Here is a 168,721-nt window from a genome sequence, read left to right as displayed (position 1 = left end):
GTGATTTTTGGCGAAACCATTATAACAGCCCCATTTGCTGCTTGCTTTTTATACCGCAAAGATCAACACGCTCTAGTCTAGTTTATCGCACAGAGTAGGGCTGATATTAAATAATTTGCTTGTACAGGCTAAGTTTAATTAGCTTACATCTTCGCTGATAAATGCATTAATTTCCCCAAACGAGTGAACTTGATGCGAACTTTGAGCTAAAACAATCTATTTTGGCACCGCTAGGCTAAAATAAAATCTGGTCGTGAAGATGTGTTATTTAAGAGCATAACAAACAAGATTTTCCATTCTTTTTGCTGGTTATAAACCGATGCTCTTATTATCTAATTTATATTTAAAGTTGCGGCGTTTAAATTAAATTACAAATCGTTGTAGACAATGTTAAACTTGCGCGCTTCATACCGATTACCATCATGATTAACAAATAAGTACCAACGCCCTGTTGGTCTCAGGCTGTATTGGGTCAAAAAATGATTCGTTCGTGGAAACTTAACCTAGCTGCTATGTGGCTGGGGTGCTTTTTAGTTGGCTTAAGTATGAGCCAGATATTACCTTTTTTACCGCTTTATTTACGCCAATTAGGGGTCCACGGTGAAGCCAGTCTAAGTTTATGGTCTGGGGTGGTGTTTAGTGGCTCTTTTATTGTTTCAGCTATTGTTTCACCGTTTTGGGGAAAACTTGCTGACCAAAAAGGGCGTAAACTAATGCTGCTTCGCGCATCATTAGGCATGGCTATCTTAATGACTGCTCAGGGGTTTGTTTCTGCGCCATGGCAATTAGTTGTGCTGCGCATGCTCATGGGGCTAACTTCAGGCTATATTCCTAATGCTTTTGCCTTAGCTGCTGCCGAAATGCCCAAAGAGCGCACCGGGTGGGCGCTAGGTACATTAACGACCGGACAGATTAGCGGCGTTATTTTAGGGCCAATGATAGGCGGTGCGATGGCCGATCAGATGGGATTTAGAACCGTCTTTATCGTCACTGGCGCTTTGTTATTTTGCTGTTTTTTAAGCAGTTGCTATTGGGTGCATGAGTCATTTGAAAAACCTGACAAAAATGACCGCGTGTTATCGCGTAAAGAGGTCTTTGCCAGTTTATCGTCCCCAGGGCTTGTTTTCGGTTTGTTTATCGCAACGATGATGATTCAGTTAGCGAATGCCTCGATTAACCCTATTTTGACGCTGTTTGTCGCAAAACTTAGCCCAGAGACGACTAATTTGGCGTTTATTAGCGGTATTGTGGCGGCGGTTCCTGGCGTTTCTGCGCTATTGTCAGCGCCAATGCTGGGAAAATTAGGCGATAGAATCGGCAGCGCTAGAATATTATTAGTAGCACTTGGTATTACCGCATTATTATTGATGTTGGTTTCTGTGGTGCAAAATACCTTAGAGCTTGGCATTTTACGTTTTTTGATGGGCTTTACTGATGGCGCGATGATGCCTGCGGTTCAAGCGTTGCTTGCTCAACAGGTTAATAAAAAAATATTGGGCCGAGTATTTGGTTACAACCAATCATTTTTATATTTTGGTAATGTTGCAGGTCCTTTGCTTGGCGCTAGTGTGTCAGCATTTGCCGGATTTCGCTGGGTTTTCGTGGTTTCTGCGGTACTTGTTGTGTTTAACTTAATTCAGATGAAACACTATATTCGCCAGCCACGATATGCGCATGCTTAATTGTTCAAAGAGATTCATCCGTGCTGTTTATTTTTTCTATTAATGGATGATAAAAAAGATGCTGTGTCTTTTGTAAATCAAATCCATTTTTTTGATAGAACTGGTGAGCTCTTTTTCGTTTTAATTGGCTACGCACTGTGACGGTTAACTCGTGATCAATTGCTTTTTGTTTAATAAACTCAAGCAGTTTTCTACCAGTGCCTCGGCCTCTAAATTTGTTATCTACAACCATTGCAATGATCTCCAAAGTACTGCCGCTGATGAGATCATTGCGCCAGTCACATTGTAGCCAAGCCACAATGCGCTGGTGTTGTTCGTATACCCAAACTTGCTCGCTATCTTTTAATTTGCTAAATCGCTCTTCCAGTTGGGCTAGCGTAACAGGATAGCCAAGTTGTTTACTCAGCAGTGCAACGCTTGGCAAGTCCACGGCAGTGGCTAGACGAATCATAGATACTTCCTTTGCAAAGCCCTTCATAGCAACCATAATAACCAACTATTATGACAATTGGTTATCAAAATAGGTAAATAAGCCTATTGTGAGTTGTAACTAACTTCGTCATGATGACATCAACTGTTAAATAAAACGTTAAATTAGGGCTTAGTATGAACAAAGTATGGTTAGTTGCCGGTTTAGGTTTGGTTTTATCATCAATGGCTTATGCTAATGATGCGCCAGGGCAGAATAACTCGGGCGAGCCTATTCCTGTTAATTCTCAGCAAGGCCAACATGAAAAGTCATCGATGAGTAAAAAAGCTGACCACATGGCCAAAAAGGTTGAGTATCAGGGTAAAAAACTGGCGAAAGAAGCCAAAGCTAAATACCACGAATATAAGCATGAAGCTGGCCCTAAAACTCATGAAGAGATAAGACATATTCAGGCTAAATTAAAAGAGATGGGATATGACTTAGGCCGCATTGATGGAAAAATCGGGGCTCGAACACGTGATGCAATTCGCCGTTTTCAGGCCCACCATGGCCTACCACAAACGGGTAAATTATCTCCAGAGATGCTCAAAGCCCTGTTTCATTAATAAATGCTGTATGGTTAGTTTGCCTGTTGGGCAAGATGCTCTGGCAATTTAGCCGCCATTTTATTGGCAATAATCGCGCAAACAAAAATTTGCATCGGATGATAAAGCATAATGGGTAGCAGTAGCATTCCGAGCATTGGGCTTGCGCCAAAGATAACCTTCGCCATGGGGATCCCTGCGGCGAGGGTTTTTTTCGTCCCACAGAATAAACCCGCAGCTAAATCCTCATGGTTAAAATGAAGCATTCTGGCAACAACATACAATAAGCTGATCACCACGCTAAGAATAATGGCACATAAAACAATTGATAATATTAATGTTGAGATTGCAAAGTCATGCCAGATCCCACGCAGGACTGAATCACTAAACGCGTTAAAGACAATTAATAAAATGACCCATTTATCTAATTTGCCAGTTATTTTTTTATAGCGGCTTAGCCAGTTATGCAAAATAGGGCGGGCGAGTTGGCCCAGTACCATCGGTAACAACAGCATATAGGCAATGTTTAAGATCATATGGCTAATATCCATATCGCCACCGGTGAAGCCTGTAAAGAACTGCACCATTAATGGTGTTAAAAAGATCCCTAAAATACTCGATAAAGAAGCATTAAATATTGCGCCAGGGATATTTCCACCAGCAATCGCTGTCATCGCAACGGATGATGAAATTGTGCTGGGTAAAACCAAGAGATAGCAAAATCCATAAGCCAGTGGCAGTGGCATTACGTGAGTTAACCAAGGGGATAGTAATATCCAGATCAACGGGTAAAGAACAAACGTCGCTACCTGTGTAAAAATATGCAGCGGCCAGCTACCCAGGCCTTGGCGAATGGCTGTTGGTGATAAACCAATCCCATGTAAAAAGAACACCAATCCAATCCCATACTCAGTTACGAGGTTCAGATGTAGCGGCCCTGAACTTGCGCCAACATGGGGGATTAAAACCGCTAAAATGATCATGATGACCATGCTAATTAAGAACCATTCTTTTTTTAACTTTCCAACTATGTTCATGTTGCTCTTCTCATTGCACCTAACGCTAAAATAGCGTAGAAAAGATTGTTAATGTTATCTATCGCCAATATGCAAATAAATGTCGAAAACACGCCATCATCGAGATGTCCCGCAATTTGCCACATTACCAAGGCCAGTGTATGCCAGGCCTGAACAATGGGGTGAAATGGGTAGTCAAACCGACTGGCACTTTCATCCGTGGGGACAGTTTTCCTATGCCGCAACAGGAGTGCTGACGGTACTAACGCGCTCTGCTCGCTATGTCGCGCCCCCGCAATATGCGATTTGGGTCCCTGCGCGGGTTCCCCATCAAGTGCTTTCATTGGGGCCTGCTAAAATGCGCAGTTTGTATATCGATGAAAAAGCGCTCGATCGTTTTCGTTGGCTTGAACCTCAGGTGTTAGAGGTGACTAATTTATTGCGCGAGTTAATTATGCAATTTTGTCGCCAGAGAGCCGATTGGCCATTGCATGGTCCTGAACACCGTATTGCTCAAGTATTAATTGATCAACTAAATGAGCTAAAAGCGGCGCGAATGCAACTGCCGCTGCCGGAAGATAGGCGTTTGCAAGCGCTGTGTGAGAGAGTTCAAAACAATCCCTCTGATCAAAGCACCATGGAGCAACTTGCCAGTCAGGTTGGCATTTCAGCTCGCAGTGTCAGCCGATTATTTCACCAACAAACGGGGATGAGCTTTCGTCAATGGCGTCAGCGGCTTAGAATGTTGCACGCACTTGATTGTCTTGGACAAAAAGAGAATGTCACTGAAGTTGCGCTGATGTGTGGTTATGAATCGGTTTCTGCATTCGTAGCTGCTTTTCGCGAGCAATTTGGGGTTACTCCTGGGCGTTATTTTAATCATGATCTTTAACCCGTTACCGAAGGTTTTATGGACTTGTCGCTAAAAATTTTACATACCGCCGACTGGCACTTAGGGCATCAGCTGCATGGTTATCATCGCAGCTTTGAACATCAACAGTTTTTAGACTGGTTACTCAAGCAGTTAGAGATTCAACAGATTGATGTTTTGTGTGTCAGTGGCGATGTTTTTGATAGTGCCACGCCATCGGCACAAAGCTGGCAACAACTGTATCAATTTCTCGCTGATGCCACCCGGCGTTGCCCAGGCTTGCAGGTAATTATCACAGCGGGAAATCATGACTCGCCTAGTAAAATCAGCGCGCCTAGTGAGCTTTTAAGTAATTTTGACTTACATCTAATTGGCCAAGTTTATAAAGATGAACAAGGTGTACAGCAGCTAAATCGGCTGTTGATTCCGTTGAAAAAACGCTCAGGTCAAGTGCTTGGATGGGCTCTGGCTGTGCCATTTTTGCGCTCGAGCGATTTAGTTCTTGATGCACAGATTAGTGACGGTCAGCTGCGTTGGCAAAAAGCGATTTATGAACTTTATCATCAACTTGGTAAGCTTGCTGATAGCGTGCGCCAAGATGGTCAGATGTTGCTGGCAATGGGGCACGCCCATGTGCGTGGTGGGCAGGTCAGTGAGCTCTCAGAGCGACAAATTTTACTCGGAGGCGAACATGCATTACCTGCCGATGTTTTCCCTGAAAATTGTGATTATGTCGCTTTAGGACACCTGCATTTGGGCCAGCAGATCAACTGTCCATTAGCGATGCATTATAGTGGTTCACCGCTGCCATTATCATTTTCTGAGCGCCGTTATCACCATCATGTGCAATTACTAACTTGGCAAAATGGCCAACTGGGTGTGCAACCTTTAGCTGTGCCGCGCAGCTGTGAAATGCTCCAAGTGCCTAAAGAAGCAAAACCACTGAATGAGGTTTTAAGCGAGCTTCATCATTTACCTGCTCTTGGGGAGATTAGCGAGTCATCGCCTTATCTTGAAGTCCAGGTCTTTCTTGATAAACCGCAGGCACATTTACGCGAGCAGGTGATGCAGGCTTTAGCTGATAAAGGCGTTCGATTAACGCGTATTCGCACCGTCTACCCTCAAACTGAAAAGAGCGCTGAGCAACCCTACATGGGCAAAGATTTAGATGATTTAAGTCCCCAGCAAGTATTTGAATTATGCTATCAGCGCAGTTATCAAGCGGCTCCGAGTAAAGAGCTAATTCAAGCGTTTGCGCAAGTACTTCGTCAGGTTGAGGAGATGCAATGAAGATTTTAGCGATTCGCGGAGAAAACATCGCAAGTTTAGTCGGTCCATTTGCAGTGGAATTTGCAAGCGCACCGTTAGCTGAACAAGGTTTGATTGCCATCACAGGTAAAACAGGGAGTGGTAAAAGTACCTTATTAGATTGCTTGTGTCTGGCACTCTATGAACAGGTTCCTCGTTTTGAAGATCAGTCGCGCACCGTTGAAATTGGTGAAGAAACAGATGATAAGCTCAAAGCCAACGATGTTCGTAATTTAGTCAGTCGTGGCCAAGCGAATGCCATGGCTGAAGTTGAATTTTTAAGCCATGATGACAAACGTTATCTGGTGCGCTGGCAGGTTCGCCGTGCTCGCAATCAGGCTTCTGGACGTTGGCAAAGTAGTTCACGAGAGCTAATTGATTTGACCAGCCAAGAACCATTTAGCGCCAATAAGCGTGAATTTCAGCAGTATGTTACAGATCTTATCGGTTTGGATTATGCTCAGTTTCGCCGTTCGGTGATGCTGGCACAAGGGGACTTTGCTGCATTTTTAAAAGCGCCGGAAGATCAACGTTCTGCGCTGTTAGAGCAGATGACTGGCACAGCGCTCTATTCACAGATATCGGCACAGGTTTATCAGACCTATAAAGAACATGCCCAAGAGCTTGATAAGCTTAAGAGCCAAATTGAGCAAACCCAGTTGTTAGATGATTCGGCGCTGAGCGAGCTAGACCAGCAATTAGCTGGTGCCGCTGCGCGCCAAACGCAATTGCGTCAACTAGAGCAAGCTAATCGAGTCTTAAATACGCAGCTGCTGGATTTAGATAGCGCCAATGAAAAAGTGAAAAAGGTGCAAACGCGTTTTGCTAAGTTGCAAGAGCAAGAACCTCAAATCAATACCCAGCGTAGCCAGCTGGAAATGCTCAATAAAGTCCAACCACTGCGCCACACATTTGAGCGCAAGAGCCAGTTAAAAGCATCTTTAGGCCAAACAAATGAGCAGTTGCAGCAGGTGGCTTTGGAGTATGAGCAGCAGTTGCAGAGCCTTGATAGCCTAAAATTAAAACAAGCAGACGCCCAAAATCGGCTCAAGGAGTTTCATACTCAGCAGAGCAGCCGACAGAGCGAATTAGAGCACGCTCGGCAAATAGAACAGCGGCAAAAATTGTTTGAAGATGATTTGCTAAATCTGCAGCAAGATGTCCAGCAAAAACAGAGTACGGTTAAAAAAGCCGGAATTGAGTTGAGTACACTGAACACCCAGCATCAAGAGTTAACCAAGGCATTAGCTCAAACGCAACACTGGTTGGATGAACAAGCCATTCAGGGGCAATGGTTAAAGCGACAGGGTGAGATTGTTCATCTGCTACAGGATTATCAGCGTCTAGAACAACAGCTGTTAGTTGAGCGCCAACGCCAGCAGCAGGTCACTGAACTTAGCGAACATATCGCGCAGATGCGCTCGCATAAAAATGAGTTAGAGCAAGCGCTAAAGAGACTGGTTTCACAGCAAGATTCTCTTGGCCCAACTGTTGGCAAAGAGCAGCAACTGCAAGAGCAATATAAGGCGGTGCAAAATGAACTTGCCAAGGCGCAACAACGACAAAATCTGCTATATCAGGCAGGCCAATTAAGTCAGCAGTGGCAAAATAGTCAAGATCAGTTGCAGCACTATCAAAATGTTTTAAACGATTTGCTTAAAGGCCAGAGCGATTGTCAGTCAAAATTGCAACTGATTGCTCCGCGTATTGACGAACTGAGCCAACAGTATCACAGTGCCCGCCAAGTGGTTGAGTTAAGTGATTATCGGCGCGAATTGGTAACTGATGAGCCTTGTCCGTTGTGTGGCAGTCACCATCACCCTTATGTTGAGCAGCAAACGCCAGGTGAGTCGATAGTCAGGCAATTGTATTCTCGTCTTGAAGCATTGCACGCAGAGCAATCACAGCTGCGAGCGCAGCTTTTAAATGCCCAAGAACAGATCCCGCAATTAAAAGAGCAGCTTTCGCTGATTTCATATCATCAGCAACAGCTTCAAGCTGATCTCACAGAGCGATTAGCCGCGTTGGAACTTGATGATTCAACGACGATTGAACAGTTACGCCAAGAGTATCAAAGCAGCGGTGAAAAGATTGCGGCATTGAGTGCGCAAGTTCAGCAATTAGAGATTCAGGCCCAGCAAATGGTGCACTCTCTTAAACGCCTTGAGCAGTTAAACCATGAGATTGAGCAGCTGCGGACACACGATCAACAGTTCGATACAAAATTACAACTCGCCCTGCAACAGCAAAAGCAACTCAATGATGATCTCAATCATAGTGCTGACAGTAATGTGCTCTTGCAATACAAAAATATTCACCAGCAGTTAGATGAATTATTTAGCATCATTGATTGGCAAGACATACTTGCTCACTCTGGTTGCAGCGGCTTTAGCGCATGGCTCGAAGAACAAATTAACTATTACCAGAGTATTCTTTCACAGTTTGAGACGATGCAATCGCAGCTGATGGCACTTAATCATCAGATTGAGCAACAGTCATTGCAGCTTAAGAATGCTGAGCAAAATCTTAGCGAAAGTCAGGCGCGCATTGATGAAAATCACCATCAATTAAATGAGTTAAAACAAACATCGAAAAGTTTGTTAAACGGTTTAAGTGTCAGCCAATGGTTAGAACAAGTTCGCGAGCAGCAGCAATCATTTGAAGCTGCCCTTAATGAATTAAACCAGCAACTTGAAATGTTTAACCAACGCGCGACAGAGCTTTTGACTCGGCGCGAATATCTTAGTGAACAACTTGAAAAATTGCGCAGTGAGTTGGCTCTTTGTCAAACGCAGTGGCAATCAAAGCTTGATGAATATTTGCTAAATCAAGATAAGGCAGAGCAGCTACTTGCTTTATCTAGCGCTGAAATTGATGCGATTCGTTTGCAAATTCAGCAATATGAACAGCAATTAATTGCGCTGACAACAGAGCAGGAACAGGCAAAACAATTTGCCAGCGTACAGCTTAATGCTGTGCAAAGCGCTCAGCAAACGATTGAGGGGCAATTACGCCAGTTAGACATTAATGGTGGCATTCAGGCGCTTAGCGAGCAACTGAGTGCTCAAGATGAGCTTATTTATCAGCTTCGCTCACGGCTTGATCAAAATGCTAAAGCGCAGCAGCAATTTAAAGCGCTTAACGATACTTATCAGAGCCGATTACAAACCTGCGCCGTATGGGAAGAGCTCAATCAGCTCATTGGTTCAGCGAACGGTGCTAAATTTAGGATTTTTGCCCAACAGTTGACCCTCGATAAATTGCTTTATGAGGCAAATCATCAACTGCTTGAATTAGCGCCTCGTTATCAGTTGCAGCGTATTCCTGGGCAATCTTTAGCGCTACAAATTATTGACCAAGATATGGCTGATGAAGTTCGCTCTTTAGCAAGCTTATCCGGCGGGGAGACATTTTTAGTCTCACTGGCATTAGCTTTGGCTCTATCAGCGGTGTCATCAAGAAATCTTAAAATTCAGTCACTGTTCATTGATGAAGGCTTTGGCTCTTTAGACCCGCAAAGTCTTGATGTGGTGTTAAGTTGCTTAGATAAGTTGCAAGCCAAAGGGCGACAGGTTACGGCGATTTCACATGTGCAAACAATGGTAGAGCGCATTAGTGCCAAAATTTGTCTACATTCGTTGGGTGGTGGGCACAGCCGCTTACAGACATTGGTGAACTAATTTTGAGTGATTTATAAAGGCATAAAAAATCCGATATCAACCATTGATATCGGATTTTAAATGTTTCAGATGGGCTTTAAACTTGTCTTAGTTTTCTTAGCCCTTAATTGTGCTTTGATAGCATGTTTTGGATTATTTTTTACTAGCCGCTTTAGCCGCTTCAGCTTCTTTTAAATAAATGTTTTCAAAACAGAAGTTTGTTGCTTTAACAAAACCTTCAACGCTACCGCAGTCAAAGCGTTCGCCTTTAAATTTATAGGCCATCACGCAGCCATCTTTGGCTTGTTGTAATAGAGCGTCAGTTAACTGAATTTCACCATTTTTACCTGGTTTGGTTTTGCGCAGAATATCGAAAATATCAGGTGTTAAAATGTAACGACCAATTACCGCTAAATTTGATGGCGCCTGTTCTTTAGCCGGTTTTTCAACCATATCAGTGACACGGTACAAGTCATCACGCAGAGGTTCACCTGCGATCACGCCATATTTATCAACTTGATCTTCAGGAACTTCCATAATAGCAACGATAGAACAGCGGAACTGGTTGTACAGTTTAACCATCTGAGAGAGAACGCCATCACCATTGTTGAGGCACAAGTCATCGGCTAACACAACTGCAAATGGGTCGTTGCCGATGAGTGATTCACCACACAAAATCGCATGACCTAAGCCCATCATTTTTTTCTGGCGAGTATACGTGCAGGTGGTTTTTTCCATCAGTTCACGGATACCGGTCAAGTAGGCTTCTTTTGAAGTCCCAGCAATTTCGTTTTCTAGCTCATAGCTGATATCGAAGTGATCGGTAATCGCACGTTTACCACGGCCCGTGATAAAAGCCATGTCGGTTAGTCCGGCTTCAACTGCTTCTTCAACGCCATATTGAACAATAGGTTTATTAACGACCGGTAACATCTCTTTAGGCATGGACTTAGTGGCGGGTAAAAATCGTGTTCCATAACCAGCTACAGGAAATAAACATTTTTTTATTTGCATCGAATTGGCCTCTTATGGCTAAAATCAAATAATAAGTGGAGCAATATGCTCTTTAAATGGATAAAAGTTAATTTGTCAGTTACCAAAACAAATTTTAACTATCGTGTCAAAATTATCTGGCATAACACCTGCTTAACAATTTTCCAGAATATGACTTTATCATAACATGAGTTTAGCCCCGAGGGGCTTATGGAAAACCGATACGTTGTACTAAGGTTATATCGATTAGATTCTTTTTTCCTTTTTCATGATATATAACGCATAAACGAGGCAATAGATGACCGAGCCGCAGCAGAAGTTATCCGAGTTATTGCAATTTGTATATCCCGATACTCCATTGCTTGAGCGAATTAATCGACGTATTGAGGATGCCCGTAGCCATTTGGAGCGCACTGCACAACCCTGGAGCAACGAAGACGTTGTTCTGATCACTTATGGTGATTCGATGAATAGCGATGGTCAGCCGCCGTTGCAAGTGCTCGACACATTTGTGAAGCGCTATTTAGATAAATCATTCAGTGCGGTTCATTTATTGCCATTTTTCCCGTTTAGCTCGGACGATGGCTTTTCAATCATTGATTACTATCAGGTGAACTATCGACTTGGCAAGTGGGATGATGTTCGCTCAATCGCTTCCCACAAAGAGCTGATGGTCGATTTAGTGATGAACCATGTGTCTCGTCAGAGCTTGTTGTTTATCGATTTTATTAATGGCGAAGGCACTGGGGCGGATTTTTTTATTGAGGCCGACCCCGACCTTGATTATTCCAAAGTGACGCGTCCTCGAACTTCACCTTTGATTAATGATGTATACACGCGCCAAGGCGTTAAACATGTCTGGGCGACGTTTAGTAGTGATCAAATCGATGTGAACTTCAAAAACCCCAAAGTGTTCCTGGCGTATTTAGATATCTTATTGTTTTACATCGCTCATGGTGCTCGCTATGTTCGCCTTGATGCGGTGGCATTTGTTTGGAAAGAGTTAGGAACCGCTTGTATTCATCTGCCCAAAACTCATGCACTGGTAAAAATTATTCGCTCTGTGATGGAGCAGATCGATCCAAATTTGATTTTAATAACCGAAACGAACGTTCCTCACGAAGAAAACATCAGCTATTTTGGCCATGGTGATGAAGCACATCTGGTTTATCAGTTTGCACTGCCACCGTTGCTGCTACATGCGTTAAACCGTGGGCATGCGCATTACCTCAATGATTGGGCAAGACATTTAGAGAAATTGCCTGCCGGATGTAGCTATTTTAATTTCGTTGCTTCTCACGATGGCATTGGGGTGCGCCCGGTTGAGGGAATTATCCCTGAACATGAGATGGACGATTTGCTCAAGAGCGTGCGTGATTTTGGCGGCTTTGTCAGCATGAAAACCAATGGGGATGGCTCCAAAAGCCCATATGAGTTAAATATCTCGCTTTATGAAGTGCTTCAAGGGACGCGTTCTGGGCCTGATATGTTCCAATTAGCTCGGTATTTGTGTTGTCAGCTTGTGATGTTAGCCATGCCTGGGATCCCCGGCGTTTATATTCACTCTTTAACCGCAACACCTAATGATTTGTTATTGGTTGAACAAACTGGGCGGACTCGTTCTATCAACCGCCATCATTGGGATTTAGCCGAGTTTGAAGCGCAGCTGGAGAATCCATCTAGCGATCAAGCGCAGGTTTTTCCGCGTTTAATCCAGTTAATTGAGCTGCGTCGCAAACAAAGCGCGTTTCATCCTCAAGCTGGGTTTAAGGTCCTTAGCATTAATGAAGAAGCCTTATTTGCGATGGAGCGAACCAGTATTGATGGCGCGCAGCGCATTGTCGCATTGCATAATATGACGCGCCATCCGCAAGCTGTTGCTGAGCAGGCGTATCGCTATCCAGCGGCGCGAATTTGGGATTTAATCAGCCAAGAGTGGGTTGATATTCGCTCATTAACGCTGGCACCGTATCAAGTGATGTGGTTATTAATCAAGCATCCAGCCAGTGAAGTGATCCCATATGAAGAAACGGCAGAGTAGGTTATTTATAATTTTGTTTTTCTGATGATAAAAACCGTTTAGGATAAGGCCTTCTGAATTTATTGATGTAGTTGCCTATGAAAAAAGTGGTGTTGGTACACGGCCTGTTTATGCCCGGTGTGATTATGCAGTTTCTCTATCGTAAACTGAAACGGCAAGGGTTTGCGGTCACCATGTTCTCCTATCATACGTTAGATTTTGAACAAGGCGTTACCAAACTCAATCGTGAGGTTTCCCAAGGTGGTGAAGTTTATTTTGTGGGACATTCACTCGGTGGCTTGCTGATTCGCCGTTATTTTGAAAAATACCAACCCCACTTTGATGATACCTGTATTGTGACCATCGGTACGCCTCACAATGGTAGTCGAGTGGCACGTATTGTTTGCGATAAAACCGGAACATTGATTTTAAAAAAATCGTCACAGATTTTATCGCAAGGGCTAGCCAGTCACCTGTCAAATGTGGCGATAGGCTGTATTGTTGGACTAAAAAATATTGGGCTCGGAAACTTTTTTCGCAATGGAAAAGGGGATGGCATGGTCTTGGTTGACGAGGCTATTTTAGAGAGCGCTAAAGATATTTGTTATGTCAATTACAACCACACGGCAATGATTTATTCCAAGCAAGTTGTTCAACAAATTATTCGATTTATTGATACTCGCCAGTTTATTCATTAAGGGCATTTATTGGGCGTTAACCGTTATGCGCTTGGTGCCCAAATCCCTTACAGATTGATAAACACCTAATCACCAAAGATTAACAGTAGAATGTGGCACTTTAAAAAGCAGGCTAGTTTGTGACTAGCCTGCATACGAGAGTTAGCTGTTATCGGCTTCAACCGCATCGTAGATTTTTTCGAGCATCTCTGGGATAGCGCTGGTTACGCGGTTCCAGCTCGGAATAAATGGTGTTTCTGATGGGCGTTCAAGAAAAATATCACCTGCGCGCATAATCGCTTGGGCGAATAATTCAACCGCTTCTTCTTCTGCATGGCGGGCAACCGTTAAGCCGTTAATCAACGCATCGTTGTAATAATTATCGATAAAATCTAATGCCATGCGATAGTAAGTGGCTTTGAGTGTACGCAGTTTCCCCGGGCTAAATACATGTCCTTGGGTGGCTAGTTTGCGCATAACTGCCTTGCTAATGTCAGTTGCCATTTTGGCTAAGCCATTATCGAAATTACCAACGCTTAGATCTTGATGCTTATGGTCATAAACATCAGCAATGTCTACCTGGCAAATGCGGTTTGTTGAATAGTTACGGTAAACCTCAGAGAGCACCCCGATTTCTAAGCCCCAGTCAAATGGAATGCGTAAATCTCGCAATACATTGGTTTGCATCGAAAATTCACCAGCTAGTGCATAGCGAAAACTATCCATATATTCGAGGTAATCGTCATAACCTTCGATTTTTTTCAGCGCTTTAATTAAAGGGGTTACCAAGAGTCGAGAAACCCGGCCATTAAGTTTGCCATCTGCGTGACGCGCGTAATAACCTTTACAGAACTGATAGCTAAAATGCGGGTTCGCAACCGGATAAAATAACCGAGCTAACATATCGCGCGAGTAGGTCACAATATCGCAGTCATGCAGCGCCACTGCTTTGCCTTGTCCTGAGGCGAGTACATAACCGATGCAATACCAGACATTGCGTCCTTTGCCTGCTTCTTGGGGGGCTAAATGGGCGTTTGCCAGCTGGCTATCGAGTTCTCGAAGACGTGGACCATCATTCCATAAAATTCGAACCCGTTGTGGCAGAACAGAGAAGAACTCTTTGGCATAAAGATACTCATCTCGAGTGGCATTATCTAAGCCAATCACAATTTCAGACAAATAGGGGACATGTTTAAGCTCTTCAACAATTTGCGTCAATGCTGGGCGTTGCAACTCTGAAAACAAAGATGGCAAAATCAATGTCATTGGCCGAATTCTAGAAAAACTAACAAGTTCTTGTTCGAGCTGGTTTACCGGACGACGAGTCAGGTTGTGTAATGTCGTGATTAAGCCACTTTGATAAAAATCAGCCATAATATCTCTCCTTAGGCACATAATGTTCAATCACCCGGAGTAACGATGCTTGCCATCCTGCTGGGCCGACATGTTGGGTGTAAATCCTGTTCGGGCGCTGTTTGCCAAGATTGAGACGATGCTGGCCGTCATGAGAGCGTACAGCAATGGCAATATCAGCTTGATCGAGCATTGTTTGGTCGTTAGGGCTATCGCCAAGTGCAACTTGAATAAAGCGTTGCTGTGGGGACTGTTGGTGATAGAGTTCGGTGAGCCAGTGCATCGCCGCTGCTTTATCGCTGGCACTTTTGACATGCCAGAAGCGGCCCCCTTGTATCAGGGTCAATTTATGCTGGCGCAGTTTTTCCTTAAATTGGTCAATATTACCTTTGCTCCAGACAATCGGTTCCGATGCTAAGCGTTTGCGGGCCTTTTGTGCTTGCTCAAGGCTCAGCCCGGTAATATTACTGACTTCCTGCGCCGACATATCTTTAAATCCGCGAAACTCAAACGGATATTGTTCTCTAAGCTGCGCTAATATTTTGCAGATTGTGTGATAAGAGCTACCAAAACGTTTAATGAAATAGTGATTAGAGCGATAACCTTCTACCAGTTCGTCATATTCTGGAAGATTTGAAAAGTAATTTTCAGGGATGGCAATCGCAGCGCCGTTTTCTACAACAAACGGATGAAAACCGCCCATTTGTGCAGCGATATCTGCTGTTTCAATAAAGGTTTTGCTGGTATTTAAAATAAGTGGAATATTGTGTCTGAACAGCTGCAACAGAGCAGGTTTTGCTGCATCATAACTATAGTTATTGTGATCGAGTAAGGTTCCGTCCAAATCACTAAAAACTAACAATTTAGGGGTGTCAGAGATGATCTTTCCTGATTTTCCCTGTCGATGAAGTGGGTATGCGTAATAATGCTGCTCGTCCACTGTATTGGTACGGTTAGCCATGCAATACTCCAAAGTTAAAGATGCGAATGTAGTGTGCTTTAAACTTGCTTTATGCAAGCCGATTGGCCTCACGTTGCAGTATCAGTGCCAAAAATTCTGTTCAGTTAAAAATTTGTGTTAGGCATAGAATTATTAAGCACTATTTAATCAATAATAGTTGATTAAACGCGATCTTTATGAAGTTTCGATGATGGAGTTTTTGTGAACATGCACATTTTTGGTGCGATACGCTAAATATTCAGGCAAATGGAATACTTAATGAGGTGGAAGGAGCAGAATAAAGTGATTTCTATTTGTCATAAAAATGTCACTAAAAATCCGCATAATTGTCAAAAGATATGCGATTAGGGTATTAGGATGCCTAGAAAAATATTAATTGTTGAGGATGAAGCGCCAATTCGGGAAATGCTCTGTTTTGTATTGGAACAAAATGGTTATGAACCGATGGAGGCTGGTGATTTAGAACAAGCTCAGAAATTGTTGGTTGACCCTTATCCCGATTTGGTCCTGTTGGATTGGATGTTACCTCAGGGCAGTGGATTATCATTACTCAAGTCGATGAAGCGCAGCGATCTGACCCGGCAAATTCCAGTCATTATGCTCACTGCTAAAGGCGAAGAGGAAGATAAAGTCCAGGGGCTTGAAGCGGGTGCCGATGATTATTTAACTAAGCCGTTTGCGCCCAAAGAGCTGATGGCGCGGGTTAAAGCGGTGATTCGGCGCGTCTCACCAACATCATTAGATGATGTGATTCAGGTAAAAGGGCTGCATCTTGACCCGGTGTCTCATCGCGTGGTTGCAGATGATGAACCATTAGATATGGGGCCAACAGAATTTAATCTATTGCATTTCTTTATGACTCATCCTGAACGAGTTTACAGCAGAGAGCAGTTGCTGAACCATGTTTGGGGCACCAATGTCTATGTGGAAGATAGAACCGTCGATGTGCATATTCGGCGATTAAGAAAAGCGATCGCAACGCAGGGTTATGATAAACTAATCCAAACTGTTCGCGGTTCTGGATATCGCTTTTCAACAAGGATTAAGTAACGGATGCTTATGCCCGATACGCTGGGCCGGCTGTTTTGGCGGCTGGTCTGGTTCTACTTACCTTTTTTAGTGGTGGGTTGGTTCTTCGATCATATCTTTTTAGCTTTATTTGTTGGATGTGTTGTTCACTTATTTTGGTTTTATTACCAGCAGCGCAAGCTACTAAACTGGCTTTATGTGGATAAACGTTTAACGCCTCCGCAAGGTAACGGCAGTTGGCAGCCAGTCTTTTATGGAATTTATCAGCTGGTTAAACGCCGCCTTAATCGTGAACGTGAATTAGCCCAATTGATGAAGTCTTTCCGACTCGGTGCTGAATCACTCCCTGATGCGATTGTCGTTTTTAGCTCTAGCGATGAAATTACCTGGTGTAATCGACTTGCCTCGGAACTGCTTGGCCTTAAATGGCCTGTTGATGCGGGGCAACATGTCTCTAACTTGATTCGCCATCCTTCGTTTGTGAATTATCTTAGCCATCGTCATTTTCAAGAAGCGTTAGAGATTAGTAGCCCAGCTCGACCTGACTTGCTTTTAGAGTGTCGAGTTATGCCTTATGGTCAGCAATTTCTGATGCTGGTTCGCGATATTACTCAGCAACGTAAACTTGATAAGATGCGCAAACATTTTATCTCTAATGTTTCCCATGAGTTGCGCACACCGCTAACGGTGCTGCGCGGATATTTGGAGATGTTTGACGATGATTTGCCTGAGCAAAAGGTTTGGCAAAGGGCACACTCAATGATGAGTGAACAAGCTATTCGAATGGATAACTTGGTGAACCAGCTATTGGTGTTGGCTCGAATTGAAGCCGCTCCTGTGGTTGATATTCACGATGAGATTAATGTGCCATCTCTATTAGATTCACTCTCTAGTGAGGCTGAGCAATTAGCCAAAGATAAAACACTTACCTTTAGTTTTAATATTGATTCAGATTTGTGGATGCATGGCAGCAGCGAACAAATGCGTAGTGCTTTTGCTAACCTTGTTTATAACGCGGTGAAATATTGCGATCAGCCTGGTCATGTCGAAGTGAGCTGGTCAAAAGAGCCAACAGGAAATGCCCGCTTTGCTGTGAAAGATTCAGGCCCTGGCATTCGCCCTGAACATCTGTTGCGTTTAACTGAGCGGTTTTATCGAGTGGATAAAGACCGTTCTCGACAAACTGGTGGCGCAGGTTTAGGGCTTTCGATTGTTAAACATGCGCTGCAGCATCATCGCAGTGAGCTTTCTATTGAGAGTGAATTTGGCAAAGGCAGTTGTTTTAGCTTTCTCATTCCATCTGATCTGGTTTTTTCACCTGATAAAGATGACACACCTGAAATCCCTGAATTGCAGCTATTTCGCTAAGTTAATAAGCCCAGTTTACTGGGCTTTTGCTAACTGAGTTTAGCTTCCCCTAGGGGCTGTTGACCTTTTGTGGTTGGTTTTGCAGCAATCTGAGAGGGATTTAGGCAAGGCAAACGCTCTGCCGTGTAGTGATTCTCCACAAAGAACGTTTAACGCTGGATAAATTCCTCTCAGATACTGCCCTTTGGGTTCATTAAACGCATCCTGAACTTTGTTGCACCCTGCTTGCTTAACTCATTAAGCGACGCAGACTGCGCCGCGTTCAAAATGCGTTTAATTTGAACAAAATTCAACCACCAAAGATCAACTGCCCCGAGCTAACAGCAGTTGTTTTTCTCTTTCTTTGATAAATTCATAGGTGGCAATTTGCGAGCGGATCTTACGCCGGTTACCACGTTTCACATATTGATTTGACTGGGTTTTATCAATGATGCGTGCTTTAGTTGTATCGCTAAATTGCAGCTCTAAAATCTCACGTAAATACTGTTTTAAATTTGAGTCGTAAATAGGGCAGCCAACTTCAATTCGCTGGTCGATATTGCGCGTCATCCAATCAGCTGAAGAGATAAAGGTTTTCTCTTCACCAGCAGCATGGAAGATAAAAACGCGAGGGTGTTCTAAGAATCGGTCAACGATGCTGATAATCGAGATATTTTCACTTAGCCCTTCAATGCCTGGCAGTAGGCTACACATCCCGCGCACAATCATTCGGATTTTAACCCCAGCTTTGCTCGCTGCATAAAGCCGATTAATGAGTCCGACATCGACTAAGTTATTTACTTTTACGGTAATAGCTGCTTTTTGCTGAGCATTTGCTTGGCGAATTTCATTATCAATCAAACTATATAAACGCCGTCGCGATTCGATAGGAGAAAGAATGAGGTGGTTAAATTTATAACGCCGATAGGGGCGCTCGATAAATTTAAAGACGTTGTTGACCTCTTCACTAATTTCCTGATTTTTTGTAAATAAGGCAAAGTCAGTATAAATTTTGGCCGTTTTTTCGTGGAAGTTACCCGTGCCAACGTGGGTATAATATTGGGTTTGACCATCTTCAGTGCGATTAATAAGCAGAAGTTTTGAGTGAATTTTTAAGCTTGGCAGACCAAATACAACCCGAACGCCAGCATCGGTGAGCTGCTGCGCCCATTCGATATTGGCCTGTTCGTCAAAGCGGGCGCGAAGCTCAACGACCACCGTCACTCGTTTGCCGTTATGCGCCGCTTCAATGAGCGAGTGCATAATTCGCGAGTTGCTCGCAACGCGATAAATATTAATTTTGATGCTTTGAACTGCCGGATCAAAGCTCGCCTGGCGAACGAGTTCGCTTAAGTAGCTGAACTTCTGATACGGATAATACAAGAGGATGTCTTGTGCGCTAATCGCTTTAAATGCCGTTGGATAGCGATCAAACATATCGCTATTTAAAGCGGGAAGTTTGGGATGTTCTAGGTATTTTCGCCCGACATTTGGAAAACTCATTAAATCTTTAAAGCTGTGGTAACGGCCTCCGCCACGAATATGGTCATAAGAAGAGATATGCAGCTTTTGTTTTAATAGCTCTAATAAATCTTCGGGCATCTGTTCATCGTAAACAAAGCGCACCGGTTCTGCGGTTAGGCGCTGTTTTAAGCTTTCTGACATGGCTTCAAGTAGACTTAAGTCAACCTCATCGGTTAAGTCATACTCGGCATCACGTGTCATTTTGATTGAATAGGCGCTGATTTCATCGTATTTGAAAAATCCGGAAAAAATGTTATCCAAACCAAAACGGATGATGTTATCAAGGATCATTAACGATTTTTTCTTGCGACTGCCTTGCGCAGGCAGAACCACAAATCGAGGAAGTTCATCGGTTGGTATTTCAATGAGAGCATAACGACAGTTTGTTGCTTCATTGTCGGCTTTGCGATCCGCCATTTTTACCGCGAGATAGGTGTGATCATCTTTTAAAAAATCTAACAGATTGACTTCTCGAGTGATGATAATCGGTGTGATATGGCGAAGAATTTTATTTTGAAAATAACCTGTTAGCCACTGTTGGTGAAATAAGCTAAGTTGGGTTTCATTGATCAAGAAGATATTTCTTCGAACTAACGCAACAATGAGTTCTCGGTAGGTTTCATCAAATGCTGAGTCCAGTTGGGCCGTTTTATTTTGGATTTTCGCCAGTAAATGTTTGGCTCCTTGGTGGTCATCATTGTTATATTTGTTTAATAAAATACGGCGCTTAACATCGGCAACTCGAACTTTAAAAAATTCATCCTGATTGCTGGAAAATATCCCTAAAAAGCGCATCCGTTCAATTAAGGGAACGCTTTTGTCCTGCGCTTCTTGCAAGACCCGTTCATTAAAAGATAGCCAACTGAGCTCTTTTTCTAAGAAGAGCTTTTCATCACTCATAACAACTCCTGGCTTTAATTGTTGCAAAAGACATGCTCTTAAAATATAGATCTAGCTTGCGTTTAGTCTATTCCGCCCTTTTTATTTCATATAAGCAAAGAACGCGCCATTAGCTTAATCTAATCGTATGTCACAAATATTGCTCTATGCATAATTTATTGATTCATCGGTTAGGTTGGCCAGTGCAGAATAGAAACAGTAACCGTTTTAGCTGTTGTCATCAGTTTTTGTAAATTAACTTGATGATTTTCTTATAAATTGAATTGTAACGTGATGTGTATCGTTAATTTAAGTACTTAATAGAATTGTCATAAAAGTTTCATATTTTTTACTAGAAAAAATATCAATGTGCTTAAATTTTAGAAGGTTAGAGTTTCGTTTGAGCTATTTTTTCTTGCCATTGCGGCGCCAAAATGGGAATCATGCGCATCAATTGATCAAACTGCTGGCGTAACTTGAGCTCTTGAGCCCATAGCGCTTCACTGAGTGCTTGATAGGGGAGCTTGTGGTTCATGCGCTCTGATATTCGCTTTAATGCCCGCAAAATAAAATCTGGCTGTTGATAATGGCCAAGCCAGTTGTGCTCGGTCATGTTTTGCGCTGTTTCTTGGGCTCTCGTGGGCATAGCTTGAGGCTTAAGAGAGTGATAGACATGCTCAGCAAATTGCTGAAGTGGTATCGCCTCAAATTCGCTCCAGCGACTCGCTAACTGATAATCCCAATAAAGATCCAATGCAATCGGTGCAAAGCGCCTGAGGGCGGCGTTAAAAAGAGCATTTATTCCACTATCAATTGTCCATTGGTCAATCCAGCCATCGAGCGTTCGATGCAGCAAAATACCTAGCTGCTCCGCGCTTTGATAGTCCTGCCAGCGTTTTCCTCTGACAAAATCCCCTAACAACGCGCCTTGATAGGATGTATGGGTTAAGTGGGCTAGGTAAAAGTGTCCAAGATAATTCATAGGGTAATAAAGAAAAAAAGGTCTGCCATCAGGCAGACCCTAGATGAATATGCTGAATATAGGTTAACTCGAAATAACTGGTTTGAGAAACCTAAGTTTCTTTTACCAAGGAGATCTATGACTTATTTGTGTTAATCCAGCTTATCTAGATGCCGTTATGACCAACTTGGAATATGCGGCGAGAAATATGAGGTACAACCTAGAGTAGAGAATGTTATTCGCTATCTAGATTGAGGATAGAATATGGCTTCTATCCGATAGAATCAACCATTATTGAAAATAAATTACATATGTTGATTTATTTTTAAGCTATTTTCTGGCTTTAAAATCAAAAATGAAAGTTTCATATGTAATTTGATTACTAAATGGGTTATTAAATTACCAGTTTTTCAGCTAAAAGAGTGCAATTAGCATCTTTAGGTCTATTTACGTTCGTCTCATCGGTGTGCAAATACTTGAAATGCGCACTTGCCCTCACTAGACTAGCGAGCGTTTTTATCTATCAGGTTAAAGAAAATGCGTGTTGCAGATTTTAGTTATGAGTTGCCAGAAGAGCTAATTGCTCGGTATCCGACTGAACGGCGCCGTGATTGTCGTTTATTAAGTTTAGACGGCAATAGCGGCGCTGTTGAGCATCTACAGTTCCCTCAGTTAATCGATTTAGTTCGTCCGGGGGACTTGCTTGTCTTTAATAACACGCGGGTGATTCCAGCACGTTTGTTTGGTCAAAAACAAACCGGTGGAAAAATTGAAATTCTGATCGAGAGAATTCTTGACGATAACCGCGTACTTGCGCATATGAAAGCGTCTAAGTCACCTAAAGTTGGGGCTTCGTTGCGCTTTGCTGATGCGTTTGATGCGACCTTGTTGGCACGTCATGGCGAGTTGTTCGAACTGCGTTTTGATGATCAGCACAATGTCTTAGAGCTTCTTGATAGCTACGGACATATGCCGCTACCTCCTTATATCGACCGCCCTGATGAAGATAGTGACAAAGAGCGATATCAGACTGTCTATAGCCGTTATCCCGGAGCAGTTGCAGCCCCAACTGCCGGGCTGCATTTTGATAACGAGTTAATTAGTGAACTTGAAAAACGTGGTGTGAATACCGCTTATGTCACACTGCACGTTGGCGCAGGGACGTTCCAATCGATTCGAGTTGATAACGTTGAAGAACATCATATGCATAGCGAATACGCTATTGTCTCTGATGAAGTGGTAAATAAAGTTTTGCAAACCAAAGCCAACGGTGGCCGCGTTATTGCTGTTGGTACGACATCGGTGCGCTCGCTTGAAAGCGCTGCTAAAGCCAGCCAAGATGCGCTGATTGCGCCATATGCAGATGAAACCGATATATTCATCTATCCGGGCTATCGTTTTGAAGTGATTGATGCAATGATAACCAACTTTCACCTACCAGAATCAACTTTAGTGATGTTGGTCAGTGCATTTGCAGGTAAAATGAATATATTAAACGCTTATCAGCAAGCCGTTGAACAACGCTATAAGTTTTTCAGTTATGGGGATGCAATGTTCATTACCCGCAAAGATACCCCTTTACAAGATTAGGCAATGGGAATTGTATTAGATGAAGTATGAATTATTAAAAACGGATGGTAAGGCGCGTCGCGGCCAGCTCACTTTTGAGCGCGGTAGCGTGCAGACACCCGCTTTTATGCCAGTGGGTACTTATGGCACGGTCAAAGGGATGACTCCTGAAGAAGTGCATGCCACTGGGGCACAAATCCTGTTGGGTAATACGTTTCACCTGTGGTTGCGTCCGGGCCAAGCCGTGATGCGCAAACATGGCGATTTGCACGATTTTATGAACTGGCACGGACCCATTTTGACCGATTCTGGTGGGTTTCAGGTGTTTAGTTTGGGTGATATTCGCAAGATTACCGAAGAAGGTGTTCATTTTCGAAATCCGGTTAGCGGTGAGAAGATTTTCTTAAGCCCTGAAAAATCTATGGAAATTCAGAACGATTTGGGTTCTGATATCGTGATGATTTTTGACGAGTGTACGCCATATCCTGCCACTGAAGAGCAAGCGCAGCGCTCAATGCAGATGTCTTTGCGCTGGGCCGCCCGTAGTCGCCAACGTTTTGATGAATTGAATAATCCCAATGCGCTGTTTGGCATCATCCAAGGTGGTGTTTATGAGCATCTTCGTGATGTTTCGCTTGAAGGGCTCTTAAAAGTCGGTTTTGATGGTTACGCTATCGGCGGTTTGGCCGTTGGTGAACCTAAAGCGGAGATGCATCGGATCCTTGATTACATCACGCCAAAAATTCCAGATGACAAACCACGTTACTTGATGGGCGTTGGCAAGCCTGAAGATTTGGTCGAAGGGGTGCGTCGCGGCATTGATATGTTTGATTGTGTGATGCCGACTCGTAATGCTCGTAATGGTCATTTGTTCACCGCTGACGGGGTCGTTAAAATTCGTAATGCTCGTCATCGCGATGATACCAGCCCACTGGAAGCCGAGTGCGATTGCTATACCTGTCGTAATTATTCAAGAGCATATTTACATCATTTGGATAAATGTAACGAGATTCTTGGCGCCAGATTAAATACAATTCATAACTTGCGCTATTATCAGCGCTTGATGGCTGGTTTGCGCGATGCTATTGAACAGGGTAAATTAGACGCCTTCGTCACAGAGTTTTATAGTCGTTTAGGGCGCGAAGTACCGCCATTGACTGATACAACAGATTTTAACAATAACTAAGGAAACAGAGGACAATAATGAGCTTTTTTATTACGCCTGCATATGCCGCTGGTGGCCAACCAGCTGGTGGAGGTTTTGAGCTGATCATCATGATGGTCGTGTTCGCGGCAATTTTCTATTTCATGATTTTCCGTCCCCAATCAAAACGAGCTAAGGAACAGCGCAATCTTTTAAAATCGCTGTCTAAAGGTGATGAAGTACTTACTTCTGGTGGATTGATTGGCCGTATTACTAAAATCTCTGACGATAATGAATACATCCAATTGAGTCTTAGCGAAGACACAACCATTGTTATCAAAAAAGATTTTATCTCAGCTGTGTTACCGAAAGGGACACTCAAATCTATTTAATTTTATCTGCCCAGGGGTAGCGTTTTGTTAAATAAATACCCGTGGTGGAAAACCCTGATGGTGGCGCTGGTCGTCATCTTTGGGGTTATCTACGCACTTCCGAATATCTATGGTGATGATCCGGCTGTCCAGATTAGTGCAACTCGAGGTCATCAGGTGGGCTTGTCACAGGTTGACCAGGTTCGCAAATATCTTAAAGATGATCAGATTAATGCCCGCTCAGTTGCCTTGAACGATCATCAAATTCTCGTCCGTTTACGTAAAGACAGTGATCAGTTAAAAACCCGAGATCTACTTAAAAACAAACTCGGTGATGGTTACGTTGTAGCTTTGAACTTAGCGCCAGCAACACCTGAGTGGTTGAAAGTTATCGGTGGCGCGCCACTTAAACTGGGCCTTGATTTACGCGGTGGGGTTCACTTCTTAATGGAAGTGGATATGAAAGCTGCTGTTGAAAAAGCTCGCGAACAGATGGTTCAGGATTTTCGTGCTGACTTACGAGATCAAAACATCCGTTATGCGGGAGCTCGAATTGATGCCAACCGCGGTGTTGTGGTTCGTTTTCGCAATAGCGATGCACGCTCAAAAGCAGAAGATTATCTCTCTGGCCACTATCGTGGTCGTTATCAGTTTGTTGAATCAACATTGGATAATGCGCCAGTTTTGATCGCAACCATGACTGATAGCGAGCTAAATGAAACTCGCGAATATGCCCTGCAACAAAACATCACCATTATCCGAAATCGTGTTAACGAGCTTGGTGTTGCCCAGCCAGTTGTGCAGCGTCAGGGCGATGATCAGATTGTTGTTGAGCTGCCAGGGATCCAAGACACTGCGCGTGCTAAAGAGATCTTAGGTGCTACGGCAACGTTGCAGTTCAGAATGGTCAACAATAATGCAGATCCTTCGCAACTCGCTAATGGTCACGTTCCTCCTGGGTCTGAATTGTTCTACCGTAGCAATGGTCAGCCGATTGCACTGTATAAACAGGTGGTGCTGACGGGCGATCATATCGTTGGTGCTAAAACAGCGTTTGACCAATATAACCAGCCTCAGGTTAACATTGATTTAGATAGCCAAGGCGGGAGCCGCATGGCGGCTGTGACTCGGACCAATGTCGGTAAACCAATGGCAACATTGTTTATTGAATATAAACCGACTCATAAAAAAGATGCCAAAGGCAAAACCATCTTCCAAAAACATACCGAAGTAATTAACGTCGCAACGATTCAATCTCGTTTAGGCCGAAGCTTTAGGATTACGGGCTTAGGTAGCCAAAGTGAAGCGCAAAACTTAGCGTTGTTACTGCGCGCCGGTGCCTTGATTGCGCCAATTCAGATTGTTGAAGAACGCACCATTGGTCCAAGCCTTGGTCAAGAAAACATTAACCGAGGGATTGAAGCAATTGCGGTTGGTTTGATTGCCCTGATTGTGTTCATGCCGCTTTACTATCGTAAATTTGGTATGGTCGCTAACTTGGCTCTGGTTTGTAACGTGATTCTGATTATCGGGATTATGTCACTGATTCCAGGTGCAACCTTAACGCTGCCGGGTATGGCGGGGATTGTGTTGACGGTGGGGATGGCCGTGGATGCTAACGTACTTATTTTTGAGCGTATTCGTGAAGAGATGCGCGAAGGGCGAAGTATTCAACAGTCGATCCATTATGGTTATAACAATGCACTTTCAAGTATCGCTGACTCGAACATTACCACGTTCTTAACCTCAGTGATTCTATTCTCGATTGGTACAGGTGCAGTGAAAGGTTTTGCGGTTACTTTAGGTATCGGGATCCTTACCTCTATGTTCACGGCGATTGTAGGTACGCGGACCGTGGTTAACCTAATTTGGGGCGGTCGTAGACGTCTCAATAAGCTGTCTATTTAGGAGGTTATGTGTTTTCGTTATTTAAACCTAAAGGGACAATCGATTTCATGGGCCACAATAAGTTGTCCATGATAGCGAGTGTTGTTTTAACGATAGCTTCGATTGTCTTGCTGGCAACTCGCGGGCTGAACTTCGGGCTGGACTTTACCGGTGGTACATTGGTTGAAGTGCAATTCGAGCAGAACGTGCAGCTTAAAGATGTACGCCATAGTATGGCAACGCATGGCTTTCCGGATGTTGTTGCACAGAACTTTGGCTCTAGAGGCGATATTTTATTGCGCCTCAAACCGAGTGCAAACTCTAATGCTGAGCAAGTCGGTGACAAAGTGATGGGCGTGTTAAAAACGCTGGATAAAAATGTCCAGATGCGCCGTATCGAATTTGTCGGCCCAAGTGTGGGTAATGACTTAGCAGAGCAGGGTGGACTTGCGATTCTGGCCGCTCTTGGGATGATTTTGGTCTATGTGGCGATTCGCTTCGAGTGGCGCTTTGCCGTCGGGGCCGTTTTGGCATTGGCCCACGATACCATTTTGACCTTGGGGCTGTTTTCGCTGTTACATATCGAGTTTGACTTGACGGTTGTCGCAGGGCTGTTAACACTGATTGGTTATTCGCTCAACGATACCATCGTGGTTTCAGACCGTATTCGCGAAAACTTTAGGAAAATTCGTAAAGGGGCTCCGCGCGATATTATTAATGCCTCAATTACTCAGGTATTCAGCCGAACCATTATCACTTCGTTTACAACGGCGATGGTATTGGTGGTATTGTTCTTCTTAGGCGGTAACTTAATCCATAGTTTTGCTGCGGCAATGCTCTTTGGGGTTGTTGTCGGAACTCACTCATCTATCTATGTGGCAAGTTCTTTGGCCCTGTGGTTAGGTGTGAAAAAAGAAGACTTTATGCCGAAAGCAGTGGAAAAAGAAGGCGCAGATCAAAAACCTCTTATGTAGGTCATTTTGTTCTTACTTTTGAAAGCGGCTGAAAGGCCGCTTTTTTTATGCGTTTTCAGATTGAAGTTGGCCATTTTTATCTACTTTTATCAGCGCCATGCCAGCGCGATGAGCGGCTTCAAAACCAAGCTCGGCATCTTCAAAAACAACGCATTGTTTAGGGGATACCCCGAGCGCTTTGGCTGCAGCTAAAAATGTTGCTGGATGCGGCTTATGTTCACTAACATCGTTGGCACTTATAAGTACATCAAAGCAGTGTTCTATTGATTTGCCTTGCAGAAGTTTTAAGGCGTTTTCTCGTTGGCTGCCCGTACCAATCGCGATTTTTTTCTTGTTGTAGTAATCACAAAGCAGTTTAGCTGTGGCGGGAATAAGTTCGCAGTGGTCACGGATTGTGGCAAAATGCTGTGCTTTTGTCTGACTGACTTGCTCTGGGTCTAATGTGAGCTCATAACGATCATTGATGAGTTTGACAATGTTGCGTGATGGCATGCCACCTTTGCTACCTAACCAGGTTTTATCAAAAGGAAAATGGTGAATTTGGCTGGCATGTTGCCAAGCTTCAAGATGGGCAGGCATTGAGTTGACCAAGGTGCCGTCTAGGTCAAAAATAAGAGCTTTATATTCGGACAGATCGAGCATAGTTTTGTGACTTTTGTCGCTTAATGGTAATAAACAAGGTATGGTTAGCAGTAAAAATTTGCAACTAAAATGGGATGTGGAGTTTATCTATGAGTTATAAAGTAGTCGCGTTTGATCTCGATGGGACTCTTATCAATTCGCGTCGTGAGATTACTGAACAGTCAGTACGCGCGATTGAACAGATTCGTCAGCAGGGTGTAAAAGTGGTTATTGTAACAGGGCGGCATCATGTCGCGGTTCGCGCTTATCATCATCAGCTGGGATTAGATACTCCTGTTGTTTGTTGCAACGGTACTTATCTTTATGATTTTAAAAATGACTGTGTGATCCACGGTAATCCGATAGCGCATGATGTCGCGACTCAAATCGTTGATTTTATGGATCACGACTCAATTAATATGCTGATGTACACCACTGATGCGATGAATTACCAACGTGTTGATGACAATATCGCTGGTTTACAAGCATGGGCACAAACTTTAGCCCCTGAGCTGCGCCCGGTCATGCGTCAAGCTGATTTGGCCAAAATCGTCGCCAGTGGCGAAACTATCTGGAAGTTTGTCGCAACGGGTGATGATACTGATTTTATTCACTCTAAAATCTCTGAGATTGAAACTAAATTGCCACTTAGTTGTGAATGGTCTTGGTCTAATCGTGTCGATTTGTCAGCAGCTGGCAACACCAAAGGTAACCAACTAGCTAACTTATTAAATGATTGGCAAATTGACCCATCAGAAGCGATTGCCTTTGGTGATAACGGCAATGATATGAGTATGATTAAACTCGCTGGCGTTGGTGTAGCTATGGGCAATGCCGTCGAGCCATTAAAAGCAGTTGCTGATTATGTAACTGACGATAATGAAAATGAAGGAATAGCCAAAGGGCTGGCTCATTTTTTTAATATTGCTTAAACGCTGAGCATACAGCTTTGGGTTAAATAGTAGATATTGCCCGGTGATAATTTGGCCTGTTTTTTAGCTAAACTGGCCATTTCACTTATCTTTTCAAGCGATGCCTCTAAGTGATTATCCCAATATGTGACGCCGCAGGCCAACTGTGTTAAGGGGAAGAATTTTTCTTCTCCGTTTCTATCGCGAGTAATAATCCCACCATGTAACACGTCTTCTTGGCGATAAAGCGTAGTAGAGCGATTGGCAAAAGCTTGTAACATTTGTCGGATAGCTAATTCCCATTGTGAACGGGGTTTAGTAAAAACTACGATGAAGTCATCCCCACCCACATGGCCAACAAAGCGTGCATGTAAGCGCAGGTATTGCCTTAACAGTTGCGCGACTAACTGAATCATCTGATCCCCGCGTTCATAACCACAATAGTCATTGAACGGTTTAAAATGGTTCAAATCAAAATAGGCAACTGAAAAGGGTTCTGCTTGAACAAGTAGATTCTGTAAAGTTCGATGTAAAGGGACATTTCCTGGCAATAAGGTCAGCGGATTGGCATAGCGCGCTAATTGTAGTTTGTAGTCAGATAGGCGCCGAAGTAACTCTAGAGCATACCCAAGGCCTTGATATTCCCCGTGGTGAGTAATAATAAAAATGCCTTCTAAGTCATCCTTTTTAGCATTACTTAATTTATAGCCGACATCGGATAGCGGCCAATTATTTTCAACTACAACTGGTTGGCTATTCATAATATCGCCGACACAAGTGTGCTGATTTAAAGAGTGCCCAAACGGCCCTGAGAGTCTCTCTAATAGCTGTTCTCGACTAATGCTGCCAATGACTCTATTGTGTTTGTCAACGACCGCAAGATAGTCCATTAGAGGTTCTTTTCGCATCTGTTCTAAGAGTTGATGCGATGGTAGCTCTGGACGGATAGCTGCTACTTTATGCAGCAGTGAAGCGGCGGTATAGGGTTCATCACTGGTAGGCATTTGAAGCTTTTGCAGATGATCTAAAGGCATTGGCGTCGGAGCTGGCTTTTGGATAAAGTAGCCTTGCAGTAAGAATATGTTTAAATTGGTAATCAGCTCAAGTTGCTCGAGTGTTTCAATGCCTTCGGCAATAATAGTGGTCTTTAACTGCTCAGCTAACGAGACCGTTTGTTCGATAGCGGCTGTTGTATGTAAATTTTCCAACATGTTGTTGGCGAAAAAACCATCAAGCTTTAAATAATCTGGTAGTAACTGAAGCAGACTTTGAATGCTGGCATATCCACTGCCAAAATCATCCAAGGCCAATTGAATATTATGTTCACGAAGGGTGGCATAAAATTGCTGGCATTGCGGCGTAAATACGAGTCGAAATGACTCGGTAATTTCAATCACCAATGGTACTAATTGTTGCCATTTTAAAAGTGTACTCAAACTCTTGGGTAAATCATCAAGCAAAGCCCGTGGCGAGAGGTTTAGAAAAAGTCTGCCGCTGAGTTCAATTTTCTGGGCGCGGTTAATGGCCTGTTCGGCTAATAGCCATTCTAATTCAATTCCTTGATTTACTTGATAGGCCGTCTCTAAGAGCTTCAGTGGGTTTCGCAACAATGAGTGTTGAGGGCCACGAGTCAGAGCTTCATAGCCAATAATTTGATGGTGTAGATGGTTCCAAATGGGTTGAAATACGGTGTGAATATCACGGTCAATGATAATTTGGCTGATTAATTGCTCTAAACTTCCCTGTTGGTCCATCATGAAATCCAATTTTGTTGTTATTGTCATTTTATGTGTAACAAATAGGTTTGACCGTTTAATGACAATGCATTGAATTATGGTGTAATTTTTAATGTTAGGGGCTGGTTAAATTAGCATCGTTTTGGTGTTAATTTAGGCATTTTGCAATAAATTCCGGTGTGATTTTGCACAAATAGTAAAAACCAAAGCTAAAGGCTTGACAGCTTGAGGCCCCAACCATAAAATGCGCCTCGCACTAAAAAACTAGCTCGTCAGATTGGGGCTATAGCTCAGCTGGGAGAGCGCTTGCATGGCATGCAAGAGGTCGGCGGTTCGATCCCGCCTAGCTCCACCAATTAAACTGCTAGTTTTTGCACCTTCCCATCGGTATTTGGGGCTATAGCTCAGCTGGGAGAGCGCTTGCATGGCATGCAAGAGGTCAGCGGTTCGATCCCGCTTAGCTCCACCAAATCCTACTTATTTTTTCCCAAGATTGGTTTTAAGAATTTAGCCACTTCACTGGCAATAATCGGCTGTGCTTTGACACTCGGATGGATCCCATCGGCCTGCATCATTTCTTTTTCTTGATAAATCGGTTCAACAAAAAAAGGCATTAATGGTAATTTAAACTGTTGTGCTAATTGATGATAAACTTGATTAAATGATTCGCTATAGCGTTTGCCATAGTTGGGCGGAATTTTGATTTCACTTAAAATCACTCGACATTGCGCTTGCATAGATTGCTGAATCATATTCGTAAGTTGTGTTTTTAAAAATTTGGGGGGTAACCCTTGTAAGCCATCGTTACCGCCTAGTTCTAAAAGACACCAGTTCGGGTGGTATTTAACTAACAGTGCTGGTAAACGGCGTGCTCCGCCGCTACTGGTTTCACCACTGCTGCTGGCATTAATAATCTGAACGTTGGGAAGTTTTTCTTGCAACAGCGTTGGCCACGACTGGCTGGTATTCATGCGATGTCCGGCACTGAGGCTATCTCCTAAAATTAATAGGGTGGTTGTTGCAGCATATGCTTGGATATTCCATAACATTAAGGTGCAGCTGATGAACCAAACTACGATCTTAACCATTGAAAACCTCTCAAAGTCGATGAAAGACGGTCAGGGTGCTTCTTTTCAATTATATCAGCAAGTTAATTTATCAGTTAAAAAAGGTCAATCGGTTGCGCTCACCGGGCCATCTGGATGTGGTAAATCATCATTACTGGCAATGATTGCAGGTCTAGAGCCGTTTGATGAAGGGAATATCGAGTTATTTGGCCAATCGTTAGCTGGGCTTGATGATGAAAAACTTTGTCAGCTCAGAGCCCAATATTTGGGGTTCGTTTTTCAGTCTTTTATGTTAATTCCAGGCTTTAGTGCCAGTGATAACTTGCAAATGGCCAGCTTTATTCAAGATTCTTCATTATCGTTTAACCAAGCCTGTCAGGCACTTGATGAGGTAGGGCTGGCGGATAAAGCGAGTATTGATATTGCGCACTTATCTGGCGGTGAACAGCAGCGCGTTGCTTTAGCCAGAGCGCTTATCAATCGACCTCAGTTATTGTTAGCCGATGAACCCACTGGGAACCTCGACCCAACGACAGGCGAGCGCGTGAGCGATTTGATGTTTCGTATGAATCAAGAGCATCAGATTGGCTTGGTGTTGGCAACCCATGACCCCAACCTTGCTAAGCGCTGTGATCATATCTATGTGATTGAGCACGGAGCACTATATGAGCGAACCTAAGCAGAGTCTATCGCAGTGGCGTTTAAGCGCAGCTCAAGTCGTAAAACATTGGCGCCAAGGCATGCTCTCATTGATGAGTTATGCGCTGATGCTGGCGGTTGCTTGTATGCTGCTAGGGCGTTGGTTTGCGTTAAGTTTAGATGAACAATTCGTGCATCAAAGCCTATCTTTGTTTGGGGCGCAGCGTGCCATTGTTTCTTCTTCAACTGTGCAATTACCAGATGAGCTTAAAAAGTTACCGCTTAAAACCAGCCGCTCAGTGGTATTTCATACCATGGTTTATGCTGGGGATAAGATGCAGCTATTGCGTGTTAGGGCCACCGATAGCGCCTTTCCATTACTCGGCAGTTGGCAACATGAGCCGAATCTAGATTTACGCAAAGGCCAGATTTGGCTCGATCCCCAAGCGATGGCAATTCTAGCGGTTAAGCCTGGTGAGAGGGTGAGTGTAGGGGATGCAACGTTAACCGTTGCAGGGGTTTCTAAAAGCGAGCCATCCACCGGGGCCCATGCTTTTTGGCTAGTGCCGAAGGCGGTGATAAGTCTTGCTGATTTGGCCGCGCTCAACGTTATCCAACCCGGTTCACGGGTGCAATATATTGTTAATTATAGTGGCACGCAGCAAGCGCTAGCTCAGTTGGATGGCCAAATTAAACAATTAGCCCCATCTTGGCAGTATGTCAAAGCCGGACAATTTGCTTCTCGCAGCTCAAATTGGATTGAAAAAGCGCAATTGTTGATGAGCTTAAGCGTTTCGCTCATTGTTCTACTTTGCTTTTATACCATGTTTATTGCGCTGCGAGGTTACTTGCGAATGCAGCGGCGAATGGTCGTTGTCGCGCGAACACTTGGCGCCAGTCATCGGCGTATTTTGCTGATTCTCATGTTACCGCTTATTTATGTTTTTGTCCCAGCAACGCTTATTGGTTGTGGAATTGCTTGGGTAGGATTTACGTTAACAAGCTCTCTAGGGGCTTCTTGGCTTCATTTCTCGGTGCGACATGCACAGGCTTTAGGTCTTGCTTGTCTGCCATTTATCGCCATTGTTTTGATGCTTTATGCCGCTTTTCGCCAATTACGCCAGTGCCCATATCGGCAAATACTGAATCAAAAATTTAAATGGTGGCCTCTGGTAACCATCTGGTTTGTATTCAGCGTGTTGGTCATGGCGGTGTTGATTGGTAATTGGCGCTGGGTTGGCTCTCTTATCATTGCCGTGATGGTAAGTATACTGGTTGTTCGGCTGGCTCGCAGGGCGCTAGTCATTATCTTAAAGAAAATATCAACGCATAAGTCATGGCAATTAGCTGCGATGCAAATTCGCCGGGCAAGCCCTGCAACTGATAGCCTCATTTTGGGGTTAACGCTTGCGATAGGATTAACCGCTACGCTTTGGATTTTGCAGCATCAACTGGTTAACCGTTGGCTTTCTCAGCTTCCAGATAATTCACCCAATTACTTTTTAGTGAATTTGCAACCAAGTAGCCAAGAGCAACTCTCGGCCATTGCTCAACGTTATCATGTTAAGTTATCTAAGCCTTTTACCATGGTCCGAGGGCGATTTAGCGCCATTAATGCAAAACAGCTGTGTCAGCAAAATTGCTCACCCGATGAGCCTAAAGCGCCAGGTCGTGAGCTTAATTTGACACAAAGTGAAACACTACCACAGAGTAATCAGCTCATTGCCGGGCACTGGTTTAAAAATGATGCAGCCCCGAGTGTATCAGTGGCAGAGCGCTTTGCCTCACAAATGCATCTGTCACTTGGGGACAAACTCACTTTTAACATCTATGGCGATACACTGACGCTACCTATTAGCAGTATTCGACGAGTGAACTGGCAGTCATTTCAACCAAATTTCTTTGTGATATTTTCACCCGGAGCGCTTGATGGCTACCCAGGAATGATGATTTCAAGCGCTTATGCAAAAAATAATGCAATCGAATTTTTGGGCTCAGTGCGCAAAATTGACCCAGGTTTTAGTGCCATTGATATTCAACAAATTTTAGGACAAACACAGCAATTGCTGCAGCAGCTGACCTTAGCAATACGATTTATTGCTCTGTTGTTAGTGGCAGCAGCGCTGTTATTGCTCAATGCCCAGTTGGCTCTAGCACTATTTGAACGTCGTCAACAAGTCAGTGTCTGGCGACTATTAGGTATCACACGCAAAAATTTAGGCAAAGCCTTATTGGCTGAATTTTGCTTGCTTGGGTTACTAAGCTCAGTTTTAGCGCTAGTACTTTCACAAATTTTGACTTGGCCTCTGGCCCATCTGCTTGATTTATCTTGGCAGCCGAATATTGTGGTAATGATTGCCATCTTGTTGGTCGGGCCCGGATTGGTTACTCTGGCTGTTTCCCATTTTATTCGGCGACTATTACGGGTTAATCAATGGTTTCGCTGGGGTTCATTTGACTAATGGTGTTGAAATAACTCAGTTAAAGCTTCATCGAGCTCTTTGAACATAAAGGTAAATCCAGCTTGTTGCAGGCGTTGCGGGACAACTCTTTGGCTGGCTAAGACCATTTCACTGAGCTCTCCGAGTGCCAATTGGATAACAAATTGCGGAACCCGCATAAATGCAGGACGGTGAAGATGACTCGCTAATGATTGACTTAACTGAGTATTTGTCACTGGTTTCGGTGCAGTTAAGTTAAATGGACCCTGACAGGTTTTATGGGTGAGCAAATATTCAATTGCATGCACCATATCGTGGATGTGGATCCAGCTTTGATAGTGCTCTCCCGAGCCAATTGGGCCGCCTAAACCACACTTAAATGGTTTAACGAGTTGTTTCATAAGCCCGCCATCACGGCCAAGTACTAGCCCTGTTCGTAATAAGCAAACACGAGTATGATTGCTCGCTCTCAACGCGATTTGCTCCCATTGAAAACAAACTTGATAGGCAAAATCATCTGCCTTAGCCATGGTGTCTTCATAGATAAACTGAGTATGATGATCGCCGTAATAACCGATGGCGCTGCCACTTAGAAACACTTCAGGCGGGTAGCGACTGGCCATAATTAGCTCACACAGATGCTCTGTTATTTTCCAGCGGCTTTGACAAATACGCCGTTTTTTGCGCTCACTCCAGCGGCCATTCGCGATGGGCTCTCCGGCAAGATTTATAATGGCATCAAAGCCGTTAAAATCGCTAAAATCATTAAGTTGTTGATGTGTTGTAATTTGATGGCCCAACTTCTGGTAAGCTTTCAGAGGATGGCGCGTTAGAAGTTCCACATGATGGCCATGTGCAAGTAGGTGAGGAATTAGATGGCTACCTATAAATCCACTGCCACCGGTAATAAATATTCTCATAATGTGGACGCTAGCTGAACCATGCATATAACATAGCAAAAATAGCAAGTATTGAATATTTTAAAGCAAATGGATGTGATCATTTAAGGGACCTTTATGACAAAACATGCATTTATTACAGGAATAGGGCATCGACTTGGCTATTATTTGGCCTGTCAATTGCTGGCAAATGGTTACACAGTGAGTGGCCACTATCATCAAGAACGCCCCAGTGTTGAGTTATTGCGAGCCCAAGGGGTAAACCTCTTGCAGGCCGATTTTTGTCAGGCTAGCTCAGTAAAAGCGCTAATTGAGGAGCTTTCTAAGATTAAACAACTGGATGTTTTAATTCATAACGCTTCTGCCTTTTTCCCAAATCAAAGTGACCCATGGCGCCAAGCTGAAGATTTAACTAAATTAGTTGCAGTACATATGCAAGTTCCACTGCTGATTACAGAGGTCTTAAAAGAGACCTTAGCAAACAGTGATAATGGCTGTATTGTCGCGATGACGGATATTTATGTTCATCACCCCAATGAGCAATATTCAGCATACTGCGCCAGTAAATCAGGGCTAGATAGCTTGATGCAATCATATGCTCGGTTATTAGCACCTAAAGTGCGGGTGAACTGTATCGAACCAGGTCCGATACTTTTTCTGCCTGAGCATGTTGAGGCTCATCGACAGCAGGTTATGCAACAGACTTTATTGCATCGTGAAGGCGGGCTCGAGCCTATTTGGCAAACGCTATTAATGATATTGCAAAATCAGTTTTTAACTGGGGCTCGTATTGCCGTGGATGGTGGTCGCTCGGTCGCCAAGCTTTAGTTGCTCACGGGTAAGTGTAAAACGAAAAAAAGGCCCGTGGGGGGAGCGTTTTGCACTGAGCTCTTGATACAAGTCTTTAAGATAATCAGGGACCCTGGACTTATCGAGAGTCGCTGGTTGATGACTATAAAAAATGATGTCGAGATCCAGAGCTCTATCTTTGATACTACGCAATGGATCTGTGCGGTCTCGGCCATGGTTTGCTTCAAGCTGATTGAAAAAGGCTTTGACTTCGCTGGCACTTTGTTCAGTTGTAAATTCAAATAGGCTATTTACAAATAGCTTAGAACTATCTATGTTGCAGGGCTTAGTATAAAGAAACGATGAAAACCGAATCGGTGTTGAAAAATGGTGTATTAATTCTTCAACAGCATTAGGAACATGTTCTTCGGGCGTAATGTTACTTCCTAAACTACAAAGATAAAACATTGATACTCCTTATCATGTGGGGGAGCTATCTTAAGCTTAAGGGCTGTCGATCTTTCGGGATTGAATTTGTTCAAATTAAACGCATTATGAACACGACGCATTCTGTGTTTTTTTAAGTTAAGCAAGCCATGTGCCAAAGTTGATGATGCATTTAAATGAACCTGAAGGGCTGCATCACCGGCGGATTTATTCAGCGTTAAACGCTCTTTGTGGAGAATGACTTCACGCTCGCACGTTTATCTGCCTAAATCCGCTTTAGATTGGCGCAAAACGAATCACAAAAGGTCAAAAGCCCCTAGTCAATTTAGTTATATTAACGATAAATGGCTTAATTTGGATCACCTTATGAGCTCTAATATGCAAAAAGAACAACCTGTTACTTCTATTTCCCACTTTTTGTTGGGATGTGCCTCTGTGGTGGTGTTATTGGCCGGCCTTAAGGCTGCAACGCCAATTTTACTACCTTTTCTGCTCGCCTTTTTTATCGCTATTATTACTAACCCCGCGGTAGTTGCTTTGACTCGTTGGCGAATTCCTCGAGTTGTTGCAATATTACTCATATTAATTTTTGTAGTGGTATTGATTTTGGGGTTTGCTGGGGTTGTCGGCTCGTCGATTAATGATTTTAAAGAAGCGATTCCGCAGTATCGCACTCAGCTGCTGAGCCATTTATCTTGGTTGACTAAAATTGCAGGGTATTTTGATATTCATCTGTCCAAAGAGATGATTCGTAGCTACTTTGACCCTGGCGTGGTATTTGGGGTATTTGCCAATACGTTAAGTGGGTTAAGTAGCATGGCAACCGATCTGTTCATTATTTTGCTGACGACGGTGTTTATGTTATTTGAAGCCGAATCATTACCCAAACGTCTTGCCAAAGATGGACATGCTGGAAAAAATTCACCCTTTTATCGGTTCACCCGAGCTGTTAATCATTATATGGGCGTTAAAACCGTGGTCAGCCTGATTACGGCAATACCAATTACCATTGTGTTGTGGTGGATGGGGCTTGATTACGCCATTTTATGGGGCCTTTTAGCGTTTATATTAAATTTTGTCCCAAACATTGGCTCGCTTATCGCAGCGATTCCAGCCGTTTTACTTGCTGTCGTTCAATTAGGTTTTAGTGATGCACTCGGTGTCGCCCTGACATATCTTATCGTGAATTTGGTTGTTGGTAATATCATTGAGCCGAAGATGATGGGGCGCGGGCTGGGATTATCCTCTCTGGTTGTAATTTTATCGTTAATCTTTTGGGGATGGCTCTTTGGCAGCGTCGGAATGCTGCTATCTGTGCCTTTGACGATGGTGGTGAAAATTGCTCTTGAATCAAGTCCTAATGGCCAGCGTTTTGCTCGTTGGTTAAGTCATCAGGATGAACTAGATAGCTAATCACATCATTTGGCAGTTGATTATAGATAAAGTACACATAATCAGCTGCCTGCAGTCACCTGTCTTTTTTGTCTTCTTGAGCCGCCACGTCATGAGAGTATTAGCACTCATAACAAAACATGCTCATTCTTATCCTCTTTTTGTGAAATTGAAGTTTAACTATTAGATGGTAAGTGACATAGATTTTTTAGAAAATGGTTGAGTTTCATAAAAATCTATGATTGTGAATAAAATTGCCATTTTTTATGAAATTATCCACAAAATCTGTGGATTAAATTGTGGATTAAGGTTGGTAGATTAATTAACTATATGAATATTAGATACTTTTTAAGATGTATAAAAAATAGGTAGCTGACCACTAACCGTTGATTAAATAACCGAACATCTTAAAGAGAGCTGTTTTTTAGCCAGTTTTACATCCGAAACATGACTAATTTGTACTGTATTTAGATACAAAAAAGCCGCAACTTAGGCACTCGTTAAAGTGATTGAGCTGCGGCTCTACCTTAATCCTTAAGTGGATTATTTAGCTTGAGATGCCTGAATCGCTGTCAGTGCAATTGTGTAGATAATATCTTCAACTAATGCACCACGAGACAAATCGTTTACAGGTTTACGCATACCCTGCAGCATTGGACCAATACTGATAAGGTCAGCACTACGCTGTACAGCTTTGTAGGTTGTGTTCCCGGTGTTCAAGTCAGGGAAGACAAATACAGTTGCTTTACCGGCAACAGGACTGTTTGGCGCTTTGCTTTTCGCAACGTTTTCCATAATTGCTGCGTCATACTGCAATGGACCATCAATCGACAGGTCTGGACGGCGTTCTTGAGCCAATTTAGTCGCTGCACGAACTTTATCTACGTCATCACCTTGACCAGAGTTACCAGTTGAATAGCTGATCATAGCAACGCGAGGTTCAACACCAAATGCGATAGCTGATTCAGCAGACTGGATAGCAATATCTGCCAGCTGTTCTGCTGTTGGGTCTGGGTTAATTGCACAGTCACCATAAATCAGAACTTGATCAGGCATCAGCATGAAGAAGATAGATGAAACCAGATTAGCTCCAGGAGCTGTTTTGATTAACTGCAGTGGTGGACGAATGGTATTAGCTGTTGTGTGTACAGCACCAGATACTAAGCCGTCTACTTTGCTTTCAGCCAGCATCATTGTTCCGAGTACAACGTTATCTTGCAGTTGTTCACGGGCAACGACTTCGGTCAGGCCTTTTTTCTTACGCAGTTCGCACATTGGGCCAACATACTGTTCACGGATTTCGTTTGGATCCATGATAGTTACGCCTTCAGGCAATTTAACACCTTCTTGCGCTGCAATACGTTGAATTTCTTCAGGGTTACCTAAAAGAATTGAGCGAGCAATACCACGTTCAGCGGCAATAGAAGCAGCTTTAATCGTGCGAGGTTCATCACCTTCAGGTAAGACAATAGTTTTACCTGCTTTGCGAGCCATTTCAGTTAACTGATAACGGAAAGCTGGTGGTGACAGACGACGAGGACGAGCTGATTCAGAAGTCAGCGATTCAATCCAATGTTTGTCTACGTGACCGGCGATATAGTCTTGAACCTGTTCAATGCGAGTTGCATCGTCAACTGGAATATCCATGTTGAAGCTTTGCATTGCCAGAGCTGTTTGCCAAGTATTTGAGTTAATCAACATAACAGGCAGACCAGTTGTAGCAAGAGCCTGTTCGCAAATCTGCATAACTTCTTTTTCTGGCTGATAACCACCAGTTAAGAGCAGAGCGCCAACTTTGACACCATTCATTGCAGCCAGACAAGCTGATACGATCACATCACTGCGATCGCCAGATGTGACTAGCAAGCTTCCTGGTTTGATGTGCTCAATCATGTTTGGAATGCTGCGAGCGCAGAAAGTAACACGACCAAGACGACGAGAGTTTAATTCGCCTTCGTTAACGATAGTGGCACCTAAGTGTTCTGCTAAGTCTTTAGCTCGTGGTGCGATAAGAGCTGGATTCCATGGAATGCAACCTAAAATCCGCATTGGGCTTTTGCTGAACATCTGCAGAACTTCAAGATTATTCGAAGCTGCTGGTGCATTTTTATCGAACATTTCAGCCAGGTCTGGGCGGCTTGGATGTTTTTCATTAATAGGAGCACCAACTTTGTTGATGATGCAGCCAATGATTCGTTTGTTGTTGATCCCGCCGAAACTGTTCGCAGCAATGTCCATGCGTTCTTTGAGTTGCTGTGATGAATCGCTGCCAGGGTAGGTTACAAATACGATGTCAGCATCTAATGCTTTAGCAATACCATAGTTGATGGTATTGGCATAAGAGCTGGCATTGCTTGGAACAATCCCTTCAACGACAACGACTTCAGAACCTTTGGTTCCGTCATTGTAGCGAGCGACAATTAATTCGAGCAAGTCATCAACTTGGTTTGCGCTGATCATGTTTTCAGCAACTTCAGCGGCAAATGGTTCCGGAGGAGTAATGTTAGTTGCGTTAGAGATAATCGCGGTTGTACGGTCGGGACCTGAATGACGGAAATAACTAGACTGTGCAATCGGTTTAAAAAAGTTAACGTTAACGCCATTACGTTCCATGGCGCGGACCATACCAAGACTTACCGAGGTGACTCCAGAGCCATCACCGACCGGTACTAACATAATTGTGCGAGCCACTGCTCTACCTCACTTATATGTTGATGAAACGAAGAAGGGACCTTCATGGTCCCTTCGGTTGTAATTAGTTTTTGCTTTCAACCAGGGCGGTTGCATCGCGAGCGATGACTAGCTCTTCATTGGTTGGAATGACAAACATTGCTGGGCTGTCATCGGTTGAGATTTTGCCCGATGCTCCAAGCGTTGCTTTAGCATTTTCTTCTTGATTAATATCAAGACCTAGCAGACCTAAGTGGCTAACGATACGAGTACGTGCTGGCGCTGAGTTTTCACCGATACCACCGGTGAAGATGATTGCATCTAAACGGCCTTCAAGGGCAGCTGTATAAGATGCAATGTATTTTGCAATGCGATAGCAGAATACATCTTTAGCACGAGCGCCACGTTCATCACCTGCAGTTGAATGTTCTTCAACCCAACGATAATCGTTGCTTTCTTCGCTAAGGCCTAACAGGCCTGATTCTTTAGTCAACATGCGGTCAACTTCATCCAGTGTATAACCTAAACGGTTCACCAGATGGAAGATGATAGCCGGGTCGATATCGCCACTACGAGTACCCATTACAACACCTTCAAGAGGTGTCAGTCCCATAGAGGTATCAACACATTCGCCATTTTTAATCGCAGCGATTGATGCACCATTGCCCAAGTGAGCCGTAATCAGGTTACATTCACTTAAATCTTTGCCCAGCATTTTTGCAGCTTCATTGGCAACATAACGATGGCTAGTCCCATGGGCGCCATAACGACGGATACCATGATCGCGATACAGTTTATAAGGTAAGCCGTAAAGATAAGCTTTACGAGGCATAGTCTGATGGAAAGCTGTATCAAAAACAGTAACGTGTTTCAGGTTAGGGAAGCTTTTCATTGCAGCGCTAATCCCAACCAGTGCTGGTGGGTTATGCAGCGGTGCAAAATCAGAGCACTCTTCTAAGCCTTTAATAACTTCATCATCGACAATAACAGACTGGGTGAATTTTTCACCACCACTGACGATACGGTGACCAACGGCAATAATATGCTCGTTAAGTTCTGGGTTTTTCGCGAGAATTTTTTCAACGATGAAATCAATTGCTTCTTGGTGAGTGGCTTTAGCACCTAAATCAGCTTTACTTTTTTCGCCGTGAACTTTCCAGCCGATACGTGCATCATCAAGGCCTAAGCATTCTGCTAAACCAGTAATTTTTTCTTCTCCCGAATCAGGATTCAGGATTGCAAATTTGAGGGATGAACTGCCACAGTTCAACACTAGAACAAGCTTTTCGCTCATGGATCATTCCTGTTGATTGGACCAGAATATTAACAATAAATCAGTTGTCAGATGCATGGTTTTCCGTGAATCTGATAACTGCGCTATAAATGAATGCGGATAGATTTGTTATCGTTATAGTATCGTAACAAATAAGGATCTACACTTAACGTATGGTCGTTACTACCCGGCATATTGAAAACGGGATCAGATCATATCGAATTTGTTGTAAAATAAATACAGAACTTTAAGTAAAATTTAGTTTTTTCGTAACAAAATAACTATTTGTTGGTTTAAATCAAAAATGGTATGGCGGGAAGAGAAGGCATGAGTGATTTTTCGACGACCATTAAAGACGGTGTTCATTACGCAAAACATTGGCCCAGTGAACCAGCCCTTGCCTCAATTTTTATTGAGCATCGGGTGATTAGTATGATTCCTTGGGTGAATAAGGTGATGCCGGCTTTAGCTGTTATTACTTTGTTGTTACCTTATTTAGGACAACAGATGCATATGTTGCCTCAGTCAGCTGTGTTTGCGGTGTTATTTTTATCGGCGCCGTTTCATGTTTATTATTGGCTAGGGCATCGTTCTAAAACATCGTTGCCACCATCATTGGCTCATTGGTACCGAGAACTGCACCATAAATTAAAGCTTGCTGGCGAGTCGATTCAGCCACTGGCGCAAAATCCGCGTTACATTGAACTTGCCGACATTTTGCGTAAGGCATTTGACCGTTTTGACCGAGGCTTTGTCATTTATGGTGAGTCATAACTGAATCTCAGTTATTTCGTTGATAGACGTGCAGTGTAAACTGCGCTTCAACGTTATTTGAGTCAGTTTTAAATTGTTCTCGGATGTGGTCGGTGAGTTTCCAGCCAAATGGCGTCATTCCCATGAGTCTTTGGCGATCCTCAGCATTTAGCCTCATGGTGTATTCAATATTAATACTTTCTAGAAGCGTAAGCCCCTCAATGAGTTGAGGCTGATTATTATGCGCTCTCAGTTCTGGATAGATATATTGTCTAAGTTGTTTTAAATGCCAAGGACCTGGAACCGCTACAATGAGGTGTCCTTGGGGTTTTAGGCAGCGAGTTACTTCTGTGTCATGCTGCGGGGCAAAAACCCGGGTAATCACCTCTAGAGAGTCATCAGCAAAAGGTAGGCGCTGGTTGCTTGCGACAATGAACTGACAGCTTCTGTAGTGCTTGGACGCATATTTTATCCCTTCTTTTGAGATGTCACAGCCCCAAACTTGGTTGCTATCATTTTTTAGCTGGTGAGTGTAAAAGCCTTCACCACAGCCGATATCTAAAATCTCTTTTCCATGAGCGAGCGCTTTGACTAACTCTGAGAGTTTGTCAGCAAGTGGTTGATAATGCCCGGCATCTAAAAACTGCTGGCGGTCATGAAGCATTTGCTTATTATCACCAGGCTCTTTAGAGCGTTTATATTGCACGCTCAGCAAATTAACATACCCTTCTTTTGCTTTGTCAAAACAGTGGTTGTTATCACAGCGAAGCTGTTGATTTTGGCTATGAAGAGGGTGTTGGCAAAGAGGGCAGATAAGAATGTCAGACATAAGCGCTAATGATTGGTTGGAATCGCGTTATTTTAGTCAATCTCTTGAATGGGTCAACATCACAGGGCGTTAGTGAGGGAAATACTTCTTTATAGTTGCAGGTAAGATAAATCGGCCCAGATGAGCCGATCTATTTTAAAAGATAACTTTAGGGTTATATTCGAGGAGAATTTTTTGCAGTTTAGCCATGGTTTCTTTCGATGGTGCTTCTACGCCTTCAAGCGGATATTTTTCACCCATCTCTTTCCATTTATGTTCTCCAAGGACATGGTAAGGGAGCATTTCAATTCGCTCAATGTTTTCCATATCTTGAATAAACTCACCTAGCAATCGGGCTGAACGTTCATCGTCTGTGTAGCCTGGAACGACTACATAACGGATCCAAGTTCGCTGATTAATTTGCTGTAGGTATTTTGCAAAATCTAAAGTTCGATGGTTACTGACGCCTGTTAAAACCTGATGAACTTCGTCATCAACCTGTTTCAAATCGAGCATAACCAAGTCGGTTTCACTTATCAGCTCATCAATAACATCGGTATGTTTTCGAACATATCCGTTTGTGTCTAAACAGGTATTAATCCCATGTTCATGACAAGCATGGAAAAGATCACGAATAAATTCTGCTTGCAAGATAGCTTCGCCACCAGATGCTGTGATGCCACCGCCGCTTGCATTCATGTAACTCTTATATGGAAGCATTTCGTTGATTAAATCATCAACGGTTACTTCTTTACCAGTATGTAGATCCCACGTATCGCGGTTATGGCAATACATACAACGCATTAAACAGCCTTGCATAAAAACAACAAATCGGATCCCGGGACCATCCACGGTGCCACATGATTCAGTTGAATGAATTCGGCCTTTAATTTGTGCCATAACAACAAGCCTCCTATTAAAAAGGCCTTGTCCATATGGGCAAGGCCTTTTGCACCTGAATAATTACTTATTCTATCAGGTTACTCATACAATTACATGTGGTCTGTAAAGGTACGAGTAACAACATCCTGCTGCTGTTCGCGAGTCAGAGAGTTAAACCGAACGGCGTAACCAGATACACGAATTGTCAGCTGTGGATATTTGTCTGGGTTTTCCATAGCGTCTAACAGCATTTCACGGTTCATAACGTTCACGTTCAAGTGTTGACCACCTTCAACAGCTTCTTCGTGGTGGAAGTAACCGTCTAACAGACCAGCCAAGTTACCGCGACGAGAGTCATCTTCTTTACCCAAAGCGTTAGGAACGATTGAGAAAGTGTAAGAAATACCGTCTTGAGCGCTTGAGAATGGCAGTTTACCAACAGAAGTCAGTGAAGCTACAGCACCTTTTTCATCACGACCGTGCATTGGGTTAGCGCCAGGAGCAAATGGAGCACCACCGCGACGACCATCAGGTGTAGAACCTGTTTTTTTACCATATACAACGTTAGAAGTAATGGTCAGGATTGACTGAGTTGGAGTTGCACCACGGTATGTTTTAAGTGCACGAACTTTGTTCATGAACCGTTCAACCAGGTCACAAGCGATTGAGTCAACACGTTCGTCGTTGTTACCGAATTTAGGATAGTCACCTTCGATTTCGAAATCGACAGCAACACCATCTTCGTCACGAATTGGTTTAACTTTAGCGTATTTGATAGCAGACAGTGAGTCAGCAGCAACTGACAGACCAGCGATACCACATGCCATTGTACGATATACGTCACGGTCATGCAGAGCCATCAAAGAAGCTTCATAGCTGTATTTATCGTGCATGAAGTGGATACAGTTCAAAGCGGTGACATACTGTTTAGCCAACCAGTCCATGAAGCCGTCCATTTTAGTGAATACTTCATCAAAGTCTAAGTATTCGCTAGTGATACGGTCCATTTTAGGGCCAACTTGGATTTTTTTCTTCTCATCCATACCACCGTTGATTGTATACAGAAGAGTTTTAGCCAAGTTTGCACGAGCGCCAAAGAACTGCATCTGTTTACCAATAACCATTGGTGATACACAACATGCGATTGCATAGTCATCGCTGTTGAAGTCAGGACGCATCAGGTCATCGTTTTCATACTGGATTGAAGAAGTATCGATAGATACTTTAGCGCAGAAACGTTTCCAACCTTCAGGCAGCTGTTCTGACCACAGTACAGTCATGTTTGGTTCTGGTGAAGGACCCATGGTGTACAAAGTGTTCAAGAAACGGAATGAAGTACGAGTAACCAGTGTACGACCGTCAAGGCCCATACCGCCTAGTGATTCAGTAGCCCAGATTGGGTCGCCTGAGAACAATTCATCATATTCAGGAGTACGCAGGAAACGAACCATACGAAGTTTCATAACAACGTGGTCGATCATTTCCTGAGCTTCTTCTTCAGTCAATTTGCCAGCAGCCATATCACGTTCGATGTAGATATCGAAGAATGATGAGTTACGACCAAATGACATTGCAGCGCCGTTTTGTGATTTAACAGCAGCCAGATAACCGAAGTAAGTCCATTGGATTGCTTCTTGAGCAGTTTCAGCAGGACGGCCAATTTCGCAACCATAAGTTGCAGCCATTTCTTTAATCTGACCCAGAGCGCGGTATTCTTCAGAAATTTCTTCACGGCGACGGATAACTTCTTCCATTTTTTCGCCGGTTTCTGTTGCTTTGTACAGTTCTGGTTCTAAAGAGTCGTGTAATTTAACACGTTCTTTCATCAGATAGTCGATACCGTATAGAGCGATACGACGATAGTCACCGATGATACGACCACGACCATAAGCATCTGGTAGACCTGTTAAGATCCCAGCTTTACGACAGTTACGGATTGAACTGGTGTAAACGTCGAAAACGCCTTGGTTATGAGTTTTACGATAATCAGTGAAGATGTGTTTTACTTCAGGGTCAAGAGTACGGCCATATTCTTTGCATGAGTTTTCAACCATGCGAATACCACCGAACGCGATGATAGCCCGTTTCAGAGGTTTTTCAGTTTGCAGGCCAACAATTTTTTCTAAATCTTTGTTGATATAACCAGCATCGTGAGAGGTGATAGTGGATGCTTTGTCAGTATCAAAGTCAAGAGGAGCATGAGTGCTGTTCTCAACTTTAATGCCTTCCATTACATTGTTCCACAGCTCAGTAGTTGCTGCAGTTGCACCAGCAAGGAAACTTTCATCCCCTTCATAAGGTGTGTAGTTTTTTTGGATGAAGTCTCGAACGTTGGTTTCTTTTTGCCAATCACCCTCAACAAAACCTTTCCAGGCCTGAGTGTTTTGTTCTGCCATGTTATACCTACCTTTAACTAATCAGTAGAAAAGAAATTGATTCGCTTGCATTCAGAAAGTGTCGGTGGCAGCCGACATAAGCTGAACGAAATATGCTAAAACCAATATTCCGGTTTTTGCAGGATAGGATAAAAATTGACCAATAGCATCATTTCTAAGCTGGTTAATCTTAGTCCTTAACCCGCTGTTCTTAAGTATGGCTAGATTGTACAAAGGTGCTTGAGGTCACAACTTGATCATGATCAACCGTCCTCCGCTATTATGTAAACTAACTACATATATAGATAAATAATTGCGCTAAGCGATTAACAATCCAGCACATTCCGCCATATTTTTAAAATTATCATCTAGGAAGCACGTTAAATTGGTTATTATCTAGCCATCTTTTAATATCAAATGTATTTTCTCTCGATTTTTCTTTATATATAGGTGCTCTTTTTGCCCACCATTGGTTGGCTGGGTCGCATCGGCGTTTCTATTTGTATTTTTTGCCGTACAATGGTAATTTCGCAGCCGCAAAACAAGGTTGCATATATAGTCATAATCCACAGGTAGTTATTCATATGGGTGATATTCCTGCGCTGCAGGTCAAAGAGATACATAAAGTTTTTGGCAGCAACGAAGTCTTAAAAGGGATCGATTTGACAGCACATAAAGGTGATGTCATCTCAATCATCGGCTCTTCAGGGTCAGGTAAAAGTACGTTTTTGCGTTGCATTAATTTGCTCGAAGTCCCAACCAAGGGCGACATTGTGCTCCATGGCGAGGCGCTGCGATTTAAACATAATCGCCAAGGTGAACGGGTTCCGGCAGATAAAAAGCAAGTTCAGCGAATTCGTTCTAAGTTGGCGATGGTTTTTCAAAGCTTTAACTTATGGTCGCATATGACGGTGATGGACAATATTATCCAGGCGCCTGTTCATGTGTTAAATGTGCCACGCAAAGAAGCAGAAGAACGCGCCAAAGAGCTGTTAAATAAAGTTGGATTATATGAACGCAGAGATTATTACCCTGCTCATATGTCTGGTGGGCAACAGCAACGAGCGGCTATTGCTCGAGCTCTGGCGGTTGACCCGGAAGTGATGCTTTTTGATGAACCAACATCAGCGCTTGATCCAGAGCTAGTTGGTGATGTGCTCAAAGTGATGCGTGATTTGGCCGATGAAGGCCGAACTATGGCCGTTGTGACTCACGAAATGAGTTTTGCTCGCGATGTTTCATCACATGTGATGTTTTTACATCAAGGCATCGTTGAAGAGCAGGGCACTCCAGAGAAAGTTTTCGGAAACCCTGATTCAGAGCGCATGAAACAATTTTTATCGCCCAAGTATTAATGGCTAATATCAACTGGCTTTAAGAGCGTAGCGCTGTTACTAAGCCAGTTGATTTGTCTTATCTTAGCTAAGAGCCGCAAATGCAGGGCGTTGAGATATTTCTTTTTGCCAACGATGAATACTGGGCCACTGCTGATCAATTTCAATCTCCATTTTGCTTGCCATTTTTAGCATGATAAAGGTGCTAATATCGGCAACACTAAATGAGCTTCCGGCAATATACTGATGCGCAGCGAGTTGAGCTTCGATTTTTGGAAGTATCTTTCTAAATCGTAATAAAGCTTCATATCCCCAGTCTTCAATGCAGTTCTCGCGGTCTTTATAAACTTGCTTAAGATTGCGAATGGCTTGCGCTATGAGTACGATGCCTTGCAGCTCAATGATTCGTTGCCACATTTCAATTTGGGCTCGTTCTAGGTGTGATTGTCCAAATAAAGCTGGGTGTGGATGAATTTCCTCAAAGTAACGGCAGATAGCAATCGATTCACACAAGTAGTCGCCATTATCAAGTTCAAGCGTCGGAACAAGGCCGTTGACGCTTTTTTTGCAAAAGTCTTCTTTAAGGTTATCACCAGCCCTAACATCGATGATCTCTCTTGGGATATCCATCCCTTTCTCAGCTAAAAATAAGCTAACACGAAGACAGTTCGGAGTGCTCGGCGTTTCATATAGTTTCATGCTTTTTCCTCATGATTCCTTGCCTTAAAACCTGAGTCTATGCTATTGCAATAACCGCTGAAGATAAACCAATATTCTGACATAGTGCAATTTACTAGCACTTTATGTTTTTATTTAAGCTATTCAAAGCGCTGTCGATAACCTGTTTATCACCATAAAGTTGCTTGCAGATTAACCCAAAATAATGATAAATAGTCAGAGCCAGATAGCGCTAAACGGTGTTACAAGCCATAGGCACACTTCATTGCAGCATGAAATAACGATATATAAAAATGCAATTATTTAAAGGAATATAGATTAAGGGATCTTTATGAAGTTATCAGTCGTAACAAGGATGCTTATTGGATTTGCAGTACTCTTTGTATTAATTTGCTCAGTGGCTTGGATCGGCCAACGGACAGTTTCTCATATCACTAATCAGGAAAATATCGTTGTTCATCGGTTGCTACCCATGACCGAAAAAACCAACCAACTCTCGGGTATATTGCTTAGTTCATCGCGTTTAGTGGGTCTTTATACCAATTCAGATCAAGCAAAACAGCGACAACAACTTAAAGCGCGCCACGATAAACTGAAAAATCTCTACCAAAGCACGATTCAATCTTTAGTAGATAATGCCAAACCTTATCCTGTCATGCAGCAACCGCTGAGTGATATTCAACCACTTGCTGATAAAGTCTTCTCAATTGCTGAACAGCTTATGAGCTTGCATGAACAGTGGCTGGCTGATAAACAACAGGTGCAGCAGCTGCATCAAAGTTATCTTTCTGATTGGGCCTATTTCAAAGACGATGCGCAATCGGTGAATGATACTGTTGATTCATCACAGCGTTGGCTGACATTATCGTTAATGAGTTCGGGGGTTTCCATCCAACAGACGCTTAATAAAGCGTTTTATGAAAGCGATCCACAAAAAGTTAAACAAGAGCTGACCGTCATTAGTTCATATATCAAATCTTTTAATAGTAAATATAGTCAGCTTAAAACGAATGTGGGCCAGGCGAGCGATGATTTAGCACCCTATATTAAGTCATTACAAAACTTAAATTCCGATGCTGGTTTGATTGGAAAAATGAAGCAGGTTGGGACGTTAACCACGCAACAGGCAGCTTTATTTAGCCAATTAAATCAGGTGATCGACAAGTCTTTAGCAATTGTGAATCAGGCCCATCAACATTTGAGTCAAATCAGTTCCAATGTTGCCCAGCAGACCCAAAGCAATGTTGAAAGCTCGCGGTGGTTAATGGTGGCGGGCGTCATTGTTTCATTAATTTTGGCTATTTTGGTCGGCTTTAACCTTATTTCGAGTATTCGTGGCCCACTTAAAAGCACCCTTGGTCATATTCAACGTATGGTTGCCGGTGATTACAGCGAACAGTTAACGGTTAAGCGGATGGATGAATTTGGTCAAATATCCACTCAATTAAATGAGCTGACCACCCAGTTAAATCAGATTGTTCACTCCATTATTGATGATGCTAGCGAACTTGAAAAACAAGCTGAACATGGCGTTCAAGCAAGTGATCACACCCGCAAGTTGATGTCGAGTCAGTCGCAAAAAACTGAAACTGTTGCCAATAACATGCAGCTTATGGCCGAACAGGTTCGTGAAGTGTCGCAGCAGGCCGATGCCTCTGGTGAGTTAGTGGCGAAGGTGAGTGAACAGACAAGCCAAGGACGACAGGCCATTCAACAAACATTGTCGATGACCAACCAGCTTCAAGAGATGATGATGGATATGGTCGGTCATATGAGCGAATTACAAACTCGTAGTCAAGATATCGGCTCAATTGTTGATGTTATTGAGAATATCTCAGAGCAAACTAATCTTTTGGCTTTAAATGCTGCCATTGAAGCGGCGCGAGCAGGCGAACATGGCCGTGGCTTTGCGGTGGTTGCAGAGCAAGTGCGGCATTTGGCAACCCAGACACAAAGTTCAACTCAAGAGATTTTACAAGTGATTCAACAACTGCAATCTCAGTCAGAAAAAAGTGTCCAGATGATCCAAGAGGGTCAGCAGATGACGAGTGAATGTGTTGAACAGGTCAATCATAATGACCTAACGTTGCAATCGATTGCAGAGCAGCTTATTACCACGCAACAATATAGCGAGCAGATTATGGATCAGGCTCGTCAAGCGTTAGCAGTGGTCAATGAGGTCACTGAACACTCGCAGCAAATTGTGCATTTAAGCCAGCAAGCTGATAACGATGCTTCGATACAGCAAGAAGGAAGCGTGGCGTTAAAAGCTCGTTCTGAACAGCAATTAAGACGGATGGATCAATTTAAACTTGCATAATAATGAAAATTTGCCAAAGTTAATTCAATGACTTACATGCAAAAAAGCGGGTTGAATGGAAACTTCGAGTGATATTTTCATCTGTGCATTATTGTTTGATGGGCAAGGCGGCGCTCAATCACTGGATATTGAGCAGATCCAAAACTGGCAGCCCGAACAAGGGCTGCTATGGTTGCACATCGATTGCGCTAACGAAGCGGGTCGGCAATGGTTAGTCAATGAAAGTGGCATTGATGAAGTTTTAAGTACCGCTTTGTTAGATGAAGATACTCGTCCTCGTGTCACCCACTTTAGTGCTCAGCAATCATTGGTATTTTTACGTGGGGTTAATTTAGCAGAAGGCGCCGAGCCTGAAGATATGGTTTCGCTGCGGATCCTTGCCACTCGTGAACGTATTTTAACAACGCGTTGGCGTAAGTTGATGTCGGTTAGCGATATCATTAGCGCTTTAAAAAGCGGTGAAGGGCCGATTAGTACCAGTGACTTTTTGGCCCAGATCAGCGACTTGTTGTTGAGCCGTATTGATACAGTTGTTGAAGAGCTTGAAGAGCAGATGGGTGAGCTTGAAGAAACACTTATTGATGAGAATGCGCAGCGCCTAAGGGGCGATTTAATGGCATTACGGCGGCGCAGTATTAAATTGCGTCGCTATCTTGGTCCGCAGCGCGAGGCTTTAGCAAAACTTGCCACTGAAAGACGCAGCTGGATTGATGAGGATAGTCGCCCTCAATTGCAAGAATGTACCGATCGTTTAGTACGTTTTGTTGAAGAGTTGGATGCGATTCGAGAACGCGCAATTGTTGCTCAAGAAGAGCTTACCAGTCAGGTTTCAGACCAGATGAACCAGCGCATGTATGTTATGTCGCTGATCGCAGCTATTTTCCTCCCATTAAGTTTTATTACAGGTCTTTTAGGGATTAATGTCGGTGGAATTCCAGGCGGACAAAGCTCATTAGGATTTGCTGTCGTTAGTGTTTTATTGATTATTATAGCGGGACTTATTCTGACACTTTTTAAATCTAAAAAATGGTTTTAATTATTTTCATCTAGACCTATTATAATAAAATTGTCAGTAAATTGCTTTATTTGGATCATTAAATAAATTGTATTTGTTGGTTTTGAATAAAGTTAATTTTATGTAATAAAAAATAATTTTTATCGTTTTTTATTCTACATGGCTCACATATAAATATGTTTTGTGAGCTATATCAGAATATTTATAAAAACAAAAAACACAATAATTTCAATATGTTAGTATTTATTTATATGTTATAAAAATATTTCTCATGTTAATTATGTGAATTTTTAAATTATGTTGTATAACAAGTTTAAATCACGCTTAAAAAATGAATATTTGTGATCTTTGTTACATACAAATATTAAATTAACCTATTTTTGGTCATCTGCACAAAAAACACCCTTTCTATTAATGCTTCTTTCTGTATACGCCCCTATTTAATTGCCGATACCCTAACTCAAGTACCTTACAATTAGATGGAATACCATAATGAATAAGATTACGAAGCTAATTATTGTAGTCGCAATAGGGGCGATTATTTGGTTTATTCCGCAGCCTCAAGGAATATCCCCACAAGCATGGCATGTATTAGCATTATTTATCGCAACCGTTGTTGGATTCATAATGCAGCCGTATCCGTTTAGTGTGATGTCTCTGTTGGCCTTAGGAGTTGCCTCTGTGACTGGGGTAATGCCAATTGATGGCATTTTGCACGGATATCAAACTACCGTTGCTTGGTTGATTTTAATTGCATTTTTATACTCAGCCAGTTTTGTTAAAACTGGACTGGGTAGCCGAATTGCATATGTATTAATTAAGTATATGGGGGCCAGTTCGCTGCGTTTGGCTTATGTGTTGGGATTAGCTGACATTATTATTGCGCCAGCAACACCATCCAATACAGCAAGAGCCGGTGGGATTATTTATCCCATTGTGAAATCAGTGGTTGAGGGGTTTGACTGCTATCCAGATAAAAATCCACGTAAAATCGGCTCGTTTTTGATGATGTCAACGTTTTACTCAAACTCTACATCATCAGCCATGTTTATGACATCAAGTGCTTCAAATCCTCTTTTAGCATCGTTAGTTTTAACTACCGTTGGCATTCATATCGGTTGGGGTTTATGGACACTGGCGGCTTTACTTCCTGCTGTTGTTTCATACCTGTTTTTCCCATTATATCTTTATTACTTCTATCCACCTGAAACGAAAAAAACGCCACAAGCAAAAACAATGGCGGCAGAAAAGCTCAAAGAGATGGGAAAAATGAAGCCCGCTGAGCTGATTACAGCAATAATTTTTATTCTGTCTTTATTGGCTTGGAGTACTTCTTCTATCACTGGCGTGAGTCCAACCGCTATCGCAATTTTGGCTGTATCGGTGATGTTGTTAACTGGCGTTATTAATTGGAATGACTGTCTACAACAATATTCAGCATTCGATACCTTTATTTGGTTAGGCGCAATGCTTTCTCTGGCCAATGGTATGGGTAAATTAGGCCTATTCCAGTGGTTTTCACAAAACCTATCGGTCATGTTTTCTGGTATTCCTTGGCCGTGGGCATTGGTATTACTTGCTGTTTTCTACTGTTATACCCACTATCTGTTTACCGGGATGACCACCCATATTGTGGCTATGTTCGTCGCTCTGTTAACCGTTGCGGTTGGCGTTGGTGCGCCTCCTATGCTCGCTGCTTTAACCTTCATGTTTTTAGATAACCTGATGGCTGTGTTGGCTCACTATGGCAATGGTCCTGCGGTTATTTTCTTTGGTTCGGGATATATCAAGCAGACAACGTGGTGGAAACTCGGGGTGTTTGCAATGGCTATCTTCCTCATTATCTGGGTTGGCATGGGCTCCGTTTGGTGGAAAGTGCTGGGTTTGTGGTAAGCCGTATCTAACTTTTTTAGCAAGGAATTCTCAAATGAACATGAAAGATATAGAAGTCGTAATTGTTGGCAAACTAAGCGAAAGATTGATGAACAACGTTGAATCAACCTTTAATGCATATCGTCTGTGGGAGATAGCAGACAAAGAGCAGTTCTATAAAGAACATGGCGATTCAATTCAGGCGATTGTAACTAGCGGTAATCCTGTTATGGGGGCATCCAAAGAGTTGATGGATAAATTCGCTAATTTAAAAATTGTTGCCAGTAATGGTGTTGGCTATGACCCCATTGATATTAACCATGCCAAAGAGCGCGGAATCATTGTTACCAATACTCCCGGCGTTTTAAATAAGTGTGTAGCTGACATCGGGATGGCGTTGCTGTTAAGCGTTGGCCGACGCATTTGCGAAGCTGACCGTTACGTTAAAGCTGGGCGCTGGGAAAGTGAAGGGCGCTTTGCTATGGGAACCAAAATCAGCGGGAAAGTCTGTGGCATCGTTGGACTGGGAAATATCGGTTCAGAAGTTGCCAAACGTGCTAGCGCGTTTGATATGGATATTCATTTTTATGACCCAGGCAAACCTGCAAAAGCCGGATTCACTCAACATGATTCACTCATTGATCTTGCCAAAGCTTCAGACTTTTTGGTGCTTACACTGCCAGGTGGTGATAAAACGCGAGGCCTCATTAATAAAGACGTGTTCACGGCTTTAGGCGACAAAGGTTTCTTAATTAGTATTTCTCGTGGTTCAACGGTCAATGAAGACGATTTAATCGAAGCTTTAACCAATAAAGTGATTGCAGGAGCGGCAATGGATGTTTATGCCCATGAACCACATGTACCAGATGTTCTTAAAGAAATGGAAAACGTCGTAACCACACCGCACATTGCCAGTAGTACGACCGATACGTTTAATGCGATGGCTGATTTAGTTTATGACAATTTGTGTGCGTACTTTGCGGATAAACCAGTTTTGACTCAAGTTGTGTAGTTGTCGTCGAAGCTATTTTTCCTCTCTCAGGGCAACTGGCTTAAAGCTTTTAGGCCAGTGCCGATAATTCAATTCACATGCGGGTAACTTATTATGATCTTTGGTGATATTCATACAATTAGTGAAACTCAGATGAGCACACTTCATCCAATTTTTAAACGAGTCGTAAACTATTTATCTGATAAAGACCTAACTAAATTTAACTTAGACGAAGAACATTGCATTCAAGAAGGTGTCTTTTTTAGTGTTGTCGAACGCGATACCAAACCATTGGAAAACTGTCGTCTTGAAGCGCATCGAGAATACGTTGATATTCATTTTTTGATTTCAGGCCAAGAGCGTATTGGTGTTTCGTTTGATAAAGGCCAGTTTCACATTAATGAAGATATGCGACCTGCTCGCGATACGATTTTCTTCGATAGTGAATCGGTTCAAAGCGATAATCTTTTTACGCTCAATCCAGGTAACTTTTTGATTGTTTTCCCAGAAGAAGTTCACCGGGCTTTATATCAAATAGAAAGTCCTCAGAGCGTTAGAAAAACGGTTATTAAAGTGGCTACGCGCCTTTTGTAATCGGGAGAATAAACATGACTCATTCTATTGCGTTAGTCACCGGAGGCAGCAAAGGCATTGGATTCGCCGCTGCCAGTGCATTGTATAAGATAGGTTATACCGTCGTTATCGTCGCTCGAAATCAAGAGCAGTTAGCAAAAGCTGCCGAAGGCTTTGATCCTGAGCGTTTCATCGCTATGGCGGCCGATTTGACCGACCCGCAAGCAGTTGCTGAGCTTTTTAAAACAATTAAAAAGCGGTTTAATCGGTTGGATTTACTGTTTAATAACGCTGGAAATAATAGTCCTGCGGTTTCGGTTGAAGAGATTGCGTTTGAAGAGTGGAAACGAGTTTTTGATGTCAACGTGCACGCTAGCTTTTTGTGCGCGCAGCAGGCCATCAAATTAATGAAGTCCCAACAGCCAATGGGGGGGCGAATTGTCAATAATGCCTCAATTTCAGCGATGACTCCGCGGCTCTATACTGCTCCTTATACGGCCTCCAAGCATGCGATTACTGGGTTGACCAAAGCTATTTCACTGGATTGTCGAAAATTTAATATTGCTTGCGGGCAGATTAACATCGGTAATGCTGAAACATCGCTATCTAATCGAATGAAAAAAGGCGTTTTGCAGGCAGATGGAAGTATTCAATCAGAAAGTATGATGAATGTTGATGACGTAGCTGCAGCGATTACGATGATAGCGTCGCTGCCTATTTCAACCAATGTCTTTAATATGACCATTATGGCCAATGAAATGCCATTTGTTGGGCGCGGATAAACGGCTTTATTCAATTAATCAACCAGACTCTATGATGAATGAGAGTCTGGTTTTGTTGTATCTAGTCTCTTAGCGCTAAACGCTATGAGCTATTTTCATTTGAAGGCCTTAATAAGATGAAAATAGTGAAATAATCCCAATTGCAAAATGAAATATTAGAAATTCCAATTTAATGTATATAAAAGGCTTTTTAATCCCTGTTATTGGTAAATGAATGTTCTATCTTAGTGCAATGCGATAAACATCCATTTGCAGGATCATTTTTTGATGGCATCAGATTTTATCTAATCGCTTGTCATTACTAGGATGCAACACCCGATTGGTTATAAATCGCCCATTAAATTGGCCGTTTCTGTGCATGGTATAAAAATTGCGTCTTATACTTTGTTAACTACTAATGGAGGTTAACAGAACCTGATATAGCGGTGGTAAGTATTACGCCTATGTCAGATGTAAAACCAATTAGGACGGTGCCATGAGAAAATTTTTCTGGCCGATTTGGGTCACACTGTGTTTTATCGCAAGCACAGCGGTCGTACATGCAGCCATTGTGAATCAAAATAGCCTTTATCAACAAAGTGAATATATCATTGAACAAATTAAAGTGATTAGAACAACCAAAGGGTTAGATAATCCAAAGATCGAAACCCCAATTGTTTCTGGCAAGCTTGCAACATCGATTATTTTAAAAACGAATGAACTTATTACTCTGGCAGGTCTGTTACAAAGCCAGAACAATCTGCAAATTACCCATCCACAAGAACTTATTTATCAGGTTTATCGGCCGTTTCAGGTCATGCCCGCATTAACTACCTTATCGGCTCAGTTATCAAGCATTATTAAACTGACCCAGTCAGCCAAAGAGCCGACTATGCCCGAGCGGCCTTTGGGCAAAAGCGCCAACGATGTTTATAGTCAGCTTCTGGTCGCTGAATCGTTGTTTGATGGTTTAGTAAAGTTTAATGCAAGTGCACAGATATCATCAGATTTGGTGGCAATTCAGGCTGGATTAAAAGCAATAGCAGCAGCGCATCAGTTGCCATTTCAATTAAAACCAGCGGAGCAGGTCAAAGATAGGGATGCAACGGATGCAAACTTAATGGCTTATCAGTGTTTCTATCTGGTGGAGCGATTATTTCGTCAATTAGGCACCGATGCAACAACGCCGACGCGCTTTCCAGCTAGTGACTCTACTCTTAAAATGGTTGCTGACACGGTGTTAAATATTCATGCCGAGATACATCGCTCGCTTACGACATTGCAGTTAAAAGCCGCGCCAAGCTCCTCTTCAAGTGAAACACTCGATACCAATCAAATCTATATGCAGCTCACTGAGCTTCGCTCATTGCTACTAGGAATGCTTCAAGACAAAGGTGCGCAGGATGAATAAGTTAACTCTGGCACAAAAAATTGCATTAATTCCACTGTTAGTCATTTTGCTGATGGCGTTAATGGTAGGATTAAATATTTACTCATTGAGTCGTATTGCTCAGCAGGTAGAACTATTCACTCAGGTTGTTGAACCGGGGGCTAAAGTAGCCTCAGAGCTTGCTATTAATACATTGCAGCGTTTAGTTGTTCAGTCAAAATCCAGTGGTCAAAAAAACCAGCAATTAGCGGATCAATATAAAAAACTTCAACAGAGCAACGAACAGCTGCTTAAGAGTGAACATTTACAACAGTTTCCAAGTGCCTCGCAACTTGTGCAAAACAGTAAGGCATTAGATGATTTATTCATCACCAAACAACTCCCCAATCAACACAAAATCGCTCTGTTAGAGCAAAAATTGCTGAACAAATGGGAGCCTGAGGCGCTTGAGTCACTGGCTAAAATTGAAGCGACACTGGATGTGGTTAACGCGGGCCAATTACCCCAACTCGCGGTACGTTTTGCTAACCACTTACAAGGCGCATCGATTGCGCTGATGCAATATGTGAATCAACATCACCGCCGGAGCCTTGATCGCTACTACCTTGAGTTATATGGCGCTGATAATGCGTTATTTGATCTAAAAGTAGGTTTAACGCGAGAACAGCACAAACGCTGGATTAAAGAGGTGAGCGATGATTTTAACCATTATCGTAGTGATGCGAGTAAATTGTTTGCAGCTTTAAAAACAAACAATAAATTACTCAATGAGCAAGTGACGCCAACTGCCGAAAAAGTGGTGACACAGGCTCAAGAAGCGCAGCAGGCAATGTGGACCCGACTTAAAAATACCAGTGCAGCAGCGTCATCTTTATTAACTCGAGCGACAACGGTTAGCTTATCTTTAGCCATTATTATTTTAGCCGTCGCGCTTATTTTAAGTGCACTCATTATTATGCTCATCCGTCGGCCTATTCTAATAATGTTGCGTGCAATGCGCGATATCGCCGAAGGCGAGGGCGATCTGACTAAACGTTTAGCCGTGCGTGGTAAAGATGAAATTGCCCAGCTAGGGGCGGCGTTCAATGAGTTCATCATTATGTTGCAAAAGACCGTAGCGGGAATTGGTGAATATGGCCGCAAACTGGATAGTGCGGCCAATGAGCTAACTCAGTTGGCCCAAAATGCCAAGAGCCAAGTTAACGAGCAACAACGTTCAGTTCAAGATATCTCAGAACATATTGAAGGCGTTTCGATTCAAGTTCAAGAGCTCTCAGAGCATGTTCAATCAGCATCTGGTTCAGCAGATGATATTGAGCAAGCCTCAACATTGGGAAAACAACTTTCAAGTGCCACGGAAGAGTCGATGAGTGCGCTGGTGCGCCAAGTCGATTCGGTCTCAGAACAAATGCTCGCATTAGCCTCTGATAGCCAGCAAATGATTCAAGTATTGGCAGTGATTAATGAAATTGCTGAGCGTACCAATCTGTTATCGCTCAATGCGGCAATTGAAGCGGCTCGCGCCGGTGAATATGGCCGTGGTTTTGCAGTCGTTGCCGATGAAGTGCGCCAACTTGCGGTTCAGACGCAACAATCAACTGAACAAATTCAGAGCAATATTAACTCGTTAGTCGATGGGAGTGAGCAGACCCAAACGAAGATGGCTCAAGGTAAAGAGCAGGTGAATCTTAGCCAGCAACACATCGAACAGATGCGTGATAGCGTTCAGCAAACTCATCAGCTGATAACGGCAATTAGTCAGCTGCTCACCTTAATGCGGCAAATGTGTGATAAAGAGGTTTATGCGACCCAAGCTGTGGTTGAAGAGATAGCATCGATTGGACAAAGTGCTAATGTAAGTGCTCAGTGTACGGAACAAACTGCAATACAAGCCGAGCAGGTGCGAAGTTTAACGCTCGATATTCAAAATACCTTGGCTCGTTTTAAAATATAAATGGGTTGGCCAGACAATGCGTCATCTATGCCTGATTAGGGGGTTATGTGATATATGCGATCATTGTCTGGCATTTTAGCATCATAATTGATCGTTCTTCATTGCCTCATGATGAGTCAGTCGCGATTGTTCTGCTTATTCTCCTCTTCTGTGTCATTGTCTGCTTGCTGCGATTGGCGCGTTCAAAATATGTACTAATTAATGATTATTCAGTTAGTTGGGAAAAGACGCACGGATAGATGTTGGTTTTAGTTGCATGAAATTTATCAGCAACAACGCATAAACCAAGCGCTGAAGGCGTTTATGTGTGAATAAAAACCGCCCCAAATTAATGCATATTCAAACAAAACAGATCCATCGTGGTGCGTGGTTTTTTTGAATTTGCAACCATGCTGTAAGTGATTCCCAGTTAGCCCCCTTGAATTAGGCGTAATTGATTGATTTATATGTCTAAATGATATTTATAAAAATTGTTGGAATGGTCTATGCAATCGTTAATAAACAAAGTGATACAGATAACTTTATGTACGCTTGATTTAGGACGCTTCAGTGCATCTTGTGTGACCAGAGATGTATTAAAACTCAATGTTTTAAACCTTAAAAATAAACAATGAGTGTAATTAGTACCCTTATTTTTTGGCGTTAGGGATTTTTGGGTTAACAAAGGAGATTGAACCATGAAGAGATTGTCTTCAGCGCTAATGATTGGCTTGTTGGCAGGTGCCCCTGCTATCGCATTCGCTGATACCCCCGTCACGGCTACTGCTGTACAAAATCATTTGAACTTTGTGTGGACGTTGGTCGCTGCCTTTTTGGTTTTCATCATGCAAGCAGGTTTTGCACTGGTGGAAATAGGCATGTGCCGAGCAAAAAATGCTGCCAACATTTTAATGAAAAACGTGATGGACTTTTGTATCGGTTCTCTAGCGTTTTGGGCAATTGGTTTTGGGTTGATGTTTGGTGTTTCTAACGGAGTTTTCGGAACAACCGACTTCTTCTTTAGTGGCGCAAGTGGTGATGGTGAAGCTTGGAACTATGCATTCTGGATGTTCCAGGTTGTGTTCTGTGCAACTGCGGCAACGATTATTTCTGGTGCTGTTGCTGAACGAACTAAATTTAGCGCTTACTTAATTTATTCTGTTGCTGTTTCAGCTGTGATTTATCCTGTTTTCGGTAGCTGGGCTTGGGGTAGTCTCTACCACGGCGGTGGCTGGCTTGAAAACTTAGGCTTTATCGATTTTGCAGGTTCAAGTGTGGTTCACTCTATGGGCGGTTGGTTAGCTCTGGCGGGTGCAATTGTGGTTGGTCCTCGTCTTGGTAAATTTGATAAAAACGGTAAAGCTAAAGCAATCCCTGGTCATAATATTCCGCTAGCTGGTTTAGGCGTATTTTTACTGTGGTTTGGTTGGTATGGATTCAACCCAGGTTCAACAACAACGGGTGATACATCTATCGCTGAGATTGCTGTTACAACAACTTTGGCTGCGGCTGCTGCATCGATTGCATCAATGGCTTATACCTGGATGCGTTACGGTAAGAGTGATGTCGGTATGACTCTTAACGGTGCTTTGGCAGGTCTTGTTGCCATTACTGCAGGGTGTGCCAACGTTACGCCTCTGTCTGCGGTTATCATTGGTCTGATTGCAGGTGTCTTGGTGGTTGTATCTGTACTGTTCTTTGATCGCATTAAAGTGGACGATCCTGTTGGTGCGGTTTCTGTGCACGGTGTTTGTGGTGCATGGGGGACTCTGGCTGCAGGTATCTTCGATAAAGGCGGTTTCTCATGGAGCGTCGTTGGTGTTCAGGCAGTTGGTGTCATCGCTTGCTTCTTATGGGCATTCATCGTCGGTCTGATTGTCTTTAAAGTTATCGATGTTGTTATCGGCATGCGTGTGACTAAAGAAGAAGAAATGGCTGGTCTTGATTACTCAGAACATGGTGCGAATTCATATCCTGACTTCCACGTTGTTAACATGTCTTCAGGTACTCATACTAGCGGTTCACAAGGTACTTCTCAGTCTGTATCAGGTAAACATGCTGATGCGTAATCTTCATTGCTAAAGGTCGATAGTTGGCCTTTTGATAAAATGCCCGAACAGTGTTTCGGGTATTTTTTTATCAAAATTAAATATGAGAGATAAAAAGATGGCGTCCCCTGCGAGATTTGAACTCACGTCTAAGACTTAGGAGGTCCTTGTTCTATCCAACTGAACTAAGGGGACACTGATAAAGCAAGGCCCAGAGTATACGAATTTATCCGCACAGAGTGAACCCCCAAGGTTCATAACAGCTTAAGAATTAGGCTGATCTGAGGGAAATTTATAAAGATTAGAAACTTATGAGTTTAAATCTAAGTGAGTTATCGCTAATCGCGTTATTCTGGAGTGACGGATAAACAGATACAACGATCGAGGGATTATGCAATACAACTTTGATGAAATCATTGACCGAGAAAATACCAATAGTGTGAGTGTTGATGGTTGGCGAGCTCGAATATTTAAAAAACGCCAGAGCGAACATTTTGCTTTTGATGATATAGGTTATATTCGCATGTGGGTTGCGGATATGGATTTTGCCACACCAGAAGTTGTGCTTGATGCAATTAGAGCGCGTATAGATAAGAAGATCTTAGGTTACACTCAAGTCTATGATCCAAATTATTATGCTGTGCTTAAAAGTTGGTTCCAGCGTCGTTATGGGGTTGAGATTGATACTTCGAAAATGGTTTTTTCTCCAGGGGTTGTTCCTGCGCTTAAACAGTTAGTCCCGCTCATTACTAAAGATGATGAGTCGATTCTTATCAGTACGCCTTCGTATACGCCATTTAAGGTGGCTGGTGATTACAACAAACGGCGCGTTCTATATTCTGCTTTGCTTAATAACGATGGCCATTATGAAATGGACTTTGCGGATCTCGAGGCAAAAATAGCCGCGCCACAAAATAATATTTCGCTATTTATTTTATGTAATCCGCATAACCCAACCGGTCGAGTGTGGTCTGAAGAGGAGCTGACTCGACTCGCCAAGATTTGTGTTCAGCACGATATTTGGATTATTGCTGATGAAATCCATTGTGATTTGTTGCGAAGTGGGATGCAGCATCACTCGATGGCTAATATTTTGCCGGATTACCAAAAGCTGATTATCTGCACCGCGCCGAGTAAAACTTTTAACCTAGCCGGTAATTTGGTGTCACATATTTTCATTCGTGACTCGCTCGTCCTTGCGCGCTGGAAAAATCGTTATGCCGATATGCACTCACCATTGAGTGTCGCAGCTGCAAAAGCTGCCTATGAAAAAGCCGAAGATTGGCTAGAAGGGTTGAAAAAATACTTAGATGGCAATTTGGACCTCATGGCTGAGTTCATTCTATCTAAATTACCATTAGCGAAGTTTACTAAACCTGAGGCAACGTATTTGGCTTGGGTTGATTTAAACGGCTATCGCGAGCGGTTGGCTAAAGATGAAAGCTGGGCATTTTTCTTTGCTAAAAATGCAGGTGTGGTATTAGAAGATGGGCCGATGTTTGTGGACAACGGTGAGGGCTTTATTCGCCTTAATATTGCCTGTCCTCGTTCACTGCTTGCCAAGGCGCTTGAGCGTATGGCAAAAGCGTTGAATGATTAGAAGGTACTTTTGTCGGCCAGTTGTTCATGGCTGACCGACTTTTAATTGCTATTTAGAAGGCGTAATCGCGATAATGCCACAGATGCATGGCTGGCTTGGTTGAAGCGCCGTTATTTGAATATTGCTCTTTTCGGCGGGGATAAGTTTTACCAGATCCCAACATTCTAATTGAGTATTTAGTTCATCATTTTGGACTTGGATTGGCGCATTGGCAGCGATGATGAAATAAAGTGTTCCCTCATCCAGTGCCATATCAAGATGTTCACCCTCTAGCCAGCTGACAGTCACAGCATATCGCGGGTCATAAATAACATTAAAGTCACGCAGTGCACTGCCGTGCAGCGTGCAATAGGTATCTGCTTTACCAGTAAATGCGAAAGCTTCAAACGCCTTAAGCTCAGGGCTGTCATTACCATCGACATTAAGCGTCATGCTATCGCCACTTAAAATCGAAATATTGCGTAGGTAATTGTCAAAGCGTGAGAAGGGGCCACTTTTGTTGACTTCTGCAATGGATAAGCGCCATAGAAATTCGTCGTGGTTATCCGGTTGCGTTAATTTGTCGATTTCGTAGGTATAGCCTTGGCCATTTTTCCATGGCACTTTTAAAAAATCAGTTTGGCGGATGATGGTATGTTTGAGCATGATTTTTGATAGTTATAATTGAGTACCATTACCCTATCATCTATTGGTTAGAACGCAACGCCCTGATTTTAAGAAAAAGCCACCGTTATTGAACGATGGCTTTATGCGTTATTTAAGCACTTATTTGCTGGCGATTATGAGGGGCATTTAAGTCGATTTTGGGGCCAACCGGAACAATTCGTGTTGGGTTAATCATATCGTGGCTTTGATAGTAATGGCCTTTAATATGGTTAAAGTGAATCGTTTGGGCGATGCCATCCATTTGATAGAGCTCTTTTAAGTATCCAAATAGATTTGGGTAATCACTAATCCGGCGAATATTACATTTAAAATGACCATAGTAAACCGCATCGAAGCGAATCAGTGTGGTAAACAAACGCCAGTCAGCTTCGGTTAGTGTGTCGCCAAGCAGATAGCGATTCGTTGCTAACCTTGTCTCAAGTTGGTCAAGCGTTTTAAATAACGGATACACCGAATCCTCATAAGCTTGCTGAGTGGTCGCAAAGCCTGCTTTATAAACGCCATTGTTGACTGTGTCATAAATCAGTGTGTTGAGCGCGTCAATGTCAGCGCGAAGTGCTGTTGGATAATAATCACCCGCTTTAGCACCGACTTCATCAAACGCACTATTAAACATGCGAATAATATCGGCTGATTCATTAGACACAATGGTTTGGCGCTCGGTATCCCAAAGTACTGGGACTGTCACACGGCCACTGTAATTTGGGTCAGCTTTTAAATAAAGCTGATAGAGGTAATCAAGCGCATACAGCTTATCGCCTGTAACATCTGGCCCTGGTGCAAATGTCCAGCCATTTTCGGCCATAAACCAGTTGACGACCGATACATCAATCAGTTCATTAAGGCCTTTGAGCTGGCGAAAAATCATCGTCCGATTCGCCCAAGGACAAGCATGTGAAATATAGAGATGGTAGCGACCTGGTTGGGCTTTAAATCCGCCCACACCACTAGGTCCGGCACTACCATCGGTTGTGACCCAGTTTCTAAATTGTGCTTCGCTACGTTTAAAGTGGCCTTGGTTTTCTGCTGTGTTGTACCATTGATCATGCCATTGACCATTGATTAAACGTCCCATAGAGCCTCCTTAATTGGCTTAAAAGCGGTTAGCGCGAAAATCTTCAAACGCCTGATAAACTTCTTCACGAGTATTCATCACAAAAGGGCCGCCCCATGCGATGGGCTCACGAATCGGTTTACCTGTGATAACCAGTAATCTCGAATCGGTTTTAGCTTCAAGTGTTAACTGCTCGCCCTCACTTAACACACCTAAATGATAGGCTTTAACTTGATAGTCACTCCCCACAACCGTTACATCACCGCTAACTGTGTAGATAAATCCTGCGTGATCGCTTGGGATGGGCAGAGCTAGAGTGTTTCCGGCAACCATTGAAATATCAAAATAACTGGCCTGAGTCTGCGCTGTTTGAATCGGCCCTTTGGTTCCTTTGGCACTTTTCCCGGCAATCACTCGAATAATGTTGCCATTTTCATCGATGTCACGAGGAATTTCATCACTGCTGTGTTCTTGATAATGTGGCTGGCACATTTTATCTTTAGCAGGCAAGTTGACCCACAGCTGAAATCCTTTGAGCAATCCTTCTTTTTGCTCAGGCATTTCTGAGTGAACAACGCCTCGTCCTGCGGTCATCCATTGAACGCCACCTTCTTCAATAACGCCTTCATGGCCTTGGCTGTCTTTGTGGCGCATTCGGCCATTCATGATGTAAGTGACCGTTTCAAAACCGCGATGCGGATGACTTGGAAAACCTGCCAGATAATCGTCCGGTTTATCAGATTCAAAGCAATCTAGCATTAAAAACGGGTCGAGATGATCAAGTTGAGCCGTTCCAATCATGCGTGTTAATTTTACGCCGGCACCATCACTGGTTGGTTGGCCGGGAACCACTTTGGTAATTGTACGTTCTTGACTCATGGTCTTCCTCAAATTCTGTTTTGATTTACCAAGAGCTTAACTATAATCTTTTTTAAGATAAATAAGCTTTTTAGCAAATCATTGTTGCTAAATTAAGAACAATAAACGAGGTCTAAATGGGCCAGATTGAACAGATGAAAATTTTTGTACGAGTTGTTGAAGCCGGTTCGATTAGCGAAGCGGCAAGACAGCTTAATATGGCCAAATCAATGGTGAGTCGGCAGTTATCTGAATTAGAAAAGAATTTAGCAATTGTACTTGCCAAACGAACAACCCGGCGAATTACGCTCACCGATGTTGGGCGACACTATTATCAGCAAAGCTTAGGGATTATCGATGAAGTAGAACGGCTCAATCAGCAAACTCGCCAAGATGGCTCTCAGGTAGCGGGCCCTTTACATGTCGCAGCACCGGTTAGTTTTGGAACGTTACACCTGTCGGCTGCGGTGAGTGAATTTGCAAAGAAATATCCCAATATTCAGTTGCATTTGAGCTTGTCTGATAGCCAGCATCATCTGGTTGAAGAGGGCATTGATGTTGCTCTTCGTATCGCTCGATTAAAAGACTCAAGCCTTAAAGCGCGTTATCTCACACCGATTCGTTTTATGCTGGTGGCAAGCCCTGAGTATCTTAGTCAGCATGGGCCGATTAACTCACCCCATGATTTAGCAAGGCAGAATATTCTCCATTACAGTTTCCAGCAAAGCACGCGCTGGCAACTGTATCAAGAAGAGCAATGTGAAACGGTTGACTACCAGGCAATGTTTAGCGCTGATAATGGCGAAATTTTGCGAGACTTAGCGATTGCTGGGCGAGGCATTGCGATGTTGCCAACTTTTATCTGTTGGCAGGCGGTTGTCACAGGTCAGCTGGTCAATATTTTAAGCGATTATCAACCAGCGAGCCTTGATGCTTGGTTGGTCTATCCGAATATGCGCTACCAATCACGTCGGGCTCGTGTCTTTATGGATTTTTTGCTAGAGCGATTTTCTAATAATCCATATTGGGATCAGGCGCTCAGTCATTCTAGTTAGATGGTTATAGATGTGAGTTGCCTTTAAACGTAGCAGAGCGTTAAACCACTTAAAGGTGATTCCAATTAGATACAGATTATTTGTTCATTGAATTGCCATGAAACTGACACATCTTTTGGGCAAGCTGATAAGAGCTGCTGTCTGGGTGCTGGTAAATGGTTATACTGGGGCAAAAGAAGCGTTTAACCAGATGAGGCAGTATGGGCAGAACTAAGATCCCACGAAAAATATGCGGACGAGCAGCCAATAGCTGCTTTAAACCCAATGGTGTCCCGATGGCTCAGTTGGCAAGGCAAATTTTAGAAGCTGATGAGTTTGAAGCAATGCGCTTGGTCGATTGGCAGGGCCTTCAACAACAAGAGGCCGCAAGTGAGATGAATATTTCGCGGCAAACGTTGGCTAATCTTGTGAAGTCAGCTCGCTTTAAAGTCACCGATTGCTTGCTAAATGGTAAAGCCTTGATGATTGATCCGCATCATAAAGATCCAATTTTGTAGTTTTGATGGAACTGTTTTATTTGGCATATGCCAAATAAATGCTTAATATTTAGCATATGCTAACTATTAAGGAGCAAAAGATGAAAATTGCATTTCCGTTTCAAAAAGACATGGTTGCGAACCACTTTTGTAAAGCAGGCGATTTTTGTTGTTGGGATCTTGATGACAGTCAAAACCATATCGCATTTACTAACCCATCGACCAACGATGATTGTGCAGGGCATCAGCTCATTGTTGAAAGGCTTGTCGATTTTGGGGTTTCAACCGTTTTAGTTCGGCAAATTGGCCAGCGTATGCTTTCTCGTTTGTTGGATAAATCCATTTCTGTCTGGCAATTAAAAGGGCCGTTGGCAGCTCAAGACTTGGCTCAGTATCAGCAACATTGGGAGCAAGTCGCCACCGCTTTGACAGAAGTTAGTCAAGGCAGAGAGTCTGTAAAATTTGCGCAAAAGCATTCATGTTCCGATGGCTGCGGAGCCAAGCAAACATGTGCTGAGCATGAACATCACCATGGCTGCGGACATTGCCACTGTTCTCACCATTAAGGAACGTCGGTGTGCAGGTTATAAAATCTCATCAACATTGCATCGCTTGCTCTGAGCGTCATTTAATTCCATCCTTGGCGCTCAATTTCGATTGGCTTGATAAAGATTGTATTCATAGCCGTTTCTTTGTTGAATCTGAGTATCAAGGATATGAAGGAATTCTCCATGGCGGTGTTGCCAGCACATTGCTTGATGCAGTGATGACTCATCACCTATTAGAGCGCAATATCATGGCAGTGACGGGCTCTCTTAAGCTACGTTTTCATCAAAGTGTTTTGGTAAATCAATGGGTTGAATTATTTGCCAGCGAGGTGAGTTTTCGCCATGGAGTACACCAAATGCGCTCGACGTTACAGCTGGCTAACCAGAAAATCGCGATTGAAGCTACTGCGCATTTTATGCCAATGCATGAGTCTTGTTGCGAGTTACAAGAATAGAACATAAGAAGGAATTGATAACAAGAAGGAGAAATGGTGGAGGGGGACGGATTCGAACCATCGAAGCTTTCGCGGCAGATTTACAGTCTGCTCCCTTTGGCCGCTCGGGAACCCCTCCACGAGTGCAGGCGCATATTATCCGGGTGGGCAGACTTTGTAAATGCTCTCATCTAAAAAATTACTGATTTTGTGTTTGTTTGCATAAAATATACGCACTTGCCATGGTTTTTAGTCAAGTGAGCTGAAGTTTTCAATACGTTAGCCGCTAACAACAACAGACTCTAATTTGTTGTGAGGCGCTATGCTTGCCAATTCTATTCGTCAGTCAGTTTATTGCGACGAACTGCAACTGGGTAGTTGCTTAAATCATTGTATTGAATCTGGACATCAGGCAACCTTTAGTTTGTGGCTGAGCCTTTTGAGCCCAGATGTTTGTGATCAGCCACAGTTTGATTTTGTGAGCGAGTCCCCAGCAAAAACGCAGATTAATTGGCGCTCTTATTTTCAACTTGATAGCGGCCAACCACTATATGCGAGTGAAGATGATTGGTCATCGGAGATTAAGCGCAAAGATTATGTTCAAGATGGCTCGCTTGCTGCGCTTCATTTAGACAAAGCGCTAAAACAGCCTCCATTTTGCTTTGAGAAACCCCATCTAGATCTTGATGTAATAAACAACTTGTCGTTGTTAGCGCAGCTTAAATATCGTCAGAGTTATCAAAGTGACCAGGATGGGGAGGAGCAAGATGAGCCAGAACAGATAAAACCCGCAGCGATGGTCAATGTCTTAGAAGGTTTTGATTACTCTAAACCACTGACGCTCGCTACGGCATCATCTTAACTATTAACGAAAGACTACGGTGCGATTGCCCGTAACGAATACGCGTTCTTCAGTCACAAATCGAAGGGCGCGACTCAGTACATATTTTTCAACATCGCGCCCAGCACTGGCCATCCGTTCGGCGCTGTAGGTATGGTCGGTATGGATCACATCCTGTTCGATAATTGGCCCTTCATCTAAGTTGTTGGTGACAAAGTGCGCGGTTGCACCAATCATTTTTACTCCTCGATCAAAGGCTTGTTGATAAGGGCGCGCACCAATAAATGCCGGTAAAAAAGAATGGTGAATATTGATGATTCGGTGCGGGTAAGCGGCGACTAGCTCTGGTGTTAAGATCCGCATGTATTTTGCCAGCACTACATAATCCGGTTCATATTGAGCAATCTGTTCTTGAATGAGTTTTTCGTGTTCACTGCGAGAGAGCCCTTCATGGCTAATAAGATGAAAGGGAATTGAAAATTTTTCAGTTAGATTTTGCAATACATCGTAGTTGCCAATAACCGCAGCAATTTCAACATTCAAATCACCATAGGCCGACTTCATTAAAATATCACCTAGGCAATGCGCTTCTTTGGTTACGAGGATTACGATGCGTTTACGACCGTTATCAACCAAACGATACTGTCCACCAGAGGGCAGGTGAGTTGTTAGCTCGTTTTCAAAAGCAATCTCGTCAAACTCTCCGGCAAGTTCGGTGCGCATGAAAAACCGGTTGTGGCCATCATCGACAAATTCATTGTTTTTGATAATGTTCAGATGATGTTGGGAGCAAAGACCGGTAATGCGCGCGATCAGTCCTTTTTCATCCGGGCAGTCAGTTAACAGAATTTTATGTTGCATAGTGCTCTCGGTTATAAATTGTTTTAGTGTGTACTCATTAGCTTGTCTTGCGGTTGAGACAACATTGCTTGAACTTCTTGCCACTTTTACAAGGACACAAATCATTACGGCCAATGGCTTTTGGATTCATCTGTCCTGTTGTATAAAACCAGCGCTGATCTTGTTTGATAAATTCAGAGCGTTCATGCATGCATAAACGAGTATCCATGTCCTGATACCAAGCTTTAAATTCAACAACTCCAAATTGCTCATCTGGAGAAATCGCTTGGAAAATTATCTTTAGCTTTATCCATTGCACATCTTGCTGACTTAACTGCTCAATCGTCAATCCTTGGCGATAGTCAGGATGATGTGTTTGGTAAAGGTACTCTCCTAATCCCAGTACGAAAGCGCTATAACGTGAGCGCATCAGAGCCGCTGGCGTCGGTGCAATTTCACCTTGATGATAGCGTTGACAGCATTGCTCATAAGGCAGAGTGCTGTGACAGTAACAGGTTTGCATAGTTTCCACTGGGCTAGTACTTAAGGGGAGTTAATGTAGCGTTTTGAGCTATAAATTCAACTATGATTATAACTGACATTACTTATTTTTATGAAAACAAAGAGATAGAGATCGCATCTATTGGTCAAAAAATTGTCAATTTAATACCAGAAGGTTACCATGAATCATACTTATTGCGTCTGTTTTAGTGGTTCTTCGTTAAAACGGACTCCATAAATAGGAGGTTATTGTGTCTATATCACGAACCATCCAATTACCAGATGGAACCGAAATTCCCGCCTTAGGTCAGGGAACTTGGTGGATGGGTGACGAAGCTCATTTACGTCATCAAGAAATTGAAGCACTACGTCGAGGGGTTGAGCTTGGCTTAACTGTCATTGATACAGCAGAGATGTATGGGGATGGTAATTCTGAGCAGCTCGTTGGTGAGGCGATTGCTGATTGCCGGGAATCGGTATTTTTGGTTTCTAAATTCTTGCCCAATCATGCATCGGGAGCAGAATTACAGCAAAGTTTAGAGCAGTCATTACAGAGGCTACAAACTGATTATCTTGACCTCTATCTATTACACTGGCGTGGCAATATTCCATTGCAGCAAACAGTTCTGGACCTTGAACAATTGCGCTCTGATGGCGTAATTAAACGTTGGGGAGTCTCTAACTTTGATGTTTGTGATATGAAAGAGTTGTTAGCTTGCGATGGTGGTGATAACTGTCAGGCTAATCAGGTTTTGTATCACCTAGGCTCGCGCGGGATAGAGTTTGATCTCAAGCCATTTTTAGTCGCCAATCAGATTCCTTTAATGGCGTATTCACCATTGGCTCAGGCCGGACGCCTTAGAGAGGAAGTGCTGGCAAGCGATACATTACGCCAGGTGGCAGATGTGCATGATGCCGACCCATTTCAGATTATGTTAGCGTGGAGTATTCGCGATCACAATACGTTAGCTATTCCGAAATCAGGAAATGTGGTTCATGTTGAACGTAACGCGAAAGCAGGTTCAATTGAGCTTAGTGAAAGTCAGCTACAGATGCTGGATCAAGCATTTATTCCCCCTAATCATAAAATGCCACTTGATATAATCTAGTTGGAATTTATTAATCATAGAGTAATAATCAAGACATTGGGGATGTTTAATAGGAGTCAATTGGACTTGTTCAATCGTATAGGGGTGCATGGGCGAAACTAGTTTGTGGGGGCATTTGACCCTTGAATCAACGCTCTCTCGCGTCGTTGCTATTGTTTATACGCTACTGATTTTCTCTGTCGCGTTTCGTGTCATCATGCGGCGTCGTGAGATTGGCTTCTCGCTGGCTTGGCTTGCTCTGATTATGGGCATTCCTTTAGCTGGCGTTATTCTCTATGGGTTGTTCGGCGAGCTCAAGTTAGGTGGACGCCGCGCCGAGCAGAGTAGGTTGATGTATCGGCCCTATAAATCTTGGTTAAAATCTAATACTTATCAAAGTGATACCCAGGCATCAACGCTGGCGGCCCCAATTGCCAGTTTGGTTCGTGTGCGAACAGGTATGCCTTTTCAAAGCGGTAACCGAATCGAACTGCTTAATGAGACTTCACAAATTATTAGCCAACTGATTGAAGATATTCAGCATGCTAAAGAGGAGTGTTTATTCGAGTTTTATATCTGGTCCAATGGCGGCATGGTGGAGCAGGTAAATGAAGCTTTATTAGCGGCGGTTGCCCGTGGTGTTGAGTGCCGTATTTTGCTTGATTCAGTCGGCAGCCGAGAATTTATGCGCAGCGACTGGGCCAAACGGCTTCGCGAGGGCGGTGTTCATATCGTCGAAGTTTTACCGGTCGGTACCTTGCGGTTATTGTTCCAACGTCAAGACTTACGTATGCATCGTAAAATGGTCGTTATCGATCGCCAAATCGGTTACACCGGTTCGATGAATATGGTTGACCCACGTTACTTTAAACAAGATTCTGGGGTGGGGCAGTGGGTTGATGTGATGACTCGCTTGCGAGGCCCGACAGTTGATTCCATGTGGATTACGTTTAATTGGGACTGGGAACTCGAAACCGGAGATCGGTTACTTCAACCGGTAGATACGGTGTATCTACCTCAAACTCAGGGCAGTCGCTGCCAGTTAATTCCATCTGGTCCAAAATTTAGCGATGATATGATCCCGCAAATATTGTTGCAGGCGATTTATAATGCCCGTTCGAGTATCTGCCTAACAACGCCCTATTTTGTCCCCGAAGAGAGTTTAGCTGGCGCTTTAAAGTCGGTGGCTCAACGCGGCGTGAAAGTTGATATTATTTTGCCTGAGCAGAACGATTCTAAAATGGTGAAATATGCCAGCCGAGTCTTTATTGAAGAGCTGATGAATGCCGGAATTGAAATTCATCAATTTAAAGGTGGATTGCTGCATACCAAAAGCGTTTTAGTGGATAAAAAAATGGTATTAATCGGTACTGTGAACCTTGATAGACGCAGTTTCTGGCTTAATTTTGAGGTCACACTACTGGTGGACGATACGCAATTTGCCAAGCAAATTATTGCATTGCAAAACAGCTATAGAGAACGTTCAAGCCAGATCGTTTTAAATCATTGGCGAAGTCGGCCATTAAAAGAACGATTGCTTGAAAACCTCTTTTATCTGCTCAGCCCACTATTATAAATAACGGTAGGTTAACAAGAGCTGAAAAGAAGCCAAATTGTTATCAAAGGCGAGTAATGTTAGGCTCTTGTGTTGAGTTGCCCATGGCTTTCTAGGGCTAATTAATTTAACAACATCTATAGGAAAACGTATGAAACAGGGAGCTGGGCTAATTAGCGCATGTTTGGTCTGTTTTGGATTGCTTAGCGGGTGTAGTACTCAGACGGTAACGAAGAGTGATACGGCTAAGCAACCCACAAGTGATGAAGCGCTTGAGCAGTGTTGGCAACAGGTTGCCGCGCGCTCGGAACTGGCGAGCTGTTTACAAAAGGTTCTCTCCAAAGCGGGTGCTGAGGCTGACAAGGCAGAGAAAGAAGCGGATCATCAATCTCAAACATTGGATATGACGACCAGTGCCGACATTAATGCACAACGTAATTTTAGAGCTGCAAAACGTAGTTTTCATCAGTTCAGAGAACGGTTTTGTCGTTGGCATGAATCGATGACAGTCGGTGGTGGCAGTGGCGCTGGAGATAGCTATAGAGCGTGTTATGTTGAAACAACTCGCTGGTGGACCCAATTGTTAGATCGCCAGAGTGAATCGAATTAATAAAAGTAATGCGTATAACGGCAGCCTTAGCTGCCGTTTGGCTTTAATAATTAGTTTAAGTATCGCTGACGTAGATGTTGATGGAAATATTCCGGATTTAAAATCGCGCCAGTGGCTGCACTGATGAGCTTGTCAGTAGAATGTAAGCTTCCTTGTTGCCAGATATGTTCATTCAGCCAAGCTAAAGCAGGGTTAATATCACCATCTGCCAGTGCATGCGTAATATTAGGCAATTGCTGAGTCATTACTGCAAAGAATTGTGCAGCATACATCGCTCCAAGTGTATAGCTCGGAAAATAACCGAAACTGCCGTCTGTCCAGTGAATGTCTTGCATACAACCATCACGATAGTTTCCAGCCGTAGAAAGCCCTAAGTATTTCTGCATCAGCTCATCCCACATTTGGGGAATATCATCTACCTCAATCACGCCACTGATTAAGTCTCGCTCAATCTGATAGCGAAGTAGAATATGAGCCGGATAGGTGACTTCATCTGCATCAATGCGAATATAACTCGGTTCTACTTTTAAATAGTGTTGGTTAAGTTCGCTAAAGCTGAGATCTGGTTTAAGTTCTTCTTGTAACCAAGGTAGTATTTTTTGCAAAAATGACTGCTGTTTGGCTAATTGCATTTCAAAGAATAAGCTTTGGCTCTCATGGATCCCCATCGAACGCGCTTGACCAACGGGTAGTCCTCGCCATTGCTGTGGTAAATTTTGTTCATAGCGGGCATGCCCAGTCTCGTGGATAATTCCCATTAAACTGCGTGAAAAATCTTCGCTTTCGTAGCGGGTGGTAATTCGTACGTCTTCAGCTACACCACCACAGAAAGGATGAGCACTGACATCAAGCCGACCATGGTTAAAATCAAATCCCAGATATTCCATGATTTTTAGCCCAACTCGTTTTTGTGCTGCGCTATCGTAGTTTCCTGATTTTAGTCGTTGCCAACCTTGCTGATGTTGCTGAACTTCACGAATGAGATCAGGTAGCCACTGATTCATTGGTAAAAATAGTTGATCCAGACGTTGCTGGGTCATATCTGGTTCATATTGATCGATTAGTGTGTCATAAGGCGCCATACCCGTGATTGAAGAGCGGATCTTTGCCTCTTCCCGGCTTAATGTTACGACTTCTTTAAGCAGTGGTTTAAACCCTTGCCAATCATTATTTCGACGCTGTTCTCGCCATGCATGTTCACAGCGACTCCCGGCAATGCTTTTCGCTTTAACCAGTTCCGCTGGTAGCATGGTTGCCTGTTGCCATTGGCGACGCATTTCTCTTAATGATTGATGCTGGGTTGTATCAAGAGATTCATCTTCAGCGCGCTCAAACCATTCTTCGAGGCTTGATAAGTTATAGGCTTGATGAATAGTGATAGCTAACTCCGACAATGCATCGCTGCGAGCTTCATTTCCTCCTGTTGGCATTTGCGTTGCCTGATCCCATCCGACAATGGCTTGTAAGTGTTGCAGATGGTAAATACTTTTAAAATGATCCGTAAGTTTTTGGTAAAAAGGCCCGGCCATAATTGCCTCTCCCTTATTATCTAAATAGCTGGGATAATTAACCTAGGTGGCGAGCGTGCCGTTCCTGGTTATCTATTTTTCTTTCAAGACTTTTGCGCAGAAGCACATAAATAGCGCCATAGCCGCCGTGCATTGGTTGAGCAGTATGGACTGCTAAAACATCTTCGAGCTGAGGCAGCCAATGACAAACGTAACTTTTCATTCGTGCCGGCGGATTTGATTTTGCTCCTTTGCCATGAATGATCAAGACACATCGATGGCCATTAAGCTGACTTTGGTGAATAAATCTTAAAATTTGTATCCGAGCTTGCTCAAGGCGAAGTTGATGCAGGTCGATACGGTCACCTATTGGATATTTGCCTAAGCGTAGTTTTTTAAATACACCCTCTTGAATCCCTGATTTTTTATAACTAATCAGGTCATCTGGTTTAAGCTGCGCTGGGAGGGTGTCAGATAACCCATCTTCTATCTCATCTAACTGCGCGCACGCTGACGCTCGTCTTGCCAGCTGAGCATCACTTGGCTGAGTTGGACTGGGGTGGGATAGATGGCGGTCTTGTTTGATGGGGGCAACACCTTGTAGTTGTTGTCTAAACAGGTCTAATTCGTCTGTCATAGCAACCTCCTGCAATCGCTTCGGTGACATGCAACTCATTTAATGGTCAGTTAAATGATAATTTTTAAGTATAGATTTGTTACGTCTAATCCCATGATTTATCTTTCATCAGGAATTTATATTTGAATGAGTTAACTTATTTTTTTAACGTGATACCCCGCTTTTTCTAATAGCTGTACCAGCCCGTCTGGACCACTAAGATGTAAAGCTCCAACTACAATAAATTGTTTCCCCGGTGCTTTTATTTGGGTGAGCTTTCTTAGCCACTGTCGATTACGTTGTTTTAGTATGTTGTTAGAGAAATCTTTGTTGCTGCTCGATTGATCATTGGCTAGCAGTTTGGTTAATTGTTCTTCTTTGCCACTTCGCCACGCACTGACGATTTCATCAAGTGTTTTTTTCATGGCATCGTTGGTATTTAAACTTTCGCGCAACAGCTCTATCTGATCTTTTTTTAGTTTAGCTAATGCTTGAAATTGTGCTGTTACTGTTTCCAGTGAGCGGACTGGTTTTTGCGCTTTACTCGCAAGAGATAAAAAGTACTGGTCGATACCTAATGAGCTGTCATAGCCAAGCTGCTGATAAAACTGCTGATTTAAGATGATACTGATATACCATGGCGTTATCGTTTCCAATTGCGGCATTGATAAATGTAGCTGCTGCGCCTTGGTTTTGAGGCTTTGATACAACGAGGCGGGGATAATTTGATCAAGCTTTTGACCTGCTTTGAGGTGAATCAGCTCCTGAATTTTAGCTCGAGTACTATCAGATATGTGGCGTGTATCGACTTCAACCCATAATTGGCGACTTTCGCCAAATGCTTCGAGCGTTTTTTTCGGCAATGGGTAGAGTTTATTGGTTCCTACATGAATCGAACCAAATAAATAAAGCGTTTGATTGTTACGCTGCGCTTGCCAAAGTGCAGGCTTTGCTTGAGCAACTAAAGGCAGGCAAAGTAAAAATAAGGTGAGCCAACGCCGATAATGGTTTGCCTTCATCACACGCCTCCTTTTAACAAAACTTTATCCAGCCAACGCGTGGGCAAAATTCGCCGTGCAATGCCCGTAAATTTACTCGCTCGAGTCACGTAATAACGTGGTTTTGGCAAGGGTTGAGTCAGCGCCTTAAGTAGTGCTTGCATGACAGCTTCTGGCTCTAATGTATAAGGATTGAGTGGTTTGTCGCTATCAAGGCGTTTTAATGTTGCTTGATAGCTGTCCCGATGGCGTGAAGATTGCCAATCGATGGTATTTAAAAAGACGGTTTTAGCATTATGGCGAAATTGGCTGTTGATGGGGCCTGTTTCTATCAATGATATTTTTATGGGTGTATCAGCAAGTTCTAAACGCAAGGTATCGGTATAACCTTCCAGAGCAAATTTAGACGCACTATATGCGCCACGAAAACGCAATGCAGCCAAGCCTAAGACCGAGCTGTTTTGAATAATGCGGCCATATCCTTGTGCGAGCATCTTTTTTAATACCAGTTGAGTTAAATGGTGCCAACCAAAGAAGTTACTTTCAAATTGGGCTTTGAGATCGCAAGTTTTAAGATCTTCTAGCGCACCTGTTTGGCCATATGCCCCGTTATTAAAAAGAGCATCGATTCGACCATCTAATAGCGCTAAAGCATCTTTAAAGCCTTGTTCGATTAAACTGCTATCCGATAAATCTAGATGGACCGTAGGTATATTTTGCTCATTCAGGCGGGCCACATCACTGTGTTTTCGACAGCTTGCTACAACGCGGTAGCCAAGCTCAGATAAGCGTTTTGCACAGTGGTAACCGATTCCACTTGAACAGCCAGTTAAAAGAATACGTGATATATCGGTCATGGTAATTCAACTACTATTATAATTATCTTTCGACTATACCACTAACGTATCGCATTCATCTACGCGCGATACTGGCAAAAGTTAAATTGTATTATTATCTTAAGTAATCCGAGATGATTAGAATTTTCAGATTGGGACTTAGGTGTTGCGAGCTTATAATCGCAGCCACTTTGCTCCCCCCTAGATTGGTTCATTATGTTGATTTACATTATTAATGTTTGCGTGAAGTTCTTCTTCATGTGTGCCCCGTTTTTTGTACTGTCAACCTACATTGCGATTACGCGGCGCTGGGAAGATAGCGTACGACGCAAATTAGCGATTAAAGTCATGATTGCCAGCATTTGTATGAGCGTGATTGTTTATCTGGGCGGGGATTTTATCTTTTCGCTATTTGGCATAAATATTCACTCATTTCGTATTGGCACGGGCGTCATTTTATTACTGACGGCCATTCAACTTTCCACCGGTGGTGATAGTGCTTCTAAAGTGAGTGCTGATGTCACGCCAAGTGATGTGATGATTGTGCCATTAACGACACCAGTTATTGTCGGCCCGGCGATTCTCGGGGCGATTGTGGTGATGGCTGCTGAAGCTCATTCTATCGGAACCCGAATTGCCGACCTCACTGGAATTACAGCCGCGATGTTATTGGTCGGGTTCATTTTGTATATCAGTTCAACGGTTGAGCGGCTAGTGACCAAACAGGGAATTTCGGTGATGACTAAAATTAGTGGACTGATTTTGTCTGCGATTGCCGCGCAGATGATTATGACCGGTGTAAAAGCTTTCATCGATTAATCGATATGTATAAAAAGGGGCAGCAGAAGCTGCCTTCTGTATTCTATTGAAACTTAAAGTCCGTTAGTTCCATTGCGCTCCACTGTTTACCTTTGCGTAGCACTTGTAATTTAATCAATTGGTAATCAAGTTTGGGCGCCAGCCACATGTAAGTTTGACGGTCACCATGTTGGATACGTTTAAGACGAATGGTTTTGAAGCTACCCGCAGGCACTTTTAGGGTTTCCTGACCATCAATTTTAAATTTGTAATCTTTGGTTTTATCCCCTTCCACATAGTGGTAGTGAAAGTTGGTTTGCCCGGATTTAACATCATCTTGAAATTGGATCTGAAATGCGGTGGCATCTAGAGTATTACCCCAACTTCCTGCTGGGAAATGTTTGGTTTTATCATCGCTTTTGACAATCAACCCGCCCTTGCCGTCAGCTTTACCCGTGATATCGGTAGAACCTAAGAACACTCGTTTATGGCGGCTGAACTTTTCTGTCACAATTCTTTGATTTTGGTAGCTGAAGTAGCTTTTGTCATCGTAGCTCATGCCTGCGCCACCAAGGACTTTGGCGGTACTGGTTGCTTTATAAGTACCATTAGCTTGTTTTTCTAATGCGCGGCTACCATGACCAATTGCAGCATTTTTAAAGTAGGCCTTGTAGTCAGCTTTAAAGGGTTTTACAGGTTGCCAGGTTTGTGCTTGAGCGGTATTGGCAGCTGCAATGGTGAGAACTGTTGCGATGGTAAGAACTGGTTTGAGCATAGCGTTACATCTGTTTTTAATCATGGCATCAGTATGCCAAAGCTTACCCCAAAACAAAATAGCCCCGCCTAAGCGGGGCTATGAACTACAAGTAGCTAACTAGGTAGGTTATTTAGCAGCTACTTCTTTTTTTGCGCGACTGGCAGATTTAGTCGCTTTTTTTTCAACAACTGGTTCTTGTTCTTCTTCGCGTTCGTATGTTTCTACGTAGTAGTTACCGTAGAATGAATCGATAAGAATCTGTTTCAGTTCACTAATTAATGGGTAACGAGGGTTCGCACCAGTACATTGGTCGTCAAACGCTTCGACAGCAAGCTGATCAATTTTTGACATGAAATCAGCTTCAGAAATCCCAGCAGCTTGAATAGAGGTTGGAATATCTAATTCGACTTTCAATGCTTCTAACCAATCCAACAGAGCATTGATTTTGTCCTGAGTACGGCCTTCGCGGAAACCAAGGTGTTCAGCAATTTCAGCATAACGAGCCCGAGCTTTTGGACGGTCATACTGAGAAAATGCTGCCTGTTTGGTTGGCAGGTTAGTTGCGTTGTAACGAATCACGTTAGTCAGCAATAGCGCGTTTGCTAAACCGTGAGGAACATGGAACATTGCACCTAATTTATGTGCCATTGAGTGACAAATTCCCAAGAACGCTTGAGCAAATGCAATACCGGCAATTGTGGCACCATTATGTACTTTTTCACGAGCGATTGGGTCTTTTGCTCCGTTGTGATAAGCACTTGGCAGATATTCTTTTAACAGAGTCAATGCTTGCAGTGCTTGTCCATCAGAAAACTCGTTTGCCATGATTGAAACATAGGCTTCCATCGCGTGAGTGACTGCATCGTAACCACCGAATGCGGTCAGCGATTTAGGCATATTCATCACTAGGTTTGCATCAATAACCGCCATGTTAGGAGTTAATTGATAATCCGCCAGTGGGTATTTTTTACCAGTATGGTCATCAGTTACAACGGCAAATGGAGTCACTTCTGAACCAGTCCCTGAAGTGGTGGTAATGGCAACCATCGTTGCTTTTGCACCCATTTTAGGGAATTTGTAAATACGTTTACGAATATCCATGAAACGAAGAGCCAACTCTTCGAAATGAACTTCTGGATGTTCGTACATAACCCACATGATTTTAGCCGCGTCCATTGGAGAACCGCCACCGAGAGCCAAAATAACATCTGGTTTAAACTGGTTAAGCAGGTCTGCCCCTTTGCGTACGATACTCAAAGTTGGGTCAGCTTCTACTTCATAGAAAACTTCAGTTTCCATGCCTTTTTCGTGCAGAATTTCAATCAGTTCGTCTGCATAACCGTTGTTAAACAAGAAACGGTCAGTGACCACACAGGCGCGTTTTTTGCCAACCAAATCTTCCATAGCTTCTGGTAAGCAGCCGCGACGGAAGTAGATAGATTGTGGAAGTTTATGCCATAACATGTTTTCTGCCCGTTTTGCGACTGTTTTTTTGTTGATCAAGTGTTTTGGACCAACGTTTTCAGAAATGGAGTTACCACCCCATGAACCACAACCTAAGGTCAGTGATGGTGCCAGTGCAAAGTTATAAAGGTCGCCAATCCCACCTTGAGAGGTTGGAGTGTTAATCAAAATACGGGCGGTTTTCATTTTATCGCCGAAGTAATTGATGCGATCTTTATTTAAATCCTGGTCGGTATATAAAGCAGAAGTATGACCAATCCCACCAATGTTAACCATCTCTTCGGCTTGTTCTACTGCATGTTTAAAGTCTTTAGCAACGAACATTCCTAAAGTTGGAGAGAGTTTTTCATGGGCAAACTCATCATTGGCATCAACATGAACGCCTTCGCCAATCAATACTTTCGTCCAAGCTGGAACGCTAACACCGGCCATTTCGGCAATTTTAACGGCTGGTTGGCCTACGATTTTGGCATTCAGAGCGCCATTAATCATCAGCACTTTGCGAACTTTGTCGGCTTCTTCTTTAGAGAGAATGTAACCGCCATAGTTTGAGAAACGTTCTTTAACTGCATCGTAAACGTCTTGAACGATAATTACGGCTTGTTCTGATGCACAGACAACCCCGTTATCAAATGTTTTAGACATTAAGATTGAAGAAACTGCACGTTTAATATCTGCTGTTTCATCGATAACCACCGGAGTATTCCCAGCACCTACACCAATTGCAGGTTTACCTGATGAGTAGGCAGCTTTAACCATGCCTGGACCACCAGTTGCCAGAATCAAGTTAATGTCTTTGTGGTGCATTAACGCGTTGGATAATTCCAGTGTTGGTTCATCAATCCAACCAACGATATCTTTTGGTGCACCTGCTGCAACCGCTGCTTCAAGTACGATTTGAGCTGCTTTATTAGTTGATTTTTTAGCTCGTGGGTGAGGGGAGAAAATAATCCCGTTACGAGTTTTCAAACTAATCAAAGCTTTGAAAATAGCAGTAGAAGTTGGGTTAGTGGTTGGGACAATCCCACACAATATACCAATTGGCTCAGCGATGGTAATCGTACCCATCTCTTCGTCTTCTTCTAAAATACCGCAAGTTTGATCGTCTTTATATTTGTTATAGATATATTCAGAAGCAAAGTGGTTTTTTATCACTTTATCTTCAACGATCCCCATGCCTGATTCAGCTGCAGCCATTTGTGCTAATGGAATGCGTTCATCAGCCGCTGCTAATGCGGCAGCACGGAAAATTTTGTCAACTTGTTCCTGGCTGTAGGTCGCGTAAATCGCTTGAGCTTTTTTAACTCTCGCGACTAAAGCATCAAGTTCAGTAACATTGGTGACAGTCATAAATCTCTCCTTAAGTATAGAAAGCTGTTTAGCAAGGGCCGTATGAGCCGTGATGTTTGCATACCCCAAAACATCCACATTTTCGCCGCCAGAGCATCCTTGCTAACCAGCCTTCGATGCACAGTATATGAATACTCTAGGTAACAAAACTTGACTTGGATCAGTTGTTGTTTAGTTACAAATGAAATTTGAAAATGAGATCAAAATTACTCTTTAAAGCCAGTAAATAGGCGGCATTTAGGTTAAGTAACGTAAAATAATCTCATTTAATATTTTATTTTGTTGCAAACTTACAAGATAACTGATCATACTTTGTATTCACTTAAGTGTAGCTAGTCCTGTTCAATATATAGACTTTGTCGCTATGTTGATTGCCGCTTGCCAAGAGGTTCTTTATCTGTAGGATATGTGCCGTTTTTTACGTCAGTTGTTGGATACTGATGATGTAAATCAACATAACTATTCTGAAAAATTGATTTTATATGGCACTTAAATTTTTTCGGGCGTCACATTAACGAATAATTGTTTGTCCAAGTTGGTTTAGAGATGTACAATCCGTGGTTGATTGTCTATCGAACAGGATAATTATCTGTTTAGTGATGATTTAATTAGAAATAATAACCGTTCACAAAGTGACTCTTTTAGCACTATTTTTCCGTTTGGGATGCCCTTATAAAATGGAGATTTGTTTGAATGAATCTAAATAAGAAAATTCTTAGCACGCTCGTGGTTTCAGCGATGTTAAGCGCAACCACAGCATATGCAGCGACAGTTCCAGCCGGAACCAAGCTTGCAAAAAAACAGGTCATGGTTATTAACAATGGCTCTGAACCAGGATCATTAGATCCTCAATTAATTCAAGGTGTACCAGGACAACACATTGCCCAGCAATTGTTTGAAGGTCTTGTTAGTCAGGATGGCAACGGTAAAACTGTCCCTGGCGTTGCTAAAAGCTGGGATAATAAAGACAATAAAGTCTTTACCTTCTACCTGCGCGATGATGCTAAATGGTCAAATGGCAAACCTGTAACGGCTCAGGATTTTGTGTTTGCATGGCGTCGTTTGGTTGCACCTAAAACTGCATCTCCTTATGCATACTATTTACAGTTAACGAGTATTCTGAACGTTGATGACATCGTTAATGGTAAAAAAGACCCGAAAACTTTGGGTGTGAAAGCATTAGATGATCATACTCTGCAGGTAACTCTGGCTCACTCTGTGCCATATTTTGTAAAAATGATGGCTAACTCATCCGTTTTTCCTGTTTATCCACCTGCGATTGAAAAATGGGGCGATAAATGGACTCAGCCAGAGCATATGGTTTCAAACGGTGCTTATACACTCAGTAAATGGATTGTGAACGGTCGTATTGTGATGACTCGTAACGACCAATACTGGGATAATAAAGACACTGTTATTAATCAGGTTACTTTCTTACCTGTTTCTGATCAGGTCGCTGCGATGAACCGCTTTATGGCGGGTGAAATCGATATGACTTATGAAGTGCCGAACGAACAGTTCAAACACTTGAAAAAAGATTATCCAAAAGATCTGAAAGTGACTGGTTATCTGTGTAACTACTACTACGACTTCAACAACAAAAAACCACCATTTAATGATGTTCGCGTTCGTAAAGCTCTTTCTTATGCGATTAACCGTGATGTCATCACTAAATTTGTAACTGGTAAAGGTGAAGAACCTTTATACGGATTTACACCTGGTTCTGTTGAAGGTTTCCATGCTCCAACATTTGCCTATGCTGGAATGACTCAAGCTCAGCGCTTAGCTAAAGCCAAAGAGCTGATGAAAGAAGCAGGCTATGGTAAAGGTGGTAAACCGCTGAATGTTTCTATCTTGTACAACACAAGTGCTAACCATAAGAAAATTGCACTGGCTGTTGGTCAGATGTGGAAAGCACTCGGTGTGAATGTAACGTTAGAAAACCAAGAATGGAAAACATTCTTAGATACTCGTCAGAACCACAATTTTACCGTTGCACGTGATGCATGGTGTGGTGACTATAACGAAGCTTCTACCTTTATGACATTGCTGATGACCGGTAATGCTCAGAACAACGCGGATTACAGTGATCCAAAATACGATGAGCTCATGAATAAAGCGTTGAATACTGCTGATGATGCGGCTCGTAACAAACTGTATTCAGAAGCTGAAAAAGTTATCGCAAAAGATGCGCCAGTTGCGCCTGTTTACTCATATGTGAACGCGCGTTTGGTGAAACCTTATGTTGGTGGTTATCCAATGCACAATGCGCTGGACTATTACTACGTTAAGAATTTCTATCTGAAAGCGAAATAAATCAGTCATAAAATAAATTGATTGATACGTACGGGTGCTGACTGGCCCTCCCCAGCAGCACCTTTTATACACTTAAGTTTTGGTAACGAATCTCGAACGAGACTAGTTTATGTTAAAGTTTATTTTCAAGCGTATATTGGAAGCGATTCCAACTTTGCTGGTGTTGATTACAGTGTCATTTTTCATGATGCGGTTTGCACCAGGGAACCCGTTTTCAAGCGAACGGGAATTACCTCCTGCTGTCGAAGCAAACCTAAATGCCAAATATGGCTTGGATAAGCCTTTAGTTGTGCAATATTTCAATTACATGAAAAATATGCTGCATGGCGATTTGGGACCTTCATTTAAATACAAAGATCAGGATGTTACATCTTTGATTCAGCAATCTTTACCGGTATCAGCACGAATTGGAATTTATGCTTTTATCCTCGCTGTTGTTATGGGTGTTGCTGTCGGGACGGTATCAGCGCTTAAACAAAATACTTGGCTTGATTATACGACCATGTCTACGGCAATGATTGGGGTGGTGATGCCCTCATTCGTGATTGCGCCCGTATTGGTTTATATATTTGCATTATGGTTGAAAATTCTGCCAGCTGGAGGGTGGAATGGTGGAGATTTTCGGCACATGATTTTGCCTGTGGTGGGGATGGCGCTGCTTTATGTCGCGACATTTGCAAGGATTACCCGCGGTAGCATGATTGAAACGCTACACTCTGATTTTATTCGAACCGCTAAAGCCAAAGGGATGCCTTATTTGCGCGTGGTTTTAAAACATGCATTAAGACCTGCGCTATTACCTGTTATTTCATATATGGGGCCTGCTTTTGTCGGTATTATTACCGGATCGGTTGTCATTGAGACTATTTTTGGTCTGCCTGGAATTGGCCAGTTATTTATTAATGGGGCTCTAAACCGTGACTACTCGTTAGTTCTTGGGGTGACAATTGTCATTGGTGTTTTGACTATTTTCTTTAACGCTATCGTCGATATTTTATTAGCGTTAGTCGATCCGAAAATTCGAATATAGGGAGCCGGCCAGTTTATGTTGTTATCTAAAAAGTCCAGCAAAGCGGTTAGCGATAACTTAGCTGATCAGCTGGAAGTTGAAGGGCGTAGTCTTTGGCAAGATGCGTTTCGTCGTTTTCGACGTAACCATGCGGCGATGATCAGTTTAACAATTTTAATTTTTATTATTTTGTTTGTACTGATTGGCCCTTATTTTTCTCAATATCCATTTGATGCGACGGATTGGGCTCATATGTCTTCAGCACCATCATTTGCAAATGGGCACTATTTTGGAACAGATTCTTTAGGTCGAGACCTGTTTGTCCGTTCTCTTTTAGGTGGTCGGATTTCGCTATTGGTTGGAGTTCTGGGCGCGTTAGTTGCGGTCGTTATTGGAACTCTTTATGGAGCAACTTCCGGCTTTGTCGGCGGTGGGGTTGACCGAATCATGATGCGTATTTTGGAAATCTTATATTCCATTCCGTTCATGTTCTTGGTGATTTTGCTCGTGACTTTCTTCGGGCGAGACATCATGTTGATCTTTGTCGCTATCGGGGCGGTATCTTGGTTGGATATGGCAAGGGTAGTGCGTGGCCAGACATTGAGCTTGCGTAACAAAGAGTTTATTGAAGCTGCTGAAGTATGTGGTGTTTCTCGTTGGAATATCATTACCAAACACGTCATTCCTAACGTTTTAGGGATTGTCGCTGTATACGCAACGCTATTGGTGCCAAATATGATTCTTCTTGAATCCTTCTTAAGTTTCTTAGGATTAGGGGTTCAAGAGCCGATGACTAGCTGGGGGGCATTACTGCAAGATGGTGCTCAGAATATGAACATTGCTCTTTGGCAATTGTTAGTCCCTGGTATTTTTATGGTCATAACGCTGTTTTGTTTTAACTATATTGGCGATGGTCTGCGTGATGCGCTTGACCCTAAAGACCGTTAAATCAGCAGCTCGGTAACGAAGGAATAACCATGAGTTTATTAGAAGTAAAAGATCTGCGAGTTGAATTTTCAACGCCGGATGGCACGGTTACCGCAGTGAATGATTTGAATTTTAGCCTTAAAGCTGGTGAGACTTTAGGTATCGTTGGCGAATCAGGTTCTGGCAAAAGCCAAACTGCATTTTCTCTGATGGGATTGCTTGCCTCTAACGGTGTTATCTCTGGCAGTGCTAAATTCGAAGGCCGGGAGATTTTGAATCTCCCAGAAAAAGAGTTAAACAAGATCCGCGCTGAAAAAGTTGCAATGATTTTTCAAGACCCGATGACCAGTTTAAACCCGTATATGAAAGTAGGGGAGCAGTTGATTGAGGTCTTAAAATTACACAAAGGCATGGATAGAGGCGAAGCATACGCTGAATCTGTTCACATGTTAGATGCGGTAAAAATGCCTGAAGCACGAAAACGCATGCAAATGTTTCCGCATGAATTTTCAGGCGGGATGCGCCAGCGTGTGATGATTGCTATGGCATTATTGTGTCGTCCTCAATTATTAATCGCGGATGAACCAACTACGGCACTCGATGTCACTGTACAAGCGCAGATTATGCAGCTGTTAAACGAACTAAAAAATGATTTTAACACTGCGATTATCATGATTACCCATGATTTAGGGGTCGTTGCGGGTATTTGTGACAAAGTTCTGGTGATGTATGCTGGTCGTACGATGGAATATGGTAGTGCTCACGAAGTATTCTATTCACCTTCACATCCATATAGCGCAGGCTTGTTAAAAGCGATCCCTCGGCTTGACTCTCACGGCGATGTGTTGCCAACGATTCCAGGAAATCCACCAAACTTGTTGCGTTTGCCCAAAGGTTGTCCTTTCCAAGAACGTTGTGAGAGAGTTATGCCGCAATGTTCTTGCGAAACGCCAGAATTACTAGAGTTTGATGATGGGCGGCAACGGGCATGCTTCTGGGATTGGCGTGGGGAGAGTTCCAAATGAGCGATAAGAAAGTCTTATTAGATGTCGAAGATCTTAAGGTTTATTTCGATATCAAAAATAGCCGGGGTTGGCCTTGGGCTAAACCCAGTACGCTAAAAGCGGTAGACGGGGTTTCTGTTCGCCTTTATGAAGGTGAAACGCTCGGTGTTGTTGGTGAGTCAGGTTGTGGTAAATCAACTTTTGCCAGAGCTATCATTGGACTTGTGGGCGCGCGCGGTGGCAAAGTCGTTTGGTTAGGACAAGATTTAACCAAAGCGAGTGCCAAAGCTGTTCATGAGACGCGTAAAGACATCCAAATGATTTTTCAGGATCCTTTGGCATCCCTAAATCCACGAATGACAATTGGCGAAATTATTGCAGAACCGCTCAAAACTTTTCATCCTGAGTTGTCAAAACGCGAAGTTAAAGACAAAGTAAAATCAATGATGATGCGAGTTGGGTTGCTTCCTAATGTTATTAACCGTTACCCACATGAGTTTTCAGGTGGGCAATGTCAGCGTATTGGGATTGCTCGAGCATTGATTCTAGAGCCTAAAATGGTTATCTGTGATGAACCTGTTTCGGCTCTTGATGTGTCGATTCAAGCGCAGGTTGTGAACTTACTTAAAGAAGTTCAGCATGAGATGGGCTTGAGCCTTATCTTTATTGCCCATGATTTATCCGTGGTTAAGCATATCTCTGATCGTGTATTGGTGATGTATTTGGGTAATGCAATGGAAACTGGAACATCTGCAGAGTTGTTTACAAATCCAACGCATCCTTACACTAAAGCGCTGATGACAGCTGTGCCTATTCCTGATCCAGATTTGGAACGTGGTAAGTCAATTGAGCTGCTTGAAGGTGAGTTACCATCGCCGATTAATCCGCCTTCTGGCTGTGTGTTTAGAACGCGTTGCCCGATGGCAAGTGATGAATGCGCTAAAGAGAAACCACAATTGAAAGGTTCTTCTCACCAAGTTGCATGTTGGCGTGTTAGCGTCTAAGCATTTTTCACGATAAGATTAAGCCTTAGAAGAGGCTGTTGAGCTTTTGAGATTGAATTTTGTTCAAATTAACCGCATTTTGAACGCAGCGCATTGTGCAAATACTTAATAAGTTAAGCCTGCAGGGTGCAACAAAGTTTAGGATGCGGTTAAATGAACCCGCCTAATATTGCTGCAAAGCCAATCATAAAAGGTTCAACGGCCCTTGAATAACGAGGGCTTTTTTTATTTTGGACGTTCGGAGGACGATTGCGAGTAAAGCGTTCCCTAAGATGGTTTAGTGCAGCTATTTTAGTTGTTGTTATTATTTTTGCTGGTATCGATCAGTATATGCGCTGGTCAACTCAGCCATTCGTATATAAAAGCGTCAAAGATGTGCCAGCTAAGCCTACTGCGTTGGTTTTGGGTACCACTAAATATGTAGGAAAGCGTTTAAACCCATTTTATATGAATCGGGTTCTCAAGACCGTGGCGTTATATCGACAAGGAAAAATTCGGCATATTCTTGTCAGTGGTGATAGGGCATCGCGTTATTATAATGAACCGCAAACCATGTATAACGATTTGGTTAAACGCGGCGTTCCAAGCAATATCATTGAAGTAGATAACGCCGGTTTTCGCACGCTCGATTCGATAGAACATGCCAAGATGGTATTTGGTCAAAGCCATCTGATTATCATTTCTCAAAGGTTTCATCTGGCACGAGCATTGTTTATTGCTCGCTATTTTCATCTCGATAGCGTCGGATTAATAGCGGCCGATGCGCCATTTGATTATTACTGGCGAACTCGGATGAGGGAAGTTCCCGCTAGGGTTTGGGCAGTCGTTGAGTTGTATATCCTTCGCCCGTGGCATGCCATGTTTAATTAACTCACTTAAAAACATAGCAATTTGCAAATTTAATCCCGCTTCGTCATTGCAAATTGCAAATTGCAAATTTTTGACACCTTCTTGTTAAAACACATTCTAGATAAATTAATTATTAAAAATTATCGGTAGATTAATAAGTTACAAATTTTTATGACAGTTTAATGAAGTTTGGCACGTCCTTTGTATCTATAGGCTCAGCAACCTGCGATGAGGTAGATGGATATGATGGATTGGAATAACTGGTTAAACGATGGGTGTCAGGCTCTTGGTATGCAAAGCGGTATCGTGACCGTTTGTTGTGGACGTCATCTAACCGTTGTACATCATGCTGACCGTTGTGATCTCGTTGTCTCTGGCGATAGCTTTGACCGAGCAGATACATTCTGTAATCAGGTAATGATTGGCCGCAATTGTGTGACTTACAATGCACCTGCCGGTTTTCGTGAGCGGTTCCGCCTAGGCAAAATGGAGATTGCAACTTCTATCCAAGCGTATATCGGATTTCCACTTATCGTGCGCGACACAGTATTTGGTACGCTGAGTTTCAGTTCAACTGAGCGTAAAAGTGAAGGTTTTTCAGCTCACGACCTGTTTTTGGTCGAAATGATGGCAGGTGATTATGTTCACTACAACCTGTCACCTAATCAAGCTGATTTATGATTTTTGTTCTTGCGTAATGCGAGATGTCCCTAGTTTACCCGGTCATTTTGGCCGGGCTTTTTTTATCCAAATAACCGCTGATGCAGCTTAAGCGCATAATCATCTGTCATTCCGGCAATATAATCAGCAATGATCCGGTAAGGATTATCCTGCTCTGCTTTTAGCCACCTTTCTTTAGTATTTAATGGCAGTAGGCGCATTGGATCGCTGCTAAATGCTTCAAATAACTCCATAACGGTTTGCTGCCCACGATAGCGAACTTGCTCGATATCGGGAGTGCGAATCACATAATGCAGGACAAATTGTTTTAAATAATTTAAGCCACTGTGATAGGGCTCTTCGAGTGTTGCTTGATAGGCCAGCAGAGGCTCTTCTACTACTTTGTCATAATCAATCTTGATAGCGGTAATAAACGCGTTTACCAATGCGCCAATTGCGTTTTTCTGAGCATAGTGATGGCCGCTAAAAAGTTGTGAAGTTATTTCATCAATGTGTTCGCTTAGCCAACAAGGCTCAAGAGATTTCATATTATCGACAACATGCTCCTGCCAGAGATCTCGATGAAAGAGGTTCATCACAATCGCATCTTCTAGATCATGAACCCCATAGGCAATATCATCAGCCAGTTCCATAATCGAACAATCAAATGATTTATGGCAAGTTTTTCGATGCTTTGTGGTGCCATCGCCTCGAATCATCTGTAGATAAGCCAAATCAGCTGAGTTAAGAGGTTCAACGAGCCAGTCGTATTGCTGCTTATCGTCTTGATAGAGGCCTTTAGCTGGAAGCCAATCGGCTGCTTTAAGTTGGCGAAAGTTAGCAACTGGAGCCGGTAGTGTTTTGCGAGTAAGCGCATCAATTGATACTGGATACTTACACACTCCGAGCAACGTCCGACGTGTCAGATTCATTCCATGTTCTTTTGTGTATGGCTCAAGTTTGGTCAAAATGCGAAATGTTTGAGCATTTCCTTCAAAACCGCCATGGCTGCGCATCATGTAATTGAGCGCTATTTCCCCGCCATGACCAAATGGTGGGTGACCGATATCATGAGCTAAACAAATTCCTTCGATTAATGCCGGATCAGCTAATGGTGCTGACGCCGAATAGTCTGATTGACACAATTGACTGATGATCCCCGTGCCAATCTGTGCCACTTCAAGAGAATGAGTGAGGCGAGTTCGATAGAAATCGTTATAACCGATGCTCAGAACTTGGGTTTTATTTTGTAATCGGCGAAACGCCGCAGAATGTAGAATTCGGCCACGGTCGCGCTGCCATGGGCTGCGTGGGTCGTGTTCGCGAGGTGGCAAGCTATCGTTAAATCGATATTGCCAAACAACAGTTTTATCATCGACTACCATAAGCTTGCCAATTAAAAAATAACTATTTATCCCAATTTAGAAGTGCTTAAGGTGATGCGTCAAGCAAAATCAATTGCTTTTGGCACTGCCCTCGAAGAGCTTAAACCCGTATAATAGCCACAAATGCTCGTTTGATTGATGGAGGTTCCATGGCTGAGCAACTGCCTGTCGTAATTACTGTTGATGGGCCAAGTGGCGTAGGGAAAGGAACATTATGTGCGAAAATTGCGACCAAACTTGGTTACCACTTACTGGATAGTGGCGCAATTTACCGCGTTTTGGCATTGGCTGCTTTGCACCACAAAGTCGATATCGATAATGAAGAAGCGCTTTATTTATTAGCCGCTCATTTGGATGTGCGATTTGAGCGTACGCAATCGCTGGTGCATGTCATCCTTGAGGGTGAAAATGTTTCTGATGAGTTACGCCTAGAACAAACTGGTGAAACAGCCTCAAAAATTGCTGCTTTCCCTCGAGTCCGTGAAGCCTTACTACGCCGTCAACGCGCCTTTCGCCAAGCTCCAGGATTAGTCGCAGATGGCCGAGACATGGGAACTGTTGTATTTCCTGAGGCGAGTGCAAAGATATTTTTGGATGCCAGCGCACAAGTGCGCGCAAAACGCCGCTATAACCAGTTGCAAGCTAATGGCATTAGTGTTAACGTTGAAAACCTTTTAAATGATATTAAGGCAAGAGATGACCGAGACCGCAATCGAGCTGTTGCGCCATTGGTGCCAGCAGATGATGCGTTAGTTATCGATTCGTCTAACCTTAGTATTGAGGATGTCGTTACACAAGCTTTTGCTTATATCGACTCGAAACTAACCCGATAATTTTTCGGGAATTGGAAACTTACAAAATGGATTTTGTAAGTTGTTGAAATAACCCCATTTAGCGGGATAGCTAGGTGGTCGTTTTTATATATGTAAATTAAACATGACTGAATCTTTTGCTCAACTCTTTGAAGAGTCTCTTCACGATCTGGAATTTCGTTCCGGTTCGATTGTTAAAGGCACTGTTGTTGCCATTCAGAACGGTATGGTTCTGGTTGATGCAGGCCTGAAATCCGAGTCTGCAATCCCAGCAGAGCAATTCAAAAACAGCGCCGGCGAACTGGAAGTTGAAGTTGGTCAGGAAGTTGATGTAGCTCTGGACGCGGTGGAAGATGGTTTCGGTGAGACTATCCTGTCTCGCGAGAAAGCTAAACGCCATGAAGCTTGGGTACAGTTGGAAGCGGCTTACGAAGAGCAAGCGACTGTTACTGGCGTTATCAACGGCAAAGTCAAAGGTGGCTTTACTGTTGAAGTAAACAACATCCGAGCATTCTTGCCTGGTTCTTTGGTTGATGTCCGTCCTGTTCGTGACACATCACACCTGGAAGGCAAAGAGCTGGAATTCAAGGTTATCAAGCTGGATCAGAAACGCAACAACGTCGTTGTTTCTCGTCGTGCTGTTATCGAAAAAGAACACAGTGCAGAACGTGAACAGCTGCTGGAAAATCTGCAAGAAGGCCAAGAAGTTAAAGGTATCGTTAAAAACCTTACTGATTACGGCGCATTCGTTGATTTGGGCGGCGTAGATGGCTTGCTGCATATCACTGATATGGCTTGGAAACGGGTTAAACACCCAAGTGAAATCGTCAACGTCGGTGACGAAATCAATGTTAAAGTTCTGAAATTTGACCGTGAACGCACTCGTGTATCACTGGGTCTGAAACAGCTAGGTGAAGATCCATGGGTAGCAATTGCTAGCCGTTATCCTGAAGGCACTCGTCTGGAAGGTCGCGTTACTAACCTGACTGATTATGGTTGTTTCGTTGAAATCGAAGACGGTGTTGAAGGTCTGGTTCACGTTTCTGAAATGGATTGGACTAACAAAAACATCCACCCATCTAAAGTTGTTAACGTGGGTGACGTTGTTGAAGTTATGGTTCTGGATATCGATGAAGAACGTCGTCGTATCTCTCTAGGCCTGAAACAATGTAAAGCTAATCCTTGGGATTCATTTGCTGAAAACCATGCTAAAAATGACCGTGTTAGTGGTAAAATTAAATCAATCACTGATTTCGGTATCTTCATTGGTTTAGAAGGCGGTATCGATGGCTTGGTTCACTTGTCAGATATCAGCTGGAATACTCCTGGTGAAGAAGCTGTTCGTGAATACAAAAAAGGCGACGAAATCGAAGCCGTTGTACTGCAAGTTGATGCAGAACGCGAACGTATTAGCTTAGGCGTTAAACAATTAGCTGCTGACCCATTCAATAACTATCTGGATAGTTTGAAAAAAGGTGCTATTGTTGAAGGTACAGTTAGCGCAGTTGATGCTAAAGGTGCTACAGTTGAATTGGCTGATAGCGTTGAAGGTTACATTCGTGTAGCTGATCTTTCTCGTGAACGCGTTGAAGATGCTTCAACTGTATTGTCTGTCGGTGACAGCGTAAACGCTAAGTTTGTTGGCGTAGATCGTAAAAACCGTACCATTAGCCTGTCTATCCGTGCGAAAGACGAAGCTGATGAAAAAGAAGCAATGGCTAGCCTGAATGCGCAAGAAGATGCGCAGATCGGTAACGCTATGGCTGAAGCGTTTAAAGCGGCCTCTAAAGGCGAATAAACGTGAAAATTCAGGGGGGTACTTGATCCCCCCTGATTCCATTCTAAACTGAGAGTAGTTCTTAAATTATTGCTTTCGGGGTGCATATGACCAAATCTGACCTGATAGAACGGCTAGCAACAAAATATATGAATCTTTCTGCTAAAGACATTGAGCTGGCTATTAAAGAGATTCTCGAGCAGATGGCAAGTTCATTGCAAGATGGGGATCGTATAGAAATTCGAGGTTTTGGAAGTTTTTCATTACATTATCGAGCTCCACGTGTTGGCCGTAATCCTAAAACAGGAGAAAAGGTCGAACTTTCAGGCAAATATGTTCCACATTTTAAGCCTGGCAAAGAGCTGCGTGAGCGGGTAAATCTAGATCTACCGCGATAATTCAACCGGTTTCCACTTGCCATGCGATGAAGGTGAACCTGGTTTATTCTTGGGAGAGCGTCATTGAAGGCATTAGTTATTCTGGTGGTAGTGATCGTCTTTTTTGTTTTAGCATTGGCAATTGGGGCGCAGAATGACCAATTAGTTTCGGTTCACTATTTGGTTGCGAGCTCTGATCTGCGAGTATCATGGCTAATGGCGATCATGTTTGTTATTGGATTTATTATTGCTTGCCTTGGATTAGGCTTTTTCTATACCAAAACTCGTCTGCAACTTATGTCTTTACGCCGTAAACTTCGTAAACAGCAGCGTGAATTAGAACAAGCGAAACCTCTTCAGAGCGGAGATTAATATTCCGTGTTTGGATTGTTGTTCTTACTGTTGCCTGTTGCAGTTGCTTACGGTTGGTATATGGGGCAACGCAGTGTCAGGCAACAACGCAAGCGTAAATCTAATCAGTTATCCCGACAATATGTCGCTGGCCTGAATTTACTGCTATCTGATCAATCGGATAAAGCAGTTGACTTATTTATTGACCTTTTACAGGTTGATTCAGACACTATTGAAACTCATTTAGCGTTGGGGAATCTGTTTCGCCAACGCGGTGAAGTTGATAGAGCCATCCGTATTCACCAAAATTTAATTGCGCGCCCTAGTTTAGACGTAGAGCAGCGGCAATTAGCATTGCTTCAGCTATCAAAGGATTACCAAGTTGCTGGTTTATTCGATAGAGCTGAGACGATATTGCTAGAGCTAACGAACGAGCCAGAACATAGCGAAAATGCACTGAAAAGTTTGCTGTTTTTGTATCAGCAAACTCGAGAGTGGCGCAAAGCTATCGGAATCGGTGAACAAATTCCCTCTCAATGGATAGCTAATATCCAAACTCAAATTGCCCATTTTTATTGCGAACTTGCTTTAGAGGAAGAGACCTCAGGTAATTTTAAACGCGTTCAAGGGTATTTACGAAAAGCACTTCATCATGACTCTCGCTGTGTACGGGCTAGGCTTCATCTGGCTCAGTTTTTAGTTGAGCAACAGCACTATAAAGAGGCCGTTCGCTGGATTGAAGAGTTGCCCGAAATTGATGTGGATTTACTCAGCGATTATGTTCCATTAATTGAGCAAATCTATGAAGGGTTACAGGATGAGAATAGTTTTCGTGAATATCTAGAACGCGCGATGCGCCTTGGTGCTGGGGCGTCTGTGACACTTAAATTAGCATCCTTAATTGAACATGATAATATTGGCGCCGCCCAGCGAATGGTATTAGATGAGCTTAAACGCCGACCAACCATGCGGGGCTTTCATAAATTAATTGATTACCATGTCCAACAAGCTGAACCGGGTCAAGCTCGACAAAGCCTTCAGGCGTTAAGAGATTTAGTTGCTCGGCAGATGTTAATTAGACCGCGTTATCGTTGTCAGAAATGTGGCTTTTCAAGCCACGCAATGTATTGGCATTGTCCTTCTTGTAAAAGTTGGGGCACTGTAAAACCTGTTCGTGGATTAGACGGAGAATAATATTAATGCAAGACCCTAAAGTGATCATCGCCCTAGATTTTGATAACAAAGAGCGTTGTCTAGAGTTAGTCCACCAACTTGAGCCTAAATCTTGCCGCTTGAAAATAGGTAAAGAGATGTTCACTCGCTTTGGGCCTGAACTTGTCAAAGAGTTGCAGTCGCTAGGGTTTGAGATCTTTTTAGACCTTAAATTCCATGATATCCCCAATACAGTTGCTAAAGCTGTTCAATCAGCTGCAGATCTTGGCGTTTGGATGGTCAATGTTCATGCCAGCGGTGGGCGCCGAATGATGATGGCTGCCAAAGAGGCCCTCAAAGGATACACCAATGCGCCGAAACTAATCGCTGTAACAGTGTTAACCAGCATGGAACAAAGCGACCTAGAGGAAGTGGGGTATTCTAGTGATGTGGCTGAGCAGGTAAAAAGGTTGGCGCTGCTCACATCTGATTGTGGTTTAGATGGCGTTGTTTGTTCAGCCCAAGAAGCTCATTTACTTCGTCAATACTGCCCTGATGAGTTCTTATTGGTGACACCTGGAATTCGTTTAACTGATAAAACTGACGATGATCAACGCCGAATTATGACGCCGGAAAAAGCCATTGCTGCTGGCTCAAGCTATCTGGTTATTGGTCGTCCTATAACCCAAAGTGACAATCCTCTTCAGGTCGTTAACTCGATTAATGCATCGTTAAATTAATCAGCTAGTCAGGGCTAGTTTATTCTAGCCCTAAGCCATTGAGCTAATTTGATAACGATAAACAAGCATACGGCAATCATAACAAACGTGCGATGAACGCTGGTTGCCACAGGCATCCCTAGTAACCTTTGATCGCCTAGTCCCGATGGGTGAAAATATTCTAGAATCAATTTAATCGTCGTTGCACCTAACAATAACGTTGATTCTATTTTGTGCTCAGCAAATTGTTTTAATAGAGCATAAACAAACAAGCCATGTAGTAGCCCAGAGAGCCCGACATAATCACTTACATTCGTAAAATATAGTAATGTGCTGTTACTGATAACCACCAAGGTCGCGATGAGTGCCAACCACTGCCAAATATTAAATAATTTCGCGTACAAAAGACTAATGATTGCTAATGCAACCAAGTTGATTGCGCAGTGCAGCCAGTCAGCATGAACCAATGTGCCACTTAAGAGGCGCCACCACTGGCTATGCTCTATTGCTAGTTTATTCCAGCTCAAAGAATTGACCCAAGGCTGAAGAATCAGCGCTGCAAAAGCGATTGTAGCGCTGACTAACAAGTTATATGACTTAGAATATTGCTTAATCTTCATACTCCAGAGGGTCAACTTGTCCATTTTTAGCAAATGCTTCAAGACGTTCCTGACATGCCCCACAGCGTCCACAAGCTTTCTCCCGGCCGTTGTAGCAGGTCCAGGTTTGGCTATAATCAAGGCCCATGGCTAAACCATCTTTAAGAATTTCTATTTTACTCTGATGTAAATAAGGGCTAACGATTTCAACGGGTTCATAATTTGCTATCTGACTGACATCATTCATCTTGTTCACAAATTCTGGACGGCAATCTGGATAGATTGCATGATCTCCTGAATGAGCACCGTAATACACTTTGCTAGCTCCAATAGATACGGCATAGCCAATGGCTAATGAGAGCAGAATCATATTGCGGTTCGGCACCACAGTTGATTTCATGCTTTCTTCGGCATAATGACCTTCGGGAATATCGATGTCAGATGTAAGGGATGACCCTTGCAATAACTGATTAATTGCAGTGATATCAATTACTTTATGTTCTAAACCTAAGCTTTGTGTCACCTGACGGGCAACATCGATTTCTTTTTTATGGCGCTGACCATAATCAAAGGTTAATGGATAAGCATCATAACCTTCTCGCAATGCTTTGTTTAAAACGGTGTAGGAGTCCATGCCTCCTGAGTAGATAATGACGACTTTTTCTTTCATTTGGGTTGCGCTTCTATTGACTATTCTCTATAAACAACGGATTTTCGCTCAAATAAGTCTAGGTGACAAATGTCTGATGTAATTTATCGTGTCAATGAAATTTTTGAGACCATTCAAGGTGAAGGTTTTTACAGTGGAACGCCAGCTGTATTCATCCGTATGCAAGGATGCGATGTTGGATGCCCATGGTGTGATACTAAACATACTTGGGCTGTAGAGCTCGATGACGAGTATCCATTGGAACAGATGAATCAACCTAGCGGCGATCGCCAGCGATGGGCTCAGGCAAGCTCTGATGAGCTTTTAGCACTGGTTAGCTCTTATCAGGCAAAGCATATTGTTATCACTGGCGGTGAACCTTGTTGGTATGATTTAAAACCTCTGACTAAGAAGCTTCATGACAATGGTTATATGTGTCAGCTTGAGACCAGTGGTACCTATGAAATTCAAATTGATGCTCGTTCATTTGTGACCGTTTCACCCAAAATTAATATGCGAGGTAAGCGGGATGTTTTAGCGAGTGCGATGCAAAGAGCAAATGAAGTGAAGCATCCGGTTGGCCGTCAAAGCGATATTGATGCTCTGGATTTATTATTAGCTCGTTGTCCAACGCAGGCGCAAATAGCCTTGCAACCAATTAGCCAGCAACAACGTGCAACTGATTTATGTATTCAAACATGTATTAAACGAAATTGGCGTCTCTCTGTTCAGCTACACAAGTATATTGGTGTGTTGTAACATTTGATTATGCTTTAAATGGTCCTTTTGCCAAAAAATTTGAGTTATATAGTTAGAAAATACAACTGAGTTGTTAGTATTAATAATAATTAGTGAGTTAAAAATGCGAATTTGGATCACTTATTAACAAAATAATTTTTATAATTGGCATAATATATGTAATAAGCTATCGATTAATAACGGCAATGATAGGGAAGGTTGGCTGATATCCACACGATGTAAGATAGCAATTGTGAAAGATGTTAATGTCTTTGATGGGTGGCTTTTTTAGTTTGTTGATAAAATAAAAAAGCCGACACTCTGCCGGCTTTTTCAAAAGGCTTAGATGATTAGATTAAAAAGTCATCTTTAGTTTTGCCTTCATTATCGATTGCGTGTTGGATAACTGCTGGCGTACGTCCTTGACCAGTCCAAGTTTTTTCCACGCCATCTTCAATATAACGATATTTAGGAGGCAGAGGCGCGCGTTTACGACGACCAGGAGTAGCAGCTTTTGATTCAAAAACTTCTACTAATTCTGAAGGATCAATTCCGTCCTGTTCCATCATTTCTTTATATTGTTTAAGCTTTTCAAGTTTAGCTTGTTCTTGAGCTTGACGAGTTTGTTCAATATCACGACGTTCTTGAACAATTGCATCCAATTTGCTCAAGGTTTCTTCCATTTGTTCCAAAGACAATTCTTTAGTAGCTGCTTTTAAGCTACGTGCATTTAAGAATGTTTTCAGGAAATCACTCATAGTTGGTTCCCACTGTTGATTAGTTACATTTGGCGCTAATAATTAAAATCCTGATAATTTTTATTCAATAAAGCTTTTTTGTCAAATTATCTTATAAAAATTTAATGTTTTATTTGCATTTATTAATAACGGTTAATAAAAAAGTTGTTCTATAACTAAAAAACTTGAATTTCTAAATTTAAGCGTTAGGATGACAGCCCAATCTTACAAGTAGAGGTGCAACTGCAATAAGTAGAGCTTTTGAGGGTGATTCCGATGAAAGAGTTCGAAAGGTGTAGTTGCCGAAGTTAAGAGATTATATCAACCATCCTTAGCTGGGCATATCGCTGAAAAAGCATATGACTGTCATAGTATAATGAACTATGGAGAGCTACTTAAAAATATATTTGCTTATTCTTTGAGTAGATCTCCTTTTAAAATTTTAGAGAGATCATGGTTTTAACTTCTTATTCAGATTCTATTTACTCTTTGCTCCCACCTGCAGTTGCTTTACTGATGGCAATATTGACGCGGCGGGTTCTACTATCGCTAGCCTGCGGAATAATTTTAGGTGCTTTGCTATTAACTCAAGGAAGTATTGTGCAAAGTTTCCAGTATATAGCAGGTATTGTGGCAGGATTAGTTTGGAGTAATGGCCACTTAAAAAGTAGTAATGTCAACATATTAGTGTTTTTAGTGTTATTAGGCGCAATGACAGCTCTGATGCAAATAAATGGATCGACCCATGCCTTTGCAAAGTGGGCTCGCAAGCGAATAAAAACGCAAAAGGGGGCATCTTTACTTACTGCACTATTATGTTTTGTCATTTTTATTGATGATTATTTTCACAGTTTGGCAGTGGGTAGCATTGCTCGGCCATTAACAGATCATGCCAACGTTTCCCGGGCAAAATTAGCTTACTTATTAGATTCAACTGCTGCTCCAATGTGTGTAATTATGCCAATTTCAAGCTGGGGAGCTTATATAATTGCGCAAATTGGTGACATTTTGCAGCATCATGGGTTTAATAACATTACGCCATTAAATGCTTTTATTGATATTATCCCATTAAATTTTTATGCAATTTTTGCCCTTATTTGTGCATTTGCCGTGGCTTATTTCAATATAAATATTGGCAGTATGGCAAAGCATGAACAAAATGCTGCTCAAGGTCAGTTATACGATACGGCTAAAGGAGCGCCCGCTGGAACATCGAGTGGCTTTGATGCGGTTATTGATGGTTCACCGTTAGGGCTGATTTTACCATTAATTATTCTCGCACTAGTTACGTTTAGCGCATTTATCGTAACTGGATATCAAGGACTTGACAGTGATGCGTCAGTCTCTTTGTTGAACATTTTAAAGCAGACCGATGTTCCCACATCATTAGTTATGGGTGGAATAGGTGGCTTATTGACTTCAATTATATTTAGCCTCTATCTCAAGGCCCGATTTAGTATTGTGAGTCGTACTCTTATAAAAGGTGCGTACTCAATGGCAGGTGCTATTTTAGTATTGTTTTTTGCCTGGACAATTGCTCAGGTGATTCATCAAGTAAATACAGGTGTTTATTTATCTAATATCGTTAAATCAGCGCATATTGCCGGGGCTTGGCTTCCTGTCATTTTATTTATTATTGCTGGGATTATGGCTTTTGCCACGGGAACAAGTTGGGGCACTTTTGGGGTGATGTTACCCATTGCTGGTGATATTGCAGGTGCTGCATACCCTGATTTGATGTTACCAGTTTTGGCTGCGGTTTTAGCGGGCTCTGTTTTTGGCGACCATTGCTCACCGATATCGGATACAACTATTCTGTCTTCAACTGGTGCTGGGTGTCATCATATCGATCACGTGACTACGCAGTTTCCATATGCATTTTTTACTGCCGCTGTGGCTGCAATTGGATATGTAGTCGTGGGCTTTAGCGAAAATGTCTTTATCGCGTTGTCGAGCGGGTTAATCTTGTTAGTCGCAGGTCTTGTGTGGTTTAATCTGCGCTCAAAGCAACAGAGCTTGTTGGCTCTTGCGCAGCGCAGTCAATAGATTTACTCAGTTAACAGATTAGCTTATTTAATATTAAAGGATTGTCATGGCCTCGTTACATTATAAATATGCAGCAATGAATTCGGGCAAATCAACGCAGCTCATTCAAGCTCATTTTAATTATATAGAACGTGGCATGACTCCTTTGGCAATGACGCCAGCGATTGACGACAGAGCTGGAAAAGGGGTTATTTCAGCGCGAATAGGTCTATCTTTAGCCGCATACTCATTTAATGCTGAAGAAGATCTATATGATTTAGTGCTCAATTGGCCTGAAAAACTGGATGTCGTCATTGTCGATGAAGCGCAGTTTTTGACAAAAGAGCAGGTTTATCAATTGGCTCATATTGTGGATGAGCTAAATATTCCCGTGATGGCCTATGGTCTTAAGACCGACTTTAAATGTGAGTTATTTGAAGGAGCTTATTATTTGTTATGCCTGGCTGATAAATTTGAAGAACTCAAAACTATCTGCTGGTGTGGTAATAAAGCCCATTTTAATGCGCGCGTTGATGAAAATGGCAATATTTTGCGAGATGGTCAACAGGTCGAAATCGGCGGGAATGAGCGTTATATCTCGTTATGTCGCAAACATTTTTTACAAGGACAGGCGTTCCCACCTGATGATCTGCCTGTAAAATAGTAATTCTAACTCAACTGTACTATTTCACTTCATTTATTTTCTGATAATCTTGTTGTCAAAGTCATCAACTTCTTAAAAGAGTAAATTTGATGAATTGGCAATATTCGTCTGCTTATCCGCGTTTAGGAATTGCTTTAGGTAGTGGAGCCGCTAAAGGGTGGGCCCATATAGGCGTGCTTGATGAACTATCGAAACTTGGTATTCAACCTCATTATATCGCTGGATGCTCTATTGGGGCGTATGTGGGGGCGGCATTTGCAAATGATCGGTTGGATGAACTTGAGCAATGGGTTCAGACATTAACCAATTGGCAAGTCGTGAAATTGCTCGATCTTGGAATTAATCAAGGTGGGTTGCTCTTAGGCAAGAAGGTATTTGCTTTAACCGAAGCTTTGTTAGGCTCTCGGCGCGTTGAAGCTTCGCGCTTACCGTTTGCTGCTGTTGCAACTGAATTATATACCGGTAGAGAGGTATGGTTAAAACGCGGCAACATGCGCCGAGCGGTGAGAGCTTCATGCGCGATGCCAGGACTTTTTTCGCCCATTCGTTGGCATGGGCGCTGGCTCATTGATGGCGCCGTATCAAACCCTGTTCCAGTATCATTATGCCGAGCGATGGGAGCCAGCCATGTGATTGCCGTCGATTTACAGGCCAATCGAATCGGTGAGAATGCAATCGCAAATTCTCCTATTTTATTAGAAGATCGCCGAGTTCCGACAGAGGTCCTTGAGCGCCAAGAATCGTTGTTTGCACGGGCGATGGGAGTTGGACAAGGATATTTTCAATCGGTTGTTGATAAGATTGGGCGCCATAGAAAACCAAAAGATCCGACTCAACCTAATATGATGGCAGTGATGTCTGGAGCGCTTGATATTCTTGAAGATAAATTAAAGCGCTCGCGTATGGCGGGTGATCCTCCTGAAGTTTTAATTGCACCCAAAGTGGCCGATATTGGTTTAATGGAATTCTTTCGAGCCCAAGAAGCCATTGAAGCAGGGCGCCAGGCGGTGCGTAAACAGGCTGAAGTGTTAGAAATATTTCGTGCCAGAAGTTAATTTACGTATGATTAAGATTGATTTAGATCAAAAATTAATAGAGCGTCCTCGATTGTTTTGATGCATTTAATGTAGCAGAGCGTATAGTTGTAATCGGATTGATTATTGCAAACAAGAGAGGTGGTTTTATGAAATCTCAAGCAGATGAATGTTTAGCTTGTAGCTGTGTTGAAATCGGCAGCGTCATCGATGGTTCAGAATGCAGTACACCAATTGATCAGACTTTTGAAAGCCGTGATGCAGCTGAGCAGGCTCTACAGTTGTTGACAGCTAAAGTTCGTAAAGCCGAAAATGAACCCGCTCAGATTAATGTTGAGATTGCCCCTAAAGACGACCAGTTCCATCTGAATGGTGAAGTTATTTTTGGTTGTCAGGCTGAAAATTTGATTTTCCAATTGTCTCTTCGTTAATTAAATTTAGACAATTAGTTTGTATATAAGAAGCCGCTATTGATGAGCGGCTTTTTTGTTGGGTTTGAGCTGTTCTAAATAGAGCCACCTTTATGAAAAGGTGGCTTTTCATTTTAGGGGTTTAGCGGCGGCAACTGTGTTTTTGTGCGTTTTGCTGATGTACTTTGACGTTTAGCCTTATTTACCCGTTCTAAATAACTAACGCCATCCCAAGGCTCTTCACTGTTATCAGGATGCCAAGCCATTGCGGCGAGCTCGGCCAAGAGTGGCTTAAGCCGCTCTTGCATACCGCTGTCTTGATGAACTAACCACTGACGAAGTGCATGCTCTGCTTGTTTGCTTTGGCACGCTTTTGCTGCTGTGGCAAACTTTTGCCATGAATCACTTTGTTCGGGGGCTTCGTGTTCTGATTGCGGCGTTAACTTCGGTGGTGATGATTTTTTAAAATAACGCCCCCATAGCTCGCGGCCTGCCCAAATCAGACAAGTTGCAATCCATATCCAAAGCCATAGGTTCGAGCTATGAATGTTGCTTGGTGATGGGCTTTTAGTCTTATTTGTAGAAATTTTCTTGTCTGTTTGGTGTGGAGGCTCGTTTTTAGCCGGCGATGGCGCGGTTCCTGATGAGTTTGCAACATCCAACGTGATAGGTTTGATTTTACTATATTGCACTGAAGCATCATCAATATTCCACCAAGTTAATGAGCTTCCTTTAATATTGTATGTTCCTGAATGAGTTGGAATAATTGCTATCGAATAACGCCGCTGAGCGTAAAAATGATTATCTTTGATAAATAGGTGATCAACTGGTTTTTCTGGATACACTCTAAGACCCGCTGGATAATCAAATTTTATCTGCGGTAATTGGCTTAAGTCTGCATTTTGGGCCGTGATAGTGATGGTTCGCGTAATCGCTTGACCAACTTTGGGGGCTGTATTCTTCGGTGATAGTTGGTCATCAATCGTTACTTTTTGGGCACTTAACCACGGTTGGGTAAATCCATTTGGAATGGCTTGAACATCTATTCTTTGGCTTGCTCCTGTCACATCAACAGGTTCTTGAGACATGCCAAAAGAGGGATCGATAACACCAGCACTGCCAGTTAACTCTGGGCCTTTAATCGTTAGCTCGCCAACTTTTTCAGGAGTGATAAGCCAGCGGCGAGTAAGAGTACGATAGCGTTTGCCGTTGATGATTTCTGTTTGCTGTTGGTCTTTGCCAATTTGTTTGATAGTGGCGTTATCGGCAGTGGGTGAGGCAAAATCTGCATTTGAGAGGCTGGTTGCAACCAATACTTTTGCCTCATAGAGCAGTGATTGACCTACCCAAGCTGATTGGGCGAGTAATTTGGTTTGAACCAAAACCTGTTGTTGGGTTGCATTTTGACCATGGTAGGCGACGGCTTTGATGTGTATAGGTTGGGTTAGATTCCCAGCTATCGATAGTGCTGGAATCGTATAATCGCCGGCTTTTCTGGCCAACAATGTTGTCACCCATTGAGTTTGCCGGGTTATTTTTCCATTTATGCTATCAATTTGTCTACTCGTTGAGGTTGAACCTACGATAAAACCATGATGTAACAATTTTGAACGGTCAAACTCAGAAGAGGACAGAGAGGCATTTGCTGTTAGAGTTAACGTAAATGCTTTTCCGACATAAACCGGATTTTGACTCACGGTGGCGCTCACATCTTGGTTGGCCGCTTGAGCAGTTGCTGTAAAAAAAATAAATGCAAAGACAATATAGCGAATCACCAGTTTTCCTCCGTAGCTTGATGTTGACCTCTCTGGCGTTGGTACTCCATCTGCATCTGATTTTTTAGCAAAAGGCTTGGATCATTAGGAATTTGATTGAGCCATTGTTTAAGTTGTTTTTGGTCAAGATCCTGTTTTTGTTGTTTTTCCGCCGAACCACTTTGTTGATAAGCCATTGGTTTTTCCGAGTCAGGCTTACTATCGCTTTTTTTCCCAGAAGCCATTGTTGGTTGCTCTTTTTCCCTTTGTTGCTGGTTTTGGTCATTCGCTGAGGATGAATTGGCCTGGTTATGCGAATCCCTCTGATCAGGCTCTTTTGAGCGTGATGATTTATGCTCAGCGTCTTGCTGTTTGGAATTTTTCTCGGCACCTTGTTTTTGCTGATTCTGGTTAGATGCATCACTTTTCGAATCTTTACCACTTTTTTTATCGTTGTGAGCATCTGACTTGTTTGACTGCTGACTCGATTTATTATTTTGTTGCTGTTGCTGTTGCTGTTGCTGTTGAAGTAATTGTTGTACTAACTGCTGGTTATCACGGGCTTGCTGTAATTTCGGATTTTTAGCCAAGGCATCTTTATAAGCTGCAAGCGCTTTTTTATAGTGTCCCAACTGAGCATATGCATTGCCTTGATTATATAAACCAGAAGCTGAGTTATCTTTTTTAAACTCATCAAGGGCTTTTTGATATTGTCCTGCTTTATACCAAGCGCTCGCTTGCCAGTTAGGGTCTTTAAATAACGTCGCGGCTTGTTGGTAATGTTTATCTTTAAATGCTTCGTTAGCTTGTTGTGCCTGATTTTTAAATAGATCTTCTGCTTGGGCATGTGGGCTAGGGATATTTAGTAATAAAACCAATGCAATAAGAGAACTCTGCCTAAAACGGAACAACCACAAAACTAACAGCGGAAAAATGAGCCAATAACCAACATCAGCCCATTGCAACTGTTTGGATTGGGTTTGTTTGCCTTTATTACTGTAATCTAGATTGCTGAGCGCTGTGAGTCGTTCTACATCCTGATTATCTGCTCGGACCCACAAACATAAGCCGCCTGTTGATTGGCAAACAGGGGTGACATTTTTTAGCTGAACTTTGGATATCACAACATCACCTTGGCGATTTTTTAATAGTTGGCCATTGGGTTGCGTAATAGGTGAGCCTTTAGGTGAGCCAACAGCTAAAAATGAAAGGCGATAATGCTGGGTTTTTAACTCACTCATTATGCTTTGCTCGTTTAACGACTGAGTGCTATCGCCAATCACAACAATATCACCGCTTTGGTATCCGCTTTGTTTTAATAACTGAATCGCTTTGCCAACACCTGCCTTCATGTTTGAGCCTTGTACCGGCATAATCGATGGTTTGAGATGGGGAATTAAATTCGCTAACGTTGCGCTGTCGCTGCTAATTGGACTGATAATAAATCCATCTCCCGCAAAGGCGACTAATCCTGTTTCTCCGCCGTGCCATTGTTTCACTAAATCCAGAGCTTTATAACGGGCGATGTGAAGCCTGTCAGGTTTGGCGTCCGTTGCCAACATGGAATTAGACATATCTAAGACTAATACGCGCGCATTGCCACCGCTGACCGCTGTCAGATTTTTCTTTTGTATGCTGGGTCCTGATAGAGCAATACAACTAACTATCAACCACAGTCCTAGTAACCAAGGCCAGTGACGGTTCGTTTTACCTGATTTAGTTGCTAATAAATATTGCGAAATCGCTTGGGGTAAAATATTCGACCATCCTTGTTCGGCGCGTCGGCGATAGTGCCAATATAACCAGATGAGTACGATGGGAATGAGCCATAACCATTCAATTCGAGCAAAGTGAATCGGCATTAATGTCTCCCTTTTAGTGTCATCTGTGCAAATGGGGAGATTAATATCAACAGCGTGGCAATCAGTAGCGGCCAGAAATAGAGTTCCTGTTTAGGTCGATAATATTGTTTTGCGCCTTTAATGGGTTCTAACTTATCTAGTCTTTTATATATTTGAGCCATTTGTTCACTGCTTGCTGCTCGAAAATATTGGCCGTTGGTCATACTGGCTATCTGCTTTAAGAGTTTTTCATCTAAATCTTGAGATGGATTAAGCGACTGCATTCCAAATAAAGTCGGTACAGAGAAATGTCTAGCGCCAATTCCTATCGTATAGATAGTGACATGATTATCTTTGGCAACTTTTGCCGCTTGTAGTGGATCAACAACACCAGCGTTGTTTTGGCCATCTGTCAGTAAAATGAGTACACGTTGTTTGGCTGGCACTTTGAGTAGCTCTTTGACTCCTAAACCGATGGCTTCACCGATAGCAGTCTGGTTACCAACCAACCCTTGTTGCATTTGCGTCACATAGTGATGGACTGTCGTTGTGTCAAAGGTAAGCGGTGCCTGTAAATAGGCATGGTCTGCAAATAAAATGAGCCCGAGTTGGTCACCTTTGCGCTGTGTGACAAATTGCCCCAATAGATGCCTTAGTGCAACAAGTCTTGAGACTTGCTCGCCATTCCAACGCATATCGGGAATTTGCATACTGCCAGATAGGTCAACCGCAATCATCATATTGCGCCCTTGATGGGTAATAGGAACAGTTGCATCACCTAACCATTGAGGGCGAGCAAGCGCTAATAGTAATAACAGCCAAACGAGCCATTTTAACCACCACAGCGCAGGCCTTGATGGGGTTTCTCGCTCAGTAATCATATATGGCAGGCTGTAATTATAAATTGATTGAGTCTGCTTCGGGGCTTCTCGAAATAGCCAAAGGATAATAAATGGTAAAGGTGCTAAAAAAAGCAGCGGCCACCAAGCAAATGTGATGTTACCCATAATGCCTCCAACGATGGATTCGGGCATGTTTTAGCCACTGGCAAACAGCTGTTATCTGTTGCTCTGATGCTGGGCGGGGGCCGCGATATAAATCATGAATAAAGTCGTTAATGAGCATATCATCGAAATAATTTTTACCTGTTTGTGCATTTAAAAATTCAAACCAGGTTTTACCACTTAAGGACGCCACTGTTTCTCGTGGGTAATAAACTAAAGCGGTACGTTTTAGTAGTTGATTCAATTGATCTAACTGGATTGGTTGGCTCTTTAATTTCTTGATTTGATCGAGTGCCATTCTTTTATGTCTACCTGCATACCAGTATCGCCAGAGCACATATCCAATAATGGCCAGAATAATAACTATCGCACTGATAACAATCCACCAACCCGGTGCGAGTGAGCCTGTTTCAAGCGTCGATGGTACGATAATATCTTTTAAGCCTTTTAACGCATTAGAAGTACTCATGCCACTCCTTCGCTGTTGAAAGATGGTGAGAGGTCAGTCGATATTTAGAGAAAATTTGGCTTAAGTTATCTTGTCGCTGCGCCGCTAGTTGACGGTATTTTTGGACAAAGCTTTTTTGTTGCAGTGGTAACAAGCCCCGCTTTTGGTGTTGGGTAACACTGAGCGATTCAAATTGATTCTCAGGCAATTCAAACTCCAATGGGTCAGTAATTTGCCACAGAGTTAGCAAATGGCGTTTCATCCCTTGTTGCAGGCAGCTCAGATCTGCTTCTTGGTAATGATAGAAATCACTAATGATATGTACGGATGCGCCTGTAGGCAGATGCATGAGCGATTCTTGAAGGTCATGCACTTTAAGCTCAATGCTTGCAAGGTGGCTAAGCTGATTTTGATAGCGTTGACAAATTTGTTGCAGCAAAACTAACCAGTTCGAGCGGGTATGAACTAAATCCGTGTATTGCGGTTGTTGCCCTAATAGTTGCAAACCTGTGCGTTGATGTTTATCAATTGTGCTCCAGCCGATAATTGAGGCTAGTTCACAAGCCATCATCGCTTTCACTTTATTCTCTGATCCAAAAAACATACTGGCGTTGAGATCAATGGCGATAACGACTGGCCTGTCGCGCTCTTCACGAAATATTTTACTGTGCGCTTTTCCTGTTCGTGCGGTTACGCGCCAGTCAATATGGCGGATATCATCACCTGGCTGATATTGTCGAACTTCGTCAAATTCCATGCCGCTACCACGATAACGACTCAATATATGGCCCGCTTGCTGACTAAGTGTCAGCTCTTTTTTGAGCATGGCCTTAAAATGAATCAACCGACAATCCAGTAACTGGTTGAGGCTGAGTTCGATAGGGGAAGGGCGTTGCAATTGATACATTTAAGCAACACTCACATGCTCTAATAAACGTTGGATGACCATATCGCTAGTAATGCCCTGAGCAATTGCCTGATAGCTTAATAATACCCGATGGCGAAGTACGCAATTGGCCAGTTTTTGAATGTCATCAGGAGTTACAAAGTCTCGGTCTTGCAAGAATGCACAGGCCCTAGCTGCGCGGGCCAGCGAAATAGTTGCACGCGGACTCGCACCGTATTCAATCCAGTTTGCTAATGATGAATCGTAGCGTTCGCTATGCCGAGTTGCTATTACCAAATCGACAATATATTGCTTAAGTGCCGGCGCTAAATGAACGCTCATGACGGCATCGCGTAACTCGAATAACTGATCTTGAGTTAGCGGAGTCGGCTTCGTGATACTGCGATGCTGCGCTTCGGCATCATTGAGCTCTAAAATCGCTAACTCCTGCTCACTGTCAGGGTAATCTAGCTCGATTTTAAACAAAAATCGGTCTAATTGTGCCTCGGGCAGCGGATAGGTTCCTTCTTGCTCGAGCGGGTTTTGGGTCGCCATCACCATAAATAATTTGGGTAATTTATAGGTGCGTTGTCCAACCGTCACTTGATTCTCAGCCATGGCTTCAAGTAGAGCCGACTGTACTTTAGCCGGGGCTCGGTTGATTTCATCGGCGAGTAATAAATTATGGAAAATCGGACCGCGTTGAAATGCAAAGTCATTCGTTTGCATGCGGAATATATCTGTCCCAGTAATATCCGAGGGCAGAAGGTCTGGCGTAAACTGGATCCGTTGGAAATTGCCGTCGATAATATGTGAAAGCGCTTTAATTGCGCGAGTCTTAGCAAGCCCTGGAGGGCTTTCAACCAGTAAGTGACCGCCACAAAGCAGAGCGATTAATAGCTGTTCGATGAATTCTGACTGCCCTAAAACCTGTTGGTTTAAATAGTGGCGTAACGACTTAAGTTGTTGATGAGCCATCGCATCCTCATGCTTAAAGTAATAGTTGGTAATTTCTATGTGTTATTTAGTTATTTTGGCGCGGGTAAGATAGTTTTGCACTGTGAGTTTTATCATCCGCGACACTTAATGCCTTTTTACTCAATAGGTCAAGGTAAAGGTCTTTAAAATTTCAAAATAATTTAATACACATCTTTTTCAGCAACATAAAGTTTTACAGACTTTATCCAAGACAACAGAAAAACGCAAAAAGTTCCGATTTATCGAATAGATGGATAATTTTGCTGCAATTGTTTTTTCTATAAATTGCCGCTTTACGGCAAAAGCTTGCCGATTTCATTGCCTTTTATTACAAAAAATCATCGCTAAAGCCCGTGATATCTGGGTTTTTAGAAGTTGGCTCGCTGTTTGCTTTATAGGGACTGTCAACAGTATTTGAAGAGAGTCAAATATGTTGAGGATGACTTTTTGACTAAAATGTAGTCAATGAAGCTAAAGCTTTTCATGACTAGGTCGATAAGTCGTTTAGACCCTGAATGGAGGATGGACAATGCCTATAGGAAGTGCGACTGGAGCTAGTCAAGGCATCAGACAGGACCAACTGCATGGGCTAACTAAGGCCGCAGCTAAGCCTCAAGTGTCACCATCGCAAAGTCAAAAAGACGCAATGGTGGCAAAGAATTTTAGCTTCGACAAGTTAGATGCCAAGCAGTCCCCATCCGGCAGGGGTGCAACGTCGCCTTCAACACAGGTAACGTTGTCCAAATCATCAGACGCAAAGGATAGTAAACCACTTACTTACAGCAAAACTGCTATGTACAGTTCTAAACCTTATACTCCGCCAGTGCAGGATGCCAAGACCAAGGTTGAGGGTAAGGATGCTACGGCCAAAGGTGATGGGAGTAATAATCTCAAATCGTTTGCCTCCGGAGCATTAGGGCTCGATAGTGCAACGCAAAAAGAAAAGGACAGTGATTCATATCAGGTTGGCCAATTCTTAAAAGCGGCTGCGACAGTCGGTGGCATGATTGCTCTGTTTGTCTGATGAATTAAATTATCCGGATGAGTTTATGGGGGCTAAGCCCCCTTTTTTTATTTCAAAAATAGAGAGTCTCAGCTAAAAGCTGTAATCATTGATTAAAAAAGCTGAAGAAAGAGGAGGGCAAACAACAATGATCTAAATGGTCGGCGTGAGAGGATTTGAACCTCCGACCCCTTCGTCCCGAACGAAGTGCGCTACCAGACTGCGCTACACGCCGTAAAGATGGCATTATTCTTCTCCTATTTTTTATCGAGCGCAAGGGGAAAATAGCTATAAATCATTCAGTTGGTTAAATAATGACAGATCTGAAATAAAATCAAGAGCAGGGCTACATGCTCGGTAAGTTATTTTGTGTCATTGCTCTAAAACCTACATCCTTAAATTGGATATCTCTTCGCGGATCAATATTTTGGTATAAACTTATCTGTAATTCTTAACGAATCATTTATGGTGGCGCGATAAGGTATGGCGTTATGAGTGACGAAAATCTGTTGAGTCAAGTTGCAGGTTTCCCTCTTCAATGGTGTTGGGATGTACAAAATTCATCCATGACTTGCTCTGAACAGCTGCCCGCTTTACTTGGTTATCCCAAAGAGGGAAGTCTGACACTGGCGCAGTTGCTGGCGAGTGCTCAAGCAGATCAACGCGATATGCTCAAAGCGCTAGTAAGAGATGTTTATCAGAAGCACCTGACCAAAGAAGTGCGCGTTACCATTAGTACCGAAAAGCAGCGCTTTGTGGCTTTATTGTGTGTTTGGCACGATGTAAGTGAGCCTCATCTTATTCAGGGCACCGTTGAGGTGTTAATCAACATCCCTTCTGAGCAGATTGAGTTTGAACTTCTTCACTATTTGTTTGTGAAGGCGCATGTTGGCATGTTGGTACTGGATGCCAAGCAGCGGATCCTCATGGCTAATCAAGAGTTTTGTCGTTCCACGGGATTTGAAGCCAATGAATTGCTGGGGGTTTCTGCTGAGCTATTTGGTGGCAATGACGCTGACCCTCAGATGTATCAACGCATCTGGCTGGCGGTTGATAAAAAAGGATTTTGGAGTGGCGAGCTGCTTGCTCGTGATAAACAGGGGCTGACCTTTGTGCACGAGTTAACACTGCAGCGCATTCAGGTTCGCTCTGAGAAAAGCTGTTTTTATGTGGCTATTTCTAAACGCCTCGATGCGGCAATGACTCGAATTGATAATGAGCCCGAAAATCCAGAGGATATGCTCGCTCCTGATTCCTCTTCTAAATTATTAGCAGTGGCAGAATTTAAACAGAAGCTGAATCAACATTTTACTCAACTTCCAGGGGACCGAACGATGGTCCTGGTTGTCTTTCAACCCTATTTTTCTAAAAACATTAGTACATCCATGAGCCATTGGCTGATTGGTAATCGGCTGCTTGCTTTGCCCAATGAGATGGAGATCGGCGTATTGAGCCAAGATCTCTTTGCTGGCTTTTTTATTGTTCCACGAAATTTAGGCGTAATTCATCAGCAATTACAGGTGCTAATGAATGCAATTTGTAAAGATGATGAACAGCTGGGTGAAATCAATGATATCGACATTAAAGTATCGCTTGGCGTGTCAATTTTAGGAACGGATGCCATATCAACGACGCAATTGATGAGCCATGCCAGTCAAGCATTGGTTGGAAGTCGGGAGCGCGGCTCATCATCGATTATCTATTTTGATAATCGGCTACAGAAAAAAATGGACAGTAAGCAGGTATTATCGCGGTTATTAGATAAAGCGATATCTGCGAATCAAATTGATGTCTTTTATCAGCCAATTATTGACCTGCGTACACTCAATATCACTAAATTTGAAGCGTTATTTCGGGTTAATCTTGATACTAAATTACCGTATAACACTCAGGAACTGATTCAACTTGCGGAGGAAAATGGCTGGATTGATAGAATTGATTTAGCGGTCACCCGCAAAGGATTAATCGATCTGTTATCTATTCAGGAGCATTTTAAGGACCCTGCTATACAATTATCGGTAAACCGTTCAATGCGCAACGACCGGCTGTCACATTGCTGTCTTGAAGACACTTTGAAAGTGATTATGGATGCGCGAATTGATCCTAAATTAGTGACGGTGGAGTTAACCGAATCTTCCTTTTTAGCCGATGTTGACCGACAGATGGTTTGGATTGAGAGGCTCAAAAAAGAAGGGATTGAAATTGCAATCGATGACTTCGGGACTGGCTATTCTTCGTTTTCTTATCTTTTGAATCTGCCGATTAATCTCATTAAAATCGACCGCAGCTTTGTTATGGACCTTAAAATGGGCTCTAACGCCTATATGATGATTGAAATGGTCACATCTTTGGTTCATCGCATGGGAGGAAAAGTTGTGGCTGAAGGGGTCGAAACTGCTGAGATTTTGCATATGATATCCCTTGCGAAAGTTGATTATGCACAAGGGTATTTGTTTGCTAAACCGATTAGCTTAACCGATATCTTGGCTGGAAAATTGCCGCATAATTTTGCTCAGCATCAGCCCGTTTTGTCGTCATCCAACGTGCGCAGCGCTCGCGATATTATGTTGCGTGAGTTCCCAAGAGTGAGTTTGGATCATAAATTAGGTACAGTCCTTGAGAAAATGCGTAACCACCCGAGCAATTTCTGGGTAGTCATTGAAGAAGGCCAGTGCCGCGGCATTTTGCGTGATGCAGATATTAATGCTGCCATCAGTCCTTATTTGGAGACTGATTCAGAGCAAAAACGTGATGTGCTGACTTTGAATAGACGCGTCCATCAAATTCTAAAAAAAGGTGGATATGAAAGCCTAAATCAAACGAGTGAAGTCGATATTATTAAACGAGCTTTTCAAAACCCTGAAAACAAACTTGTGGTTGTAACTGGTGACACTGGTGGATGTGTTGGAATTATTACGCCAGACATTCTTTTCCAGAATCTATAAATTTCATATCAGTGTGGTGTCTTTATCTTTATAATTCCCCCATCATTTTTTGCCTAGATTTTGTCTGTGCTGACTCGTTTTGATGTAAAAATTCCCAGTCGCTGGAATGGCTTAGTGCTTTATCAAGTGCTGGCGCAGTGCCTTCCTATCGCTGATTTAACTCTCTGGCAGAAACGTTGGTGGGATAAGCTTGTTTTAGTTGATGATTTAATAATGCCTCTAGAAGAACCCGTTTTTCAGGGGCAAAAGCTGACTTATTGGGTCGAAAATTACCAAGAACCTTCAGTGCCAACTAACTGGCAGTTAATCTGGGAAGATGACGAGTTGCTGGTGGTCGATAAACCCGCATTATTACCTGTGAGTCGAACAACTCGTAATCCGACACAGCATTTAATTGGTTTAGTTCAGCAATCTGGATTTGCTGATGCCCATCTTATACACCGAATCGATATAGAAACCTCAGGACTGATCGTTTTAGCAAAGACCAAACAAGCGGCTCAATATTGGCAGCCAAGGCTTAAAGAGTTGTTAGTTGAGAAAGTCTACCATGCGAGAGTTTGGGGAAATCCTGTTTGGGATAGCCAACATGTTGAGTGTCAATTAAGCACGGTGAAAGACAGTGATATTCGTTGCCAGATGCATGTTGTGACGAGTGCTGGGCAAAAGTCGATTAGCGATTTTAAGGTTCTCAACCGCTATGGTGATCAGAGCATCGTTGAATGTAAGCTGACAACTGGGCGTAAACACCAAATCCGCGCTCAGTTAAACTGGCTTGGCCACCCCATTGTTGGAGACAAGATCTACTCTTTTCATGGGAAATTTTATCTAAAAAGATTAGATAATGGTCTTTCTGTCGCAGACTTGACTATACTTGGAGCCAATCATCAGCAATTATTGGCTTATCAAATTACTTTAGTAAAGAATAATTCTATTTTTACGATTCATTCTTCAACTAAATTGCAAGGTTGAAAAAAGTATTAATACTTTCATATCAGAATATTTTTATTATTTACTAACCCTTTAAATTTAGGGTGATAAAAAAATTAACTAATTTATATGTTTTTTGAATGTGAGCGAAAATTAGGTTTGCAAGAATAAAGATTATAGATAATATTTACTTCAATAGTGGTTTACCCGTATGTAATAAGATATTCATAAGGTAAATTTAAACTAGAAAAGTCAAAAAGTAGTTGTGTTATCCAACTAATAGGGTAATGGATAACCCAAGGTAATAAATTTATTGAGGAATTTTAAATGAATGTTTTATTAACTGGTGCTGTTAAATCGAAACAGGCGTTAAAGCATTTCTGGAAGGATAACTTAGCTGTAACAGCAATTGAGTACGCGATTCTTGCAGTGGCTGTATCTGCTATTGTGTATTCAGTTTTTGGTGCATCAGATAGTTCGTTAAAAACTGCTCTGAGTGGTGCTATGAGTACTGTTACATCAAATATTGATGCCTCGAATAGTTCTGGTTCTACGGCCTCGGAAGATGCCGGTGGCGACTAAGAGGTTTAATGTAGGTACCAGTCCGATATACGTGTGAAACTGTACTTGTGGTTACTTGAACTTGAGGATGGCATTTTATTCATGGCAGAATGCTTATGGATGGGTGTTCTGTCATGAAAATGTTAGTTTTATGTTTAGCTTTTTTCTTTTTAATCTTAGTCTCGATCCAAGATATCAAAAATAGAAAGGTAAGTAATTTAAGATTATTTAGTCTTCTATTGATTTTTTCTTTATTCTTTTTATTAGAGAAAAGATACCCGCAAAATATATTATTTGCCGGAATTATTTTATTCCTTGGTGTTATTTTATCTAATTTGCATCTATTAGGTGGCGCAGATAGTAAATTGATTGCTATGCTTATTTTAGTGATTGCACCTCATTATGTTGAATTATTTGTTTTTTTCTTAGCCTGCTTAGTACTTGTAACATGCAGTATATATTCAGTAGGTTTTTGGTTAGGGAAAGCTCAGCGTAGCCGCGGTATTCCACTAATACCGGCAATATCTTTAGCCGGGTGGATGTGTTTGTGGTTAACCTCAATGGATGCTCATGGATTAGTATCGTGAATTCAAAAATTATTTTTGTAGTTGCTTTTATTGCGATCTTTTTGGGTGTGGCTTCACTTAGTGGATTGTTTCGCACGGAATCTCAAAGCAAGCCGAGTCAATCGGTTGTAAAAGTGGAGCCCAAAGTTAAATTTTGGCGTGCCAAAGAAGTCATTCAAAAAGGCCAACCTGTCGATGCGACGCAACTGGAACTAGTCGAACTACCTATCTCTAAAGCTCGCCAATATCATGTTATGCACGATCAAATGGTTCGCTTTGTGCCTGATATGGTGGCTCGTCATACGATTCAATATGGTGATGTTGTTAGTAATGTTGATATTGCAGCTCCAGAAAATAACGATTATGCCAAATTAATTACGCCAGCTGACAAAGTCGCTTACCCGATTGATATCTCTACCAGTGACCTTAAAAGTATGGCTATTCGGCCAACGAATTTAATTGATGTAATGTTGCTCTCGTCTCCTGGAAGTAATGTGAATGTCCGTGCAAGCTCCTTTAATAATGTCGATCACTTGTCTGTCTCAATGTTGTTTAAGGGCGTAAAAGTGGTCGCCATTAGTGAAAATAAAGACGTAAACCAACCGAGCAGTGTTTTGGTTGCACTTTCCCAAGAGCAAGTTGCTAAACTTATTATTGCTCTGCGTGTTGGTAAGATTTATGTCTTCCACACGGGCACTTCTTCTCAGGATATCTACCATGATGTTGTCGTTCGCGATATTTTGCCAAGCTATAGTTCAGTAAAAGAATTGCGCGGAGCCGCTACCCAAACCCAGAGTCAGGTTAACTAATATGATGAAAGTATTAAGGCTAGGATTGCTTTTAGTTGGGGTGTGTCTGAGCCAAAGTGGATTCGCGGCTATATTATCTCTGAGCACTGGTGGTGCGAAGACTATCCACACTGATGAGTTAGCCGATACCGTTTTTATATCAAACCCTTCAATTGCAGACTATAGGGTCTTGGACGGACACCGGGTAATTTTATTTGGAAAAGCTGTCGGAACAACATCTTTAATTATCTATGATAAAGCAGGGCAGACATTGCTCAATCGGCAAATTATCGTCAATCAGAGTATGGCAAAGATAGAGCAACAAATTGCCATCCATTATCCAGATTTAGCTATAAATGTAGCTAATATCGGGACTCAAGTTGTGGTCAGTGGTGAAGTTCCTGATATCGGAACTAAAGAGGCTATTGTCGAGCTGATTGGGGTGCTTTTAAATAAAAGTGCATCGAAAAGTCAGTCTGTATCGCTCAAAAGTGCTGGGTCAGTTTCATCAAGTGGTGGAAGTAGCTCTTCTGAGAGTGACTACTCACTTGATTATTTGCAAAAGACTACATATTCCGGAATCGTTGATAATCTCAAAGTGGGTGGAATTAAACAGGTCAACGTAAAACTCTCAGTTGCCGAAGTTTCAACAGCTTATATTAAACAGCTGGGGGCTAAATGGGGATCTATGGTTGATGATAGTTTCCAGGGAAATGGCCAATTTTTTAACTACCTACAAAGTTTTAATGCCAGTAATATCGCAAGCTTCATCTCTGCTTTGGATAACGATACAGTCGGTCAGATTTTAGCTCAGCCTAATTTATCAGTGATTTCTGGAGAAACGGCGAGTTTTCTTGTTGGTGGTGAGCTTCCTATCGTCACAAATTACGATAACTCCTATCAGGTCACCTATAAAGAGTACGGAGTTAAACTGAGTATTGGCGCTAAGGTACTTAATGATAAAAAAATACGCCTTACTTTATCTCCTGAAGTGAGTGCGCAAGATTCAACGTATACATCTGAGCTGGCTGATGTGCCAGCATTTAAAACCCGAAAAGCCACAACAACCGTTGAGCTAGGTGATGGGCAAAGTTTCGTGTTAGGTGGACTTTTAAGTAAAGATGAGCAGGAAACACTGCAAAAAGTGCCATTCATTGGTGACATTCCCATTTTAGGAGCGATGTTTCGTTATACCGAGACAACTCGTCGTAATACTGAATTAGTGATTGTCGCAACGGTTAACCTTGTTAAACCGATTGCTGCTGAGGATGTTCGATTACCTGCGATGCAAACGACTTCTACGTTAAGTCGGTGGTTTGGTGTCGATTTATCAGCGAGTAGTCCTGCAACGAGAGCGGTCTATGCATCCGGAGGTTTTAAACAATGAGACATTGGATCATAGCGATATTAGTCGTCTTAGGATTATCAGCGTGTAGCATGCGTCCTTATCAAGGCCCTGAGATGACATTAAAACCACAAGTGACAACTTGGCAATTTAACCAGCCTTTAAGTCGCGGTGCGTGGCAATCTATTACAACCGAGCTTAGTGCAAGCCTTGCCTTATTACGGGTTAATCCCGTGGTGATCGAGGGGGCTAAATCTTTTTCTGAACGAGCGCACGCTATTCAAGCTTGGTTGATTCAACAGGGCACACCTAAAGATCATATTAAATTGGTTATGAATCAAAATTTAGGCGTTAGAGTTTCGATGGTTCAATATCAGGTTGAGGCTCAAAGCTGTGATGGACCTAAAGTGCTATATCAGTTTGGCGAAAACCAGCATCGTGACTTGTGTGCAGTGACGCTACTTCGTTGGCAATCGATGGTTTATCCGCAACACATGCTTAAAGCCGGGAGTCACTAGTTTATGGCTGTATTAGAACTCTCTGAATTATTAAAAACTGAGGCTGCCCCTTCGAAGCCAAAAAATATGGCTTCGACTGTGCTTTTTTACCAAAGCCAAAATTGTTCTGATTTGGTTGCTGAGGCATATCGTTTCGAAGGGTATACAGTTCCTGATATTCGAGAAAATAAAGATTCGGTTATCTCTGACTACGTTCAGGAGAATAACCCCGAGATAGTGCTTCTTGAACTTAATGATAGCCTACATGTTGCTAAAGATGCTGGTCGGATTAGCCGAATGCTACCAAACCACGCATCCGTGATAGTTATAGGTCAAGAGGATGCTATTTCAACGATTCGCTCATTAAAAGAGCTTGGTTTTTATTACCTGTTCTGGCCTGTATCGAAACAAGAGTTGATTGATTTTGTGACAGGGGTTGCCGATAACCGGCTTCGGCAGCGAGGTCCCGGGCAAAATCGTAAAGCGAAGTATATTGGCGTATATGGTTCTAAAGGCGGTGTTGGGACATCATTAATCGCTGCTGAAATCTCTTATTTACTCGCAGATGGCAAGAGCGCTATGTGTGTGCTGGTTGACCATAATTATAATGGTGGCAACTTAGATGTGATGCTGGCGCAAGATGATTTATCCAAACGAGCCCTGCAAACGGGAACCATCGCAGCATCGCTAGATTCCACCGCAGCAAAGGCATTATTAAGTGATATCACTGACAGGTTAAGTTATCTGGCTCTTGATGGCGAGAGTCGCTCTCACGAAGAGATGCGTGATTTAACCGACAATATCGTTGAATTAGTTGCTAAAGATAGCAATTTCGTGGTGGAAGATCTCTCTGCAAGCGTTGACTTTAGTCGCCATTTGTCGTGGATGATTAACCGCTATGATAGTTTAATCGTTGTAATCGAACCTTCTGTTTCATCCGTTCGGGATGCGGGTCGAGTGGTCAACGAAATCAAAAAACAGCGGGTTGAATTGGATCACCCCTTGCGTGTTTTAGTGGTTTTAAATCAACGTCAGCCTGAGAAGTTTAATTCCATGACTCTTGTTGAAATTGAAAAGTATCTTGGTTCTAAAGTTGATATTACGATTCCATTTGTCCCACAAATAAATCAGATGAAGTTATATCAAAAACATATTTATAACTCAAAAACTAAGGCCGCTAAACCTTTACAGCATCTGGTCAAACTCATTATGGGAGAGCAAGCCTCTAAATCGAATATTGTCCAGAAAATGACCTCGCTGATGGGCTCTCATCTTAAACGATGAGTTATCCAAGGAGCAATTAATTGGCTAGTAATAAAGATATTTATCGAGCACTGCGAAACCGTATCTTTGATGTCATTGATGCCGAAGCGTTGACGACTCTATCCCCTGCTCAGTTGCAAGAGCAGCTCGGTCAAGCGGTTGATTTATTGATTAGCCAGCAGCGGTTACCCGTACCACGATTAGTGCGCAATGAATTTGTCGATAATCTGCGTAATGAGCTCATTGGTCTTGGTCCAATTCAGCCGTTGATGGACGATGATAGTATCACTGATATTATGGTCAATGGCCCGGATAATGTCTTTATTGAACGCAATGGCTTGGTTGAACACTCAGAAATTAGTTTTGTCGATGAGCAGCAGGTTCTAGAGATTGCGAAACGAATCGCGGCTAGAGTAGGGCGCCGAGTGGATGAATCGGTTCCTATGTGCGATGCTCGTTTGCTCGATGGTAGCCGCGTTAATATTGTAACTGAGCCCATTGCCATCGATGGTACATCTATATCTATTCGTAAGTTTAAAAAGCAAAAACTTGGTCTAGAAGATATGGCGCAAAATGGTTCTATGAGTCCGCAGATGGCCCAATTACTTGCCATTGCTGCTAGGTGTCGCTTAAACGTCGTTATCTCTGGTGGTACAGGTTCTGGGAAAACTACATTATTAAATGCTTTGTCGAATTATATTTCGACAAAAGAGCGAATCATCACCATCGAAGATGCAGCAGAGTTGCAACTGCAGCAACCGCATGTTGTACGGCTTGAAACTCGAACGGCTGGCATTGAAGGCTCTGGAGCGATTGGTCAGCGACAACTGGTCATTAACTCTCTTCGTATGCGTCCAGACCGTGTGATTGTGGGGGAGTGCCGTGGCCCCGAAGCGTTTGAAATGTTACAAGCAATGAACACCGGTCACGATGGTTCAATGACAACCCTTCATGCAAACTCTCCTCGAGATGCAGTTTCACGTATTGAGAGCATGGTGATGATGGCAACATCTTCACTACCACTTGAAGCAATTCGCCGCACCATCGTCAGTGCCGTTGATCTTATTATCCAGATCTCTCGTCTGCATGACGGTAGTCGGCGATTAATGAGCATTAGTGAGGTGGTCGGTATCGAAGGGCAATCAGTTGTTTTAGAAGAAATCTTCCGTTTTCAACCAGACTCAATTCAGAGTGAAGGCAAAGTTGTTGGCCGTTATATGACATCGGGTTTGATGCAGCGTTCTGTTTTAGTTGAAAAAGCACGTTTCTTTGGACTGCAAGATGAACTTAATCAAGTCTTTGGTCGGGTGGCATAATGCGTTATTTGTTGGGATTTGCAGCCATTATTTTAGGTATCTTGGTTTTGATGCTGCAGCTTCGTCATAAACGCAAAAAGCTTGATTTTTTTACAAATAAAAAAAATGAACAACTTGTCCCGGAAATGATTGATCAAAGTGTCATTAATCTTAAGGCACTCACTCATATTTCTATTTCTCAGCGGATAAAAGCATTCTTAACAAGCACTATTTTGCCATTGGGTGAACATGCCTACTATAAAATCTTGGGCTTTTATGTTCTCGCTCTTGTGCTTGTGATCGCAATTAATCACTACTTCTTTGGGTTACCTGATCTTTTGGTTATCCCCTCTACACTTATTTTTGCAAGTCTCGTTGGCCTTTTTATTTTGCACCATCTAGCTTGGAAGCATTTTAATGACAACTTCCCTGATGCGTTAAATCTGTTGGCAAGTGCCGTATCAGCAGGTGAGAGCCTGATGCATGCCATTATCTATGTCGGGCGTCAGATGAACAATGATGTTGGCAGAGAGTTTAAGCGGATGGGTGAGCGCTTACAGATAGGAGAGCCACCTAACATTGTTTTAAAGCGTTCTTGTGTTCGTTTCCCTTTCCCTGAGTTTATCTTTTTTGCGATTACATTAAGGGCAAATATCGAACGAGGTGGGCAACTTCGGGATATTATTTCTCAGCTCAACCGAGTGATGTTTGATGCGCGCTCTCTTGAGAAGAAGAAAAGTGCTATGACTTCTGAAGCGAGAATGTCAGCAAAAATCGTCTTTGTTATTCCTTTTGCATTCATGATCATTATGCGGTTTTTATCGCCAGATAATTTTAACTATGTGTTTCATGATGAGCTGGGACGCTATATTTTATATTACGTTTTAGCCAGTGAAGCGGTTGGGATGATTATCATTTATGCGCTGATGAGAGGGATTAAATGATGATCGGTACATTTTCTCTTTTCATCATTGTAACCTCCGCATCGCTGATTTTGGCTGTGCTCGTGACTTTATCGCTTAGAGCTTTTGCCCGAGAACGCAAGCTTAAAAACTTTATGGGGCGAAAAAATCATGATTACACTTGGAAAGACACAGTTTTAAAAATTAGTAGAAATGTCGTGCGCATTAATCAGCAAGAGCTGAGTCAAAAGCTTATTGCTGCGGGTTTTTATGAAGAAAGATATGTTCACTTTTATTTCCCCATTAAGTATGGTTTCTTTCTGATTTCGACGGTTTTAGTCATTATTTATCACCACGTTTTAGATCTTAGTTATTTCAATATGATTGCGGTGATCGCTGTTTTGATGATCTTTTTCATCATCGCGCCTGATATTTATCTCGAGCAACGTAAAAAACAGCTGACCAAAAAAATATCGCAAAATTTGCCTTATTTGATCGATTTATTAGGTGTGTGTGTCCAAACAGGGATGACCATTGAAGCTGCTTTTATCTATTTGACAAAAGAAGTGGCTAATTTTGATAAAGATTTAGCATACATGTTGAAAAAAACAACGGATAGATCGCATATCGTTGGGTTAGCTAAATCCTTAGATGAGTTATACGAGCGGGTTCCAAGCTCAGAGATGCGCTCATTTGTACATACCATTAATCAAAGTTTGCACTATGGCACATCCATTTATTCGATATTACTGACCTTAGCAAAAGATATTCGTGAAATTCAGATGCTGAGTTTGGAAGAGAAAGTCGGCAAGCTATCTGCCAAAATGTCTATCCCATTAATTCTGTTCATTATGTTACCCATCGTTATTTTAATTGCAGCTCCTGGTGTAATGAGGTTGTTTTATCATGGCTTTCATTAAAAGAAAAAATCTCGTTTTTGCCTCATTGCTCCTTGTGGGATTAACTGGATGTTCCATGCAAGGTAGCAACCATGGTCTCATGCAAAGTAGGGCTTCAGACTCAGCTTCTCGGGTGACTTCGGTTGTGGGGACAACTTCAGATAAACCGTTAACCGACGCAGAAAAAGTCCAGTTGATGATTAAAGCCCAGAATTATCCGGGATTAATTCAGTATTATAAAAGCCAGCTTGAGCGCTCAGATAGCCAATCAGTTCGACTCAAATTAGCCAAGACCTATTATCGCTCTGGTGATGTTGAATCGGCGCTCTTTCAACTGAAAATTCTAAAACAGCACTATCAGCCTAATTCACAAGTGCATTATTTAATGGCGCAATGTCTTTATCAAAAAGGCAAATTAACTGATGCACTCACTGAGGTGAATACCGCCATTACCTTAAGTCCTAAACAAGCAAAATTATATAATCTACAAGGGATTATCGATGCGAATTTGAACGATTTTACCTCAGCGAGAAGTGCGTTTAATAAGGCTCGTGAGTTGATGTATGACGATACAATCGTGCTCAATAATTTAGCAATGATTGATATTTACCAGCACAAGTATCTTGATGCCATCGACTTGCTGCTACCTTTATACAAAAATGGTCAAGCTGATAAAAAAATTCGCTCAAATTTATTAATCGCGTTAGCTAAAACGCATCAGGATAGTTTGTTTAAACAAGTCTATGCTGATGGTGACTCTAGCGAGGCAAATATGGTCTATCATCAACTTGAGCAAAGCGATCATGACCAGCAGTCCAGGAGTGCACCATGAATCAACATCGTTTAAAAGGAGTTGTTTCAATTGAGTTTGCAATGGGCTTCTTCTTTTTTATGTTGATGTTTTTCGTATGGGCTCAGATGGCTTATGCAGGTTATATCTCAGGACTTATTGATTATACATTAGCTGAAACAGCTCGAGATACTCGGGCCAGCATCCCCTCCCAAACAAGCCGTGATGAGGCAGACAGTAGCACTAGCCAGCAATCAGCTTATGAGATCCAGTTTAAAACGCACTTAAAAGAACAAGCGGGTGTTTGGGCAAATTTTATCGATTTTGATAAGTTTCATATGAATGTCTATTACTACAGCTCGTTAGATAAGCTAGTGGGAAGCTGTGATGATAGCGATGATGAACATACGAATGATTCTAGTGGGAATTGTTTATCCAATGGTGTCGCGTCAAGTGAAACAGATGCGCCTATTGCAGTTTATCAGGCAAGTTATGATTTTACGCCATTGTATAATTTGTTTGATTCATCTTCTGACTTGAGCCTGAAAAGGGAAGTTTTTGTGGTCCAGGAATATGAACGGGATAAATTTTACAATTAGACGCCCTACAGGGGTCTTCACCATCGAGTTTGCAATTGTCGCACTGTTTATGAGTGGGGTAATTGTTTTTACTGGAGATATGGTGATCAAACAGTCTGCACAAGGCATGCTGGATCGCATGAGCTATTCAGCTGTAAGCGTATTAAAAGAGCGAACTCAGCTTTATGATGAAGATAGCACCATTTCAGCTAGTCAAATATCAACGCTTAATCAAATTGTCGAAGCATCTTTAACCCGTACCATGCCAAGCTATGATACATCTCGTTTTAGTGGGGTTTATCAACAGGTGAGTTTTTCTGGTGATACCGACTCACCGACTTTAACCGAAACAGAATATACTCAAGGCGGTGCCACGCAAACATGTGAGCCAAGTAATAACCTTAAGTCTATCGCTACATCACTCTCTCCAATTACGAATGAAGACCGCCGTGCGCCTCTTTTTCAGGTAACGCTCTGCTATCGCACCGATAACTGGTTCGGTGAGTTAGTTGGGGAAGATTATGAGTGGATCCATTCTAATTCAATTATTCTGGGGCGTTAGCGATGATGAAAGCATATCTGCATCAAAAAGGCGTGGCCGCGATTGTTTTCGTAATCATCTTTCCGTTCTTTTTCGGCTTTTTTGCCTTGGCCATTGAAGGAACTCGTTATTTAACCACGTCAGCTCGGTTAAGCGATGTTTTAGAAAGTGCCTCGTTAGCGGTTGCTGCAGCAGTCGATCACGACGATGATAAAGATAGAGTGAAAGCTTACATCAATGCCACGATTAGTGATGCGGATGTTGATGATAGTGATATCACGATTACCTCACAAAGTTGCGAAGAAATTTATGGCGATGAGTGTGGGGTCGCTGAAGTTTATGATAAGGAAGGCCTGCAATTTAACGAATATAATGTGCAGGTTACCACGTCGTTTTTAAGCTGTTTTCCAGGCAGTGATATTGTCGCTGGCTTTAATAAAAATCAAACACTGGTTAATAATGCTGTGACTCGTAAGTATCAGCAAAAGTTTGTGGATGTTGTTTTTGTAACCGACATGTCGGGGTCCATGTTGGATGATTTCGGTAGCGATAACAAAGCTAAATATGCGGGGGTTATCGATATTATTGAGAGTATTAACGATACCCTAAACAGCTATAATGAACTAGCCGAGCGCTCAGATAGTAGCGATCGCAATTATGTTGGAATTGTTCCTTATAGTGAATACAACAAAACGATTGATGATGACGAACTGACCTCTAATTCATATTCTTATAGTTCTGGATCAAGCAATTGGTGGGGTTCAACAAGCCAAGGTGTGACAGGGCCAACTCAGCAGACTACATTGTCTCCTTCTTTTAGCGCAACAGAGCTGTATGACGATGGTTATAACCTACATACCGAATATCCGGACGGTGTTCCTGAATTAGGTTCAGCAGAGCCTAATAAACAGCTTGTACAAGAATATTTTGACTGGACTTTGGGCGAAGAGTTAGAAACATGCACAAGTCGTGGTAATGGCAATGGTAATGGGCATAATCATAATGGTGGCGGTAGCACAAGTTGCTCAACATCATACAGCTGGGAATATGATTATTGGGATTACCAAGATGATGCTTCTGACTGGTGGAATTCAAGTGATCATGAAGATGCGCGAGATAGAAACTACAAAATCCGCAACTATATAGGTTGTGCTAACTATACATCAGGTACCGATTGGCGTAATAACTGTAGCTATACAGGGTATTTTTTCAATATCGCTTTAACCGATGATTTTGATAGTATCACCAATCAAATTGAAAACTTCTTCCCAAGTGGTAGCACTTCATCAAGTCAGGGAATTATCCCTGCAGCCCAGATGCTGTTAAATAAAACCTCCTCAAATACCGATAATCTGATTATTGTCCTTTCCGATGGTGAGGATACAGACAGTAATTTGAGTTTAGGCTATTACGATAGTGGTCTTTGTGATTATCTGCGAGAGCAATTTACGAACAAAGGACAAACTTTAAAAATTGCAGTGATTGGGTTTGATTATGATACCAGTGAAAATCCTGGACTTGCCGAATGTGCTGACTCTAACGATATTCTCACGGCTACCAGTTACGAAGATATCTATTCTAAAATTTTATCTCTTATCACCGAAGAAATTGGGCATTTATATACCCATGATTATAGCAGTGAGGCTTCAGACTAATGGCTAACTTAAAATTGTTCACACTTAAGATTATCAGTGTTATATCACTCACCAGCGCGATGTGTGTAACAAGTTATGCAAGCTCAACACATGGTTTTGCTACCTATAAAATTGCTACCGAGCGCGATAATTATCAGGTGAAGTTACTGAATATCGAAAATAGTGGGCAGGAGCATTTTACTGGAACGACAACCCATCCCATTACGGTTCGATTTGCATTTGACCAATCGCGATTAGGGAGAGAACAAAAGCAAAAATTACATGGTGTGGTGAATTTGCTGGATAATAAAACAACACTATTGGTCAAAGTGACAGGCTTTACCGACTCTGTTGGTTCTATTGTCTATAATCAGCAACTTGGTCTGCGCCGCGCCCAAGCCGTTCAAACATATATGCAGCAGTTGGGGTTTTCCTCAAAACAGATAACGATTGCCTCTAAAGGTGAGTTAGACCCTGTAGCGACGAATAAAACCCAATCAGGGCGGCAACAAAATCGCCGAGCCCTCATTATTTTTGAGTAACATTTATGCGCGTCTGTAAAAACGCGCATAAACATGTCATTAGATGCAGCGCGCAGGCTTTGGTAAGCCAGCAATTTTGGTGGCCTGCTTCGCTGGACCTTTGGGAAACAAGCGATAAAGATAACGGCTATTCCCCTTATCAGGACCATATTTTTTCCCCATGGCCTTCACTAATGGACGAATGGCTGGAGAGGTATTAAATTCTAGATAGAAGTCCCTAACAAAGTGGATGACCTCCCAATGAGGCTCAGTTAATTCGATTCCCTCTTTTTGGGCGATAATCGGTGCTAATTCTTCGCTCCATTGCGCACTTTCCAGCAGATATCCTTCTGCATCTGTTTCTAAGATTTTTCCGTTGAACTCTAACATAATTTAAATATAGCCATGGCAGAATTAACTAATCTTTAGGGCTCGATGCAGCTGCTGAAGATTCTCACTGAGCTGCTGGAGCTGATAGGCAATTAGTAATTCTTCTCCGTGTAAATTAGGAATTAATTCGCGTAATTTTAACTGAATTGACTCGATGAATGCAGTCCTTTCTGATTCACTGTGTGAAAGTGAGGTTTGCAGCATTTGCAATTGTGCATGCAGTTGCTGACCAATGTGATTAATAATATATGTCGCCTGATCACTGAGTGTTCTGCCGCGGTATAGTGCCAATGCACTTAGATGAGCGCAATATGCATGCATATATCCAGTGAGCTGATAAATGGCCAATACGTCTTGGCGTTTCGTCGCAGGTTCAGCCATGAGCGCTTGCTGGTGAGTTACAACGTCGGCTTCGGCTAAATGCATATGAAATCTCGCTAATCGGTACTCTTCATCTTCACGTGCTTGATGCGTTTGATAGTGGTTGAATATGAGATCTTGATAATGAGCCACTTTGCTTAACCAATCGCTAATGATTCGGGCTGTATGATTTTGTAACCAGTCTGGCCAAATATAACGAACCGCGACAAAAACGAGGATCCCACCGAGTAGCGTTGTGGCTGTACGAATGCCTACGGTGAGCTCCGATTTAACTCCTAAAAGTTGCAGAGCCAGTGCGACAAAGACAGTGATCATTACCACCGCAATGGCATAACGATGACTAAAGTACCAAAAGAAGAGTAGCGCACTTATCGCTGTGATGGTGATAGTTGCCCAGATTGGGATGTGCATCATTAGCAGTGCAGATGCAAATGCAACACCAATTAACGTACCAATAATTCGCTCCGCAAGGCGTTGTCTTGTGGCGGAGTAATTGGGCTTTATCACCAGTAAAGTGGTGAGCAGTAACCAGAAGTCTTGCCCATGTAATGGCCAAGGTAATAGCATGATGATGCCGTAGCCGCATAGCATACATAGAGCTTGGCGCAGGGCATGACGAAATAACAGACTTTTTGGCTGGCGTATACGTTGCCAAAAGCTAGTCCAACTCAGTTTGGAGAGCGCCTCAAATTTAAACTCTTGTCCGGGAAAAGAGACCTCTTCGCGAGTTAAACGCTCCATCTCGCTCAGATTAGTAAGCATAAAGCTTAATTGATTATGCTCCACATCACCGAGTGCTTTTTTTAGCTGATAGTCACCACGTAAATATTGAGCGAGCGTTGCAATCTCATGTTTTAGGCGATCATGGATTTGCTTTGGTTTTGCCTGAAAGCTAATTCGTCTAGCTAATCCCTGCATAATGTAATAAAGCCGCTGTGAAATATCTGTCCCCGCTAATTTATCGTTTAATTGCTGGTAACTCACATGTGATGAAACTACTCGTTCAAATAGCAACTGGGCTTTATAGAACAGATCCAGATAGTGAGAGTGTTGGTTTGCTTTTTGATATTGTGCTTGTCGAATCACTAGTAATTTACGCATTTGCGCTAAAGCTGCAGCTGTTTGACTGGCTAGTTTGGCTAAATTTAAACGCAATACCTGATCATTGTGGTTATTGGCAAAAAATTGTGCCTTTTGCGATTGATATTTGGCTAACAGAGTGAAGAACTCTGAGCTATTTTGCGCAAGGCTTTGATTTGGTTTGATTACATTAATTATCACCGACAACAGAATATAGCTTCCGGCGCCAAGTAATAAAAACAGCGGTTGATCCCATTCATGGCCTGAGTATTGGCCATAACCAAGCATCGTATAGATAGCTAGAATTAGCGCACTCATCGCGATTGGGCCAAATTGCACTTCTAAGCTAGCCAACATAATAAATAAAAATGTTGAGCTAAAAATGCCTGCTGCAAATAACCATGGATACGGGTAGAGCAGGGTAACGGAATAAGATGCGAGTGCAAAGCAGCCCAACATGACAACAATCGCCTTAATGCGTTGTACATACAAAGCTGGGTGATCGGCTAAAGCCGCAGCTACAACCCCAAACGCTAAACTAGACAAATAGACGAGTGAGAAATTTAGATAATGACCAAGCAAAAATATGACGATCAGCACAGTTGCTTTGGTAGCGATACCAAATTGTGAATTGCCAATGCGAGGTGGTTTTAAATAGTTGAGTAATCGTTGCATAAACTTAAGAGATAAAAAAACGCCCCAGAAGGGGCGTTTAAACTATAAACGATATGTGACTAGTCTCGAGCTGCCATTAAGATATTGAGCAGGCTTACAAAAATATTGTACAAAGAGACGAAAATAGTCACTGTAGCCGAAATATAATTCGTTTCGCCACCGTGAATGATTTCACTTGTTTTCATCAGGATAGCGCCTGAAGAAAACAGGATAAACAGGCCACTTAATACTAAGTATAAAATTGGCATATGCAAGAATAAACTAGCTACAAACAATGCCAAAATGACAAAGAAACCTGCTGTCATCATTCCGCCTAAGAATGACATATCTTTACGTGTAATCAGCACATAAGCTGATAGTGCAAAGAACGTGAGCGCGGTGCCGCCAAAAGCGGTCATTAGAATTTGCGTCCCACCAGTTTTAAGGAGCAGGTTAATAATTGGCCCTAACGTATAGCCCATAAAGCCAGTTAGCAAAAAGACAAAAACCAGCCCGGCCGCACTATTTTTAGTTTTTTCTACAGCAAACAATAGGCCATAGAATCCAACTAACGTAATGATGATGCCTGGAGGCGGTAACATGTATACAGCTGCGGCGCCTGCAACAACGGCTGAAAAAGCCAATGTTAAAGCTAACAGCATATAGGTGTTACGTAAGACTTTATTTACATTGGTCCGTACGCCTACGGAGCTGTAGTCAACACTGCGATATTGGTTCATAGAGTTTCCTCACTCTTGATTACTCAAGCATTTAACCCAGTATACATATTTATCCAAATGAATATAACAGCTATTGGACTAAAAACTTGTCACGACTTACTTCTTAGAGATAAATATGTGGATGAAGTTCCCAACTATCAAGTGTTTTGACGTAAAAATGAGCGGTTGAATAAAATGACGTAAAAAATAGTTGCGTTTATGCTAGTTATCGGTATTATTCGTTCCCGCTGCGGAGGGGTGGCAGAGCGGTTGAATGCACCGGTCTTGAAAACCGGCGTGGGTTAATAGCCCACCGAGAGTTCGAATCTCTCCTCCTCCGCCATTTCTCTTCTTGTTTTTCTCCTAGTAATCACCTTTAAATTAATTCTTTAGCAAACATTTTTGTATTGTTTATGGCTTTTTAGCTAGTTCGCCTATTCTTGTTCTTTTCGTCGTTAATCCTAAGCACTCTCAATTGCTTTCACTTTGTGAAATGTTGAATAAATCGCTTTTTTGAGTATTTTTGAGTAAAAAGAGACCAAACAAGCCAAACTTTTAAGAAAAACGCTTTTTAGGGGTTTACAACTTAAAAGGCAATAGCTAATATGCGCCCCATCTGCTGCGGAGGGGTGGCAGAGCGGTTGAATGCACCGGTCTTGAAAACCGGCGTGGGTTAATAGCCCACCGAGAGTTCGAATCTCTCCTCCTCCGCCATCTATTTTGAAAAGGCCATCACAATCTGTGATGGCCTTTTTATTTACCCCTTGCAAATTAATTTTATTTTTGCTAATCCATTTCCTGAAATGATAATTTCTTTCTACTTAAGACTTCTTCGTGCCTATAAGTCCTCTTTTTATATGATGGTTTGCATTTTTGTGAGGTAATGAACAAGAGTTTATACAGACATAAAGGATTTCATATATAAAGGCCTGTTTTAGTCGCGATGTTGCCTAAAGCTTGATAATATCATTGTCGATATCCTAAAAAGCTGACAGAATTTTTTGATAATGTTGTTCTGTATCATCATTGACAGCTATAGGAATACTAAAATTGCCAAGTAATCCATATTTGGTCTAACAAGATAATTTTACTGTGCGGAGAAGTACGCTTGATTACCGTATATCTAGTTGATGATCACGAATTGGTGCGCACAGGGATTCGTCGCATTATAGAAGATGCACGAGGGATGAAAGTCGTTGGCGAGGCAGAAAGCGGGGAACAGGCGGTCCAATGGTCACGCCAGAACCATGCTGATGTCATGCTCATGGATATGAATATGCCAGGGATCGGAGGCTTGGAAGCGACTCGGAAAATCCTTCGTTATGATCCCGATACACGAATTGTGGTCTTAACCGTTCATACAGAAAATCCGTTTCCTAGCAAAGTGATGCAAGCTGGGGCATTTGGTTATTTAACAAAAGGTGCTGCACCGGATGAAATGCTCAACGCAATTCGGACGGTAAGCTGTGGGCAACGATATTTGTCACCACAGATTGCGCAGCAAGTAGCCCTTAGTTCATTTTCCTCTGATAGTGAGAATCCTTTTTCTCAGCTTTCTGAAAGAGAGCTGCAGATCATGTTGATGATTACCAAAGGGGTGCGTGTAACCGATATTTCTGAGCAATTGAACTTAAGTTCAAAAACGGTGAATAGTTATCGCTATCGATTATTTAATAAATTAAATATCAGTGGTGATGTTGAGTTAACTCATTTAGCAATTCGTCATGGTATTTTAGACGCCGAAAAATTGTAGATGAGCGAGTTTGATTCTGCAGCGTTTTTAAATAGGACGCCAGCACTGCCTGGCGTCTATCGGATGTATGATAGCCTCGATAAGGTTATTTATGTCGGTAAGGCAAAGTCCTTAAAAAAGCGTTTGTCGAGTTATTTTCGTAAGCGTGTTGACCGTCCAAAGACAGCAGCTTTGGTGCGGCAGATAGCTTATATTGAAACAACTATCACCAATAGCGAGACGGAAGCCTTAATTCTTGAACATAATCTGATCAAGAAATATCGGCCTCGTTATAATGTTGTCCTGCGCGATGACAAATCCTACCCCTATATTCTTTTAAGCGATCACCGTCATCCTCGTTTAGCACTGCACCGCGGCCATAAGCGGGCAAAGGGTAAATATTTTGGCCCTTATCCCAGTGGTAAATCAGTGCGTGAAAGTCTCATTCTATTACAAAAGACCTTTCCTATTCGCCAATGCAGTGATAGCGAATATGCCAATCGAACCCGTCCTTGCCTGCAATATCAGATTGGTCGATGCAGCGGCCCTTGCTGCGCTAAAGTCAGCGATGAAGATTACCAAAAGCAAACTGATTTAGTAGCATTGTTTCTATCCGGTAAAGGCGATGAAGTGATTGAACGCTTGGTCCATGAAATGGAGCAGGCTAGTAATCAGCTCGAGTTTGAAAAAGCGGCAAGCTTTCGAGATCAAATCCAAGCATTGCGCCGGGTTCAAGAGCAGCAATGGGTTTCAGGAACCAATGCTGCCCAAACCGATGTTGTCGGCTTTGACTATCGCAATGGCATCGCCAGTGTTCATTTGATGCTATTTCGCGACGGCAAATTATTGGGAAGTCGCAGTTATTATCCCAAAGTACCTAAAGACACTGAGTTACACGAAGTATTGCAAGGATTTGTTAGCCAGTATTATCTTGCTCAGCAGCGTGATGGTCAGTTACCCAAAGAAATTTTAGTTGGCTATCACGATGAGGAATGGCAGGTTTTGCAGCAAGCTTTAACTGAACGAGCCAGTCATCAAGTTCAGATCCACAAACCAACTCGGGGCGAAAAAGTTCGGCTGCTAAAACTTGCTAATGATAATGCCCAAAATGCGGTTACCAGTAAGCTTCTTGAAGCATCGACAGCGGCGACTCGTTTGGCCGCACTGCAGCGATTTTTGGACCGTTCCGAGCCTATTCGGCGTATGGAATGTTTTGATATCAGCCATACCCAAGGCGAACGCACGGTCGCTTCTTGCGTGGTATTTGATCAAGACGGGCCGAAAAAAAGCGCGTATCGACGCTTTAATATTGATGGTATTACCGGTGGCGATGACTATGCAGCCATGGCGCAAGCTTTAAAACGTCGTTATGGCAAACAAACTGATGATGCTGATATGCCTGATATTCTATTTATTGATGGCGGGAAAGGGCAGTTAAGCACCGCTTTTGCAGCTCTAGATGAGTTGCAGCTTGCCAATGAACCATTGGTGGTTGGCGTCGCCAAAGGGGTTACCCGCAAGCCTGGTCTTGAGACACTCCTCATTGGTCGAGCGCAGCGCCCTGTGCATCTTGAAAAGCATGAGAGCGCCTTGCACTTGATTCAGTATATTCGTGACGAAAGCCATCGCTTTGCGATTACCGGGCATCGAAACCGTCGGGATAAAGCGCGCCAGCATAGTTTTCTTGAAGAGATACCGGGAATTGGTGCAAAACGTCGCCAAAGTATTCTTAAATTTATGGGTGGAATACAAGAGGTTAGACGCGCCAGTGCCGATGAATTAGCTAAAGTGCCAGGGATTAGCAAAACTCTCGCACAAACTATCGTTGATCGATTGCAAGAATAGCCGCAAACAGGCAACATAAAGCAATTGTTATAAGAACGACATCCGTATGAATACAATTCCAAATATATTAACTGTTTTTCGTCTGTTTTTAATTCCGTTCTTTCTTGTCGCGTTTTACATACCTGTTCACTGGGCTTATTTTGCCTCAGCAGCAATTTTTGTAGTCGCTGCGGTAACGGATTATTTTGATGGATTTTTAGCGAGGCGTTTAAAGCAAACATCACCTTTTGGCGCATTTTTAGATCCAGTCGCTGATAAAGTGATGGTTACAACCACCTTAGTGGTGCTTGTAGAGCATTATGACTCGATCTGGATAAGTCTGCCTGCTATGGTCGTTATTGGCCGTGAGGTGGTGATTTCGGCCCTTAGAGAGTGGATGGCAGAATTAGGTAGCAGAGCGAGTGTTGCTGTCAGTAAATTAGGAAAATATAAAACTGCTGCACAAATGACAGCGATTACCGGATTATTGTGGCAATATCAGCCATGGATGGTAAGTGCTTCGAAAGTTTTGTTATATATTGCTGTTGTGCTTACGATTTGGTCGATGGTTTCATACTTGCGAGCTGCTTGGCCATTCCTAACTGGACAAAAGAAAAGCAATATTGGTGGAAATTTATAAAATTTGGCTGTTTTTCAGGCGAACAGACAAAAAGTTTGAAATTTCTTGTTGACGATAAAAATAACCTCGCTAAAATGCACAGCACATCGACGGGGCAAGCACTTAAAGCGAAGCTAAGTCGATAAGTTATCAAACAAAGCGGCACTAGCTCAGTTGGTAGAGCGCGACCTTGCCAAGGTCGAGGTCACGAGTTCGAACCTCGTGTGCCGCTCCAAGATAACAAATGAAGGCGGGTTGGCAGAGTGGCTATGCAGCGGATTGCAAATCCGTGTACCTCGGTTCGACTCCGGGACCCGCCTCCATAAAAATTTGGTATCGCCCGGGTGGTGAAATAGGTAGACACAAGGGATTTAAAATCCCTCGAACGCAAGTTCGTGCCGGTTCAAGTCCGGCCCCGGGCACCACTCCTTCTTTTTGATTCTTAAAGCTTTTCCTAGCTGAACATTCCATTAGAACTTTCTAAATTACGCTTTAAAACGTCGTTTTCCTAATATTTTTCCTAATATTATTTAGATTTCTTTGAATCTACTGCGCGTACTTTATGGACTTTGCGGTCGTATCTTGCGGTCTGCCGAATGTCTTTATGACCAGATATTTCTTGTTTCTCCTGAAGCGTTCCATCAAGGTCAGAAATACCTTTTGCTTTGAGGTCATGGAAGGTGAAATCCATCGGTAAACCTGTTTTTTCACGAACTTTACTGCGTGTTTTGCGCCACCGGCTACTAAATCCATCTCGGGTAAAACGGCTGCCATCGGCTTGGCAAACTACGAATGTTGAAACAACGCCTGGTTTATCTGTGAGTCGTTTTGATAAAGCAATGGCTTTGTGCAGGCGAGGGGACCACTCTTTGATCTGCTCAACGCCTGTTTTCCCCTGCGCAATGAAAATTCCATCCTCTAAGATCTGGCTAGTTCGCATGGCTAAAATATCGCCCTGACGAGCACAACATAAATAAGCAAGTTCCATGGCGACCTGAATAACAGGATCCGCCGCTTTGTATAGCGCGTTATATTCGATATCGGTGATATAACGTTTACGACCTTTTTCTTTAAATTTACGAACGCCTTTGCATGGGTTGCTTTTACAAAGCCCACGTTCGTAGCCAAAGCGAAAGCAGCGTGAGAAGAAAGCATGTTCACGGTTCGCTTGTGTGCGTGATTGTAAGCCTCGTTTATCCATATACAGACGCACATGTTCGGGCTTAACTTTATTAACATTCATTTTGCCAAAGACAGGCAAAACCTTTTTGGCGTACTTGCGGTAATCTTTGCGGGTTTCTGTGGCCAGTTCCTGAAAGTCAGCACTTTGGAAAAAGCTATTTACTAAGTGCTGAACCGTGCTTGCCTTGTCGGATTCTTTTACTTTCTCTTCATATGCGCGCCAAACTTCATGAATGGGCTGATCTAAGGCACATAAACGAATGGCACCACCACTTGCGGGGTGCCATTCATAGGCGCTGCGGCCTTTGTAGACCCGCTTAGGTAATGCGTAATCCTGCGGGTTAGTTCTCTTTCTTGGCATAACTTACATTGCATCCATAGCGCTAAAATCTGGTACATCTTCGCTTGGGAGCATCGCTCTGGGGTGATTCACATGGTACCAGGTGAGTTTCGGCTTCCCGTTGCGATCAACAATATGATAGATCCCATTACGTGAAAGGATCTCAATTTGCAGGTTTGCCCGACTAGAACCTGTGAGTTCGGCGATCTCTTCGGGGTTGAGCATTGTCATATCTGCTGGCGTAGTCATGCGGCCTCCTTAATTAGTGTATCTACATTGGCAAGAATGACTTCGAATTGATAAACCCAAACCCATGGGTTTGCATTCCAATCAGCGCCTGTTGATTCCCAAACTCTGCGAAAAGCCCTACACGGCTTTTCATACCAGCCTATAGCCTCTGTGGCTTCACTCTTAGCGTTATCACAGCCTTCTGCAATGGCATCCTGTTCACTAATATCCTGTAAGTGTTCAATATGCACATCGGTGATACGCAGTGTTAAACGCGATGCCCAACGAGGCATGTGAATCGATGGGCGCCATCGGCAAACTGTTTTTTCTGAATTTACATCGTAGAAATCAGGTTTTGGATCAGTTGCTGCGTAGACACAATATTCAGGCGTTTTAAACTGGGATTTGTTTTCGATGTATTGGCTTTCTAATTCCTGATCAAAGAGTGGCCCTTGGAAAGTCTCCCGAACCCAAATCAGATCGCCCTCATTGCCAAATGGTGGAATAAATGGCGCTTGCCCAATGAGTTTGCTTTCTTCTGAGTTCGATTCACTTAGCAGCGCAACCCCATCGCAGCTATCAACATCAAAAGGTTGTGGCTTCATGATGCGCCGAGTTTGAGTTTTATCGCCACGGAGCAGAGCGTTTACCATGGCTGAATTAAATAGCATTGGATGCGTGTTCATTGATCCTTTCTCCCGATATAGGTGCAGGTTCTCCACACTGAATAAAAAGCGATGCATGAAATGAATGTGATCATTTTCGATAGGCCTCATCGGTTGGGCGGGTGAGGTCGTGGATGCGAACTCGATGCAGGGTGTGCCAGCATTTGGCGCTGCCATGAAATAAACCGCCGGGGGCGTCTTTACAGCAGCCCTCTGGCAGTTGATGGCCGCAGTGTGGGCACTTGCCTAGCTTTTCTCGAATGGCTGGCAGCTCGTCGTATACACGGTGGATCAACGCTTCTATAGTGTCTTGCGTGTTGTCGTAGTTGTGCTCGACGCCTTCTGGGTAACTAAAGAAGGTGCGAATCACTTCTAACCGCTCAATATCAACGGGGTAGAGCTTTAAACGAAGCTCTGTGACACCTAACGCTTTTTGGCGTTGCCGATGGGCCTGCTGGCGTTTGCGGGCCTGTTCCTTTTGGTTTGCTTCGATCATATCAGGCTGCCTTGTTGAAGTGTGGGACAGACTTCTTTGGCGATTTCGCCGCAGGCTTGGTTTTAATCTTAATCGGCTTCACCAAGTGCAGAGCAGCCGCCAAACACACATCAAACACTTTGCCGCGCGGAAAGTTGCCTTCATGGTGATAGGTTCGAATGGCCTCACGAACACCACGCTCAACGGTTGAATGGCTGTAGCCACGTTCGGTTAAGATGATGCGCACATGTTTGGCGATAAACTGCGTTTGTCGATTGTTTGGAGTGAGTGCTCCTGCAAACTCGCATTGTTGATTGGGTTCCATTGCCTTGATTCCTTGGTTGATTGAGTGGGCGCTGGTCAAGCGCGGTTATCCTCGTTTACGATACTGATGGCTTGCGCAGTGTGATGAATACGCGATGCTTCTAGTAGCGTCATGCATTCGCAATCAGCGATGAATCCGCTGCACCACTGTTGGCGGTTGGGGTGACGAATGATGCCCTGCTGCGCCAATTTTCGGTAATCGCGTAAATCCTGCATCAGTGTTTGTGCAAATTGTTCAAGTTCCATTGCCGTGGTCCTTTTAGTTGTCTGAGTTGCCGCATTGGTCAGGTGCGGGTTATACTCAGGGTGATTCTTCAGTCCTTGGTTGATTGGAGTTTCATTGCCCGTTGCCCCTGCTCGGTTTGGTCACCAAGTGCGGGGCAACACTATTTATGTGTTTTCACTTCCTCTAACAGTGGATAGTGATCAATATTTTTCAATCATGCTTTGTGCTATATGTGCAGCTGTTCTCTCTACATATGGGTCATTTTTTATAGATATTAAAATTGAGTTATCTATTGATTACCTTGTTTTTTACAACCATTTCAATGGGTATAGGTTTATACTCAAGAAATTAATGTTTGTTACAGCTAATCACAGCCAAGCATATGCTTTATGTAGTAAAGATAACCAATAGTTATCTTTTAGTCAAATATTAAAAGTTTCTTTTTCAACCTGTATAAAAAATTTTATAACTCATGGAATTTAAAGAAAAAAATCTTATAAATGATCTCTTCTCGAAAAAGAGGCTCAGCTCACTGAGCCATAGAAATGGATTTGATAGCGTTAAAGCAATTTTCAATGAAAAAATTGGTATTAACTCTGGTAGTTTGCTAGAAGCATATGATTTTTTGTATAAAAAACTGGTCGCGCGATATCGGAGTGAATATGTTTATAAGAATGCTATTGCTGAAAAAATCGTAAGGGGAAAGCATAAATTTTCAAATATCGCATATTATACTGAATTTTCACTTGAAAATGTGATCGCTGACTGCATTGTTATAAATGGAAATTCTACAGTTTACGAGATAAAAACAGAGTTTGATAATTTTAATCGCCTTGATTCACAATTAAATGCATATAGAAAATGTTTTGAATATATATATGTTGTTATACCAGAATCAAAGTTAAGTGAACTTCAGAAAATCATTCCTGATGGGATAGGAATAATCTTGTTAAGTTCTAATTATACCTTTAGAAATGTAAAAAAATCTAAGTTACATCAAGATTCTTTTGATTCAGTTGCGATAGTTGATTTATTTCGAAAGAATGAACTATTGCACATAGTAAAAAAATATTATCAAAAGTATCCTGATGTGCAACCAGCATATTTATGGTCTGAATGTAAAAATATATGTGCTGAATTATCAATAGAGGTATTAAATAAAGAATTAAAGAAAAGTTTAAAAGAGAGAAATTATATTTCTGATAAAAGTTTGATGTCTAAATTCCCATCATCATTATTGTCAAATGTATGCTCTCAATCTTTTAATAAAAGCATTAATAAAAATATTTTATTAAATTTAAATAGGGAACTTTCATAGAGGAGATAACAATGTATTTCCCTTTATTACGCGGAAGACAGTATGAGCTAAAAGCTTTGCGAGAACTTTCTACTAAGATGTCCTTGAGTGGTAAAATTGTACCTATAGTAGAACCGGTTAGAACAGATACTCATCATTTGGAGCTTTGTCTTGATGCCTTAAATGAGGATGATGTCGAATATGTTGTTGTTGGAAACCCATACCAAGGAGAATTCAAAGATAAGGGAAAACAAGGATGTATTGACTTTATTAAAAATAATATAAATAAAATAGAGTATTTTGGTTTTATTCTTGATGAAGAATCTGATTTTAATGAGATTGATAAATATTTAAAAATTATAGGTAGAAAACCTTTTTCATTTATATATATGGATGATATATCACAACAAAAAATATCTAAATATTTAGGTATGGGTAATTATAGATATAATATTTTTATTTCTTCATTTGTTTCAACATCTTATATTAAAAATTTTGGGAAGGGTAAAACTGTTATTATTGATCCATGTTTTATAGATAAAGAAAGAGGATCTGATTATCAGTACAATCCTACAGAGATTTTTAGAGATAATTTTTATAAATCTATATGCGGTTTTGGTGATTATACTACGCTACCTGAAAAATTTAAGGATGGGGGAGGAAGACCTTATTGCGGAGTTATTCATTTAACATATGAAATTAATGAAGAAAAAAAACCTGTATACATATCACATTTCCTATCTCAGATATATACTCAGAGAATGTCAGATCAAGCTCGATTAGTTCAAGAAGCATTAGATACTTTAGTCCCATTTGTCAAAAAAAATGGTCAATATTTTTCATTTTCAACGGCAGTACAGGAATTTATTGATATTAAAAAGAAAGGTATAAATACAAACCTTGCAAGGACTAAAAAATTATCAATAAAACATCATATTGAATTGATGATTGAAATCCTTAATTAATCTAATTCAATTATAACTTGTTTTACAAATCCAATAATCCTGCAGTTACCATTTATTGGTATAGGATTATAGGCTGGATTTAGAGGTACAAGATGTTTAAATGGACCTTCTTTTTCTAGCTTTTTAATAGTCGCTTCATCACTACCTTCAAGCATCGCAACGACTATCTTGCCATTCTCTGGGTCTGGATCTGGTTGAACAATCGCAATTGAGCCATCTGGTAACGACAAATTACCATTAGGATTGGTCATTGAGGAGCCTTTTACTTTTACCGCAAAAGAACCATCACCTACATTAGCAGTTGTTTCAATCCATTCAACTTCTTCACCAATTTCACTGTAATTAACGGCTTCAGTCCATTTTCCTGCTTGTACTGTCGATAAAATTGGAACTTTTCTAGTCCTTCGTCCTAGATAGAGAGTGGCATTTGCAAGTTCATTATCAGCATCATTGTTACTTAGCCCTTTCATTCCTAGTAATGACTCGACTGATGTTCCTGCGATACCCGCAACAGCCGATAATTTTTTAGTATCTGGAATTGATTCCCCATTTAACCACTTACGGATAGCTACGACCGAAATATCCATAGGTAAGTTTTCTTGGATGTACTTAGCTCGGCCTCTCTTCGGCACATTCAGGGCATTTAGAGCTTTATTTAGTCTTTCTGCAAATTGATCCTGCTGATTTTTATGCGCCATAAAATACCTGATAAGTAAGAAACCAAAGGTTATTTTATATGAGAGTGCTAGACACTATCAGTTTCTTTATATAAGATAACTATTGGTTTTTATTTGGAGGAAAACCATGTCTATCAATATTGTCACAAAAGTTCGGGAACAGTTCTTTGATGGATCGTTTGTCAATGCTGCTAGCCATTTCCATGTAAGTTCGACTGCTTACCGTAAATGGGAGCAATCCGGAGAGTTCCCTGCCAAAAATGGCAGGATGCAACAAGCTCATGAGTTAACTCACTTTGACTATCAAATATTAACGCCATCTGCCTTTTGTCTACCTAGCAACTCCCAAGCTACATAGGTTGCAGTGTAGGTGTGAACATAAGTAAGAGGGTGATGGTTAAGAATCAACCGTTTTAAGGACGAAAACAATGCAACCGATTCAAACAGTTAAAAGCGTGGTTCGCCAAGCAATTGAAAGCTGGAACTGCGAAGTAACCAAAGATTGTATCGCTGAGCGGGTCGCTCGAATGTATCACAAGCTGCATCTGCGGGATGAACCTGATGCGCAGCTGGAAGTTTTGCTCAAAGTGCCAAGCGCCGCCAGTAGCCATGACAATATGCAGCGGTTTTGGCGTTATCTCAGTAAAGATACGGTGCCCGCTAAGGCCAATATTTTAGATCTGCTTCCGGCGGTTATCGCCATTTTGCCTGTCGAACGAGCCAGTGCAATGCTTAATGCATTTTTAAATCCGCTGGGGTATTCAGTCGCTCGGATTGGTGCCGGTGGGGCAACGATTTCACGGGATATGCTGTTGGCGAATTTAGCCAAAGAGGGCAGTGAAGCGTTGCAGGCAATTTTAAAACTGCCGCCAGAACCAACGATTGTGCAGTTGCGCGCTTGCTACAAAGAGTTGCAAGAGAGCGAAGCGGCACATGGGCCATTGATGCGATATGTAGAATCGCAGATGGCACTTCACGAGGCAGCATGAGGCAACGGGCAATGAAACTGCAATTTAAAACCTATCAAGGGATGTTGCGCTGGGTGCTGACCACACCTGGGCATATCGAACCGATCAGCCATGACCAAGCGGCTCGGATGATTTTGCGAATGCGGAGGGCTCTGTTATGTCGATTAAATTGATGACACAGGTGTGGGATGCCTCTGCCTTTAAGGGCAATCAAAAACTGATTATGTTGTGTTTGTCAGATTTTGCCAATGACGAGGGCCTGTGCTGGCCTTCGATTGCCACCATTGCAAAAAAATGCACGGTGTCTACTTCGACGGTGAAAGCGCAAATTCGTGAGCTGATGCGCGCTGGCTTTTTAAAAGTTCATGTGCGGTTAAAACGCACCGACGATGGCAAAACCACGAACGATAGTAATGTGTATCAAATTTTGATTGGGGCCCTTAAAAAAGCGATTGCGACCGGGGGCGAATTTCAACCGGGGTCGAAATCTAACCGGGGTCAAAATACACCCCTACCGGGGGCAGAATCTGACCCCAAACCCCCAATAGATCCACCAATAACTAATATTCCCCCTGTAGTCCCCCCTACGGATGATTTGCAGGCTAAACCACAGCCAATCGAAAAACGTACTCGCAAGGTGAAAACCGAACTACCCAGAGACTTTGCACTAACCGAACCGATGCGCCAGTGGTATGGCCAACAGGTGGAATTTACCATCCCGATTGAAACGGCCACGGACATGTGGGCTGATGCGATGCTGGCCAAAGCGTACAAGTACGTGGACTGGCAAAGCGCTTGGCGAAACGGGATGCGCAAGCAGAACCAATGGGCCACTCAAAGCCAACCCAATCGAGGGCGGCCGATGGGCAATCGCATTACCCAGTTGCCCGGTGCCAATGCCAATTACGATATGCCAGCGGAGTTTAGACGATGAATTTTATGGAAAAACTACAGCAGGCGATGCCTGCCAACGTCAAACCAGCGTTTGGATCGTTTGCTGAGCTGCAAGCGTTTCACCATGACGAAGCGGTGCGCTTTGGCCGTGAATGTTCTGATCGCCAGCAGCAAGGGCGGATTACTCAAGCGATGGGCCGCAGCGGTATCAAGAAAAATTATGCGCAGTGTTCGCTGGATAACTTTCGCACTGACTTTATGGGCTACGATGCCAGTGCTCGCCAAGGCCAACAGAAAAACGTGCAAGCAGCTCGGCAGTGGCTGGCGTTGTATCGGCGCGGCCAAGCCGGTGGATTTGTGATGCTGGGAACGCCGGGCACGGGGAAAAATCACTTAGCCAGCGCATTAGGCAATGCGATTTTAGCGCAAGGCGGCAGTGTGCTGATTGCGACAGTGTCGGAGTTGATGATTCGGATTAAAGACACTTACCGCAATGATTCGCAGCTCACTGAAGCGAAGATCATTAAATGGCTGTCGCATGTGGATTTGTTGGTGCTCGATGAAGTGGGCATTCAAAACCGCAGCGTGAATGAGAATGTGCTGATTAACGAGGTGATTAACCAGCGTTCGATGCGCAATAAACCCACGGGCGTGTTAAGCAACCTGGACCAAAACGGGTTGGTTGAGGTGTTAGGCGCGCGAGCGGTGGATCGCATTTTAGAAGGCAATTCGATGTGGCTGAGCTTTAACTGGCCCAGCTTCCGCCAGATGAAACGGAGGGCAGGGTAATGGCCATTTTAGTGAAATCATCGACTGTTAAGAGCGATAAAAATCGCTGGGGCACATCATGGGCCTGTTTCTATGATGCGCAATATTTATATGGCTCTAAATTTGTTTTAGATGTGGCGGCTGAGCCAGAGACAACCAAAGCGCAGCGCTTTTATGCATCAGCTGATTGGTTTGATTTAGCGCGTTCGCGCGGTTCGTTTAACGTGAGTGAGCTTGATCACTTGGTTGGTTTTGATGGGCTGGCTTGTGATTGGGAACCGCATTGGTGGTGTAACCCGCCGTTTGATCTTAAATCGGAGTTTTTAGCCAAAGCAAACCACGAAGTGAAACGAGGCAACCCCGGCATGATGTTATTGCCTTACGAACCGCTGACTGGTTGGTGGCGAGAAGGTGTCGAAGGCCACGCCTGCGCTATTTATGAGCCAGATGGTCGTTACAACTTTTTAGAACCTGATGGCGTTACTAAAAAGACAGGGGCGAATTTTGGCAGTGTGTTTGTGTTATTTACCCCTGGTTATTTCCCGCATCCTCAACGGATTCAGTTTGAGCGGGGAATTTGGACTCAAAAACGGGAGATTGCCGCATGAATCAAGCTATTTTATTTGAGCTGCGCGATGCAGGGCGACTTAGTGCGAAAAGCTGTTTAGGTCGCACGGTAATGGCCGCGTTCGGTGAGCAATGGAAAACCCTGAGAGATTTGGAAGGGGAGATCTTTGAGCGTTGGCATGTAGCGGATACACAACCGACGATTAGTGCACGGCTGCGAGAAGTTCAATTGCGTTACCCACGAGAGCTGCTCAAACAAAGCATGACTCGCAAAATCAATGGCAAAACCGTTTGGTTCTACCGGATTGTCGCTATTAATGATAATATCAATAATAAATTGGAAGAGGTCGCCTAATGCAGATTGAAAAACTACTCGCAAAATTTGGATTAACGGCCGTTCGGTATGGGGATGGAACCGGCGGGAAAGGTTTGTTGAGCTTGGATGAACAGCTCGCAGCCGTTGGTATTACGTGGCATCAGTCCAATGCTGGCTTTTTGCTGTTGATTGCGCAATGCAATAACGATAAACGCGCGTTGAATGATTTAATGCATTTGGTGTATCAGATGGCTGCGCAATTGTTCGCTGACCATTGGAGGGGATTTTGCCCCAAGCAAGCGGTCACTGCGTTATGTGTCACAGCGGTTGCGATTGCTCTGCATGAGCAAGGGCGGCAGTGTGATGCGTGCCATGGCACAGGTAAAGTGAAGCGTTATCGCAAACAGGTTAAATGCCAAAATTGTGTTGATGGTTATATCCCTTGGGATAAATATTCAATTTATAGCGCCTTCAACGAACAGCTCCCTATCACGTTTGACGCCTTTGAATCTTATCGGCCCTATGTAGATACGTTAGTGGAGTGGATTGCAAACGAACGCACCACCGCATTTCTAGCTATGGAAGAGCGAATGCAGTTAGAGATTGCAGAGGCGAGGTTGGTGGCTTGAAAAAGGCTTAATTTGAATCCATATTTAGTATGAAATTAGTTGTATTGTTAGTCGTTTTGATGCTATACCTAAACACTCGAGAGATTTATTGCATATATTTTGTACATCTAGTATAATTTCGCGCCCCTTGGTTGAAACTACATATTATTAGATTAAACGGTTCAAGGGCGATAAAGGTACTCATTTTTGGAGGTTGTATTATGGGTGATAAACGCCATATTACTATTGAAGTAAAAGGTAGTAAAACGCCTCAGTTTAGACAGGTTAGAGAAGCTGATGTGCGGCGTGATGTGATGGAAAATGTGCGGACATCTTTTAGTATAGAAGGTTCGACTGTTACTGATACTAATTGGAAGAAAATGTCTCATAATATTAATTTATTGGAGAAAGTTATCTAATTGTCACTTATAGCTGCTGACAATAATCCCCTAAGGTATTTCGTATCGTTTTTTATTGCTCGACGAACAGCGTAGTGGTAGTAATGTTTGCGTTTGTTCGTCGAGATAGCTTTAGATAGCGAGAACGTAAATCCACGTGTTTTAGCTATCGCTTCTAAGTAAAGTCTTATAGCTCTCCCATTCCCATCAGAAAACGGATGAATCCAAGCTAATCGTTGGTGTGCAAAAACTAATGCCTGGAGTAACCGCGTTTTATCTTTTCTGATTTGATTTAGATATCTAGAGGCGAAAGCATCACTAAACTCCTCCATCGCTTTAGATAAATCAGATGGGTGCATTGTCGGAAAATTCCTATTGGTTACAACAACCTCTTCTTTTCTGTATTGTCCTGCCCAGCTGTAAATTCCATCAAATAGAGTATGGTGGCATTGTGATAAAGCGTTTCGACCAAATACTGTATTTGATTGTTGGAGTAATTTTAGTATGTATCGAGTTGAGCGAATCATAGCGTAGTATTGTTCTATTGATTCTAGTTCATCTGCATATCTTGCATATACAAGATTTGAAGCAGCCAAATGTCTGTAATCAATATCATTACAGTGGTTATCTGCAATTAAAATAAATCTATTTTTATCGTATCTGGCCCATGTTTTTTGAACAGGTGCTTCAGGATGATTGGCCTGTAATAGAAGAAATGGTTTATTTTGATGCTTGGTCGTACCTACTATTGTGGCACAGATAAGTGGTTGAATTTCTTTAGCAAAAATATAGCAAACAGAATCGCCTACTTGAATTTCGTTACGAGACATATCACTATAACATTTATAGTATTTGTGTTGATGAGCAATCGATGGAACAGGTAATTGAACCTTTGATTTTCCTATAATTATTTCTCCTCTCGTTTTATTCCAAAAAATATTGCAATAACCCGATTTATTTGGAGTTTTTTTTATATGAATAATTTTACTATCGATATATTCGATATCTGAAATATTTTGGCTTTGAAAATTCATCAATCTTGAAAATCACCTAAATCATTGAGGTTGGCTTGTCCTAGTATACCCGCGTTCTTTTGGGCAATCTCGTCTAGCCTTTTTCTGCTGAGGTCAAATTGACTAGAGAACGTTGTTATTAGGCTCATAATGTACTCAAATTGTTCTTTCCCTAAAGTGTAACCAATGAGCTTATTATGAGATGTGATAGCTATTGGCTCTTCTGAAAAATACTGAGAAGGATTTCTACGCAATTCCATGATAGAAATAACTTTTTTAGTATATTGATCTGTGAATGATTTCATAAACTTATACGGTCTACATACTTTCTGAGTATTATCCTATAGAACAATATAAGACAATAACTTTATCATTTATATATTGAATATTGACAACCACCACCCAACGCCGCATAATTTCCACGATGTAAAACCTCGCCTATGGCGGGGTTTTTGCGTTTCTGTCCCTTTATTTTTTATCCATCCTTAGTCTTTAAGCCACGTTCTGCGTGGCTTTTTTATGCCTGATAGCCGCCATGAAAGAGAAAATTCACAGTTTGATCGCCTATGTCATGGCGGTTACCTCTGGCTTCTTTGGCTCGATTGATTTGAATAAGCTGTCCATTTTGATTGCCATTGCGGCCACAATTATCACCACCGTGATTAACTGGTATTACAAACGCAAAACCTACGAACTCAAAGCCGATGAAGCGGAGCGCACCGATGAGTAAAAAACTCACGGCTGGCAGCTGCGCGATTGTGGCGGTTTTGGGGTATCTCTCAAGCACAGGTATGGATGTATCGCTTAAAACCAGCGCGCAGGGGCTTGCCTTTATTGCAGGGCAAGAACAGTGCCGGGTGCATCCGTATCAATGCAGTGCCGGGGTGTGGACCAATGGCATTGGTCATGCCCATGTGTCAGCCAAGAAAACGGCCAATACTGCTCAGGTGGCCAAGTGGTTTCAATCGGATATCCAACAGGCCGAGCAGGTGGTGAATCAGCAAGTAAGCCTGCCACCGGGGCCTAAGTTTGATATGGCGGTGGATTTTGTGTTTAACCTGGGCGCGGGTAACTTTGCCCATTCCACCTTTTTAAAGCGTTTGAAGCAGGGCCGTTTCCCTGCGGCCTGCAATGAGTTGCTGCGCTGGGTGTATGTCAATGGCAAGGACTGTCGCATTCAAGCCAATCAGTGTTATGGCATTGTGCGCCGGCGCCAGCAAGAACGGGAGATTTGTTTGCATGGGTATCCCTAAATTGAGCAGTGTGGTGCGCATGGGTGCCATTGTCTTGGTGGTTGTGGTGGTCGGTTATCTCAAAATTGAGAACCACCGATTGCGTGGGGATTTGTCCTCGGTCAACCAGCAATTAGGGGCTGCCGGACAGCGTGAAATTCAGCTGTTAAATACCAATGCGGCGATGCAAGCTACGGTGCGAACGCTGCGTTTAGCGGCTAATCAAGAACGGCTCGCCGCTACTCAAATGGCAACACAACGCAGCCACTGGCGAACGGTCGCCAAACAGGCGCAAGCCACGATTCACAAGGCCCTTGCTCATGAAGATTGTACTCAGCGTGTTATTCCTGGGGCTGCTCATTGGTTGTACTACACGCACCCGAACCGAGCTCGTCACCCAGTACAAAACTAATTATCTCAAACCGCCCGCGGCCTTATTGGTGCCATGCGAGCAACCCTATTTTGCACCGCCTAAAACCTATGGGGACGCTGTTTTGCGTGATCCGGTTTGGTTGGCGGCTTTTGCGCAGTGCCAGTTTCAAATTGAGGTGCTGCGTGAGTGCTATTTACAAGCGGATACACCCGAACAATTTGGGGTGTGTCTGAAACGTTTCGGGGCAGCAAACCCTATCCAATCTGGCGAGTCGTCTCGCGTTAACCGTTTGGCTGCCCTACCTATCAATCCTGTGTCTCAGTGACCTGCCGGGGCCGAGCCTCCCTGTACCGTGGTGTTAGCCGTGATCGCTTTTCCTTAAAGCGCTAGCGCATCATGCGTAATCAAAAAGGTGATTGCCAATCAAAGACATGCTGGCAACGTCAGCCAGTGGCAACAAAGGCGTGACAGCTGGAGAGACCGCTTCGATATAGAGGACGTTATGAACGATGCAAAGCGACTCTGGAATTTATCTGAATTAGAGGCGTTTGGCTTAAACCGCGCCACTATTCGCAAGCGGTTAAAAGCTGCGGGCATTGAACCGGTTGCCACCGGGCCGAAGAACGCGCCGCTGTATGACTTGGTGCAAGTGGCCCCGTGGATTTGTCAGCGCCCACAAAAGCAAACGGATGCGCCTGATTTGATGGGCTTTAAAACTGCCGCTGAGCTGCGCGCTTTTATGCAATCTGAGCGCGAAAAAGTCTCCCTTGCCAAAGATACGCAAGAGCTGATTGCGCGTGATGATTTTGAACAAGAGATGGCAACCAGTATCGCGGGTATTAAGGGGTTTGCAGATAACGTGATCACCCGCATCGAATCAACCATTCCCAATGCCTCGCCACGGCAGTTAGAAGCATTGGAAAAACTGCTGCGGCTGGATTTGGAAGGCGTGAGCGAAGCGATGGTGGAATGATGAAAAAATATACGGGCCCGCGACATCACTATCATTTTGATCCGCGTTTGGTGAAGTTCGCGGATGCGGCCGAAATTCGGCGTAGTTTGGCTTATTTGTGTAAGCCGTCTTATTTAACGCCAAGTGAATCGGCGGATGAACATTTGTGGATCTCGAACGGCACGGATGTCACCAAGTTTATGAGCTCGCAAACGCCATACATGCGCGAGCCGATGGATGCTTTAGCGCGGCGGATTTATGAGGCGGTGATCGTGGTGGGGCCTGCGCGTAGCGGGAAAACCAAAGCGATGGTGGAAGGCTGGCTGCATTATGCGATTACCGAAAAGCCGGGCGATATGCTGCTGATTTACAGCACCAAAACCAAAGCCGCTGATATGAGCAAAATCGATTTAGAGCGCTGCTTTGCCAAAACTAAAACAATCGCAGCTTTGCGCAGTGCTCGTAAATCTAACGACAACATTACTTCCAAGCTGTTTAAAAACGGCATGCATTTAAAGCTCGATAGTGCCACGGAAACCTCGCTTTCGGCTTCAACCTATCGTTATGTGGGCTGCACAGACTATGACCGCAGCGATGATTCAGTGGGGGAAGAGGGCAACAAATTTCAGTTGATGTTGATGCGTGTGCAGAACGCCAAAAGTAGCGGCATGGCCATGGCAGAAAGTTCGCCGGGGCGGGTGGTACGCCAGCCGAAACCTGACGAGCAGTTATCACCCCACGAAGCCCAGCCCTGTGGCGGCATTATGCAGCTTTACAATCAGGGTGATCGGCGGCGCTTTTATTGGCAATGTCCCGATTGTGGCGCGTGGTTTATTCCCGGCTTAGAAACACTTGATTGGGATGATTTAGATGACCCAGTCGCGGCGGCTAAAACGGCTCGGGTGAAGTGCCCACGCTGTGAGTATTTGATCGATGAAAACCAGAAATATGATTTAAATCTCGATGGCCGTTGGTTTCGCGAAGGGGCGATTGACCCATATGGCTATGAGGTGCAAGACGAACACCTCATCCGCGAATCGAAGTGGGCCACATTTTGGTTTGAAGGCGTGGTGGCCGCGTTCGCCAGTTGGGAAAATCTGGTGTATCGCTATTTAAATGCCCAGGAGCAATTTGAAAGTGCCGGTGATGAAGAGGCGCTGAAGTCATTCATTAACGTGAATATGGGCCGCCCTTATGTGCTGCAAACCCACGGTCAAGAGATTGGCGCGCATCAGTTGATGGCTCGCGCTGGCGGCTATGAGCGCGGCATTGTGCCCCAAGGTGGGCGCTTTTTAATCATGACCATTGATGTGCAGGGCGGCAAACGCAATCCGCGATTTGTCGTGCAGGCGCAGGTGTTTGGCGAAGGGTTACAACGTTGGGTGATTGACCGTTTTGAAGTCCGGGAGAATCCACATCGCAATGGCGACCGTGTGAATCCTGCTGTGTATGGTGAAGATTGGGATCTCTTGATTGAGCGGGTGATTAAAAAGACTTATCCGCTAGCCGATGCTTCGGGCCGAGTGATGAAACCGTTGATCACGCTGTGTGACTCCGGTGGTTCGGGCGCGCTGCAAACCGGGGTGCAAAAAGATACTTCTGTTACTGACCAAGCTTATCAGTTTTATAACCGCCTTAAACCGCAGGGGCTTAACCATCTATTCCGGTTAGTCAAAGGTGCCAGCAACAATCAAGACACGCTCGTAAAAGAAAGTTTCCCCGATAAACGCTCGAAGCTGGCGCACGGTGAGATCCCATTGCTCTTGCTGCATACCAATCGACTGAAAAACCGTGTGGTGGCGAGCTACTCCCGCGAAGAGTTTGGGGCGCGGTATTTTCATTTGCCTGGTTGGTGTGAGCGTGATTGGTTTGATGAACTCACCGCTGAGTACATTGATGATCAGGGCAATTGGCAAAAGCCGGATCACGTTCGCAATGAGTCGTTTGACCTGTGTGCGTATGCCGAAGCCGCGATGTTTTACAAAGGCGGTGAGGATATCAATTGGCAGAATCCGCCGAGTTGGGCGGCTGACTGGCAGCTCAATAGCAATGTGATTGATGCCGACCAAACCCCGAAATTTGAGCGCAAACGCCAACCGCGCTATCGCCACGCCCGGAGTATTTTCGAATGACGCTAAATGAACAACGGCTGCAACGCTATTTGGACGCAGAGCAACGAGTGTTGCTTCAGCAGGAAGTGACCACCGCCGAAGGTGAAACACTCACTTTGGCGAGTCTTGCCACCATCCGTAAAGAGATTGAACGTCTGCAGCGGCTGATTGCGGCCGAGAAAAACGGCACGATCCGGAGAAATTACCTTGAGTAAACTGCATTTAACCGATCGGATGATTGGGGTGTTTAGCCCCACGACCGCACTGCGGCGAGTGCATGATAGGCAACTGTTAAACCGTTATTTAGCGGCCTTACCCGCTGACCCGAAAACCAAGAAGAAACGCCGTAAATCAACAGGTACCGCGAACCAAGTGAACTGGGGCGCTCGGGCCATTTATCAACGCGCTCGCGATGGGGATGAAAACAACCCGACCGTGATTAGTATCCTGGATGAGCTGACCACCAATATTGTGGGGCCGGATGGCATTCGTGTGGAGCCGCAGCCGTTGGATCGGGATGGGCATATTCACACCGAAGCGGCGCGAATAATTAGCGATTGGTTTGCTGAGTTTTCGCTGGCGCAGAATATTGATGGGGAGTTTTCCCGCGCTGAAACGGAGTTGTTATCGTGTCGCACTTGGCTGCGTGATGGTGAAGTGTTCGCCCGCTATTACATGGGCCAACATCCACAACTGGATTATCCTGGCGAAACCCCGTTTGGTGTTCAGCCATTTGAGCCAGACTGGGTACCGCATGAGAACGATTTAGAGCATCGCTTTTATGAAGGCATTCAGCGCAACGCTCTGGGGCAGATGCAAGCAATTTTGCTGCGCAAAGCACCGGGCAGTATTGACACGATTCAAGTGGCGGCGCGCTTTTGTGGGCATCTTAAATTTGTGCGGCGCATTCATCAGAACCGTGGTGTGTCGCTGCTGCATGGGGTGTTAGACCTGATTGCCGATTTGGAAGATTACGACCAAAGCGAGCGCATCAGTGCGCAGATCGCCAGCCGATTCGCCTATTACATCAAGCGCGATAAAAGCATCAGTGAAAACGAGATTGAACGTGGCGGGGATATGTTCCTTGGCATGGGCAATAGTTTTGAACTGGCACCGGGTGAAGATGCGGGGATTGTCGAAAGCAACCGCTCAGAGGCGATGAGTAATCCATTTCGAACGGCGCAATTAAAAGCCACGGCCAGTGGGGCAATGGTGAATTACTCCAGCATGACGCGTAACTACGATGGCAGTTATTCATCGCAGCGCCAAGAACTGGTTGATAGTTTTTCGCGCTATCGGGTATTACAGCGCCAATTTGTGACCCGCTGGACACGTCCGCAATATCGCATGGCGTTAGAGGTGGCACTGCTCAATGGCAATGTGAGACTGCCTAAAGATGTGGACCCGCGCACCGCGCTGGCCGCGATTTATCAAGCGCCAGTGATGCCGTGGATTGACCCATCCAAAGAGATGATTGGTATTGAAAAAGGCTCGCGGCTCGGGTTGCAAAGCCTGTCGAACTATCAGCGTGAGCGCAACATTGACCCGCTTGCCACGCGCCGTGAAATTGCGGCCGAGCGCGAAGCGATGGATGCTGCTGGCATTGTCAGTACCGCCGACCCTAAACATAACCTTCAATCTTCCCAATCGAAAGAGACTCCGAATGATTCAGATTAATCCAATGCTGTTGCGTCTTCGCAATGGCCCAAAACCCAGTGTGTCTGGTCAGCCTAAATCGTGGTTTACGTTGGAAAACGCCAACGATGACGATGAGCCGGTGAAAGTTTGGCTGCATGGTGACATCGGTGCCTATGACATCGAATCTATTGATTTAATTCAAGCCTTGCAATCGATTGGCGGGGATCAGGATGTGCAACTGCGGGTGCAAAGTTATGGCGGCAGCGTCTATGAAGGGTTGGCACTGTACAACGCGATTAAAGCACACAAAGGCAAAACCATCGGCATTGTGGATGGCGTGGCGGCATCGATTGCCAGTTATATTTTGATGGCCTGCGATGAAGTGCAGATGCCGGACAATGCCAAGCTGATGATCCATATGCCAACTATGGGCGCGTGGGGCGGGGAAGCGGAAATGACCAACGCGCTGACCCAATTGCAAAACGCGAAAACCACGATTGCCGAGGCCTATGTGGCCAAATCTGGGCAGTCGCTGGAGGATGTATTAAGTGCGATGCAATCTGAAACCTGGTTTACCGCCCAGCAGGCAAAAGATTGGGGCATGATTGATGCGGTTGTGGACCCGATTAACTTATCCAACTGCCTGAATAACCTCTCGCGGGAACCGCTGAATCACTTTAAACATCCGCCGCAAGATTGGCTGGCTTCGAACGTGACGCCTACGCCGTTGCCCAAGCGAACGGCACCGAATTCACCCATTGATCCAGAACCCGAACCGATACCGCTGGCCGCTCGTGCTCAGCCAACCCCGAATGAACCTGAACAGGATAATGAAATGACTCCAGAAGAACTTAAAGCGATGCGCCAAAATGAAGCGGACCGTCAAAAAGCCATTCGCGCTCTGTGCAACCAGCACCGAGTCGGCGATGAGCTGATGAACACGATGCTTGATGATGTGGATTGCACCCAAGAGCGCGCGGCGCAGCAGATCCTTGCCAATTTGGGCAATGGCAGTGCCACGGGGCAAGATCCCGCGCAGCCTGCACAACTGAACAACGCGGTGATCCATGCTGATAACGGCCATCTTTCCAAAGACATGTTGCAGAATGCGCTCAATGCTCGGTGTGGCATTGGCGATTTAGAAAAAGACAACCCATATGCCTATAACTCGCTGCTGGATATGGCCAAAGCCTCGGTGGGGAAATCAGCAGCGGGGTTGTCTAAATCAGAGCTGGTGAACCGGGCATTTAACACGCAAGATTTTCAGGAAATTATCACTGAAGGCGTGCGCACGGTGATGCGTGATGAAACCAAAATCAAAGCGCCATTGTGGCGCGGTATCGCCAATACGGAAAACCTGCCGGACTTTAAAGAAACCGATTTAGTGATGGTCAATGAAGCGCCAGATTTGATGAAAGTCTCTGAAGATGGCGAGTACAAAGAAGCGTTGATCAATGGCACGGGTGAAAAAATTCAGCTTGCCACCTACGGGCGTGAAATTCGTTTTACCCGCCAAGCCATCATCAACGATGACATCGCACTGATTAATAAAGTGCCGCGTAAGTTTACCCAAGCCGCGTATCGGCTCAGCGATAAACTGATGTTCAACGCCATTTTGGCGGGCCAGTTGGGCGATGGTAAAGATATTTTCTTAGCGCCAACCGATACCGTGTGGGGCAACTTGTATACGGGAATTACAGCCGGGGATTACTCGGCGTTGATTATGGCGCTGCATAAGTCCTTTGCCACTGCGATGACCAAAGATGGCCAAGATGCATTGGATTTACGCGGTGAAGTGCTGTTGGCAAGTCCCGACCATGCCTCGATGCTGGAAGCAGTGCTCAATACCGCGAGTAAACCCGATACCTTTAACCCGGCGTATAAGAAATTTGATCGGGTGGTTGAAACCGCTCGGGTGAAAACCATCAACGGGGCGATTGCGCTCACGGGCAAAGACTTCGATAGCGTGGTGATGGGCTTTTTAGATGGCCGCCAAGATCCTTGGCTTGAAACCGACGATGGTTGGAGCTCGGATGGTGCGCGTTTTCGTATCACCTACGACATCAGCTCTAAAGTGATTGACCGCCGCGGCTTAGCCAAAGCGACCTTCGCGGCTAAATAACCGATTCATTCTTTGATTGACCCCGCTCCGGCGGGTTTTTTTATGCCTGAACAAGAGAGACTTTTATGAAAATTGCACCTGGATTATCCATTGATTGCACGGCGCCGGCGGCAGGGTTTAAAAAAGACCAACCCACGTTGCATGGTTCAATGGTGATTGTGCCGAATATGAATGCCAGCGAAGGGGCGGTGGTGAGCTGTACCTGGTATGGCTTGTACGATGGCCCGATTAAAGCCGGCGATTCGCCAAGCTTTATGGGCGAACCGGCCTATTTTGATGGCACGAATTTTACCAAAACCCAACCGGATGCAGACACAGCGGGCAATATTACCACGGCGGTGGGCGCGTTTATTGATAACGGTGTGTTGTTGATGGGCGTGCCAGTGGTGCCCGTGGCAGATGCGGCCGAGTCGGGTAGCTAATGGGCAGCGCTTTTGAAGCGGCTCGTGATGAAATGCGCCAAGCGCTGCTGCGTATCTTTGCTATGCCGATGGCTGTTTTGTGGCCTGATGCGACCACCCATACGATTGACGGTTATCTTCGTACCAAAGAGATCAATGCCGTGAACGTACGGCGTTTGCTCACCGATGCGGTGGTGCCAGCCCAATCGGTGATGTTGGTTGATGGGGTGCGTTATGTGCTGAGCTACAACAGCCCGCAGCCGAGCAAAGGCGAGCGGGGCAGCCAGATTGTGCGTGAGTACATTCTGATGCCAGAAACCTCAGGAGGTGGCCATGGCTGGTCCGAGTTCGACAATGGCAATTGATACGGCATTTTTAAACGCGTTTGAGCATTTGCCGAATGAGCTAGCCAAAGCGGTACGCCGCAGTGCACAGCTGACCAATCGTTGGTTGCGGGCCATTACCATGGCGGAGCTGGGCGTTGAGTTGCAGATCAGTTCTAAAGCCATCAATACTCGGTTTCGCAGTTATGGGCGAGGTGGTCAATCCACGAAATTATGGATTGGTATTCGCGATGTGGGCGTCCATCGTCTAGGTCGCCCCGTTCAAACGGCTCATGGTGTGGAAGTGGGGAACCATTTCTTCCCCGGGGCATTTATCAACCCCATGCAAAGCAGCGATCTGTTGGTGTGGCGGCGGCGTTCCAAGGTGCGCACCGATATTGAAATGGTGCGCCTAGATATTTCGGACGAAGCGCAAGCCATCGTTGCGGCATATCTGCCTCAAGTCAATCGTAAATTCCGGGAGTTATTTCATCGTGAGTTCCGACACGTTCTTTCGCTCACCCAGTGAGTTTGTGCAAGTGGTCCTTGATACGCTGAACACGCAACTCGGCCTGACCATTCATAGCACTTATCGGCGCGAAGCCACTCAGTTGGATGCACCATTAGTGAGTTACCTGATTGGGGAGATTGAAACCCTCAATGAGATGAGCAATGACGGGCGCAAGCAACATCATTTGGAGCTGCGTTTTTTAGTGGAAGTGCCCACGTCACTGCCCACCTTCGACCTAGAAGCCCTCGACCTGTCCAGCCGTTTGCAGCGGGAGTTACTTTTGCAGCGCTTTGGTTGTTCTGAAGATGTGAAAGATTCGCGCCTGGTGTCGAACCTTCCCAGTCAGTTTGACCCGCATCATGGGGTGCTGGCACGCACGGTCACCATGCGGCAAACCGTATTGATTGGGCCAATTGAAGAGGATTGGTTGTTACTTGAAGAGGTGGATGGCTATGTGGGCAACGCTAGTGAACCGTCTATTGTCATTAGAGCAGACAGTGCTCCGCCTGCAGCAGGAGATTGAAGAAAATCGCCGTGCAGCCAGCAATATTATTCGGCTCGGGGTGATCGAAACCGCCAGCGCTACGACAGTGGATGTGCAAACCGGAGCGAACCACGCCAAACGCATCCCCTTTTTTGTGTATTACGCCGGTGGCGTGAGCCGTTATCGCCGCCCCAGTGTGGGTGAGCAATGTGTACTGCTTAATCTTGGCAGCGGTGACAACCTCAATAATGCGGTGGCCTTAACCGGGCTGCCATCAGATCAATTTCCATCGCCCACCACCGATGCCAATCAAGTGATGACCGATTACGGCAATGGCATGAGCGAAGTGTATGACCTTGCCAAAGGCCAGTTGAAAGCAGTCTATCCGGGCGGGTTGTTTGTCGATGGAGATATTGAGGCCTCTGGTGAGGTGAGCGACCACACGCGCTCGATGCAAGAAGATCGTGATATTTACAACAGCCATCACCACGGTGATAGCCCAACGCCGAATGAGAGCCAGTAATGAATCTGAATATTCCGGTGTACCAATCGATTTTAACCCAAGGTTTGAGCCTGACTAGCCCTGCTGTGGCGGTTGGGCAAACCACAATTAACGCCTTAACGACTGCCGATGCGGCGCTTGAGCCGTTAACCAGCCGCCTTGATCTCGATGTTTCGGTTATAGATGAGGCGCGTTCGGTGATTAATAGCGCCAACAGCACGGCGACAAGCTCTGTGAGTACGATTGCCAGCCGGGCCGAAGATTCATTGCGGTTGGGAAGCCTGACCCGGTATGTGAACCAGATTGATGCCTATGTGAATGATGTGCCGAGCAGTTGTTACAACACGCAAAGTGCCTTTTCGTCGGTGTTTGGCAGTTGTGATGACTATTTTGATTCGATGACCGGGTATGCCAATACGCTCACCGATAAAGTGGCGGATTTTTTGAGCGGTTCGTTGGGTTCCTCGGATTTTGAGAATTATCTGGCGAGCTTAGGCGATTTGTTCAGTCCCATGGTGGATGGTATCTCGAATCTTTTAAGCAAAGAGGCGAGCGTGATTAGTGAGATTGAGGCCAAAGTCAAAGCCTCGTCTTTGGCGCAAAGCATTGCTTCGCTCTGGAATGACTCGTGTACGCAAGAGCTGATGGCAACCACCTTACCGGATGACATTCAAGGACTTCTGACATGATCGGCATTGATCCCAAAACGGGCAAAATGGTCAGTGGCTATGACGCGTTGCAGTGTCGCTTTGCACGTATTCTGACCACGCAAGTGACCAGCCGCGTGAAACGCCGGGAGGTGGGTAATCCTGCCGTTGAACGGCTCGGAAAAAACCAATCGCCAGCCGAGGCGATGGTGGTGCAAAACTTAACGCTCGCTGCGTTGGCGAACGAAGCCAATGGCTTGAGCGAATTTCAGGCAACCAGTTGTACCGCTACCAATGGTAGCAAAGGCTTTTTAGTGACAGTTGAGGGCACCTGGCAAGGGGATGCACTGACATTATCGGGGGTTTTATGAGTGATACATTACCCGAGGCATTTGCGGTGCCTGATTTTGATGCGCTGCTGGAAGATTACAAAGCTGCTGCGGTGGATTACGTGGCTGAGCAAGACGAAGACACCGCCAGCGAACTGTCTGAAGCTCTGGATAATGATTCGGAACTGTTGGCGCAAATCACCCAAGCGTTTGTGCTGAAACGTCAGAGTGAAATTCGTGAGCAAAATTACTGGGCCCGGCAGATGTTTCGTAAATATGTGACCGAGTCTGACATGATTGATTTGCTGGCGCTGCAATACAATCTGCAACGCCAGACTATTACCGCCGCTGATACCTCGGTGTTTCCACCAACGGAAGCAGTGATGGAGTCTGATGAATCGCTACTCAAACGATTTGATTTAGCGCCGTATCAGTTCCATACCACCGGCACCCGCAAAGGCTATAAGTTCCATGCGCTGACATTGGGGGAGCGGCCTGTCACCACCATCGAAACCGAAGACAGTGGCGATGTGGTGATGCGCTTTAGCTTCCCTGATGTCACCGAAACCTTAGTGAAAGATGCCGAAGTGCGCATGTTGACCCCTAATAGTGGGGATGTGGAAGTGGCGATTTTAAGCCGAGAGAGTGACGATGGCCAAGCCAGCGATGCGTTATTACAAAGTGTTTCTGACTATCTTAATCGCGATGATATCGCGCAAGAAAGTGACACCATCACCACTAAGTCGGCCACCATTACGACCTATGCCATTGAAGCCACGCTGTACACCGGGGGCGACCCGGCGCACGCCGTCACCGAAGCCGATGCCATTGCGGCGGTGCAAGAATTTGCCGACCAGCATCACCGGTTGAATCAACGGGTGGATCGCTTGGAGTTGGGCAATGTTTTGTATGGCCTCAACCCGTTGCGTGTGGAATTAAACGCCCCAGCAGCCGATGTGATCTGCGATTGGGATGCGGCGCCGTATTGCACGGGGGTGACCATCCATGTCAGCGCAGAGCAGTGATGATTTTATCTCCGTTCAACCTGAAAACCGCACGGTGGTGGAAGAGGCGCTGGAATATGCCTGGAACCAATTGATTGCGGCGCTCCCTGATCCATATCCCAATTTAAAACAGCCGTTGGAAACTGCCGCTGAGTTTGTCGATTTAATCGCGCAGGAACGCGGTGTGCTGGATTATCAGCCCGGCGATACGTTGGCCCAAAAACGCAACACCACTGACCAAGCCTTTCAAATTCACTCCAAAGCGGGGACGCGCAGCGGGTTAAAAGATGCGCTCGATGCGCTGGGCTTTAACTCATCCGTTGAAAAAGCCGATGAGCCGTATGCCATTACCGTGATAGCCGATATTGAAGCGGATTCACTCACTGAAGCTTTGCAACAGCGCCTTGAAGCGCGAGTGACGGCCTATAAATCAGAGCGCGATAGTGTGGGTGTGGATGTGGTGCGGGGCAGTCAGGTACCTATTTACACTGGAATTTTAACGGAAACGGGGGTGGTGAATGACTGTGTGCCTTATACCAATACTGAAACCACCAGTGATGTGGCAACGCCGATGGGCTTGCTGAACGAAACCTATATTTTACTTGATTCGGAGCCTGGTTCATGACCGATGACGAACTACAATCGTTGGATTTTCGCTGCTATGTGACTGCCGCGGGGTTCAACTATGAAGCCACTGCCAAAGCACTGAGTAAAACTGTCAATATTCAATACATTCAGTTGGACCGTGGCATGCTAAGCGCGGATGAATCGCCGGTGAATGTCACCGAGATGGTAGACAGCTACGGCGAACAGGGGCGCTTTAATGCCTCGGTCACTGAAGACCCGGATAATCCGGGCGGCTTTATTGTGAGCTGTAATATTCCAGCCGATCACAGCATTGATGACCAAGGCTATGTGATTAACGGCGCGGCGGCCGTGCTGGATAATGGGATTATTTACGCCTATCGCCGGGTGGAGTCTGACTACAAAGTGGTTGGGCAGGGCAGTGCTAAAAGCTACATCATTCGTCTGCGATTTTTACCGTCTAATGCAGATGTGATTAGCTTTACCATCGACCCGTCGGTGGTTTTGGTGACGCAAGAAGATTTGGCGGACCAGAAAAAAATATTAATCGCGGCTGATGCTAATGTGCTTCAACAGGCAAAAGATTACGCGGATGCGCAAGATAGCGATTTAAAAGCCTATGTTGATAGCCAAGACACTGACCTCAAAGCCTATGTCGATGCCCAGGATAAAAGCTATCAAACCGCCGCAAAATCGGACGCCACCAAAAAGGCCAACCAGGCACAGGCGGATGCTAAAACCTACGCCGACACCCAAGACGCCAGCACCCTTGAAACCGCCAAGAATTATGCTGATACCCAAGATGCTGCAACCTTAGCTGCCGCCCAATCCGATGCAACCAGCAAAGCCAACAGCGCCTTGAGCAGTGCCAAAAGCTATGCGGATACACAGGATGCAACGGTGTTGGCCAGTGCCAAGTCGGATGCAACCAGCAAAGCCAACAACGTCCTGAATAGTGCTAAGAGCTATGCGGATACGCAGGATGCAACGACCTTGGCCAGTGCCAAGTCGGATGCAACCACCAAAGCGAACAGTGCCCTGAGCAGTGCGAAAAGTTACGCGGATACACAGGATGCAACGACCTTGGCCAGCGCAAAGTCGGATGCAACCAGCAAGGTGAACAGTGCCCTGAGTAGTGCCAAAAGCTATGCAGATACGCAGGACGCAAAAATATTATCTAACGCTAAAAGCTACGCAGATACACAAGATGCAGCTATTTTAGCGGCCGCTAAAAGCTATGCGGATAGTCAGGCATCGAATCGTTCTCGTGTTGCTAGCGGTCGTGCACTGAGTACAACCTATACCAATAGCACATCCAATGTTTTATTTGTTTCTGTTGCGGTGAGCTTTAGCGCTACGATGTATGGTCAGCTGATGACAGGGGTCATTGATGGCACTGTCGTTGCTGAAGTTAAGCTGAGTGGAGGACTGACCGGTGAAACGTTTTATCAAAGTGTCTTTCTTGTGGTTCTTCCCGGTGAGAGTTATAGCGTGTCAGCATCCGGATGTACCCTTCGAGCTTGGAGTGAATGTTAATGCAATATTTTAAAGATGAAGCGGGTGCATTGTATGCCTTTGAGGATGATGTGAGCCAGGAATTGATTGATACCAAGGCTACTCAGTTTGGGGTGTCATTCACCGCATTAGATGAAGATGCTTATCAAAGTGCACTGGAGCCAACCGCAGCGGAACAGGAACAAATTCAAGCCGATGAAGTTCGCGCTACGCGTGACGAATTAGCCGACCGCACGAGCCGCGAGATTAACCGTTTAGAAGATGCGGGCACTGATGCCAGCGACTGGCGACAATACCGCATTGCGCTGCGCAATGTGCCAGAGCAAGACGGTTTTCCGTTTGATGTGCAATGGCCCGAAACACCGGGCGAATTTACGGGGAAATAATGAGGGAGCAAGATAACCCGGTACCACATGTTTGAGATTAGAAGTGCGGACATGTAGTGACTTGTAGCAGCACTCAGACTTACGTCATCAGTTTATCTCACTCCCTTGAATGTTTAATTTACGCCGTTCTCTAATTACACCCTAACCTTATCTTTTTTATAAATTTTATAAACCTACAGGACATGCGTATGGCCAGTAAACAGCCACTCACGCAGGATTATCTGATCCTGCAATCCTTTCGCCTCGGTGGCCGATGGCACCATCCAGAAAGCACTATTGCGCTGACGCCGTCACAGGCATCAATGCTGCTGCTCAATGGCAAAGTCAGCCAACCCAACACCACTCAACCAGCGGAGAGCGATGAATGAGCGTCACGTTAACCCCCATTGAAGATTTTGATTTAAACGGTGTCACCGTCAATGCCACTGAACCCTTGCCAGCGATGGGGCCGCTGGCACAAACCGTGATTCATTTGGTGGGCACAGCGCCCAATAAAACTGGCGTGGAATACAATGAGCCCATCCGCTTGTATAACTACTCCGATGCGATGGTAACTCTCGATAGTGTTGGCACCCGCGAAGGCACCTTACCGTATGTGGTGCGCTACCTGTTGCAGTATGTGAAATGCGTGTTGTATGTGACCATTGTCGAGCAGGGCGAAGACAACGCCGCGACCGAAAGCAATGTGATTGGTGGTGTGGATTCAACCACTGGCGCTTATACCGGGCTGCAAACCATCAAACAGTGCCCCGAAACGCCCACTGTGATTGGCGCACCGGGCTTTAGTTCTACCGCGTTAGGCCAAGAATTAGCGCTAATGGGGCGCGATGTGCGGGCAGTGCCGGTGATTGATGGCCCGAATACCACCAATCAAGCGGCCGCTGAGTTTGCCGCTGAGTTTGGGAGTGAAGGCACTGGCGAAGATAAACTGTGCATTATCGACCCATGGTTTTTGAAAACCTACGACGATGCGCAGCAACTGATGCCCGCATCCATCGCTTTGATTGCGGCTATGGCTAATATCGAAGGGTATGAATCCCCGCAAAACCAAACCGTGGTATGTGATGACACCAGTCGGCCCATCAGTTACAAAATTAACGATGACACCACCGAAGCCAACTTTTTAAACAAGTATGGGGTGGTGACCATTGCCCACACGCGCATGGGCGGGTATTCCATCATTGGCAACCGTGCCAACACTGGGCGTTTTATTGCGCACGTTGGATTGGAAGATCTCTTGGCGCGTAAGCTTGAAGAAACCAGCCAACCATTGATGGGCAAACTCATCACGCAGCAGTTCGTCACCAATGTGGTCGATCGCCTCAATAACTGGGGGCAAGACTTGGTGGCCAATGGCGTGATCCCCTTGTTTAAAGTCTTTCTGCATCCGAGCAAAAACACCGTGGATGCCTACACCTCCGGCAAATGGTATCTGTGTTTTAACTACGGCCGCTATAGCCCGAACGAACACATGATCTACGAAATGAGTGCCGACAACGGTCTGGTTGAAACCTGGTGGGAGAATATTGTCGATGAGTAATCGAATTCGCTTGCGGTTATCCGCAAATCTAGACGGGGTGCCTTTGGTGAATGAAATTGACGAATTCACCCCGCCGAAAATCAAACCGAAAATGGCCGACAATGCCGGGGCGTTTGTGGCCTCGGAGGTCACCGTTGGGCTGGAAAAAATGGACTGGCAGCTCAAAGTGAAAGGGGAGCTGGATAAGATCAGTAATTCCCTGGGCCAGTACATTTTAAGCAATGCCCAGGTGAACGTCACCGAACAGGGTAAAACCACCGATGATGGCCAGTATAAGCTGGAATACTCTCTGTATGGCCCGATCACCGGCATTGAACAAGAGGCAGTGAAGATGGGCGAACAACCCACCTGTACCATCAGTGGCACCTGCCAGTCGTTTAAACAAACCGACACGGGAACGGTGGTCCATGAGATTAATGTCAGCACCGGCAAATTGGTGGTGGGTGGCAAAGATCTAATGAGCGCCAGTGGCGTTGAGCTGTAACGACATCGCGTGAGATGAACCGCCTTCGGGCGGTTTTTTTATGCCCAAAATTTGAGGATATTCCATGAAACTCGTTTCAACCTTGCCATTTTTTACTCGCGATGGCAGCCATGAGGTGGCTTATCATCCGCTGAGTCGCGGTGCGTATGAACAACTGCCGCATATTAAAGTCACGGATAACCTAACCCCTGCGCAGGAGTTCGCCCAGTATAAAACGCTGATTTTTGCGATGACTGATTTCACCCCTGAGCAGTTTGAAGCCCTTACCGCACCGGACTTTTTACAGCTGTGCCGCGATTTACAAACATTCACACTCACCCCTGCCGATGAACTGCGAGAGCAACCCATCGACGGCCATACTTTTGCGTTTGATTTGCTGTTCCCTTTCACCAATGAGCTGGGGCAGACCATCGAGCACATCGAGTTTAAGGTGCCTAAAGTCAAACACTCTGAAGCACTGGCCAACATCGACAATAACGATGAACGAGAAGATTTTATGTTTCAGGTGGTCACGGGCCTGAGCAAAGCCGATGTTGCTCGCATGGCGGTCAATGATTACCTGACTATCAAAGGGCAGGTCGGCGCTTTTTTCACTCTGGCGGGGGATTACTTTCACCCCGCGATGTCGAATGCCTTATCGATTTGATCCCCATGCACCGCAACACCAGCGAAAGTGAGCTGCGCGAATGGCCGCAAGATATCGCCGTTCGACGTTATACGATGATTTTAAATCAACTGGGAATTGACCATGGCTGATGAAAAAATCAAGGTGGTGATTGATACCGTGGTGCAGGGCGCCAAACAGATCACGGCCACAACCACCGCGACCGAACGGCTCACTCAAGCCATTGCCCAGCAGCGCGATGAAGTCAAAGGCTACAACAGCCAACTGAAATCCGTGCAGGGATTTGCCGATGCGCAAACCCGCGTTAAAAAATTAGCGCAGCAATTGGATGATGCGAAAGCCGCTGTGACGCGCTTTGATGGTGAAATCACTCAAAGCAAACAAACTACACAAACGCTCAGAGCCGCGTATTACGAGGCTAAATCAGAACTCAGCCAGCTCAATCGGCAGATGAAACATGCCTCGGGTGATGGCCTGCAAGCATTGCAAGCAAAAGCCCGACTGACCCAACAGCGCATGGCTTCGCTTAATACGCAAGTGAGCGAAAGCAAAGCGAAAACCGATTCACTCACCACCAGTTATCGCAAAGCACAGAGCCGTGTCACATCGTTGAATGGCAAGTACCAAAGCCAGCGGGAGAGCGTTGGCGCGCTCAATAGCAAACTGCGAGAAGCAGGGCTCAATACTGACCGACTCAGTGACGAGCAAAAACGTTTAGAACGTGCCAGTGAAAAGGCCACCGCTGCCTTGGCTCGCCAAGGGGAACAGCTGCGCAAACGCAATGCCATTCAGTCGCGCATTCAAAGTCGCAATGCCAAATTGGGTGATCTCCGCAGTCAGGCTGTTGGTTTAGGTGTGGCCGCCGCCAGTATGGGCGCACCAATGTGGATGGCGATGAAAAATGAATCGTCCTTTGCTGATGTCACCAAAGTGGTGAATATGTCGCCCGAACAGGCGGCACAACTGCGCAGTTGGTCACTGAAAACGTCCACAACCACACCGATGAGCGCCAATGACATCAATGCGATGTTAGCCGCCGGAGGACAAAGTGGCTTGTCTGATATTGCTCAGCTCAAACAGTTTGAGCTCGATAGCGCCAAAATGGGCGTGGCCTTTGATATGGACGCCGGGCAAGCGGGTAAAACTCTGGCGGTGTTTAAAGCCTCGTTAGGGCTCGACCAAAGCGGCGCACTGAATTTAGCCGGCTTAGCCAACTTGCTCTCGAATAACCAGAACTCGCGCGCCAGTGATATTGCCGATGTGCTAGCACGTCAAGGGGCAACCGCCAAAACGGCTGGGTTTCATTCCAACGAAACGGCGGCATTAGCCAGCGCATTGTTAGCGACGGGGATGGAAAGCGAACGGGCCTCCACGGCTGTTAAAAATATTTCCAGTCGATTAACGCTGGGGAACGCCGCAGCATCCAGTGAAAAATCAGCACTGGCTCAAATGGGTTTTAGCGCGCCAGAGCTGGCAGGCCAGATGCAAACGGATGCCTCTGGCACCTTGCTCAAAGTGCTGGGGGCCATCAATAAAGCGCCGAAAAATCAGCGCAGCGCCCTGATTAGCCAAATCTTTGGCCAAGAGGTCACCGGTGCGGTGGCCGCATTAGCAGGCAATACTCAAAACCTCACCCAAGCATTGGCGCTGGCCAATCGCGGTGAAAAAGCCAATATCCAATCGCTCAATCAGGAATATCAGACCCGCCTCAATACCAGTGAAAATGGCGTGGAGCTGTTTACCAACAAACTCAGCCGCTTGGCAGTTGTGGTGGGCGAGGCATTATTACCGGCGCTCAATACCGTGCTCATTCCACTGGGTAATGGCATTAACATGTTGGCCGATTTAGCCGAGAAGCACCAAACACTCACGGCAACGTTAGGGATTGCCGCCGGTGGTGTGATTGCGCTCAAAGGGGCGTTATTGGCGGGCAAGGCCATCTCATTATTGTTTGGTAATGCCCTGGATAAATCCCGTTTAGCGCGCTTAAGCCTGAATCGTGAAACTCGCCAAGGTGGGCGAACGGCGGCATGGGCGGCTAAACAGTGGGACCGTTTGAGCGGTGCAGTGGCCAATAGTGCTCCCAATGACCGTGGTGGTTCAGGGGGTGGGCTCGGTGGTGAATCGCGCAGGCGTTCTCGCCGAGATGTTCGTGCTCGAGCGCGGCGCATGCGCTTTGGCCGTCGGCGGCGTGGATTAGGTGGTCTGGTGGCGAGGGTGTTGCAAAGTGGCCTGAGTCAGCGGGCGGGAAATTACTGGCACAATGGGGTTCGTGGTCATTTTCCCGGTAAAGGATTAGCGCTGGCTGGCATTGGTGGAACGATTGCCTCGATGCCGCTTAATGGCTGGGCGCGTGATTTAGTCGATATCGGCGGCGATGTGGCCGAAGGCGCGGGCAAACATGGCCTCGCACGGGTGTTTAAACCGTTAGGCATTGCTATGGATGCGGGGCAAATTGCCGAAGGCATTCAAAACGGCAGTGGGTCTCAAACGGGGAGCGCGCTGGGTGATATGGCGGGCGGTATGGGCGGCGGCGCATTAGGCGCGGCTATCGGCACCATGATTTTGCCCGGTATTGGCACGGCTGTCGGCGGCTTGCTTGGCTCCATCGCTGGCGGCATGGGCGGAAGTGCCATTGGCCAATGGTTTGGCTCGCTCTTTGATTCACCGGATAAAACAGCGGCGAAAGTGGCTGAAGTTCAGCACAAAGAGGCAACTGTTCGACAACAACCGCCTGTGACGTTTGCGCCGGTAATTACCGTGAACCCTGAAAAAGGCCAAAAACCACAGGACATTGCCAAGCAGGTGATCCAACAGATGAATGACCACTATGCGACCCTGATGGGCGGGAACACCATTGCGACGCAGATGAGCCATAGTGCCATTGATTACGACAGTTAGAGGATACGATGCATCATTTAGTGATTGGTGCGTTCGTTTTTGCGGTGGGGGAGAACACCCCCATTGCGAAATTCGACCGCACGACTCAAGGCGCTTATTCGCAAGTGGCGCTGGTGAACAATGCCCGCTCTGAATTTGTGGGCCGACCGTTAGAAACTATCCACATCACCGCTAAGTGGTTACAGTTCGGTGCCGATGACAACGTGCAAACCTTGCGCTCAATGATTGACTCCCCGCAACAGGTGAGCACCGGCACCGGGCAAAACCTAGGGCGGTGGACGATTAAACAACTGCGCGAAGGCCGCTCTCAGCTGATCCATAACGGTCAGGCGATGGTCACCGATGTGCAATTGGAACTGGAGGAATATCGCCAATGAAGGTGCAAGCCAAACAGGGCCAACTGGTTACCGATTTGCTCTATCAGAATCTGGGTGATGATAACGACCAGTTAGAGGCCGCGTTCTATGAACTAAATTCCCAAATCCGCGTGGCCATCTTTCCCGAAGCAATGACCGTCACTTTACCGGATGTGGCAAGTGTGCAGAAACAAACGACGGTGATTAGGAGTTGGGATTAGATGAAGTTAAAGTATCAAGGGCATTATACTGCCCTTGATGGTAGACACTTTCTTTTAGAAGAAATACCGCATATCTAACATGATTTGTTGGGTGTGATAATCCATTTCAGTTGCGTATATTGTTTCAGAAGAGCTGTAATCCGTAGTTTTAGATTTTACTTTGCCATAGTCGTTATAGGCATAGGATAAATCAAGAACGATATGATCTGTGGCTGCATAGGTAACACCTAATTTAGTTTGCCAAGCAAAATCTGTTCGAGTATCACCATTATTTAGTGTTACGCTACTGCTACCATCAGAACTATATAGTTTAAAATTATTTAATTTATTGCGGCTCACACCGATACCAAGCCCTACATATGGATGGAACATCCAATCATCTTGGCCAAATAAACTGGCCATATCAATTTGCCCTGATAGCATCAGAGTTGTGCTCTTGATATTTAATTTAGATGCCTCATCGTAAGTTACGGTACCACTTGTAATCGAACTACCGGTCAATTTCAGCTTAGAGTTATAATTTAACGCTAGTTCAGTTGTTAACCATGAGAGCTGTGGGTAACGATACCCAACCGCTAATTCATAACTATCAGAGTGTTTAAAATCCAAACCATCATGCACAGTTACTGAAGTATCATATGAGTCTTTAAGATTGTAGTCTTGGTCTGCACCATAACTCTGACCGAACCCTAGTT

At 43.8% G+C, this 168,721-nt stretch carries 168 protein-coding genes, 10 tRNA genes and 1 riboswitch (1 of these 179 cut by a window edge); of the genes, 123 read left to right on the top strand and 55 right to left on the bottom strand.

Annotated elements, in window-relative coordinates; all coding sequences use genetic code 11:
• Window positions 1-482: 482 nt before the first annotated feature.
• Window positions 483-1,682 (top strand): multidrug efflux MFS transporter, encoded by a 1,200-nt coding sequence (locus ABTQ23_RS09750; protein ID WP_408615528.1) that lies wholly within the window; start codon window positions 483-485, stop codon window positions 1,680-1,682.
• Between the two features lie 4 nt (window positions 1,683-1,686).
• Here ABTQ23_RS09750 and ABTQ23_RS09745 read toward each other — a convergent pair whose 3' ends face one another.
• Complete coding sequence (locus ABTQ23_RS09745) at window positions 1,687-2,133, bottom strand: GNAT family N-acetyltransferase (protein ID WP_408615521.1); 447 nt, start codon at window positions 2,131-2,133, stop codon at window positions 1,687-1,689.
• Between the two features lie 155 nt (window positions 2,134-2,288).
• On the opposite strand from ABTQ23_RS09745, the gene ABTQ23_RS09740 reads away from it, so the two are divergent.
• Window positions 2,289-2,717 carry a peptidoglycan-binding domain-containing protein gene (locus tag ABTQ23_RS09740; RefSeq protein WP_408615520.1) on the top strand — a complete coding sequence of 143 codons (429 nt, stop codon included), beginning with the start codon at window positions 2,289-2,291 and terminating at the stop codon, window positions 2,715-2,717.
• A 14-nt stretch (window positions 2,718-2,731) separates the two neighbouring features.
• Here ABTQ23_RS09740 and ABTQ23_RS09735 read toward each other — a convergent pair whose 3' ends face one another.
• Window positions 2,732-3,733, bottom strand: a complete 1,002-nt coding sequence (locus tag ABTQ23_RS09735) for a bile acid:sodium symporter family protein (RefSeq protein ID WP_408615519.1) — start codon at window positions 3,731-3,733, stop codon at window positions 2,732-2,734.
• A gap of 79 nt (window positions 3,734-3,812) precedes the next feature.
• Here ABTQ23_RS09735 and ABTQ23_RS09730 point away from each other — a divergent pair, with 79 nt between their 5' ends.
• The 3 genes from ABTQ23_RS09730 to ABTQ23_RS09720 are packed head-to-tail and all read left to right on the top strand — an operon-like array spanning window position 3,813 to window position 9,571.
• Complete coding sequence (locus tag ABTQ23_RS09730) at window positions 3,813-4,604, top strand: AraC family transcriptional regulator (protein WP_408615518.1); 792 nt, start codon at window positions 3,813-3,815, stop codon at window positions 4,602-4,604.
• Window positions 4,605-4,622: 18 nt separating this feature from the next.
• Window positions 4,623-5,873: an exonuclease SbcCD subunit D C-terminal domain-containing protein gene (locus ABTQ23_RS09725; RefSeq protein WP_408615517.1), complete on the top strand. Its 1,251-nt coding sequence runs from the start codon at window positions 4,623-4,625 to the stop codon at window positions 5,871-5,873.
• Window positions 5,870-9,571 (top strand): AAA family ATPase, encoded by a 3,702-nt coding sequence (locus ABTQ23_RS09720; RefSeq protein WP_408615516.1) that lies wholly within the window; start codon window positions 5,870-5,872, stop codon window positions 9,569-9,571. The genes ABTQ23_RS09725 and ABTQ23_RS09720 overlap by 4 nt, the downstream gene beginning before the upstream one ends.
• A gap of 132 nt (window positions 9,572-9,703) precedes the next feature.
• Here the strand turns inward: ABTQ23_RS09720 and galU are convergent, their stop codons facing one another.
• Complete coding sequence (galU, locus tag ABTQ23_RS09715; RefSeq protein ID WP_408615515.1) at window positions 9,704-10,564, bottom strand: UTP--glucose-1-phosphate uridylyltransferase GalU; 861 nt, start codon at window positions 10,562-10,564, stop codon at window positions 9,704-9,706.
• Between the two features lie 277 nt (window positions 10,565-10,841).
• Here galU and ABTQ23_RS09710 point away from each other — a divergent pair, with 277 nt between their 5' ends.
• Together ABTQ23_RS09710 and ABTQ23_RS09705 are read left to right on the top strand one after the other, a co-directional pair.
• On the top strand, window positions 10,842-12,584 hold the full coding sequence (locus ABTQ23_RS09710) for a sugar phosphorylase (RefSeq protein ID WP_408615514.1): 1,743 nt from the start codon (window positions 10,842-10,844) through the stop codon (window positions 12,582-12,584).
• Window positions 12,585-12,661: 77 nt separating this feature from the next.
• Window positions 12,662-13,261 carry a lipase family alpha/beta hydrolase gene (locus tag ABTQ23_RS09705; protein ID WP_408615513.1) on the top strand — a complete coding sequence of 200 codons (600 nt, stop codon included), beginning with the start codon at window positions 12,662-12,664 and terminating at the stop codon, window positions 13,259-13,261.
• A gap of 141 nt (window positions 13,262-13,402) precedes the next feature.
• Here the strand turns inward: ABTQ23_RS09705 and ABTQ23_RS09700 are convergent, their stop codons facing one another.
• Window positions 13,403-14,614: a glycosyltransferase family protein gene (locus tag ABTQ23_RS09700; RefSeq protein ID WP_408615512.1), complete on the bottom strand. Its 1,212-nt coding sequence runs from the start codon at window positions 14,612-14,614 to the stop codon at window positions 13,403-13,405.
• Window positions 14,607-15,554, bottom strand: a complete 948-nt coding sequence (locus ABTQ23_RS09695; protein WP_408615510.1) for an HAD-IIB family hydrolase — start codon at window positions 15,552-15,554, stop codon at window positions 14,607-14,609. The genes ABTQ23_RS09700 and ABTQ23_RS09695 overlap by 8 nt, the downstream gene beginning before the upstream one ends.
• Before the next feature lie 357 nt (window positions 15,555-15,911).
• Here ABTQ23_RS09695 and phoB point away from each other — a divergent pair, with 357 nt between their 5' ends.
• Both phoB and phoR read left to right on the top strand, forming a co-directional pair.
• Window positions 15,912-16,604: a phosphate regulon transcriptional regulator PhoB gene (gene phoB / locus ABTQ23_RS09690; protein ID WP_408615508.1), complete on the top strand. Its 693-nt coding sequence runs from the start codon at window positions 15,912-15,914 to the stop codon at window positions 16,602-16,604.
• A gap of 3 nt (window positions 16,605-16,607) precedes the next feature.
• Window positions 16,608-17,951, top strand: coding sequence for a phosphate regulon sensor histidine kinase PhoR (gene phoR, locus ABTQ23_RS09685; RefSeq protein ID WP_408615506.1), 1,344 nt, complete (start codon window positions 16,608-16,610; stop codon window positions 17,949-17,951).
• Window positions 17,952-18,254: 303 nt separating this feature from the next.
• Here phoR and ppk1 read toward each other — a convergent pair whose 3' ends face one another.
• Together ppk1 and ABTQ23_RS09675 are read right to left on the bottom strand one after the other, a co-directional pair.
• Complete coding sequence (gene ppk1 / locus ABTQ23_RS09680; RefSeq protein ID WP_408615504.1) at window positions 18,255-20,354, bottom strand: polyphosphate kinase 1; 2,100 nt, start codon at window positions 20,352-20,354, stop codon at window positions 18,255-18,257.
• 367 nt (window positions 20,355-20,721) lie between these two features.
• Window positions 20,722-21,315: an acyl carrier protein phosphodiesterase gene (locus tag ABTQ23_RS09675; RefSeq protein WP_408615502.1), complete on the bottom strand. Its 594-nt coding sequence runs from the start codon at window positions 21,313-21,315 to the stop codon at window positions 20,722-20,724.
• A 516-nt stretch (window positions 21,316-21,831) separates the two neighbouring features.
• Here ABTQ23_RS09675 and queA point away from each other — a divergent pair.
• From queA to secF, 5 genes are read left to right on the top strand one after another with little or no spacing between them, the layout of a single operon-like run.
• Entirely contained in the window at window positions 21,832-22,884 is a 1,053-nt protein-coding gene (gene queA / locus ABTQ23_RS09670) for a tRNA preQ1(34) S-adenosylmethionine ribosyltransferase-isomerase QueA (RefSeq protein ID WP_408615500.1), read from the top strand.
• Window positions 22,885-22,903: 19 nt separating this feature from the next.
• Window positions 22,904-24,049, top strand: coding sequence for a tRNA guanosine(34) transglycosylase Tgt (gene tgt, locus ABTQ23_RS09665; protein ID WP_408615499.1), 1,146 nt, complete (start codon window positions 22,904-22,906; stop codon window positions 24,047-24,049).
• Between the two features lie 17 nt (window positions 24,050-24,066).
• Complete coding sequence (yajC, locus tag ABTQ23_RS09660) at window positions 24,067-24,399, top strand: preprotein translocase subunit YajC (RefSeq protein WP_408615498.1); 333 nt, start codon at window positions 24,067-24,069, stop codon at window positions 24,397-24,399.
• 24 nt (window positions 24,400-24,423) lie between these two features.
• Window positions 24,424-26,286 carry a protein translocase subunit SecD gene (gene secD / locus ABTQ23_RS09655; protein ID WP_408615497.1) on the top strand — a complete coding sequence of 621 codons (1,863 nt, stop codon included), beginning with the start codon at window positions 24,424-24,426 and terminating at the stop codon, window positions 26,284-26,286.
• 47 nt (window positions 26,287-26,333) lie between these two features.
• The gene (gene secF, locus ABTQ23_RS09650; RefSeq protein WP_408615527.1) at window positions 26,334-27,239 is read left to right on the top strand and encodes a protein translocase subunit SecF; all 906 of its coding nucleotides are present in this window, start codon (window positions 26,334-26,336) and stop codon (window positions 27,237-27,239) included.
• 45 nt (window positions 27,240-27,284) lie between these two features.
• Here secF and ABTQ23_RS09645 read toward each other — a convergent pair whose 3' ends face one another.
• Window positions 27,285-27,881 (bottom strand): HAD family hydrolase, encoded by a 597-nt coding sequence (locus ABTQ23_RS09645; RefSeq protein ID WP_408615496.1) that lies wholly within the window; start codon window positions 27,879-27,881, stop codon window positions 27,285-27,287.
• A gap of 89 nt (window positions 27,882-27,970) precedes the next feature.
• Here ABTQ23_RS09645 and ABTQ23_RS09640 point away from each other — a divergent pair, with 89 nt between their 5' ends.
• A complete protein-coding gene (locus tag ABTQ23_RS09640) occupies window positions 27,971-28,792 on the top strand; it encodes a pyridoxal phosphatase (RefSeq protein WP_408615495.1) in 822 nt (273 codons plus the stop codon).
• On the opposite strand, the gene ABTQ23_RS09635 is transcribed toward ABTQ23_RS09640, so the two are convergent.
• The gene (locus ABTQ23_RS09635) at window positions 28,789-30,528 is read right to left on the bottom strand and encodes an EAL domain-containing protein (protein ID WP_408615494.1); all 1,740 of its coding nucleotides are present in this window, start codon (window positions 30,526-30,528) and stop codon (window positions 28,789-28,791) included. The two genes, ABTQ23_RS09640 and ABTQ23_RS09635, sit on opposite strands and share 4 nt — an antisense overlap.
• 258 nt (window positions 30,529-30,786) lie before the next feature.
• On the opposite strand from ABTQ23_RS09635, the gene ABTQ23_RS09630 reads away from it, so the two are divergent.
• Window positions 30,787-30,862 (top strand) — tRNA-Ala (locus tag ABTQ23_RS09630).
• Window positions 30,863-30,900: 38 nt separating this feature from the next.
• Window positions 30,901-30,976: transfer RNA gene (locus tag ABTQ23_RS09625), tRNA-Ala, on the top strand.
• A 4-nt stretch (window positions 30,977-30,980) separates the two neighbouring features.
• Here ABTQ23_RS09625 and ABTQ23_RS09620 read toward each other — a convergent pair.
• Window positions 30,981-31,595 (bottom strand): arylesterase, encoded by a 615-nt coding sequence (locus ABTQ23_RS09620; RefSeq protein ID WP_408615493.1) that lies wholly within the window; start codon window positions 31,593-31,595, stop codon window positions 30,981-30,983.
• Between ABTQ23_RS09620 and ABTQ23_RS09615 the strand changes: the two genes are divergently transcribed.
• A complete protein-coding gene (locus ABTQ23_RS09615) occupies window positions 31,570-32,253 on the top strand; it encodes an ABC transporter ATP-binding protein (protein ID WP_408615492.1) in 684 nt (227 codons plus the stop codon). The genes ABTQ23_RS09620 and ABTQ23_RS09615 overlap by 26 nt on opposite strands.
• Entirely contained in the window at window positions 32,240-34,675 is a 2,436-nt protein-coding gene (locus ABTQ23_RS09610) for an ABC transporter permease (protein WP_408615491.1), read from the top strand. Before ABTQ23_RS09615 ends, ABTQ23_RS09610 begins: the two co-directional genes overlap by 14 nt.
• Here ABTQ23_RS09610 and ABTQ23_RS09605 read toward each other — a convergent pair.
• The gene (locus tag ABTQ23_RS09605; RefSeq protein ID WP_408615490.1) at window positions 34,672-35,574 is read right to left on the bottom strand and encodes a TIGR01777 family oxidoreductase; all 903 of its coding nucleotides are present in this window, start codon (window positions 35,572-35,574) and stop codon (window positions 34,672-34,674) included. The two genes, ABTQ23_RS09610 and ABTQ23_RS09605, sit on opposite strands and share 4 nt — an antisense overlap.
• 96 nt (window positions 35,575-35,670) lie before the next feature.
• On the opposite strand from ABTQ23_RS09605, the gene ABTQ23_RS09600 reads away from it, so the two are divergent.
• On the top strand, window positions 35,671-36,381 hold the full coding sequence (locus ABTQ23_RS09600; protein WP_408615489.1) for an SDR family oxidoreductase: 711 nt from the start codon (window positions 35,671-35,673) through the stop codon (window positions 36,379-36,381).
• Here the strand turns inward: ABTQ23_RS09600 and ABTQ23_RS09595 are convergent.
• Window positions 36,328-36,810, bottom strand: coding sequence for a 2-amino-4-hydroxy-6-hydroxymethyldihydropteridine diphosphokinase (locus tag ABTQ23_RS09595; RefSeq protein WP_408615488.1), 483 nt, complete (start codon window positions 36,808-36,810; stop codon window positions 36,328-36,330). The genes ABTQ23_RS09600 and ABTQ23_RS09595 overlap by 54 nt on opposite strands.
• 357 nt (window positions 36,811-37,167) lie before the next feature.
• Here ABTQ23_RS09595 and ABTQ23_RS09590 point away from each other — a divergent pair, with 357 nt between their 5' ends.
• The gene (locus ABTQ23_RS09590; protein WP_408615487.1) at window positions 37,168-38,202 is read left to right on the top strand and encodes an AI-2E family transporter; all 1,035 of its coding nucleotides are present in this window, start codon (window positions 37,168-37,170) and stop codon (window positions 38,200-38,202) included.
• Window positions 38,203-38,724: 522 nt separating this feature from the next.
• On the opposite strand, the gene pta is transcribed toward ABTQ23_RS09590, so the two are convergent.
• Window positions 38,725-40,857, bottom strand: coding sequence for a phosphate acetyltransferase (pta, locus tag ABTQ23_RS09585; RefSeq protein ID WP_408615526.1), 2,133 nt, complete (start codon window positions 40,855-40,857; stop codon window positions 38,725-38,727).
• Between the two features lie 79 nt (window positions 40,858-40,936).
• On the bottom strand, window positions 40,937-42,145 hold the full coding sequence (locus ABTQ23_RS09580; RefSeq protein ID WP_408615486.1) for an acetate kinase: 1,209 nt from the start codon (window positions 42,143-42,145) through the stop codon (window positions 40,937-40,939).
• Window positions 42,146-42,451: 306 nt separating this feature from the next.
• Here ABTQ23_RS09580 and yfbV point away from each other — a divergent pair, with 306 nt between their 5' ends.
• Window positions 42,452-42,898, top strand: coding sequence for a terminus macrodomain insulation protein YfbV (yfbV, locus tag ABTQ23_RS09575; protein ID WP_408615485.1), 447 nt, complete (start codon window positions 42,452-42,454; stop codon window positions 42,896-42,898).
• 7 nt (window positions 42,899-42,905) lie between these two features.
• Here yfbV and rlmA read toward each other — a convergent pair whose 3' ends face one another.
• The 3 genes from rlmA to pflB form a co-directional block, all read right to left on the bottom strand.
• Window positions 42,906-43,706 carry a 23S rRNA (guanine(745)-N(1))-methyltransferase gene (gene rlmA, locus ABTQ23_RS09570; protein ID WP_408615484.1) on the bottom strand — a complete coding sequence of 267 codons (801 nt, stop codon included), beginning with the start codon at window positions 43,704-43,706 and terminating at the stop codon, window positions 42,906-42,908.
• A 135-nt stretch (window positions 43,707-43,841) separates the two neighbouring features.
• Window positions 43,842-44,585, bottom strand: coding sequence for a pyruvate formate lyase 1-activating protein (gene pflA, locus ABTQ23_RS09565; protein ID WP_408615483.1), 744 nt, complete (start codon window positions 44,583-44,585; stop codon window positions 43,842-43,844).
• A gap of 92 nt (window positions 44,586-44,677) precedes the next feature.
• Window positions 44,678-46,963 carry a formate C-acetyltransferase gene (pflB, locus tag ABTQ23_RS09560; RefSeq protein ID WP_408615482.1) on the bottom strand — a complete coding sequence of 762 codons (2,286 nt, stop codon included), beginning with the start codon at window positions 46,961-46,963 and terminating at the stop codon, window positions 44,678-44,680.
• Between the two features lie 563 nt (window positions 46,964-47,526).
• On the opposite strand from pflB, the gene ABTQ23_RS09555 reads away from it, so the two are divergent.
• A complete protein-coding gene (locus ABTQ23_RS09555) occupies window positions 47,527-48,297 on the top strand; it encodes an ABC transporter ATP-binding protein (RefSeq protein ID WP_408615481.1) in 771 nt (256 codons plus the stop codon).
• A 63-nt stretch (window positions 48,298-48,360) separates the two neighbouring features.
• Here the strand turns inward: ABTQ23_RS09555 and ABTQ23_RS09550 are convergent, their stop codons facing one another.
• Entirely contained in the window at window positions 48,361-48,975 is a 615-nt protein-coding gene (locus ABTQ23_RS09550) for a glutathione S-transferase family protein (protein WP_408615480.1), read from the bottom strand.
• 310 nt (window positions 48,976-49,285) lie between these two features.
• On the opposite strand from ABTQ23_RS09550, the gene ABTQ23_RS09545 reads away from it, so the two are divergent.
• The 9 genes from ABTQ23_RS09545 (at window position 49,286) to ABTQ23_RS09505 (ending at window position 61,878) form a co-directional block, all read left to right on the top strand.
• Complete coding sequence (locus tag ABTQ23_RS09545) at window positions 49,286-51,274, top strand: methyl-accepting chemotaxis protein (protein WP_408615479.1); 1,989 nt, start codon at window positions 49,286-49,288, stop codon at window positions 51,272-51,274.
• A gap of 55 nt (window positions 51,275-51,329) precedes the next feature.
• Window positions 51,330-52,310, top strand: coding sequence for a zinc transporter ZntB (locus ABTQ23_RS09540; protein ID WP_408615478.1), 981 nt, complete (start codon window positions 51,330-51,332; stop codon window positions 52,308-52,310).
• A gap of 471 nt (window positions 52,311-52,781) precedes the next feature.
• Entirely contained in the window at window positions 52,782-54,182 is a 1,401-nt protein-coding gene (locus tag ABTQ23_RS09535) for a DASS family sodium-coupled anion symporter (RefSeq protein ID WP_408615477.1), read from the top strand.
• Between the two features lie 34 nt (window positions 54,183-54,216).
• Window positions 54,217-55,173 carry a 2-hydroxyacid dehydrogenase gene (locus ABTQ23_RS09530; RefSeq protein WP_408615476.1) on the top strand — a complete coding sequence of 319 codons (957 nt, stop codon included), beginning with the start codon at window positions 54,217-54,219 and terminating at the stop codon, window positions 55,171-55,173.
• Window positions 55,174-55,266: 93 nt separating this feature from the next.
• The gene (locus tag ABTQ23_RS09525; protein ID WP_408615475.1) at window positions 55,267-55,746 is read left to right on the top strand and encodes a NanQ anomerase/TabA/YiaL family protein; all 480 of its coding nucleotides are present in this window, start codon (window positions 55,267-55,269) and stop codon (window positions 55,744-55,746) included.
• A gap of 14 nt (window positions 55,747-55,760) precedes the next feature.
• Window positions 55,761-56,507: an SDR family oxidoreductase gene (locus ABTQ23_RS09520; protein ID WP_408615474.1), complete on the top strand. Its 747-nt coding sequence runs from the start codon at window positions 55,761-55,763 to the stop codon at window positions 56,505-56,507.
• A 475-nt stretch (window positions 56,508-56,982) separates the two neighbouring features.
• Window positions 56,983-57,897 (top strand): hypothetical protein, encoded by a 915-nt coding sequence (locus tag ABTQ23_RS09515; protein ID WP_408615473.1) that lies wholly within the window; start codon window positions 56,983-56,985, stop codon window positions 57,895-57,897.
• Entirely contained in the window at window positions 57,890-59,830 is a 1,941-nt protein-coding gene (locus ABTQ23_RS09510) for a methyl-accepting chemotaxis protein (RefSeq protein ID WP_408615472.1), read from the top strand. The genes ABTQ23_RS09515 and ABTQ23_RS09510 overlap by 8 nt, the downstream gene beginning before the upstream one ends.
• A gap of 677 nt (window positions 59,831-60,507) precedes the next feature.
• Window positions 60,508-61,878 (top strand): ammonium transporter, encoded by a 1,371-nt coding sequence (locus tag ABTQ23_RS09505; protein WP_408615471.1) that lies wholly within the window; start codon window positions 60,508-60,510, stop codon window positions 61,876-61,878.
• Between the two features lie 98 nt (window positions 61,879-61,976).
• Here the strand turns inward: ABTQ23_RS09505 and ABTQ23_RS09500 are convergent.
• Window positions 61,977-62,052 (bottom strand) — tRNA-Arg (locus ABTQ23_RS09500).
• Between the two features lie 196 nt (window positions 62,053-62,248).
• Between ABTQ23_RS09500 and ABTQ23_RS09495 the strand changes: the two genes are divergently transcribed.
• Entirely contained in the window at window positions 62,249-63,457 is a 1,209-nt protein-coding gene (locus tag ABTQ23_RS09495) for a MalY/PatB family protein (RefSeq protein ID WP_408615470.1), read from the top strand.
• Between the two features lie 48 nt (window positions 63,458-63,505).
• Here the strand turns inward: ABTQ23_RS09495 and ABTQ23_RS09490 are convergent, their stop codons facing one another.
• From ABTQ23_RS09490 to ABTQ23_RS09480, 3 genes are all read right to left on the bottom strand, one after another.
• Entirely contained in the window at window positions 63,506-64,102 is a 597-nt protein-coding gene (locus tag ABTQ23_RS09490; RefSeq protein WP_408615469.1) for a HutD/Ves family protein, read from the bottom strand.
• 112 nt (window positions 64,103-64,214) lie between these two features.
• Window positions 64,215-65,198 (bottom strand): glutathione S-transferase family protein, encoded by a 984-nt coding sequence (locus ABTQ23_RS09485; protein ID WP_408615468.1) that lies wholly within the window; start codon window positions 65,196-65,198, stop codon window positions 64,215-64,217.
• Window positions 65,199-65,216: 18 nt separating this feature from the next.
• Window positions 65,217-66,056, bottom strand: a complete 840-nt coding sequence (locus ABTQ23_RS09480) for a pirin family protein (protein WP_408615467.1) — start codon at window positions 66,054-66,056, stop codon at window positions 65,217-65,219.
• Between the two features lie 116 nt (window positions 66,057-66,172).
• Between ABTQ23_RS09480 and ABTQ23_RS09475 the strand changes: the two genes are divergently transcribed.
• The 4 genes from ABTQ23_RS09475 to ABTQ23_RS09460 all read left to right on the top strand — a co-directional run bounded on the left by ABTQ23_RS09475 (window position 66,173) and on the right by ABTQ23_RS09460 (window position 68,569).
• A complete protein-coding gene (locus tag ABTQ23_RS09475) occupies window positions 66,173-67,090 on the top strand; it encodes a LysR family transcriptional regulator (protein WP_408615466.1) in 918 nt (305 codons plus the stop codon).
• A 200-nt stretch (window positions 67,091-67,290) separates the two neighbouring features.
• Window positions 67,291-67,587, top strand: a complete 297-nt coding sequence (locus ABTQ23_RS09470) for a DUF134 domain-containing protein (protein ID WP_408615465.1) — start codon at window positions 67,291-67,293, stop codon at window positions 67,585-67,587.
• A gap of 80 nt (window positions 67,588-67,667) precedes the next feature.
• Entirely contained in the window at window positions 67,668-68,132 is a 465-nt protein-coding gene (locus ABTQ23_RS09465; protein WP_408615464.1) for a NifB/NifX family molybdenum-iron cluster-binding protein, read from the top strand.
• Window positions 68,133-68,143: 11 nt separating this feature from the next.
• Window positions 68,144-68,569 (top strand): PaaI family thioesterase, encoded by a 426-nt coding sequence (locus ABTQ23_RS09460; RefSeq protein ID WP_408615463.1) that lies wholly within the window; start codon window positions 68,144-68,146, stop codon window positions 68,567-68,569.
• 34 nt (window positions 68,570-68,603) lie between these two features.
• Here the strand turns inward: ABTQ23_RS09460 and ABTQ23_RS09455 are convergent.
• Window positions 68,604-68,687: transfer RNA gene (locus ABTQ23_RS09455), tRNA-Tyr, on the bottom strand.
• Window positions 68,688-68,870: 183 nt separating this feature from the next.
• On the opposite strand from ABTQ23_RS09455, the gene ABTQ23_RS09450 reads away from it, so the two are divergent.
• On the top strand, window positions 68,871-69,410 hold the full coding sequence (locus ABTQ23_RS09450) for a VC2046/SO_2500 family protein (protein WP_408615461.1): 540 nt from the start codon (window positions 68,871-68,873) through the stop codon (window positions 69,408-69,410).
• Window positions 69,411-69,413: 3 nt separating this feature from the next.
• Here the strand turns inward: ABTQ23_RS09450 and purU are convergent, their stop codons facing one another.
• Both purU and ABTQ23_RS09440 read right to left on the bottom strand, forming a co-directional pair.
• Complete coding sequence (purU, locus tag ABTQ23_RS09445; RefSeq protein ID WP_408615459.1) at window positions 69,414-70,250, bottom strand: formyltetrahydrofolate deformylase; 837 nt, start codon at window positions 70,248-70,250, stop codon at window positions 69,414-69,416.
• Window positions 70,251-70,287: 37 nt separating this feature from the next.
• Entirely contained in the window at window positions 70,288-70,752 is a 465-nt protein-coding gene (locus tag ABTQ23_RS09440) for a YchJ family protein (RefSeq protein WP_408615458.1), read from the bottom strand.
• A 229-nt stretch (window positions 70,753-70,981) separates the two neighbouring features.
• Here ABTQ23_RS09440 and ABTQ23_RS09435 point away from each other — a divergent pair, with 229 nt between their 5' ends.
• From ABTQ23_RS09435 to ABTQ23_RS09425, 3 genes are all read left to right on the top strand, one after another.
• On the top strand, window positions 70,982-71,839 hold the full coding sequence (locus tag ABTQ23_RS09435) for an aldo/keto reductase (RefSeq protein ID WP_408615457.1): 858 nt from the start codon (window positions 70,982-70,984) through the stop codon (window positions 71,837-71,839).
• Between the two features lie 88 nt (window positions 71,840-71,927).
• Entirely contained in the window at window positions 71,928-73,394 is a 1,467-nt protein-coding gene (gene cls / locus ABTQ23_RS09430; protein WP_408615456.1) for a cardiolipin synthase, read from the top strand.
• A gap of 130 nt (window positions 73,395-73,524) precedes the next feature.
• Entirely contained in the window at window positions 73,525-73,983 is a 459-nt protein-coding gene (locus tag ABTQ23_RS09425) for a lysozyme inhibitor LprI family protein (protein ID WP_408615455.1), read from the top strand.
• 50 nt (window positions 73,984-74,033) lie between these two features.
• Here ABTQ23_RS09425 and ABTQ23_RS09420 read toward each other — a convergent pair whose 3' ends face one another.
• The 4 genes from ABTQ23_RS09420 to ABTQ23_RS09405 form a co-directional block, all read right to left on the bottom strand.
• A complete protein-coding gene (locus ABTQ23_RS09420; RefSeq protein ID WP_408615454.1) occupies window positions 74,034-75,512 on the bottom strand; it encodes a carboxypeptidase M32 in 1,479 nt (492 codons plus the stop codon).
• Between the two features lie 37 nt (window positions 75,513-75,549).
• A complete protein-coding gene (gene smrA / locus ABTQ23_RS09415) occupies window positions 75,550-76,128 on the bottom strand; it encodes a DNA endonuclease SmrA (protein WP_408615453.1) in 579 nt (192 codons plus the stop codon).
• 131 nt (window positions 76,129-76,259) lie between these two features.
• Window positions 76,260-77,126 (bottom strand): TraB/GumN family protein, encoded by an 867-nt coding sequence (locus tag ABTQ23_RS09410; RefSeq protein WP_408615452.1) that lies wholly within the window; start codon window positions 77,124-77,126, stop codon window positions 76,260-76,262.
• A complete protein-coding gene (locus ABTQ23_RS09405; RefSeq protein ID WP_408615451.1) occupies window positions 77,126-77,962 on the bottom strand; it encodes an SDR family NAD(P)-dependent oxidoreductase in 837 nt (278 codons plus the stop codon). The genes ABTQ23_RS09410 and ABTQ23_RS09405 overlap by 1 nt, the downstream gene beginning before the upstream one ends.
• A gap of 195 nt (window positions 77,963-78,157) precedes the next feature.
• Here ABTQ23_RS09405 and ABTQ23_RS09400 point away from each other — a divergent pair, with 195 nt between their 5' ends.
• Window positions 78,158-78,760, top strand: coding sequence for a MarC family protein (locus ABTQ23_RS09400; protein ID WP_408615450.1), 603 nt, complete (start codon window positions 78,158-78,160; stop codon window positions 78,758-78,760).
• A gap of 43 nt (window positions 78,761-78,803) precedes the next feature.
• Here ABTQ23_RS09400 and ABTQ23_RS09395 read toward each other — a convergent pair whose 3' ends face one another.
• Window positions 78,804-79,514 (bottom strand): DUF3108 domain-containing protein, encoded by a 711-nt coding sequence (locus ABTQ23_RS09395; RefSeq protein ID WP_408615449.1) that lies wholly within the window; start codon window positions 79,512-79,514, stop codon window positions 78,804-78,806.
• Window positions 79,515-79,622: 108 nt separating this feature from the next.
• Window positions 79,623-82,310 (bottom strand): bifunctional acetaldehyde-CoA/alcohol dehydrogenase, encoded by a 2,688-nt coding sequence (gene adhE / locus ABTQ23_RS09390; RefSeq protein ID WP_408615448.1) that lies wholly within the window; start codon window positions 82,308-82,310, stop codon window positions 79,623-79,625.
• A gap of 693 nt (window positions 82,311-83,003) precedes the next feature.
• Here adhE and ABTQ23_RS09385 point away from each other — a divergent pair.
• The 7 genes from ABTQ23_RS09385 (at window position 83,004) to ABTQ23_RS09355 (ending at window position 90,100) form a co-directional block, all read left to right on the top strand.
• Window positions 83,004-84,626, top strand: a complete 1,623-nt coding sequence (locus tag ABTQ23_RS09385) for an ABC transporter substrate-binding protein (RefSeq protein WP_408615447.1) — start codon at window positions 83,004-83,006, stop codon at window positions 84,624-84,626.
• Between the two features lie 109 nt (window positions 84,627-84,735).
• On the top strand, window positions 84,736-85,656 hold the full coding sequence (gene oppB, locus ABTQ23_RS09380; protein WP_408615446.1) for an oligopeptide ABC transporter permease OppB: 921 nt from the start codon (window positions 84,736-84,738) through the stop codon (window positions 85,654-85,656).
• A gap of 15 nt (window positions 85,657-85,671) precedes the next feature.
• Window positions 85,672-86,583: an oligopeptide ABC transporter permease OppC gene (oppC, locus tag ABTQ23_RS09375; protein ID WP_408615445.1), complete on the top strand. Its 912-nt coding sequence runs from the start codon at window positions 85,672-85,674 to the stop codon at window positions 86,581-86,583.
• 29 nt (window positions 86,584-86,612) lie between these two features.
• Window positions 86,613-87,587 carry an ABC transporter ATP-binding protein gene (locus tag ABTQ23_RS09370; protein WP_408615444.1) on the top strand — a complete coding sequence of 325 codons (975 nt, stop codon included), beginning with the start codon at window positions 86,613-86,615 and terminating at the stop codon, window positions 87,585-87,587.
• Window positions 87,584-88,570, top strand: coding sequence for a murein tripeptide/oligopeptide ABC transporter ATP binding protein OppF (gene oppF / locus ABTQ23_RS09365; protein WP_408615443.1), 987 nt, complete (start codon window positions 87,584-87,586; stop codon window positions 88,568-88,570). Before ABTQ23_RS09370 ends, oppF begins: the two co-directional genes overlap by 4 nt.
• A gap of 249 nt (window positions 88,571-88,819) precedes the next feature.
• Window positions 88,820-89,440 (top strand): SanA/YdcF family protein, encoded by a 621-nt coding sequence (locus ABTQ23_RS09360; RefSeq protein ID WP_408615441.1) that lies wholly within the window; start codon window positions 88,820-88,822, stop codon window positions 89,438-89,440.
• Window positions 89,441-89,662: 222 nt separating this feature from the next.
• A complete protein-coding gene (locus tag ABTQ23_RS09355; protein WP_408615440.1) occupies window positions 89,663-90,100 on the top strand; it encodes a GAF domain-containing protein in 438 nt (145 codons plus the stop codon).
• A gap of 62 nt (window positions 90,101-90,162) precedes the next feature.
• Here ABTQ23_RS09355 and ABTQ23_RS09350 read toward each other — a convergent pair whose 3' ends face one another.
• Window positions 90,163-91,464 (bottom strand): anti-phage deoxyguanosine triphosphatase, encoded by a 1,302-nt coding sequence (locus ABTQ23_RS09350; protein WP_408615439.1) that lies wholly within the window; start codon window positions 91,462-91,464, stop codon window positions 90,163-90,165.
• Window positions 91,465-91,613: 149 nt separating this feature from the next.
• On the opposite strand from ABTQ23_RS09350, the gene cmk reads away from it, so the two are divergent.
• From cmk to pyrF, 6 genes are all read left to right on the top strand, one after another.
• Entirely contained in the window at window positions 91,614-92,297 is a 684-nt protein-coding gene (gene cmk / locus ABTQ23_RS09345) for a (d)CMP kinase (RefSeq protein WP_408615438.1), read from the top strand.
• A 103-nt stretch (window positions 92,298-92,400) separates the two neighbouring features.
• Window positions 92,401-94,074, top strand: a complete 1,674-nt coding sequence (gene rpsA, locus ABTQ23_RS09340; protein ID WP_408615437.1) for a 30S ribosomal protein S1 — start codon at window positions 92,401-92,403, stop codon at window positions 94,072-94,074.
• 86 nt (window positions 94,075-94,160) lie between these two features.
• On the top strand, window positions 94,161-94,451 hold the full coding sequence (gene ihfB, locus ABTQ23_RS09335; RefSeq protein ID WP_408615436.1) for an integration host factor subunit beta: 291 nt from the start codon (window positions 94,161-94,163) through the stop codon (window positions 94,449-94,451).
• 63 nt (window positions 94,452-94,514) lie between these two features.
• Window positions 94,515-94,802: a LapA family protein gene (locus ABTQ23_RS09330; RefSeq protein ID WP_408615435.1), complete on the top strand. Its 288-nt coding sequence runs from the start codon at window positions 94,515-94,517 to the stop codon at window positions 94,800-94,802.
• Window positions 94,803-94,808: 6 nt separating this feature from the next.
• A complete protein-coding gene (gene lapB, locus ABTQ23_RS09325; RefSeq protein ID WP_408615434.1) occupies window positions 94,809-95,975 on the top strand; it encodes a lipopolysaccharide assembly protein LapB in 1,167 nt (388 codons plus the stop codon).
• 5 nt (window positions 95,976-95,980) lie between these two features.
• The gene (pyrF, locus tag ABTQ23_RS09320) at window positions 95,981-96,673 is read left to right on the top strand and encodes an orotidine-5'-phosphate decarboxylase (protein ID WP_408615432.1); all 693 of its coding nucleotides are present in this window, start codon (window positions 95,981-95,983) and stop codon (window positions 96,671-96,673) included.
• Window positions 96,674-96,687: 14 nt separating this feature from the next.
• Here the strand turns inward: pyrF and rrtA are convergent, their stop codons facing one another.
• Together rrtA and queC are read right to left on the bottom strand one after the other, a co-directional pair.
• The gene (gene rrtA / locus ABTQ23_RS09315; RefSeq protein WP_408615431.1) at window positions 96,688-97,272 is read right to left on the bottom strand and encodes a rhombosortase; all 585 of its coding nucleotides are present in this window, start codon (window positions 97,270-97,272) and stop codon (window positions 96,688-96,690) included.
• Window positions 97,262-97,921 carry a 7-cyano-7-deazaguanine synthase QueC gene (queC, locus tag ABTQ23_RS09310; protein ID WP_408615430.1) on the bottom strand — a complete coding sequence of 220 codons (660 nt, stop codon included), beginning with the start codon at window positions 97,919-97,921 and terminating at the stop codon, window positions 97,262-97,264. The genes rrtA and queC overlap by 11 nt, the downstream gene beginning before the upstream one ends.
• A gap of 69 nt (window positions 97,922-97,990) precedes the next feature.
• On the opposite strand from queC, the gene queE reads away from it, so the two are divergent.
• On the top strand, window positions 97,991-98,659 hold the full coding sequence (gene queE / locus ABTQ23_RS09305) for a 7-carboxy-7-deazaguanine synthase QueE (protein WP_408615429.1): 669 nt from the start codon (window positions 97,991-97,993) through the stop codon (window positions 98,657-98,659).
• A 329-nt stretch (window positions 98,660-98,988) separates the two neighbouring features.
• On the opposite strand, the gene ABTQ23_RS09300 is transcribed toward queE, so the two are convergent.
• Entirely contained in the window at window positions 98,989-99,396 is a 408-nt protein-coding gene (locus ABTQ23_RS09300; protein ID WP_408615428.1) for an H-NS family histone-like protein, read from the bottom strand.
• 203 nt (window positions 99,397-99,599) lie between these two features.
• A riboswitch (Lysine riboswitch) is annotated at window positions 99,600-99,777 on the top strand.
• 51 nt (window positions 99,778-99,828) lie between these two features.
• Between ABTQ23_RS09300 and ABTQ23_RS09295 the strand changes: the two genes are divergently transcribed.
• The 4 genes from ABTQ23_RS09295 (at window position 99,829) to ABTQ23_RS09280 (ending at window position 103,529) form a co-directional block, all read left to right on the top strand.
• Window positions 99,829-101,421, top strand: a complete 1,593-nt coding sequence (locus ABTQ23_RS09295; protein WP_408615427.1) for a Na+/H+ antiporter NhaC family protein — start codon at window positions 99,829-99,831, stop codon at window positions 101,419-101,421.
• Window positions 101,422-101,467: 46 nt separating this feature from the next.
• Window positions 101,468-102,064 (top strand): thymidine kinase, encoded by a 597-nt coding sequence (locus tag ABTQ23_RS09290; RefSeq protein ID WP_408615426.1) that lies wholly within the window; start codon window positions 101,468-101,470, stop codon window positions 102,062-102,064.
• An 89-nt stretch (window positions 102,065-102,153) separates the two neighbouring features.
• A complete protein-coding gene (gene rssA / locus ABTQ23_RS09285) occupies window positions 102,154-103,119 on the top strand; it encodes a patatin-like phospholipase RssA (RefSeq protein WP_408615425.1) in 966 nt (321 codons plus the stop codon).
• 128 nt (window positions 103,120-103,247) lie between these two features.
• Window positions 103,248-103,529, top strand: a complete 282-nt coding sequence (locus ABTQ23_RS09280; protein ID WP_408615424.1) for a YfcZ/YiiS family protein — start codon at window positions 103,248-103,250, stop codon at window positions 103,527-103,529.
• A 113-nt stretch (window positions 103,530-103,642) separates the two neighbouring features.
• On the opposite strand, the gene ABTQ23_RS09275 is transcribed toward ABTQ23_RS09280, so the two are convergent.
• The 6 genes from ABTQ23_RS09275 to ABTQ23_RS09250 are packed head-to-tail and all read right to left on the bottom strand — an operon-like array spanning window position 103,643 to window position 110,419.
• A complete protein-coding gene (locus ABTQ23_RS09275; RefSeq protein WP_408615423.1) occupies window positions 103,643-105,283 on the bottom strand; it encodes a BatD family protein in 1,641 nt (546 codons plus the stop codon).
• Window positions 105,280-107,124, bottom strand: a complete 1,845-nt coding sequence (locus ABTQ23_RS09270) for a vWA domain-containing protein (protein ID WP_408615422.1) — start codon at window positions 107,122-107,124, stop codon at window positions 105,280-105,282. Before ABTQ23_RS09270 ends, ABTQ23_RS09275 begins: the two co-directional genes overlap by 4 nt.
• Entirely contained in the window at window positions 107,124-108,110 is a 987-nt protein-coding gene (locus ABTQ23_RS09265; protein ID WP_408615421.1) for a VWA domain-containing protein, read from the bottom strand. Before ABTQ23_RS09265 ends, ABTQ23_RS09270 begins: the two co-directional genes overlap by 1 nt.
• Window positions 108,103-108,576, bottom strand: coding sequence for a DUF4381 domain-containing protein (locus tag ABTQ23_RS09260; RefSeq protein ID WP_408615419.1), 474 nt, complete (start codon window positions 108,574-108,576; stop codon window positions 108,103-108,105). Before ABTQ23_RS09260 ends, ABTQ23_RS09265 begins: the two co-directional genes overlap by 8 nt.
• Window positions 108,563-109,462 carry a DUF58 domain-containing protein gene (locus tag ABTQ23_RS09255; protein WP_408615417.1) on the bottom strand — a complete coding sequence of 300 codons (900 nt, stop codon included), beginning with the start codon at window positions 109,460-109,462 and terminating at the stop codon, window positions 108,563-108,565. The genes ABTQ23_RS09260 and ABTQ23_RS09255 overlap by 14 nt, the downstream gene beginning before the upstream one ends.
• Window positions 109,463-110,419: an AAA family ATPase gene (locus ABTQ23_RS09250; protein ID WP_408615416.1), complete on the bottom strand. Its 957-nt coding sequence runs from the start codon at window positions 110,417-110,419 to the stop codon at window positions 109,463-109,465.
• A gap of 529 nt (window positions 110,420-110,948) precedes the next feature.
• Between ABTQ23_RS09250 and ABTQ23_RS09245 the strand changes: the two genes are divergently transcribed.
• Window positions 110,949-111,443, top strand: a complete 495-nt coding sequence (locus ABTQ23_RS09245; RefSeq protein ID WP_408615415.1) for a hypothetical protein — start codon at window positions 110,949-110,951, stop codon at window positions 111,441-111,443.
• Window positions 111,444-111,580: 137 nt separating this feature from the next.
• Here the strand turns inward: ABTQ23_RS09245 and ABTQ23_RS09240 are convergent.
• Window positions 111,581-111,657, bottom strand: a tRNA-Pro gene (locus ABTQ23_RS09240).
• Between the two features lie 256 nt (window positions 111,658-111,913).
• On the opposite strand from ABTQ23_RS09240, the gene ABTQ23_RS09235 reads away from it, so the two are divergent.
• From ABTQ23_RS09235 to ABTQ23_RS09160, 16 genes are all read left to right on the top strand, one after another.
• The gene (locus tag ABTQ23_RS09235; RefSeq protein WP_408615414.1) at window positions 111,914-114,367 is read left to right on the top strand and encodes an EAL domain-containing protein; all 2,454 of its coding nucleotides are present in this window, start codon (window positions 111,914-111,916) and stop codon (window positions 114,365-114,367) included.
• A 66-nt stretch (window positions 114,368-114,433) separates the two neighbouring features.
• Window positions 114,434-115,336 (top strand): RluA family pseudouridine synthase, encoded by a 903-nt coding sequence (locus ABTQ23_RS09230; RefSeq protein WP_408615413.1) that lies wholly within the window; start codon window positions 114,434-114,436, stop codon window positions 115,334-115,336.
• Window positions 115,337-115,621: 285 nt separating this feature from the next.
• Complete coding sequence (locus ABTQ23_RS09225) at window positions 115,622-115,876, top strand: Flp family type IVb pilin (RefSeq protein WP_408615412.1); 255 nt, start codon at window positions 115,622-115,624, stop codon at window positions 115,874-115,876.
• Window positions 115,877-115,989: 113 nt separating this feature from the next.
• Window positions 115,990-116,442, top strand: coding sequence for a prepilin peptidase (locus ABTQ23_RS09220; protein ID WP_408615411.1), 453 nt, complete (start codon window positions 115,990-115,992; stop codon window positions 116,440-116,442).
• Window positions 116,439-117,230: a CpaB family protein gene (locus tag ABTQ23_RS09215; protein ID WP_408615410.1), complete on the top strand. Its 792-nt coding sequence runs from the start codon at window positions 116,439-116,441 to the stop codon at window positions 117,228-117,230. The genes ABTQ23_RS09220 and ABTQ23_RS09215 overlap by 4 nt, the downstream gene beginning before the upstream one ends.
• A gap of 1 nt (window position 117,231) precedes the next feature.
• Window positions 117,232-118,596: a type II and III secretion system protein family protein gene (locus ABTQ23_RS09210; RefSeq protein ID WP_408615409.1), complete on the top strand. Its 1,365-nt coding sequence runs from the start codon at window positions 117,232-117,234 to the stop codon at window positions 118,594-118,596.
• Window positions 118,593-119,072 (top strand): hypothetical protein, encoded by a 480-nt coding sequence (locus ABTQ23_RS09205; RefSeq protein WP_408615408.1) that lies wholly within the window; start codon window positions 118,593-118,595, stop codon window positions 119,070-119,072. The genes ABTQ23_RS09210 and ABTQ23_RS09205 overlap by 4 nt, the downstream gene beginning before the upstream one ends.
• 3 nt (window positions 119,073-119,075) lie before the next feature.
• Entirely contained in the window at window positions 119,076-120,335 is a 1,260-nt protein-coding gene (locus ABTQ23_RS09200) for a CpaE/TadZ family protein (RefSeq protein WP_408615407.1), read from the top strand.
• 20 nt (window positions 120,336-120,355) lie between these two features.
• Window positions 120,356-121,630 carry a TadA family conjugal transfer-associated ATPase gene (locus ABTQ23_RS09195; RefSeq protein WP_408615406.1) on the top strand — a complete coding sequence of 425 codons (1,275 nt, stop codon included), beginning with the start codon at window positions 120,356-120,358 and terminating at the stop codon, window positions 121,628-121,630.
• The gene (locus tag ABTQ23_RS09190; protein WP_408615405.1) at window positions 121,630-122,553 is read left to right on the top strand and encodes a type II secretion system F family protein; all 924 of its coding nucleotides are present in this window, start codon (window positions 121,630-121,632) and stop codon (window positions 122,551-122,553) included. Before ABTQ23_RS09195 ends, ABTQ23_RS09190 begins: the two co-directional genes overlap by 1 nt.
• Window positions 122,554-122,555: 2 nt before the next feature.
• A complete protein-coding gene (locus ABTQ23_RS09185) occupies window positions 122,556-123,431 on the top strand; it encodes a type II secretion system F family protein (protein ID WP_408615525.1) in 876 nt (291 codons plus the stop codon).
• Between the two features lie 55 nt (window positions 123,432-123,486).
• The gene (locus tag ABTQ23_RS09180) at window positions 123,487-124,242 is read left to right on the top strand and encodes a tetratricopeptide repeat protein (RefSeq protein ID WP_408615404.1); all 756 of its coding nucleotides are present in this window, start codon (window positions 123,487-123,489) and stop codon (window positions 124,240-124,242) included.
• The gene (locus ABTQ23_RS09175; RefSeq protein WP_408615403.1) at window positions 124,239-124,799 is read left to right on the top strand and encodes a hypothetical protein; all 561 of its coding nucleotides are present in this window, start codon (window positions 124,239-124,241) and stop codon (window positions 124,797-124,799) included. The genes ABTQ23_RS09180 and ABTQ23_RS09175 overlap by 4 nt, the downstream gene beginning before the upstream one ends.
• A complete protein-coding gene (tadF, locus tag ABTQ23_RS09170; RefSeq protein WP_408615402.1) occupies window positions 124,774-125,340 on the top strand; it encodes a tight adherence pilus pseudopilin TadF in 567 nt (188 codons plus the stop codon). Before ABTQ23_RS09175 ends, tadF begins: the two co-directional genes overlap by 26 nt.
• A 2-nt stretch (window positions 125,341-125,342) precedes the next feature.
• The gene (locus ABTQ23_RS09165) at window positions 125,343-126,974 is read left to right on the top strand and encodes a vWA domain-containing protein (RefSeq protein ID WP_408615401.1); all 1,632 of its coding nucleotides are present in this window, start codon (window positions 125,343-125,345) and stop codon (window positions 126,972-126,974) included.
• A complete protein-coding gene (locus ABTQ23_RS09160) occupies window positions 126,974-127,495 on the top strand; it encodes an OmpA family protein (protein WP_408615400.1) in 522 nt (173 codons plus the stop codon). The genes ABTQ23_RS09165 and ABTQ23_RS09160 overlap by 1 nt, the downstream gene beginning before the upstream one ends.
• 39 nt (window positions 127,496-127,534) lie before the next feature.
• Here ABTQ23_RS09160 and ABTQ23_RS09155 read toward each other — a convergent pair whose 3' ends face one another.
• The 3 genes from ABTQ23_RS09155 to ABTQ23_RS09145 are packed head-to-tail and all read right to left on the bottom strand — an operon-like array spanning window position 127,535 to window position 130,719.
• Window positions 127,535-127,864, bottom strand: coding sequence for a TusE/DsrC/DsvC family sulfur relay protein (locus ABTQ23_RS09155; RefSeq protein ID WP_408615399.1), 330 nt, complete (start codon window positions 127,862-127,864; stop codon window positions 127,535-127,537).
• A gap of 24 nt (window positions 127,865-127,888) precedes the next feature.
• On the bottom strand, window positions 127,889-130,000 hold the full coding sequence (locus tag ABTQ23_RS09150; protein ID WP_408615398.1) for an FUSC family membrane protein: 2,112 nt from the start codon (window positions 129,998-130,000) through the stop codon (window positions 127,889-127,891).
• Window positions 130,001-130,059: 59 nt separating this feature from the next.
• Entirely contained in the window at window positions 130,060-130,719 is a 660-nt protein-coding gene (locus ABTQ23_RS09145; RefSeq protein ID WP_408615397.1) for a Bax inhibitor-1/YccA family protein, read from the bottom strand.
• A gap of 231 nt (window positions 130,720-130,950) precedes the next feature.
• Here ABTQ23_RS09145 and ABTQ23_RS09140 point away from each other — a divergent pair.
• From ABTQ23_RS09140 to ABTQ23_RS09105, 8 genes are all read left to right on the top strand, one after another.
• A tRNA-Ser gene (locus ABTQ23_RS09140) sits at window positions 130,951-131,041 on the top strand.
• A gap of 280 nt (window positions 131,042-131,321) precedes the next feature.
• Window positions 131,322-131,412: transfer RNA gene (locus ABTQ23_RS09135), tRNA-Ser, on the top strand.
• 394 nt (window positions 131,413-131,806) lie between these two features.
• Entirely contained in the window at window positions 131,807-132,451 is a 645-nt protein-coding gene (gene uvrY, locus ABTQ23_RS09130) for a UvrY/SirA/GacA family response regulator transcription factor (protein WP_131910992.1), read from the top strand.
• The gene (uvrC, locus tag ABTQ23_RS09125) at window positions 132,452-134,275 is read left to right on the top strand and encodes an excinuclease ABC subunit UvrC (RefSeq protein WP_408615396.1); all 1,824 of its coding nucleotides are present in this window, start codon (window positions 132,452-132,454) and stop codon (window positions 134,273-134,275) included.
• Window positions 134,276-134,321: 46 nt separating this feature from the next.
• A complete protein-coding gene (pgsA, locus tag ABTQ23_RS09120; protein WP_408615395.1) occupies window positions 134,322-134,894 on the top strand; it encodes a CDP-diacylglycerol--glycerol-3-phosphate 3-phosphatidyltransferase in 573 nt (190 codons plus the stop codon).
• 138 nt (window positions 134,895-135,032) lie between these two features.
• Window positions 135,033-135,108, top strand: a tRNA-Gly gene (locus tag ABTQ23_RS09115).
• A 14-nt stretch (window positions 135,109-135,122) separates the two neighbouring features.
• A tRNA-Cys gene (locus ABTQ23_RS09110) sits at window positions 135,123-135,196 on the top strand.
• Window positions 135,197-135,211: 15 nt separating this feature from the next.
• Window positions 135,212-135,298, top strand: a tRNA-Leu gene (locus ABTQ23_RS09105).
• A 101-nt stretch (window positions 135,299-135,399) separates the two neighbouring features.
• On the opposite strand, the gene ABTQ23_RS09100 is transcribed toward ABTQ23_RS09105, so the two are convergent.
• The 6 genes from ABTQ23_RS09100 to ABTQ23_RS09075 all read right to left on the bottom strand — a co-directional run bounded on the left by ABTQ23_RS09100 (window position 135,400) and on the right by ABTQ23_RS09075 (window position 138,333).
• Window positions 135,400-136,416 (bottom strand): tyrosine-type recombinase/integrase, encoded by a 1,017-nt coding sequence (locus ABTQ23_RS09100; protein ID WP_408615394.1) that lies wholly within the window; start codon window positions 136,414-136,416, stop codon window positions 135,400-135,402.
• Between the two features lie 3 nt (window positions 136,417-136,419).
• Window positions 136,420-136,644: a DUF4224 domain-containing protein gene (locus tag ABTQ23_RS09095; protein WP_408615393.1), complete on the bottom strand. Its 225-nt coding sequence runs from the start codon at window positions 136,642-136,644 to the stop codon at window positions 136,420-136,422.
• Window positions 136,641-137,309 carry a morphogenetic protein gene (locus ABTQ23_RS09090; RefSeq protein WP_408615392.1) on the bottom strand — a complete coding sequence of 223 codons (669 nt, stop codon included), beginning with the start codon at window positions 137,307-137,309 and terminating at the stop codon, window positions 136,641-136,643. The genes ABTQ23_RS09095 and ABTQ23_RS09090 overlap by 4 nt, the downstream gene beginning before the upstream one ends.
• Before the next feature lie 70 nt (window positions 137,310-137,379).
• The gene (locus ABTQ23_RS09085; protein WP_408615391.1) at window positions 137,380-137,784 is read right to left on the bottom strand and encodes a hypothetical protein; all 405 of its coding nucleotides are present in this window, start codon (window positions 137,782-137,784) and stop codon (window positions 137,380-137,382) included.
• A gap of 1 nt (window position 137,785) precedes the next feature.
• Window positions 137,786-138,088 (bottom strand): hypothetical protein, encoded by a 303-nt coding sequence (locus tag ABTQ23_RS09080; protein WP_408615390.1) that lies wholly within the window; start codon window positions 138,086-138,088, stop codon window positions 137,786-137,788.
• A gap of 35 nt (window positions 138,089-138,123) precedes the next feature.
• A complete protein-coding gene (locus ABTQ23_RS09075) occupies window positions 138,124-138,333 on the bottom strand; it encodes a hypothetical protein (RefSeq protein ID WP_408615389.1) in 210 nt (69 codons plus the stop codon).
• A 452-nt stretch (window positions 138,334-138,785) separates the two neighbouring features.
• Between ABTQ23_RS09075 and ABTQ23_RS09070 the strand changes: the two genes are divergently transcribed.
• Complete coding sequence (locus ABTQ23_RS09070) at window positions 138,786-139,631, top strand: sce7726 family protein (protein WP_408615387.1); 846 nt, start codon at window positions 138,786-138,788, stop codon at window positions 139,629-139,631.
• Between the two features lie 11 nt (window positions 139,632-139,642).
• Complete coding sequence (locus tag ABTQ23_RS09065) at window positions 139,643-140,575, top strand: sce7725 family protein (RefSeq protein ID WP_408615386.1); 933 nt, start codon at window positions 139,643-139,645, stop codon at window positions 140,573-140,575.
• Here the strand turns inward: ABTQ23_RS09065 and ABTQ23_RS09060 are convergent.
• Window positions 140,572-141,273, bottom strand: coding sequence for a LexA family protein (locus ABTQ23_RS09060; RefSeq protein ID WP_408615385.1), 702 nt, complete (start codon window positions 141,271-141,273; stop codon window positions 140,572-140,574). The two genes, ABTQ23_RS09065 and ABTQ23_RS09060, sit on opposite strands and share 4 nt — an antisense overlap.
• Before the next feature lie 106 nt (window positions 141,274-141,379).
• Here ABTQ23_RS09060 and ABTQ23_RS09055 point away from each other — a divergent pair, with 106 nt between their 5' ends.
• From ABTQ23_RS09055 to ABTQ23_RS09015, 9 genes are all read left to right on the top strand, one after another.
• Complete coding sequence (locus tag ABTQ23_RS09055) at window positions 141,380-141,610, top strand: hypothetical protein (protein ID WP_408615384.1); 231 nt, start codon at window positions 141,380-141,382, stop codon at window positions 141,608-141,610.
• Between the two features lie 70 nt (window positions 141,611-141,680).
• Entirely contained in the window at window positions 141,681-142,241 is a 561-nt protein-coding gene (locus ABTQ23_RS09050) for a toxin YdaT family protein (protein ID WP_408615383.1), read from the top strand.
• 11 nt (window positions 142,242-142,252) lie between these two features.
• A complete protein-coding gene (locus tag ABTQ23_RS09045; RefSeq protein WP_408615382.1) occupies window positions 142,253-142,393 on the top strand; it encodes a hypothetical protein in 141 nt (46 codons plus the stop codon).
• Window positions 142,378-143,154 (top strand): helix-turn-helix domain-containing protein, encoded by a 777-nt coding sequence (locus tag ABTQ23_RS09040; RefSeq protein WP_408615381.1) that lies wholly within the window; start codon window positions 142,378-142,380, stop codon window positions 143,152-143,154. The genes ABTQ23_RS09045 and ABTQ23_RS09040 overlap by 16 nt, the downstream gene beginning before the upstream one ends.
• A complete protein-coding gene (locus ABTQ23_RS09035; protein ID WP_408615380.1) occupies window positions 143,151-143,903 on the top strand; it encodes an ATP-binding protein in 753 nt (250 codons plus the stop codon). Before ABTQ23_RS09040 ends, ABTQ23_RS09035 begins: the two co-directional genes overlap by 4 nt.
• The gene (locus tag ABTQ23_RS09030; RefSeq protein WP_408615379.1) at window positions 143,903-144,490 is read left to right on the top strand and encodes a DNA N-6-adenine-methyltransferase; all 588 of its coding nucleotides are present in this window, start codon (window positions 143,903-143,905) and stop codon (window positions 144,488-144,490) included. The genes ABTQ23_RS09035 and ABTQ23_RS09030 overlap by 1 nt, the downstream gene beginning before the upstream one ends.
• Window positions 144,487-144,804, top strand: coding sequence for a polysaccharide deacetylase family protein (locus ABTQ23_RS09025; protein WP_408615378.1), 318 nt, complete (start codon window positions 144,487-144,489; stop codon window positions 144,802-144,804). Before ABTQ23_RS09030 ends, ABTQ23_RS09025 begins: the two co-directional genes overlap by 4 nt.
• Window positions 144,804-145,394, top strand: a complete 591-nt coding sequence (locus ABTQ23_RS09020) for a hypothetical protein (RefSeq protein WP_408615377.1) — start codon at window positions 144,804-144,806, stop codon at window positions 145,392-145,394. The genes ABTQ23_RS09025 and ABTQ23_RS09020 overlap by 1 nt, the downstream gene beginning before the upstream one ends.
• A gap of 200 nt (window positions 145,395-145,594) precedes the next feature.
• Entirely contained in the window at window positions 145,595-145,792 is a 198-nt protein-coding gene (locus tag ABTQ23_RS09015; protein WP_408615376.1) for a hypothetical protein, read from the top strand.
• On the opposite strand, the gene ABTQ23_RS09010 is transcribed toward ABTQ23_RS09015, so the two are convergent.
• A complete protein-coding gene (locus tag ABTQ23_RS09010; RefSeq protein ID WP_408615524.1) occupies window positions 145,789-146,805 on the bottom strand; it encodes a Fic family protein in 1,017 nt (338 codons plus the stop codon). The two genes, ABTQ23_RS09015 and ABTQ23_RS09010, sit on opposite strands and share 4 nt — an antisense overlap.
• Window positions 146,805-147,089 carry a type II toxin-antitoxin system Phd/YefM family antitoxin gene (locus ABTQ23_RS09005; RefSeq protein ID WP_408615375.1) on the bottom strand — a complete coding sequence of 95 codons (285 nt, stop codon included), beginning with the start codon at window positions 147,087-147,089 and terminating at the stop codon, window positions 146,805-146,807. Before ABTQ23_RS09005 ends, ABTQ23_RS09010 begins: the two co-directional genes overlap by 1 nt.
• A gap of 230 nt (window positions 147,090-147,319) precedes the next feature.
• Between ABTQ23_RS09005 and ABTQ23_RS09000 the strand changes: the two genes are divergently transcribed.
• The 27 genes from ABTQ23_RS09000 to ABTQ23_RS08870 all read left to right on the top strand — a co-directional run bounded on the left by ABTQ23_RS09000 (window position 147,320) and on the right by ABTQ23_RS08870 (window position 168,026).
• Window positions 147,320-147,514, top strand: coding sequence for an HP1 family phage holin (locus ABTQ23_RS09000; protein ID WP_408615374.1), 195 nt, complete (start codon window positions 147,320-147,322; stop codon window positions 147,512-147,514).
• Entirely contained in the window at window positions 147,507-148,037 is a 531-nt protein-coding gene (locus tag ABTQ23_RS08995; RefSeq protein ID WP_408615373.1) for a lysozyme, read from the top strand. Before ABTQ23_RS09000 ends, ABTQ23_RS08995 begins: the two co-directional genes overlap by 8 nt.
• On the top strand, window positions 148,024-148,428 hold the full coding sequence (locus tag ABTQ23_RS08990) for a hypothetical protein (protein ID WP_408615372.1): 405 nt from the start codon (window positions 148,024-148,026) through the stop codon (window positions 148,426-148,428). The genes ABTQ23_RS08995 and ABTQ23_RS08990 overlap by 14 nt, the downstream gene beginning before the upstream one ends.
• Window positions 148,337-148,714 carry an Rz1-like lysis system protein LysC gene (lysC, locus tag ABTQ23_RS08985; protein ID WP_408615371.1) on the top strand — a complete coding sequence of 126 codons (378 nt, stop codon included), beginning with the start codon at window positions 148,337-148,339 and terminating at the stop codon, window positions 148,712-148,714. The genes ABTQ23_RS08990 and lysC overlap by 92 nt, the downstream gene beginning before the upstream one ends.
• Before the next feature lie 177 nt (window positions 148,715-148,891).
• Window positions 148,892-149,362, top strand: coding sequence for a DUF1441 family protein (locus ABTQ23_RS08980; protein WP_408615370.1), 471 nt, complete (start codon window positions 148,892-148,894; stop codon window positions 149,360-149,362).
• On the top strand, window positions 149,359-151,473 hold the full coding sequence (locus ABTQ23_RS08975) for a terminase gpA endonuclease subunit (protein ID WP_408615369.1): 2,115 nt from the start codon (window positions 149,359-149,361) through the stop codon (window positions 151,471-151,473). Before ABTQ23_RS08980 ends, ABTQ23_RS08975 begins: the two co-directional genes overlap by 4 nt.
• Complete coding sequence (locus ABTQ23_RS08970; protein ID WP_408615368.1) at window positions 151,470-151,667, top strand: DUF6148 family protein; 198 nt, start codon at window positions 151,470-151,472, stop codon at window positions 151,665-151,667. The genes ABTQ23_RS08975 and ABTQ23_RS08970 overlap by 4 nt, the downstream gene beginning before the upstream one ends.
• Entirely contained in the window at window positions 151,660-153,129 is a 1,470-nt protein-coding gene (locus ABTQ23_RS08965) for a phage portal protein (protein ID WP_408615367.1), read from the top strand. Before ABTQ23_RS08970 ends, ABTQ23_RS08965 begins: the two co-directional genes overlap by 8 nt.
• Window positions 153,116-155,212, top strand: a complete 2,097-nt coding sequence (locus ABTQ23_RS08960; protein WP_408615366.1) for a ClpP-like prohead protease/major capsid protein fusion protein — start codon at window positions 153,116-153,118, stop codon at window positions 155,210-155,212. The genes ABTQ23_RS08965 and ABTQ23_RS08960 overlap by 14 nt, the downstream gene beginning before the upstream one ends.
• Window positions 155,213-155,277: 65 nt before the next feature.
• Window positions 155,278-155,634, top strand: a complete 357-nt coding sequence (locus ABTQ23_RS08955) for a capsid cement protein (protein WP_408615365.1) — start codon at window positions 155,278-155,280, stop codon at window positions 155,632-155,634.
• A complete protein-coding gene (locus ABTQ23_RS08950; RefSeq protein ID WP_408615364.1) occupies window positions 155,634-155,978 on the top strand; it encodes a hypothetical protein in 345 nt (114 codons plus the stop codon). Before ABTQ23_RS08955 ends, ABTQ23_RS08950 begins: the two co-directional genes overlap by 1 nt.
• The gene (locus tag ABTQ23_RS08945; RefSeq protein ID WP_408615363.1) at window positions 155,947-156,465 is read left to right on the top strand and encodes a phage tail protein; all 519 of its coding nucleotides are present in this window, start codon (window positions 155,947-155,949) and stop codon (window positions 156,463-156,465) included. The genes ABTQ23_RS08950 and ABTQ23_RS08945 overlap by 32 nt, the downstream gene beginning before the upstream one ends.
• Window positions 156,431-156,970 (top strand): hypothetical protein, encoded by a 540-nt coding sequence (locus ABTQ23_RS08940; protein WP_408615362.1) that lies wholly within the window; start codon window positions 156,431-156,433, stop codon window positions 156,968-156,970. The genes ABTQ23_RS08945 and ABTQ23_RS08940 overlap by 35 nt, the downstream gene beginning before the upstream one ends.
• Complete coding sequence (locus ABTQ23_RS08935; RefSeq protein ID WP_408615361.1) at window positions 156,945-157,454, top strand: phage baseplate assembly protein V; 510 nt, start codon at window positions 156,945-156,947, stop codon at window positions 157,452-157,454. Before ABTQ23_RS08940 ends, ABTQ23_RS08935 begins: the two co-directional genes overlap by 26 nt.
• Window positions 157,454-158,122, top strand: a complete 669-nt coding sequence (locus ABTQ23_RS08930; RefSeq protein ID WP_408615360.1) for a DUF7217 family protein — start codon at window positions 157,454-157,456, stop codon at window positions 158,120-158,122. The genes ABTQ23_RS08935 and ABTQ23_RS08930 overlap by 1 nt, the downstream gene beginning before the upstream one ends.
• Window positions 158,119-158,451 (top strand): GPW/gp25 family protein, encoded by a 333-nt coding sequence (locus ABTQ23_RS08925; protein WP_408615358.1) that lies wholly within the window; start codon window positions 158,119-158,121, stop codon window positions 158,449-158,451. Before ABTQ23_RS08930 ends, ABTQ23_RS08925 begins: the two co-directional genes overlap by 4 nt.
• On the top strand, window positions 158,448-159,434 hold the full coding sequence (locus ABTQ23_RS08920) for a baseplate J/gp47 family protein (RefSeq protein ID WP_408615357.1): 987 nt from the start codon (window positions 158,448-158,450) through the stop codon (window positions 159,432-159,434). Before ABTQ23_RS08925 ends, ABTQ23_RS08920 begins: the two co-directional genes overlap by 4 nt.
• Window positions 159,415-160,038: a phage tail protein gene (locus tag ABTQ23_RS08915; RefSeq protein ID WP_408615356.1), complete on the top strand. Its 624-nt coding sequence runs from the start codon at window positions 159,415-159,417 to the stop codon at window positions 160,036-160,038. The genes ABTQ23_RS08920 and ABTQ23_RS08915 overlap by 20 nt, the downstream gene beginning before the upstream one ends.
• Window positions 160,035-161,534 (top strand): phage tail-collar fiber domain-containing protein, encoded by a 1,500-nt coding sequence (locus tag ABTQ23_RS08910; RefSeq protein ID WP_408615355.1) that lies wholly within the window; start codon window positions 160,035-160,037, stop codon window positions 161,532-161,534. The genes ABTQ23_RS08915 and ABTQ23_RS08910 overlap by 4 nt, the downstream gene beginning before the upstream one ends.
• Window positions 161,534-161,899, top strand: coding sequence for a phage tail assembly chaperone (locus tag ABTQ23_RS08905; protein ID WP_408615354.1), 366 nt, complete (start codon window positions 161,534-161,536; stop codon window positions 161,897-161,899). Before ABTQ23_RS08910 ends, ABTQ23_RS08905 begins: the two co-directional genes overlap by 1 nt.
• Window positions 161,900-162,087: 188 nt before the next feature.
• Window positions 162,088-162,267 carry a hypothetical protein gene (locus ABTQ23_RS08900; RefSeq protein WP_408615353.1) on the top strand — a complete coding sequence of 60 codons (180 nt, stop codon included), beginning with the start codon at window positions 162,088-162,090 and terminating at the stop codon, window positions 162,265-162,267.
• Window positions 162,264-163,439 carry a phage tail sheath protein gene (locus tag ABTQ23_RS08895; protein ID WP_408615352.1) on the top strand — a complete coding sequence of 392 codons (1,176 nt, stop codon included), beginning with the start codon at window positions 162,264-162,266 and terminating at the stop codon, window positions 163,437-163,439. The genes ABTQ23_RS08900 and ABTQ23_RS08895 overlap by 4 nt, the downstream gene beginning before the upstream one ends.
• On the top strand, window positions 163,432-163,923 hold the full coding sequence (locus ABTQ23_RS08890) for a phage major tail tube protein (protein ID WP_408615351.1): 492 nt from the start codon (window positions 163,432-163,434) through the stop codon (window positions 163,921-163,923). Before ABTQ23_RS08895 ends, ABTQ23_RS08890 begins: the two co-directional genes overlap by 8 nt.
• A gap of 64 nt (window positions 163,924-163,987) precedes the next feature.
• Complete coding sequence (locus ABTQ23_RS08885) at window positions 163,988-164,569, top strand: phage tail assembly protein (protein WP_408615350.1); 582 nt, start codon at window positions 163,988-163,990, stop codon at window positions 164,567-164,569.
• A gap of 102 nt (window positions 164,570-164,671) precedes the next feature.
• The gene (locus tag ABTQ23_RS08880; RefSeq protein ID WP_408615349.1) at window positions 164,672-167,449 is read left to right on the top strand and encodes a phage tail tape measure protein; all 2,778 of its coding nucleotides are present in this window, start codon (window positions 164,672-164,674) and stop codon (window positions 167,447-167,449) included.
• A gap of 8 nt (window positions 167,450-167,457) precedes the next feature.
• On the top strand, window positions 167,458-167,826 hold the full coding sequence (locus ABTQ23_RS08875) for a phage tail protein (RefSeq protein WP_408615348.1): 369 nt from the start codon (window positions 167,458-167,460) through the stop codon (window positions 167,824-167,826).
• On the top strand, window positions 167,823-168,026 hold the full coding sequence (locus ABTQ23_RS08870) for a tail protein X (protein WP_408615347.1): 204 nt from the start codon (window positions 167,823-167,825) through the stop codon (window positions 168,024-168,026). The genes ABTQ23_RS08875 and ABTQ23_RS08870 overlap by 4 nt, the downstream gene beginning before the upstream one ends.
• A gap of 54 nt (window positions 168,027-168,080) precedes the next feature.
• Here the strand turns inward: ABTQ23_RS08870 and ABTQ23_RS08865 are convergent, their stop codons facing one another.
• On the bottom strand, window positions 168,081-168,721 hold the 3' portion of the coding sequence (locus ABTQ23_RS08865) for an outer membrane protein (RefSeq protein ID WP_408615346.1). The gene runs 82 nt beyond the window's last position; only the last 641 of its 723 coding nucleotides appear in the window; its start codon lies off the right edge, out of view; it ends in the stop codon at window positions 168,081-168,083.

Source organism: Celerinatantimonas sediminis (assembly GCF_046054195.1).
Lineage (GTDB): Bacteria > Pseudomonadota > Gammaproteobacteria > Enterobacterales > Celerinatantimonadaceae > Celerinatantimonas.
This window is presented reverse-complemented; position numbering and strand designations above follow the sequence as displayed.

What these genes read in the sequence shown, in the direction of transcription:
- ABTQ23_RS09615 (WP_408615492.1), top strand. Translation starts at nt 31,570, where the DNA reads ATGAACCAAACTACGATCTTAACCATTGAAAACCTCTCAAAGTCGATG.
- smrA (WP_408615453.1), bottom strand. Translation starts at nt 76,128, where the DNA reads ATGACAGACGAATTAGACCTGTTTAGACAACAACTACAAGGTGTTGCC.
- ABTQ23_RS08880 (WP_408615349.1), top strand. Translation starts at nt 164,672, where the DNA reads ATGGCTGATGAAAAAATCAAGGTGGTGATTGATACCGTGGTGCAGGGC.
- ABTQ23_RS09190 (WP_408615405.1), top strand. Translation starts at nt 121,630, where the DNA reads ATGCGTTATTTGTTGGGATTTGCAGCCATTATTTTAGGTATCTTGGTT.
- ABTQ23_RS09640 (WP_408615495.1), top strand. Translation starts at nt 27,971, where the DNA reads ATGAGTTATAAAGTAGTCGCGTTTGATCTCGATGGGACTCTTATCAAT.
- ABTQ23_RS09180 (WP_408615404.1), top strand. Translation starts at nt 123,487, where the DNA reads ATGCAAGGTAGCAACCATGGTCTCATGCAAAGTAGGGCTTCAGACTCA.
- queC (WP_408615430.1), bottom strand. Translation starts at nt 97,921, where the DNA reads ATGAAAGAAAAAGTCGTCATTATCTACTCAGGAGGCATGGACTCCTAC.
- uvrC (WP_408615396.1), top strand. Translation starts at nt 132,452, where the DNA reads ATGAGCGAGTTTGATTCTGCAGCGTTTTTAAATAGGACGCCAGCACTG.
- ABTQ23_RS09250 (WP_408615416.1), bottom strand. Translation starts at nt 110,419, where the DNA reads ATGGCTCATCAACAACTTAAGTCGTTACGCCACTATTTAAACCAACAG.
- queA (WP_408615500.1), top strand. Translation starts at nt 21,832, where the DNA reads ATGCGTGTTGCAGATTTTAGTTATGAGTTGCCAGAAGAGCTAATTGCT.
- ABTQ23_RS09005 (WP_408615375.1), bottom strand. Translation starts at nt 147,089, where the DNA reads ATGAAATCATTCACAGATCAATATACTAAAAAAGTTATTTCTATCATG.
- ABTQ23_RS09510 (WP_408615472.1), top strand. Translation starts at nt 57,890, where the DNA reads ATGAATAAGTTAACTCTGGCACAAAAAATTGCATTAATTCCACTGTTA.
- tadF (WP_408615402.1), top strand. Translation starts at nt 124,774, where the DNA reads ATGAACGGGATAAATTTTACAATTAGACGCCCTACAGGGGTCTTCACC.
- ABTQ23_RS09535 (WP_408615477.1), top strand. Translation starts at nt 52,782, where the DNA reads ATGAATAAGATTACGAAGCTAATTATTGTAGTCGCAATAGGGGCGATT.
- ABTQ23_RS09735 (WP_408615519.1), bottom strand. Translation starts at nt 3,733, where the DNA reads ATGAACATAGTTGGAAAGTTAAAAAAAGAATGGTTCTTAATTAGCATG.
- ABTQ23_RS09710 (WP_408615514.1), top strand. Translation starts at nt 10,842, where the DNA reads ATGACCGAGCCGCAGCAGAAGTTATCCGAGTTATTGCAATTTGTATAT.
- ABTQ23_RS09045 (WP_408615382.1), top strand. Translation starts at nt 142,253, where the DNA reads ATGAAACTGCAATTTAAAACCTATCAAGGGATGTTGCGCTGGGTGCTG.
- ABTQ23_RS09370 (WP_408615444.1), top strand. Translation starts at nt 86,613, where the DNA reads ATGAGTTTATTAGAAGTAAAAGATCTGCGAGTTGAATTTTCAACGCCG.
- pgsA (WP_408615395.1), top strand. Translation starts at nt 134,322, where the DNA reads ATGAATACAATTCCAAATATATTAACTGTTTTTCGTCTGTTTTTAATT.
- ABTQ23_RS09160 (WP_408615400.1), top strand. Translation starts at nt 126,974, where the DNA reads ATGGCTAACTTAAAATTGTTCACACTTAAGATTATCAGTGTTATATCA.
- ABTQ23_RS09070 (WP_408615387.1), top strand. Translation starts at nt 138,786, where the DNA reads ATGGAATTTAAAGAAAAAAATCTTATAAATGATCTCTTCTCGAAAAAG.
- ABTQ23_RS08990 (WP_408615372.1), top strand. Translation starts at nt 148,024, where the DNA reads ATGGGTATCCCTAAATTGAGCAGTGTGGTGCGCATGGGTGCCATTGTC.
- pflB (WP_408615482.1), bottom strand. Translation starts at nt 46,963, where the DNA reads ATGGCAGAACAAAACACTCAGGCCTGGAAAGGTTTTGTTGAGGGTGAT.
- ABTQ23_RS09050 (WP_408615383.1), top strand. Translation starts at nt 141,681, where the DNA reads ATGCAACCGATTCAAACAGTTAAAAGCGTGGTTCGCCAAGCAATTGAA.
- ABTQ23_RS08870 (WP_408615347.1), top strand. Translation starts at nt 167,823, where the DNA reads ATGAAGGTGCAAGCCAAACAGGGCCAACTGGTTACCGATTTGCTCTAT.
- ABTQ23_RS09550 (WP_408615480.1), bottom strand. Translation starts at nt 48,975, where the DNA reads ATGAAACTATATGAAACGCCGAGCACTCCGAACTGTCTTCGTGTTAGC.
- ABTQ23_RS09720 (WP_408615516.1), top strand. Translation starts at nt 5,870, where the DNA reads ATGAAGATTTTAGCGATTCGCGGAGAAAACATCGCAAGTTTAGTCGGT.
- ABTQ23_RS09465 (WP_408615464.1), top strand. Translation starts at nt 67,668, where the DNA reads ATGAAAATTGCATTTCCGTTTCAAAAAGACATGGTTGCGAACCACTTT.
- ABTQ23_RS09475 (WP_408615466.1), top strand. Translation starts at nt 66,173, where the DNA reads ATGGGCCAGATTGAACAGATGAAAATTTTTGTACGAGTTGTTGAAGCC.
- ABTQ23_RS09530 (WP_408615476.1), top strand. Translation starts at nt 54,217, where the DNA reads ATGAACATGAAAGATATAGAAGTCGTAATTGTTGGCAAACTAAGCGAA.
- ABTQ23_RS09540 (WP_408615478.1), top strand. Translation starts at nt 51,330, where the DNA reads ATGGAAACTTCGAGTGATATTTTCATCTGTGCATTATTGTTTGATGGG.
- ABTQ23_RS09235 (WP_408615414.1), top strand. Translation starts at nt 111,914, where the DNA reads ATGAGTGACGAAAATCTGTTGAGTCAAGTTGCAGGTTTCCCTCTTCAA.
- ABTQ23_RS09155 (WP_408615399.1), bottom strand. Translation starts at nt 127,864, where the DNA reads ATGTTAGAGTTCAACGGAAAAATCTTAGAAACAGATGCAGAAGGATAT.
- yajC (WP_408615498.1), top strand. Translation starts at nt 24,067, where the DNA reads ATGAGCTTTTTTATTACGCCTGCATATGCCGCTGGTGGCCAACCAGCT.
- ABTQ23_RS08895 (WP_408615352.1), top strand. Translation starts at nt 162,264, where the DNA reads ATGAGCGTCACGTTAACCCCCATTGAAGATTTTGATTTAAACGGTGTC.
- ABTQ23_RS09055 (WP_408615384.1), top strand. Translation starts at nt 141,380, where the DNA reads ATGTCTATCAATATTGTCACAAAAGTTCGGGAACAGTTCTTTGATGGA.
- ABTQ23_RS08915 (WP_408615356.1), top strand. Translation starts at nt 159,415, where the DNA reads ATGTCAGCGCAGAGCAGTGATGATTTTATCTCCGTTCAACCTGAAAAC.
- oppB (WP_408615446.1), top strand. Translation starts at nt 84,736, where the DNA reads ATGTTAAAGTTTATTTTCAAGCGTATATTGGAAGCGATTCCAACTTTG.
- ABTQ23_RS09355 (WP_408615440.1), top strand. Translation starts at nt 89,663, where the DNA reads ATGATGGATTGGAATAACTGGTTAAACGATGGGTGTCAGGCTCTTGGT.
- ABTQ23_RS08980 (WP_408615370.1), top strand. Translation starts at nt 148,892, where the DNA reads ATGAACGATGCAAAGCGACTCTGGAATTTATCTGAATTAGAGGCGTTT.
- ABTQ23_RS09200 (WP_408615407.1), top strand. Translation starts at nt 119,076, where the DNA reads ATGGCTGTATTAGAACTCTCTGAATTATTAAAAACTGAGGCTGCCCCT.
- ABTQ23_RS09410 (WP_408615452.1), bottom strand. Translation starts at nt 77,126, where the DNA reads ATGAAGGCAAACCATTATCGGCGTTGGCTCACCTTATTTTTACTTTGC.
- oppC (WP_408615445.1), top strand. Translation starts at nt 85,672, where the DNA reads ATGTTGTTATCTAAAAAGTCCAGCAAAGCGGTTAGCGATAACTTAGCT.
- yfbV (WP_408615485.1), top strand. Translation starts at nt 42,452, where the DNA reads ATGAGTGATTTTTCGACGACCATTAAAGACGGTGTTCATTACGCAAAA.
- ABTQ23_RS09515 (WP_408615473.1), top strand. Translation starts at nt 56,983, where the DNA reads ATGAGAAAATTTTTCTGGCCGATTTGGGTCACACTGTGTTTTATCGCA.
- ABTQ23_RS08885 (WP_408615350.1), top strand. Translation starts at nt 163,988, where the DNA reads ATGAAACTCGTTTCAACCTTGCCATTTTTTACTCGCGATGGCAGCCAT.
- ABTQ23_RS09745 (WP_408615521.1), bottom strand. Translation starts at nt 2,133, where the DNA reads ATGATTCGTCTAGCCACTGCCGTGGACTTGCCAAGCGTTGCACTGCTG.
- lysC (WP_408615371.1), top strand. Translation starts at nt 148,337, where the DNA reads ATGAAGATTGTACTCAGCGTGTTATTCCTGGGGCTGCTCATTGGTTGT.
- ABTQ23_RS09225 (WP_408615412.1), top strand. Translation starts at nt 115,622, where the DNA reads ATGAATGTTTTATTAACTGGTGCTGTTAAATCGAAACAGGCGTTAAAG.
- ABTQ23_RS09610 (WP_408615491.1), top strand. Translation starts at nt 32,240, where the DNA reads ATGAGCGAACCTAAGCAGAGTCTATCGCAGTGGCGTTTAAGCGCAGCT.
- ABTQ23_RS09090 (WP_408615392.1), bottom strand. Translation starts at nt 137,309, where the DNA reads ATGAACACGCATCCAATGCTATTTAATTCAGCCATGGTAAACGCTCTG.
- ABTQ23_RS08910 (WP_408615355.1), top strand. Translation starts at nt 160,035, where the DNA reads ATGACCGATGACGAACTACAATCGTTGGATTTTCGCTGCTATGTGACT.
- rlmA (WP_408615484.1), bottom strand. Translation starts at nt 43,706, where the DNA reads ATGTCTGACATTCTTATCTGCCCTCTTTGCCAACACCCTCTTCATAGC.
- ABTQ23_RS09450 (WP_408615461.1), top strand. Translation starts at nt 68,871, where the DNA reads ATGCTTGCCAATTCTATTCGTCAGTCAGTTTATTGCGACGAACTGCAA.
- oppF (WP_408615443.1), top strand. Translation starts at nt 87,584, where the DNA reads ATGAGCGATAAGAAAGTCTTATTAGATGTCGAAGATCTTAAGGTTTAT.
- ABTQ23_RS08945 (WP_408615363.1), top strand. Translation starts at nt 155,947, where the DNA reads ATGGCTGGTCCGAGTTCGACAATGGCAATTGATACGGCATTTTTAAAC.
- ABTQ23_RS09645 (WP_408615496.1), bottom strand. Translation starts at nt 27,881, where the DNA reads ATGCTCGATCTGTCCGAATATAAAGCTCTTATTTTTGACCTAGACGGC.
- ABTQ23_RS09030 (WP_408615379.1), top strand. Translation starts at nt 143,903, where the DNA reads ATGGCCATTTTAGTGAAATCATCGACTGTTAAGAGCGATAAAAATCGC.
- phoB (WP_408615508.1), top strand. Translation starts at nt 15,912, where the DNA reads ATGCCTAGAAAAATATTAATTGTTGAGGATGAAGCGCCAATTCGGGAA.
- ABTQ23_RS08930 (WP_408615360.1), top strand. Translation starts at nt 157,454, where the DNA reads ATGAATCTGAATATTCCGGTGTACCAATCGATTTTAACCCAAGGTTTG.
- ABTQ23_RS09175 (WP_408615403.1), top strand. Translation starts at nt 124,239, where the DNA reads ATGAATCAACATCGTTTAAAAGGAGTTGTTTCAATTGAGTTTGCAATG.
- ABTQ23_RS09145 (WP_408615397.1), bottom strand. Translation starts at nt 130,719, where the DNA reads ATGAACCAATATCGCAGTGTTGACTACAGCTCCGTAGGCGTACGGACC.
- ABTQ23_RS09065 (WP_408615386.1), top strand. Translation starts at nt 139,643, where the DNA reads ATGTATTTCCCTTTATTACGCGGAAGACAGTATGAGCTAAAAGCTTTG.
- ABTQ23_RS09210 (WP_408615409.1), top strand. Translation starts at nt 117,232, where the DNA reads ATGATGAAAGTATTAAGGCTAGGATTGCTTTTAGTTGGGGTGTGTCTG.
- ABTQ23_RS09730 (WP_408615518.1), top strand. Translation starts at nt 3,813, where the DNA reads ATGTCGAAAACACGCCATCATCGAGATGTCCCGCAATTTGCCACATTA.
- phoR (WP_408615506.1), top strand. Translation starts at nt 16,608, where the DNA reads ATGCTTATGCCCGATACGCTGGGCCGGCTGTTTTGGCGGCTGGTCTGG.
- ABTQ23_RS09100 (WP_408615394.1), bottom strand. Translation starts at nt 136,416, where the DNA reads ATGCCAAGAAAGAGAACTAACCCGCAGGATTACGCATTACCTAAGCGG.
- ABTQ23_RS09385 (WP_408615447.1), top strand. Translation starts at nt 83,004, where the DNA reads ATGAATCTAAATAAGAAAATTCTTAGCACGCTCGTGGTTTCAGCGATG.
- ABTQ23_RS09000 (WP_408615374.1), top strand. Translation starts at nt 147,320, where the DNA reads ATGAAAGAGAAAATTCACAGTTTGATCGCCTATGTCATGGCGGTTACC.
- ABTQ23_RS09420 (WP_408615454.1), bottom strand. Translation starts at nt 75,512, where the DNA reads ATGGCCGGGCCTTTTTACCAAAAACTTACGGATCATTTTAAAAGTATT.
- ABTQ23_RS09695 (WP_408615510.1), bottom strand. Translation starts at nt 15,554, where the DNA reads ATGGCTAACCGTACCAATACAGTGGACGAGCAGCATTATTACGCATAC.
- ABTQ23_RS09725 (WP_408615517.1), top strand. Translation starts at nt 4,623, where the DNA reads ATGGACTTGTCGCTAAAAATTTTACATACCGCCGACTGGCACTTAGGG.
- ABTQ23_RS09080 (WP_408615390.1), bottom strand. Translation starts at nt 138,088, where the DNA reads ATGGAACCCAATCAACAATGCGAGTTTGCAGGAGCACTCACTCCAAAC.
- ABTQ23_RS09060 (WP_408615385.1), bottom strand. Translation starts at nt 141,273, where the DNA reads ATGGCGCATAAAAATCAGCAGGATCAATTTGCAGAAAGACTAAATAAA.
- ABTQ23_RS09255 (WP_408615417.1), bottom strand. Translation starts at nt 109,462, where the DNA reads ATGTATCAATTGCAACGCCCTTCCCCTATCGAACTCAGCCTCAACCAG.
- ABTQ23_RS09400 (WP_408615450.1), top strand. Translation starts at nt 78,158, where the DNA reads ATGTTGATTTACATTATTAATGTTTGCGTGAAGTTCTTCTTCATGTGT.
- ABTQ23_RS09260 (WP_408615419.1), bottom strand. Translation starts at nt 108,576, where the DNA reads ATGAGTACTTCTAATGCGTTAAAAGGCTTAAAAGATATTATCGTACCA.
- ABTQ23_RS09150 (WP_408615398.1), bottom strand. Translation starts at nt 130,000, where the DNA reads ATGCAACGATTACTCAACTATTTAAAACCACCTCGCATTGGCAATTCA.
- ABTQ23_RS09555 (WP_408615481.1), top strand. Translation starts at nt 47,527, where the DNA reads ATGGGTGATATTCCTGCGCTGCAGGTCAAAGAGATACATAAAGTTTTT.
- ABTQ23_RS08875 (WP_408615348.1), top strand. Translation starts at nt 167,458, where the DNA reads ATGCATCATTTAGTGATTGGTGCGTTCGTTTTTGCGGTGGGGGAGAAC.
- galU (WP_408615515.1), bottom strand. Translation starts at nt 10,564, where the DNA reads ATGCAAATAAAAAAATGTTTATTTCCTGTAGCTGGTTATGGAACACGA.
- ABTQ23_RS09075 (WP_408615389.1), bottom strand. Translation starts at nt 138,333, where the DNA reads ATGGAACTTGAACAATTTGCACAAACACTGATGCAGGATTTACGCGAT.
- ABTQ23_RS09505 (WP_408615471.1), top strand. Translation starts at nt 60,508, where the DNA reads ATGAAGAGATTGTCTTCAGCGCTAATGATTGGCTTGTTGGCAGGTGCC.
- queE (WP_408615429.1), top strand. Translation starts at nt 97,991, where the DNA reads ATGTCTGATGTAATTTATCGTGTCAATGAAATTTTTGAGACCATTCAA.
- ABTQ23_RS09020 (WP_408615377.1), top strand. Translation starts at nt 144,804, where the DNA reads ATGCAGATTGAAAAACTACTCGCAAAATTTGGATTAACGGCCGTTCGG.
- ABTQ23_RS08900 (WP_408615353.1), top strand. Translation starts at nt 162,088, where the DNA reads ATGGCCAGTAAACAGCCACTCACGCAGGATTATCTGATCCTGCAATCC.
- ABTQ23_RS09270 (WP_408615422.1), bottom strand. Translation starts at nt 107,124, where the DNA reads ATGCCGATTCACTTTGCTCGAATTGAATGGTTATGGCTCATTCCCATC.
- ABTQ23_RS09495 (WP_408615470.1), top strand. Translation starts at nt 62,249, where the DNA reads ATGCAATACAACTTTGATGAAATCATTGACCGAGAAAATACCAATAGT.
- pyrF (WP_408615432.1), top strand. Translation starts at nt 95,981, where the DNA reads ATGCAAGACCCTAAAGTGATCATCGCCCTAGATTTTGATAACAAAGAG.
- ppk1 (WP_408615504.1), bottom strand. Translation starts at nt 20,354, where the DNA reads ATGAGTGATGAAAAGCTCTTCTTAGAAAAAGAGCTCAGTTGGCTATCT.
- ABTQ23_RS09485 (WP_408615468.1), bottom strand. Translation starts at nt 65,198, where the DNA reads ATGGGACGTTTAATCAATGGTCAATGGCATGATCAATGGTACAACACA.
- ABTQ23_RS09590 (WP_408615487.1), top strand. Translation starts at nt 37,168, where the DNA reads ATGCAAAAAGAACAACCTGTTACTTCTATTTCCCACTTTTTGTTGGGA.
- ABTQ23_RS09205 (WP_408615408.1), top strand. Translation starts at nt 118,593, where the DNA reads ATGAGACATTGGATCATAGCGATATTAGTCGTCTTAGGATTATCAGCG.
- ABTQ23_RS09440 (WP_408615458.1), bottom strand. Translation starts at nt 70,752, where the DNA reads ATGCAAACCTGTTACTGTCACAGCACTCTGCCTTATGAGCAATGCTGT.
- ABTQ23_RS09265 (WP_408615421.1), bottom strand. Translation starts at nt 108,110, where the DNA reads ATGGGTAACATCACATTTGCTTGGTGGCCGCTGCTTTTTTTAGCACCT.
- ABTQ23_RS08975 (WP_408615369.1), top strand. Translation starts at nt 149,359, where the DNA reads ATGATGAAAAAATATACGGGCCCGCGACATCACTATCATTTTGATCCG.
- ABTQ23_RS09595 (WP_408615488.1), bottom strand. Translation starts at nt 36,810, where the DNA reads ATGTTTTATCTTTGTAGTTTAGGAAGTAACATTACGCCCGAAGAACAT.
- ABTQ23_RS09300 (WP_408615428.1), bottom strand. Translation starts at nt 99,396, where the DNA reads ATGAGTGATTTCCTGAAAACATTCTTAAATGCACGTAGCTTAAAAGCA.
- ABTQ23_RS09245 (WP_408615415.1), top strand. Translation starts at nt 110,949, where the DNA reads ATGCCTATAGGAAGTGCGACTGGAGCTAGTCAAGGCATCAGACAGGAC.
- ABTQ23_RS08905 (WP_408615354.1), top strand. Translation starts at nt 161,534, where the DNA reads ATGCAATATTTTAAAGATGAAGCGGGTGCATTGTATGCCTTTGAGGAT.
- ABTQ23_RS09040 (WP_408615381.1), top strand. Translation starts at nt 142,378, where the DNA reads ATGTCGATTAAATTGATGACACAGGTGTGGGATGCCTCTGCCTTTAAG.
- ABTQ23_RS09295 (WP_408615427.1), top strand. Translation starts at nt 99,829, where the DNA reads ATGGTTTTAACTTCTTATTCAGATTCTATTTACTCTTTGCTCCCACCT.
- ABTQ23_RS09635 (WP_408615494.1), bottom strand. Translation starts at nt 30,528, where the DNA reads ATGATGGACCAACAGGGAAGTTTAGAGCAATTAATCAGCCAAATTATC.
- purU (WP_408615459.1), bottom strand. Translation starts at nt 70,250, where the DNA reads ATGCAACATAAAATTCTGTTAACTGACTGCCCGGATGAAAAAGGACTG.
- ABTQ23_RS09580 (WP_408615486.1), bottom strand. Translation starts at nt 42,145, where the DNA reads ATGAGCGAAAAGCTTGTTCTAGTGTTGAACTGTGGCAGTTCATCCCTC.
- cls (WP_408615456.1), top strand. Translation starts at nt 71,928, where the DNA reads ATGGGCGAAACTAGTTTGTGGGGGCATTTGACCCTTGAATCAACGCTC.
- ihfB (WP_408615436.1), top strand. Translation starts at nt 94,161, where the DNA reads ATGACCAAATCTGACCTGATAGAACGGCTAGCAACAAAATATATGAAT.
- rpsA (WP_408615437.1), top strand. Translation starts at nt 92,401, where the DNA reads ATGACTGAATCTTTTGCTCAACTCTTTGAAGAGTCTCTTCACGATCTG.
- ABTQ23_RS09545 (WP_408615479.1), top strand. Translation starts at nt 49,286, where the DNA reads ATGAAGTTATCAGTCGTAACAAGGATGCTTATTGGATTTGCAGTACTC.
- ABTQ23_RS09675 (WP_408615502.1), bottom strand. Translation starts at nt 21,315, where the DNA reads ATGAATTATCTTGGACACTTTTACCTAGCCCACTTAACCCATACATCC.
- ABTQ23_RS09010 (WP_408615524.1), bottom strand. Translation starts at nt 146,805, where the DNA reads ATGAATTTTCAAAGCCAAAATATTTCAGATATCGAATATATCGATAGT.
- ABTQ23_RS09620 (WP_408615493.1), bottom strand. Translation starts at nt 31,595, where the DNA reads ATGGTTAAGATCGTAGTTTGGTTCATCAGCTGCACCTTAATGTTATGG.
- cmk (WP_408615438.1), top strand. Translation starts at nt 91,614, where the DNA reads ATGGCTGAGCAACTGCCTGTCGTAATTACTGTTGATGGGCCAAGTGGC.
- secF (WP_408615527.1), top strand. Translation starts at nt 26,334, where the DNA reads ATGGGCCACAATAAGTTGTCCATGATAGCGAGTGTTGTTTTAACGATA.
- ABTQ23_RS08995 (WP_408615373.1), top strand. Translation starts at nt 147,507, where the DNA reads ATGAGTAAAAAACTCACGGCTGGCAGCTGCGCGATTGTGGCGGTTTTG.
- ABTQ23_RS09025 (WP_408615378.1), top strand. Translation starts at nt 144,487, where the DNA reads ATGAATCAAGCTATTTTATTTGAGCTGCGCGATGCAGGGCGACTTAGT.
- ABTQ23_RS09425 (WP_408615455.1), top strand. Translation starts at nt 73,525, where the DNA reads ATGAAACAGGGAGCTGGGCTAATTAGCGCATGTTTGGTCTGTTTTGGA.
- ABTQ23_RS09395 (WP_408615449.1), bottom strand. Translation starts at nt 79,514, where the DNA reads ATGCTCAAACCAGTTCTTACCATCGCAACAGTTCTCACCATTGCAGCT.
- ABTQ23_RS09220 (WP_408615411.1), top strand. Translation starts at nt 115,990, where the DNA reads ATGAAAATGTTAGTTTTATGTTTAGCTTTTTTCTTTTTAATCTTAGTC.
- ABTQ23_RS09600 (WP_408615489.1), top strand. Translation starts at nt 35,671, where the DNA reads ATGACAAAACATGCATTTATTACAGGAATAGGGCATCGACTTGGCTAT.
- ABTQ23_RS09705 (WP_408615513.1), top strand. Translation starts at nt 12,662, where the DNA reads ATGAAAAAAGTGGTGTTGGTACACGGCCTGTTTATGCCCGGTGTGATT.
- ABTQ23_RS09015 (WP_408615376.1), top strand. Translation starts at nt 145,595, where the DNA reads ATGGGTGATAAACGCCATATTACTATTGAAGTAAAAGGTAGTAAAACG.
- ABTQ23_RS09035 (WP_408615380.1), top strand. Translation starts at nt 143,151, where the DNA reads ATGAATTTTATGGAAAAACTACAGCAGGCGATGCCTGCCAACGTCAAA.
- ABTQ23_RS09700 (WP_408615512.1), bottom strand. Translation starts at nt 14,614, where the DNA reads ATGGCTGATTTTTATCAAAGTGGCTTAATCACGACATTACACAACCTG.
- ABTQ23_RS08925 (WP_408615358.1), top strand. Translation starts at nt 158,119, where the DNA reads ATGATCGGCATTGATCCCAAAACGGGCAAAATGGTCAGTGGCTATGAC.
- tgt (WP_408615499.1), top strand. Translation starts at nt 22,904, where the DNA reads ATGAAGTATGAATTATTAAAAACGGATGGTAAGGCGCGTCGCGGCCAG.
- rrtA (WP_408615431.1), bottom strand. Translation starts at nt 97,272, where the DNA reads ATGAAGATTAAGCAATATTCTAAGTCATATAACTTGTTAGTCAGCGCT.
- adhE (WP_408615448.1), bottom strand. Translation starts at nt 82,310, where the DNA reads ATGACTGTCACCAATGTTACTGAACTTGATGCTTTAGTCGCGAGAGTT.
- ABTQ23_RS09480 (WP_408615467.1), bottom strand. Translation starts at nt 66,056, where the DNA reads ATGAGTCAAGAACGTACAATTACCAAAGTGGTTCCCGGCCAACCAACC.
- ABTQ23_RS09740 (WP_408615520.1), top strand. Translation starts at nt 2,289, where the DNA reads ATGAACAAAGTATGGTTAGTTGCCGGTTTAGGTTTGGTTTTATCATCA.
- ABTQ23_RS09605 (WP_408615490.1), bottom strand. Translation starts at nt 35,574, where the DNA reads ATGAGAATATTTATTACCGGTGGCAGTGGATTTATAGGTAGCCATCTA.
- ABTQ23_RS08920 (WP_408615357.1), top strand. Translation starts at nt 158,448, where the DNA reads ATGAGTGATACATTACCCGAGGCATTTGCGGTGCCTGATTTTGATGCG.
- ABTQ23_RS08955 (WP_408615365.1), top strand. Translation starts at nt 155,278, where the DNA reads ATGAAAATTGCACCTGGATTATCCATTGATTGCACGGCGCCGGCGGCA.
- ABTQ23_RS08970 (WP_408615368.1), top strand. Translation starts at nt 151,470, where the DNA reads ATGACGCTAAATGAACAACGGCTGCAACGCTATTTGGACGCAGAGCAA.
- ABTQ23_RS08950 (WP_408615364.1), top strand. Translation starts at nt 155,634, where the DNA reads ATGGGCAGCGCTTTTGAAGCGGCTCGTGATGAAATGCGCCAAGCGCTG.
- ABTQ23_RS09525 (WP_408615475.1), top strand. Translation starts at nt 55,267, where the DNA reads ATGATCTTTGGTGATATTCATACAATTAGTGAAACTCAGATGAGCACA.
- ABTQ23_RS09520 (WP_408615474.1), top strand. Translation starts at nt 55,761, where the DNA reads ATGACTCATTCTATTGCGTTAGTCACCGGAGGCAGCAAAGGCATTGGA.
- ABTQ23_RS09085 (WP_408615391.1), bottom strand. Translation starts at nt 137,784, where the DNA reads ATGATCGAAGCAAACCAAAAGGAACAGGCCCGCAAACGCCAGCAGGCC.
- pta (WP_408615526.1), bottom strand. Translation starts at nt 40,857, where the DNA reads ATGTTAGTACCGGTCGGTGATGGCTCTGGAGTCACCTCGGTAAGTCTT.
- pflA (WP_408615483.1), bottom strand. Translation starts at nt 44,585, where the DNA reads ATGGCACAAATTAAAGGCCGAATTCATTCAACTGAATCATGTGGCACC.
- ABTQ23_RS09290 (WP_408615426.1), top strand. Translation starts at nt 101,468, where the DNA reads ATGGCCTCGTTACATTATAAATATGCAGCAATGAATTCGGGCAAATCA.
- ABTQ23_RS09405 (WP_408615451.1), bottom strand. Translation starts at nt 77,962, where the DNA reads ATGACCGATATATCACGTATTCTTTTAACTGGCTGTTCAAGTGGAATC.
- ABTQ23_RS09095 (WP_408615393.1), bottom strand. Translation starts at nt 136,644, where the DNA reads ATGACTACGCCAGCAGATATGACAATGCTCAACCCCGAAGAGATCGCC.
- ABTQ23_RS09280 (WP_408615424.1), top strand. Translation starts at nt 103,248, where the DNA reads ATGAAATCTCAAGCAGATGAATGTTTAGCTTGTAGCTGTGTTGAAATC.
- ABTQ23_RS09350 (WP_408615439.1), bottom strand. Translation starts at nt 91,464, where the DNA reads ATGGTAGTCGATGATAAAACTGTTGTTTGGCAATATCGATTTAACGAT.
- ABTQ23_RS09470 (WP_408615465.1), top strand. Translation starts at nt 67,291, where the DNA reads ATGGGCAGAACTAAGATCCCACGAAAAATATGCGGACGAGCAGCCAAT.
- ABTQ23_RS08890 (WP_408615351.1), top strand. Translation starts at nt 163,432, where the DNA reads ATGAGTAATCGAATTCGCTTGCGGTTATCCGCAAATCTAGACGGGGTG.
- ABTQ23_RS08960 (WP_408615366.1), top strand. Translation starts at nt 153,116, where the DNA reads ATGATTCAGATTAATCCAATGCTGTTGCGTCTTCGCAATGGCCCAAAA.
- ABTQ23_RS09165 (WP_408615401.1), top strand. Translation starts at nt 125,343, where the DNA reads ATGATGAAAGCATATCTGCATCAAAAAGGCGTGGCCGCGATTGTTTTC.
- rssA (WP_408615425.1), top strand. Translation starts at nt 102,154, where the DNA reads ATGAATTGGCAATATTCGTCTGCTTATCCGCGTTTAGGAATTGCTTTA.
- ABTQ23_RS09490 (WP_408615469.1), bottom strand. Translation starts at nt 64,102, where the DNA reads ATGCTCAAACATACCATCATCCGCCAAACTGATTTTTTAAAAGTGCCA.